Origin of the sequence: Enterobacter hormaechei ATCC 49162 (assembly GCF_001875655.1) — a bacterium.
In the GTDB taxonomy this organism is placed as follows: domain Bacteria; phylum Pseudomonadota; class Gammaproteobacteria; order Enterobacterales; family Enterobacteriaceae; genus Enterobacter; species Enterobacter hormaechei.
Map to the genome: position 1 here is coordinate 3,153,071 of NZ_MKEQ01000001.1, position 230,686 is coordinate 3,383,756.

212 protein-coding genes, 6 tRNA genes, 3 rRNA genes and 2 pseudogenes (2 of these 223 cut by a window edge) are annotated in these 230,686 nt (G+C 54.9%); 146 read left to right on the forward strand and 77 right to left on the reverse strand.

Annotation, left to right across the window (positions count from 1 at the left end):
* Nucleotides 1-30, forward strand: the final stretch of a protein-coding gene (gene xylA, locus BH712_RS15675) for a xylose isomerase (RefSeq protein ID WP_026080557.1). The gene continues 1,293 nt to the left of window position 1, outside the view; 30 of the gene's 1,323 nt are visible here — the last part of the coding sequence; the start codon falls outside the window, past its left edge; its stop codon occupies nt 28-30.
* Between the two features lie 60 nt (nt 31-90).
* Nucleotides 91-1,545 (forward strand): xylulokinase, encoded by a 1,455-nt coding sequence (xylB, locus tag BH712_RS15680; RefSeq protein ID WP_006808599.1) that lies wholly within the window; start codon nt 91-93, stop codon nt 1,543-1,545.
* A gap of 52 nt (nt 1,546-1,597) precedes the next feature.
* Here xylB and BH712_RS15685 read toward each other — a convergent pair whose 3' ends face one another.
* Nucleotides 1,598-2,593 (reverse strand): acyltransferase, encoded by a 996-nt coding sequence (locus BH712_RS15685; protein ID WP_006808598.1) that lies wholly within the window; start codon nt 2,591-2,593, stop codon nt 1,598-1,600.
* Between the two features lie 184 nt (nt 2,594-2,777).
* Between BH712_RS15685 and BH712_RS15690 the strand changes: the two genes are divergently transcribed.
* From BH712_RS15690 to glyS, 3 genes are all read left to right on the forward strand, one after another.
* A complete protein-coding gene (locus BH712_RS15690; protein WP_006808597.1) occupies nt 2,778-3,083 on the forward strand; it encodes a YsaB family lipoprotein in 306 nt (101 codons plus the stop codon).
* Between the two features lie 160 nt (nt 3,084-3,243).
* Nucleotides 3,244-4,155, forward strand: a complete 912-nt coding sequence (gene glyQ, locus BH712_RS15695) for a glycine--tRNA ligase subunit alpha (protein WP_003860141.1) — start codon at nt 3,244-3,246, stop codon at nt 4,153-4,155.
* 9 nt (nt 4,156-4,164) lie between these two features.
* The gene (glyS, locus tag BH712_RS15700) at nt 4,165-6,234 is read left to right on the forward strand and encodes a glycine--tRNA ligase subunit beta (RefSeq protein WP_006808596.1); all 2,070 of its coding nucleotides are present in this window, start codon (nt 4,165-4,167) and stop codon (nt 6,232-6,234) included.
* Between the two features lie 202 nt (nt 6,235-6,436).
* Here the strand turns inward: glyS and fadA are convergent, their stop codons facing one another.
* Together fadA and fadB are read right to left on the reverse strand one after the other, a co-directional pair.
* Entirely contained in the window at nt 6,437-7,600 is a 1,164-nt protein-coding gene (gene fadA / locus BH712_RS15705; RefSeq protein WP_006808595.1) for an acetyl-CoA C-acyltransferase FadA, read from the reverse strand.
* Nucleotides 7,601-7,609: 9 nt separating this feature from the next.
* A complete protein-coding gene (gene fadB, locus BH712_RS15710) occupies nt 7,610-9,799 on the reverse strand; it encodes a fatty acid oxidation complex subunit alpha FadB (RefSeq protein ID WP_032673452.1) in 2,190 nt (729 codons plus the stop codon).
* Between the two features lie 190 nt (nt 9,800-9,989).
* Between fadB and pepQ the strand changes: the two genes are divergently transcribed.
* From pepQ to BH712_RS15770, 11 genes are all read left to right on the forward strand, one after another.
* Nucleotides 9,990-11,321 carry a Xaa-Pro dipeptidase gene (pepQ, locus tag BH712_RS15720; RefSeq protein ID WP_032673451.1) on the forward strand — a complete coding sequence of 444 codons (1,332 nt, stop codon included), beginning with the start codon at nt 9,990-9,992 and terminating at the stop codon, nt 11,319-11,321.
* Nucleotides 11,321-11,935, forward strand: a complete 615-nt coding sequence (locus BH712_RS15725; RefSeq protein ID WP_006808592.1) for an IMPACT family protein — start codon at nt 11,321-11,323, stop codon at nt 11,933-11,935. The genes pepQ and BH712_RS15725 overlap by 1 nt, the downstream gene beginning before the upstream one ends.
* 42 nt (nt 11,936-11,977) lie before the next feature.
* On the forward strand, nt 11,978-13,429 hold the full coding sequence (gene trkH / locus BH712_RS15730) for a Trk system potassium transporter TrkH (RefSeq protein ID WP_006808591.1): 1,452 nt from the start codon (nt 11,978-11,980) through the stop codon (nt 13,427-13,429).
* A gap of 10 nt (nt 13,430-13,439) precedes the next feature.
* Nucleotides 13,440-13,985, forward strand: a complete 546-nt coding sequence (gene hemG / locus BH712_RS15735) for a menaquinone-dependent protoporphyrinogen IX dehydrogenase (RefSeq protein WP_032673450.1) — start codon at nt 13,440-13,442, stop codon at nt 13,983-13,985.
* 356 nt (nt 13,986-14,341) lie between these two features.
* Nucleotides 14,342-15,883, forward strand: a 16S ribosomal RNA gene (locus tag BH712_RS15740).
* Nucleotides 15,884-15,953: 70 nt separating this feature from the next.
* Nucleotides 15,954-16,030, forward strand: a tRNA-Ile gene (locus tag BH712_RS15745).
* A gap of 106 nt (nt 16,031-16,136) precedes the next feature.
* Nucleotides 16,137-16,212, forward strand: a tRNA-Ala gene (locus BH712_RS15750).
* Nucleotides 16,213-16,382: 170 nt separating this feature from the next.
* Nucleotides 16,383-19,288: ribosomal RNA gene (locus BH712_RS15755) — 23S ribosomal RNA — on the forward strand.
* A gap of 187 nt (nt 19,289-19,475) precedes the next feature.
* Nucleotides 19,476-19,591 (forward strand): 5S ribosomal RNA (rrf, locus tag BH712_RS15760).
* The 16S, 23S and 5S rRNA genes sit together here with 2 tRNA genes alongside, the layout of an rRNA operon.
* A gap of 127 nt (nt 19,592-19,718) precedes the next feature.
* Entirely contained in the window at nt 19,719-20,171 is a 453-nt protein-coding gene (locus tag BH712_RS15765) for a DUF4385 domain-containing protein (RefSeq protein ID WP_006811623.1), read from the forward strand.
* Between the two features lie 151 nt (nt 20,172-20,322).
* Nucleotides 20,323-21,630, forward strand: a complete 1,308-nt coding sequence (locus tag BH712_RS15770) for an MFS transporter (protein WP_006811622.1) — start codon at nt 20,323-20,325, stop codon at nt 21,628-21,630.
* Here the strand turns inward: BH712_RS15770 and BH712_RS15775 are convergent.
* The 5 genes from BH712_RS15775 to trxC form a co-directional block, all read right to left on the reverse strand.
* Nucleotides 21,627-21,950, reverse strand: coding sequence for a YfiM family lipoprotein (locus tag BH712_RS15775; RefSeq protein ID WP_006811621.1), 324 nt, complete (start codon nt 21,948-21,950; stop codon nt 21,627-21,629). The genes BH712_RS15770 and BH712_RS15775 overlap by 4 nt on opposite strands.
* A gap of 44 nt (nt 21,951-21,994) precedes the next feature.
* A complete protein-coding gene (gene pssA / locus BH712_RS15780) occupies nt 21,995-23,350 on the reverse strand; it encodes a CDP-diacylglycerol--serine O-phosphatidyltransferase (RefSeq protein ID WP_006811620.1) in 1,356 nt (451 codons plus the stop codon).
* Nucleotides 23,351-23,459: 109 nt separating this feature from the next.
* The gene (locus BH712_RS15785; RefSeq protein WP_006811619.1) at nt 23,460-26,123 is read right to left on the reverse strand and encodes a bifunctional acetate--CoA ligase family protein/GNAT family N-acetyltransferase; all 2,664 of its coding nucleotides are present in this window, start codon (nt 26,121-26,123) and stop codon (nt 23,460-23,462) included.
* Nucleotides 26,124-26,158: 35 nt separating this feature from the next.
* A complete protein-coding gene (gene tapT, locus BH712_RS15790; RefSeq protein ID WP_006811618.1) occupies nt 26,159-26,857 on the reverse strand; it encodes a tRNA-uridine aminocarboxypropyltransferase in 699 nt (232 codons plus the stop codon).
* A gap of 69 nt (nt 26,858-26,926) precedes the next feature.
* Nucleotides 26,927-27,346: a thioredoxin TrxC gene (trxC, locus tag BH712_RS15795; RefSeq protein ID WP_006811617.1), complete on the reverse strand. Its 420-nt coding sequence runs from the start codon at nt 27,344-27,346 to the stop codon at nt 26,927-26,929.
* A gap of 204 nt (nt 27,347-27,550) precedes the next feature.
* On the opposite strand from trxC, the gene BH712_RS15805 reads away from it, so the two are divergent.
* Nucleotides 27,551-28,636 carry a tRNA/rRNA methyltransferase gene (locus tag BH712_RS15805; RefSeq protein WP_006811616.1) on the forward strand — a complete coding sequence of 362 codons (1,086 nt, stop codon included), beginning with the start codon at nt 27,551-27,553 and terminating at the stop codon, nt 28,634-28,636.
* A gap of 38 nt (nt 28,637-28,674) precedes the next feature.
* Here the strand turns inward: BH712_RS15805 and ung are convergent, their stop codons facing one another.
* Complete coding sequence (gene ung, locus BH712_RS15810) at nt 28,675-29,364, reverse strand: uracil-DNA glycosylase (RefSeq protein WP_006811615.1); 690 nt, start codon at nt 29,362-29,364, stop codon at nt 28,675-28,677.
* A gap of 315 nt (nt 29,365-29,679) precedes the next feature.
* Between ung and grcA the strand changes: the two genes are divergently transcribed.
* Nucleotides 29,680-30,063: an autonomous glycyl radical cofactor GrcA gene (grcA, locus tag BH712_RS15815; protein WP_006176733.1), complete on the forward strand. Its 384-nt coding sequence runs from the start codon at nt 29,680-29,682 to the stop codon at nt 30,061-30,063.
* A gap of 51 nt (nt 30,064-30,114) precedes the next feature.
* On the opposite strand, the gene srmB is transcribed toward grcA, so the two are convergent.
* A complete protein-coding gene (gene srmB / locus BH712_RS15820) occupies nt 30,115-31,443 on the reverse strand; it encodes an ATP-dependent RNA helicase SrmB (RefSeq protein WP_006811614.1) in 1,329 nt (442 codons plus the stop codon).
* Between the two features lie 132 nt (nt 31,444-31,575).
* Between srmB and trmN the strand changes: the two genes are divergently transcribed.
* Complete coding sequence (gene trmN, locus BH712_RS15825) at nt 31,576-32,313, forward strand: tRNA(1)(Val) (adenine(37)-N(6))-methyltransferase TrmN (protein WP_032674008.1); 738 nt, start codon at nt 31,576-31,578, stop codon at nt 32,311-32,313.
* Here trmN and nadB read toward each other — a convergent pair.
* Entirely contained in the window at nt 32,298-33,917 is a 1,620-nt protein-coding gene (gene nadB, locus BH712_RS15830; protein ID WP_006811612.1) for an L-aspartate oxidase, read from the reverse strand. The two genes, trmN and nadB, sit on opposite strands and share 16 nt — an antisense overlap.
* Before the next feature lie 425 nt (nt 33,918-34,342).
* On the opposite strand from nadB, the gene rpoE reads away from it, so the two are divergent.
* From rpoE to BH712_RS15855, 5 genes are all read left to right on the forward strand, one after another.
* Complete coding sequence (gene rpoE, locus BH712_RS15835) at nt 34,343-34,918, forward strand: RNA polymerase sigma factor RpoE (RefSeq protein ID WP_006176728.1); 576 nt, start codon at nt 34,343-34,345, stop codon at nt 34,916-34,918.
* A 31-nt stretch (nt 34,919-34,949) separates the two neighbouring features.
* Nucleotides 34,950-35,600 (forward strand): anti-sigma-E factor RseA, encoded by a 651-nt coding sequence (rseA, locus tag BH712_RS15840; protein WP_006811610.1) that lies wholly within the window; start codon nt 34,950-34,952, stop codon nt 35,598-35,600.
* Nucleotides 35,600-36,553, forward strand: coding sequence for a sigma-E factor regulatory protein RseB (gene rseB, locus BH712_RS15845; protein ID WP_003860717.1), 954 nt, complete (start codon nt 35,600-35,602; stop codon nt 36,551-36,553). Before rseA ends, rseB begins: the two co-directional genes overlap by 1 nt.
* Nucleotides 36,550-37,026, forward strand: coding sequence for a SoxR-reducing system protein RseC (gene rseC / locus BH712_RS15850; RefSeq protein ID WP_006811609.1), 477 nt, complete (start codon nt 36,550-36,552; stop codon nt 37,024-37,026). The genes rseB and rseC overlap by 4 nt, the downstream gene beginning before the upstream one ends.
* A gap of 430 nt (nt 37,027-37,456) precedes the next feature.
* Complete coding sequence (locus tag BH712_RS15855) at nt 37,457-38,686, forward strand: tyrosine-type recombinase/integrase (protein ID WP_006811608.1); 1,230 nt, start codon at nt 37,457-37,459, stop codon at nt 38,684-38,686.
* Here the strand turns inward: BH712_RS15855 and xis are convergent.
* The 8 genes and pseudogenes from xis to BH712_RS15895 all read right to left on the reverse strand — a co-directional run bounded on the left by xis (nt 38,664) and on the right by BH712_RS15895 (nt 45,542).
* On the reverse strand, nt 38,664-38,948 hold the full coding sequence (xis, locus tag BH712_RS15860; RefSeq protein ID WP_023314677.1) for an excisionase Xis: 285 nt from the start codon (nt 38,946-38,948) through the stop codon (nt 38,664-38,666). The two genes, BH712_RS15855 and xis, sit on opposite strands and share 23 nt — an antisense overlap.
* A 46-nt stretch (nt 38,949-38,994) precedes the next feature.
* Nucleotides 38,995-39,237, reverse strand: coding sequence for a DUF4060 family protein (locus tag BH712_RS15865; protein WP_032674007.1), 243 nt, complete (start codon nt 39,235-39,237; stop codon nt 38,995-38,997).
* A complete protein-coding gene (locus BH712_RS15870; RefSeq protein WP_006811606.1) occupies nt 39,224-39,847 on the reverse strand; it encodes an ASCH domain-containing protein in 624 nt (207 codons plus the stop codon). The genes BH712_RS15865 and BH712_RS15870 overlap by 14 nt, the downstream gene beginning before the upstream one ends.
* A 34-nt stretch (nt 39,848-39,881) precedes the next feature.
* Nucleotides 39,882-41,031, reverse strand: a pseudogene (locus tag BH712_RS15875) (RecT family recombinase).
* Nucleotides 41,006-44,425: a RecE family exodeoxyribonuclease gene (locus tag BH712_RS15880; RefSeq protein ID WP_006811604.1), complete on the reverse strand. Its 3,420-nt coding sequence runs from the start codon at nt 44,423-44,425 to the stop codon at nt 41,006-41,008. The pseudogene BH712_RS15875 and the gene BH712_RS15880 overlap by 26 nt, the downstream one beginning before the upstream one ends.
* Nucleotides 44,426-44,564: 139 nt before the next feature.
* Nucleotides 44,565-44,726 (reverse strand): YdaE family protein, encoded by a 162-nt coding sequence (locus BH712_RS24915; protein ID WP_006811603.1) that lies wholly within the window; start codon nt 44,724-44,726, stop codon nt 44,565-44,567.
* Nucleotides 44,727-44,737: 11 nt separating this feature from the next.
* Entirely contained in the window at nt 44,738-44,944 is a 207-nt protein-coding gene (locus BH712_RS15890; RefSeq protein ID WP_032674134.1) for a phage encoded cell division inhibitor protein, read from the reverse strand.
* A gap of 196 nt (nt 44,945-45,140) precedes the next feature.
* Nucleotides 45,141-45,542, reverse strand: a complete 402-nt coding sequence (locus tag BH712_RS15895; RefSeq protein WP_006811601.1) for a helix-turn-helix domain-containing protein — start codon at nt 45,540-45,542, stop codon at nt 45,141-45,143.
* Between the two features lie 111 nt (nt 45,543-45,653).
* Between BH712_RS15895 and BH712_RS15900 the strand changes: the two genes are divergently transcribed.
* The 10 genes from BH712_RS15900 (at nt 45,654) to BH712_RS25260 (ending at nt 50,456) form a co-directional block, all read left to right on the forward strand.
* Nucleotides 45,654-45,884, forward strand: coding sequence for a helix-turn-helix domain-containing protein (locus tag BH712_RS15900; protein ID WP_006811600.1), 231 nt, complete (start codon nt 45,654-45,656; stop codon nt 45,882-45,884).
* 2 nt (nt 45,885-45,886) lie between these two features.
* Nucleotides 45,887-46,429 carry a toxin YdaT domain-containing protein gene (locus BH712_RS15905; protein ID WP_006811599.1) on the forward strand — a complete coding sequence of 181 codons (543 nt, stop codon included), beginning with the start codon at nt 45,887-45,889 and terminating at the stop codon, nt 46,427-46,429.
* A gap of 15 nt (nt 46,430-46,444) precedes the next feature.
* On the forward strand, nt 46,445-46,693 hold the full coding sequence (locus BH712_RS24920) for a hypothetical protein (protein ID WP_006811598.1): 249 nt from the start codon (nt 46,445-46,447) through the stop codon (nt 46,691-46,693).
* Between the two features lie 117 nt (nt 46,694-46,810).
* Complete coding sequence (locus BH712_RS15910; protein WP_223832652.1) at nt 46,811-46,960, forward strand: ClpX C4-type zinc finger protein; 150 nt, start codon at nt 46,811-46,813, stop codon at nt 46,958-46,960.
* A 16-nt stretch (nt 46,961-46,976) separates the two neighbouring features.
* Nucleotides 46,977-47,873, forward strand: a complete 897-nt coding sequence (locus BH712_RS15915; protein WP_006811597.1) for a hypothetical protein — start codon at nt 46,977-46,979, stop codon at nt 47,871-47,873.
* A gap of 2 nt (nt 47,874-47,875) precedes the next feature.
* Entirely contained in the window at nt 47,876-48,628 is a 753-nt protein-coding gene (locus tag BH712_RS15920; protein ID WP_006811596.1) for an ATP-binding protein, read from the forward strand.
* Between the two features lie 16 nt (nt 48,629-48,644).
* Nucleotides 48,645-49,331, forward strand: a complete 687-nt coding sequence (locus BH712_RS15925; protein WP_006811595.1) for a DUF1627 domain-containing protein — start codon at nt 48,645-48,647, stop codon at nt 49,329-49,331.
* Between the two features lie 3 nt (nt 49,332-49,334).
* Complete coding sequence (locus BH712_RS15930) at nt 49,335-49,595, forward strand: DUF977 family protein (protein WP_006811594.1); 261 nt, start codon at nt 49,335-49,337, stop codon at nt 49,593-49,595.
* Nucleotides 49,592-50,011 (forward strand): hypothetical protein, encoded by a 420-nt coding sequence (locus BH712_RS15935; RefSeq protein WP_006811593.1) that lies wholly within the window; start codon nt 49,592-49,594, stop codon nt 50,009-50,011. The genes BH712_RS15930 and BH712_RS15935 overlap by 4 nt, the downstream gene beginning before the upstream one ends.
* Nucleotides 50,012-50,330: 319 nt before the next feature.
* Nucleotides 50,331-50,456 carry a hypothetical protein gene (locus BH712_RS25260; RefSeq protein ID WP_006811591.1) on the forward strand — a complete coding sequence of 42 codons (126 nt, stop codon included), beginning with the start codon at nt 50,331-50,333 and terminating at the stop codon, nt 50,454-50,456.
* Between the two features lie 132 nt (nt 50,457-50,588).
* On the opposite strand, the gene BH712_RS15940 is transcribed toward BH712_RS25260, so the two are convergent.
* Complete coding sequence (locus tag BH712_RS15940) at nt 50,589-50,969, reverse strand: hypothetical protein (protein WP_006811590.1); 381 nt, start codon at nt 50,967-50,969, stop codon at nt 50,589-50,591.
* A 449-nt stretch (nt 50,970-51,418) separates the two neighbouring features.
* Here BH712_RS15940 and BH712_RS15945 point away from each other — a divergent pair, with 449 nt between their 5' ends.
* The 8 genes from BH712_RS15945 to BH712_RS15980 all read left to right on the forward strand — a co-directional run bounded on the left by BH712_RS15945 (nt 51,419) and on the right by BH712_RS15980 (nt 54,998).
* Nucleotides 51,419-51,823, forward strand: coding sequence for a hypothetical protein (locus BH712_RS15945; protein WP_006811589.1), 405 nt, complete (start codon nt 51,419-51,421; stop codon nt 51,821-51,823).
* Nucleotides 51,824-51,979: 156 nt separating this feature from the next.
* Nucleotides 51,980-52,213, forward strand: a complete 234-nt coding sequence (locus BH712_RS15950; protein ID WP_006811588.1) for a DinI family protein — start codon at nt 51,980-51,982, stop codon at nt 52,211-52,213.
* Between the two features lie 399 nt (nt 52,214-52,612).
* Nucleotides 52,613-53,212: a DUF1367 family protein gene (locus BH712_RS15960; protein ID WP_023314675.1), complete on the forward strand. Its 600-nt coding sequence runs from the start codon at nt 52,613-52,615 to the stop codon at nt 53,210-53,212.
* Complete coding sequence (locus BH712_RS25180) at nt 53,212-53,418, forward strand: hypothetical protein (protein ID WP_023314674.1); 207 nt, start codon at nt 53,212-53,214, stop codon at nt 53,416-53,418. Before BH712_RS15960 ends, BH712_RS25180 begins: the two co-directional genes overlap by 1 nt.
* A 2-nt stretch (nt 53,419-53,420) precedes the next feature.
* Nucleotides 53,421-53,702 (forward strand): DUF1364 family protein, encoded by a 282-nt coding sequence (locus tag BH712_RS15970; RefSeq protein WP_022651648.1) that lies wholly within the window; start codon nt 53,421-53,423, stop codon nt 53,700-53,702.
* Complete coding sequence (locus tag BH712_RS15975) at nt 53,699-54,055, forward strand: RusA family crossover junction endodeoxyribonuclease (protein ID WP_006811583.1); 357 nt, start codon at nt 53,699-53,701, stop codon at nt 54,053-54,055. The genes BH712_RS15970 and BH712_RS15975 overlap by 4 nt, the downstream gene beginning before the upstream one ends.
* Entirely contained in the window at nt 54,052-54,189 is a 138-nt protein-coding gene (locus tag BH712_RS24675; RefSeq protein WP_006811582.1) for a YlcG family protein, read from the forward strand. The genes BH712_RS15975 and BH712_RS24675 overlap by 4 nt, the downstream gene beginning before the upstream one ends.
* Nucleotides 54,186-54,998, forward strand: a complete 813-nt coding sequence (locus BH712_RS15980) for an antitermination protein (RefSeq protein ID WP_006811581.1) — start codon at nt 54,186-54,188, stop codon at nt 54,996-54,998. Before BH712_RS24675 ends, BH712_RS15980 begins: the two co-directional genes overlap by 4 nt.
* A gap of 143 nt (nt 54,999-55,141) precedes the next feature.
* Here the strand turns inward: BH712_RS15980 and BH712_RS15985 are convergent, their stop codons facing one another.
* Nucleotides 55,142-55,513 carry a hypothetical protein gene (locus BH712_RS15985; RefSeq protein ID WP_006811580.1) on the reverse strand — a complete coding sequence of 124 codons (372 nt, stop codon included), beginning with the start codon at nt 55,511-55,513 and terminating at the stop codon, nt 55,142-55,144.
* 506 nt (nt 55,514-56,019) lie between these two features.
* Here BH712_RS15985 and BH712_RS15990 point away from each other — a divergent pair.
* From BH712_RS15990 to BH712_RS16040, 7 genes and pseudogenes are all read left to right on the forward strand, one after another.
* Nucleotides 56,020-56,991, forward strand: coding sequence for a P63C domain-containing protein (locus BH712_RS15990; protein WP_006811579.1), 972 nt, complete (start codon nt 56,020-56,022; stop codon nt 56,989-56,991).
* Between the two features lie 178 nt (nt 56,992-57,169).
* Entirely contained in the window at nt 57,170-57,556 is a 387-nt protein-coding gene (locus BH712_RS15995) for a phage holin family protein (protein WP_006811578.1), read from the forward strand.
* Entirely contained in the window at nt 57,543-57,824 is a 282-nt protein-coding gene (locus BH712_RS16000; RefSeq protein ID WP_022651286.1) for a phage holin family protein, read from the forward strand. The genes BH712_RS15995 and BH712_RS16000 overlap by 14 nt, the downstream gene beginning before the upstream one ends.
* Nucleotides 57,824-58,453, forward strand: a complete 630-nt coding sequence (locus BH712_RS16005) for a glycoside hydrolase family 19 protein (protein WP_023304238.1) — start codon at nt 57,824-57,826, stop codon at nt 58,451-58,453. Before BH712_RS16000 ends, BH712_RS16005 begins: the two co-directional genes overlap by 1 nt.
* A gap of 7 nt (nt 58,454-58,460) precedes the next feature.
* Nucleotides 58,461-58,730: a hypothetical protein gene (locus BH712_RS16010; protein WP_023314673.1), complete on the forward strand. Its 270-nt coding sequence runs from the start codon at nt 58,461-58,463 to the stop codon at nt 58,728-58,730.
* Nucleotides 58,731-60,460: 1,730 nt separating this feature from the next.
* Nucleotides 60,461-60,826, forward strand: a pseudogene (locus tag BH712_RS25380) (terminase small subunit); the annotation flags it as partial.
* 73 nt (nt 60,827-60,899) lie between these two features.
* Nucleotides 60,900-62,071, forward strand: a protein-coding gene (locus BH712_RS16040; RefSeq protein WP_139237273.1) for an IS3-like element ISEc52 family transposase whose coding sequence is annotated in 2 segments (ribosomal slippage) — nt 60,900-61,154 and nt 61,157-62,071 — 1,170 coding nt in all. Because the reading frame shifts where the segments join, the coding sequence is not laid out codon by codon here.
* A 5-nt stretch (nt 62,072-62,076) separates the two neighbouring features.
* On the opposite strand, the gene BH712_RS16045 is transcribed toward BH712_RS16040, so the two are convergent.
* A complete protein-coding gene (locus tag BH712_RS16045; protein WP_032674004.1) occupies nt 62,077-62,598 on the reverse strand; it encodes a phage tail fiber protein in 522 nt (173 codons plus the stop codon).
* Between the two features lie 363 nt (nt 62,599-62,961).
* Between BH712_RS16045 and BH712_RS16050 the strand changes: the two genes are divergently transcribed.
* The 12 genes from BH712_RS16050 to acpS all read left to right on the forward strand — a co-directional run bounded on the left by BH712_RS16050 (nt 62,962) and on the right by acpS (nt 75,396).
* Nucleotides 62,962-63,510: a recombinase family protein gene (locus BH712_RS16050; protein WP_006811570.1), complete on the forward strand. Its 549-nt coding sequence runs from the start codon at nt 62,962-62,964 to the stop codon at nt 63,508-63,510.
* Nucleotides 63,511-63,626: 116 nt separating this feature from the next.
* Nucleotides 63,627-64,049: a hypothetical protein gene (locus BH712_RS24685; protein ID WP_006811569.1), complete on the forward strand. Its 423-nt coding sequence runs from the start codon at nt 63,627-63,629 to the stop codon at nt 64,047-64,049.
* A 769-nt stretch (nt 64,050-64,818) separates the two neighbouring features.
* Nucleotides 64,819-66,834 carry a flagellin N-terminal helical domain-containing protein gene (locus tag BH712_RS24360; protein ID WP_006811568.1) on the forward strand — a complete coding sequence of 672 codons (2,016 nt, stop codon included), beginning with the start codon at nt 64,819-64,821 and terminating at the stop codon, nt 66,832-66,834.
* Nucleotides 66,835-66,978: 144 nt separating this feature from the next.
* Entirely contained in the window at nt 66,979-67,911 is a 933-nt protein-coding gene (locus BH712_RS16070) for an RNA-guided endonuclease InsQ/TnpB family protein (protein WP_006811567.1), read from the forward strand.
* Nucleotides 67,912-68,503: 592 nt separating this feature from the next.
* Nucleotides 68,504-68,650: a hypothetical protein gene (locus tag BH712_RS25185; RefSeq protein WP_006811566.1), complete on the forward strand. Its 147-nt coding sequence runs from the start codon at nt 68,504-68,506 to the stop codon at nt 68,648-68,650.
* Nucleotides 68,651-68,882: 232 nt separating this feature from the next.
* Entirely contained in the window at nt 68,883-70,688 is a 1,806-nt protein-coding gene (gene lepA, locus BH712_RS16075; RefSeq protein WP_003860714.1) for a translation elongation factor 4, read from the forward strand.
* 15 nt (nt 70,689-70,703) lie between these two features.
* Nucleotides 70,704-71,678 (forward strand): signal peptidase I, encoded by a 975-nt coding sequence (gene lepB / locus BH712_RS16080; protein ID WP_006811565.1) that lies wholly within the window; start codon nt 70,704-70,706, stop codon nt 71,676-71,678.
* Between the two features lie 223 nt (nt 71,679-71,901).
* Nucleotides 71,902-72,582: a ribonuclease III gene (rnc, locus tag BH712_RS16085; protein ID WP_003860711.1), complete on the forward strand. Its 681-nt coding sequence runs from the start codon at nt 71,902-71,904 to the stop codon at nt 72,580-72,582.
* Nucleotides 72,579-73,484, forward strand: a complete 906-nt coding sequence (era, locus tag BH712_RS16090; RefSeq protein ID WP_006811564.1) for a GTPase Era — start codon at nt 72,579-72,581, stop codon at nt 73,482-73,484. The genes rnc and era overlap by 4 nt, the downstream gene beginning before the upstream one ends.
* Nucleotides 73,485-73,501: 17 nt before the next feature.
* Nucleotides 73,502-74,209: a DNA repair protein RecO gene (gene recO, locus BH712_RS16095; RefSeq protein ID WP_006811563.1), complete on the forward strand. Its 708-nt coding sequence runs from the start codon at nt 73,502-73,504 to the stop codon at nt 74,207-74,209.
* Nucleotides 74,210-74,284: 75 nt separating this feature from the next.
* A complete protein-coding gene (gene pdxJ, locus BH712_RS16100) occupies nt 74,285-75,016 on the forward strand; it encodes a pyridoxine 5'-phosphate synthase (protein ID WP_006811562.1) in 732 nt (243 codons plus the stop codon).
* A complete protein-coding gene (gene acpS / locus BH712_RS16105; protein ID WP_000986021.1) occupies nt 75,016-75,396 on the forward strand; it encodes a holo-ACP synthase in 381 nt (126 codons plus the stop codon). The genes pdxJ and acpS overlap by 1 nt, the downstream gene beginning before the upstream one ends.
* Here the strand turns inward: acpS and BH712_RS16110 are convergent.
* Both BH712_RS16110 and BH712_RS16115 read right to left on the reverse strand, forming a co-directional pair.
* On the reverse strand, nt 75,393-75,653 hold the full coding sequence (locus BH712_RS16110) for a YfhL family 4Fe-4S dicluster ferredoxin (RefSeq protein ID WP_006811561.1): 261 nt from the start codon (nt 75,651-75,653) through the stop codon (nt 75,393-75,395). The genes acpS and BH712_RS16110 overlap by 4 nt on opposite strands.
* Before the next feature lie 56 nt (nt 75,654-75,709).
* Complete coding sequence (locus BH712_RS16115) at nt 75,710-76,558, reverse strand: MurR/RpiR family transcriptional regulator (protein ID WP_006811560.1); 849 nt, start codon at nt 76,556-76,558, stop codon at nt 75,710-75,712.
* 118 nt (nt 76,559-76,676) lie between these two features.
* Between BH712_RS16115 and murQ the strand changes: the two genes are divergently transcribed.
* The 4 genes from murQ to tadA are packed head-to-tail and all read left to right on the forward strand — an operon-like array spanning nt 76,677 to nt 80,150.
* A complete protein-coding gene (gene murQ, locus BH712_RS16120; protein WP_006811559.1) occupies nt 76,677-77,573 on the forward strand; it encodes an N-acetylmuramic acid 6-phosphate etherase in 897 nt (298 codons plus the stop codon).
* 9 nt (nt 77,574-77,582) lie between these two features.
* A complete protein-coding gene (locus BH712_RS16125) occupies nt 77,583-78,947 on the forward strand; it encodes a PTS transporter subunit EIIC (RefSeq protein WP_006811558.1) in 1,365 nt (454 codons plus the stop codon).
* A gap of 3 nt (nt 78,948-78,950) precedes the next feature.
* Entirely contained in the window at nt 78,951-79,586 is a 636-nt protein-coding gene (gene yfhb / locus BH712_RS16130) for a phosphatidylglycerophosphatase C (RefSeq protein ID WP_006811557.1), read from the forward strand.
* Nucleotides 79,587-79,610: 24 nt separating this feature from the next.
* The gene (gene tadA / locus BH712_RS16135) at nt 79,611-80,150 is read left to right on the forward strand and encodes a tRNA adenosine(34) deaminase TadA (RefSeq protein WP_032674002.1); all 540 of its coding nucleotides are present in this window, start codon (nt 79,611-79,613) and stop codon (nt 80,148-80,150) included.
* On the opposite strand, the gene mltF is transcribed toward tadA, so the two are convergent.
* The gene (gene mltF, locus BH712_RS16140) at nt 80,038-81,588 is read right to left on the reverse strand and encodes a membrane-bound lytic murein transglycosylase MltF (RefSeq protein WP_006811555.1); all 1,551 of its coding nucleotides are present in this window, start codon (nt 81,586-81,588) and stop codon (nt 80,038-80,040) included. The two genes, tadA and mltF, sit on opposite strands and share 113 nt — an antisense overlap.
* Before the next feature lie 267 nt (nt 81,589-81,855).
* Here mltF and purL point away from each other — a divergent pair, with 267 nt between their 5' ends.
* From purL to glnB, 5 genes are all read left to right on the forward strand, one after another.
* The gene (purL, locus tag BH712_RS16145; protein ID WP_006811554.1) at nt 81,856-85,743 is read left to right on the forward strand and encodes a phosphoribosylformylglycinamidine synthase; all 3,888 of its coding nucleotides are present in this window, start codon (nt 81,856-81,858) and stop codon (nt 85,741-85,743) included.
* Nucleotides 85,744-86,274: 531 nt separating this feature from the next.
* Nucleotides 86,275-87,708, forward strand: a complete 1,434-nt coding sequence (qseE, locus tag BH712_RS16150; RefSeq protein WP_032674131.1) for a two component system sensor histidine kinase QseE/GlrK — start codon at nt 86,275-86,277, stop codon at nt 87,706-87,708.
* Nucleotides 87,705-88,457: a two-component system QseEF-associated lipoprotein QseG gene (gene qseG, locus BH712_RS16155; RefSeq protein ID WP_001063628.1), complete on the forward strand. Its 753-nt coding sequence runs from the start codon at nt 87,705-87,707 to the stop codon at nt 88,455-88,457. Before qseE ends, qseG begins: the two co-directional genes overlap by 4 nt.
* Nucleotides 88,454-89,791 carry a two-component system response regulator GlrR gene (gene glrR, locus BH712_RS16160; protein ID WP_006811552.1) on the forward strand — a complete coding sequence of 446 codons (1,338 nt, stop codon included), beginning with the start codon at nt 88,454-88,456 and terminating at the stop codon, nt 89,789-89,791. The genes qseG and glrR overlap by 4 nt, the downstream gene beginning before the upstream one ends.
* A gap of 80 nt (nt 89,792-89,871) precedes the next feature.
* Nucleotides 89,872-90,210, forward strand: a complete 339-nt coding sequence (gene glnB, locus BH712_RS16165; RefSeq protein ID WP_003860685.1) for a nitrogen regulatory protein P-II — start codon at nt 89,872-89,874, stop codon at nt 90,208-90,210.
* Between the two features lie 80 nt (nt 90,211-90,290).
* On the opposite strand, the gene hmpA is transcribed toward glnB, so the two are convergent.
* Nucleotides 90,291-91,481 carry an NO-inducible flavohemoprotein gene (gene hmpA / locus BH712_RS16170; protein ID WP_006811551.1) on the reverse strand — a complete coding sequence of 397 codons (1,191 nt, stop codon included), beginning with the start codon at nt 91,479-91,481 and terminating at the stop codon, nt 90,291-90,293.
* Nucleotides 91,482-91,785: 304 nt separating this feature from the next.
* Between hmpA and glyA the strand changes: the two genes are divergently transcribed.
* Complete coding sequence (gene glyA, locus BH712_RS16180; RefSeq protein WP_006811549.1) at nt 91,786-93,039, forward strand: serine hydroxymethyltransferase; 1,254 nt, start codon at nt 91,786-91,788, stop codon at nt 93,037-93,039.
* A 54-nt stretch (nt 93,040-93,093) separates the two neighbouring features.
* Here the strand turns inward: glyA and BH712_RS16185 are convergent, their stop codons facing one another.
* Entirely contained in the window at nt 93,094-93,516 is a 423-nt protein-coding gene (locus BH712_RS16185) for a DoxX family protein (RefSeq protein ID WP_006811548.1), read from the reverse strand.
* A gap of 172 nt (nt 93,517-93,688) precedes the next feature.
* Between BH712_RS16185 and BH712_RS16190 the strand changes: the two genes are divergently transcribed.
* A complete protein-coding gene (locus BH712_RS16190; RefSeq protein WP_003860673.1) occupies nt 93,689-94,828 on the forward strand; it encodes a 3-phenylpropionate MFS transporter in 1,140 nt (379 codons plus the stop codon).
* Here BH712_RS16190 and csiE read toward each other — a convergent pair whose 3' ends face one another.
* Entirely contained in the window at nt 94,829-96,106 is a 1,278-nt protein-coding gene (gene csiE / locus BH712_RS16195) for a stationary phase inducible protein CsiE (protein WP_006811547.1), read from the reverse strand.
* Between the two features lie 125 nt (nt 96,107-96,231).
* Here csiE and BH712_RS16200 point away from each other — a divergent pair, with 125 nt between their 5' ends.
* Nucleotides 96,232-96,870 carry a DUF1007 family protein gene (locus BH712_RS16200; protein WP_006811546.1) on the forward strand — a complete coding sequence of 213 codons (639 nt, stop codon included), beginning with the start codon at nt 96,232-96,234 and terminating at the stop codon, nt 96,868-96,870.
* On the forward strand, nt 96,861-97,841 hold the full coding sequence (locus tag BH712_RS16205; RefSeq protein WP_006811545.1) for a nickel/cobalt transporter: 981 nt from the start codon (nt 96,861-96,863) through the stop codon (nt 97,839-97,841). Before BH712_RS16200 ends, BH712_RS16205 begins: the two co-directional genes overlap by 10 nt.
* A gap of 59 nt (nt 97,842-97,900) precedes the next feature.
* On the opposite strand, the gene suhB is transcribed toward BH712_RS16205, so the two are convergent.
* Complete coding sequence (gene suhB, locus BH712_RS16210; protein ID WP_003860668.1) at nt 97,901-98,704, reverse strand: inositol-1-monophosphatase; 804 nt, start codon at nt 98,702-98,704, stop codon at nt 97,901-97,903.
* Nucleotides 98,705-98,836: 132 nt separating this feature from the next.
* On the opposite strand from suhB, the gene trmJ reads away from it, so the two are divergent.
* The 11 genes from trmJ (at nt 98,837) to sseB (ending at nt 107,597) form a co-directional block, all read left to right on the forward strand.
* Nucleotides 98,837-99,562: a tRNA (cytosine(32)/uridine(32)-2'-O)-methyltransferase TrmJ gene (gene trmJ / locus BH712_RS16215; protein WP_032674130.1), complete on the forward strand. Its 726-nt coding sequence runs from the start codon at nt 98,837-98,839 to the stop codon at nt 99,560-99,562.
* 236 nt (nt 99,563-99,798) lie between these two features.
* A complete protein-coding gene (gene iscR / locus BH712_RS16220; protein WP_003860665.1) occupies nt 99,799-100,290 on the forward strand; it encodes a Fe-S cluster assembly transcriptional regulator IscR in 492 nt (163 codons plus the stop codon).
* A 117-nt stretch (nt 100,291-100,407) separates the two neighbouring features.
* Nucleotides 100,408-101,622 (forward strand): cysteine desulfurase, encoded by a 1,215-nt coding sequence (iscS, locus tag BH712_RS16225; RefSeq protein ID WP_006176692.1) that lies wholly within the window; start codon nt 100,408-100,410, stop codon nt 101,620-101,622.
* A gap of 24 nt (nt 101,623-101,646) precedes the next feature.
* Nucleotides 101,647-102,033 (forward strand): Fe-S cluster assembly scaffold IscU, encoded by a 387-nt coding sequence (gene iscU / locus BH712_RS16230; protein WP_003860661.1) that lies wholly within the window; start codon nt 101,647-101,649, stop codon nt 102,031-102,033.
* A gap of 13 nt (nt 102,034-102,046) precedes the next feature.
* Nucleotides 102,047-102,370 (forward strand): iron-sulfur cluster assembly protein IscA, encoded by a 324-nt coding sequence (gene iscA, locus BH712_RS16235; protein ID WP_003860659.1) that lies wholly within the window; start codon nt 102,047-102,049, stop codon nt 102,368-102,370.
* Nucleotides 102,371-102,449: 79 nt separating this feature from the next.
* Nucleotides 102,450-102,965 (forward strand): co-chaperone HscB, encoded by a 516-nt coding sequence (hscB, locus tag BH712_RS16240; protein WP_006811542.1) that lies wholly within the window; start codon nt 102,450-102,452, stop codon nt 102,963-102,965.
* A 14-nt stretch (nt 102,966-102,979) separates the two neighbouring features.
* Nucleotides 102,980-104,830, forward strand: a complete 1,851-nt coding sequence (gene hscA / locus BH712_RS16245; protein ID WP_006811541.1) for a Fe-S protein assembly chaperone HscA — start codon at nt 102,980-102,982, stop codon at nt 104,828-104,830.
* A 1-nt stretch (nt 104,831) separates the two neighbouring features.
* Nucleotides 104,832-105,167, forward strand: a complete 336-nt coding sequence (fdx, locus tag BH712_RS16250) for an ISC system 2Fe-2S type ferredoxin (RefSeq protein ID WP_003860652.1) — start codon at nt 104,832-104,834, stop codon at nt 105,165-105,167.
* A 1-nt stretch (nt 105,168) separates the two neighbouring features.
* Nucleotides 105,169-105,369: a Fe-S cluster assembly protein IscX gene (iscX, locus tag BH712_RS16255; protein WP_003860650.1), complete on the forward strand. Its 201-nt coding sequence runs from the start codon at nt 105,169-105,171 to the stop codon at nt 105,367-105,369.
* A 53-nt stretch (nt 105,370-105,422) separates the two neighbouring features.
* Nucleotides 105,423-106,709, forward strand: a complete 1,287-nt coding sequence (gene pepB / locus BH712_RS16260) for an aminopeptidase PepB (protein ID WP_006811540.1) — start codon at nt 105,423-105,425, stop codon at nt 106,707-106,709.
* A 111-nt stretch (nt 106,710-106,820) separates the two neighbouring features.
* Nucleotides 106,821-107,597 (forward strand): enhanced serine sensitivity protein SseB, encoded by a 777-nt coding sequence (gene sseB, locus BH712_RS16265; protein WP_006811539.1) that lies wholly within the window; start codon nt 106,821-106,823, stop codon nt 107,595-107,597.
* A gap of 17 nt (nt 107,598-107,614) precedes the next feature.
* On the opposite strand, the gene BH712_RS16270 is transcribed toward sseB, so the two are convergent.
* From BH712_RS16270 to BH712_RS16285, 4 genes are all read right to left on the reverse strand, one after another.
* A complete protein-coding gene (locus BH712_RS16270; RefSeq protein ID WP_006811538.1) occupies nt 107,615-108,385 on the reverse strand; it encodes a MurR/RpiR family transcriptional regulator in 771 nt (256 codons plus the stop codon).
* Nucleotides 108,385-109,230 carry a 3-mercaptopyruvate sulfurtransferase gene (gene sseA / locus BH712_RS16275; RefSeq protein WP_006811537.1) on the reverse strand — a complete coding sequence of 282 codons (846 nt, stop codon included), beginning with the start codon at nt 109,228-109,230 and terminating at the stop codon, nt 108,385-108,387. The genes BH712_RS16270 and sseA overlap by 1 nt, the downstream gene beginning before the upstream one ends.
* A gap of 90 nt (nt 109,231-109,320) precedes the next feature.
* Complete coding sequence (locus tag BH712_RS16280) at nt 109,321-110,688, reverse strand: 6-phospho-alpha-glucosidase (protein ID WP_006811536.1); 1,368 nt, start codon at nt 110,686-110,688, stop codon at nt 109,321-109,323.
* Nucleotides 110,689-110,700: 12 nt separating this feature from the next.
* Entirely contained in the window at nt 110,701-112,245 is a 1,545-nt protein-coding gene (locus BH712_RS16285; RefSeq protein WP_006811535.1) for a PTS transporter subunit EIIC, read from the reverse strand.
* Between the two features lie 288 nt (nt 112,246-112,533).
* On the opposite strand from BH712_RS16285, the gene BH712_RS16290 reads away from it, so the two are divergent.
* The 20 genes from BH712_RS16290 to BH712_RS16390 all read left to right on the forward strand — a co-directional run bounded on the left by BH712_RS16290 (nt 112,534) and on the right by BH712_RS16390 (nt 142,291).
* Nucleotides 112,534-117,486: an alpha-2-macroglobulin family protein gene (locus tag BH712_RS16290; RefSeq protein WP_006811534.1), complete on the forward strand. Its 4,953-nt coding sequence runs from the start codon at nt 112,534-112,536 to the stop codon at nt 117,484-117,486.
* Nucleotide 117,487: 1 nt separating this feature from the next.
* Nucleotides 117,488-119,815 (forward strand): peptidoglycan glycosyltransferase PbpC, encoded by a 2,328-nt coding sequence (gene pbpC / locus BH712_RS16295; protein WP_006811533.1) that lies wholly within the window; start codon nt 117,488-117,490, stop codon nt 119,813-119,815.
* Nucleotides 119,816-119,903: 88 nt separating this feature from the next.
* The gene (locus BH712_RS16300) at nt 119,904-122,282 is read left to right on the forward strand and encodes a DMSO/selenate family reductase complex A subunit (protein WP_032674001.1); all 2,379 of its coding nucleotides are present in this window, start codon (nt 119,904-119,906) and stop codon (nt 122,280-122,282) included.
* Complete coding sequence (locus tag BH712_RS16305; RefSeq protein WP_003860631.1) at nt 122,279-122,908, forward strand: DMSO/selenate family reductase complex B subunit; 630 nt, start codon at nt 122,279-122,281, stop codon at nt 122,906-122,908. Before BH712_RS16300 ends, BH712_RS16305 begins: the two co-directional genes overlap by 4 nt.
* Nucleotides 122,901-123,680 (forward strand): dimethyl sulfoxide reductase anchor subunit family protein, encoded by a 780-nt coding sequence (locus tag BH712_RS16310; protein ID WP_006811531.1) that lies wholly within the window; start codon nt 122,901-122,903, stop codon nt 123,678-123,680. The genes BH712_RS16305 and BH712_RS16310 overlap by 8 nt, the downstream gene beginning before the upstream one ends.
* On the forward strand, nt 123,680-124,555 hold the full coding sequence (locus tag BH712_RS16315) for a 4Fe-4S binding protein (protein ID WP_006811530.1): 876 nt from the start codon (nt 123,680-123,682) through the stop codon (nt 124,553-124,555). Before BH712_RS16310 ends, BH712_RS16315 begins: the two co-directional genes overlap by 1 nt.
* Before the next feature lie 124 nt (nt 124,556-124,679).
* Nucleotides 124,680-125,111 (forward strand): nucleoside-diphosphate kinase, encoded by a 432-nt coding sequence (gene ndk, locus BH712_RS16320; RefSeq protein ID WP_003860625.1) that lies wholly within the window; start codon nt 124,680-124,682, stop codon nt 125,109-125,111.
* Between the two features lie 147 nt (nt 125,112-125,258).
* Complete coding sequence (gene rlmN, locus BH712_RS16325) at nt 125,259-126,425, forward strand: dual-specificity RNA methyltransferase RlmN (protein WP_003860623.1); 1,167 nt, start codon at nt 125,259-125,261, stop codon at nt 126,423-126,425.
* A 291-nt stretch (nt 126,426-126,716) separates the two neighbouring features.
* Entirely contained in the window at nt 126,717-127,718 is a 1,002-nt protein-coding gene (gene rodZ, locus BH712_RS16330; protein WP_006811529.1) for a cytoskeleton protein RodZ, read from the forward strand.
* Between the two features lie 26 nt (nt 127,719-127,744).
* Nucleotides 127,745-128,863 carry a flavodoxin-dependent (E)-4-hydroxy-3-methylbut-2-enyl-diphosphate synthase gene (gene ispG / locus BH712_RS16335; RefSeq protein WP_032673999.1) on the forward strand — a complete coding sequence of 373 codons (1,119 nt, stop codon included), beginning with the start codon at nt 127,745-127,747 and terminating at the stop codon, nt 128,861-128,863.
* Nucleotides 128,864-128,944: 81 nt separating this feature from the next.
* Nucleotides 128,945-130,219, forward strand: coding sequence for a histidine--tRNA ligase (gene hisS / locus BH712_RS16340; protein WP_032673998.1), 1,275 nt, complete (start codon nt 128,945-128,947; stop codon nt 130,217-130,219).
* A 13-nt stretch (nt 130,220-130,232) separates the two neighbouring features.
* Nucleotides 130,233-130,853 carry a YfgM family protein gene (locus tag BH712_RS16345; RefSeq protein ID WP_032673997.1) on the forward strand — a complete coding sequence of 207 codons (621 nt, stop codon included), beginning with the start codon at nt 130,233-130,235 and terminating at the stop codon, nt 130,851-130,853.
* 10 nt (nt 130,854-130,863) lie between these two features.
* Nucleotides 130,864-132,042 (forward strand): outer membrane protein assembly factor BamB, encoded by a 1,179-nt coding sequence (bamB, locus tag BH712_RS16350; RefSeq protein ID WP_006811526.1) that lies wholly within the window; start codon nt 130,864-130,866, stop codon nt 132,040-132,042.
* Between the two features lie 112 nt (nt 132,043-132,154).
* Complete coding sequence (gene der, locus BH712_RS16355; protein ID WP_006811525.1) at nt 132,155-133,627, forward strand: ribosome biogenesis GTPase Der; 1,473 nt, start codon at nt 132,155-132,157, stop codon at nt 133,625-133,627.
* A 1,032-nt stretch (nt 133,628-134,659) separates the two neighbouring features.
* Nucleotides 134,660-137,299, forward strand: coding sequence for a YadA-like family protein (locus tag BH712_RS16365; RefSeq protein ID WP_050806422.1), 2,640 nt, complete (start codon nt 134,660-134,662; stop codon nt 137,297-137,299).
* A 227-nt stretch (nt 137,300-137,526) separates the two neighbouring features.
* Nucleotides 137,527-138,525: a porin gene (locus BH712_RS16370; RefSeq protein WP_006811522.1), complete on the forward strand. Its 999-nt coding sequence runs from the start codon at nt 137,527-137,529 to the stop codon at nt 138,523-138,525.
* Nucleotides 138,526-138,581: 56 nt separating this feature from the next.
* Nucleotides 138,582-139,043: a hypothetical protein gene (locus BH712_RS16375; protein ID WP_006811521.1), complete on the forward strand. Its 462-nt coding sequence runs from the start codon at nt 138,582-138,584 to the stop codon at nt 139,041-139,043.
* Nucleotides 139,044-139,381: 338 nt separating this feature from the next.
* On the forward strand, nt 139,382-140,926 hold the full coding sequence (locus tag BH712_RS16380) for a peptide MFS transporter (protein ID WP_006811520.1): 1,545 nt from the start codon (nt 139,382-139,384) through the stop codon (nt 140,924-140,926).
* Between the two features lie 58 nt (nt 140,927-140,984).
* A complete protein-coding gene (locus tag BH712_RS16385) occupies nt 140,985-142,019 on the forward strand; it encodes a Gfo/Idh/MocA family oxidoreductase (RefSeq protein WP_006811519.1) in 1,035 nt (344 codons plus the stop codon).
* Nucleotides 142,020-142,069: 50 nt separating this feature from the next.
* Nucleotides 142,070-142,291 carry a zinc ribbon domain-containing protein gene (locus BH712_RS16390; RefSeq protein ID WP_006811518.1) on the forward strand — a complete coding sequence of 74 codons (222 nt, stop codon included), beginning with the start codon at nt 142,070-142,072 and terminating at the stop codon, nt 142,289-142,291.
* Here the strand turns inward: BH712_RS16390 and BH712_RS16395 are convergent.
* From BH712_RS16395 to xseA, 3 genes are read right to left on the reverse strand one after another with little or no spacing between them, the layout of a single operon-like run.
* A complete protein-coding gene (locus BH712_RS16395; protein WP_006811517.1) occupies nt 142,288-142,638 on the reverse strand; it encodes a protealysin inhibitor emfourin in 351 nt (116 codons plus the stop codon). The two genes, BH712_RS16390 and BH712_RS16395, sit on opposite strands and share 4 nt — an antisense overlap.
* Nucleotides 142,638-143,657: a M4 family metallopeptidase gene (locus tag BH712_RS16400; protein WP_006811516.1), complete on the reverse strand. Its 1,020-nt coding sequence runs from the start codon at nt 143,655-143,657 to the stop codon at nt 142,638-142,640. The genes BH712_RS16395 and BH712_RS16400 overlap by 1 nt, the downstream gene beginning before the upstream one ends.
* Before the next feature lie 58 nt (nt 143,658-143,715).
* Entirely contained in the window at nt 143,716-145,089 is a 1,374-nt protein-coding gene (xseA, locus tag BH712_RS16405; protein WP_006811515.1) for an exodeoxyribonuclease VII large subunit, read from the reverse strand.
* A 158-nt stretch (nt 145,090-145,247) separates the two neighbouring features.
* Between xseA and guaB the strand changes: the two genes are divergently transcribed.
* Nucleotides 145,248-146,714 (forward strand): IMP dehydrogenase, encoded by a 1,467-nt coding sequence (gene guaB / locus BH712_RS16410; protein ID WP_003860601.1) that lies wholly within the window; start codon nt 145,248-145,250, stop codon nt 146,712-146,714.
* Nucleotides 146,715-146,780: 66 nt separating this feature from the next.
* Complete coding sequence (gene guaA, locus BH712_RS16415) at nt 146,781-148,358, forward strand: glutamine-hydrolyzing GMP synthase (protein ID WP_006811514.1); 1,578 nt, start codon at nt 146,781-146,783, stop codon at nt 148,356-148,358.
* Nucleotides 148,359-148,508: 150 nt separating this feature from the next.
* On the opposite strand, the gene BH712_RS16420 is transcribed toward guaA, so the two are convergent.
* Both BH712_RS16420 and BH712_RS16425 read right to left on the reverse strand, forming a co-directional pair.
* A complete protein-coding gene (locus BH712_RS16420) occupies nt 148,509-149,000 on the reverse strand; it encodes an Hcp family type VI secretion system effector (RefSeq protein ID WP_006811513.1) in 492 nt (163 codons plus the stop codon).
* Nucleotides 149,001-149,251: 251 nt separating this feature from the next.
* Nucleotides 149,252-149,767 carry a DUF2778 domain-containing protein gene (locus BH712_RS16425; RefSeq protein WP_006811512.1) on the reverse strand — a complete coding sequence of 172 codons (516 nt, stop codon included), beginning with the start codon at nt 149,765-149,767 and terminating at the stop codon, nt 149,252-149,254.
* Between the two features lie 391 nt (nt 149,768-150,158).
* Here BH712_RS16425 and BH712_RS25190 point away from each other — a divergent pair, with 391 nt between their 5' ends.
* Both BH712_RS25190 and BH712_RS25195 read left to right on the forward strand, forming a co-directional pair.
* Nucleotides 150,159-150,566 (forward strand): hypothetical protein, encoded by a 408-nt coding sequence (locus BH712_RS25190; protein WP_052687187.1) that lies wholly within the window; start codon nt 150,159-150,161, stop codon nt 150,564-150,566.
* Between the two features lie 285 nt (nt 150,567-150,851).
* Nucleotides 150,852-151,175, forward strand: coding sequence for a hypothetical protein (locus tag BH712_RS25195; RefSeq protein WP_226865038.1), 324 nt, complete (start codon nt 150,852-150,854; stop codon nt 151,173-151,175).
* A gap of 124 nt (nt 151,176-151,299) precedes the next feature.
* Here BH712_RS25195 and BH712_RS16440 read toward each other — a convergent pair whose 3' ends face one another.
* Nucleotides 151,300-151,653, reverse strand: coding sequence for a helix-turn-helix domain-containing protein (locus BH712_RS16440; protein WP_006811509.1), 354 nt, complete (start codon nt 151,651-151,653; stop codon nt 151,300-151,302).
* A gap of 337 nt (nt 151,654-151,990) precedes the next feature.
* Between BH712_RS16440 and oqxA the strand changes: the two genes are divergently transcribed.
* On the forward strand, nt 151,991-153,166 hold the full coding sequence (gene oqxA, locus BH712_RS16445) for a multidrug efflux RND transporter periplasmic adaptor subunit OqxA (RefSeq protein WP_032673995.1): 1,176 nt from the start codon (nt 151,991-151,993) through the stop codon (nt 153,164-153,166).
* 23 nt (nt 153,167-153,189) lie between these two features.
* On the forward strand, nt 153,190-156,342 hold the full coding sequence (gene oqxB, locus BH712_RS16450) for a multidrug efflux RND transporter permease subunit OqxB (protein WP_006811507.1): 3,153 nt from the start codon (nt 153,190-153,192) through the stop codon (nt 156,340-156,342).
* Between the two features lie 67 nt (nt 156,343-156,409).
* On the opposite strand, the gene oqxR is transcribed toward oqxB, so the two are convergent.
* The 3 genes from oqxR to BH712_RS16465 all read right to left on the reverse strand — a co-directional run bounded on the left by oqxR (nt 156,410) and on the right by BH712_RS16465 (nt 159,122).
* A complete protein-coding gene (oqxR, locus tag BH712_RS16455; protein ID WP_006811506.1) occupies nt 156,410-156,889 on the reverse strand; it encodes an efflux pump transcriptional repressor OqxR in 480 nt (159 codons plus the stop codon).
* 167 nt (nt 156,890-157,056) lie between these two features.
* A complete protein-coding gene (locus BH712_RS16460) occupies nt 157,057-158,445 on the reverse strand; it encodes a sensor histidine kinase (RefSeq protein WP_006811505.1) in 1,389 nt (462 codons plus the stop codon).
* Nucleotides 158,445-159,122 carry a response regulator gene (locus tag BH712_RS16465; RefSeq protein WP_006811504.1) on the reverse strand — a complete coding sequence of 226 codons (678 nt, stop codon included), beginning with the start codon at nt 159,120-159,122 and terminating at the stop codon, nt 158,445-158,447. The genes BH712_RS16460 and BH712_RS16465 overlap by 1 nt, the downstream gene beginning before the upstream one ends.
* Nucleotides 159,123-159,325: 203 nt before the next feature.
* Here BH712_RS16465 and BH712_RS16470 point away from each other — a divergent pair, with 203 nt between their 5' ends.
* The gene (locus tag BH712_RS16470) at nt 159,326-160,162 is read left to right on the forward strand and encodes a MipA/OmpV family protein (RefSeq protein WP_032673994.1); all 837 of its coding nucleotides are present in this window, start codon (nt 159,326-159,328) and stop codon (nt 160,160-160,162) included.
* A gap of 129 nt (nt 160,163-160,291) precedes the next feature.
* Here BH712_RS16470 and BH712_RS16475 read toward each other — a convergent pair whose 3' ends face one another.
* Both BH712_RS16475 and BH712_RS16480 read right to left on the reverse strand, forming a co-directional pair.
* Entirely contained in the window at nt 160,292-161,038 is a 747-nt protein-coding gene (locus tag BH712_RS16475; RefSeq protein ID WP_006811501.1) for an alpha/beta fold hydrolase, read from the reverse strand.
* A 9-nt stretch (nt 161,039-161,047) separates the two neighbouring features.
* Nucleotides 161,048-161,509 (reverse strand): DUF6130 family protein, encoded by a 462-nt coding sequence (locus BH712_RS16480; RefSeq protein WP_006811500.1) that lies wholly within the window; start codon nt 161,507-161,509, stop codon nt 161,048-161,050.
* A 212-nt stretch (nt 161,510-161,721) separates the two neighbouring features.
* On the opposite strand from BH712_RS16480, the gene BH712_RS16485 reads away from it, so the two are divergent.
* The gene (locus BH712_RS16485) at nt 161,722-162,447 is read left to right on the forward strand and encodes a 3-oxoacyl-ACP reductase family protein (RefSeq protein ID WP_080010485.1); all 726 of its coding nucleotides are present in this window, start codon (nt 161,722-161,724) and stop codon (nt 162,445-162,447) included.
* Between the two features lie 31 nt (nt 162,448-162,478).
* Here BH712_RS16485 and BH712_RS16490 read toward each other — a convergent pair whose 3' ends face one another.
* Nucleotides 162,479-162,649: a YfgG family protein gene (locus BH712_RS16490; RefSeq protein ID WP_032673992.1), complete on the reverse strand. Its 171-nt coding sequence runs from the start codon at nt 162,647-162,649 to the stop codon at nt 162,479-162,481.
* Nucleotides 162,650-163,017: 368 nt separating this feature from the next.
* On the opposite strand from BH712_RS16490, the gene BH712_RS16495 reads away from it, so the two are divergent.
* Nucleotides 163,018-165,258 (forward strand): EAL domain-containing protein, encoded by a 2,241-nt coding sequence (locus BH712_RS16495; RefSeq protein ID WP_032673991.1) that lies wholly within the window; start codon nt 163,018-163,020, stop codon nt 165,256-165,258.
* 4 nt (nt 165,259-165,262) lie between these two features.
* Here BH712_RS16495 and ppx read toward each other — a convergent pair whose 3' ends face one another.
* From ppx to purM, 4 genes are all read right to left on the reverse strand, one after another.
* On the reverse strand, nt 165,263-166,801 hold the full coding sequence (gene ppx, locus BH712_RS16500; protein ID WP_006811495.1) for an exopolyphosphatase: 1,539 nt from the start codon (nt 166,799-166,801) through the stop codon (nt 165,263-165,265).
* A gap of 3 nt (nt 166,802-166,804) precedes the next feature.
* Complete coding sequence (gene ppk1, locus BH712_RS16505) at nt 166,805-168,865, reverse strand: polyphosphate kinase 1 (RefSeq protein WP_006811494.1); 2,061 nt, start codon at nt 168,863-168,865, stop codon at nt 166,805-166,807.
* Between the two features lie 222 nt (nt 168,866-169,087).
* A complete protein-coding gene (gene purN / locus BH712_RS16510; protein WP_006811493.1) occupies nt 169,088-169,729 on the reverse strand; it encodes a phosphoribosylglycinamide formyltransferase in 642 nt (213 codons plus the stop codon).
* Nucleotides 169,726-170,763, reverse strand: coding sequence for a phosphoribosylformylglycinamidine cyclo-ligase (gene purM / locus BH712_RS16515; protein ID WP_006811492.1), 1,038 nt, complete (start codon nt 170,761-170,763; stop codon nt 169,726-169,728). The genes purN and purM overlap by 4 nt, the downstream gene beginning before the upstream one ends.
* A 266-nt stretch (nt 170,764-171,029) precedes the next feature.
* On the opposite strand from purM, the gene BH712_RS16520 reads away from it, so the two are divergent.
* The 4 genes from BH712_RS16520 (at nt 171,030) to BH712_RS16535 (ending at nt 175,473) form a co-directional block, all read left to right on the forward strand.
* The gene (locus BH712_RS16520; RefSeq protein ID WP_006811490.1) at nt 171,030-172,460 is read left to right on the forward strand and encodes a 6-phospho-beta-glucosidase; all 1,431 of its coding nucleotides are present in this window, start codon (nt 171,030-171,032) and stop codon (nt 172,458-172,460) included.
* 216 nt (nt 172,461-172,676) lie between these two features.
* Nucleotides 172,677-173,303 carry a uracil phosphoribosyltransferase gene (gene upp, locus BH712_RS16525; protein ID WP_003860560.1) on the forward strand — a complete coding sequence of 209 codons (627 nt, stop codon included), beginning with the start codon at nt 172,677-172,679 and terminating at the stop codon, nt 173,301-173,303.
* An 82-nt stretch (nt 173,304-173,385) separates the two neighbouring features.
* Nucleotides 173,386-174,675, forward strand: a complete 1,290-nt coding sequence (uraA, locus tag BH712_RS16530) for a uracil permease (protein ID WP_003860558.1) — start codon at nt 173,386-173,388, stop codon at nt 174,673-174,675.
* A 96-nt stretch (nt 174,676-174,771) separates the two neighbouring features.
* Nucleotides 174,772-175,473: a DnaA inactivator Hda gene (locus tag BH712_RS16535; RefSeq protein WP_211482948.1), complete on the forward strand. Its 702-nt coding sequence runs from the start codon at nt 174,772-174,774 to the stop codon at nt 175,471-175,473.
* A gap of 86 nt (nt 175,474-175,559) precedes the next feature.
* On the opposite strand, the gene BH712_RS16540 is transcribed toward BH712_RS16535, so the two are convergent.
* Genes BH712_RS16540 through celB form a run of 3 tightly spaced genes read right to left on the reverse strand, consistent with a single transcriptional unit; the run spans nt 175,560 to nt 179,257 of the window.
* Entirely contained in the window at nt 175,560-176,978 is a 1,419-nt protein-coding gene (locus BH712_RS16540) for a leucyl aminopeptidase family protein (RefSeq protein ID WP_032673989.1), read from the reverse strand.
* Nucleotides 176,978-177,934 carry a glycosylasparaginase gene (locus tag BH712_RS16545; protein WP_006811487.1) on the reverse strand — a complete coding sequence of 319 codons (957 nt, stop codon included), beginning with the start codon at nt 177,932-177,934 and terminating at the stop codon, nt 176,978-176,980. Before BH712_RS16545 ends, BH712_RS16540 begins: the two co-directional genes overlap by 1 nt.
* A 3-nt stretch (nt 177,935-177,937) precedes the next feature.
* On the reverse strand, nt 177,938-179,257 hold the full coding sequence (gene celB / locus BH712_RS16550; protein ID WP_006811486.1) for a PTS cellobiose transporter subunit IIC: 1,320 nt from the start codon (nt 179,255-179,257) through the stop codon (nt 177,938-177,940).
* A 147-nt stretch (nt 179,258-179,404) separates the two neighbouring features.
* On the opposite strand from celB, the gene BH712_RS16555 reads away from it, so the two are divergent.
* Nucleotides 179,405-180,229 carry a hypothetical protein gene (locus tag BH712_RS16555; RefSeq protein ID WP_006811485.1) on the forward strand — a complete coding sequence of 275 codons (825 nt, stop codon included), beginning with the start codon at nt 179,405-179,407 and terminating at the stop codon, nt 180,227-180,229.
* On the opposite strand, the gene arsC is transcribed toward BH712_RS16555, so the two are convergent.
* Together arsC and bepA are read right to left on the reverse strand one after the other, a co-directional pair.
* Complete coding sequence (arsC, locus tag BH712_RS16560) at nt 180,226-180,582, reverse strand: arsenate reductase (glutaredoxin) (protein ID WP_006811484.1); 357 nt, start codon at nt 180,580-180,582, stop codon at nt 180,226-180,228. The two genes, BH712_RS16555 and arsC, sit on opposite strands and share 4 nt — an antisense overlap.
* Nucleotides 180,583-180,595: 13 nt before the next feature.
* On the reverse strand, nt 180,596-182,059 hold the full coding sequence (gene bepA, locus BH712_RS16565) for a beta-barrel assembly-enhancing protease (protein WP_003860547.1): 1,464 nt from the start codon (nt 182,057-182,059) through the stop codon (nt 180,596-180,598).
* A gap of 220 nt (nt 182,060-182,279) precedes the next feature.
* Between bepA and BH712_RS16570 the strand changes: the two genes are divergently transcribed.
* Nucleotides 182,280-183,350 (forward strand): AI-2E family transporter, encoded by a 1,071-nt coding sequence (locus BH712_RS16570; RefSeq protein ID WP_006811483.1) that lies wholly within the window; start codon nt 182,280-182,282, stop codon nt 183,348-183,350.
* A gap of 80 nt (nt 183,351-183,430) precedes the next feature.
* Here BH712_RS16570 and bcp read toward each other — a convergent pair whose 3' ends face one another.
* A complete protein-coding gene (gene bcp / locus BH712_RS16575; protein ID WP_006811482.1) occupies nt 183,431-183,901 on the reverse strand; it encodes a thioredoxin-dependent thiol peroxidase in 471 nt (156 codons plus the stop codon).
* A complete protein-coding gene (locus BH712_RS16580; protein WP_000213743.1) occupies nt 183,901-184,470 on the reverse strand; it encodes a glycine cleavage system transcriptional repressor in 570 nt (189 codons plus the stop codon). The genes bcp and BH712_RS16580 overlap by 1 nt, the downstream gene beginning before the upstream one ends.
* Nucleotides 184,471-184,615: 145 nt before the next feature.
* Here BH712_RS16580 and dapA point away from each other — a divergent pair, with 145 nt between their 5' ends.
* The 6 genes from dapA (at nt 184,616) to ypfH (ending at nt 191,073) form a co-directional block, all read left to right on the forward strand.
* On the forward strand, nt 184,616-185,494 hold the full coding sequence (dapA, locus tag BH712_RS16585; protein ID WP_003860542.1) for a 4-hydroxy-tetrahydrodipicolinate synthase: 879 nt from the start codon (nt 184,616-184,618) through the stop codon (nt 185,492-185,494).
* Between the two features lie 16 nt (nt 185,495-185,510).
* The gene (gene bamC / locus BH712_RS16590; RefSeq protein WP_006811481.1) at nt 185,511-186,545 is read left to right on the forward strand and encodes an outer membrane protein assembly factor BamC; all 1,035 of its coding nucleotides are present in this window, start codon (nt 185,511-185,513) and stop codon (nt 186,543-186,545) included.
* Nucleotides 186,546-186,654: 109 nt separating this feature from the next.
* The gene (gene purC, locus BH712_RS16595; RefSeq protein WP_001171626.1) at nt 186,655-187,368 is read left to right on the forward strand and encodes a phosphoribosylaminoimidazolesuccinocarboxamide synthase; all 714 of its coding nucleotides are present in this window, start codon (nt 186,655-186,657) and stop codon (nt 187,366-187,368) included.
* 120 nt (nt 187,369-187,488) lie between these two features.
* Nucleotides 187,489-188,358 (forward strand): KPN_02809 family neutral zinc metallopeptidase, encoded by an 870-nt coding sequence (ypfJ, locus tag BH712_RS16600; RefSeq protein ID WP_032674126.1) that lies wholly within the window; start codon nt 187,489-187,491, stop codon nt 188,356-188,358.
* Nucleotides 188,358-190,304, forward strand: a complete 1,947-nt coding sequence (locus BH712_RS16605; RefSeq protein WP_006811478.1) for a tRNA(Met) cytidine acetyltransferase TmcA — start codon at nt 188,358-188,360, stop codon at nt 190,302-190,304. Before ypfJ ends, BH712_RS16605 begins: the two co-directional genes overlap by 1 nt.
* A 73-nt stretch (nt 190,305-190,377) precedes the next feature.
* Complete coding sequence (gene ypfH, locus BH712_RS16610) at nt 190,378-191,073, forward strand: esterase (RefSeq protein WP_006811477.1); 696 nt, start codon at nt 190,378-190,380, stop codon at nt 191,071-191,073.
* 97 nt (nt 191,074-191,170) lie between these two features.
* Here ypfH and BH712_RS16615 read toward each other — a convergent pair whose 3' ends face one another.
* From BH712_RS16615 to BH712_RS16625, 3 genes are read right to left on the reverse strand one after another with little or no spacing between them, the layout of a single operon-like run.
* Entirely contained in the window at nt 191,171-191,368 is a 198-nt protein-coding gene (locus BH712_RS16615) for a YpfN family protein (protein ID WP_000383991.1), read from the reverse strand.
* Nucleotides 191,369-191,392: 24 nt separating this feature from the next.
* On the reverse strand, nt 191,393-192,520 hold the full coding sequence (gene dapE, locus BH712_RS16620) for a succinyl-diaminopimelate desuccinylase (protein WP_006811476.1): 1,128 nt from the start codon (nt 192,518-192,520) through the stop codon (nt 191,393-191,395).
* Nucleotides 192,521-192,523: 3 nt separating this feature from the next.
* Nucleotides 192,524-192,880 carry an ArsC family reductase gene (locus BH712_RS16625; protein WP_006811475.1) on the reverse strand — a complete coding sequence of 119 codons (357 nt, stop codon included), beginning with the start codon at nt 192,878-192,880 and terminating at the stop codon, nt 192,524-192,526.
* A 387-nt stretch (nt 192,881-193,267) separates the two neighbouring features.
* Here BH712_RS16625 and ypfM point away from each other — a divergent pair, with 387 nt between their 5' ends.
* Nucleotides 193,268-193,327 (forward strand): protein YpfM, encoded by a 60-nt coding sequence (gene ypfM / locus BH712_RS24695; RefSeq protein WP_015572204.1) that lies wholly within the window; start codon nt 193,268-193,270, stop codon nt 193,325-193,327.
* A gap of 110 nt (nt 193,328-193,437) precedes the next feature.
* Here ypfM and acrD read toward each other — a convergent pair whose 3' ends face one another.
* The 3 genes from acrD to BH712_RS24930 form a co-directional block, all read right to left on the reverse strand.
* A complete protein-coding gene (acrD, locus tag BH712_RS16630) occupies nt 193,438-196,551 on the reverse strand; it encodes a multidrug efflux RND transporter permease AcrD (RefSeq protein WP_006811474.1) in 3,114 nt (1,037 codons plus the stop codon).
* A gap of 141 nt (nt 196,552-196,692) precedes the next feature.
* The gene (narQ, locus tag BH712_RS16635; protein ID WP_006811473.1) at nt 196,693-198,387 is read right to left on the reverse strand and encodes a nitrate/nitrite two-component system sensor histidine kinase NarQ; all 1,695 of its coding nucleotides are present in this window, start codon (nt 198,385-198,387) and stop codon (nt 196,693-196,695) included.
* Nucleotides 198,384-198,656: a hypothetical protein gene (locus BH712_RS24930; protein ID WP_032673988.1), complete on the reverse strand. Its 273-nt coding sequence runs from the start codon at nt 198,654-198,656 to the stop codon at nt 198,384-198,386. Before BH712_RS24930 ends, narQ begins: the two co-directional genes overlap by 4 nt.
* Between BH712_RS24930 and aegA the strand changes: the two genes are divergently transcribed.
* From aegA to BH712_RS16655, 3 genes are all read left to right on the forward strand, one after another.
* Nucleotides 198,540-200,516 carry a formate-dependent uric acid utilization protein AegA gene (gene aegA / locus BH712_RS16645; RefSeq protein ID WP_006811472.1) on the forward strand — a complete coding sequence of 659 codons (1,977 nt, stop codon included), beginning with the start codon at nt 198,540-198,542 and terminating at the stop codon, nt 200,514-200,516. The genes BH712_RS24930 and aegA overlap by 117 nt on opposite strands.
* Nucleotides 200,517-200,583: 67 nt before the next feature.
* Nucleotides 200,584-201,174: a GDP-mannose pyrophosphatase NudK gene (nudK, locus tag BH712_RS16650; protein WP_006811471.1), complete on the forward strand. Its 591-nt coding sequence runs from the start codon at nt 200,584-200,586 to the stop codon at nt 201,172-201,174.
* Between the two features lie 109 nt (nt 201,175-201,283).
* A complete protein-coding gene (locus tag BH712_RS16655) occupies nt 201,284-202,327 on the forward strand; it encodes a DUF1176 domain-containing protein (protein WP_006811470.1) in 1,044 nt (347 codons plus the stop codon).
* Nucleotides 202,328-202,407: 80 nt separating this feature from the next.
* Here BH712_RS16655 and tkt read toward each other — a convergent pair whose 3' ends face one another.
* Nucleotides 202,408-204,396 carry a transketolase gene (gene tkt, locus BH712_RS16660; RefSeq protein ID WP_006811469.1) on the reverse strand — a complete coding sequence of 663 codons (1,989 nt, stop codon included), beginning with the start codon at nt 204,394-204,396 and terminating at the stop codon, nt 202,408-202,410.
* A 19-nt stretch (nt 204,397-204,415) separates the two neighbouring features.
* Complete coding sequence (gene tal, locus BH712_RS16665) at nt 204,416-205,366, reverse strand: transaldolase (protein WP_006811468.1); 951 nt, start codon at nt 205,364-205,366, stop codon at nt 204,416-204,418.
* 286 nt (nt 205,367-205,652) lie between these two features.
* On the opposite strand from tal, the gene maeB reads away from it, so the two are divergent.
* Nucleotides 205,653-207,932: an NADP-dependent oxaloacetate-decarboxylating malate dehydrogenase gene (maeB, locus tag BH712_RS16670; protein WP_006811467.1), complete on the forward strand. Its 2,280-nt coding sequence runs from the start codon at nt 205,653-205,655 to the stop codon at nt 207,930-207,932.
* Nucleotides 207,933-208,011: 79 nt separating this feature from the next.
* On the opposite strand, the gene hemF is transcribed toward maeB, so the two are convergent.
* Both hemF and amiA read right to left on the reverse strand, forming a co-directional pair.
* On the reverse strand, nt 208,012-208,911 hold the full coding sequence (gene hemF, locus BH712_RS16675; protein WP_006811466.1) for an oxygen-dependent coproporphyrinogen oxidase: 900 nt from the start codon (nt 208,909-208,911) through the stop codon (nt 208,012-208,014).
* Nucleotides 208,911-209,786: an N-acetylmuramoyl-L-alanine amidase AmiA gene (gene amiA / locus BH712_RS16680; RefSeq protein ID WP_006811465.1), complete on the reverse strand. Its 876-nt coding sequence runs from the start codon at nt 209,784-209,786 to the stop codon at nt 208,911-208,913. Before amiA ends, hemF begins: the two co-directional genes overlap by 1 nt.
* A gap of 212 nt (nt 209,787-209,998) precedes the next feature.
* On the opposite strand from amiA, the gene BH712_RS16685 reads away from it, so the two are divergent.
* The 10 genes from BH712_RS16685 (at nt 209,999) to pdxK (ending at nt 218,331) form a co-directional block, all read left to right on the forward strand.
* On the forward strand, nt 209,999-210,424 hold the full coding sequence (locus tag BH712_RS16685) for a GNAT family acetyltransferase (RefSeq protein ID WP_003861292.1): 426 nt from the start codon (nt 209,999-210,001) through the stop codon (nt 210,422-210,424).
* The gene (locus BH712_RS16690) at nt 210,411-210,860 is read left to right on the forward strand and encodes a DUF2919 domain-containing protein (protein WP_006811464.1); all 450 of its coding nucleotides are present in this window, start codon (nt 210,411-210,413) and stop codon (nt 210,858-210,860) included. The genes BH712_RS16685 and BH712_RS16690 overlap by 14 nt, the downstream gene beginning before the upstream one ends.
* 63 nt (nt 210,861-210,923) lie before the next feature.
* On the forward strand, nt 210,924-211,499 hold the full coding sequence (locus BH712_RS16695; RefSeq protein ID WP_006811463.1) for an RpoE-regulated lipoprotein: 576 nt from the start codon (nt 210,924-210,926) through the stop codon (nt 211,497-211,499).
* A gap of 92 nt (nt 211,500-211,591) precedes the next feature.
* On the forward strand, nt 211,592-212,491 hold the full coding sequence (locus BH712_RS16700; protein ID WP_006811462.1) for a Dyp-type peroxidase: 900 nt from the start codon (nt 211,592-211,594) through the stop codon (nt 212,489-212,491).
* Nucleotides 212,492-212,653: 162 nt separating this feature from the next.
* Nucleotides 212,654-213,667, forward strand: a complete 1,014-nt coding sequence (locus BH712_RS16705; RefSeq protein ID WP_006811461.1) for a sulfate ABC transporter substrate-binding protein — start codon at nt 212,654-212,656, stop codon at nt 213,665-213,667.
* Nucleotides 213,667-214,500 carry a sulfate/thiosulfate ABC transporter permease CysT gene (cysT, locus tag BH712_RS16710; protein ID WP_006811460.1) on the forward strand — a complete coding sequence of 278 codons (834 nt, stop codon included), beginning with the start codon at nt 213,667-213,669 and terminating at the stop codon, nt 214,498-214,500. Before BH712_RS16705 ends, cysT begins: the two co-directional genes overlap by 1 nt.
* Complete coding sequence (gene cysW / locus BH712_RS16715) at nt 214,500-215,375, forward strand: sulfate/thiosulfate ABC transporter permease CysW (protein ID WP_006811459.1); 876 nt, start codon at nt 214,500-214,502, stop codon at nt 215,373-215,375. The genes cysT and cysW overlap by 1 nt, the downstream gene beginning before the upstream one ends.
* Nucleotides 215,365-216,459, forward strand: coding sequence for a sulfate/thiosulfate ABC transporter ATP-binding protein CysA (gene cysA, locus BH712_RS16720; RefSeq protein ID WP_006811458.1), 1,095 nt, complete (start codon nt 215,365-215,367; stop codon nt 216,457-216,459). The genes cysW and cysA overlap by 11 nt, the downstream gene beginning before the upstream one ends.
* A gap of 118 nt (nt 216,460-216,577) precedes the next feature.
* Nucleotides 216,578-217,489 carry a cysteine synthase CysM gene (gene cysM, locus BH712_RS16725; RefSeq protein WP_006811457.1) on the forward strand — a complete coding sequence of 304 codons (912 nt, stop codon included), beginning with the start codon at nt 216,578-216,580 and terminating at the stop codon, nt 217,487-217,489.
* Nucleotides 217,490-217,494: 5 nt separating this feature from the next.
* Entirely contained in the window at nt 217,495-218,331 is an 837-nt protein-coding gene (gene pdxK, locus BH712_RS16730) for a pyridoxine/pyridoxal/pyridoxamine kinase (RefSeq protein WP_006811456.1), read from the forward strand.
* Nucleotides 218,332-218,375: 44 nt separating this feature from the next.
* Here the strand turns inward: pdxK and crr are convergent, their stop codons facing one another.
* The 5 genes from crr to cysZ all read right to left on the reverse strand — a co-directional run bounded on the left by crr (nt 218,376) and on the right by cysZ (nt 223,170).
* Nucleotides 218,376-218,885, reverse strand: coding sequence for a PTS glucose transporter subunit IIA (gene crr, locus BH712_RS16735; RefSeq protein WP_003861316.1), 510 nt, complete (start codon nt 218,883-218,885; stop codon nt 218,376-218,378).
* Between the two features lie 40 nt (nt 218,886-218,925).
* On the reverse strand, nt 218,926-220,653 hold the full coding sequence (gene ptsI / locus BH712_RS16740) for a phosphoenolpyruvate-protein phosphotransferase PtsI (protein WP_006811455.1): 1,728 nt from the start codon (nt 220,651-220,653) through the stop codon (nt 218,926-218,928).
* A 45-nt stretch (nt 220,654-220,698) separates the two neighbouring features.
* Nucleotides 220,699-220,956, reverse strand: a complete 258-nt coding sequence (ptsH, locus tag BH712_RS16745) for a phosphocarrier protein Hpr (RefSeq protein WP_000487600.1) — start codon at nt 220,954-220,956, stop codon at nt 220,699-220,701.
* Between the two features lie 317 nt (nt 220,957-221,273).
* Nucleotides 221,274-222,245 (reverse strand): cysteine synthase A, encoded by a 972-nt coding sequence (gene cysK, locus BH712_RS16760; protein ID WP_006811453.1) that lies wholly within the window; start codon nt 222,243-222,245, stop codon nt 221,274-221,276.
* A gap of 163 nt (nt 222,246-222,408) precedes the next feature.
* Nucleotides 222,409-223,170, reverse strand: a complete 762-nt coding sequence (gene cysZ, locus BH712_RS16765) for a sulfate transporter CysZ (protein ID WP_006811452.1) — start codon at nt 223,168-223,170, stop codon at nt 222,409-222,411.
* A 229-nt stretch (nt 223,171-223,399) separates the two neighbouring features.
* Here cysZ and zipA point away from each other — a divergent pair, with 229 nt between their 5' ends.
* From zipA to BH712_RS16785, 3 genes are all read left to right on the forward strand, one after another.
* The gene (zipA, locus tag BH712_RS16775; RefSeq protein ID WP_006811450.1) at nt 223,400-224,395 is read left to right on the forward strand and encodes a cell division protein ZipA; all 996 of its coding nucleotides are present in this window, start codon (nt 223,400-223,402) and stop codon (nt 224,393-224,395) included.
* 68 nt (nt 224,396-224,463) lie between these two features.
* Nucleotides 224,464-226,479, forward strand: a complete 2,016-nt coding sequence (gene ligA, locus BH712_RS16780; RefSeq protein WP_006811449.1) for an NAD-dependent DNA ligase LigA — start codon at nt 224,464-224,466, stop codon at nt 226,477-226,479.
* 1 nt (nt 226,480) lies between these two features.
* Entirely contained in the window at nt 226,481-226,696 is a 216-nt protein-coding gene (locus BH712_RS16785; protein WP_003861328.1) for a DUF3820 family protein, read from the forward strand.
* On the opposite strand, the gene BH712_RS16790 is transcribed toward BH712_RS16785, so the two are convergent.
* Nucleotides 226,693-227,688 (reverse strand): bile acid:sodium symporter family protein, encoded by a 996-nt coding sequence (locus tag BH712_RS16790; RefSeq protein ID WP_006811448.1) that lies wholly within the window; start codon nt 227,686-227,688, stop codon nt 226,693-226,695. The genes BH712_RS16785 and BH712_RS16790 overlap by 4 nt on opposite strands.
* A gap of 89 nt (nt 227,689-227,777) precedes the next feature.
* Here BH712_RS16790 and BH712_RS16795 point away from each other — a divergent pair, with 89 nt between their 5' ends.
* Nucleotides 227,778-228,719, forward strand: a complete 942-nt coding sequence (locus BH712_RS16795) for a LysR family transcriptional regulator (RefSeq protein ID WP_006811447.1) — start codon at nt 227,778-227,780, stop codon at nt 228,717-228,719.
* Here BH712_RS16795 and BH712_RS16800 read toward each other — a convergent pair.
* The 5 genes from BH712_RS16800 to BH712_RS16820 all read right to left on the reverse strand — a co-directional run bounded on the left by BH712_RS16800 (nt 228,710) and on the right by BH712_RS16820 (nt 229,567).
* Nucleotides 228,710-229,051 carry a FlxA-like family protein gene (locus tag BH712_RS16800; protein WP_032673985.1) on the reverse strand — a complete coding sequence of 114 codons (342 nt, stop codon included), beginning with the start codon at nt 229,049-229,051 and terminating at the stop codon, nt 228,710-228,712. The genes BH712_RS16795 and BH712_RS16800 overlap by 10 nt on opposite strands.
* Before the next feature lie 137 nt (nt 229,052-229,188).
* Nucleotides 229,189-229,264: transfer RNA gene (locus BH712_RS16805), tRNA-Lys, on the reverse strand.
* A gap of 4 nt (nt 229,265-229,268) precedes the next feature.
* Nucleotides 229,269-229,344 (reverse strand) — tRNA-Val (locus BH712_RS16810).
* Nucleotides 229,345-229,374: 30 nt separating this feature from the next.
* Nucleotides 229,375-229,450, reverse strand: a tRNA-Val gene (locus tag BH712_RS16815).
* A gap of 41 nt (nt 229,451-229,491) precedes the next feature.
* Nucleotides 229,492-229,567, reverse strand: a tRNA-Val gene (locus tag BH712_RS16820).
* Between the two features lie 258 nt (nt 229,568-229,825).
* Between BH712_RS16820 and gltX the strand changes: the two genes are divergently transcribed.
* On the forward strand, nt 229,826-230,686 hold the 5' portion of the coding sequence (gltX, locus tag BH712_RS16825) for a glutamate--tRNA ligase (protein WP_006811444.1). It continues 555 nt past the right edge of the window; only the first 861 of its 1,416 coding nucleotides appear in the window; it begins with the start codon at nt 229,826-229,828; its stop codon lies off the right edge, out of view.

The window sequence follows — 230,686 nt, forward strand, 5'->3', positions numbered from 1 at the left end:
CTGGTCAATCACTACCTGTTCGATAAATAACAGCATCCAGGCCCGGTAAGCGCAGCGCCACCGGGCATTTCTGTTAAAGGAGTCACCACAATGTACATCGGGATCGATCTTGGCACGTCGGGGGTGAAAGCCATCCTGTTAAGCGAGCAGGGCGATGTGTTAGCCACGCAGACTGAAAAGTTGCAGGTTTCACGTCCGCATCCGCTTTGGTCGGAACAAGATCCGGAGCAGTGGTGGCAGGCGACGGACCGCGCGATGAAAGCCTTAGGCGAGCAGCACAGCCTGCGCGACGTGAAAGCGCTGGGCATTGCCGGGCAAATGCATGGCGCAACGTTGCTGGATAGCCAGCATCGTGTTCTGCGCCCGGCTATTCTCTGGAATGATGGCCGCTGTGCAGAAGAGTGTGCGATCCTTGAAGAGCGTGTGCCCACGTCCCGCGAGATTACGGGCAACCTGATGATGCCCGGTTTTACCGCGCCAAAACTGCTGTGGGTGCAGCGCCATGAGTCCGAAATTTTCCGTCAGGTAGCGAAGGTTCTTTTGCCTAAAGACTACCTGCGTTTTCGCATGACGGGGGATTTTGCCAGCGACATGTCTGACGCCGCGGGCACGATGTGGCTCGACGTGGCGAAACGGGACTGGAGCGAGGCGATGCTGGATGCCTGCCAACTGACGCGCGACCATATGCCTGCGCTGTTTGAAGGCAGTGAAATCACGGGCGCTTTGCAGCCTTCCATTGCTGAACGCTGGAATATGCCAGCCGTACCTGTTGTCGCTGGCGGCGGCGATAATGCGGCGGGGGCGGTCGGCGTAGGCATGGTCGAGGCTGGGCAGGCCATGCTCTCGCTCGGCACCTCCGGCGTCTATTTTGCCGTCAGTGACGGGTATCGTAGTAACCCTGAAAGCGCCGTACACAGCTTCTGCCACGCGTTGCCGGGTAAATGGCATTTGATGTCGGTGATGCTGAGTGCGGCTTCCTGCCTCGACTGGGCGGCAAAGCTTACCGGAATGGCGGACGTCCCGGCGCTTATCACCGCGGCACAGCAGGCGGATGATAATGCCGGTGCGGTCTGGTTTTTACCGTACCTTTCCGGCGAGCGAACGCCGCATAACAACCCGGAAGCGAAAGGCGTGTTCTTCGGTCTTACCCATCAGCACGGCCCGGCAGAGCTGGCGCGCGCGGTGCTTGAAGGCGTTGGCTATGCTCTGGCGGACGGAATGGATGTCGTGCATGACTGTGGACTGACGCCATCCAGCATTACGTTAATTGGCGGCGGTGCGCGAAGCAGCTACTGGCGGCAAATGCTTTCCGATATTAGCGGGTTGCAGCTGGACTATCGTACCGGGGGGGATGTCGGCCCGGCGCTCGGTGCGGCACGGCTGGCGCAAATTGCGCTGAACCCGGATAAACCACTGCACCTGCTTTTGCCCCAGTTGCCGCTTGAACAGGAGCATCGTCCTGATGCGAGAAATCATGCTCGCTACGCCGAAAGACGAGACGTGTTCCGCAAAATCTATCAGCAGCTTTTGCCGCTAATGTCATAAACAGGAGCCGGGTGGCGCTAACGCTTACCCGGCCTACCAGCCTTCAACCGGGTTAGCTCACAAACCTGCGCGTATCGATTCTTTGCAGCAACATTGACAGCAGCAGGCTGACAACCAGCGTAGCGGTGAATATCCAGACGATATCCAGCACCGGCCAGCTTTTCAGCTCAACGCCGCGGGTGCGCAGGGCGTGGATCACCAGCGCGTGAAAACCGTAAATGCCCAACGAGTGGCGAGAGATAAACCCCAGCACCGGAAGCGGGCGGGCATTAAGGGTGTTTTTAACCAGCGTCAGCAGAGAAATCGCGCAGATAAAGACCATTGGGCCGCAGTACAGATACCAGGTATCGGCAAAGTTGCCGCGCCATTGCAGTTCGTGCAGCGTCCCGCGAGAGATAATAAACACACCGGCGATAAATGCTGCCGCACAAAGCCAGTTTACTCCTCGCTTTTGCGTCTCCATCATGCCGATGGCGCGCCCCAGCATGCCGTACAGCACGTAATAAAACGTATCGCCGTTGATATAGAGGTTAACGGGCAGCCATTCAAAGCCGTCAATTTTTTGCGAGATGGTATTCGGATTGGCCACGATCCCGATGACCACCATCAGCGCCAGCAGCATTTTACCGCTGACGTTTTTAACCTGAATTAACGGTGACACCAGATAAATAACGATTATCGCGAAGAAAAACCACAGATGATAGAACACCGGTTTTTGCAACAAATTGAGCAGGGAACGTTCAGCGTTAATTGAAGTGAACAGGACGATATAGAGCAGCGAAATGGCGCTGTAAAACAGCAGACAGGAGACAATACGGATGAAATGTCTCGGCTGTGCGCTACGCTCGCCAAAAAAGAGAAAACCGGAAATCATAAAGAACAGTGGGACGCTCACGCGGGAGGCCGAGTTCAGAATATTGGCGACATCCCAGTTAACAGGGCTGATACTGTGCGCGTTCGTGACATACCAGGTCGTTGTGTGGATCATCACCACCATCAGACAGGCTATTCCCCGCAGGTTATCAATCCAGTTAATTTTTGACTGCATCAGTTCCTCTGTATTCCTGATAAAGAAAGTGTGACTGCGATTGTGTAAAACTTTTCCCTTGGAAAATTCTGAGTTTAGCCAGGCTAACTTGTAGGGAGCAGGCGAGATTCGCAGAATGACGGACTTTAATCTATAAACGTGTTGCTACTAAAAATAACAGCCACTGACCAGGGCGGTAATAAAAATGATGATGAAGCGTGGGGCGTCACTCTTTCTGCTGCTCTTATTAACAGGATGCACTGCTTCTGAGGAGATGCCTGCCCAAAAAGCGCAGCAGGGGAAAATGAGCCCGGAGCGTTCCCTGAATATGGAACAGCTGTGCAGGGATCAGGCCGCTCACCGCTATAATTCCGAAGCACAGAAAATTCATATAAACGGCTTCGAGCGCTTTCAGGGCAGCTATGAGCTGAAAGGCTATACGGCACGTAAAGAGGGCTTTGTCTGTTCATTTGATGCAGACGGCCAGTTTTTACATCTCTCAATGCGTTAAATTGCTCGTATAAGCAGCAACCAGAGCCTTCGCAGGTTCTGGCTGTAGGGCTTATTCCCCAATTTTCCCTAAACAACCCCGTTTCGTACTGTATATCTTGCAGCCAGCGGGTATACTGATCCCTTCCATTTAAAACCACACGTATCCAGCACGAAATACTATGCAAAAGTTTGATACCAAGACCTTCCAGGGCCTGATCCTGACCTTACAGGATTACTGGGCTCGTCAGGGCTGCACCATTGTTCAACCTTTGGACATGGAAGTTGGCGCAGGCACCTCACACCCGATGACCAGCTTGCGCGCGTTAGGGCCAGAGCCAATGGCGACCGCCTATGTGCAGCCATCCCGTCGTCCGACCGATGGCCGTTACGGCGAAAACCCGAACCGTTTGCAGCACTACTATCAGTTCCAGGTGGTGATTAAGCCATCACCCGACAACATTCAGGAACTGTACCTCGGGTCACTGAAAGAGCTGGGTATGGATCCGACCATTCACGACATTCGTTTCGTGGAAGATAACTGGGAAAACCCAACGCTGGGTGCCTGGGGTCTGGGTTGGGAAGTGTGGCTGAACGGCATGGAAGTGACCCAGTTCACTTACTTCCAGCAGGTTGGCGGTCTGGAGTGTAAGCCGATCACCGGTGAAATCACCTACGGTCTGGAACGTCTGGCCATGTACATTCAGGGCGTAGACAGCGTTTACGACCTGGTCTGGAGCGACGGCCCGCTGGGTAAAACCACCTACGGCGACGTGTTCCATCAGAACGAAGTGGAGCAATCCACCTATAACTTCGAATACGCGGACGTGGACTTCCTGTTCACCTGCTTCGAGCAGTACGAGAAAGAGGCCCAGCAGCTGCTGGCGCTGGAGACTCCGCTGCCGCTGCCTGCCTACGAGCGTATTCTGAAGGCTGCCCACAGCTTCAACCTGCTGGATGCCCGCAAAGCCATCTCCGTGACTGAACGTCAGCGCTACATTCTGCGTATTCGTACCCTGACCAAAGCCGTTGCAGAAGCTTACTACGCGTCCCGTGAAGCCCTTGGCTTCCCGATGTGCAACCGAAACAAATAAGAGGCGGCCATGTCTGAGAAAACTTTCCTGGTGGAAATTGGCACCGAAGAGCTGCCACCAAAAGCCCTGCGCAGCCTGGCTGAATCTTTCGCTGCGAACGTCACTGCCGAGCTGGATAACGCTGGCCTGGCACACGGTAAAATTGAGTGGTTTGCGGCCCCGCGTCGTCTGGCGCTGAAAGTGGCAAACCTGGCGGCGTCCCAGCCGGATCGTGAAGTTGAAAAACGTGGCCCGGCGATTGCCCAGGCGTTCGACGCGGAAGGCAAGCCGAGCAAAGCGGCAGAAGGCTGGGCGCGCGGCTGCGGTATCACCGTTGACCAGGCCGAGCGTCTGACCACCGACAAAGGTGAATGGCTGCTGTATCGTGCCCATGTGAAAGGCGAAAGCGCAGAAGCGCTGCTGCCAGATATGATCGCGACCTCGCTGGCTAAGCTGCCCATTCCTAAGCTGATGCGCTGGGGCGCGTCCGACGTACACTTTGTGCGTCCGGTTCACACCGTGACCCTGCTGCTGGGCGATACCGTTATCCCGGCGACCATTCTGGGCGTGGCGTCCGATCGCGTGATCCGCGGCCATCGCTTTATGGGCGAGCCGGAGTTCACCATCGACAATGCTGACCAGTACCCGCAGATCCTGCTGGAGCGCGGCAAGGTCATTGCTGACTACGAACAGCGTAAAGCCAAAATCAAAGCGGACGCAGAAGACGCGGCGCGCAAAATTGGCGGCAACGCTGACCTGAGCGACAGCCTGCTGGAAGAGGTGACTTCTCTGGTGGAATGGCCGGTTGTGTTGACCGCGAAATTCGAAGAGAAATTCCTGGCCGTTCCGGCAGAAGCGCTGGTGTACACCATGAAGGGTGACCAGAAGTACTTCCCGGTTTACGCCAACGACGGCAAGCTGCTGCCAAACTTCATCTTCGTGGCGAACATCGAATCGAAAGATCCGAGCCAGATTATCTCTGGTAACGAGAAAGTGGTGCGTCCGCGTCTGGCGGATGCCGAGTTCTTCTTCAATACCGACCGTAAAAAACGTCTGGAAGATAACCTGCCGCGTCTGCAAACCGTGCTGTTCCAGCAGCAACTGGGTACGCTGCGCGACAAGACCGACCGTATCGCGGAGCTGTCCGGCTGGATTGCCCGTGAAATTGGCGCCGACGTTAACCATGCCACCCGCGCGGGTCTGCTCTCCAAGTGCGACCTGATGACCAACATGGTGTTCGAATTTACCGACACCCAGGGCGTAATGGGTATGCACTACGCGCGTCACGACGGCGAAGCGGAAGATGTGGCGGTAGCCCTGAACGAGCAGTATCAGCCGCGCTTTGCCGGTGACGATCTGCCGTCCAACCCGGTGGCCTGCGCCGTGGCGATTGCCGATAAGATGGACACCCTGGCGGGTATCTTCGGTATCGGTCAGCATCCGAAAGGCGACAAAGACCCGTTCGCGCTGCGTCGTGCTGCGCTGGGCGTGCTGCGAATCATCGTAGAGAAGAACCTGAATCTCGATCTGCAAACGCTGACCGAAGAAGCGGTGCGTCTATACGGCGACAAGCTGACTAACGCGAAGGTCGTGGACGATGTGATCGACTTTATGCTCGGTCGTTTCCGCGCGTGGTATCAGGACGAAGGTTACTCCGTTGATACCATTCAGGCGGTGCTGGCGCGTCGTCCGACTCGTCCGGCAGATTTCGATGCGCGTATGAAAGCGGTATCCCACTTCCGTACGCTGGAAGCGGCGTCTGCGCTGGCCGCGGCCAACAAGCGTGTATCCAACATCCTCGCAAAATCCGACGAGACGCTGAACGAGCGCGTAAACGCTGCGACGCTGAAAGAGCCGGAAGAGATTTCCCTGGCGATGCAGGTTGTGGTGCTGCGCGACAAGCTCGAGCCGTACTTTGCGGAAGGGCGCTACCAGGAAGCGCTGGTGGAGCTGGCGGAGCTGCGTGACGTCATCGACGCCTTCTTCGAGAAGGTGATGGTGAACGTGGAAGATAAAGAGCTGCGTATTAACCGTCTCTCGATGCTTGAGAAACTGCGTGAGCTGTTCCTGCGTGTGGCGGATATTTCGCTGCTGCAATAACGTAAAAAACCCGCCCCTGACAGGCGGGAAGAACGGCAACTAAACTGTCTCTCTTCGCCAATGGCGCCATAACTGCGTTGGCTGCGCTCGTTCACCCGAATCACTTACTCATGTAAGCTCATCGGGATTCGCTCGCTTGCCGCCTTGTTCTGACGTCATTGGCTTTGAGATACTTTTCCTTATTTACACTCTCTCAATTAATTTAAACCCTCTCAAACACCGTCGCGATCCCCTGACCCAACCCGATACACATCGTTGCCAGCCCGAACTGGGCATCTTTGCGTTCCATCAGGTTAATCAGCGTGGTACTGATACGCGCCCCGGAGCAGCCCAGCGGGTGACCGAGGGCGATCGCGCCGCCGTTGAGGTTAATCTTCTCGTCGATCTGATCCATCAGTCCCAGATCTTTAATGCACGGCAGGATCTGCGCGGCGAAGGCTTCGTTCATCTCGAACAGGTCGATATCACTGGCGCTCAGCCCCGCTTTTTTCAGCGCCAGTTTTGACGCCGGAACCGGGCCGTAACCCATGATGGAAGGATCGCAGCCCACGACCGCCATCGAACGCACGCGGGCGCGTGGCGTCAGGCCTAATTCGCGGGCGCGGCTTTCGCTCATCACCAGCATCGCGGCGGCACCGTCGGACAGAGCAGACGAGGTGCCCGCCGTTACCGTGCCGGTGACCGGATCGAATGCCGGACGCAGGGTAGAAAGCGCTTCGACCGTGGTTTCCGGGCGGATAACTTCGTCGTAGCTGAACTGCTTCAGTACGCCGTCTGCATCGTGACCACCGGTTGGGATGATCTCATTCTTAAAGGCACCGGACTGCGTGGCGGCCCAGGCGCGGGCATGCGAACGCGCGGCAAAGGTATCCTGCATCTCACGGCTGATGCCGTGCAGACGGGAGAGCATCTCGGCGGTCAGGCCCATCATACCGGCGGCTTTCGCCACGTTGCGGCTCATGCCCGGGTGGAAATCGACCCCGTGGCTCATCGGCACGTGGCCCATGTGCTCAACGCCGCCCACCAGGCAGGCCTGCGCATCGCCGGTCATGATCATGCGGGCTGCGTCGTGCAGCGCCTGCATTGACGAACCGCACAGGCGGTTGACGGTGACCGCCGGAACCGAATGCGGGATCTCCGCCAGCAGGGACGCGTTACGGGCGATGTTGAAGCCCTGCTCCAGCGTCTGCTGGACGCAGCCCCAGTAAATATCATCCAGCGCAGCGGGATCCAGCGCCGGGTTACGTGCCAGCAGGCTACGCATCAGGTGCGCAGAGAGATCTTCCGCTCGCACGTTACGGAACGCGCCGCCTTTTGAACGGCCCATTGGGGTGCGAATCGCATCAACAATGACAACCTTTTCCATTGTGACTCCTTAAGCCGTTTTCAGCGCGCCAACCGGACGGGCTGGCTCAACTGCGGGATAGTAGGGTTCGTTATGGCGCGCTTTGTTGCGCAGACCTTCCGGCACCTCATAAAGCGGGCCGAGGTGCTGGTACTGCTGAGCCATATCGAGATAGCGGGCGCTGCCAAGCGTATCCAGCCAGCGGAACGCGCCGCCGTGGAACGGAGGGAAGCCCAGGCCGTACACCAGCGCCATATCCGCTTCTGCCGGGCTGGCGATAATGCCCTCTTCGAGGCAGCGCACCACTTCGTTTATCATTGGAATCATCATGCGGGCGATGATCTCATCGTCGGTGAAGTCGCGTTTCGGCTGACTGACGTCGGCCAGTAGGCCATCCACCGCGGCATCTTCTTCTTTCTTCGGTTTACCTTTGCTGTCTTCTTTATAGCGCCAGAAGCCCAGACCGTTTTTCTGCCCGAAGCGGTTGGCGTCGAACAGCGCATCAATGGCGTCGCGATAATCTTTCTGCATCCGCTGCGGGAAGCCCGCCGCCATCACCGCCTGGGCGTGATGGGCCGTATCGATGCCGACAACGTCCAGCAGATACGCCGGGCCCATCGGCCAGCCGAACTGTTTTTCCATCACTTTGTCGATTTTGCGGAAGTCTGCACCGTCGCGCAGCAGCTGGCTGAAACCAGCGAAGTACGGGAACAGCACGCGGTTAACGAAGAAGCCCGGGCAGTCGTTAACAACGATCGGTGTTTTGCCCATCTTGCTCGCCCACGCCACCACTTTGGCGATGGTTTCGTCGGAGGTTTTTTCCCCGCGAATGACTTCAACCAGCGGCATGCGGTGCACCGGGTTAAAGAAGTGCATCCCGCAGAAGTTTTCCGGGCGCTTCAGTACGCTCGCCAGTTCGCTGATAGGAATGGTGGAGGTGTTAGAGGCCAGCACGGTTTCCGGACGCACCTTGTCTTCGGTTTCGGCCAGCACCGCTTTTTTCACTTTCGGGTTCTCAACGACTGCTTCAACCACCACGTCCACACGGTCGAAACCGCTGTACTCCAGCACTGGCTGAATGGTTGAGATCACGCCGGAGAGTTTCAGACCGTCAATTTTGCCGCGCTCAAGCTGTTTATTCAGCAGCTTGGCCGCTTCGGTCATGCCCAGCGTCAGGGATTTCTCATTGATGTCTTTCATCACCACCGGCACGCCTTTCCAGGCCGACTGGTAAGCGATGCCGCCACCCATGATACCGGCGCCGAGTACCGCCGCGTGTTTTGGCGTCTCAACGCTTTTGGTCAGCTGTTTGGCTTTGCCCTTCACGAACTGATCGTTGAGGAAGATACCAACCAGCGCGCGGGCTTCGTTGGTGTGCGCCAGCGGAACAAAGCTCTGGTTTTCCAGCTTCAGGGCTTCATCACGGCCCAGACGGGCAGCCGCTTCAATGGTTTTCACCGCCGTGATCGGCGCCGGGTAGTGTTTACCCGCCGTCTGCATCACCATGCCTTTGGCGATGGTGAAGCTCATGGTGGCTTCAATTTTGCTGAGCTTTAACGGCTCCAGCTTCGGCTGACGTTTGGCTTTCCAGTCGAGATCGCCGTTAATCGCCTGACGCAGAATGGCGACGGCGCCTTCAACAAGCTTCTCAGGTTTGACGACGCCGTCCACCAGGCCAATTTTCTGCGCCTGGTCAGCTCCCACATCTTTACCTGCGGCAATGATTTCCAGCGCGCTATCGGCACCCAGCATACGTGGCATACGCACCGAGCCGCCAAAGCCCGGCATAATGCCCAGTTTGGTTTCCGGCAGGCCGATGCGCAGATCCGGCGTCGCCAGACGATAATCGGTTGCGAGTACGCACTCACAGCCGCCGCCCAGCGCATAGCCATTTACGGCAGAGATCGTTGGAACAGGCAGATCTTCCAGACGATTAAAGACGCTGTTGGCGAAGTGCAGCCACTGGCTTAGCTGTTCTTCGGGTACCAGGAACAGCGACAGGAATTCGGTGATATCCGCGCCAACGATAAAGGCCGCTTTGTTGGAGCGCAGCAGCAGCCCTTTCAAATCTGATTGCTTTTCAAGTACATCCAGCGCCTGGCCAAGACTGGCCACCGTCGCGGTATCAAGCTTGTTCACTGAGCCGGGGGCATCGAACACCAGTTCGGCAATGCCATCTTCCAGCCAGTCTACGTACAGGGTGTCGCCTTTGTAGAGCATGTCGGTCTCCTGAATCCAGCAATTGGATCTGGTCATACCAGATGAAACGGAGTGTGGAATTTATGTTAATAAAATGCAAATTAGTCATTAAGAAATTGCTGCGCTGATCACGGTCGGTGGAAATCACGCAGCCGGAGTGAGGTGTGCTAAGATGCGATGACTTGAGGTCAAAAAAACGAAAGGAAGAATGATGGACTCACTGGCTTCGCTTTATAAAAATCATATCGTTACCCTACAGGAACGTACCCGCGATGTACTGGCCCGCTTCAAGCTGGATGCCCTGCTGATCCACTCCGGCGAGCTGATGAATACTTTTCTTGATGACCATGCTTATCCCTTCAAGGTTAACCCGCAGTTTAAAGCCTGGGTGCCTGTCACGCAGGTTCCAAATTGCTGGCTGCTGGTGGATGGCGTGAACAAGCCGAAACTGTGGTTCTACCTGCCGGTCGATTACTGGCACAACGTGGAACCGCTGCCGACCTCATTCTGGACCGAAGAAATTGACGTGATTGCGCTGCCAAAAGCGGACGGCATTGGCAGCCAGCTGCCAGCGGCGCGCGGCAACATCGGCTACATTGGTCCGGCTCCTGAGCGCGCGCTGGGTCTGGATATTCCGGCAGATAAACTCAACCCGAAAGGCGTACTGGATTATCTGCACTACTATCGCGCCTACAAGACGGACTATGAACTTTACTGCATGCGTGAAGCGCAAAAAACGGCGGTGAATGGTCACCGTGCGGCGCATGAAGCGTTCCAGTCCGGCATGAGCGAGTTCGATATTAATCAGGCCTACCTGACGGCGACCGGCCACCGCGATACCGATGTGCCGTACAGCAACATCGTAGCGCTGAATGAACATGCCTCGGTTCTGCACTACACCAAACTGGATCATCAGGTTCCGGCTGAGATGCGCAGCTTCCTGCTGGATGCAGGCGCAGAGTACAACGGCTACGCGGCAGACCTGACCCGTACCTGGGCGGCGAATGCAGATACCGATTTTGCGCAATTAATTAAAGATGTGAACGATGAACAGCTGGCGCTGATTGGCACCATGAAGGCCGGAACCAGCTACGTGGATTATCACATTCAGTTCCATCAGCGTATCGCTAAACTGCTGCGTAAGCACCAGATTGTCAAAGACATGAGCGAAGAAGCGATGGTTGAGAACGATCTGACCGGGCCATTTATGCCGCACGGTATCGGCCACCCGCTGGGTCTACAGGTTCATGACGTTGCGGGCTTTATGCAGGATGATACCGGTACGCACCTGGCGGCACCGTCTAAATATCCTTATCTGCGCTGCACCCGCGTTCTGGCGCCGCGTATGGTATTAACCATTGAGCCGGGCATCTACTTTATTGAATCCCTGCTGGCGCCGTGGCGTGAAGGGCAATTCAGCAAGCACTTCAACTGGGAGAAAATTGAAGCGCTGAAGCCGTTTGGCGGCATTCGTATCGAGGATAACGTGGTTATCCATGAAAACAGCATCGAGAACATGACGCGAGATCTGAAGCTGGCCTGATGGAAAGCTGGCTGATACCGGCTGAGCCGGTCACCTTTGTTGAGGAAATCAAGAAAAGCCGCTTTATCACGCTGTTGGCGCATACCGACGGCGTGGAGGCGGCGAAGGCGTTCGTCGAGTCCGTCCGCGCGCAGCATCCTGACGCACGTCACCACTGCGTGGCGTGGGTCGCAGGGCCGCCAGACGACTCACAGCAGCTCGGGTTTTCTGATGACGGTGAACCGGCGGGCACGGCCGGTAAACCCATGCTCTCCCAGTTGATGGGCAGCGGCGTGGGTGAAATCACCGCCGTCGTTGTTCGCTACTACGGGGGCATTTTGTTAGGCACCGGAGGTCTGGTTAAAGCCTACGGTGGTGGTGTCCAGCAGGCGCTTAATCAGCTGATAACGACCCGCAAAACGCCACTTACCGAATATACTTTGTTATGCGATTACGCCCAGCTTTCGGGTATCGAAGCACTGCTTAAACAGTTTAACGGTGTCATCGCACACAGTGATTATCAGGCAATGGTGCAATTACGCGTGGCGCTTCCTCAGGCGGAACTGGCTGCTTTTTCAGCAAAACTCGCTGATTTTAGTCGCGGTTCATTGCAATTACTGCCGATTGAAGAATAATCCCCAACCTCACAATATTGAATACCTAAGGAAGCGGCAGAGATGCATTTTCGTGCCATTACCCGAATCGTTGGATTGCTGGTCATACTTTTCTCCGGGACGATGATCATTCCCGGACTGGTGGCGCTCATCTACCGGGACGGTGCGGGGCGTGCATTTACGCAAACCTTTTTTGTCGCGCTGACGATTGGCTCTCTGCTGTGGTGGCCAAACCGTCGTGAGAAAGGTGAACTGAAATCCCGGGAGGGTTTTCTGATTGTGGTCCTGTTCTGGACGGTACTGGGAAGCGTGGGTGCGCTGCCGTTTATCTTCTCTGAACAACCGAATCTCACCGTCACGGATGCGTTTTTTGAATCGTTCTCCGGATTAACGACCACCGGGGCCACCACGCTTGTAGGGCTGGATTCGCTCCCACATGCGATTCTCTTTTACCGGCAAATGCTCCAGTGGTTCGGCGGGATGGGGATCATCGTCCTGGCGGTGGCTATTCTGCCGATTCTGGGCGTCGGGGGGATGCAGCTTTACCGGGCAGAGATGCCCGGCCCGTTGAAAGATAACAAGATGCGCCCGCGTATTGCGGAAACGGCGAAAACCCTGTGGCTTATTTATGTCCTGCTGACGGTGGCCTGCGCGCTGGCGCTGTGGTTTGCCGGGATGCCTGCGTTTGATGCTATCGGACACAGCTTTGCGACTATCGCTATCGGCGGGTTCTCCACCCACGATGCCAGCGTTGGTTACTTCGACAGCCCGACAATCAATACCATCATTGCCATCTTCCTGCTGATCTCAGGTTGTAACTACGGTCTACACTTCTCGTTGCTTAGCGGACGTAGCCTGAAGGTGTACTGGCGCGACCCGGAATTCCGGATGTTTATTGGTGTCCAGCTGACCCTGGTGGTTATCTGCACCCTGGTCCTGTGGTTCCATGACGTCTATAACTCGGCGGTCACGACCCTGAACCAGGCCTTCTTCCAGGTGGTATCGATGGCGACAACCGCCGGTTTTACCACGGACAGTATTGCGCGTTGGCCGCTGTTCCTGCCGGTGCTGCTGTTGTGCTCTGCGTTTATCGGCGGGTGCGCCGGGTCGACGGGCGGGGGGCTGAAGGTTATTCGTATTCTGCTGCTGTTCAAGCAAGGGAACCGTGAGTTGAAACGTCTGGTCCACCCGAATGCGGTTTACAGTATCAAGCTGGGGAACCGTGCGCTGCCGGAACGTATCCTCGAAGCGGTATGGGGATTCTTCTCCGCTTATGCGCTGGTTTTTATTGTCAGTATGCTGGCGATTATCGCCACGGGCGTGGATGATTTCTCTGCCTTCGCCTCTGTGGTGGCAACGTTAAACAACCTGGGACCGGGGCTGGGCGTCGTGGCGGATAACTTTGCCAGTATGAACCCGGTGGCGAAGTGGATCTTAATCGCCAATATGTTGTTTGGGCGTCTTGAGGTCTTTACGTTGCTGGTGCTGTTTACCCCAACATTCTGGCGTGAGTAAGGAGACATTGGTGAAAACGTTAATTCTTTTCTCAACGCGTGACGGGCAAACGCGTGAGATTGCTTCATATCTGGCTTCTGAACTCACAGAGCTGGGCATTTATTCTGATGTGGTGAACCTGAATCGCACAGAGCAGATTGCCTGGCAGGATTACGACCGCGTGGTGATTGGCGCGTCGATTCGTTATGGCCATTTCCATCCTGCGCTTGATCGCTTTGTGAAAAAGCATACGGCGGAGCTCGCTAAGCTGCCTGGCGCGTTTTACTCGGTCAACCTGGTTGCCCGTAAAGCGGAGAAGCGTACCCCGCAGACCAACAGCTATACGCGCAAGTTTTTGCTAAGTTCGCCATGGCAGCCCGATATCTGTTCTGTCTTTGCTGGCGCGCTGCGTTACCCGCGTTACCGCTGGTATGACCGCTTTATGATCCGCCTGATCATGAAGATGACGGGCGGCGAAACGGATACGCGTAAAGAGGTGGTTTATACCGACTGGGCTCAGGTCGCCAGTTTTGCCCGTGAAATTGCGCGTTTAACGGACGATTCGCGGGTTAAATAAGCGTTGAGTTTGAAAAGTGAGCGAACAAAAAGTTTTTTGTATTTAGTGCTTGTCACTTCAGAAGAACTCCCTATAATGCGCCTCCACTGACACGGAACAACGGCACGCAAGCCGCCGGGTCAGCAGAGAAAAGCAAAATAAACGCTTGACTCTGAAGCGGGAAAGCGTAATATGCACACCCCGCGCCGCAGCGAAAACGAAGCGGCACTGCTCTTTAACAATTTATCAGACAATCTGTGTGGGCACTCAAAGTGACATGGATTCTTAAATGTCCTCGGACACTAAATGAATACCAAGTCTCAACGAGTGAACACGTAATTCATTACGAAGTTTAATTCATTGAGCATCAAACTTTTAAATTGAAGAGTTTGATCATGGCTCAGATTGAACGCTGGCGGCAGGCCTAACACATGCAAGTCGAACGGTAACAGGAAGCAGCTTGCTGCTTTGCTGACGAGTGGCGGACGGGTGAGTAATGTCTGGGAAACTGCCTGATGGAGGGGGATAACTACTGGAAACGGTAGCTAATACCGCATAACGTCGCAAGACCAAAGAGGGGGACCTTCGGGCCTCTTGCCATCGGATGTGCCCAGATGGGATTAGCTAGTAGGTGGGGTAACGGCTCACCTAGGCGACGATCCCTAGCTGGTCTGAGAGGATGACCAGCCACACTGGAACTGAGACACGGTCCAGACTCCTACGGGAGGCAGCAGTGGGGAATATTGCACAATGGGCGCAAGCCTGATGCAGCCATGCCGCGTGTATGAAGAAGGCCTTCGGGTTGTAAAGTACTTTCAGCGGGGAGGAAGGCGATAAGGTTAATAACCTTGTCGATTGACGTTACCCGCAGAAGAAGCACCGGCTAACTCCGTGCCAGCAGCCGCGGTAATACGGAGGGTGCAAGCGTTAATCGGAATTACTGGGCGTAAAGCGCACGCAGGCGGTCTGTCAAGTCGGATGTGAAATCCCCGGGCTCAACCTGGGAACTGCATTCGAAACTGGCAGGCTAGAGTCTTGTAGAGGGGGGTAGAATTCCAGGTGTAGCGGTGAAATGCGTAGAGATCTGGAGGAATACCGGTGGCGAAGGCGGCCCCCTGGACAAAGACTGACGCTCAGGTGCGAAAGCGTGGGGAGCAAACAGGATTAGATACCCTGGTAGTCCACGCCGTAAACGATGTCGACTTGGAGGTTGTGCCCTTGAGGCGTGGCTTCCGGAGCTAACGCGTTAAGTCGACCGCCTGGGGAGTACGGCCGCAAGGTTAAAACTCAAATGAATTGACGGGGGCCCGCACAAGCGGTGGAGCATGTGGTTTAATTCGATGCAACGCGAAGAACCTTACCTACTCTTGACATCCAGAGAACTTAGCAGAGATGCTTTGGTGCCTTCGGGAACTCTGAGACAGGTGCTGCATGGCTGTCGTCAGCTCGTGTTGTGAAATGTTGGGTTAAGTCCCGCAACGAGCGCAACCCTTATCCTTTGTTGCCAGCGATTCGGTCGGGAACTCAAAGGAGACTGCCAGTGATAAACTGGAGGAAGGTGGGGATGACGTCAAGTCATCATGGCCCTTACGAGTAGGGCTACACACGTGCTACAATGGCGCATACAAAGAGAAGCGACCTCGCGAGAGCAAGCGGACCTCATAAAGTGCGTCGTAGTCCGGATTGGAGTCTGCAACTCGACTCCATGAAGTCGGAATCGCTAGTAATCGTGGATCAGAATGCCACGGTGAATACGTTCCCGGGCCTTGTACACACCGCCCGTCACACCATGGGAGTGGGTTGCAAAAGAAGTAGGTAGCTTAACCTTCGGGAGGGCGCTTACCACTTTGTGATTCATGACTGGGGTGAAGTCGTAACAAGGTAACCGTAGGGGAACCTGCGGTTGGATCACCTCCTTACCTTAAAGAACCTGCCTTTGCAGTGCTCACACAGATTGTCTGATGAAAAACAGCAGTAAAAAACCTCTACAGGCTTGTAGCTCAGGTGGTTAGAGCGCACCCCTGATAAGGGTGAGGTCGGTGGTTCAAGTCCACTCAGGCCTACCAAATTCTCCCTGAATACTGCGTTGCGAAATAACTCACATACTGAAGTATGCTTCGTTATTCCACGCCTTGTCTCAGGAAGAATTACCGGTACAGAGGTGACTACGATGGGGCTATAGCTCAGCTGGGAGAGCGCCTGCCTTGCACGCAGGAGGTCTGCGGTTCGATCCCGCATAGCTCCACCATCTTTTACTGCGAACACAAGAAAACTTCAGAGTGAACCTGAAAAGGTGCACTGCGAAGTTTTGCTCTTTAAAAATCTGGATCAAGCTGAAAATTGAAACGACACACAGCTCATGTGTGTTCGAGTCTCTCAAATTTTCGCAATCAGAAGTGAAACATCTTCGGGTTGTGAGGTTAAGCGACTAAGCGTACACGGTGGATGCCCTGGCAGTCAGAGGCGATGAAGGACGTGCTAATCTGCGAAAAGCGCCGGCGAGGTGATATGAACCTTTGACCCGGCGATGTCCGAATGGGGAAACCCAGTGTGATTCGTCACACTATCGTTAACTGAATACATAGGTTAACGAGGCGAACCGGGGGAACTGAAACATCTAAGTACCCCGAGGAAAAGAAATCAACCGAGATTCCCCCAGTAGCGGCGAGCGAACGGGGAGCAGCCCGGAGTCTGAATCAGCGTGTGTGTTAGTGGAACGGTCTGGAAAGTCCGACGGTACAGGGTGATAGTCCCGTACACGAAAATGCACATGCTGTGAACTCGAAGAGTAGGGCGGGACACGTGGTATCCTGTCTGAATATGGGGGGACCATCCTCCAAGGCTAAATACTCCTGACTGACCGATAGTGAACCAGTACCGTGAGGGAAAGGCGAAAAGAACCCCGGCGAGGGGAGTGAAAAAGAACCTGAAACCGTGTACGTACAAGCAGTGGGAGCCTCTTTATGGGGTGACTGCGTACCTTTTGTATAATGGGTCAGCGACTTATATTCTGTAGCAAGGTTAACCGTATAGGGGAGCCGAAGGGAAACCGAGTCTTAACTGGGCGTTAAGTTGCAGGGTATAGACCCGAAACCCGGTGATCTAGCCATGGGCAGGTTGAAGGTTGGGTAACACTAACTGGAGGACCGAACCGACTAATGTTGAAAAATTAGCGGATGACCTGTGGCTGGGGGTGAAAGGCCAATCAAACCGGGAGATAGCTGGTTCTCCCCGAAAGCTATTTAGGTAGCGCCTCGTGAACTCATCTTCGGGGGTAGAGCACTGTTTCGGCTAGGGGGCCATCCCGGCTTACCAACCCGATGCAAACTACGAATACCGAAGAATGTTATCACGGGAGACACACGGCGGGTGCTAACGTCCGTCGTGAAGAGGGAAACAACCCAGACCGCCAGCTAAGGTCCCAAAGTCATGGTTAAGTGGGAAACGATGTGGGAAGGCACAGACAGCCAGGATGTTGGCTTAGAAGCAGCCATCATTTAAAGAAAGCGTAATAGCTCACTGGTCGAGTCGGCCTGCGCGGAAGATGTAACGGGGCTAAACCATGCACCGAAGCTGCGGCAGCGACGCTTATGCGTTGTTGGGTAGGGGAGCGTTCTGTAAGCCGTTGAAGGTGGCCTGTGAGGGTTGCTGGAGGTATCAGAAGTGCGAATGCTGACATAAGTAACGATAAAGCGGGTGAAAAGCCCGCTCGCCGGAAGACCAAGGGTTCCTGTCCAACGTTAATCGGGGCAGGGTGAGTCGACCCCTAAGGCGAGGCCGAAAGGCGTAGTCGATGGGAAACAGGTTAATATTCCTGTACTTGGTGTTACTGCGAAGGGGGGACGGAGAAGGCTATGTCAGCCGGGCGACGGTTGTCCCGGTTTAAGCATGTAGGCGGAGGTTCCAGGTAAATCCGGTACCTTGTTAACGCTGAGGTGTGATGACGAGGCACTACGGTGCTGAAGTGATAAATGCCCTGCTTCCAGGAAAAGCCTCTAAGCATCAGGTAACACGAAATCGTACCCCAAACCGACACAGGTGGTCAGGTAGAGAATACCAAGGCGCTTGAGAGAACTCGGGTGAAGGAACTAGGCAAAATGGTGCCGTAACTTCGGGAGAAGGCACGCTGATATGTAGGTGAAGCCCCTGCGGGCGGAGCTGAAATCAGTCGAAGATACCAGCTGGCTGCAACTGTTTATTAAAAACACAGCACTGTGCAAACACGAAAGTGGACGTATACGGTGTGACGCCTGCCCGGTGCCGGAAGGTTAATTGATGGGGTTAGCGGCAACGCGAAGCTCTTGATCGAAGCCCCGGTAAACGGCGGCCGTAACTATAACGGTCCTAAGGTAGCGAAATTCCTTGTCGGGTAAGTTCCGACCTGCACGAATGGCGTAATGATGGCCAGGCTGTCTCCACCCGAGACTCAGTGAAATTGAACTCGCTGTGAAGATGCAGTGTACCCGCGGCAAGACGGAAAGACCCCGTGAACCTTTACTATAGCTTGACACTGAACACTGGTCCTTGATGTGTAGGATAGGTGGGAGGCTTTGAAGCGTGGACGCCAGTCTGCGTGGAGCCGCCCTTGAAATACCACCCTTTAATGGCTGGTGTTCTAACGTAGACCCGTGATCCGGGTTGCGGACAGTGTCTGGTGGGTAGTTTGACTGGGGCGGTCTCCTCCCAAAGAGTAACGGAGGAGCACGAAGGTTGGCTAATCCTGGTCGGACATCAGGAGGTTAGTGCAATGGCATAAGCCAGCTTGACTGCGAGCGTGACGGCGCGAGCAGGTGCGAAAGCAGGTCATAGTGATCCGGTGGTTCTGAATGGAAGGGCCATCGCTCAACGGATAAAAGGTACTCCGGGGATAACAGGCTGATACCGCCCAAGAGTTCATATCGACGGCGGTGTTTGGCACCTCGATGTCGGCTCATCACATCCTGGGGCTGAAGTAGGTCCCAAGGGTATGGCTGTTCGCCATTTAAAGTGGTACGCGAGCTGGGTTTAGAACGTCGTGAGACAGTTCGGTCCCTATCTGCCGTGGGCGCTGGAGAATTGAGGGGGGCTGCTCCTAGTACGAGAGGACCGGAGTGGACGCATCACTGGTGTTCGGGTTGTCATGCCAATGGCACTGCCCGGTAGCTAAATGCGGAAGAGATAAGTGCTGAAAGCATCTAAGCACGAAACTTGCCCCGAGATGAGTTCTCCCTGAGACTTTAAGTCTCCTGAAGGAACGTTAAAGACGATGACGTTGATAGGTCGGGTGTGTAAGCGCAGCGATGCGTTGAGCTAACCGATACTAATGAACCGTGAGGCTTAACCTTACAACGCCGAAGATGTTTTGGCGAAGAGACAGATTTTCAGCTTAGATTCAGAGTCCGAAGGATTTTGCGCTGAGACAAGGCGGCAGACGAAGGAAAGGAAGGAGCATACTGAGGTATGTGACTGACTTTACGAGAGCAGCCAACGCAGTATCAGTGCGAAAGACACAGGACAGAGCACAGGAATTTGCCTGGCGGCTTTAGCGCGGTGGTCCCACCTGACCCCATGCCGAACTCAGAAGTGAAACGCCGTAGCGCCGATGGTAGTGTGGGGTCTCCCCATGTGAGAGTAGGGAACTGCCAGGCATCAATTAGAAGAACCCCGTACCGAAAGGTGCGGGGTTTTTTGCTTTGTGCGCGCAAAACATGCCGGATAGCGGCTTCCCCTTATCCGGCCTACAATTGTTAAAACAATTTTAACAATGGTGCCGCTTTGACTCGTCCTTTTGATTATCAACAAGATTTTGCCAATATAAATTTTCGCGAACATCCCGAACGGTACCAGGTTGGCCGGGGTGAGCAGGGCGTATTGATGGTCGAGCCTTATAAAAGCGAAATCCTGCCGCACTGGCGTTATAAAAATGCTGAAGTCGCAGCGCGTTCGGCAGAAGAGATCTACGCCCTCTTTGAAGAGTACCGCAGGAATAACGATTTTGTAGGTATGGATATGGCGCGTAAATTCATACAGATGGGATACACTCGTGCCCGGCGATACGCCAATCATAAAGGCGGAAAAAAGTATGATGAGAAGCGCCAGGTCAAACCCCTCGATCACGATCCAGTGAAAGCAGAAGCCGCTGCGGTATTCAAAACGTGGTGGGATAAAATTCGTGCTGATGAAGATTATTTGCAGCGAAAAAAGGCGCACCAGCAAGCGTGGGGATAGTTACTACGTCCGCTAATAATTTGATACCTGATCGAGTTCACAAAATTTAATGAAACATCTTGGAAACATTTTATTTACCTAACGATTCGTTTTAAATCCGGTTTTACTGGTTGTGGGCAATGGCCCGCAATGTGAGACAGGGGATTTTAAAATGACAGAAACCGTAGCCAGTGCAGATACGGATAATACCAGTTTAGCAGGCAAGGATACTCGCCGTCGGGTTTGGGCAATCGTTGGGGCTTCATCGGGGAACCTTGTAGAGTGGTTTGATTTTTACGTCTATTCATTCTGTTCACTCTACTTTGCGCATATCTTTTTCCCGTCAGGGAACACCACAACTCAGCTTCTGCAAACCGCAGGCGTTTTTGCCGCCGGGTTCCTGATGCGTCCCATTGGCGGATGGCTGTTCGGCAGGATTGCGGACAGGAAAGGACGTAAGACATCCATGCTCATCTCCGTTTGCATGATGTGCGTCGGCTCGCTGGTGATTGCCTGCCTGCCCGGATATGACACTATCGGAACATGGGCACCCGCGTTGTTGCTGCTGGCACGTCTTTTCCAGGGGCTGTCAGTAGGCGGCGAATACGGCACCAGTGCGACATACATGAGCGAAGTGGCTGTTGAAGGGCGCAAAGGTTTCTATGCATCATTCCAGTATGTGACGCTCATTGGTGGGCAACTGCTGGCGTTACTGGTTGTGGTGATACTTCAACAGATCCTTAGCGATGAAGATTTACGCGCCTGGGGCTGGCGCATCCCGTTTGCCATGGGGGCAGCCCTGGCGGTTGTGGCGCTGTGGTTACGCCGTCAGCTTGATGAAACCTCCCAACAGGAGGTCAGGGCGTTGAAAGAAGCCGGTTCGATGAAAGGACTGTGGCGAAACCGCAAAGCATTTTTGATGGTATTAGGCTTTACCGCCGCAGGCTCACTAAGCTTCTATACCTTCACCACCTATATGCAAAAATATCTGGTCAATACCACGGGCATGCATGCTAACGTTGCGAGTGTCGTCATGACGGTAGCGTTACTGGTCTTTATGCTCATCCAGCCGATCGTCGGCGCACTGTCGGACAAAATAGGTCGCCGCACTTCCATGCTGATCTTTGGCGGCATGCTCACCCTGGGTACCGTTCCGCTTTTGACCGCGCTACAGCATACAACCTCTCCGTATGCCGCTTTTGCTTTGATCATGGTGGCGCTCATTATTATCAGCTTTTACACGGCAATCAGTGGCATTTTGAAAGCGGAAATGTTTCCCGCACAGGTGAGGGCGCTGGGCGTAGGTCTCTCTTATGCGGTCGCTAACGCCCTGTTCGGTGGTTCGGCAGAGTATGTCGCGCTATCGCTTAAGTCATGGGGGAGTGAAACGACCTTCTTCTGGTATGTCACCGTTATGGGCGCGCTGGCGTTCATTGTCTCGCTGATGCTGCATCGCAAAGGAAAAGGTATTCGTCTTTAATAATGCGCCATCTGCCAGACAGCGTAGCCGGTTGTTGCTCCGGCTACGTCCCAGGCAAAATCTTTCCAGCTCCAGCCGCTTCCTGAGGGGCGGCTATCCCAAAGTTCTTTTGATGCTCCCAGGCTGAGGGAGAACATCAGGCCGATTGTGGCACTTCGATCCCGGCTATACCCCTGATGCAGCGCATATTCATTACCCGCAGCGGACAACATTGCAGATGCGAGAAAGTGTTGAGCTTTATCCTGACCGGACCAGTTATCATTTGCCATATGACTGCAACCGGTCAGGAAAAGAGGGATTACCAGGAAAGGCGTACGCATTTACAGGCTCCATAAAAAAGCCCCGTCAATGACAGGGCCGTGTATTACAGAATGCGGCTGATGAGGCGATCGATACGGATCCGGCGTAGACGGCGAATCAGCTTGCGGACTTTCACCGGATAGTCAGCGATGCTTTGCAGATCGCGATAATGACGAACCACGGTAGTATGGGTGCGTATCAGCTCCAGTTCACGATCGCGTTTCGCAGCTAATGCATGCTGAGGATCGTGAATAAGAATGGCGTTTTCTAAATCCAGGCGCCAGGCGCGTGGGTTCAGGTTATTACCGGTCAGCAGCATCCACTCATCATCCACCCACATCCCTTTGAGGTGATAGCTGTTGTCTTCATCTTTCCAGAGACGCACCACCAGCTGGTCAGTGTTCACATAGTACTGTAAACGGCTCAGGAAGCGACGCAGGTTAATCTCATAGAGATAAGGCAGTGCGCCGATGATCTTGAAAGGCTGATCTTCCGGAATGAAAAAGTCGTTTGCCGTTTTATCTCCGACAATGATTTCCACCTTTTTACCATCACGCAGCAGCTGAATGATATTACGCACCAGGACGGCGGGAAGGTTAAAATATGGGGTGCAGATGGTGAGCTTATGCTCTGCGCACGGCATCAAATGGAAGATTGTCTTGTTCAGGAGGCTCGATTTACCCAGACCTACCAGAGGCGTAACGGACAACTCTTCATTGTTGGCATCACCCTGAAAACGATAAACCGCATCGCGCAGTTCCTGGCGGAAGGAGCGAACGTCGTTTTTGATTTCCGGGCTTTTCGGGCGATGAGGATCGTCAAGACGGTGCACACCCCGGCCATGTACCAGGTTTTTATCAACCCAGTTGAACATGATGTCGGCCATCTGCGGATTACGGATCAGATGGTAGCGATCGTAACGGTATTTATCGAGCTGATGGAGATAAACATCATTCAGGCTGGCGCCGCTATAAAGGACGCTGTCATCAATGATAAATCCTTTAAAATGAAGAACGCCAAGCGCTTCACGGGTATTCACAGGTACGCCATAAACCGGAATATCAATACCCGGATTTTCCTGGGCCGTGCGGCAATACCAGTCAGCATTGGTATTCGAGGCAGCCGCACCAATACGGCCACGCTGAGCACGGTGCCAGTCAACCAGCACGCGAACATCCAGTTCCGGACGCTGACGTTTCGCTTCATAGAGCGCGTTCAGGATCGCACGCCCACCTTCATCTTGTTCAAGATAAAGCGCCACGATGCAAATACGTCGCGTCGCGCTGGCAATCTTTTCCAGAAGCGTCTCCCGGAAATGAGCGGGAGCATAAAAGAACTCTACATCATCAACTGACTGAGAAATCTTCGGTAGTTGAGCAAGGTGTTGTTGATGTTTGTTACGCTTAAATTTTGACAACATCACAGTGCGTTTCTTCTCTGTTCATTGAAGGGTTGTCTGTACCAGGCAAACAACATAAGCGGACAATGATACCCCAGTGCCGGGAAAAGTGGGTAACATTTCCAGCAGCTTACTCTTGTTTCTCCGTTGATGTCAGGCTGAGGGACAGGGAGACAATGCCTTCATCCAGCTGGATATCTACGTCAAAACCGAGCTTCCGCGCCAGGGTCACCATACCCCGATTGTTTGGCATAGTAATGCCATTCAGGCGTGACAATCCGTGATCCCGCGTATAACCAATGAGTTTTTCGAGCAGCCGTCTGCCCAACCCCAAACCCTTAAGATCGGAACGCACCAGTACGGCAAACTCCGCATCCACGTTATCCGGGTCGGAAATGGCACGCGTCACGCCGAGGATCTCCTCGCCCTCTCCGGCACGGCGGACCGCCACAATCGCCATTTCTCGATCGTAGTCGATCTGGGTCATATTGGCTAAATCGTCGTGGGTAAATTCATTGATTTCGCTGAAATAGCGATAGTACAAATCTTCCTTCGTCACCTGCGAGATGAACGCCCGCAGCAGCGGCTCGTCTTCCGGCAGGATAGGGCGAAACAGCGCCCGCTCCCCATTTTTCATCTCCACCCACTCTTCCAGATGAAGAGGATAAGGACGAATGGCGAGACGGCTTTCCCGGTCACCGACAAAGGGCGCAATATCCAGCGTCACGTCCAGCGCGGTAAATTCATTTCCGGAGGCAAGGAGGGGGTGGATATCCAGGCGCTGGATCTCCGCGCAGTCAACGATGAGGTTGGAGACCTTCACCAGGAACTGGCTTAACCCGGCGATATCAAGCGGCCTCAGAGCGCTTCTCCCGCGAATTTTTTTACTTTTGATGGCCTGAATAATCAAATAACGCGCCAGGTTCATGTTTAAAGGGGGAAGCGCGACAACCGCCTGTTCTTCTGGCCGCCATTCAACGCCGCCTTCACCCAGCATAATGAGCGGACCAAAAACCGGATCATGTTCGACAACTACGCGCAGCTCCTGCGCGCCCGCACGGTTAGCCATGCTCTGCACCAGCAGACCGTGGATCCGGGCCTGTGGCCACGTCATTTTAACGCGATCGATAATGGCATCTGCGGCCTGTTGCACTTCTGTCGCGGTGCGCAGATACAGCATGACGCCCTGAACATCCGATTTGTGCGGAATATCGGGAGAGCGCAGTTTCAGCGCGACCGGGTAGCCAATCTGCTCAGCGATATGTACCGCTTCCGCGCTGTCGCCGGCAATCCAGGTGGGCAGGGTTTGCATCCCATAGCTGCCAAGAATGGGTTGTACCTCATGTGTATCAAGAGAAGTGGCGCCCTCTTCGATGGCCTGCTGCAAAAGCCTGTGCACGTCCACTGAATTTGCGGTGAGATTGCCCGGCAGGGCAGGCGTTTCACGCAGCTGCTTCTGGTTACGGCGGTATTCCACCATATGCATAAAGGCGGTAATCGTGCCCTCCGGGGTACGGTAGGTTGGCAACCCGGCTTCACTAAACAGACGCCGTGCCTCCTGCGAGGAGAACTCGCCGCACCAGTTGGTCAACAAGGTGACGTATTTGCCGCGCGGATGGTTTCGGACAGCCTCAATCAGCGCCCGCGCACTTTCGCTGCCTGGCGCAACCGCGCTGGGCGAATGGATAACCATCAGCGCATCAAAGTCCTGGCTATCCAGTAAAATCGTGATCGCTTTAATGTAACGATCGCTGCTGGCATCATCGCGCAAATCGAGGGGATTATCGGGAACAACGCTTCCCGGTAACGCGTCCCGCAGGCGCTTGAGCGTCTCTTCACCCAGCGTTGCCAGCTTGCCGTTGCGTAGCCAGAGTTCGTCCAGCGCCAGGGCGGCGGGAGCGGCACCGTTGCTGACAATCATCAGCTTTTCACCGCGCAGGGGGCGCATGTGGCTTAATGTTTCGACGGCAGAAAAAAGCTCGTGTGTGTCCTGTACCCGCAGTAAACCGGCGCGCTGGATCGCTGCATCCCATGCGGGATCCATCCCGGAACGGGAATGCAGCAGGCGCTGAGCCGCGGGGCTGCGCCCGCTTTTGATGACCAGAATCGGTTTATTACGCGATGCGCTACGCGACGCCGACACAAAACGACGGGCGTCGCTCAGGTGTTCAAGGTAGAGCAGGATAGCGCTGGTTTTGCTGTCACGCGCCAGGAAATCCAGCAGCTCATCGACCTCAATGTCCAGGCTGTCGCCCAGGGCGATGAAATAGGAAAAACCCATCTCACGCTGTTGCGCCCAGTCGAGGATGGTATTGGATACCGCAGCCGACTGTGAAATAAAGGCCAGTTTGCCTTTGCGGATCGGAACCGGGGAAAAACTGGCATTCAGCCCTTGCCAGGGCGCAAGCAGGCCGAGGCTGTTCGGACCAAGAATGCGCATCTGGTAGCGGCTGGCGCAGGCCAGCAGTTCAGGCTGCTGTTCAGGAGGCGAGGAAAGAATAATACAGGTTTTACAGCCTTTCTGGCCGAGGGACTCAAGCAGCTCGAGGTTTCGTTTCGCATGCGTACAGAGCACGGCGAGGTCGGGAACAAACGGCAAATGCTGCACATCCGGCCACGCCAGCACCCCCTGTACCGCTTTATAAGCGGGCGTAACAGGCATTACCGGGCCGTTAAACCCGCCAGCCAGCAGGTTACGCATCATCAGATACCCTGCGCGGTCCGGTTTCATCGAGGCGCCAATAACGGCAATGGATTTCGGACGGAGTAGCGCTTCTAACCCTCTCTGGCTCATGCAGGCCTCCTGTGAATGCAAGCGACCTGATGATTTTAAACGCTTTCTGCCTCTGTTGCTGTGACACTCCCCTTATGAACGGTTTTTCCCGCCAGATAACGTTCGCGGAAGCAGGAGAAGTGGGAGCCCAGCGCGCCAGCCGCCTGGGTATCGCCAGCCAGATCCAGTAGCGCAATGGCAACTTCAGCGGTGCAATATTGACCGTCAGCATGCGCTTCACGTAAGCGATAGGCCGAAACGCGCGACAGATCGACGGAAATCACCGGCAGCGCATCGAGATACGGACTTTTGCGAAACATCTTTCTCGCTTCGGTCCAGGTGCCGTCGAGCATAATAAACAGCGGCGGCTTACCGGATGGCGGCACCGTAAGCACCTGACGCTGTTCGCCTGCATAGGATGCCGGGAATACGACCATGGGCTGATAGTCCGGGTTTGCCACCAGGTCGAGCAGAGCCTGAGGAGGTTCAGTGCGCGACCACTGAAACGCTGCGGTGTCTGGCAGAATATCGGCGATCAGACGCCCCGTGTTGCTGGGCTTCATCGGTTCGGTATCGAACATGACCAGACAAAAGCGGCTTTTCGCCTCGCTCGGCGCAAGCGTTTCACACAGGCACACTTTCAGCGGTAAAAGGCAGCGCTGGCAGCGTCGAATACGATTACCTCGGGCCAGAAACGGGCGAGTGGCGCGCGCAAGACGCTCGGCGCGTAATTGAAGTACAGCGTTATCAGTCATGGGCGAAAGGCAGGAAAAACCCCATTTTCGCAGAGGAGAGAACGGGGCACAAGATGTGCCCCGTGAATGTTACAGGGATTCGTTTAACCAGCTGTCGAAAGGCGCTTTCGGAACTGCGCCGTTGAGCATGTCGATCACTTCACCATTTTTGAAAATCATAATGGTTGGAATGCTGCGAATACGAAAACGGGCGCTGAGCTCACGTTCCGCTTCGGTATTCACTTTAACAAAACGCATTTTCCCGCTGCGCTCTTCAGCCACGTCCTCGAAGACGGGCGCAAAGTTACGGCAAGGGCCACACCACGGTGCCCAGAAATCGACCACAACAGGCAGATCGTCCTTGAGGAGTTTGTCCAGCGTAGCACCCGTCGCGTTAATGACATCGCCATCAAATAATTCATGGCCACAACGCCCGCATTTCGCACCATCATCCATCCGATCGTCCGGAATGCGGTTTAAAGCCTGACAGTTGGCACATACGGTATTCATAACTAACCTCTGATAGAGCCGGGGAACAACGGCAGAGCGCCGATAATGTTTCTGATATGTTACACATTATCAGTGAGCCTGTATCAAAGGACAACGCGTTTTATTCAATGGGAACAATAGTCACAGGCTTTTGTACGAAATTATGGCTATGAGCTTGCACATCGGGTAATCTGCGCGCTTCGCGCAGCGCTGGTGGAGAAAAGCATGAACGACGAAATGAAAAACAAAAGCGGCAAGGTCAAAGTGATGTATGTCCGCAGTGATGATGACTCTGATAAACGCACCCAAAATCCGCGTACCGGAAAAGGTGGCGGGCGTCCGGCGTCTTCTCGTGCAGACGGTGGCCGTCGCCCCGCCCGCGATGACAGAAATAACCGCGGCGATGACCGCAAACGTGATGACCGTAAGCGTGACGATCGCAAACGCGATGATGTTGTCCGCGACGGTGGATCGCCATGGCGTACCGTATCTCGTGCGCCGGGTGAAGAGGCGGCTGAAAAAGCCGATCACGGCGGTATCAGCGGGAAAAGCTTTATCGATCCGGAAGTGCTGCGTCGTCAGCGTGCCGAAGAGACCCGTGTATACGGCGAGAATGCCTGTCAGGCCCTGTTCCAGAGCCGCCCGGAGTGTATCGTTCGCGCATGGTTTATCCAGAGCGTGACCCCGCGCTTTAAAGAAGCGCTGCGCTGGATGGCAGCGAATCGCAAAGCCTACCATGTGGTGGATGATGCCGAGCTGACAAAAGCGTCCGGGACTGAACACCACGGTGGCGTCTGCTTCCTGATCAAAAAACGTAACGGCACCACCGTGCAGCAGTGGGTCAGCCAGGCGGATGCCGATGACTGCGTGCTGGCGCTGGAAGATGTGGGTAACCCGCATAATCTGGGTGCTATGATGCGTAGCTGTGCGCACTTTGGCGTGAAAGGCGTGCTGTTGCAGGATGCCGCGCTGCTGGAGTCCGGTGCGGCAATTCGTACTGCGGAAGGCGGTGCTGAGCATGTTCAGCCGATCACCGGCGACAGCGTGCTGGATGCCCTCGAGCAGTTCCGTAAAGCGGGCTACACCATTGTCACCACTTCAAGCCGTGCCGCGACGCCGCTGTTTAAAGCGACGCTGCCACGCAAAATGGTGCTGGTGTTAGGTCAGGAGCGTGATGGTCTGTCTGATGCGGCGCTCTCCAGCGCGGATCTGAGCGTCTCTATCGACGGCACTGGCAACGTTGAAAGCCTGAACGTATCCGTTGCGACCGGCGTGCTGCTGGCCGAGTGGTGGCGTCAGAACAAAGCATAAGACTTTTATGTGCCGGGTCTGACCCGGCACATTCAAACCTACTCGCTCTCTGCCGGTAACACAGGCATCCAGTCAATCGGTTTTTCGCCGCGTTTTTCCAGCCACTCATTCGTCAGAACAAAATGGTTACAGCCAAAGAAACCGCGATGCGCAGACAGCGGCGACGGGTGTGGCGCTTTCAACACATGATGGCGTTGACGGTCAATAATCGCCCCTTTTTTTTGTGCATGCGAACCCCAGAGTAAAAACACGACCCCTTCACGATGCTCATTGATCAGGCTGATGACCTTATCGGTAAAGGTTTCCCATCCCAGGCTGGCGTGAGAGTGCGCCTGTCCCGCCCGGACAGTTAATACGGTATTCAGCAACAGCACACCCTGACGCGCCCAGCTTTCGAGATAGCCGTGATGAGGGCGGGTAAAACCGGGTATCGTTCCTTCAAGCTCTTTATACATATTCAGCAGAGAAGGGGGGATGGCAACGCCCGGACGCACGGAGAAAGCCAGTCCGTGAGCCTGCCCGGGGCCGTGGTACGGATCCTGCCCCAGAATAACCACCTTAACATCGCTCAGTTCGGTGTAGCGAAAGGCGTTAAACACATCTTTCTGCGGCGGATAAATTGTCTGCCCGGCCTGCCGTTCAGCTGCAACGGTGCTGAGGGTATTAATAAAATAGGGCTGCTGCTTCTCTTCTGCCAGCACATCATGCCAGGTTAAAGGTGTTGTCATCTCGCTCTCCTGCGAATTTCAATCTGTGTCTAGCTTACCTGCTAAACCCCAATGAGCAAAATTACCCGCGGAAAAGCAGGCTAAGTATCTCAATTTGCGTTGGAAACTACACCCGTTAAGCCGAATTGGTAAGTCTCTGGAATTGATCTGAAACAAAAAATGCAGACCACACTCTTTGTGTGGTTAGTGATTTTGTTGATTTAAATCAATAAATGACCCGGGTCTGAATGTTATATATACACACAACAAACAATGGTTTTACCAATTGGCCGCACAAGGCCAGCATCAGTTAATGTAGCCTAAGGGAGGCAACACATGATTACAGGTATCCAGATTACTAAAGCGGCAAATGACGATCTGCTGAACTCTTTCTGGCTGCTGGACAGCGAGAAAAACGAAGCGCGCTGTGTAGTAGCGAAAGCAGGTTTTGCGGAAGACGAAATCGTTCCGGTTAACAAACTGGGCGAAATTGAATACCGTGAAATTCCAATGGAAGTGCAGCCAGAAGTGCGCGTGGAAGGTGGTCAGCACCTGAACGTTAACGTCCTGCGTCGTGAAACGCTGATGGATGCCGTTGAGCACCCGGAAAAATACCCACAGCTGACCATCCGTGTGTCTGGCTATGCGGTGCGTTTCAACTCTCTGACCCCGGAACAGCAGCGCGACGTTATTGCGCGTACCTTTACTGAAAGCCTGTAAGGTTTCAGCCACGGGGGTGGAATAAAAAAGCCGGGAGATTCCCGGCTTTTTTTACTCTTCCGTTTTCGTCTCTGGCGCAGCAGAGCTTGGCTTACGGCGCTTACCAATATTCTTGGTATCGCGGTGGCGCTGCTTAACGCGCGGCTTCTCTTTTTCTTTCTCTTTTCTCTCAGCACGTTTCGCGAGCGCTTTCTTGGACGGTTTACCCGTCATTTTTTCACTCGGCGCACGTGTGGTCGGACGAAGCCCGTCAATCACGCGAGCTTTAAGCGGCTCATCAACGTAGCGGCCAATTTTCTGAAGCAGCAAATGATCGTGTGCTTCTACCAGAGAGATAGCAATACCCTTCCGGCCCGCACGACCAGTACGACCAATACGGTGCAGGTAAGTATCTCCGCTGCGCGGCATATCAAAGTTGATCACGTGGCTCACGTCCGGGATATCGATTCCGCGCGCGGCAACGTCGGTGGCAACCAGCACATTCACGCGACCATCGGTCAGGCGCTTAATCCCTTCGGTACGCTTAACCTGCGCCATTTCACCTTCGAGATAGCAGTTGTTGATGCCAGCGTTGCGCAGCATTTCCGCCAGCTCATGCACGCGCTCACGTTTGCGAACGAAGACGATGGTGCGGGTTGCCTCTTCCTGCTTCAGCAGATGTTTCAGCAACTCAACCTTATGCTCAAGGTTATCTGCGCGGTAGTACCACTGGTGGATCTTCTTCCGCTCACGCGTCGATGGCGTAGCGGACACTTCCACCGGATCTTCCAGCAGACGTTCGGCGAAATCTTTGATGGCATCCCCTTCAAGGGTTGCCGAGAACAGCATAGTCTGGTTACGCCAGCGCGTTTCGCCCGCGATGTGCTCGATATCCTGGGCAAAGCCCATGTCAAGCATGCGGTCAGCTTCATCGAGAATCAGCGTTTCCACCGCGCGGCAGTCGAAATTCTCTTCTTTTATGTATTGCAGCAGACGGCCTGTCGTCGCGACAACGATATCCTGGTTTTCGCTGAACACTTCGGCGTGGTTCATATACGCTACGCCGCCGGTGATGGTCGCGATATCCAGATGGGTGTTCGCTGCCAGCTCACGCGCGTGTTCGGCAACCTGCATCGCCAGTTCACGGGTCGGGGTCAGGATCAAAATGCGCGGCGGGCCTGATTTTTTACGCGGAAAATCGAGCAAATGCTGCAACACAGGCAGCAAGTAGGCTGCTGTCTTCCCCGTGCCGGTTGGCGCAGAACCGAGCACATCGCGGCCCTCAAGCGCAGGCGGAATGGCCGCGGCCTGAATGGCGGTCGGGCGTGTAAAGCCTTTGCTCTCAAGGGCATTGAGCAGGCTTTCATCGAGTTCAAGTTCGGAAAAAGTCGTTACAGTCATGTTCTACCTCTGTGTGGGGCGCTGATTATAGACGTTACGGCTGTAATCTTCATCTGTTTGTATGGATATCGCTTTTCGACCACTTCGCTTTCCCCTATGCTACTCCAGTTTCACTCAGAAGGTTGCCCCGACATGTCTCAACTCAAAGCGCAGTTGCGCCGCGATGGTTTTACGTTTAAACAGTTTTTTGTGGCGCACGATCGTTGTGCGATGAAAGTCGGTACAGACGGTATTTTACTGGGTGCATGGGCGCCTGTCGCAGGTGTCAAACGCATTCTGGATATTGGTACGGGCAGCGGGCTTCAGGCGCTGATGCTGGCGCAGCGTACAGAAGAACACGTCACGATCGACGCCGTTGAGCTTGATCCTCAGGCGGCCCGGCAGGCAAGTGAAAACGCTGCCGACTCTCCGTGGGCAGAACGCATCAGGGTTGAATGTGCCGATGTGCTGACCTGGGCGCCGGAGCAGACCGCGCGTTACGATTTGATTGTCAGCAATCCGCCGTATTATGCGCCAGGCGTGGAATGTGGAACGCCGGAACGCGAGCAGGCACGCTACACCGGCTCGCTCGATCACAAGGCGCTACTAACCAGTGCGGCGGAGCTCATCTCGGAAGAGGGATTTTTCTGCGTAGTCTTGCCTGAAAGCACAGGCAATACCTTCATTGCGATTGCACGGGAGATCGGCTGGAATTTGCGTCTTCGTACTGATATTTCGGATACGGAAGGGCGCTTACCGCACCGCGTGTTGCTGGCGCTCTCGCCGAAAGAGGGGGAGTGCTTTATCGACAGGATGGTCATTCGTGGGCCAGACCAGCGTTATTCCGAAGATTACACTGCTCTGACCCAGGCCTTTTATCTGTTTATGTGAGCCTGCGGGGACAACACCGACGGGCCGGAAACCTCCAGCGTGTCGGGATAGTCCAGCGTATAATGCAGCCCTCGACTCTCCTTGCGCATCATCGCACAGCGCACAATCAGCTCGGCTACCTGCACAAGGTTACGCAGCTCCAGCAGATTATTGGAAACACGGAAGTTGGCGTAATATTCATCAATTTCCTGCTGCAACATCATGATGCGGCGTAACGCGCGCTCCAGACGCTTCGTTGTGCGTACAATGCCGACATAATCCCACATGAAAAGCCGCAGCTCGTGCCAGTTATGCTGGATAACCACCAGTTCGTCCGGGTTCTCTACCCGGCTTTCATCCCAGGCTGGCAGGTGCGTTGTCGGACGTGCATAGGGCATGCGTTTGGTAATATCTTCCGCAGCCGACCACCCGTACACCAGACACTCCAGCAGCGAGTTTGATGCCATGCGATTCGCCCCATGCAGGCCGGTGTAACTGATCTCGCCGATCGCATACAAGCCATCTACGTCCGTACGACCATGATCGTCAACCATTACCCCGCCACAGGTATAGTGGGCGGCAGGCACAATTGGCACCGGATCGCGGGTTAAATCGATACCCAGGCCCAGCAGCTTTTCGTAAATCATCGGGAAGTGCTGGCGAATAAAATCTGCCGGTTTGTGGCTGATGTCCAGATACATACAGTCCACGCCAAGCCGCTTCATCTCATGGTCAATGGCGCGGGCCACGATATCCCGCGGTGCCAGCTCACCTCTCGGGTCGAAGTCCGGCATAAACCTGGAACCGTCCGGGCGCTTCAGATACGCGCCTTCGCCGCGCAATGCTTCCGTCAGCAGGAAGTTACGCGCCTGCGGGTGGAACAGGGCGGTAGGATGGAACTGATTAAACTCCAGATTCGCCACGCGGCAGCCAGCGCGCCAGGCCATGGCGATACCGTCTCCGGAGGCGATATCCGGGTTAGTCGTATACTGGTAAACCTTGGAAGCGCCACCGGTCGCCAGCACTACGGCTTTTGCCTGGCAGGTTTCCACTTTTTCTTTATTACGATTCCATACCCATGCACCGACAACGCGGCGCGTACCAGGCAGGCCAATCTTATCGGAAATAATCAGGTCGACGGCGTTGCTGCGCTCCAGCACCCGGATATTGGGATGGCTGAGGGCTTTGCTGACCAGCGTGGTTTCAACCGCTTTTCCGGTTGCATCAGCAGCGTGCAGAATACGGCGGTGGCTGTGGCCGCCTTCACGGGTCAGATGATAGCTCTCTTCACCATTAGGCTGAACCTGCGTATCAAACAGCACGCCCTGGTCGATAAGCCATTGCACGCAGTGACGGGCATTGCTGGCGACAAACTCTGCGGCATGCTCATCCACGATCCCGGCACCGGCAATCAGGGTGTCTTCGACGTGCGAGGCAATGCTGTCCGTTTCATCAAACACGGCGGCAATCCCGCCTTGTGCATAGAAAGTGGAACCTTCGCTCATCGGCCCTTTACTCAGCACGATTACGTTCTGATGTTCCGCCAGGCGCAGCGCGAGGGAAAGTCCGGCAGCACCGCTACCGATGATCAGTACATCACAATGAAGTTCAGGCGTCGTGTTCATGATGTTTGTTTAATTTACTAAACATGGTGCAGGGAGAATAGCATTGTGATGCGAGATATCGCACGTTTTTTTTGATGCGTGTTGCAATGACTAAACGAAAGGTCGGAAGTGAAATCTGCGCTAAACGGCTGGAAATATTTTGCGAAGCAGATCGTTAGCTTCAGATTTTGTGGTGAAATAAAGCCTGTGTTGCGTTACTCTTCTGACGATAAAGTTGATGATTCTTGTCAGAAAGCGGGTGCGTATCGTGAACAGACTTATAATGAGAGAAAATGAACAGTCTGCGGCGCGATGAACAAAAACAAAGGCGTTACGGAACTTATTGAAGAACAGACACTCTAATTCGGTGCTTGCTCAAAGTGCAATGTTGTTAGAGTGGCGTTTCGATAACGCGTGGAATTTGGTTTGGGGAGACATTACCTCGGATGAGCGAGCAGTTAACGGACCAGGTCCTGGTTGAACGGGTCCAGAAGGGAGATCAGAAAGCTTTTAACCTACTGGTGGTGCGCTACCAGCATAAGGTAGCGAGTCTGGTTTCCCGCTATGTACCGTCAGGCGATGTGCCTGATGTGGTACAAGAGTCTTTTATTAAGGCCTATCGCGCGCTGGATTCATTCCGGGGGGATAGTGCTTTTTATACCTGGCTGTATCGCATTGCAGTCAATACGGCTAAGAATTATTTGGTTGCTCAGGGTCGTCGTCCGCCTTCAAGTGATGTTGACGCTATCGACGCAGAAAACTTCGAAAGTGGCGGTGCGCTGAAAGAAATTTCGAACCCTGAGAACTTAATGTTGTCAGAAGAACTGAGACAAATCGTTTTTCGCACGATCGAGTCGCTCCCGGAAGATTTACGCATGGCAATTACGTTACGGGAGCTGGATGGCCTAAGCTATGAAGAGATAGCTGCCATCATGGATTGTCCGGTCGGCACGGTTCGTTCACGAATTTTCCGTGCGCGAGAAGCCATTGATAATAAAGTTCAACCGCTTATCAGGCGTTGACGATAGCGGGATACTGGAAAAGGTATTAGGCATGCAGAAAGAAAAACTTTCCGCTTTAATGGATGGTGAAACGCTGGATAATGAGCTGCTCAATGAGTTGTCTCATTCTCCCGAAATGCAACAGACCTGGGAGAGCTATCATCTTATCCGCGACACTCTGCGCGGTGATACCAGTGAGGTTCTCCATTTCGATATCTCAGCACGCGTTATGGCGGCCATTGAGAACGAACCTGTTCATCAGACCACGCCGCTGATTCCTGAAGCGCAGCCTGCACCTCACCAGTGGCAGAAAATGCCGTTCTGGCACAAGGTGCGTCCATGGGCCAGCCAGCTCACCCAGATGGGGGTCGCTGCGTGCGTATCGCTTGCAGTTATCGTTGGGGTCCAGCACTATAATACTCAGTCTGAAGCCAATCAGCAGCCTGAAGCGCCAGTGTTCAATACGCTGCCGATGATGGGTAAAGCCAGCCCGGTTAGCCTGGGCGTACCGGCAGATGCCTCCGCAAGCGGCGGACAGCAACAGCAGGTACAGGAGCAGCGTCGTCGCATTAATGCGATGTTGCAGGATTACGAGTTGCAGCGTCGTCTGCACTCCGAGCAGCTTCAGTTTGAGCAGGCCCAAACCCAGCAGGCTGCTGTGCAGGTGCCAGGAAACCAAACTTTAGGAACGCAATCGCAGTAATGAAGCAACTTTGGTTCGCCATGTCTTTGATGGCGGGTAGCCTGTTCTTCTCTGCTAACGCCTCGGCTGATGTTTCATCCGGGGCGTTGTTGCAGCAAATGAATCTGGCCAGCCAGTCACTCAACTACGAGTTGGCATTTATCAGCATCAATAAGCAGGGTGTCGAATCGTTGCGCTATCGCCACGCCCGCCTTGATAATCAGCCGCTCGCCCAGCTTTTGCAGATGGATGGCCCGCGTCGGGAAGTGGTCCAGCGTGGGAATGAAATCAGCTATTTCGAGCCAGGCCTTGAGCCATTTACGCTCAATGGCGACTACATCGTTGATTCCCTGCCGTCGCTCATTTATACCGATTTTAAACGTCTCGCCCCCTACTATGATTTTATCTCGGTGGGGCGAACGCGTATTGCCGACAGGCTGTGCGAGGTGATCCGCGTTGTCGCGCGGGATGGCACACGTTACAGCTATATCGTCTGGATCGACGCCGAGACGAAGCTGCCAATGCGGGTTGATCTGCTCGATCGCGACGGTGAAACGCTGGAACAGTTCCGCGTGATCTCCTTTGACGTGAACAGTCAGGTTGGCAACAGCATGCAGAATCTGGCCAAAGCCAGCCTGCCGCCTTTACTTTCCGTACCTGCTGGCGATTCTGTCAATTTCAACTGGGTACCTTCCTGGATCCCACAAGGGTTTAGCGAAGTTTCCAGCAGCCGTCGTCAGCTGCCGACCATTGAAACACCGGTTGAGTCGCGACTCTATTCCGATGGTCTGTTTAGCTTCTCGGTGAATATCAACCGTGCTACGGCGAACAGTTCCGAACAGATGCTCCGTACCGGTCGCCGGACGGTCAGCACGACGGTGCGCGATAATGCGGAAATTACCATAGTGGGTGAATTACCGCCGCCAACGGCAAAACGTATTTCAGACAGCATTAAATTTAGGGCCGCACAATGATTAAAGAGTGGGCCACGGTCGTATCCTGGCAGGATGGCGTAGCGCTTGTCAGCTGTGATGTGAAAGCCTCATGCAGCAGTTGCGCTTCGCGAGCCGGTTGCGGCAGCCGCGTGTTGAATAAGCTGGGGCCGCAGACGTCGCACACTATTGCTGTGCCGAGCGACCAACCGCTGGTGGCTGGGCAAAAAGTGGAGCTGGGCATCGCTGAAGGCAGCCTGCTCACTTCCGCCATGCTGGTTTACCTTTCTCCGCTGGCAGGCCTGTTCGTAATGGGCGGGGTTTTCCAGATGCTGTTCGGCACCGATTTGGCCGCCATGTGCGGGGCCGCTTTGGGCGGCGTGGGCGGATTTTGGCTTGCTAAAGGCGTTTCCCCAAGGCTTGCCGCCCGGGAAGCCTGGCAGCCTGTCATCCTCAGCGTTGCACTGGCACCCGACCAGCTTCGTGTTGAGACGCTCTCGTCTGAGGCCCGGTGATCGCCGGGCTTTATTATTATTTACACCCCGATAAAGAAAACCTCATCTCTGCGCGCTATACCTGGCTCTAAGTGCATTTCCAGCGGACGAGGATGTAGTGTAGAATGCTGCGTTTTCGCACTGAAAAACGTCAGGCTAAGAACAGCGGCCTCCAGGAATTCGTAAGGCATAATTATTTAACTATATGAAGAACATACGTAACTTTTCGATCATTGCTCACATCGATAATTGATACCCCGCCAGCCTCCGCAAACCTCCGACAAAAACGCCTCAAGATCCCCATCAAATCAGCCTTTCCAAAAATTATACTGTTTGCATGTACAGTCAACCTACGACATCATAAGTCATGGTTTTTGTGTCCACCAGTGCGTCCATATCCTATGATGGACACATAACCCCCCGTTCTGATGGACACACGCAGGGACAAATCATGGCTATTTCAGATAGTTATCTAAAGTCGTGCCTTGGGCGCGAACGAGACAAAGTTGAAGAAAAGGCAGACCGTGATGGTCTGTGGGTACGTATCTCCAAAAAGGGGGCCGTTACTTTTTTCTACCGATTCCGCTTCCTGGGTAAACAGGACAAGATGACGATCGGCAGCTATCCGGAGTTCGGTTTAAAGGCTGCGCGCGATGAAGTGGCTAAGTGGGCCGCTATTCTTGCCCGTGGCGAAAACCCAAGGATCAGGCAAAGCCTCGACAAAGCCAAGATTAATAGCCAGTACACCTTCGAAGAGCTGTTCCGTGAATGGCACTCAATGGTCTGCATTCAGAAAGAATCAGCCGGGCAGGTCCTCCGCTCGTTTGAACTGCACGTTTTCCCCAAGCTCGGGAAATACCCTGCGCATCAGCTCACGTTACACAACTGGCTCACTGTCCTGGACAGATTGGCCCAGGGTTACAGCGAGATCACCCGGCGCGTGATCAGCAACGGCCGACAGTGTTATTCCTGGGCAGTGAAACGGCAGCTGCTGGAAGTTAACCCGCTGTCAGAAATGTCTGGGCGTGATTTCGGCATCCAGAAACAAATGGGTGAGCGAACCCTGGACCGTAAAGAACTGGCGATTGTCTGGCGAGCCATTGAGGATTCCCGACTCATTGAGCGAAACAAGATCCTCTATAAATTGTCACTGATATGGGCGTGCAGGGTCGGCGAACTCCGGCAGGCTGAAGTCGCACACTTTGATTTTGAAGAAGGGATCTGGACTGTTCCATGGGAAAACCACAAGACAGGGCGGAAGACAAAGAAACCGATAATTCGACCTATCATCCCGGAAATGCTCCCGCTGATAAAACGGGCCATTGAGCTGGCGCCTGGACGCTTTGTTTTTTCAAAATATGAAGACAAGCCGATGAGTGAAGGCTTCCATATGAGCATCAGCAGCAACCTGGTTAAGTTCATGCTCAAGGCTTATAACGAGCAGGTCCCACACTTTACTATTCATGACCTACGCCGAACTGCGCGAACGAATTTCTCAGAGCTAACCGAGCCGCATATCGCCGAGATAATGCTCGGGCACAAACTGCCTGGGGTGTGGTCGGTATACGACAAGCACACCTATGTTGAGGAAATGAGAGTGGCATATGGTAAGTGGTGGGCCCGACTTATGAGCATCGTCGAGCCCGACATTCTGGAGTTCACGCCGCGTCAGGTCGGGTGAGGCGGCCTTTATCATCACGCGTGAGGTTTAAGTGGGACATAGGCTTGCGGGTGGTCCTGGACATCTCTCTGATTTGCCAGGCTGTAACTTTGGTTTTTAACCATTTATTGGGGCCGCCCATGTAAGCGCAATCGGGCTCAGGGAAAGGGTTCTCGTTTGGGGCTCTTTTCCTGTAGCGTTCGAGCGTACGTGAGGAAATACACAGCTGCCCGCAGATGTCTTTAGTGCTCATCAGCTCAAATTTATTCGTTGCTTTGCTCATCTTTATTCTCCAAGGGCCCCTACCGGGGCCGTTTGATAATTCTTTATCAGGACACCTGGCCGGGAAGGGCACGCAGGCGGCGCATACCTGTCATTGCCGTGGCCACATAGCTCGTCTTGCGGTTCACCACCTCAACCCAGACCTTCACGCCTTCAACTCTCACCGTGTAGGTCTCTTTCATCTTGCTGCGCCCATAGTCGCCGTATCTTTGCTGGTGGGCAGCCAGCGCGATTTCGCATGCCTGACGCGCTAACGGGGATTGCTGGTTACCTCGGTTAATCAGTCGCATGGCCATCTCCTTCGATACGCTTAAACTCGATCACCCAGACCCATGGGTTAGCGCGCCAGCTGTCAGAACCGTAGATGGATTCCCACAGGTACTTAAATGCGCCTGTTGCCGTTGGTCTTCCGGTCATGTTGTGGCCTGCAATGCAGTCGTAACAGTCCTGTGAGTCAGCAAGTGCATCCATGTCGATGCCTTCCGCTTCTGCATCCGCTTCACTGATGCCATTCAAGCGCTCAATCCGCACCCCGGTAATCTCCAACGTGATGCGGCTCGCCCAGCGCGGCATGTGGATGCTTGGACGCCAGCGGCCTTCTTCTGGCCAGTCTGCTGGAGTTGTGGCGCGGTACGCTATGTCGTGGCTGTTCTGGTCGATGTTGTAGCGCGCCCACGTCTCGCGCACCCAGATGCGGTCGCCTGGCTTGCCAAATGCGCTGTTCAGATAGTTCCCTGCCGACAGCTCCCCTGCCAGTTCATTGCCAGCCAGCTCGCACCCAAGATTTCTATCCAATATCGGAAACTTTACCGGGCGCCGTGTCTGCGTCTTCCTGCCGTCGAGGATGGCGCGCACCATCTCGCTGTTAAAAATCATCCCGCGTTCGATAATTTTCGTCATGTTGTTACTGGGAGGGCGGACCCTCCCGCCTCCCTTAGTCCACGTATTCCGGTTTCATATCCGCCAGGGTGATGCTGAACTGATCGTGCAACTCGTCGCCCAAGTGACGCTTTGAAGATGCGAGCACACGCTCGGCTTCCGCGAACCGCTCTGTCGCGTCCGGTTCTTCCGGAGAAGGTAGGGAGTTGATAGCCGCCTCAACCTTGTTACGTGCATCGACCAGGTAGTACCGCTTAACGGCTTTGTTTTTCAGCTCGGTGAACAGTGCGGATCCAAGCGTCGCTTTAGCCGTTTCGATGTCGGCACGGACTGCTTTGGCGCTATCCACATCCTGAGCGGCCTCAATGCGGTCGCGGAAATCCTGGGCCAGGGTGTCGATATTTACAGATGGCTCCTGAGGATCCTGCGTGTTTACTACATTTTCACCTTTGATATCAGCCAGGCTCATTTTCTGAACCGGTGCCGGGTTAATTTCCCTTTCGGTGGGCTGCTCAATCTCATCAGGCGTGTAAACGCCTAGGATCACGTGCGGGCAGTACAAGCGCGCCCAATATTTCACGCCGAGATAGGCTATTTGCTGGTCGGGCTTTGAAACCCACAGCGGCGAATTTCGAGTAACTACCTGCGACAGGTAAAGAGGTTTATCCCAGGTGATTTCACTTTCACCACGAAGAATTGCTCCGACTTGAACATAGAGACCTTCTTCGTCTTCATCAGTCCAGTCGCGAACGCGTTCGGCAACAGTGTACTTACCGTTCTTACCCATTTTTTCACGGGTCACTTCTTTGGTTTTGGTGCAACGTTCCCAGTCGCCGCCGTAACGATAATGAAAACGGCCATGAATGGCACTGGAACTGGTAATTACGGCGTTAACAAGCTGCGCTTCGTAACCCAACTGGCCGTTGACCAGGTGAGTTTTTTGCGCCACCGCGTAAGGGTTCATGCCCCACTGCATGGCTTGCATAACAATCGCCATGCAATCCGCAGGCTTTCCTGCCAAGTGTGCCGGTACTGTAACGACAGACTGGGCCATCAGCCCGGCGAAAGCCTGCAACTGACCCAGTGCCTGAACGTTGAAAATTGAGTTGCTGGCAGAGATAGTGTTTGGAGCCTGCTGCTCAGCAGTTACGATATTCATGTTTTCCATCATCATTCCCCTTATGCCTGAGTACGCAGCGCTTCAAGGCGGCGCAGGTCGAAGTCGTTCAGTTCGTCGATGTAATCGTCGATGATTGGCGCTGGCCATTCCCCTGTGTCGAAGCCGGTTGCTATAGCGCGCATTGCTTTTCGGTACTCGAGCATGCCCAGTTCCAGAAGGTCTGCGGATGCCTCGATGATGGCGATCCAGTGGTAGTTCTCGTCTTTGTTGACGAAAATCCAGAAGAACTGGTCCAGCGCCGCGGTTTCGCAGTACATAGCCGCGCTCAGGTGATAATCACGTTCAATGATTTCCCGGTGTAGCCTGGCGCGCAGGCTTTCCTGCTTAACGTTCCACATGCTGATGGTTTTCAGGTCAGCACCAATACGCACGCCGTCCAGGTCGATCTCAAGGTCAGGGCGCACACGAACTTCCAGGCCCGTCTCCTCATCAAAGCCGAAGTAACTCACCTCGACGGCGCGGCTCGGGTGGGTCAGCAGCATGCCAGCGGTCGGGTGTGCCAGAAGCGCTTTTTGAATATTCAGTGCGGTGCCCAGCTGCTGGCGAGTGACCAGCACTTTCCCCTCCGGGTTATCGCGCCAGGCATCCAGCAGCTCGTCGGCAAACACGGCATCTGGTTTGACTGTCTTCACGGCCTGAATCAGATCTGCCTTCGTGCCAGAGACTTTCAGCGGTTGTGGCTTCTGTGCTTCCTGCGCCACCATGTCAGGGTTGATGATCGCTAACTGCTCGAGCAGCGCGTCACGGCTGCCGCTAGTTTTAACCGGCGTCGGCAGGGTGGCGTTGTACTCTTTGATGCAGGCTTTCATTGCCGTTGCCGTCTGCTTCTGGTCTGCATCGATACGCTGGAAGTTAGCTGGCAGCGTCATATAGTTCTGCGCTGTTTCTTCCAGGCTAGCGCCCAGCGGCACCTGAGCGGGCAGGGTAGCGTTGTACTCTTCCAGTAACACCTTGATGTCGTCGGCAGACAGCAGCGCCGGCAGGCTGGCGTTGTACTCATCGATAAAGGCGCGCAGTGTCGGCGTGGTGGTGAATGCGCCTTCCGGGATAACCGGTTCAATGCTGAACTCCGCATCCAGTTGTTCAGGCTGCAACGCCAGCGCATGCACTAAGTTGCCCATGTCCAGAACAGCGGAGCGCTCTTTGACGATGGTTTTTTCAACGTGGCGCGCATTGAAGTACATCAGGCTGACGCGGGCGTCTTTTACCTGGGTTGAGCTGATGCCGTTGGCGGCGTGGTAAACCTCGTTCGGAAGACCTTCATAGCGGCCTGGCTCGAAATAAGCAGGATATTCAACAGATGGTTCTTCCTGATGCACTTCTGGTTCGTGTTGTGCCGATTCTGGTTCGCTTTGAGCAGGTTCTGGCTCTTCCTTGATGGCAGAATCTGTTTTTTGGTGATCACCGGCCTGTTCCTGATTCGCCAGGCTTGGCGCGGCAGCGGCCAGTATCTCTACCGGAGCTACGGTAACTGCTTGCGTATCAACTGCATCAGCGCCTTCGCCTGGTTGTACCGGATCAGTATTTTCGACTTTCTCTGGCTGAGTCGTTTCCATCTGCACATCGCTGGTGGTCTCCGCTGCGTTTTCCGTTTTTTCGGCTTCATTTGAGGCGTTTTGGTTGAGCAGGGCATCAATGGAAAATATGCCGTTGCCCATACTTGTGATTTTCGGTTGTCCTTTCGCTTCCTCGGCGCGGCGGCGCGCACCTTCTTCACGAATCCGTTGTAAATTCTCTTCGTGAGTAGTGGTGGCCACACGCTGGGTCATTTCCCATTTCGGATCTGTTGGGTCGCTAATACCCTCGACAAACTCACCACGTTCGGCTGCCAGCTGCTTGCCCACGTTTTCACGTGAAATACCTGGAGCGGCAGAAGGCAGCGGCATTAACTCTGTTGTCGAATTGAAATTTGTTGTCATCGTTCGATTAACAAATTCCAAGTGAGCAGCAGGCGTCTTGTGGATGTTCTCAGGAGCGATACGCACCAGGTTAAAAATTGCCGTCCGGTTAACCGCCAGAACGCCGGGCTGGTTGCGCAGAATGCTGCTCCATGATTTCCACGGCTCCTCTTTTTTAGCGACAATTTCCTTCGCGCGGCGCAGAACGCTGCCTGGTATTTCGTGTGGGTTGAAGTCCATCGGCAGCAGGGCGCAGGCGATCTCGAGATCGAGAGAGTCCAGCGTATGGTGTGCGCCTTCGCCGCGGTCAGTAACATGGCCGCCATCAGCGTTAGTGCCGGAATCAGTACGCTGCACGCTGCTGATGCGGTTTCCGGCAGCCCATTCGCGCGCCAGGATGCCACGGTCAATGTAATCAGTTTCAGTCCATATTTTGGTGAAACGAAGAACCAAAGCGAGTTCGTGACGCTTCTCCTGGCTGAACACCTTGCGAATGGCGTCGGTATAGCGCCAAAGGTCTTTGGTATCGTAACCCTTAACCTCTTCGCAGTTTTCTGCCGCCAGCAGCAGGTTCTGAACGTAGCTGTTGTCAGTGTCCATCTCGAGCGTGCTGATAGCTTCGTACTCCTCGCGGGTTACGTGGTGGCGCATTTCGTCGGTGGTGAACTGTGAAAGAAGTTGTTTGCGGAAGGGCATTCTGCACACTGGATAACGGGTGTTTTCATCGTCGTGCTCGCCGATCTGGATACCGTCATCAATAGCGATATGCTGATCAGTTTCAACCCCGGCGTCGCTGGTTCTTTCTGATTTGAGCAGAGTAAGCTTTCCGTTCTTCCACTCTCTCACTACCTCATTACGGTCACCGGCATCAACTCTCAACCAGTCGGCCATGAAAGCAGCAAGTAGCTTTACTTCGTGCTCTTCATCTGGCGCGAATACCTGCTTAATCGCCTGGACCAGTTTCCATTCAGCGCTCAGGCTGAGTTCGGCAACTTCAGGGGTGTCATTCTTCGCCAGGAGCAGATTCTGGAGATAGGTGTTGCCTTCATCCAGCGACATTTCGCTGGCAGCCAGCTGCTGCTCTTTACTGATATGCGTCTGATATTTGTCGCAGGTCAGGTGGAAGGCAAAACGGACTGCTGGAGTACGGTTTTCAAGCGTAACACTCTCGTCGATAGTTTCGACTTTAACGGTCGTTTCCGGAGCGGAAGTGTTGTCCACAGGGCTAGTCGACTCAGCAACAGCCTTTGGCAGCCAGGTGCGTCCATCGTCCTGGAGTGCGTAGCGCTCGCACCAGGTGTAATCCACAGTGCCTTCTTCCGGAAGGTCGTTATATACGGGGAAATCGGTGCGGATCGGTTTGGCGTAGTCTTTACCGCGGCCAGTTTCTTCAATGCCTGCTTCTTCCAGTGCAACATCGAGTTGGAGATTGGCGCGGGCTGCACTTTTCGCAGTGAACCAAATAACCGCATCTTTCTTGCCAGATTTCTGACTGGCTTTGAGCAGATGGAAAAATTCCATGTCAGATCCTCATTTTTGGATGTAAGATCCCCGGGCCAGAAATAGCGCCCATTGGGGGTGTTTTTGGTTTGGTATAAATTCCGGTGTAACTTTGGTCGGTGTCACCGGACGTATAGGCCCGCTTCGGCGGGTTTTTACGTTATGCTTCGTGAGCCATCTGGTCGAACGAAGCGCAACGCACAGAACAGTAATCACGTTGTTCGCGTTTCAACTGCGAGCCGTGGATGAAGAGCAGTTTGTTTTTAACTTCCTTCCCTTGCTCGATCGGCTTGCGGCAGTACGCGCATTTCTTTTCCTGCATAACGCCCTCCGTTAATGGCTAAGGCCATTTCCAACGCCGTTTAAATAGACCTCAACCAGCAAATCTTTGGTGTAGGTGCGTTCGACGCCACGGTGAAGATACAGACGGCCTCGTGCATTAGCAGACGCGGTCCAGGTTGAATCTTTGTGTTTGACGAGCATGCCTGGCATAACTGCGCCGCGGTTGACCGTCTGGGTGCCATAGTGCTGATGAACCATGATGATTCCCTCTTGTTTGCCCTTGTCGCCAGGCTGGCGGAACATTTCTTAACCTGACAACGGTGCGCTTGTTGTCGATGAATTCAATGATGCAACATTAAGTTTCGCTTGTAAAGTGATGTGAAAGTATAAATTTCGTATCGAGGCAAAAAAAAGGCACCGTTCAGGTGCCATTCGATTTATCGTGATGAAAGATTTATTTGTGGTTGTTGTTTATCAGGTCGTAGACGTCGTTCTTGAGCAGCTCTAAATCATTCAAGACGCCTTTCGTATGAAGGATAAGACGTAGCTTCTCAGCTTCGGGAAGCTGATTGAAGAGAGAAAGCATCACTAATTCAGTTTCGTCCAGCTCCCTCTGAGAGCGTTCGGAGGAGTCAATTTCTTCTATGGGGAGAAAGAACCAGTGCTCGGGTTTACCCGTGGCAGCGGCTAACCGTTTTAGTCTTTCACCACTCGCAACGTTTTTCCCTTTGGCCCAATTTTGCACAGCCGTGTGAGAGAGCATGACTTTCTTGGCAAGATCGGATTTGTTCCAGCCGTTTTCTGTCATGACCTGTTGAATTCGCTTGGCAAACACTGGGTAGTTAATCTCATTCATACGCACATTTTACAACCTAAGGTTTCGCTCAGCACTAAAACAATATCTTTCGTTTGTTGAAACATAAACTTTCGTCATGTATGCTTCGATCCATCTACAAAAGGAGAGCACATGAACAAAGAAACTCAGCAAAAAATTAGTAACGCAGCTTCCCGGGCCTCTATTGGTAAGCATTTTGGTATCAGCGGTCAGGCTGTCGGGAAGTGGATTTATAAAAATGGAATTCCACAGAAACGCATCATCCCGTTATGCCAGCTCCTGGGCTGGGTGGTTACCCCTCATGAAATTGATCCCGAAGCATATCCAAATCCCACAGACGGGCTGCCAAAACAGGAGTCCTGAACATGCACGCCATTTCATATCAACAAAATACCGGATTAACTCCGGTTGCGATGATAAATCGCAATCAGCCAGGCGCGGCAGATAAGCACGAACAGATCCGCGATGCCGTTCGTGCCTGGGCCGCGTCACTGGATAACCAGGATGTCGTTGCCGGGATCATCGTTGAGGAGTGGGAACGACAGGGCGGCGCCGGGCTGGAATTTCCCGAAGACCTGAGCCGTAAGCGTCAGAAACTCTTCCGCTGGCTCGATGGTGATACGGAGTATGCGCGCAAAAACATCAGCCAGCTGTCGCCCGCGATCATCGCCGTTCTACCGCTTGAGTTCCGTGGCCGCCTGGTACCTCAGGACTGCTTTATGACGCGTTATGCAGCGATGGAGAAGGAGATCGGGGAAGCGAAACGCGCGGTGATTCTGAGGGCGCCGCAGCACCAGCTGGTGAAAGAGGTGAGGGAGGGCATTGAACACCTGCTGGCGCTTCTGCCTGGCGAGGCTGTTGTTCAGGTTCTGAGTGGTCTCGCAGTCATGGGCCCGGGCGTCATGTGAGGTGTGCAGTGAATCATGTCGAATTTATTGAAAAGCACGTTCGCGAAGAACTTATCCGGCAGGGCTTCACCGCAGCTGTCGCGCAGGGGGGGGGCATTCCAGGCCGTCGATATGTACAAGCGAATGTCTCAGGCAAGTCGTAAGGGGAGGATTTTCGATGATGTTTTGCGTCACGCGAAGTTATGGGCTGAAAAACAGACTGTGCCGGCAGACCGGTTTGAGTCGAAGCGCATCAAGCGCGGTAAGCAGCAGGGGCTGTTCTGAAAGAGGTGAAGGCCGGGCCGCGCCAACGGAACCGACCTTCGATGTAATTCAAGGCGAAATTACGAGGGGATTATGACAGAAAAAACAGCTAGTAAAAAAGAAATACGAGATTTTTACATGTGCTCATTCTGCGGAGTTAAAAGCACCGAGTTCAATGGCTCACTTATTGCTGGGCCTGGTGGATGCATCTGTCAGGACTGCGTTTTTTTGTGCGTCGAGGTGATCTTTAAGCACTCAGCAAAAACTGACGAACCGACAGCACTTTAAGCATTCAGAGGTTTTTATGCGTGATTACGGCAAGGTGCATACATCTTTTTGGATAAGCGATGGAATGCGGCGAGTTTCTGATGATGCTCGTCTGCTTGCGCTGTACCTGCTCACGGGACAACACACGAACATGATTGGGTGTTTCCGTCTGCCTGATGGATACGTTTCAGAAGACCTTAACTGGAGTTCCGAAAGGGTTTCGAAAGGGTTTGATGAACTATCCAAGAACGGTTTCGCAACGCGTGATATTACCACGAAATGGGTTCTGATCAGGAACTTCATGAGCTGGAACCCTGTTGAGAATCCCAATCAGGGTATAGCGGCCATGCGCTTATTTTCACAGGTGCCGGATAAGTCGTCCGTCAAGCCAGAGCTGGCGCGGATTATGAATGATGCGATAGCTCATTTCGGAGGCGCAAAACTAAAGGGTTCTGAAAGGGTTTTGGAACCGTTCCTTAACCAGGAACAGGAACAGGAACAGGAACAGGAACAGGAACAGGAAGAAGAAAACATTTTGGGGCATGGCTCCGCCACACCCCCAGGTAGTGATGACTCCTCCGATGGTGTGACCTCTCAGAAAAAAAATCCCTACCCTGACGACTTCGAACAGGCATGGGCGATTTATCCAAAGCGTTCAGGCGGCAACAGCAAGGCTGACGCCTGCAAAGCCTGGAAGGCCAGGGTTAAAACAGGTGCCACAGTTCAGGAGTTGCTTGACGGCACCCGGCGTTACGCTGAGTTCGTGAGGGCTACAGGGAAGCTGAATACGGAGTACGTGAAGCAGGCGGCAACGTTTTATGGCCCTTCGAAACACTATGAGGAAGCCTGGGAAGTGACGGCGCCATCAGGTATGCGCGATCTGAATGCCATTTCTCGTCCAGATAAATCCATCCCACCAGGGGTCAGGGGGTAGCGATGAAAAATATGATTGGTACTGGAAGCGCACTTGAGCGCCTGAAGAAAATTATCCCGGCCAGCGTTCAGCCAAAATTCACCAGCGTTGAAGAGTGGCAGGCGTGGCAGGAAACCGAAGGTCGTAAGCGGTCCGGAGAAATCGACAAGATGAACCAGCGCGCCCGCTCAGAAAAGATTTTTGGTCGTGCCGGCATCCAGGCACTGCATCGCAGTTGCTCGTTCGCCAATTACGAGGTGAAAGGGCCGGAGCAGCGCCAGGCATACAGCATGGCAAAAAGCTACGCGCAGAACTTCGGCGGCGGCAGCTTCGCAAGCTTTGTATTCAGTGGAGCGCCAGGAACCGGTAAGAACCACCTTGCCGCGGCAATTGGCAATCACCTGCTGGGTGCAGGCCACTCGGTTCTGGTAGTGACCATCCCCGACCTGATGCTCCGTGTTCGCGAGTGCTACGACGACGGGCAGTCCGAATCGTCCCTGCTAAACGACCTGTGTAACGTTGATCTCCTGGTGCTGGATGAGGTCGGTATTCAGCGCGGCTCCAGTGGCGAGAAGGTCATCATCAATCAAGTTATTGACCGTCGACTTTCCTCGATGCGTCCGGTCGGCATCCTGACCAATCTGAACCACGGCGAACTGGTGAACACCCTGGGCGCTCGCGTTATGGATCGTCTTCAGATGGATGGCGGTATCTGGGTGAATTTCGACTGGGAAAGTTATCGAAAAAACGTGTCGCATCTGCGTCCTGTTAAATAATTTCAGAGGAAAAACCATGGAAACCGTAATTCAAGCACTGGAAAAAATGGGCCGGGCGACATACCGCGAAGTTGCTGCACGTCTTGATATCGACCCGGTCGATGCGCTCACCATGTTACGTGAGCAGCGTGATCAGGGGTTATGCGATTTTGGAGACGGCGGCTGGTTCCTCGGTACCGTGAAAGGTCAGTCTCAGCAGTCAACGCCAAAGGCACCTGTTCATCCGGCGCCGCGTCTGAAAGGTGAGGAGCCGGAACCCGTTGATCCTGATGTCGTCCGACAGCAGCTGCGTGAGCAAGGGGCAATGACGACAGTTTCGCTGGCTGCGGCCGTCAATCGCAATGCCCGCGGAATGGTCTCTGTTCTTCGCGCGCTGGAGCGCCAGGGCGTTGTGGTGAAGAACGGGAAGGGCAAAGGCGTTACCTGGTCCCTTGCGGTTGTTACAGAACCCCTTAAGCAAGAACCGGTACCGGAGGCACCTGCCGCGCCGGAAGAAGCAAAACCAGTCGAACAGATCGTGAGTGAAATCCCCTCGTTCACCGAAGGGTGCGACGCAGTCGAAGCGGTACCAGCGGTGCGGGACATTTCTCGCGAAATCCGCCGCACCAGAAACAAGCTGGAGCAACTGACCAAACTGCGTGACGCGGTTCGTGTTATTGGTCGCCACAGAAATCTCGTGCAGCAGCTGACAGGGAGGGAATAACCGATGGCCAGAAAGAAAACCGACAGAGAACGCGCCCTGATCATCAACCGAATTATCGAACTGGTGAAGGAGCAGGGGCGCATCACCACGAATGACGTCGTTGCGATGTTCGGCCTTCACCGGACCACAGCGGATAAATATCTCCGCGTAGCGGTGGAGCAGGGTGGTCTAGTTCGCCACGGGCGCTGCGGTATCTTCCGTGACCTGCGGGCAACAATCGACTTTGACCTGAAACGTTTTTCACACAACAAGGCGGCGGCATGATTACCGAGAAAGACAACGTTTTTTATTGTGACTGCGGATTTTCTTTTGAGAGGGGGCGCAGCGGTGCGCATAGCTGTGAACTTGGTTTGCGTAAGAAACTTGCCGAGTCAGAAGCCAAGCTCGCTGCGCTGGCTGCGGAGAATGCGGGGCTGAAAAAAGTCCCGGCAACTGACAGCGAAACAATGCTGTTGGCTTTGGACGCATTCAACACGCGCGGCTCCATGAGGCCTGATGTGGGCTTACAGCAGGCGATAAATGTCGTAATGCAACGTAGAGAAACCCCGGCCACCGATACTTTCCTAGCTGAAGTTCGGGCGCAAGCAGTGGAGATGTTCGCCAAAGAGATGCATGCAGATATCAGCGGTGATGATGCCCGCGAGTTCGCCGCCCAACTTCGCAAAGGAGCAGCATCATGAGCAATACCCTAAAAGAATAGCTCCTGAAGACCATTTCGGAGCTTGAAGAAGAGCGCGATGCAACGCCTGGCATCGTAAACGAAGATGCGGGCGCTTGCTGTGATGAAGTTAGCGCTGGAATCGCTCGAAGCGGGGACTGCCATTCTTTGCTGGCGTCGTGTGACCGTTGAGCCATACGGCCCTTAACCTTGGCATAACGGTAATTTTATCGGCTTCTCAAAACCCGTTGAGGGCATTGAGGACGAGTATTTACTCCGCCCCGCCAGCGCAGGTATCTGTTCCTGGTGAGCTGACACGCGAAGAGTACAAGTGTAGGTTCATGGAAGAGGACAACTTTGATGTCACTTTTCGTTGCGGCTGGAATGCCTGCCGCGCCGCCAATCTTCAGGGTAGCCAACCTGTAAGTAATAGTGATGAGTTGCCGCCGCAACAGCAGGTTGAATGATGGCTAAATCCCCAGCAGAGCACAGAAGTAATTCTCTATGGCCGGAGCGTAAAGGGTTTTATCCAGAAATGGCGGAATCAGTATTTTTCTGATATGGATTATGAGCTATTGTTTTAACAATAGCCCCCTCCTTTAACGTTTTTGTGAGTTAGCAGCACCTCTAACGGCACACATAAAATCACCAATACCAGCGCCGACGCTGTTCCCTTCGGCAACATAATCACCTTTGAAAGCTAACTTCCCATCCATATAGAAGAGTTTTATCTCTCCATATCCACTATCGCAGTCGGCATCTTTAATACTAACTTTGTAATACTCTACTTTTTTATTTTTTGTTTGATACATGAACAAGGCAGATGAATCACCTTTAACATTCCTGTATGTCCCTGCTTTTGCTGAAAAAACGCCATCATCAGCTGTGGTAACCTCAACCCAGTTACTTGTAGTTTCAGCAAAAGCGACACTCGCAACAAACAGAGCAGAAAAGCCCAGCGATGCGGTTTTCTTATCCATAATTAATATTCCATTTTTAATGTTTTGTTTGATTCTATCTTCGTCTCAAAAACCGTTCAACAAAACACCGCTTACCAACTTAAATGGGCACGGAGAGCCATTCAACCCCGTAGCCTTAGCAACGCAACGTGCGCGAGAATGCTTCGCTCGTGATTCGCTGTAAGAGAAGTTTCATTAGTGACGCAAAGCAAACCCGCTTCGGCGGGTTTTTTCTTTCTCATTAATCCGTTGCGGCAATGCTGTGCCTCCGCCATTCGCTGAGGCGCTGGTGAGGGCGAATCTTCCTGATCTTTGTGTGCCAAGAGAGTTGGCGGCCTGATGACAAGCGATATCGTATTGTGGTTAATATTGCTATCCTATCTGAGGAAAATCCTAATTATTAGGCTTCAGCTTTTTCTCGACACTCTGCTGAGGAATAATCTTGTCAGAAATATATCAAAGGACTAATCGTGAAAAAATTCCTTCTTCTGGGCATGGTGCTTCCAGTGTTATCAGGTTGCGTGATTAAAGAACAAACAAGATATGTAGAATCTCCAGTTGCTACCAATCTCAACAATCCGGCTGGTGCTGCCACAAAAAAATGCAGCATCACGAATTATAAAGAAGCAAAACTTGATAGCCAGTCTCCATCAGGGACTGTGATTATTGATTACGGTAATCGTTTCGATATTATGTTTGAAAATTTTGGAAACGGTGAGGTTTTCCATAGTCCTATACTGAATATTGCGAAAGAAAATATGATTATTGGCTATTCAGGGAGCATGATGTATAGCAAGGGAATAGGAAAGATGGCTGGGTTTTACGGAACCTATAATACAGAGTCAAAGTTCAACACCATATTCCAGTGCTATTAAGCAACGTATGTAAAAGCAACAAATAACCTGCCTTATTCGGCAGGTTTTTTTATGTCTAAAAGTTTATGTTTTTAACATTTTGTGCTCTTAACAGGTTGATCATTCTGAGTTTGCGGGTTACTGTATAAAAACACAGTATGCGCAAAGGAGGCCACCATGAAAGTTGAGTTAACCATTGATCGCACAAAGAAACTTCCTGATGGAGCAATGCCAGCGCTGGAAAAAGAACTGCTAAAACGGCTCCGGAATCAGTTCGAGGATTGCAGTCTGGTTGTTCGTCGTGCTGGTTCGGATGGGTTAAGCGTTTATGGTGGGGCAAAGGAAGCGAAGAAGACGGTTGAAGGTATCCTTCAGGAAACCTGGGAAAGTGCAGACGACTGGTTCTATTAAGGGTGTACTCAGGGGTAGCGCGCATTTTCAGAATACCGCAATTTGCGAATCCCTTTGATGCTGCTGCCGACAATTTCTAATCGCGTCTGTATGTCGCTCAGGGGGATTCCGTGGAGGGTGTAGTTCAGTCAGATCTGCGAGTGACCATAACCGATGGGAAGGGAGTTGCTGTCCTTCAAGTTGGGGGCGGAAGAGCGCTATATAATTTCCACCAAAGATAGCTCCATAACTCACAGAAAACTAAGTAGGGATGATCGTTACTGGTCCAAAGAAACCATTATGGAAATTGTAAGGGAAATGGCTTCTAAAAATTGACTTGTCACTACGTACGCAATCATAATTCTTGAGCTGGCCTGAACAACCAGCAACCTGACCGCGATGCGCCACGGAGTGAACACCATGGCGCAGTTACAACTCATTAAGCAGTCCTCAGGGATCCTGATCCCGGCTACGCCGGAGACCAGCGATTTGCTGCAATCAAAAATCAAGCTCGGCGCCGTGCTGGTGGCCGACTTCAAACAGGTACGCAATCCTGCGTTTCATCGCCGCTTCTTCGCTCTGCTGAATCTGGGCTTCGAATACTGGGAGCCTACCGGCGGCGCAATCTCCTCCAACGAGCGCAAGCTGGTTACCGGCTACGCTAAATTCCTGGCTTCCTATGGCGGAAACGAAAGCGCACTGCTCGATGCCGCTGAGCACTATCTTGTGCAGGTTGCGAGCCGCCGCGTAACAAACGGGATCAGCCTCTGTAAATCTTTCGATGCATACCGCGCCTGGGTGACTATTCAGGCCGGGCATTACGACGCTATCAAACTTCCGGATGGCACACTTCAGAAGCACCCACGCAGTATTTCATTCGCCAACATGGACGAAATTGAGTTCCAGCAGCTGTACAAGGCCGCGCTCGATGTCCTCTGGCGTTGGATATTGTCAAAAGCGTTCAGAGACCAGGGCGAGGCGGAGAACGCCGCTGCGCAGCTCATGAGCTTCGCGGGGTGATGGGGATGAAGCATACCTGGTTTCATCATACCGATTGCACAACCCAGCAAGCCGAAGAACTCATGGCGGAATACCGGCGCCGCGGCGTAAAGGTAGAGCGCAGCCTGAACTCCGATTACATCACCTGGACCGTCAGCGCCCGGCTGCCTGAAGGCAATAAACCACCGCGTATAAATCGCCGGTGGCAAAACCGGATATGGGGGTGAGCATGGCTATTTATCGCAGCAAAAAATGGCTTGCCGCCGTTGGGCAGATCGAGCGTTGTGTTCTTTGTGGAGCATGGGGAACGCAGGTGGCACACCGGAACGAAGGGAAAGGCATGGGATTAAAAACCGATGACTGTGCGACAGCTGCGCTCTGCGTTTGCTGTCATGACAGCATTGATAACGGAAATAAGCTGAACAGGGAAGAGCGCCGGCAGCTTATGGACCGCGCGATTGTTCTGACAGTGATTGAAGTTGCCCGCCGCGGGCTGGTGGTGCCCGCATGAAAATTTACGAAATTACGCCGATTGGCAAACCACGAATGACCCAGCGAGACCGATGGCATAAACGCCCGGCAACGGCTGCTTACTGGGCATACAAAGAGCAGGTCCGGCTGCTGGGCATTAAATTGCCTGAAGCCGGATATCACGTCACTTTCGTTATCCCCATGCCAAAGAGCTGGAGCAAGGCAAAGCGGGAGCAATATGTCGGCCAGCCTCATCAACAAAAGCCGGACAAAGACAACTTGGAAAAAGCTTTGCTGGATGCAGTGTTTGACGAGGATAGCCATGTCTGGGACGGGCGGGTTACCAAAATCTGGGGAGAAACCGGGCAAATTATCATCGGGGAGGCCACATGAAGCCAGAAACGCTTGAGGTACTACGCGCGCGCTGGCAGCGCCTTCGCATTTACCGCTACCGGGGATCGGTGCTGGTGGATTACCGCATCTTCCGTAATTACATCAGAATTGAATCAAAGCAGAGGGGCACATGAAACTGGAAGCAGCACTTAAACATTTTAGTCCTCAGGGAATGCATATCAGCGAAGATGTAAAGGGAACCTCTCCGGATCGTCTCACCGGCACTGATGTTATGGCGGCCATTGGCACCACCAGCAGCCGTGCGCGCTTCGGCCTGGCTGCTTTCTTCGGCAAAGCCGGCATTAGCAAAACAGATGAACAACTCGCAGTTCAGGCGCTGGCGCAGTTTGCCATTAAAAACGCCCCTAAAAATGTCCGCAAAGCCGCTGGCGATAAGCTCGGAGCCTGCATGTTGACGCTGGCGCAGTTTGCTTTCGCGGAGTATTCCTGTTCGGCGGCTACCAGCGTGATGTGTCACAGCTGTTGTGGTACCGGCCGGACCACTAAAGAGCAGGTCACCCGCAAGGTTTCGTACCCTTGGGGTAAAGCGCCATACTGGGCCAGCCGCTCCCGTGCCGTTCGTCCGTCTGACTGGGAGCTGTGGACAGAGGTAACAGAGGTTGTACCGGCGGTCTGTGATGTTTGCGAAGGCAAGGGAACGATAAGCGCCCGTTGTCGTTGCGGCGGCATAGGTGAAGTGGTGGACCGTAAAGCAACGAAGGAACGTGGCGTACCAGTTTTCAAAACGTGTGAACGTTGCTCTGGTATTGGCTTCTCTGCTATCTCCTCGGCGACGGTATATCGCGTCATTCTGAAGCGACTCCCTGACCTTCATCAGTCATCATGGTCGCGTAACTGGAAACCACTCTTTGAAATGCTTGTGGACACGCTGCGCAAGTGGGAATGTCAAGCGGCTGTCGAATTCGAGAAGGCAACAACTTAATAATATGATCGAAGCAAATGACGACGCATTTTTGCATGTTAGGGTTGACTTTGCATAAAAATGTCCTGTATGATTTCCACAGTTGATTATTGCGACCAAATGAAATTAAACCCGCTTTAGTGCGGGTTTTTGTAGCTAATTCATTAATTTCCACAGACAAGATCAGCTATGTAAGCGGCTGCACTTGAGCCACCTTTAACATAATCATATTTTCCAGCAACTTTTCCGCTCATTTCATACATTGTTATTTCACCAAACTCATTTTTGCATGCTTTAGAAGGAATGGTGAAATGAGAGTAGAGAATTTTCGCACTGGAGTTCTTGGAAATTGGAACTTCTTGTATGATTATTGACCGAATACCTTTGTTTTCAGTCAATGAACGTTCCTTACCATAGAAGTTGAAATTGTTTGTATTTGTCAGAAAGATCCAGCCGTCAATTTTGTCAGCTGTGTATGCAGGAAGAGAAGAAATAGCTAATAAAAATGCTCCTGCTAACTTCAATTTTTTATGCATTAATGGTTTTCCTCGTTATCCATTTTTGACTGGTACGCTTAAAGATGACACATCATCATTTGGTGATCAGGTTATCGGCACCATTCGCAAGCTATTTAATTAAAATTTCTGGTCGTGATCCGGCGTGCCTTTGCCATATCCGCGTCATGAGTTACACGATGGGTCACAGAACCTTCCGAGTGTGAGCCATAGGAATATGGCAAAGCGATTTTTTACCGCGATGCTATAGTTAAAGTGGCATTCGATAATGCTCTCGATACTGAAAATACTGGGTGGGGAGACACCCGCTTCGCAGAGACAACTGCATGACCCATGACCAGCAACCCAATGCTGGTCTTTTTTTTCCACTGGTCAGTGCACGGAGCTTCTACCTCTGTGGTTCAAGGTTCGAATCCTCGATGGTGGACCATTAAGCACTACAACATTCGTTTACTGAAGGCTACCATCCGTCGGCCTTTTATATGCTCTTGACTATGCAAGCATGTTTTACAGAAAGGTGCTTGCATATGTCAGGCGACAAGAAAGATCCAAAGGGTAAAGCTAAGGGCGGGGTTGCCAGGGCGAAGTCTCTTACTAAAGAGCAGCGTTCTGACATTGCCAAAAAGGCTGCTGCTGCAAGGTGGAGGGATAAAATTCACAAAGCCACCCATATGGGTAATTTCAAAGATGAATTTGGAATAGATGCTGAGTGTTATGTCTTAAGTGATGAATCGAAAACCGCAGTAGTTACTAAGGCTGGACTTGCTCGACTTTTAGGTATCGGCAACTTCGCAAGGGATGTCGATAAACTACTAAGCGCTGGTTACATGAAGGAGTTTGGTGGTCCAAGTTTAAAAGCGAAAATTGAAAATCCTATTAATTTTCAATATAGTGGGCAGTCCAAAAACATCAATAACGCTCATGGGTTTGATATTGATGTGATCGTTGATATCGGAAAGGCGCTGATAGATGCAAAAAGTGCCGATGCTCTGCCACCGTCTAGAATCCCTGCTGCCGATACAGCTCAAAAACTAATAAATGCTTCCGCTAAATCAGGTATAAAAGGCGTAGCCTATGCATTGGCCGGTTATCGACCTGAAGTTCAAGAGGTAATCGATGCTTTTAAGGCATTTGTACGAGAGGAAGCCCGCCAATATGAGAAAGAGTTTCCCGACGAGTTGTATGAGGAATGGTATCGGTTATATGGACTTAATCGTCCGGAAAAAGGCAGGCCGATCCGCTTTGGACAGTTGACTAATATGCAAATTTACGTCCCACTGGCTAAGAGTAAGGGGAAGATATTAGAGCAAATTCGCGCCAGTAGGGATGAGAATGGAAAGCAATCAGATAAGTTACACCTCTTCCTTTCTGAAATTGGCGTCAAGGCCTTACGACAACACATCGGCAAACTTCTTGGCGTTGCAGCAATGAGCGACAACAAAGAGGAGTATGAGGCCGGCATTGAAAAAGTTTTTGGCCGTATCAAGCCAGAATTATAAACTTTCTGCCCGGCCACCGCGCCGGGTTTTTATTGTCTAAAGTCTTTCCCAATACTGCCGATAATCTTCGTTCTGAAATTGAAAAAAATAAATATCTGCATTCGTTGCCCGCTCCCGTGCGGGCTTTTTTTATTCCCCTCATTACTGAGAGGATACACAGCTATATGAGGGGAGACCTATGTCCGATCCATTTTCCGGCACAGGGCTGGCCGGTTTAGCTTTGACTGGAGCCAGTGTTTACGGTCTATTGACCGGAACTGATTACGGTGTTGTTTTTGGAGCATTTGCAGGCGCAGTATTCTACATAGCGACAGCGGCTGACCTGAGTGTGTTACGTCGCCTGGCATACTTCTTCGTGTCGTATATCGTCGGCATTCTTTGTTCGGGGTTGTTGGGGGCAAAACTCACATCCTGGACGGGGTACACCGAGAAGCCTCTGGATGCTATTGGTGCCGTAATAGCTTCTGCGTTAGCCGTTCAAATCCTTACGTTCCTGAACAAGCAGGACATCGGCTCGCTGGTGGCGCTGATAACGCGCCGGGGAGGTTCAGGTGGTACTAAATGACCCAACAGCAACTATCAACGCGCTGCTCTGCGCCGGAGTTGTAATTACTCTGATGTTTTACCGCCGTGGTGATTCGCGGCATCGGCCATGGATTTCGCGTTTAGCCTGGCTGATTACCGTCACTTACAGCGCTGTACCGCTGGCGTACCTGTGTGGGATCTACCCGCATTCATCATGGGCCACCATTGCGGCCAATATCATATTCCTTTCCGTGCTGGTGGCCGTCAAAGGCAACGTTGCACGTCTGGTTGATCATCTGAGGCACTAATGAACCAATCACAATTTCAGAAGGCGGCTGGTATCAGCGCCGGATTAGCTGCGCGCTGGTTTCCGCATATCGACGCCGCCATGAAGGAATACGGCATCACCGCACCGCTTGATCAGGCCATGTTTATTGCCCAGATGGGGCATGAAAGCACCAGATTTACCCGACTGGTGGAGAACCTGAATTACGCGGTTGAAAACCTGGTACCGACGTTCGGCAGCCACCGCATCACTCAACAGCAATCCGCCGCACTTGGCAGAACGGCAACGCAACCGGCAAACCAGAAAGCGATCGCCAATCTGGTATACGGTGGTGAGTGGGGAAAAGAACACCTTGGCAATCAGGTCGCTGGTGATGGCTGGAAATATCGCGGTCGTGGGCTGAAACAGATTACCGGCCTGAGCAACTATCGCAGTTGTGGCCAGGCGTTGAAACTGGACCTTGTTACTCATCCGGAGCTGCTTGAAAAGGATGAATACGCCGCGCGCTCTGCCGCATGGTTCTATGCCTCCCGCGGTTGCCTTCTTCATTCCGGCGACATTGAGCGCGTGACACTGTTAATCAATGGCGGCCGCAACGGGCTGGATAAACGCCGTGCGCTGTTTAATCTGGCGAAATCAGTTTTGGTGTGAGGTGAGAGTGGGTATCGAAACGATAATCGGGCTGGCCGCACTGGTGATTTCCGCCATTGCAGGCGCTTTTGGCCTGGGCCATATTCGCGGCACCAGCAAAGCTGAAGCGAAAGCCGACCAGCAGCGCACCAAAGATAACGCAGCGGCAACGGTCGCAGCAGCCGAACGCCGGGTAGAAGCAACGAAAGAGGCCAGCAATGTACAGCAGACTGTTAACCATATGTCTGACGACGATGTTGATCGCGAGCTGCGGGACAACTGGACCCGTAAGGGTTGAGGTAGCCGATACGTCTTGCGACTGGGTTAAACCCATCTACTGCACAGCAGCGCACGACTGGGATGTACTGGACAGGCAGACGAAGCGCGACATCCTGGCGCATAACAAAGCGTGGCAGGCGAACTGCAAGTAGGCCTTAATTGAAAGATAACTAAATAAATTTTCCAAATGGTCGTTATATAGAGAGTGTGTTTAATTAAGGGGGCAAACAATGCCTTTTCTCATGGTGTTCTTTGTTGTCATTATGGTGTTACTCCTCTGGAAGGCAGGAATACCCCAGGCTATCATTATGTTAATCATACCCATCATGTTTAGTACTTTGGGAGGTATGGTTGCCGCCGTGGGAGTAAGCGCGTTCGCTACACCTATTGTTGGAGTGCCTGTTGGAATCGTTGTATTTTTAATGTTGATGGGTAAGTTTTTATCCAGAAGGTAACCTAAATCCAATACTGAGGACAGGCATGTCACATGAATAGCTATGGCTTTCTTATGCGCATTCTTCATCTATTACAAAGCTCATCTGCTGGTTGCTAATGATGATAAAATGCAGAGTCCCATGGATTTGGGTAGGAAAAGCCTGGATATAATAAAAGACCGTGAGATGCAGTATGAAAATCTTAGGATTGGATGAGTACAGAACCCTTCGTGAGGGAGGGACAATGAAGTATTTTGAACTGGAACGCATGCCTAACAGCACTTGGGTTGCCATTTTCGAAAGTTTGTTTGCCGAAAAGGATGAAAAGGCGTGGGTAGAGGGTTACTGCATTGTGACGAACTGCTCAAACAGTGAAGTATCCACCCGGTTCATATACTTGAAAGAAAAGTGCGAAGAAGCGAACTCTATATACAGGGTTAAGCATTCTGCACTATAACTAATTAAATAAACTTAAACTCCTGGTGATTTGTTTGCTGCCATTTTCACTTCTTTCAGAATTGAATTCAGGTGTATGAGTTAAAAAAAGACTTTGGATATTAAAGGTAACGTAAATCACAGGCAAAAGATTCGTCAATGTGATTGAGTGTTCATGGACTAAACTTCTCTTGTAAGGATTATGTGTAGAAGGAGATTTTATGCACAGCTATTGAATTCTTAGGCTGATGATGAGCCTGCTAAGACTTTGCTGAAAATTCGAAAGTTATCGGAGCAAGATTCTTTATCTGTATGCTAATGATGAGGTGAGGTGTTTGATGTGGATAATTTTTTTTCAACTTTTCTGAAAGGCGAAATGGAGCCATATTGGTGGCAGCCGACAGATACGTGAGCAGGAAAACGAAATTATCGAGGCTTAATGATGCTCTGATTGTTGAAAGCAGCGAGACTGGCGCGTAGCAGTAGGATGGGTCATGCTTGGTTCTATACGTCAGTGAAGAGGCTGATACAGGAGTTCATATCGGTGCAGACAGAAGCGTGATGCTACTTTAATCCAGCGGTGAGCGCTTAATATTGTCTGTCCAACGGTTCGAAAGCCATTTCTGATTACCACATTCAGGCACTGGGTCACTCGCTGGTGCTTTTTTATTGAGTGAATAATGGCAAACGCGACTGGAGAGCTTCAGCACGTTCCTAGTCCGAACATGGCGCAACGCGTATACATATTGTTTGTCCCAACGGTTCGAACCCATTTCTGATTACCACATTCAAGCCACTGCGCACTGCGCTGAAGTGCGCTTTTTATTGCGCAGATGAATAATGCGCAAAACCGGACTGGGGAGAGCTTCAGCAACGGTTCCTGTCCGAACATGCCGCAACCTGTGCGTATCACCTAAAGGAATGGTGTGAAGCGCAGGGACTGAAGCTACGCTACCGCCCGTCGATATATCAGCAAAAAACTTCTGCTGCAAAATATCACTGCGCAGAAAAATCAGTGCGCATTGCGCAGAAAGAACAAAGCGCAAATGAGCTGATGGATGATGATGGACTTACTGCTCAGCAACGCTTATTTGTTGCGGAATACCTGAAAGGATGGTGATACGCTCACACAAGCAGCTATCAGGGCGGGTATACAGCAAAAAATCCGCTGAACAAATTGGTTATCAACTCCTTCAGAAAACTGTCAGTTGCCCAGGCTATTGCACAACAACAGAAAGGCTCCATTGAAGTGCGTTTACTGAATGTTGGCCACCTGAACAGAGGTGATATGCTCACCTCAGAACAACACAGGTGTCATAATGAAAAAAAGAAATTTCAGCGCAGAGTTTAAACGCGAATCCGCTCAACTGGTCGTTGACCAGAACTACACCGTGGCAGATGCAGCCAGCGCTATGGATGTCGGCCTTTCCACAATGACGCGATGGGTGAAACAATTACGTGATGAACGGCAGGGCAAAACACCAAAAGCCTCCCCCATTACCCCGGAACAAATTGAAATCCGTGAGCTCAGGAAAAAGCTACAACGTATTGAAATGGAAAATGAAATATTAAAAGCAACGGCTACCGCGCTCTTGATGTCAGACTCCCTGAACAGTTCTCGATAATCGGGAAACTCAGGGCGCGTTATCCTGTGGCCACTCTCTGCCATGTGTTCGGGGTTCATCGCAGCAGCTACAAATACTGGAAAAACCGTCCTGAAAAGCCAGACGGCAGACGGGCTGTATTACGCAGTCAGGTACTTGAACTGCATGGCATCAGCCACGGCTCTGCCGGAGCAAGAAGCATCGCCACAATGGCAACCCAGAGAGGTTACCAAATGGGGCGCTGGCTTGCTGGCAGACTCATGAAAGAGCTGGGGCTGGTCAGTTGCCAGCAGCCGACTCACCGGTATAAGCGTGGCGGTCATGAGCACGTTGCTATCCCGAATCATCTTGAGCGACAGTTCGCCGTAACGGAACCAAATCAGGTGTGGTGCGGTGATGTGACCTATATCTGGACGGGTAAGCGCTGGGCGTACCTCGCCGTTGTTCTCGACCTGTTCGCAAGAAAGCCAGTGGGCTGGGCCATGTCGTTCTCGCCGGACAGCAGGCTCACCATGAAAGCACTGGAAATGGCATGGGAAACCCGTGGTAAGCCCGTCGGGGTGATGTTCCACAGCGATCAAGGCAGCCATTATACGAGCAGGCAGTTCCGGCAGTTACTGTGGCGATACCGGATCAGGCAGAGTATGAGTCGGCGTGGAAACTGCTGGGATAACAGCCCAATGGAGCGCTTCTTCAGGAGTCTGAAGAACGAATGGGTGCCGGCGACGGGCTATGTAAGCTTCAGCGATGCAGCTCACGCAATAACGGACTATATCGTTGGATATTACAGCGCACTAAGACCGCACGAATATAATGGTGGGTTAACGCCAAACGAATCAGAAAACCGATACTGGAAAAACTCTAACGCGGTGGCCAGTTTTTGTTGACCACTTCACTGATTCATCCGCTGATTAAAGGCAGAATCATCAGGCATATCCAGGCGAACATCGATCCAGCTGTTCACCGGCACGTCCATCGGTTCCCCTTTTGTTTTGACGATCTCCCCTTCATCGCTCAGCATGTATTTTCGCTTAAACAGGCGGATAGTCAGCCCACCGCTTTCTGCCTGCTCTGCTTCAACAATCCCAAGCTCTCCCATGCCGCCTGGGTCCATTGGCGGCAGTAACTGCCAGCCTTCTGATGCCAGGCCATCCGAACCGGTAAGAATATATACCCCAACATCCAGCCGAGAGATTTTGATCCCTTCAGCCTCGGCGTTCGCCGTACCGCAGCCGCACCAGGTGAAGCCTACTTCGTCAACATCGGTACGCTGGTTCTCGTTCTGAGATTTCACGATTCTGGCCACCGGCGAAGCTGCCTTAAGCGTGCCATCTGATGCCGTAGTGGTGTTCGCCGAGGAATAATAGACGGCCCACGGTGACCAGTTATTAAGATATCTTCGACGTGATGCCATTCGATTATCAACTGTTAGCTGTATTTGCGATACATAACCTGTGCCATCACCTCCCCCCGCACGTACGCCAGTTATCATGGTGGAATAGGGGTCATAATAATTAGAACCGCTGGCACCAGGGCCAGAACTAAAACACGAGAAAGTTACGTCATTTGCATTTAAAGTGGCGTCAGACGCATTCAGATTTGTTCTGCCTAATCCAAAGTCACCAACTTTCAGAACCCGACCTAGAGTCATATCAGTTGATGATGTGGTTAGTGCGGCTGTTGCGGCACTTCCCAAACCGACGTTTTATAGATTGCCCTGCGGCATCCATGCCGATAACTTCACCTGATTTTTTGCAGAAAATATTGGGTGAAAAACATGCTAATTGGCTACGTAAGGGTGTCAACAAATGACCAAAACACAGATCTTCAGCGACAAGCTCTCGAACGCGCAGGATGTGAACAGGTTTTTGAGGAAAAAATGAGCGGGACGGTAGCGAACCGGCCAGCGCTTAAAAAGCTTCTTCGAACGCTGAGTGAGGGCGATACGCTGGTAGTGTGGAAGCTGGATCGCCTCGGGCGAAGCATGCGAAATCTGGTACTGCTGGTCGACGAACTCCGGCAGCGCGGCATCCACTTCAAAAGCCTTACGGACAGCATCGACACTTCCAGCCCAATGGGGCGTTTCATATTCCACATCATGTCAGCCCTGGCCGAGATGGAGAGGGAGTTAATCGTGGAACGCACCCGGGCAGGACTGGCGGCAGCCCGGGAGAAAGGGCGCATAGGCGGCAGAAGGCCGAAGTTAACCCCTGAGCAATGGGCGCAGGCTGGCAGGCTGATCGCAAACGGAATGGACAGAAAGCAGGTGGCGATTATTTACGACGTTGCGGTGTGCACCTTGTATAAAAAATTTCCGGCGCGGTAGGGGTAGAGGAAAAAAATATTGAACATTTAATCCAATTTTCGTAATAAAGTATTGAAATGATGTAATAAAGTTGTTGAAATTTTGGTAAGCGGTTGGGTTGAGCATTGGGGGTATTCATGGCAAAAACAGATTCTATTACACCTGAAGAGTTTAGGGCTATTCACTTTGAATTGTCTAAAATCTCATCAACTTGGGCAGACTTATGGCTAACATTGTTTTCTCTCCGTGCTGAAGGCAGCAGGGTGATTACTATTAGATATTCCGATATCGAAGATGACATGCTGCACTTGGCTGGAACTCCAAAATTTGAGCCACGAACAATTAGATTAAATTTATTGCTTTCTAAGTTAATTGCGTACAGAAAGGATTGCAATCCTTCTGATATTTATGTTTTCCAGAGTAGATCAAATCGAGTTAAAGGGTTAGCTAGGCCTGTGACTGTAATAGCAATGAATAATGCCTTAAAACAAGCATCCAAATATGTAACAAGGAAAAACATCACCATGAAAAGTGCTTTAAGGGTAATCGGAAGGAACTAGTTGGACGAGGGTTCATACACTAAATACCCACCTGTTTATGGAAAGTTAGGACGATGGTCAATGATCACGTCCTTTATCAAGTCATTATTCTCCCTGATGATTTTCGATTTACTACTCGATTGGATGTAAGATATGTACATGCATGAATCTTAGGAGGGATTTCGAGTAAGTAAAATGAGATCCTGATCAGAATAAATCAAACCTGGCATTGAGTAGAGTAAATAATAAAGCTGCGCATGCAAGATTTAATAGTATAACAAAACGGGCAGAAACATTCACTGAACAAATCTCCTGATCATGTATTAGACAGAGAATGACTGTAATGTAAAACCATCTTACATACACCTACTAAAAAAGACAGATAAAACAAGGTGCCATCCGATGAGATAGCTAAGCATTTGCGCCTTGGATAGGTCTTACCATCGGAACATCGGGTTATGCTCGCTTGTTGAGTGCTGAGAAATGAAGAGATTAGAGGTTTATAAGAGGTAGCCAGTTTGTCAAACGAGATAGTTTATTTATGATGCTCAACATATTGAATTGTTTAGCTTTATCATGGTGGTTTAGGGGGCGTTAAAACGAACTTATCACATTGTATTAAAAGTAAACAACTATCTTTCGTTTGATGCCTGAAAGCAGATGGGGATGGTTTTTCACTTTTTCTTCTAAAGGTCCAGAGTACGTTGCCGATAGTGAACATAGCGGCGCAGGAGCCAAATGGTGGAAGCCGTAAACTTAATTTAAGTTCAGTCAAATAGGAATTACTATCATGGCACAAGTCATCAATACCAACAGCCTCTCGTTGCTCACTCAGAACAACATCAACAAAAACCAGTCTTCAATGTCTACTGCCATTGAGCGTCTGTCTTCCGGTCTGCGTATCAACAGCGCAAAAGATGATGCTGCTGGCCAGGCGATTGCCAACCGCTTCACCTCTAACATCAAAGGTCTGACTCAGGCTGCGCGTAACGCCAACGACGGTATCTCCGTTGCACAGACCACTGAAGGCGCATTGTCTGAAATCAACAACAACTTACAGCGTATCCGTGAGCTGACTGTTCAGTCTTCTACTGGTACTAACTCTGAATCCGATCTGAACTCAATCCAGGACGAAATCAAATCCCGTCTGGACGAAATTGACCGCGTATCCGGCCAGACCCAGTTCAACGGCGTGAACGTGCTGGCAAAAGACGGTTCCATGAAAATTCAGGTTGGTGCGAACGATGGTGAAACCATCACAATTGACCTGAAAAAAATTGATTCCTCTACTTTAAACCTGACTGGATTTAACGTTAACGGTAAAGGTGAAGTAGCGAATACCAAAGCAACAGCTGACGATCTGAAATTAGCTGGTTTTACTAAAGGCACTACAGATGCGAATGGTGTGACTGATTATAAGAACACCATTGCTAACAGTAAGGCATCAGCTTCTGATTTATTAGCAAATATCTCAGATAAATCCGTTATCACTGGCGGCGGCGCAAATGCGTTCGGTGTGGCTGCAACCGCAGGTTACAAATATGACGCGGCAAGCAAATCATACAGCTTCGATGCGACAGGCGCAGATTCAGCAAAGACACTAAGCATTATTAACCCAAATACAGGGGATTCTTCTCAGGCAACGGTTACGATCGGTGAAAAAGATCAGAAAGTTAACATCTCCCAGGATGGTAAAATCACTGCGGCAGATGATAACGCGACGCTGTATTTAGATAAGCAAGGTAACCTGACGAAAACCAATGCGGGTGGCGTTGCTGTTGCAACTTGGGACGGATTAATTTCAAACAGCGACTCGACTGGCGCAGTTCCTGTTGGTGTTAAGACTAAAATCACTCTTACGTCCGGTGCTGCTTCCGGGATGTCTGTGAGTTCAGAAGGTGCCGGCATTCAGACTTCAACAAATGCCCAGATTCTGGCGGATGGCGCATTTGCTGCCAAAGTGAGCATCGACGGTGGCGCGGCAACCGATATTATGGTTGCTAATAATGGTAATATCACTGCGGCTGACGGTAGTGCGCTTTATCTTGATTCATCAACTGGTGGCTTCACTGCTACTGCAGCGGGGAATACAGCTGCAACATTAGACGCATTAATTGCTAATGGTAAAACAGCGACTATGACCGTCGCATCAGGTACCAGTCAGAACACTGTTTATAGCACTACTGGCAGCGCTGACTTCACCAGCCTGGCTAAAGTTGACACTGTTAATATCACCAATGCACATGTAAGTGCTGAAGGCATGGCCAACCTGACTAAAGGTGCAAACTTCACCCTTGATCTGGGTGGTACAGGTACAGCCACTCACACCGTTACCGCAGCAGGTGTTGTTAAAGATGCTGCCAATGACGATGTTTATGTTGACGACGGTGCGCTTTCCAGCGAGCCGACAAAAGATGTGACCTACTTTGAACAGAAGAACGGTGCTATCACCAACAGCACTGGCGGTACCATTTATGAAACTGCTGATGGTAAGTTGACCACCGAAGCTACCACCGCTTCCACCTCTACTGCCGATCCACTGAAAGCGCTGGACGATGCAATCAGCCAGATCGACAAATTCCGTTCTTCCCTGGGTGCTGTACAAAACCGTCTGGTTTCTGCAGTAACCAACCTGAACAACACCACTACCAACCTGTCTGAAGCGCAGTCCCGTATTCAGGATGCGGACTATGCGACCGAAGTGTCCAACATGTCCAAAGCGCAGATCATCCAGCAGGCTGGTAACTCCGTGCTGTCCAAAGCTAACCAGGTTCCTCAGCAGGTTCTGTCTCTGCTGCAAGGCTAATTTCAAATTAAGTGTCAAAGCCCCATATATGTGGGGCTTTTTATTGGTTGAATAAGGTCGTTAAAAGTAGTCAAATCCTTTAATCAACGCTCGCACGATGATTTAGCATTTAACCAGTTTCGCTCCGTTTACACAGGTCCAGTTGTGATTAAAAAACAGGCATTCAAATTTTTGCTTGAACCTAACAAAGGTCAGTTATCAGACTTTTTGGCCTTTGCTGGCTCCTGTCGTTTTGTTTACAACAAAGGCCTTGCTCTTCTTAACGAGAATTACCGTTCTGGTAAAAAATTCATAGGCTACATTCAGCTGGCTTCTGAATTGGTTGAATGGAAGAATGAAGAGAGCCTTTCTTGGTTGAAAGAAGCCCCTTCTCAGTGTTTACAGCAATCGTTAAGAGATTTAGACAGAGCATTCAGAAACTTTTTTACCGGCAAATCACAATATCCAAAGTTTAAAAAGAAAGGTCGGCATGATTCTTTCCGTATACCATGCCAAAGGGTTAGAGTAGATCAAGAAAAAAAATTGGTATCTCTTCCTAAAGTCGGCTGGGTAAAGTATCGCAAGAGTCGTGAAATCATTGGTGATTTAAAAAACGCAACTATTTCCCTGAATCAGGGGAAGTGGTATATCAGTTTTAATACAGAGCAAACAGTCCCTGATCCAATACACCCCTCTGATATCAAATCTACAATTGTACTTAATAATGTGGATAGCGTTCATCTGTCATCTGGGGGCGGCGGTGATAACACTTACCAAGCGGAAGAAAAGAAAAAATTAATCCGTCTTAATAAAACACTGACCAGAAGAAAGAAACACAGCCAAAATTGGCTAAAAACCAAAGGTAAAATTGACAGAGTAAAATCAAAGGCAGCAAGGATAAGACTCGATAATATCCATAAAGCAACCACGGCAATTTGTAAAAATCACGCAGTTGTTGAGGTTGTGAACTTGATGGATTCTGTATCTGACAAGAACGATAACACTCTGAGTATGAGATACGAATTTGTCAGGCAGTTGATATACAAACAAGAATGGCTGGGTGGTGAAGTTATTCGCCGGGAGAGTAAACCCTTGTAAGGGGGTTCAGTGATAATGTAGTATATGATGAATTTTAAGCGGCAGGGCATGTCGTTTCTGCTTGTGGAGGAAGGTTAATTCAACTTCCGTTGAAGCAAGAATCTCTTGATTGTTATTGAGAATGTCAACGTCTGGTCCAATACTTTACAAGTAGAAGTATATAAGTATGTTGAAATGGATTTGCGAGTTTTCAGTTGTGAAAGTTAAAAGCTAACTCAAAACGTAATTTATAAACCACTCGGTATCTCAACTAGTACCGCCCCTCAATGATTCTTGAAAATAGGCTTAAAACTTACTGGGTCTGCGACAGACTCAGGTTACCAAGCTTGTTTACAAAATAGGATTACTTGACTGCTCTATTGGCTGTCTACGGAACAATGAGTGGAAATTGAAGTATAAGAGCAATTTACGAGGCAGAAAAAGAAGATAAAAAAAGCTGAGTAATACACGCATTATTCTCAATAGAACGAGTAAAGTAAACTGCCGCCTGTCGTATGCAAAACGGGCGGCGACTGGCCGGTGATGGGGCGATAGTAAGAGTTGCAGAGCGAGCTTCGAAACTGATACAGGCTTTGCGGTAATCGAACCTGTAATGAAGAAGACGCCAGGTGATGTGTTGTTGATTCTGTGCGACTGCCACACACAGTTTGCCAATCTGATGGGGCTGTCACTCATGACAGATGATGGCGAAGCGATCGAAGGTGCTGCTCTGGAAGGGGGGAGGTGCTTGGTAGAGTGACGTTCTTCATCAACCGCGCGCTGGGTGATGATGACTGCCCAACAATTTAATTTACATTGCTTAACTGTAGGCACTCGTTATCACTCAATGAACAGGAGATCGTATGCTGACGATTTGGGCGCTACAGTGTAATATGCATGCCAGTCGTTGATGGGGTAGTTACTGTGGAGTGTCCACCGCTGTGTCCATCAAGAAGATTTAATCCGCATAGCGAGTAAATAAATCCATACATATGAAAAACATAAGAAATTTCTCCATCATTGCTCACATTGACCACGGTAAGTCGACGCTGTCTGACCGTATTATCCAGATTTGCGGTGGCCTGTCTGATCGTGAAATGGCAGCCCAGGTTCTGGACTCCATGGACCTGGAACGCGAACGCGGTATTACCATCAAAGCGCAGAGCGTGACGCTCGACTATAAAGCTTCCGATGGTGAAACCTATCAACTGAACTTTATCGACACCCCAGGGCACGTTGACTTCTCTTATGAAGTGTCACGCTCACTGGCGGCCTGTGAAGGCGCGCTGCTGGTGGTGGATGCCGGGCAGGGCGTAGAGGCCCAGACGCTGGCAAACTGCTACACCGCCATGGAAATGGATCTCGAAGTGGTGCCGGTTCTGAATAAAATCGACCTGCCAGCCGCAGATCCTGAACGCGTAGCGGAAGAGATTGAAGACATCGTCGGTATTGATGCGACTGATGCCGTGCGCTGTTCGGCGAAAACCGGCGTAGGCGTTCCGGATGTACTGGAACGTCTGGTGCGTGACATTCCGCCGCCGGAAGGCGACCCGGATGCGCCGCTACAGGCGCTGATCATCGACTCCTGGTTTGATAACTACCTGGGCGTTGTCTCGCTGGTGCGTATTAAAAACGGCACCATGCGTAAAGGCGACAAAATCAAGGTCATGAGCACCGGACAGGTCTACAACGCCGATCGTCTGGGCATCTTCACGCCAAAACAGGTTGACCGTACCGAACTGAAATGCGGCGAAGTGGGCTGGCTGGTGTGTGCAATTAAAGACATCCTCGGCGCGCCAGTGGGCGATACCCTGACCGGTGCGCGTAACCCGGCAGATAAAGCGCTGCCAGGCTTTAAAAAGGTGAAACCGCAGGTTTACGCGGGCCTGTTCCCGGTTAGCTCTGATGACTACGAGAACTTCCGCGACGCGCTCGGCAAGCTGAGCCTGAACGATGCCTCCCTGTTCTACGAGCCAGAAAGCTCAACGGCGCTGGGCTTCGGCTTCCGCTGTGGCTTCCTCGGTCTGCTGCACATGGAGATCATTCAGGAACGTCTGGAGCGTGAATACGATCTTGATCTGATCACCACCGCCCCGACGGTTGTCTACGAAGTCGAAACCACGTCGAAAGAGGTGATCTACGTCGATAGCCCGTCCAAGCTTCCGCCGCTGAATAATATTCAGGAACTGCGTGAGCCTATCGCAGAGTGTCACATGCTGCTGCCGCAGGAGTTCCTCGGCAACGTGATCACTCTGTGTATTGAGAAGCGTGGCGTGCAGACCAACATGGTTTACCACGGTAACCAGGTGGCGCTGACCTATGAAATTCCGATGGCGGAAGTGGTGCTCGACTTCTTCGACCGTCTGAAGTCCACCTCCCGTGGCTATGCGTCGCTGGACTACAACTTCAAACGCTTCCAGGCTTCGAACATGGTGCGTGTGGATGTGCTGATCAACGGCGAACGCGTGGATGCGCTGGCGCTGATCACCCACAACGATAACGCGCCGTACCGTGGTCGTGAGCTGGTTGAGAAGATGAAAGATCTGATCCCGCGTCAGCAGTTTGACATTGCGATTCAGGCGGCCATTGGTAACCACATCATTGCCCGTTCAACCGTGAAGCAGCTGCGTAAAAACGTTCTGGCGAAGTGCTATGGCGGTGACGTCAGCCGTAAGAAAAAGCTGTTGCAGAAGCAGAAAGAAGGTAAGAAGCGTATGAAGCAGGTCGGTAACGTTGAGCTGCCGCAGGAAGCATTCCTTGCCATCCTTCACGTTGGTAAAGACGGTAACGGTAAATAACCTTAAGGAGTTGGCATGGCGAACATGTTTGCCCTGATCCTGGTCATCGCTACCCTGGTGACAGGTCTGTTGTGGTGCCTGGATAAGTTTATCTTCGCCCCAAAACGCCGTGAACGTCAGGCTGCCGCGCAGGCAGCCACGGGCGATGCGCTGGACGCGAAAACCCTGAAAAAAGTCGGCCCGAAACCGGGCTGGCTGGAAACAGGGGCATCGGTATTCCCGGTGCTGGCGATTGTGCTGGTGGTGCGTTCATTTATCTATGAACCGTTCCAGATCCCGTCAGGATCGATGATGCCAACGCTGCTGATCGGCGATTTTATTCTGGTTGAGAAGTTTGCCTATGGCATCAAAGATCCGATCTACCAGAAAACGCTGATCGAAACGGGTCATCCGAAACGTGGCGACATCGTGGTGTTTAAATATCCGGAAGATCCGCGGCTGGACTATATTAAACGCGCGGTCGGTCTGCCGGGCGATAAAGTGACCTACGATCCGGTGGCGAAAGAGGTGACTATTCAGCCAGGCTGTAGCTCTGGTACCGCATGTGAAAATGCGCTTCCAGTTACCTACTCCAACGTTGAGCCAGCTGATTTTGTGCAGACCTTTGCCCGTCGTAACGGCGGTGAAGCGACCAGCGGCTTCTTCCAGGTGCCTAAAGGCGAAACCAAAGAGAACGGTATTCGTCTGGTTGAGCGCAAAGAGACGCTGGGTGATGTCACGCATCGCATTCTGACCGTGCCCATCGCACAGGATCAGCTGGCAATGTACTACCAGCAGCCAGGCCAACAGCTGGCAACCTGGATTGTGCCGCCGGGACACTACTTCATGATGGGTGACAACCGCGATAACTCTGCGGACAGCCGTTACTGGGGCTTTGTGCCGGAGGCGAATCTGGTCGGTAAAGCAACCGCTATCTGGATGAGTTTTGAGAAGCAGGAAGGCGAGTGGCCAACCGGCGTTCGCCTGAATCGTATTGGCGGAATTCATTAATTTTCGTCAAAAATAACACGTAGCGGCTTTTATTCGCCGCTACGTGAATTATTTCCGCGATAAATCTCTTTGAACTAACGACATCCCCTGTCGTTGTGTATAGAATATTCCCCCGAAGTTTAAGGTTGGCCCTGCAAGGGTGCCACGGCACACGAAACCGCGTTGGTTTTCTCAGGTCGGTTTCGTGTGCTGCATTTTTGACGCATTCATTTATTGGTATCGCATGAACCCCATCGTAATTAATCGGCTTCAACGTAAGCTGGGCTACACTTTTCATCATCAGGAGTTGTTGCAACAGGCATTAACCCATCGCAGTGCCAGCAGCAAACATAATGAGCGTCTCGAGTTTTTGGGCGACTCCATTTTAAGTTTCGTGATTGCGAATGCGCTTTATCATCGTTTCCCGCGTGTGGACGAAGGTGATATGAGCCGCATGCGCGCGACGCTGGTGCGCGGCAACACCCTCGCTGAAATCGCGCGCGAGTTTGAGCTGGGTGAATGTCTGCGTCTCGGGCCGGGTGAGCTGAAAAGCGGTGGTTTCCGTCGTGAATCCATCCTTGCCGATACGGTCGAGGCATTAATCGGTGGTGTGTTCCTGGACAGCGATATCCAGACCGTAGAAAAGCTGATCCTGAACTGGTATCAGACCCGCCTGGACGAAATCAGCCCGGGCGATAAACAAAAAGATCCGAAAACGCGTCTGCAAGAATATTTGCAGGGTCGTCATCTGCCGCTGCCATCCTATCTGGTGGTGCAGGTGCGTGGCGAAGCGCACGATCAGGAATTTACCATCCATTGCCAGGTCAGTGGCCTGAGTGAACCGGTGGTCGGCACGGGTTCAAGCCGTCGTAAGGCTGAACAGGCTGCCGCCGAACAGGCGTTAAAAATGCTGGAGCTGGAATGAGCGAAGAAAAAACGTATTGCGGATTTATTGCCATCGTCGGACGTCCGAACGTGGGCAAATCCACCCTGTTGAACAATCTGCTTGGGCAGAAGATTTCTATCACCTCGCGTAAGGCGCAGACCACGCGTCACCGCATCGTCGGCATCCATACTGAAGGCGCGTATCAGGCGATCTACGTCGATACCCCGGGCCTGCATATGGAAGAGAAGCGCGCCATCAACCGCCTGATGAACAAGGCGGCGAGCAGCTCCATTGGCGACGTAGAGCTGGTGATCTTCGTTGTGGAAGGCACCCGCTGGACGCCGGACGACGAAATGGTTCTGAACAAGCTGCGTGACGGCAAAACGCCGGTGATCCTCGCGGTCAATAAAGTGGACAACGTACAGGAAAAGGCCGATCTGCTGCCGCATCTGCAATGGCTGGGCAGTCAGATGAACTTCCTGGACATCGTCCCACTGTCTGCGGAAACGGGCCTGAACGTTGATACCATCGCGGGCATCGTGCGCAAGCATCTGCCGGAAGCGATTCACCACTTCCCGGAAGACTACATCACCGATCGCTCTCAGCGTTTTATGGCCTCAGAAATCATCCGTGAGAAGCTGATGCGTTTCCTGGGCGCTGAACTGCCGTACTCTGTGACGGTGGAGATCGAGCGTTTCCAGACCAACGAGCGCGGCGGTTACGATATTAACGGTCTGATCCTCGTTGAGCGTGAAGGGCAGAAGAAGATGGTGATTGGCAACAAAGGGGCCAAGATCAAAACCATCGGTATTGAAGCCCGTAAAGACATGCAGGATATGTTCGAAGCGCCGGTTCACCTCGAACTGTGGGTGAAAGTGAAATCTGGCTGGGCCGATGATGAGCGTGCGCTGCGCAGCCTCGGTTACGGCGAAGATCAGTAACCCAAGACGACGAGCATATGGATGGATGGCAGCGCGCCTTTGTCCTGCATAGTCGTCCCTGGAGCGAAACCAGCCTGATGCTGGACGTCTTCACGGAAGAGTCCGGTCGCGTGCGCCTTGTCGCCAAAGGCGCACGTTCCAAACGTTCTAATCTCAAAGGTGCTTTACAGCCTTTCACCCCGCTGCTGGTCCGCTTTGGCGGGCGAGGGGAAGTCAAAACTCTGCGCAGTGCTGAAGCTGTCTCCCTGGCGCTTCCTCTTTCTGGTATCACGCTCTACAGCGGCTTGTATGTGAACGAACTCATCTCACGGGTTCTTGAACATGAGACCCGCTTCTCTGAACTTTTCTTTGATTACCTGCACTGTATTCAGTCACTTGCTGGCGCTACCGGCACCCCTGAGCCTGCGCTGCGTCGTTTTGAACTGGCGCTGCTCGGGCACCTTGGTTACGGCGTCGATTTTCTGCACTGTGCGGGGAGCGGAGACGAGGTAGAAGATACCATGACCTATCGCTATCGTGAGGAAAAGGGCTTTATTGCCAGCGTTGTCGTTGATAACAGCACCTTTACCGGACGCCAGCTCAGAGCACTGTATGAACGCGAGTTCCCGGACGCCGACACCCTGCGTGCGGCAAAACGCTTTACCCGAATCGCGCTCAAGCCGTATCTTGGGGGCAAGCCCTTAAAGAGCCGCGAATTATTCAGGCAGTTTATGCCGAAACGCTAATGTTTTACCCCTCACCCCAGCCCTCTCCCGGAGGGAGCGGGAGAAGGTAAATGAACAAAAATACCGAGGATTGTCATGGCTGAATTACTGTTAGGCGTCAACATCGACCACATCGCCACGCTGCGTAATGCCCGCGGCACTGCTTACCCTGATCCGGTTCAGGCGGCGTTTATTGCTGAACAGGCTGGCGCCGACGGCATTACCGTTCACCTGCGTGAAGATCGTCGCCACATCACCGATCGTGACGTGCGCATCCTGCGCCAGACGCTGGATACCCGCATGAACCTGGAGATGGCGGTAACCGAAGAGATGCTGACGATTGCCTGCGACACCAAACCGCATTTCTGCTGCCTGGTGCCGGAAAAACGTCAGGAAGTGACGACCGAAGGCGGTCTGGATGTGGCGGGGCAACTCGACAAAATGCGCGATGCCTGCAAACGCCTGGCGGATGCCGGTATCCTGGTTTCCCTGTTTATCGACGCCGATTTCACCCAGATTAAAGCGGCTGCTGACGTGGGCGCGCCGTATATTGAAATCCACACCGGCTGCTACGCCGATGCCAAAAACGATGCCGAGCAGGCCAAAGAGCTGGAGCGTATCGCTAAAGCGGCAACCTACGCCGCAAGTCTGGGGCTGAAGGTGAACGCCGGTCACGGGCTGACCTATCACAACGTAAAAGCCATCGCAGCCCTGCCGGAAATGCACGAGCTGAACATCGGCCACGCTATTATTGGTCGTGCGGTGATGAGCGGCCTGAAAGAGGCGGTTTCCGAGATGAAGCGTCTGATGCTGGAAGCGCGTCAGTAATGGCTATTCTGGGCTTAGGCACCGATATCGTTGAAATAGCCCGCATTGAAGCGGTGATCGCCCGCAGCGGCGATCGCCTCGCAAAACGCGTGCTGAGCGACAACGAATGGGCTATCTGGGAAGCGCATCAACAGCCGGTGCGCTTTCTGGCAAAGCGTTTCGCGGTAAAAGAGGCGGCGGCGAAAGCATTCGGCACAGGCATTCGTAACGGCCTGGCGTTTAACCAGTTTGAAGTGTTTAACGATGAGCTGGGTAAGCCACGTCTGCGTTTATGGGGTGAAGCGCTTAAGCTGGCGGAAAAGCTGGGCGTGGCGCACATGCACGTTACGCTTGCAGATGAACGCCACTACGCCTGTGCGACGGTAATTATCGAGAGTTAAATTTTGTCCGCGTGGTGCAGCAGGACAAACTTATCCCAGAGCTGTTCGTCGTTCTCGACGTGTGCCGGATCTTTTAAGATCGTATTGGGGATGGGGCACACTTTCTGGCAGGTCGGCGTTTCATAGTGGCCGATGCATTCGGTGCAGCGGTCGCTGTTAATCTCATAAATGCTGTCGCCCATCGAAATCGCCTGGTTCGGGCATTCGGGTTCGCACATATCGCAATTGATGCATTTTTTGGTTATTAACAGCGCCATCAGGAAATTCTCAGAAACATCACAAACAGGGCGGGCATTATACGCTCATTCCCTGCTCAAACCAGTCTTTTTACCAGCTCTTCGCTGTGACGAATGCGCTCTGGCGCATGCTCCAGATCCTGCTGAACCAGCGCCATAAACAGCAGGTCCGTCAGCATCATCTGCGCACTCGTCGACGAAATAGCCGCGCTGCGCGTGGCCTGCTCCTCGGCAATGGTGTACAGACAGCGGGTTGCCCGCTGCTGAAGCGCATTCGGGCTAAAACCGGTAATCGCCAGTATTTTTCCCCCTACGCGCAGGGCTTCGTCGGTAGCCATGTTAATTTCGCGACGCTCGCCAGAATAAGAGATAGCCAGCAGTAAATCGTCAGGATCCATGGCCTGCACGGTCGCCAGCAGCGCGTGCATGTCCTGTTCAACGATGGCGTTATAGCCAATTTTTGTCAGCTTCCAGCCAAAGTTACGCGCAACCAGCCCGGAGGCGCCGATCCCGGTCAGCACAATACGTCGCGCGTTGCGAAGCATGGCTACACTTTCCAGAAGCTTCTCTTCCGTGTTCACATCCAGCGTGGCATGCATTGCCGCCACGTTCTCCTTGATCAGCTTTTCGCCGACCAGACGCATCGGATCGTCGCCACGGATCTGGTTATGCACCGGCATGGACTGCGGATTCGGGTTGCTCACCAGTGCTTCGCTGATCGCCAGTTTTAGCGCCGGAAAGCCCTTATAACCTATCTTCTGGGCAAATTTCACCACGCTCGACTGACTCACCCCGGCTTCGCCTGCCAGCTGCTGAGAGCTGAGGTGTCGCGCCCGATCGGGTTGAGAAAGTAAAAAATCCGCCAGCTTTTTATCACTCTGGGCAAACCCTGCGTAGCGCTGGCGAATGCGAATTAAACAGTTCATACGGTCTCCTGGCGAAAATGTGATTACCCGCGCAAATACGAATTTTGCTCGCCTGAATGAATTTTATATTCCATTATAGTGCGTTTATTATGAATTAAAAATTCCAGAGGTAAATAACATGAATCTTGGCTCTCTTGTTTCTGAAACGCGTAACCCGCAAACCATGGATCTTGATGCACTATCCACGCTGGAGCTGGTAAACCGCTTTAATCAACAGGATACCCTCGTCGCGCTGGCAGTCAAAGAGACATTGCCCGAGGTGGCGAAAGCCGTAGACGCCGCTGCCGACGCCCTGAAAGCAGGAGGACGCATTATTTATATGGGGGCGGGTACCAGTGGACGCCTCGGAGTGCTGGATGCTTCAGAGTGTCCGCCGACGTTTGGCGTTCCGCATGGTCTGGTCGTTGGCCTGATCGCCGGTGGCCCCGGCGCGCTGCTGAAAGCGGTAGAAGGGGCAGAGGACAATAAACAGCTGGGCGAGGATGATCTGAAGGAGCTGAACCTGACCGCGCAGGATCTGGTGGTCGGACTCGCGGCATCTGGTCGTACGCCGTACGTCATTGGTGGACTGGAATACGCCAGACAGACGGGATGTACCACGGTCGCCATCTCCTGTAACCCTGGCTCGCCGATTGCGCAGGTGGCCGCCATTGCCATCTCCCCGGTTGTCGGGCCTGAAGCGCTCACCGGCTCCACGCGCCTGAAATCCGGGACCGCGCAAAAGCTGGTGCTCAATATGATCTCCACCGGGGCGATGGTGAAATTTGGCAAGGTCTACCAGAACCTGATGGTGGATATGCAGGCCACCAACGTCAAGCTGGTGGACAGGGCATGTCGCATGGTGATGGAAGCGACGGGGGCCGGTCGTGAAGAGGCTGAAAAAGTGCTTCAGCAGACCGATCACGATGTTAAACCGGCCATTCTGATGATATTAACCGGGCTGGATGCAGCCGCGGCCAGAGCCAGGCTCGAAGCCCATCATGGGTTTTTACGGGCGGCATTAGAACACCAATAAGAGGCGTGTATGGACAAAACAGCAGCGCTCGCCAGCGACATCCTGCTCGGGATCGGTGGGGAAAAAAATATTCAGCGTCTGGAAAACTGCATGACGCGTGTACGCGTCGAGGTGCACAACGACGAAAAGCTTGATTTAACACGCCTGAAGCAGCTTCCCGGCGTGAGCGGGTATGTTAAACAGGGGCAGCAGCACCAGCTGATTGTCGGCCCGGGCAAAGCGGCGCAAGTGGTTGATGCCATGCGCGCCCTGATGACGGGCGCTGAAACGGCTCCCGCCTTTGACGACGTCGCACGCACCAAAGCGCAGGCGAAAGCAAAATACAAAGCCCCCATGAGCGATGCGCTGCGACAGCTTGCCAACGTCTTTATTCCGCTTATCCCGGCGTTTATCGCGTCGGGGTTGATCACCGGTATTATCAATATCCTCAAGCGGCCGGATATCGTCGGGGACTTTGCCACCCAGTATCCGAACCTGCTGGGTATTCTCGCAATCTTTGGCAGCGCGGTGTTTGCCATCATGAACATCCTGGTGGGGGTGAACACGGCCAAAGTTTTCGGCGGCTCGCTGGCGATGGGCGGCGTAATGGCAGGGATCTTGTCCAGCCCGCAGCTGGCGCAAATTACGCTGTTTGGCGAGGCGCTTCAGCCCGGCCGCGGCGGGGTGATTGCCGTGCTGCTGGTGGTCATTCTGATGTGCTGGATCGAGAAAAAGCTACGCGCGTTGCTGCCAGGCTCGATTGAGCTGATCCTTAACCCACTGCTGACCACATTGATTACCGGGAGCGTGGCGATTGTGGCGCTGCAACCGTTAGGCGGGGCGATCTCTGAAGCCATCGCCCACGGCGCGTCGCTGGCGATCGATCGCGGCGGGCTGCTGGTGGGAGCCGTGCTGTCCGGGACCTTCCTGCCGTTAGTGCTGACCGGTCTGCATCAGGGGCTGGTGCCAATCCACGTCGAACTGGTGCAGGCGCACGGCTATAACGCTCTGCTGCCGATCCTGTCGATGGCCGGCGTTGGGCAGGTTGGCGCGGCCATCGCGGTACTGATGAAAACCCGCAACGCGCGTCTGAAAAAGGTCATTAAAGGGGCGCTGCCGGTCGGGTTACTTGGTATCGGCGAACCGCTGATTTTCGGCGTGACGTTGCCGCTGGGTAAACCGTTCCTGGCCGCCTGTCTCGGTGGTGCGGTGGGCGGGGCGTTAATCAGCTACTGGAAAGTGGCGACCGTCATCACCTTTGGGATCTCTGGTTTACCGCTGGCATTAACCATCGTGACCGGAAAAGTGATGCTCTATCTGTTAGGCTATCTGGTAGCGGTGATCGCCGGGTTCCTGTTTACCTGGCTGTTAGGATTCAACGACCCAGAGGAGTAAGGTTTGGCCAGTAACGAGCGTCGCGTTGTCTTTTTTGATCTGGATGGAACGCTGCATCAGCAGGATATGTTCGGCACATTTATGCGCTACCTGCTGCGGCGCCAGCCTCTGAACGCGCTGCTCGTTCTGCCGCTCTTACCCGTGATTGGCATCGCGCTGCTGGTGAAAGGCCGTGCAGCGCGCTGGCCGATGAGCCTGCTGCTCTGGGGATGCACGTTTGGTCATAGCGAAGCGCGTCTTAAGCAGCTTGAACAGGATTTTGCGCACTGGTTTCGTGGGCATGTCGCCGCGTTTCCCGTGGTCCAGGCGCGCCTGACCAGCTATCTCGACGCCAACGATGCCGATATCTGGCTGATTACCGGCTCCCCACAGACGCTGGTGGAGCAGGTCTATTTTGATACCCCCTGGCTGCCGCGCGTAAATCTTATCGCCACGCAAATCGCGCGCGGCTACGGCGGCTGGGTGCTCACTCTGCGCTGCCTCGGACATGAAAAAGTGGTGCAACTGGAGAAACGCATCGGTACGCCGCTGCGCCTGTACAGCGGCTACAGCGACAGCAAGCAGGACAACCCGCTGCTCTATTTTTGCCAGCACCGCTGGCGCGTCACGCCTCTGGGTGAACTTCAGCAACTCGAATAGTCTTATCTGTACCGGCTGTGTATAATGCCGCCCGCTTTTCGACTGGAGTATCAGCCCTTGTCCAACCCTGAACACACTCATGAATACTGGATGCGCCATGCGCTGGCGCTGGCTCAGCGCGCCTGGGAAGAGGGCGAAGTGCCCGTGGGGGCAGTGCTGGTCCATAACAATCAGGTGATTGGGGAAGGGTGGAACCGTCCGATTGGCCGTCACGATCCTACCGCGCACGCGGAAATCATGGCGCTTCGCCAGGGCGGGCTGGTGCTGCAAAATTATCGTCTGCTTGATACCACCCTGTATGTCACCCTTGAACCGTGCGTGATGTGCTCCGGGGCGATGGTGCACAGCCGAATCGGAACGCTGGTGTTTGGCGCGCGGGATGAAAAGACGGGCGCTGCTGGTTCACTGATGGACGTGCTTGGACATCCGGGGATGAACCACCAGGTGAAAACTATCGGCGGGGTACTTGCACCAGAATGTTCGGGTCTGTTAAGTGACTTTTTTCGAATGCGTCGGCAGCAGAAAAAGCAACAAAAGGCAGAATTGAAACCGCAGGGTGATTAAGCTCGTCCGGTGCGACCACCGGATAGCTTTCAGCCAGCTGTTGCGCCTCGGTCGCCTCTTTTTCTTTCTCCAGCAGATATCCCACCAGGCTTATCTGGTACTTACGAATATTTTCCACGTAGGCATACGCTTCATGCCCGCGCGCATAGCCGTACGTCAGCTTCTGGTACCACTGTTTCTGGCTAAGCAGCGGCAGACGCTGTTTTACATCAGACCAGCTGTCCGGGTTACCTTTGGTTTTCGCCGTCAGCGCCCGCGCGTCGAGCATATGCGCATAGCCCATGTTATAGGCGGCCAGCGCAAACCAGATCCGCTCCCCTTCCGGGACCGTCTCCGGCACTTTCGCCATCATATCCTGTAAATACTGCGCGCCGCCGCTGATGCTCTGTTCCGCATCGGTCCGGTCGCTGATGCCGAGGCTCTGGGCGGTATTTTTGGTCAGCATCATCAACCCGCGTACGCCTGTGGGGGAGGTAGCCTGAGCATCCCAGTGCGATTCCTGGTAGGAGATCGCCGCCAGCAGCTTCCAGTCAATCTCCTGGGCGTACTTCTCAAACAGCGGTTGCAGATCTGGCAGCACGCTGTCCACCGCGCGCAGGAAGGTGCGGGTGTCAACGTAATCAAAATCGTCACCGTGACCGAGATATTTCTCTTCCAGACGCGCCAGGGTGCCGTCTTCATTGATGGCATTAAAGAAATCGAGCATCGCCGCAGAGACGGTTTGATCGTCGTCTAACTGGGTAAACCAGGTCACCGGTTGTTCGTCGGTCACATCCAGCGCCACGGCGATTTCAGGATGAACGCGCTGGAATAGGCTGATCGCTACCGAATCAGCAATGGTATAGGCCAGCTTTTTATCTTTTACCTGCTCCAGCAATTCGGTCGTACCGAGTTTAGGATCAACTGTCCAGCTGAGGTTCGGGTATTTTTTCTCTTTCAACGCCCGCAGATCGTCAATCACCACATGGCCTGGTGCAATGGTCAACTGCTGGTCGGTGATGTCGGCCAGTGAGCGCGGGCGCAGGCTACCCACACGATAAACCACCTGCTGCGACACAGAGTAATAGGTCGGGCCTGGCTGATAGTTTTTACTGCGTTCGCTGTTGTACACCAGACCCGCGGCGAGAATATCGGCACGGTTATGGTCCAAATCATCAAACAGCTGGTTGATGTTCTGCCGCACGGTAACGTTCAGCTTCACGCCCAGATAGTCCGCAAACAGCTGTGCCAGTTCGTAATCGAGACCAATGGTTTTGCCGTTGATATCGTCGTAAATAAGCGGGGAGGAGAGGGTACTGACGCGCAACTCCCCCCGCTCCTGAATGGCGGCGATACGGTTTTCGGCCTTGCCGAACCAGGGGATAGACGGCCAGAGGGCCACTGCCAGCAGCAACGTAACAATGCCGATGAGCAGATAATTAATCTTTAATTTTTTCAATTAGTTAATTCTCTGCGACGCCGGTTGCCTCAGTGTGCTGTAGTCATGTTAAGAATAGAGTTTGCCATTGATTGAGCGGCATTTTGCGCAAAGTAGCGCCAGTTGGCAACCAATTAGAGAGACAGGTCACATCTATTGTTAAATCGAAAGGTTGATTTTATTTCGACGCAAACGGTTTCGTCGGCGCTCAGGATTCTCTATAATGACGCCCGTTTTCCCCCCTTGCGCACACTGTAAGCGCCCCGGCGCTTCGAAGACGAGAGACTTATGATGGAAATTCTGCGTGGTTCGCCTGCACTGTCTGCCTTCCGTATTAACAAACTGCTGGCACGTTTTCAGGCGGCCGACCTTCCGGTAAGCAATATTTACGCTGAGTATGTCCATTTTGCTGACCTGAATGCCCCCCTGAATGCAGAGGAGCGCGTACAGCTGGAACGCCTGCTTAAATATGGTCCAAGCCTGAGCAGCCATACGCCGACCGGCAAACTGATCCTCGCCACGCCACGTCCTGGCACCATCTCCCCCTGGTCTTCCAAAGCAACTGATATCGCTCACAACTGCGGCCTGAGCCAGATAAACCGTCTGGAGCGCGGCGTGGCGTACTATGTGGAAGCGTCAACCCTGAGCGACGCGCAGTGGCAGGCCGTCGCGGCGGAGCTGCACGACCGCATGATGGAGAGCGTGTTCGACTCTCTGGAAGATGCGCAGAAACTGTTCTCTCACCATCAGCCTGCGCCGGTACAGAGCGTGGATCTGCTGGGGCAGGGGCGTCAGGCACTGATCGACGCTAACCTGCGTCTTGGTCTGGCACTCGCAGAAGATGAAATCGACTACCTTCAGGATGCATTCGTTAAGCTGAATCGCAACCCGAACGACATCGAACTGTATATGTTCGCGCAGGCCAACTCCGAGCACTGCCGCCACAAAATTTTCAACGCCGACTGGATTATCGACGGCGAACAGCAGCCGAAGTCGCTGTTCAAAATGATCAAAAACACCATGGAGCAAACCCCTGACCACGTGCTGTCTGCCTATAAAGACAACGCCGCGGTAATGGAGGGTTCCGAGGTGGGCCGCTTCTTCGCCGATCGCGAAGCAGGGCGCTATGACTTCCACCAGGAGCCCGCGCATATCCTGATGAAAGTGGAAACCCACAACCACCCGACGGCGATTTCTCCGTGGCCGGGGGCGGCGACCGGTTCCGGCGGTGAAATCCGTGACGAAGGTGCGACCGGTCGCGGCGCGAAACCAAAAGCGGGTCTGGTCGGTTTCTCCGTTTCAAACCTGCGTATTCCGGGCTTTGAACAGCCATGGGAAGAAGATTTTGGCAAGCCAGAGCGCATCGTGACCGCGCTGGATATCATGACCGAAGGTCCCCTGGGCGGCGCGGCGTTCAACAACGAATTTGGTCGTCCGGCGCTGAACGGTTACTTCCGTACTTACGAAGAGAAAGTGGACAGCCACAACGGCGAAGAGCTGCGCGGCTACCACAAACCGATCATGCTGGCAGGCGGGATCGGCAACATTCGCGCCGATCACGTGCAGAAAGGCGAGATCGTCGTCGGCGCGAAGCTGATCGTGCTCGGCGGTCCGGCAATGAACATCGGTCTGGGCGGCGGGGCTGCCTCCTCTATGGCCTCCGGTCAGTCTGATGCGGACCTCGACTTCGCCTCCGTGCAGCGCGACAACCCGGAAATGGAGCGTCGCTGTCAGGAAGTGATCGACCGCTGCTGGCAGCTCGGCGATGCCAACCCGATTCTGTTCATCCACGACGTGGGCGCGGGTGGTCTCTCCAACGCGATGCCTGAACTGGTGAGCGACGGCGGTCGCGGCGGGCGCTTCAACCTGCGCGATATCCTGAGCGATGAGCCGGGCATGAGTCCGCTGGAAATCTGGTGTAACGAATCCCAGGAGCGCTACGTGCTGGCGGTTGCCGCCGATCAGCTGCCGCTGTTTGACGAGCTGTGCCGCCGCGAGCGCGCGCCGTATGCCGTCATCGGTGAAGCGACCGAAGAGCAGCACCTCACCTTAAGCGACACCCATTTTGACAACCAGCCGATCGATCTGCCGCTGGACGTGCTGCTCGGTAAAACGCCGAAGATGACCCGCGACGTGACAACCCGTAAAGCGGCGGGCAAAGCGCTGGATCGCCAGGGCATCACCGTGTCTGAAGCGGTAAACCGCGTCCTGCACCTGCCTGCCGTGGCGGAGAAAACGTTCCTGGTGACCATCGGCGACCGTACCGTAACCGGTATGGTGTCACGCGACCAGATGGTTGGCCCTTGGCAGATCCCGGTGGCGAACTGCGCGGTGACTACCGCGAGCCTCGACAGCTACTACGGCGAAGCGATGGCCCTGGGCGAACGTACGCCGGTGGCCCTGCTGGACTTCGCCGCGTCTGCCCGTCTGGCGGTCGGTGAAGCGCTGACCAACATCGCCGCGACGCAGATTGGCGATATCAAACGTATCAAACTTTCCGCGAACTGGATGGCTGCTGCCGGTCACCCGGGCGAAGATGCTGGCCTGTATGAAGCCGTGAAAGCGGTAGGTGAAGAGCTGTGTCCAGCCCTCGGCCTGACCATTCCGGTGGGTAAAGACTCCATGTCGATGAAAACCCGCTGGCAGGAAGGCAGCGAGCAGCGCGAGATGACCTCTCCGCTGTCGCTGGTGATCACCGCGTTTGCCCGCGTGGAAGACGTGCGTCATACCGTTACGCCACAGCTTGTGACCGAAGACAACGCCCTGCTGCTGATTGACCTGGGTAAAGGTCATAACGCGCTGGGTGCCACCGCGCTGGCGCAGGTTTACCGTCAGCTCGGCGACAAGCCCGCCGACGTGCGCGACGTTGCCCAGCTGAAAGGCTTCTACGACGCGATTCAGGCGCTGGTGGCGCAGCGCAAGCTGCTGGCCTACCATGACCGTTCCGACGGCGGTCTGCTGGTGACCCTGGCAGAGATGGCCTTCACCGGTCACTGCGGCGTTGAAGCGAACATTGCAACGCTTGGCGAAGACCGCCTGGCAGCGCTGTTTAACGAAGAGCTGGGCGCGGTCATTCAGGTACGCGCCGCAGATCGCGACGCGGTGGAAGCCATTCTGGCGCAGCACGGTCTGGCAGACTGCGTGCACTATCTGGGTAAAGCCGTTCAGGGCGACCGCTTCGTCATTGAAGCCGACGGTCACGCCGTGTTCAGCGAAAGCCGCACTACGCTGCGTATGTGGTGGGCAGAAACCACCTGGCAGATGCAGCGCCTGCGTGACAACCCGGAATGTGCCGATCAGGAACACAACGCGAAAGCGAATGACCAGGATCCTGGCCTGAACGTGAAGCTCAGCTTCGACATCAACGAAGACATTGCCGCGCCGTACATCGCGACCGGCGCGCGTCCGAAAGTGGCCGTGCTGCGTGAGCAGGGCGTTAACTCCCACGTGGAAATGGCGGCGGCCTTCCACCGTGCGGGCTTTGACGCCATCGACGTCCACATGAGCGACCTGCTGGCCGGGCGTACCGGTCTGGACGATTTCCAGGCGCTGGTGGCGTGCGGTGGTTTCTCCTACGGTGACGTGCTGGGCGCGGGCGAAGGCTGGGCGAAGTCTATTCTGTTCAACAGCCGCGTGCGTGACGAGTTCGAGACCTTCTTCCACCGTCCGCAGACGCTGGCGCTGGGCGTGTGTAACGGCTGCCAGATGATGTCTAACCTGCGCGAGCTGATCCCGGGCAGCGAAGCCTGGCCGCGCTTTGTGCGCAACCAGTCTGACCGCTTCGAAGCGCGCTTCAGCCTGGTGGAAGTGACCCAAAGCCCGTCTCTGCTGTTGCAGGGTATGGTGGGTTCGCAGATGCCAATCGCGGTTTCGCACGGTGAAGGTCAGGTTGAAGTGCGCGATGCGGCGCATCTGGCTCAGCTTGAAAGTAAAGGACTGGTGGCGCTGCGCTTTGTTGATAACTTCGGCAAGGTCACCGAAACCTATCCGGCTAACCCGAATGGTTCGGCAAATGGTATCACTGCTGTCACCAGCGAAAGCGGCCGTGTCACTATTATGATGCCGCACCCGGAGCGTGTCTTCCGTACCGTGAGCAACTCCTGGCACCCGGAAAACTGGGGCGAGGACAGCCCATGGATGCGCATTTTCCGCAACGCGCGTAAACAGCTGGGTTAAGTTTCAGCGCACGACCTCAAGGCCCGGTAAGCGTGAGCGCTACCGGGCTTTTTTGTCTCTGTCGCAAAATCGCGACAACTCTCGGGTTTGAGTGTCGCCAAAAAGAGACATTTAAGTTATTGATTTATAAAAGTCATGGCGGGTTCACGTTAAGGTGTTGCTTAATAGCGACACTTAGCCTGGAAATCATTCACCGCACAACGAACACCTTAAAAGAATAAAATTGTTATTAATCATAAAGATAATTTATTTTTTGCAATCTGGCGCGCTGGTTGCATAATAGTAACCAGTGGCTCATTCACCTTCTTATGTCAGCCCCTTCGGGACGTGCTACATAAACTTCGAATGACGCACAAAAAGGTGCCTGCCGTCCAACTACTGATTATTGCAATGCTTTATCAGGCCAGGGCGAAACGTCGAGTTAGGCACCGCCTTATTCCATGACAAAGCCGGGTTTTTACCCGGCTTTGTTGTATCTGAAGGGCCGACTCAGTTACGCTCTCCTCAAACCCGGATGAAGAGAGTAATGTGTTGAAACGCTGGCCCGCTTTCCCTCGCTCCCTGCGACAGCTCGTTATGATGGCCTTCCTGCTGATCCTGCTACCGTTGCTGGTTCTGGCGTGGCAGGCATGGCAAAGCCTGAACGCGTTAAGTGCCCAGGCGGCCCTGACTAACCGCACCACGCTTATCGATGCCCGTCGTAGCGAGGCAATGACCAACGCCGCGCTGGAGATGGAGCGTAGCTATCGTCAGTACTGCGTGCTGGACGATCGCACGCTGGCGAGGGTCTATCAGAACCAGCGTAAACGCTACAGCGAAATGCTGGACGCCCATGCCGGTGTCTTGCCGGATGACAAACTTTATCAGGCGCTGCGTCAGGATCTGAACGATCTGGCGCAGCTCCAGTGCAAAAACAGCGGTCCTGATGCCGCCGCCGCCGCCCGACTTGAAGCCTTTGCCAACGCCAATACGGAGATGGTTCAGTCCACCCGGACGGTTATCTTTTCCCGTGGGCAGCAACTTCAGCAGGAGATTGCCGAGCGCGGCCAGTTCTTCGGCTGGCAGGCGCTGGTGCTGTTCCTCGTCAGTCTCGGGCTGGTACTGCTCTTTACCCGCATGATCATCGGCCCCGTAAAGGGGATCCAGCGGATGATTAATCGCCTGGGGGAGGGTAAATCTCTCGGGGATACGGTGGTTTTTAAAGGCCCGCGCGAGCTGCGCTCGGTCGGTCAGCGCATCATCTGGCTTTCTGAACGCCTGGCGTGGCTGGAATCGCAGCGACACCAGTTCCTGCGCCATATCTCACACGAACTCAAAACACCGCTGGCCAGTATGCGTGAAGGCACGGAGCTGCTGGCCGACGAAGTGGCGGGGCCGTTGACCCCTGAGCAAAAAGAGATCGTGGCGATTCTGGATGCCAGTAGCCGCAATTTACAAAAACTTATTGAACAACTGCTGGACTATAACCGCAAGCTGGCGGATGGTGCAGTGGTGCTTGAGAGCGTAGAGATTGAACCGCTGGTAGACATGGTGATCTCCGCCCATAGCCTGCCAGCAAGAGCTAAAATGATGCATACCCAGGTGGATCTCAATGCGCCAGCCTGTCTTGCAGAACCGATGCTGTTAATGAGCGTGCTGGATAATCTTTATTCCAATGCGGTGCACTATGGTACTGAATCCGGTACCATTTATATCAGAAGCTATAACAACGGTTCGCGGGTATTTATTGACGTAGCGAATACGGGAAGCCCGATTCCGGATGATGAAAAAACGATGATATTTGAACCCTTCTTCCAGGGGAGTCATCAGCGAAAAGGTGCGGTAAAAGGAAGTGGTCTGGGGCTGAGTATTGCCCGCGACTGCATACGACGCATGCAGGGTGAGCTTAACATCGTGAGTGATGAACGCGCCGATGTCTGTTTTCGTATCGAACTGCCTCTTGAGCCGGAAAAATCAATGAAATGAATAACAACCTGGTGAGTATGTCACACGTCTTTTTCCGCGCACTGCGCGCGGTGTTTTCCAGCAAAAATGTGCGCCTGAGCCTGCCCTGCATACTGCTGGCTGGCTGTGTCACCCATGCGCCGAAAAGCGCAATTAGCCAAAAACAGGAAGATAAATGGCCGCAAAAACAGCTGGCCGATTTCCTTTCAACACCTTGCGATGATATCTGGAGCCTGTCGGGGCGTGATGTGGAATCCAATCCGCTCTTCTGGCTGCGCGGAATAGACTGCGCCCAGCGGCTGGCACCCGCCGAGGCCCGTGCCCAGGCGGCGATGCTGGTGGACGATACCTGGCAGGACGCGTTTAAACGCGGGATCGTGATGGCTGATGCCAGAATCACGCCAGTCGAACGCCGCGCTAACGTGACGCGGCTCGATACTTACGTGATCAATATTCCCCCGCAGGTGCGCCCGGTCTATCAGCTCTGGCGGGACGGACAAACCCTGCAACTACAGCTGTCTGAAGAGCGTTTCCGCTACAGCAAATTGCAGCAGTCGAGCGACAGCGAGCTTGATGCGCTTCGCCAGCAGCAGGAGTCGCTGCGCGAGCAGCTGGAAACCACCACCCGCAAGCTTGAAAACCTGACCGATATCGAAAGACAGCTCTCGACGCGTAAGCCAGCAGGCAGCTATCTGCCCGATGGGTCGAAAGGCAACGCTGCCACGACGCCAGACAGTGATACGCCGAAACAAGAGGATGTGAAGCCATGACAAGCCGTAAACCTGCCCATCTGTTACTGGTGGATGACGATCCCGGGCTGTTAAAGCTCCTGGGGATGCGTCTGGTGAGCGAAGGCTACAGCGTGGTCACCGCTGAAAGCGGGCAGGAGGGGCTGAAAGTGCTCAGCCGTGAGAAAATCGATCTGGTGATCAGCGATTTGCGCATGGATGAAATGGATGGTCTGCAACTGTTCACGGAGATCCAGAAGCAGCAGCCCGGGATGCCGGTGATTATCCTCACCGCTCACGGTTCCATTCCGGATGCGGTGGCCGCGACGCAGCAGGGGGTATTCAGCTTCCTCACCAAACCGGTGGATAAAGACGCCCTTTATAAAGCGATCGACAGTGCCCTTGAGCACGCGGCGCCATCCGGTGACGACGCCTGGCGTGAGTCCATCGTGACGCGTAGCCCTGCCATGCTGCGCCTGCTCGAACAGGCGCTGATGGTGGCGCAATCAGACGTTAGCGTGCTGATCAACGGCCAGAGCGGGACCGGGAAAGAGATCCTGGCCCAGGCGATCCACAACGCCAGCCCGCGCAGTAAAAATGCTTTTATCGCCATTAACTGTGGTGCGCTGCCGGAACAACTGCTTGAATCTGAACTCTTCGGCCATGCCCGCGGCGCCTTTACCGGTGCGGTGAGCAGCCGTGAAGGGCTGTTTCAGGCGGCTGAGGGGGGCACGCTGTTTCTTGATGAAATTGGCGATATGCCCGCGCCGTTGCAGGTCAAACTGCTGCGCGTGTTGCAGGAGCGAAAAGTGCGTCCGCTCGGCAGCAACCGCGATATCGATATCAACGTGCGGATTATTTCCGCCACCCACCGTGATTTACCCAAGGTGATGGCGCGCAACGAGTTCCGTGAAGATCTCTACTATCGACTGAATGTCGTCAACCTGAAAATCCCGGCGCTGGCCGAGCGAGCGGAAGATATCCCGCTGCTGGCAAATCACCTTTTGCGTCAGGCCGCCGACCGCCACAAACCGTTTGTGCGCGCGTTCTCCACCGATGCGATGAAACGCCTGATGACGGCAAGCTGGCCGGGTAACGTGCGCCAGCTGGTGAACGTGATTGAGCAGTGCGTGGCGCTGACCTCATCACCGGTGATCAGCGATGCGCTGGTCGAGCAGGCGCTGGAGGGGGAAAACACGGCGTTACCGACGTTTGCGGAAGCGCGAAACCAGTTCGAGCTGAACTATCTGCGCAAGCTGCTGCAAATCACCAAAGGCAACGTGACCCACGCGGCGCGCATGGCCGGGCGTAACCGTACCGAGTTTTATAAATTGCTCTCACGCCATGAGCTGGAAGCGAACGATTTTAAAGAGTAATACCGCAAAATTCGCCTGAATATGATACTGTGAGCAACCGATTACGAGGCTGCTTACTGGCAAGAGTTTAAGGACCCACCATGAAAAAGATTGATGCGATTATTAAACCTTTCAAACTGGATGATGTACGTGAGGCGCTGGCAGAAGTGGGCATCACCGGGATGACCGTCACTGAAGTGAAAGGTTTTGGTCGTCAGAAGGGCCACACCGAGCTGTACCGTGGCGCAGAGTACATGGTGGACTTTCTGCCGAAAGTGAAAATCGAGATCGTGGTGAGCGATGACATCGTTGATACCTGTGTGGATACCATTATCCGCACGGCACAGACCGGCAAAATTGGCGACGGGAAAATCTTCGTCTTTGACGTGGCGCGCGTGATCCGTATCCGTACCGGCGAAGAAGACGACGCGGCGATCTAACATTCTTGCCGGATGGCGCTGCGCTTACCCGGCCTACAAAACCCTTCGTAGGCCCGTGCAAGCGAAGCGCCGTCGGGCGATTACAGCACTTTATGCGGGCCGAAACATTCGTAATGAATGTTGTCTTTGTTAACACCCAGGTCTACCAGCTGCTTCGCGGCATACTGCATAAACGCCACCGGCCCACAAACGTAGAACTGCATCCCCGGTGCGCTGAACGCCCCTTCATGCTGCCCTAAATCCATCAGTCCTTCGCTGTCAAAACGTGCCGCTGCGCGGTCGTCTTCCGTGGGTAAACGATACCAGGTATGCGCGGTAAAGTGTGGCAGACCCGCCGCCAGCGTTTTCACTTCATCCGCGAAGGCGTGGACATCCCCGTTTTCGGCCGCGTGGAACCAATTAACCTGCGCGCTGTGGTTTGCTTTCGCCAGCGTATCCAGCATCGCCAGCATTGGCGTTTGACCAACACCTGCGGAGATCAGCGTCACTGGGGTATTCGTTTCAACGGCCATAAAGAAATCACCCGCTGGCGCCGCCAGATGAACGATATCACCCACGCTGGCGACGTTATGCAGCCAGGTCGAAACCTGACCACCTTCCTCACGTTTAACCGCAATGCGATAGCCTTTGCCGTTTGGCTTGCGGGTCAGGGAGTACTGGCGGATCTCCTGGTGCGGGAAACCTTCCGGTTTCAGCCAGACGCCCAGATACTGGCCCGGCTGGTAATCAGCAACCGGCTGGCCGTCAACCGGCTCAAATTCAAAGCTGGTGATAAGCGCGCTGCGCGGGGTTTTCTCAACGATACGGAAGGCGCGCGTGCCTTCCCAGCCGCCGTTCTTGCTGGCGTTTTCGCTGTAGATCTGCGCTTCGCGGTTGATGAACACATTGGCCAGCACGCCATATGCCTTACCCCAGGCGTCCAGAACTTCCTGGCCCGGGCTGAACATTTCGTCCAGGGTTGCCAGCAGGTGGCTGCCCACGATGTTGTACTGCTCGGGTTTGATCTGGAAGCTGGTGTGCTTCTGCGCGATTTTTTCTACCGCAGGCAGCAGGGCCGGCAGGTTTTCAATGTTGCTGGCATAGGCGGCAATAGCGTTGAACAGCGCTTCGCGCTGATCGCCGTTACGCTGGTTGCTCATATTGAAAATCTCTTTGAGCTCCGGATTATGCGCAAACATGCGATCGTAGAAATGGGCGGTCAGTTTAGGCCCCGTTTCAACCAGCAAGGGGATTGTGGCCTTCACGGTAGCGATGGTTTGAGCGTCGAGCATAGCAGCTTCCTTCTGATGTTACTTTAATGATGCATTTTAGATGCATCTTATAAAAATACCCCTGCAATGTAAATGGTTCTTTGCAACGTGAAAAATTTGCATCACAAAGCTGAAAAGAAATCCGTAGAAAATGGCGAGAGCTTTATTGCTCAAACCCTTGCGTGGCGTGGAGGTAAACGTTTGCGTAAAATCGTTTGTCAAGACCTGTTATCGCAGAACTATTCAGTTATACTGTTGCCCGTCGTCCAACAGGACTGCCTTTTCAGGCCAAAAATTTACTTGTTAGCTGAGTCAGGAGATGCGGATGTTAAAGCGTGAAATGAACATTGCCGATTATGATGCCGAACTGTGGCAGGCTATGGAGCAGGAAAAAGTACGTCAGGAAGAGCACATCGAACTGATCGCCTCCGAAAACTACACCAGCCCGCGCGTAATGCAGGCGCAGGGTTCTCAGCTGACCAACAAATATGCTGAAGGTTATCCGGGCAAGCGCTACTACGGCGGTTGCGAGTACGTTGATATCGTTGAGCAGCTGGCGATTGACCGTGCGAAAGAACTCTTTGGCGCTGACTACGCGAACGTCCAGCCGCACTCTGGCTCTCAGGCTAACTTCGCTGTTTACACCGCGCTGTTGCAGCCGGGCGATACCGTTCTGGGTATGAACCTGGCGCAGGGCGGCCACCTGACTCACGGCTCCCCGGTAAACTTCTCCGGCAAACTGTACAACATCATCCCTTACGGTATTGATGAGTCCGGTAAAATTGACTACGACGACATGGCTAAGCAGGCCAAAGAACACAAGCCGAAGATGATCATCGGTGGCTTCTCGGCTTACTCCGGCATCGTTGACTGGGCAAAAATGCGCGAAATCGCTGACAGCATCGGCGCGTACCTGTTCGTTGATATGGCGCACGTGGCGGGTCTGATCGCCGCAGGCGTTTATCCTAACCCGGTTCCACACGCTCACGTTGTGACCACCACCACCCACAAAACCCTGGCGGGTCCACGCGGTGGCCTGATCCTGGCGAAAGGCGGTGACGAAGAGCTGTACAAAAAGCTGAACTCCGCCGTGTTCCCAAGCGCCCAGGGCGGCCCGCTGATGCACGTGATCGCGGCAAAAGCGGTGGCGCTGAAAGAAGCGATGGAGCCAGAGTTCAAGGTTTACCAGCAGCAGGTTGCTAAGAACGCCAAAGCGATGGTGGAAGTGTTCCTGAACCGTGGCTACAAAGTGGTCTCTGGCGGGACTGAAAACCACCTGTTCCTGCTGGATCTGGTTGATAAGAACCTGACCGGTAAAGAAGCTGACGCTGCTCTGGGCCGCGCCAACATCACCGTGAACAAAAACAGCGTGCCAAACGATCCGAAGAGCCCGTTCGTGACCTCCGGTATCCGTATCGGTTCTCCGGCTGTGACTCGTCGCGGCTTCAAAGAGGCGGAAGTGAAAGAGCTGGCGGGCTGGATGTGTGACGTTCTGGACAACATCAATGACGAGGCGGTTATTGAGCGCGTCAAAGGTAAAGTACTGGACATCTGCGCCCGCTTCCCGGTGTACGCATAATTCCTCTGCTTTGCAGAAACAAAAAAGGCCGCGCTTGCGGCCTTTTTTTATGGGCTAACGCCGGTCGAGGGAGATGGCTCCCGGCCCGGTGATCGCCAGCAAAATAAAGGCGCCAGCGATACTCACATTTTTGTAGAAGTTAATCATGTTAGGGACGACGGCATCACCCGTCATATCCCAGTAATGGTGACCAATCACCGCTGTACCCAGCGTATAGAAGACAAAGATCACCGCGAGGGGGCGGGTGAAAAAGCCCAGCACGATAAGGATCGCGGCGGGGACTTCCATCACCACCGCAATAATCGCGGCCAGCATGGGCATGGGGGCGCCGAGCGAGGTCATATACTGAACGGTGCCGCTAAACCCCGTCAGCTTGGGATAACCGAAAATAATAAACAGGACCACAATGGCGATACGGGCAATTAAAAGCAGGAGAGAACGAGAGGAGCCGAAATCGAAATAACGTAAGCTGTTCATGGCAAACGACCTCTTCAGGCGATGTCTTATTAACGTAATACAGTTTTATCGCTCTCGCCATACGCTGTCCGGCTGATGATGATGTTAATTTTTAGTTAATTTATAGCGCGCTAACGACTTGCTAAAGTCAGGGATTAACGCCAGACTATCGCCTCCATTTCGGGAGGGATTCATGGTCTTGCATTCCACGCGCTGGCTGGCGCTCAGCTATTTCACCTATTTCTTTAGTTACGGTATTTTTCTGCCTTTCTGGAGCGTCTGGCTCAAGGGAATTGGTCTGACGCCTGAAACCATCGGCATCCTGCTAGGCGCAGGGCTGGTGGCTCGTTTCCTGGGTAGCCTGCTGATTGCGCCCCGCGTCAGCGATCCCTCCTTACTGATTAAAGCGGTGCGAATTCTGGCCCTGCTGACGCTGGTCTTTGCGGCCTGTTTCTGGGTCAGCCACCAGTTTGCCTGGCTGATGGTGGTGATGGTTGGCTTTAACCTCTTCTTCTCCCCGCTGGTGCCGCTGACGGATGCGCTGGCGAACACCTGGCAAAAGCAGATCACCATGGACTATGGCCGCGTACGCCTGTGGGGATCGATTGCCTTCGTGATCGGCTCAGCGCTGGTGGGAAAACTGGTCAGCCTCTATGACTACCGTGCCATTCTGGCACTGTTAACGCTCGGCATCGCCTCGATGCTGCTCGGTATGTTGCTGCGTCCATCGGTGATGCCGCAGGGCGAAAGCCGTCATCAGGAGAGTGCCGGCTGGCCCGCCTGGCGCTCGCTGGTGGCGCAAAGCTGGCGTTTCCTGGCCTGTGTCTGTCTGCTCCAGGGGGCACATGCGGCCTATTACGGTTTCAGCGCCATCTACTGGCAGGGGGCGGGTTACTCGGCTTCTGCGGTAGGCTACCTGTGGTCGCTCGGCGTGGTTGCGGAGGTCATTATCTTCGCGCTGAGCCAAAAACTGTTCCGTCGTTTCGGGGCGCGTGACCTGCTCCTGCTTTCCGCCGTGTGCGGCGTGGCGCGCTGGGGCATCATGGGCTGGACGACGGAGCTGCCGTGGCTGATTGTGGCGCAAATCCTGCACTGCGGAACCTTCACCGTCTGCCATCTTGCGGCGATGCGCTACATTGCGGCGCGAGAGGGTGGGGACGTTATTCGTCTTCAGGCGGTCTATTCAGCGGTGGCGATGGGCGGCAGCATTGCGGTGATGACCGTATTTGCCGGTTTCCTCTATCAGCACCTGGGGCACGGTGTGTTCTGGGTCATGGCACTGGTCGCTTTACCGGCCATCGTCATCCGCCCAAAGGTGGCTGCTCGCACGTAACTACGATTCGAGCATAACGCGAATATGTTCCTGCTGCTGCGTGTTCAGGGTCTCAACGGCATGAATGAGCGGCGGCGAGAACAGCGGCAGGGCGGTTGGATAGGGCGTAATGACCAGCGCTGCTTCGCGGGGGGCGCCCTCTTTTTTAAACGCTTCCAGGCTAAGATAACGAATATTGAGCGGCAGCAGCGTCAGCTCGCGAAGCTGCTGCTCAATCAGCTCCTCACAGGCTTTATCTTCCCCCGTTAACAGGACCACCTGTTTTTCATGCAGATCGGTTTCCTGCATCAGCCAGGCACCAAAAATCACCGCCACCAGAGCCATCTCTTCACCGGAGAATCGCAGACCAAATTCGGCTTCCAGTTCAAACAGCGCCTCTTTGGTGGTGCGGAGCAGCCGGGGGTACAGACGGTGGATCTCTTCCGGCAGACTGTTGTCGATACCAATATCAAATAAGGAGCGGTCCAGCGCCTGAGCGAGATGAATGTAAAGCTGATCGGTCAGCCCTTGCTCATCGCTGAAGTTCATCCCGGTTTGCGCCCGGAAACGGGCAATCATACGCACGATGGCGCGACGCAGGCGCTGATCCTGCTGGTGTTTATCCAGCACCGGGTCGGGCGTGCGGAGCATCATAAACAGCAGCGCCAGGAACAGTTGTTCATCGCTGTGCGTTCCCTGCGGAACGCGCCGCTTCCAGTGGCGGACAATTTCCTGCGCCGTAAAGTACTCCCCTCGGGACTGCGTCCAGCTGCGCTGAACGGGGGAAAACTGCGGCGTGTTGCCCAGATGATGCTGAATCAGACAGTATTGCAGATAAAGCTGTAAAAACTGCACGTCGCGGGTCTCAAACTGACGCTGAAGCTTGCGCGCGCAAAAGTTGATAAGCGCCCGAAGATTCGCATCGTCATAAAGCGGGCGGGCAATGCCGTGCTGTTTGAGCGCGGTTTTTAAGGCCGGGGTGAACTGTTGCGCGACAAAATGCGGACACAGCCGGAGCGCCCTGCGCAGCCAGTGCAGCAGGCACAAACGCTGGTTCAGGGCGGAACCCTCAATTCGGTAGCAGCCATCGTGGTGCGTGACGATATCAAGCCGATGATAGCGCTGGATTTCATCGCGCGTCTCGGCTATATCTTGCCGTGCCATGACGTCGTCCACGCCGTTGGCAGCGATTATGCTCTGTGCGGTGATGGCAGCATCGGGCAGGTAAAGCATCAAAAGCACCTGGCAGCGGCGCTGCGAACTGGAAAGCACAGATGGAATTTCAAGCGTCGTCATCATCTGTCGGGTATCCAGTGTGAATGTTTGATAAGAATAGCTAAAGGATGGGCGCTGAAAAGCGCACCGGCAGGCCTTTCATTCAGGATTGCTGGCGAACATCACAGAATTTTTGACGTGAGGAACAGATGCAAATAGTTAAACAAAGCGCGGTAGCGTTATTTTTGGCGGTTTTCACTTTCACTGCCTGCGCACACCCTCACAGTTTTATCAGCCTGAAAACCGAGCTGGTGACGGACGGCACACAGCTTAGCGGCCTGAAAATGCGCTGGACGATGGATGAAATCACCTCCGCCGATCTGCTGTACGATGCCGGTAATGCCAGGCCTGGCGATGAGATCTGGAAAAAGCTGGCGGCGGAAGTCATGGCCAATGTGCTGGGTCAGCACTACTTCACCGAGTTCTGGCACAACGGACAAAAGGTGAAGTTTCTTAACCGTCCCACCGAGTACGGCATGACCCGCGACGGCCATCAGGCGGTGCTTACGTTTATCCTTCCGCTGGCGCATCCGCAGCCGCTGGCCGGGCAGAAATACACGTTTTCCACGTTTGATCCAAGTTACTATGTCGACATGCATTACGCGGAGGACAGTGACGTGCAGTTGCCAGAAATATTGCAAAAAAGCTGTAAAATTGCCGTTCACACCCCGACACCCAGCGAAGAGACGCTGAACTTTGCCGTTTCCCTTGATAAAGAAGATGCGCCTCCAGAAGACATGGAATTAGGTAAACAGTTTGCGCAGGAGGTGACGTTGCAATGTCAGTGATCTCCTCCCCGGCTCGAAAACCGCGCCGCTGGCTCCCTCTGTGGCCGCTGGCGCTCTTTGTGTTGTTAGCGGTTGGCGGTGCGCTCTGGCTGTGGCAGGCATGGCCGCAGGTGATGATGAAAAGCATCCTCTGGCAGCGGGAAGTCAATCAGCAGATGAGCGGTCTGCTGAAAGCCGTGGCGGAAAATCCGACGAAAGCGGGCGGATCGCTTCTGGCGTTCAGCTTCATCTATGGCGTGCTGCATGCGCTGGGGCCGGGACACGGCAAAATCGTGATCACGACCTGGCTTGCCACGCATCCTTCAAAGCTGAAATCGAGTATCGGCCTGACGCTGGCTTCCTCTCTGCTTCAGGGCGGTGTGGCGATTGCGCTGGTCGTGGTCGTCCTTTCGTTGCTACAGCTGCCTGCCCGTCAGCTGCATATGAGCAGCTTCTGGCTGGAGAAGGGGAGCTACGCGCTGGTGGGCTTGCTGGGGCTACTCCTCTGCTGGCGAGCGCTGAAAAAACTGCGCGCGTTACTGCAAAAGCCTAAATTCAAAGCCTTTACGCCGCATCACGTTCACCATGAAAACTGCGGGTGCGGGCATCAGCATCTGCCGACGCAGGAGCAGTTACAGCGCGGTGACGACTGGCGCGCGCGCCTGATGATTATTCTGTCTATGGGAATGCGTCCGTGCTCGGGCGCAATTATGGTGCTGCTGTTCAGTAAAGTGATTGGCGTATTTGGCTGGGGCATGCTCTCGGCGCTGGCGATGGCGGCGGGCACGTCTCTCACCATTTCGTCTTTAGCGCTGCTGGTTCATAGCTTCCGTCAGCTGGCGATAAAACTCAGCGGCAATAAAACGCCGGTATTGTGGCGACAGGTTGGCTGGACGACGCTAGCGCTGGCGGGTGGGGTGATCCTGCTGGTGGCTGCGGTGACGATGTGGATGAGCGCGGTGCCGGTGGGGAGGGGATTACGGCCTTTCTAGCGTACTGAGGGATTGTGTAGGCCCGGTACGCGAAGCGCCACCGGGCTTAACAAACGGGATTAACGCTTCAGCGCATCGCTCAGTTCGTCACGCATGTTAGCCAGCATGGCTTTAACAACGCGTGGGTTACCTGCAACGATGTTGCCGGTAGACATATAGTTATGACCGCCGGTGAAGTCGCAAACAATGGCGCCAGCTTCACGTGCGATCAGCTCGCCCGCCGCAAAGTCCCATGGCTTCAGGGACAGTTCGAAGTAACCGTCAACGCGACCGGTCGCCACGTAGGCCAGATCCAGCGCCGCAGAGCCGGTGCGACGGAAGTCCGCGCATTCGGTGAACAGTTTGCCCAGGATATTCATATAAGTGGTTGCGTGCTGCTTCGCCTTGAACGGGAAGCCGGTCGCCAGGATGGTGCCGTCGAGATCGCGTGCATTGCTGCAACGCAGACGGTAGCCGTTCAGCTGTGCGCCCTGACCGCGGGTAGCGGTGAATAGTTCGTTACGCATTGGATCGTAAACAACGGCGACTTCAGTACGGCCTTTAATGCGTACTGCGATAGACACAGAGAAGTGTGGCAGGCGTTTGACGAAGTTGGTGGTGCCATCCAGTGGATCGATAACCCATTGAACATCCTGATCGGTACCTTCATGTTCACCGCTTTCTTCGGTGATGATGGTGTGCTGCGGGTAAGATTTGCGGATCGTTTCGATAATAATCGCTTCTGCGGCTTTATCGACGTTAGTCACGAAATCATTGCTGCCTTTCTGGCTGGTTTCTACGGAGTCTGGGGTTTCGTAGTGTTTGGCAATTACATTACCCGCCTTGCGCGCTGCGCGCACGGCGATGGTCAGCATCGGATGCATCGGTCTCTCTCACTGGATGTTAAAGAACAGGAAAATCGGCGCAGAGTATAGCAGCGGGATCGGATTATGTCTCTCGTTTATGATAATATGCCCGAATATTCTTCAGACACTGAATCCAGACATCTAAAAATTATGCTGCAAAACATTCGAATCGTGCTGGTCGAAACATCGCACACCGGCAACATGGGCTCTGTGGCCCGCGCTATGAAAACCATGGGCTTAACGAACCTGTGGCTGGTTAACCCGCTGGTGAAACCAGACTCTCAGGCTATTGCTCTGGCGGCCGGCGCCAGCGACGTGATCGGGAATGCGCAGATCGTGGACACCCTGGATGAAGCCTTGGCCGGTTGCAGCCTGGTGGTGGGGACCAGCGCGCGCTCCCGTACGCTGCCCTGGCCGATGCTGGACCCGCGCGAATGCGGCCTGAAAAGCGTCGCAGAAGCGGAACAGGCGCCGGTTGCGCTGGTGTTTGGCCGTGAACGCGTTGGCCTGACCAACGAGGAACTACAGAAGTGCCACTACCACGTGGCGATTGCCGCCAACCCGGAATACAGTTCGCTGAACCTGGCGATGGCGGTACAGGTGATCGCCTACGAAGTGCGCATGGCATGGCTGGCGACGCAGGAGAAACCGGTCGAACCTAAAGAAGAGGCGGCCTACCCGCTGGTGGACGATCTGGAGCGTTTCTACGGTCATCTGGAGCAGACGCTGCTCTCTACCGGCTTCATCCGTGAAGGCCACCCCGGCCAGGTGATGAACAAGCTGCGCCGTATGTTCACCCGCGCGCGCCCGGAAAGCCAGGAGCTGAACATCCTGCGCGGAATTCTGGCGTCGATTGAGCAGAAGAATAAAGCGTAATTTTGCGCGTTGTTGCCCGGCGGCGCTTTGCTTGCACGGGCCTACGGTTTTGTAGGTCGGGTAAGCGCAGCGCCACCCGACAAAAAAACGGCACGGAACGTTAAATACCTGACTAAAACAGTCAAGTAAATAGTTGACCAATTTAGTCAGGAATGTCAGACTTGGCCCTGCTATGCAATACCCCCATTTTACAATAAAAAACCCCGGGCAGGGGCGAGTTTGAGGTTAAGTAAGACATGAGACTGACATCTAAAGGGCGTTATGCCGTGACCGCGATGCTGGACGTTGCGCTCAACTCCGAAGCGGGCCCGGTTCCGTTGGCTGATATTTCTGAACGACAAGGGATCTCCCTCTCTTACCTGGAACAGCTGTTCTCCAGACTGCGTAAAAATGGACTGGTGTCCAGCGTTCGTGGCCCGGGTGGCGGTTATCTGCTGGGTAAAGACGCGGGTAGTATTGCGGTTGGCGAAGTGATTAGCGCGGTTGACGAATCCGTTGACGCGACCCGTTGCCAGGGTAAAGGCGGCTGTCAGGGCGGCGATAAATGCCTGACCCACGCGCTGTGGCGCGATCTGAGCGACCGTCTGACCGGCTTCCTGAATAACATCACCCTGGGTGAACTGGTTAATAACCAGGAAGTTCTGGATGTCTCTGGTCGTCAGCATAGTCAGGATTCACAGCGCAGCACCCGCACGCAGGACGCCATCGACGTTAAACTGCGCGCGTAATTAAAAAGATAAGTATTCAGAATCAGGCCGGGGTGGTCACACCCCGCGTACTCGGTCGTACATCCAGCCGGTTGCCTGATTCCTTGCATTGAAGCGATGTACGGAGTTTATAGAGCAATGAAATTACCGATTTATCTCGACTACTCCGCAACCACGCCGGTGGACCCGCGTGTTGCCGAGAAAATGATGCAGTGTCTGACCCTGGACGGAAACTTTGGTAACCCAGCTTCCCGTTCACACCGTTTTGGCTGGCATGCTGAAGAGGCGGTTGATATCGCCCGTAATCAGATTGCTGACCTGGTCGGTGCCGACCCGCGTGAAATTGTTTTCACCTCCGGTGCGACCGAATCCGACAACCTGGCGATCAAAGGTGCAGCCAACTTTTATCAGAAAAAAGGCAAGCACATCATCACCAGCAAAACCGAACACAAAGCCGTGCTGGATACCTGCCGTCAGCTGGAGCGTGAAGGGTTCGAAGTGACTTACCTGGCGCCACAGAGCAACGGGATCATCGACCTGAAAGAGCTCGAAGCGGCGATGCGTGATGACACCATTCTGGTCTCCATCATGCACGTTAACAACGAAATCGGCGTTGTTCAGGACATCGCTACCATCGGCGAAATGTGCCGTGCGCGCGGCATCATCTACCACGTGGATGCGACCCAGAGCGTGGGCAAACTGCCTATCGACCTGAGCCAGCTGAAAGTGGACCTGATGTCCTTCTCCGGTCACAAAATCTATGGCCCGAAAGGGATCGGCGCGCTGTACGTTCGTCGTAAGCCACGTATCCGCATCGAAGCACAGATGCACGGCGGCGGTCACGAGCGCGGCATGCGTTCCGGTACGCTGCCTGTTCACCAGATCGTGGGCATGGGCGAAGCATACCGCATTGCGAAAGAAGAGATGGAATCCGAGATGGCGCGCCTGCGTACGCTGCGTAACCGTCTGTGGGACGGCGTGAAAGATATGGAAGAAGTGTATCTGAACGGCGATCTCGAGCAGGGCGCACCGAACATCCTCAACGTCAGCTTCAACTATGTTGAAGGCGAGTCGCTGATCATGGCGCTGAAAGACCTGGCCGTTTCGTCCGGCTCTGCCTGTACGTCTGCAAGCCTGGAGCCATCCTACGTGCTGCGCGCGCTGGGCATGACCGACGAGCTGGCACACAGCTCTATCCGTTTCTCTTTAGGTCGTTTCACTACCGAAGAAGAGATTGACTACACCATCAAGCTGGTTCGTAACTCCATTGGCCGTCTGCGCGACCTTTCTCCACTGTGGGAAATGTTCAAGCAGGGCGTGGATCTGAACAGCATTGAATGGTCACATCACTAATCGGTACATAAGGAGAATTCAATCATGGCATACAGCGAAAAAGTTATTGATCATTACGAGAACCCGCGCAACGTTGGCTCTTTTGACAACAGCGACGAGAGCGTAGGTAGCGGTATGGTTGGCGCGCCAGCGTGTGGCGACGTGATGAAGTTGCAGATTAAAGTCAACAATGAAGGTATCATTGAAGACGCGCGCTTCAAGACCTACGGCTGCGGTTCTGCTATCGCCTCCAGCTCCCTGGTCACCGAATGGGTGAAAGGGAAGTCTCTGGACGAAGCACAGGCAATCAAAAACACGGATATTGCTGAAGAACTCGAACTGCCACCGGTGAAAATTCACTGTTCAATTCTGGCAGAAGACGCGATCAAAGCCGCCATTGCGGATTACAAAAGCAAACGTGAAGCAAAATAATTGAGGTTTGAGTATGTCGATTACCCTTAGCGACAGCGCTGCCGCGCGAGTAAGCTCTTTTCTGGCGAACCGTGGTAAAGGCTTTGGCCTGCGACTGGGCGTACGTACCTCCGGCTGTTCTGGTATGGCTTACGTACTGGAGTTTGTTGACGAACCGGCGTCTGATGACACCGTGTTTGAAGACAAGGGCGTGAAGGTGGTGGTCGATGGCAAAAGCCTGCAATTCCTCAACGGCACTCAGCTGGACTTCGTAAAAGAAGGCCTGAACGAAGGGTTCAAATTCACGAACCCGAACGTCAAAGACGAGTGTGGTTGCGGCGAAAGCTTCCACGTTTAACCGCGCGTCATCCGAAACCCCACCGTGGCTTACCCGCTACGCGTGGGGTTTGTTCTAACAGGCTACCCCTGAGATTGTTATGGATTACTTCACTCTCTTCGGACTACCCGCTCAATACCCGATCGATCTCCAGGCGCTGACGATCCGTTTTCAGGATCTCCAGCGTCAGTACCATCCGGATAAATTCGCCAGCGGGACGCAGGCAGAGCAGCTGGCTGCGGTATCACACTCCGCAACCATCAACCAGGCCTGGCAAACGCTGCGTCATCCCCTGGCGCGCGCAGAATATCTGCTCTCGCTCCACGGTTTCGATCTGGCGAGCGAACAGCATACCGTGCGTGACACCGCCTTTCTGATGGAACAGCTGGAGCTTCGCGAAGAGCTGGATGAGATTGAACAGGCGAAAGACGAAGCGCGTCTGGAACGTTTTATTCAACGCGTGAAGGGCATGTTCGATACCCGCCATCAGCAGATGGTGGAGCAACTGAACAACGAGACCTGGGACGTGGCGGCAGACACTGTGCGTAAACTCCGTTTTCTCGATAAACTGCGAAGCAGTGCTGAACAACTCGAAGAAAAGCTGCTCGATTTTTAATTTCGGAAGCAATTATGGCCTTATTACAAATTAGTGAGCCTGGCTTAAGTGCCGCACCGCATCAGCGTCGTCTGGCGGTGGGTATTGATCTGGGCACCACCAATTCCCTCGTGGCGACCGTGCGCAGCGGCCAGGCGGAAACGCTGGCTGACGAGCAGGGCCGCCATCTGCTGCCTTCCGTGGTCCACTACCAGCAGCAGGGTCATGCGGTCGGGTTTGATGCCCGCGCTAACGCCTCGCGCGATCCGGCCAATACCATCAGCTCGGTTAAGCGCATGATGGGCCGCTCGCTGGCGGATATCCAGGCCCGCTACCCGCACCTGCCGTATCAGCTTCAGGCCAGCGAAAACGGCCTGCCGATGATTGCGACCGCTGCCGGTCTGTTGAACCCGATTCGCGTTTCCGCTGACATTCTCAAAGCGCTGGCGGAGCGCGCCACGGCGACGCTTGGCGGCGATCTGGACGGCGTGGTGATCACCGTTCCGGCCTACTTCGACGACGCACAGCGTCAGGGCACCAAAGACGCCGCGCGTCTGGCGGGCCTGCACGTGCTGCGCCTGCTGAACGAACCGACGGCAGCGGCGATTGCCTACGGCCTCGACTCCGGTCAGGAAGGGGTGATTGCGGTCTACGATCTTGGCGGCGGCACCTTTGATATCTCTATCCTGCGCTTAAGCCGCGGCGTGTTTGAAGTGCTGGCGACAGGCGGGGATTCCGCGCTGGGCGGCGACGACTTTGACCATCTGCTGGCGGACTACATCCGCGAACAGGCGGGCATCAGCGATCGCAGCGATGTGCGCGTACAGCGTGAACTGCTGGATGCGGCCATCGACGCCAAAATCGCCCTGAGCGATGCACAGTCCGTCAGCGTGAACGTCGCAGGCTGGCAGGGTGAGATCACCCGCGACCAGTTCAGCGAACTGATTGCGCCTCTGGTTAAACGCACGCTGCTGGCCTGCCGTCGCGCATTGAAAGATGCGGGCGTCGACGCCAGCGAGGTGCTGGAAGTGGTCATGGTTGGCGGCTCAACCCGCGTGCCGCTGGTGCGCGAGCGCGTGGGCGAATTCTTTGGCCGCACGCCGCTGACCTCCATCGACCCGGACAAAGTGGTTGCCGTGGGCGCCGCTATCCAGGCCGATATTCTGGTGGGCAACAAGCCGGACAGCGAAATGCTGCTGCTGGACGTCATCCCGCTGTCGCTGGGTTTAGAAACCATGGGCGGCCTGGTGGAGAAAGTCATTCCGCGCAACACCACTATTCCGGTGGCACGCGCGCAGGAGTTCACGACCTTCAAAGACGGCCAGACCGCGATGTCGATCCACGTGATGCAGGGCGAACGCGAGCTGGTGCAGGACTGCCGCTCTCTGGCGCGCTTTGCGCTGCGCGGCATCCCGGCGCTGCCAGCGGGCGGGGCGCACATTCGCGTCACCTTCCAGGTGGATGCGGACGGTCTGCTGAGCGTGACGGCGATGGAAAAATCGACCGGCGTGGAATCGTCCATCCAGGTGAAGCCGTCTTACGGCCTGACCGATGGCGAGATCGCCTCCATGATTCAGGACTCAATGAGCTACGCCGAGCAGGATGTGAAGGCACGTATGCTGGCTGAACAGAAAGTTGAAGCCGCACGCGTACTGGAAAGCCTGACCGGTGCGCTCGCTGCCGATGCCGCGCTGTTAAGCGCCGCAGAGCGTCAGGTAATTGACCAGGCTGCCGCGCATTTAAGCCTGGTGGCTATGGGCCATGACGCTGACGCCATAGAAGAAGCCATTAAAAACGTTGATAAACAAACCCAGGACTTCGCTGCTCGCCGCATGGACAAATCTGTCCGCGTTGCGCTGAAAGGCCAGTCCGTGGACGAGGTTTAATATGCCAAAGATTGTAATTTTGCCTCATGCGGACCTCTGTCCGGATGGCGCTGTTCTGGAAGCGAAGACCGGTGAAACCATTCTCGATGTTGCCCTGCGTGCAGGTATCGAAGTGGAACACGCCTGTGAAAAATCCTGTGCCTGCACCACCTGCCACTGCATCGTGCGTGAAGGTTTCGACTCTCTTGCTGAGAGCACCGAAGATGAAGACGATATGCTGGATAAAGCATGGGGTCTGGAGCCAGACAGCCGCCTGAGCTGTCAGGCCGCGGTGACCGATGAAGATCTGGTCGTGGAATTCCCACGCTACACCATCAACCACGCACGCGAGCATTGATATGGGACTGAAGTGGACAGACAGCCGTGAAATCGGCGAAGCGCTCTACGACGCGAACCCGGATCTCGATCCGAAGACCGTACGATTCACCGACATGCATCAGTGGATTTGCGATCTGGAGGATTTCGACGATGATCCAAACGCATCCAATGAAAAAATTCTGGAGGCGATTCTGTTAGTCTGGTTAGATGAAGCAGAGTAAATCACTTAACGGGCTGCCTTCAGGCGGCCCGTTTGCTAATAAGGATAAATAAAATGACCGAAGCGATGAAGATTACGCTCTCCACGCAGCCTGCGGACGCACGCTGGGGCGAGAAAGCCACGTACAGCATCAACAACGACGGTATTACCCTGCACCTGACGGGCAAAGATGATTTGGGCCTGATCCAGCGCGCCGCGCGTAAAATTGACGGCCTGGGCATTAAGCATGTGTCGCTGGAAGGCGAAGGCTGGGACACCGACCGCAGCTGGGCGTTCTGGGCGGGCTACAAAGGGCCGAAAGGCACCCGCAAAATTGAGTGGGCGAACCTCGACGAAGCCGGTCAGAAAGAGCTGGAAAGCCGCCTGCAAATTATCGACTGGGTACGCGACACCATCAACGCCCCGGCAGAAGAGTTAGGTCCTGAGCAACTGGCGCAGCGCGCGGTTGACCTGCTGTGTGGCGTGGCGGGTGAAAAAATGTCCTACCGCATCACCAAAGGTGAAGATCTGCGCGAGCAGAACTACCTGGGCATCCACACCGTGGGCCGTGGCTCCGAGCGTCCTCCGGTCCTGCTGGCGCTGGATTACAACCCAACCGGCGATAAAGAAGCGCCGGTCTTTGCCTGTCTGGTCGGGAAAGGTATCACCTTCGACACCGGCGGCTACAGCCTGAAGCAAAGCGCGTTTATGGACTCCATGAAGTCTGACATGGGCGGCGCGGCAACCATCACCGGCGCGCTGGCGTTTGCCATTACTCGCGGTCTGAACAAGCGCGTGAAGCTGTACCTGTGCTGTGCGGACAACATGGTGAGCGGCAATGCCTTCAAGCTGGGCGATATCATTCGCTACCGCAACGGCAAAAACGTCGAAGTGATGAACACCGACGCCGAAGGCCGTCTGGTGCTGGCCGATGGCCTGATTGACGCCTGTGCGCAGAAGCCGGAGCTGATTATCGACATGGCGACCCTGACCGGCGCGGCGAAAACCGCCCTGGGCAACGACTACCACGCGCTGTTCAGCTTCGACGACAAGCTGGCCGCTCGCCTGCTGGCAAGCGCGGCTGCGGAAAACGAACCGTTCTGGCGTCTGCCACTGGCCGAGTTCCACCGCAGCCAGCTGCCGTCTAACTTTGCCGAGCTGAACAACACCGCGAGCGCGGCGTACCCGGCGGGGGCAAGCACCGCAGCAGGCTTCCTGTCTCACTTCGTTGAGAACTACCATGAAGGCTGGCTGCACATTGACTGCTCCGCAACCTACCGTAAAGCGGCGGTTGAGCAGTGGTCCGCGGGGGCGACCGGTCTGGGCGTGCGTACCGTGGCGAACCTGCTGACGGCTGAGTAATCGTTACCCCTCACCCCAGCCCTCTCCCCAAAGGGGAGAGGGTGTTCAAATTCCCTCTCTCCTTTGGGGAGAGGGTTAGGGTGAGGGGGAAATGCACCATCTGGAATAACTATGTCCGAAACCAAAAACGAATTAGAAACCCTGCTGGCGCAGGCGGCGACCGAGCCCGCCCACCGCCCAGCTTTTTTCCGTACGCTGCTGGAATCCACCGTCTGGGTGCCAGGCACCGCGGCGGAAGGTGAGCAGGTTGTCGAAGACAGCTCGCTGGATCTGCTGCACTGGGAGAAAGATGACGGCACGTCGGTGATCCCGTTCTTCACCTCACTGGAAGCGTTGCAGGAGGCGGTAGAAGACGAACAGGCATTCGTGGTGATGCCGGTGCGCACGCTGTTCGAGATGACGCTGGGGCAGACATTGTTTCTTAACGCCAAACTGCCGACCGGGAAAGAGTTCACTCCGCGTGAAATCAGCCACCTGATGGGTGAAGAGGGCAACCCGCTCAGCACCCAGGAGGTGCTGGAAGGGGGCGAAACGCTGCTGCTGTCTGAAGTGGCCGAGCCGCCCGCGCAGATGATTGACTCCCTGACCACGCTGTTTAAAACCATCAAGCCGGTAAAACGTGCGTTTCTCTGCTCCATCAAAGAGAGCGCTGACGAACAGCCCGTGCTGCTGATTGGTATTGAGGCGGACGGCGATATTGAGGAGATCATCCAGGCGGCGGGCAGCGTGGCGACCGACACGCTGCCGGGCGATGAGCCGATTGATATCTGTCAGGTGAAGAAAGGTGAGAAGGGCATCAGCCACTTTATTACCGAGCACATCACCCCGTTCTACGAGCGTCGCTGGGGCGGCTTCCTGCGCGATCTCAAGACCAACCGCATTATCTGATTACGGCGGGGTGAGCTTCACCCCGTTGCTTCCAGCAGCAGTAAATCCATCAGCAGCACCAGATTCGACTCAAACGACGTCACCCCTGCGGCTTCGGCGGCGAAGTGTACCGCCTCGTCATAGAGGGCAAAGTGCACGTCCGCCATTCCCGCCAGCGTATTGGCCGACGCGCGGGTAAAGGCGACAATCGTCATGCCGACGTTTTTGGCAATCCGCGCTTTATCCAGCACCTGCTCCGTTTCGCCGCTGCGCGAAACGGCAATAAACACCTGATAACGCGCGGCGTTGCTGAGGAAAATATTCCGGCTGTCCCCCGGTCCGGAGATAAACGCCGTTTTTCCCAGCACCTGCAACTTTTTGGTCAGGTACTCGGCAAAAAGATAGGAAAACCCGGCGCCGTAGAGAAAGAAGCTCTCTTTCTGGCGCAACAGGCTGGCAAACTGCTGGCGTTTGTCCTGGGTGACCCACTGGAAGGTGTGCTGATAGTTGGCAATGAACTGAGCAAAAAGCGCGGGCAATTCTGTCTGTTGCTCAGGCTGCACGGTGATATGCGGTGTATCAGAAAGCAGTTGCTTGCAGTGCCAGATAAACTCGCTAAAGCCACTGAAGCCTAACTTCTGGCACAGCCGCATAATCGTCGCGGTGGAGACAAATGTCGCCTGCGCCAGCTCGCGCACCGTGATGTTGCCCACCAGTAACGGATGCTCCGTAAGATGGGCGAGGACGCGATACTCTGCACGGGTCAGCGACGACCCGCGCGTTAACAGCGTAGCCAGGCGGTTATCCATTATTTTGCCGGTTCAACCGGCAGATCGTCTCGTGCACCCCATTCACTCCAGGCGCCGTCGTAGAGAGTCACGTCATTCGCGCCAAGGGTTGCCAGCGCCAGAATTACCACGCAGGCCGTCACGCCGGAGCCGCAGCTGGCAATAACCGGACGATGTAAATCAACGCCCGCACGTTCAAAAATGGCGCGCAATTCATCGGTAGTTTTCAGCTCACCTTCAAACACCAGATCGCCCCACGGCACGTTCAGCGCCCCTGGAATATGACCACGCCTCAGCCCCGGACGCGGTTCATCCGCTTCAGCGTTAAAGCGCGGCGCGGGACGGGCATCGACGATTTGTGCCGTCTTTTCATGGCTCACGACCAGCACATCGGTCAGGCGTTTCACCACGTGCGCGTCGAACGTCGCGTCGAACTCCCCTTCTGGCAGCGTGACGTCGCCCTGCTGAAGCGGCAGCTCATCACGCTTCCAGCCTGCAAGCCCGCCCGCCAGAATCGACACTTTTTCCACGCCGAAGTTTTTCAGCATCCACCACGCCCGCGGCGCAGAGAAGAGATTACCTTCATCGTAAACAACAAGATGTTTATCTTTGCTGATGCCCAGCTCGCGCATCGCCACGGAAAACGCTTCCGGGCGCGGCAGCATGTGCGGCAGGGGAGAGGTGTGATCGGAGAGGGCTTCGATATCAAAAAATACCGCGCCGGGCAGATGCCCTGCGCGATATTCATCGGGAACGTCACGATGCTCCTGGCCCGGCGGGGCCATACGCGCGTCAATAATCTGGACTTCCGGGTCATCGCCGTGCTCAATCAGCCAGTCGGCGGCGACAAAATATGAGGTGGACATGGGTTGCCTCCATTCTTTTCCGTAAAAAAGGATTGTCGGTGTTTTTTCTGACACCGACAAGCTAACCACGTTCAACTCGCGAGCAAGCCCCTATTTTTTCACCGCTTCGCCGTCCTGCCAGGCTTTTTGCAGCGCAGGCCAGTAGTCGCGGTTGGCTTCAATCATCTCATCCAGAATCGCCTTCGCGTGCTCCATGGTCGGCACGGTGCGGTTGAGGGTGAACGCCTGAAGCGCTTTCTCGTAGCTGCCTTCGATGGTCGCCTCTACCAGCAGCTGTTCAGACGCCAGCTGCTGTTGCAGCAGAGTCTGATGGAACAGCGGCACTTGCCCCATGCGCACAGGCTCCGGCCCTTCGGAAGTAATATAGGCAGGCACCTCGACCACCGCATCGTACGGCAGATTGGTAATCGCCCCGCGGTTCTCCACCATTACCAGATGACGCTGGCGCAGGTTGAACGCCAGCGAGCAGGCGACGTCCACGATAAACTCGCCGTGAACGCCAACGTGGAAGGCATCCGGTAAGATCCCGGTGCGCTTATATTCTTCGGCTGCGGCAAACAGTTTTTTCTCACGCCCGTTCATCACTTCGTTGGCGCGGGTATAGTCCGGGTTCTGATGCTCCACAATCTGGTTTGGCATCAGGTAGTACTGTAAATAAGGGTTCGGCAGGTACTCCGGGAAGAGATCCATGATCGGCTTGATGTTGCGCCAGGTTTTCACCCACGACGGATCCGAGTGCTGCGGGTCGGTTTTCGCGGCATCTTCCGTCAGCAGGCCAAACTTCGCGATATGTTTACGCAGCTCCGGTAATTTGTCCTCACCGTCCACCCGCACGTGGGTAAACCAGCCGAAGTGGTTGAGGCCAAAATAGTCCACCTCCAGTTTATGACGATCCACGCCCAGAATGGCGCCCATATTGCGCATGGCGGCAACCGGCATATCGCAGATGTTCAGCACGCGCGCGTTGGGGCGCAGGCGGCGCACGCCTTCAGCGACGATCGCCGCCGGGTTGGAGTAGTTCACGATCCAGGCTTTCTCATGCGCGTAGCGTTCCACCCGATCGATCAGCTCCACCATCGGCAGGATGGTGCGCAGGCCATACGCCAGCCCACCCGGTCCGCAGGTTTCCTGGCCGACCACGCCATGACGCAGCGGAATTTTTTCATCCTGCTCGCGCATTTTGTACTGTCCGACGCGCATCTGAGCAAAAACAAAATGTGCGCCGCTGAAGGCCACTTCCGGGTCGCTGGTGACGGTAAATTTGATGCTCTGGCTGTGGTCGCGAATGACCTTCTCTACCACGGGCGCAATGGTGTTCTGACGCGCCTCGTCGATGTCATACAGGCGAATCTCTGCCAGGGGGAAATCGTGCAGGCGTACCATCAGGCTTTTCACAATACCTGGCGTGTAGGTACTACCGCCACCGGCAATCGACAGAATAAATGGGGGTGTAAACATCTTTAGCTCCTTTCAGAGAAACGTCTCAACGGCTTCTCGCATTTTTTTGACATGCAGCCCGTAGACCACCTGAACGTTGTTACCTTGTTTGATAATCCCTTTTGCGCCGGTTGCTTTCAGGCGCGGTTCGTCGATGATGGCGACGTCCTTCACCGTGACGCGTAAGCGGGTGTAGCAGTTATCCACCACCTCTATGTTTTCCCGACCGCCCAGACCCACCACGATCGATTCGCCCAGCCCGTCGTTATTGCCCTTCGCCTGGTACTCCTGCTTGCTGTAGAGGCGCGTCTCCTGGTCCTCATCCTCACGCCCCGGCGTTTTCATGTTGAAGCGCAGGATCAGGAAGCGGAACACCAGGAAGTAGAGCGCGAACATGATCAGCCCGACCACGATGTACATTGGCCAGTTGGACTTTTCCGTGCCGAGCGGCAGGTTGTAGAGGATGAAATCGATAATCCCGTTAGCGCCGATAGCGTGAACGCCAAACAGCGAGAACAGCATCATGCCGATGCCGGTCAGCACCGCATGCACCACGAACAGCAGCGGGGCAACAAACAGGAAGGAGAACTCAATCGGCTCGGTTACGCCGACCAGCAGCGAGGTCAGCGCCGCCGGGATCAGAATGGCTTTCGCAATCGCTTTACGCTCGGGCTTCGCGGTCATGTACATCGCCAGCGCGGCGGCGGGCAGGCCGAACATCTTGCTGATGCCGCGCGCATCCCACACCACGGTGCTGCTGAGCTGCTTCACGTCCGGGCAGGCCATCTCGGCGAAGTAGATATTGCGCGCGCCCTGGTAAGCCGTACCGCAGACCTCCTGCGTACCGCCCAGTTCGGTGTAAAGGAATGGCGTATAGACCAGATGATGCAGGCCCGTCGGCACCAGAATGCGTTCAAGGAAACCGTAAATGGCTACGCCGAACGGGCCGGAGCCTTTAATGGCCAGCGCCAGCGCGCTAATACCGTGCTGTGCGTACGGCCACAGTTCGCTCATGACCACGCCGAGCAGCATAGAGACGGGCAGTATCACAATCGCGACGAAGCAGTGGCCGGAGTAAATCGCCATCGCGCCGTTAAACTGGACGCTGGAATATTTGTTGTACAGATAACCGGAGAGCGCCCCGGTCAGGATCCCGGCGAAAACGCCCATCTCCAGCACCTGGACGCCCAGGACCATGCTTTGTCCGGCAGCTTTCATCTGCTCAGCAGGCGCCAGTTCCCCCTGAAGCTGTAACGTCACGTTCATGGCATTGATAAAAACAATAAAAGTCACCAGCCCAATCAGCGCCGCGTAGCCTTTGTCTCGCGTTGCCAGGCCAATCGGGATCCCGACGGCAAACACCAGCGCCAGGTTTACCAGCACCGACACGGCAGATTTGGCGATCAGCTGGCCGACACTCTGGATCAGCGGATGGCCGAGAAACGGCAGGTATTCGGCCAGATTGCCGTTACCCAGCACATTCCCGAAGGCGATAAACAGACCGACGATGGGTAAAATAAGTACAGGTCCGTAAAGTGATTTTCCGAAATTTTGTAGGGCGTTCACGGCTCGTTTCATGGCTTTCTCTCTTATTGAACCGCGCACTCGGGGTGCGTCATGGTCATAAAACTAGCAGGCTCACTGCTTGCCTTTCCAGCTATCTTCTTGTTTTAAAAACAAATGACGCGAAAGGTAACATGTTACGTTACGCTGTGTGATCGCGGTTCCATCTCGTTATAGCGGCGAGATGCTATTCTGCGAGGCGCTTTCCAGATCCTAAAAATGGACTTTTTGTATTAACGAAACTTGCGGATAATACTTATCCGGACGACGACCAACAGGCCCCCCTCAGGCCAGGGACAAAGGATGAAACCGTTTCGCTTAGCCGCGATCTCTCTCGCGCTGCTCACTACGTTTACGCTTGTCGGCTGTGATAACAGCGACGACAAACCTCAGGCCGCTGCGCCCGCAGCGTCTACTGCATCAGAACAGAAAACCCCGGCAACACCGGATCCTGAAAAGCTGGCGAAGCTGGCCGCCCAGAGTCAGGGTAAGGCGTTGACGCTGCTGGATGCCTCTGAAGTGCAACTCGACGGCGCCGCGACGCTGGTTCTGACCTTCTCTGTACCGCTGGATCCCAGCCAGGATTTTGCGAAAACAGTGCATGTGGTGGATAAAAAAAGTGGCAAAGTGGACGGCGCCTGGGAACTGGCCCCCAATCTGAAAGAGCTGCGCCTGCGCCATCTGGAGCCGAATCGTAATCTGGTCGTCACCGTTGAACGTAATTTACTGGCGCTGAACAAAGCGACGTTCGGCATTGACTATGAAAAAGCGATCACTACCCGGGATGTTGAACCGACCGTCGGATTCGCCAGCCGCGGATCGCTGCTGCCGGGTAAAGTAGTGGAAGGGCTGCCGGTGATGGCGCTCAACGTCAACAATGTGGACGTGAACTTCTACCGCGTGAAGCCGGAGTCGCTGGCCTCGTTTGTCAGCCAGTGGGAGTACCGTAACTCGCTGACCAACTGGGAATCTGACAACCTGCTGAAGATGGCGGAACTGGTCTACACCGGCCGTTTCGACCTCAACCCGGCGCGCAACACGCGCGAAAAACTGCTCCTGCCGCTCAAAGATATTAAGCCGCTCCAGCAGTCTGGCGTCTATATCGCCGTGATGAATCAGGCTGGTCACTATAACTACAGTAACGCTGCGACGCTCTTTACCTTAAGTGATATTGGGCTGTCCGCTCACCGTTATCATAACCGCCTGGACATCTTCACCCAGAGTCTTGAAAACGGTGCGGCGCAGTCAGGCGTGACCATTACCCTTCTGAACAATAAAGGGCAGACCCTGGCCGAGGCGAACAGCGACGCCGATGGTCATGCAAAACTGGAAACCGATAAAGAAGCCGCGCTGATCCTGGCCAGTAAAGATGGCCAGACCACGCTGCTTGATCTCAAACTTCCGGCGCTGGATCTGGCGGAGTTTGATATCGCCGGTAACCCCGGTTACAGCAAGCAGTTCTTTATGTTTGGCCCACGCGATCTCTATCGTCCGGGTGAAACGGTGATCCTTAACGGCCTGCTGCGCGACAGCGACGGAAAACCGCTTCCCGATCAGCCGGTAAAACTTGACGTGCTGCGTCCGGACGGACAGGTGGCACGGACGATCGTTGTGCAACCTGAGAACGGTCTCTATCGCTTTAACTATCAGCTTGATAGCGGTGCTCAAACCGGCATGTGGCATATTCGCGCCAACACGGGCGATAACCAGCAGCGCATGTGGGATTTCCACGTCGAAGATTTTATGCCTGAACGTATGGCGCTGAATCTGACCGGGCAAAAAACGCCGGTTTCCCCGCAGGAGGATGTGGATTTTAACGTGGTGGGCTATTACCTGTATGGCGCGCCAGCTAACGGCAATTCTCTGCAAGGCCAGCTTTTCCTGCGTCCGTTACGCGACGCGGTGCCTGCACTGCCTGGCTTCCAGTTCGGTGATATTGCAGAAGAGAACCTGAGCCGCAGCCTGGATGAAGTGCAGCTTACGCTGGACGAACAGGGTCGCGGGCAGGTTACCACCGAAAGCCAGTGGAAAGAGGCGCACTCGCCGCTGCAACTGATTTTGCAGGCCAGCCTGCTGGAATCGGGGGGGCGTCCGGTAACGCGACGCGCCGAGCAGGCTATCTGGCCTGCGGCTGAACTTCCGGGGATCCGCCCACAGTTCGCCAGCAAGGCCGTTTACGACTACCGTACCGATACCACCGTCAATCAGCCGATTGTCGATGAAAACGGCAACGCCAGCTTTGATATTGTCTATGCCGATGTCAGCGGGGCGAAAAAAGCGGTATCCGGTTTGCAGGTGCGCCTGGTCCGTGAGCGTCGCGACTACTTCTGGAACTGGTCTGAGAGTGAGGGCTGGCAGTCGCAGTTCGATCAAAAAGATCTGATTGAAGGCGAGCAGGAGCTTAACCTAAAAGCCGATGAAACCGGTAAAGTCACCTTCCCGGTGGAGTGGGGCTCTTACCGTCTGGAAGTAAAAGCCCCTGATGACATGGTCAGCAGCGTGCGCTTCTGGGCGGGCTACAGCTGGCAGGATAACAGCGATGGCACGGGCGCTGCTCGCCCGGATCGTGTGACGCTGAAATTAGATAAGCCAGCCTATCAGCCAGGCGATACCATCAATCTGCATATTGCAGCGCCAGCCGCAGGCAAGGGCTATGCAATGATCGAATCCAGCGAAGGGCCGCTGTGGTGGAAAGAGATCGATGTGCCGGCTAACGGTCTTGATCTCTCCATTCCGGTGGATAAGGCCTGGAAACGTCACGATCTCTACCTCAGCACGCTGGTGGTTCGTCCCGGCGATAAATCCAAATCCGCCACGCCAAAACGCGCGGTTGGCCTGCTGCATCTGCCAATGGGGGACGAAAATCGTCGCCTGAACATCGCACTTGATACCCCGCAAAAAATGCGTCCGAACCAGACGCTTTCTGTGAAAGTCAAAGCCAGCGTAAAAGAGGGGGCTGTGCCACAGAAGGTGAACGTGCTGGTCTCGGCTGTAGATAGCGGCGTGCTGAACATTACCGACTATGTCACGCCGGATCCGTGGGAAGCTTTCTTCGGTCAGAAGCGCTATGGCGCGGACATCTATGATGTTTACGGCCAGGTGATAGAAGGTCAGGGACGCCTGGCCGCACTGCGCTTTGGTGGCGACGGCGATGAACTGAAACGCGGCGGTAAGCCACCGGTGAACCATGTCACCATTATTGCCCAGCAGGCGCAGCCGGTTATGCTTGATGCCAACGGCGAAGGCACAATCACACTGCCGATTGGTGATTTCAACGGCGAGCTGCGTCTGATGGCGCAGGCCTGGACGGAAGATGATTTCGGCAGCAGCGAAAGCAAAATCATTGTGGCGGCTCCGATTATCACCGAACTTAACACGCCGCGATTCCTCGCAAGTGGCGATACCTCTCGCCTGACGCTGGACCTGACTAACCTGACGGACCAGCCGCAAACGCTGAATGTGGCCTTGACCGCAACCGGTAAACTGTCGCTGGAAGGCGCTCAGCCGCAACCGGTTGAGTTACCGCCGGGAGCACGTACCACTCTGTTTATTCCGGTGCGTGCCCTGGAGGGCTATGGTGATGGTGAAGTCACCGCGCAGGTGACGGGCCTTCAGCTTCCTGGCGAGACGTTTACACCGCAGCAGAAGAGCTGGAAAATTGGCGTACGTCCCGCATTCCCTGCGCAAACGGTCAACACCGGTACGATGCTGAACCCTGGCGAATCCTGGAGTGCGCCTGCACAGCATATCGACGGTTTCTCCCCAGCCACGCTACAGGGGCAGCTGTTGCTCAGCGGTAAACCACCTTTGAACCTGGCGCGCTACATTCGTGAACTTCAGGCCTATCCATACGGATGTCTTGAGCAGACCACCAGCGGCCTGTTCCCGTCCCTTTACACCAACGCGGCACAGCTGAAGGCATTGGGTATTAAAGGTGATACCGACGATAAACGCCGTGCAGCCATTGATATCGGGATCTCCCGTCTGCTGCAAATGCAGCGTGACGATGGCGGTTTTGCCTTGTGGGATAAAAACGGCCCGGAAGAGTACTGGCTGACCGCCTATGTCACGGACTTCCTGGTGCGGGCAGGGGAGCAGGGCTACAGCGTGCCTGCCGATGCAGTGAACAGCGCCAACAGCCGACTGCTGCGCTATTTGCAGGATCCGGGCATGATGTCCATCCGCTACAGCGACAACACTCAGGCCAGCAAATTTGCTGTTCAGGCGTACGCTTCGCTGGTGCTGGCTCGTCAGCAAAAAGCACCGCTCGGTGCGCTGCGTGAAATCTGGGATCGCCACGCTCAGGCCGCTTCCGGGCTTCCGTTGATGCAGCTGGGCATGGCACTCAAACTGATGGGGGATGCACCGCGCAGTCAGCAGGCGTTGGATCTGGCTCTCAAAACCCCCCGTAACGACAGCCGAAACTGGATGGCGGACTACGGCAGCCAGCTGCGTGATAATGCCCTGATGCTCTCCCTTCTGGAAGAGTACAAGCTGTTGCCGGATGTGCAAAACAGGCTGCTGAACGCCTTATCTGAAGACGCGTTCAGTCAGCGCTGGCTGTCAACTCAGGAGAGCAATGCGCTGTTCCTGGCCGGACGTTCACTGCAAACCTTGTCTGGCGCGTGGCAGGCAACGACCAGCCTCTCTGAACAGGCCCAGAGCAGTGATAAAGCGCAGGTTGAAAACCTGAACGGCGACCAGCTTGGCGCGGTGCAGGTGACGAATACCGGCACTACGCCGCTGTGGGTACGTCTGGACAGTACGGGTTATCCGGAGTATGCGCCTCAGCCATCCTCTCATGTCTTGCAGATTGAACGACATATTCTGGCGACAGACGGCAGCAGCAAGTCGCTCTCTTCACTGAAGAGCGGTGAACTGGTTCTGGTGTGGCTGGAAGTGAAAGCCAGCCAGAACGTGCCGGATGCGCTGGTGGTGGATCTGCTTCCGGCAGGTCTGGAACTGGAAAACCAGAATCTGGCGAGCAGCAGTGCCAGCTTGCAGGACAGCGGCAGTGAAGTGCAAAACCTGCTGAATCAGATGCAGCAGTCCGATATCCAGCACATGGAATTCCGCGACGATCGTTTTGTGGCCGCGGTGCCGGTCAATGAAGGTCAGCCGGTCACGTTGGTTTACCTGGCCCGTGCCGTTACGCCGGGCACCTACCAGGTGCCTGTTCCGATGGTCGAGTCCATGTACGTTCCGCAGTGGCGGGCAACGGGGGCGGCCAGTGGCCCGCTGATCGTTGTTCCGTAAGATGCAGATCGCACGCCTGATTCGCTCCCGCTGGCTGTGGCTGGCGGGAGCGCTTCTCGTTTTAGGGGGGCTGATTGTCGTTGCTGACCGCGTGTGGCCGTTGCCTCTGAAAGAGGTCAACCCTGCGCGAGTGGTGGTGGACGAGCAGGGCGTTCCGCTGTGGCGTTTTGCCGACAGCGAAGGTATCTGGCGTTATCCGGTTAGCATTGAGGACGTATCCCCACGCTATCTGGAAGCGCTGATCCAGTATGAAGATCGCTGGTTCTGGGATCATCCTGGCGTCAATCCGCTTTCTGTTCTGCGTGCCGCCTGGCAGGATCTTACCGCCGGGAGAGTGGTTTCCGGCGGGAGCACGCTTACCATGCAGGTGGCGCGCCTGCTGGATCCGCATCCACGTACTTTTGGCGGCAAAATTCGTCAGCTGTGGCGGGCGATGCAGCTGGAGTGGCATCTCTCTAAGCGTGAAATCCTTACGCTGTATCTCAACCGTGCCCCGTTTGGCGGCACGTTGCAGGGCGTGGGTGCGGCAAGCTGGACTTACCTGGGAAAGCCGCCGTCACAGCTGAGCTATTCCGACGCGGCGCTGCTGGCGGTGCTGCCGCAGGCACCCAGCCGTCTGCGCCCGGATCGCTGGCCGGAACGTGCCGAAGCGGCGCGGAACAAAGTGCTCGACCGCATGCTGACTCAGGGTGTCTGGTCAGAGAAGCAGGTGAAAGAATCCCGTGAAGAACCGGTGTGGCTGGCTCCCCGGCAGATGCCGCAGCTGGCGCCGCTCTTTTCCCGCATGATGCTGAGTAAAAGCCGCGACACAAAAATCGTCACCACGCTGGATGCAGCCTTGCAACGACAGCTTGAAGAGCTGGCACTTAACTGGAAATCACGCCTGCCTGCCCGCAGTTCGCTGGCGATGATCGTCGTGGATCATACGTCCATGAAGGTGCGTGGCTGGGTGGGTTCGGTAGATATCAACGATGACAGCCGTTTTAGCCACGTGGACATGGTCAATGCGATCCGATCCCCGGGATCGGTCCTTAAGCCATTCATCTATGGCATGGCGCTGGACGATGGCCTGATCCATCCCGCCTCGTTGCTTCAGGATGTTCCAAGAAAAACGGGGGATTATCGTCCCGGCAACTTTGACAGCGGCTTCCATGGGCCGGTCAGTATGAGCGAAGCCCTGGTGCGTTCCCTCAACCTGCCTGCGGTGCAGGTTCTGGAAGCGTACGGCCCAAAACGTTTTGCAGGAATGCTGAGCAACGCGGGATTACCGCTTATTCTCCCCGCGGGGGCTCAGCCCAACCTCTCCCTGATCCTGGGGGGCGCAGGCGCACGCCTGGCTGATATCGCTGCTGCCTATAGCGCCTTCGCGCGTCAGGGTAAGGCGGGACGACTGCGTTTACAGCCGGGCGATCCGCTGATCGAACGTCCGCTGTTGTCGCAGGGGGCGGCGTGGATCATTCGTCGCATTCTCGCCAATGAAGCCCAGCCTCTGCCGGACAGCGCGCTGCCCCAGGTTGCCCCGCTGGCGTGGAAAACGGGCACCAGTTACGGCTACCGGGATGCATGGGCCATCGGCCTGAATGCCCGGTATGTCATTGGAATCTGGACCGGACGCCCGGACGGCACGCCCGTCGCGGGGCAGTTTGGGTTCGCCAGCGCGATACCGCTCCTTAATCAGGTGAATAATATGCTTCAGTCCCGCTCAATGGTGGATGAAGCGCGTCTGCCGCGCGATCCGCGTCCTGCAAGCGTCGGACGGGGCGTGATTTGCTGGCCGGGCGGCCAGTCCCTTCCTGAAGGGAGCGAAAACTGTCGGCGTCGGCTGTCAACCTGGCTGCTGGAAGGCAGTGAACCGCCTACGCTGCTGCTGCCGGAACAGGAGGGGATTCGCGGGATCCGCTTCCCGGTCTGGCTGGATAAAGAAGGCAAACGCGTCGCGGCGGATTGTCCTGATGCGACGGAGAAAGTGCTGGATGTCTGGCCGCTGCCGCTGGAGCCGTGGCTGCCTGTTGCCGAAAAACGGGCTGCTCGTCTCCCCGCCCGTTCTGAGGTTTGCCCTCCGCGGGATAACCATAATGCAGCGCCGCTGATGTTGTCAGGCGTCAGAGAAGGGGCAGTAATTAAACGTCTTCCCGGTGAGAAAAATATTACCCTCTACGTTTCAACCAGCGGCGGGGAGGGGCAACGTTGGTGGTTTTTAAATGGCGAACCGCTGGACGGGCATCAAAGGAATTATTCGCTGCAATTATATTTGCCGGGTAAATATCAATTAATTGTATTAGATGAAACAGGACAAACGGCGACCGTGAATTTTGAATTCGATCGCTAAGTGTTACTCCTCAAGAGTTAGCTTGATAATTATCAATATTCGTTCCTGAAAAAAAACGAGAATGCGTTTTTATTTGAAGGAACGAGCAATGAAAAAAAATAAACATCAGGGAGAGGGGATTATTCCCGCTATATCCCGGCGTCAGTTTATTCAGGCAGGATCGGCGCTGGCTGCCCTTCCGTTTGTCGTCAAAACCGGCAACGTACAGGCACAGGGCACGGCGGTAACAGACGCGACGCCGGAAGAAAAAGTGGTGCAAACCTGTAGTACGTTTGACTGCGGCGGCAAGTGTGATATTCGTGCTCACGTCAGCGAGGGCGTCGTGACCCGAATTTCAACGCGTCCGGATAACGCGCTGGATCCGCAGATGCCAGTAATGCGCGCCTGCGTTCGTGGTCGGGCTTATCGGAAATTTGTTTATCATCCCGATCGACTGAAATATCCAATGAAACGAGTAGGTAAACGTGGCGAAGGAAAATTCGAGCGTATTACCTGGGATGAAGCCACCACCCTTATTGCGAATCAATTAAAAACTATTACGCAGAAATACGGTGCGGCTTCACGTTATGTTCATGTGGGCACTGCTGTGTCCGGCGGCACCTTTTCCGGTGATAAAATGGTTCGTCGTCTGCTCAACTTAACCGGCGGCTATCTCGAAAGCTATCACTCGGTCAGTATGGGCAACACGGCGGCTGCAACGCCGTATACCTATGGCACCGCCGCCAGCGGCAGCTCTATGGACACGCTGCTGGACACTAAACTGGTCATCCTCTGGGGACATAACCCGACGGAAACGATTTTCGGGCACAGTAACCACTTCTACCAGAAGATGAAGCAAAACGGCACTCGCTTTATCGTTGTCGATCCTCGCTATTCCGATACGGTTTCCTCCCTGGCCGACCAGTGGATCCCGCTGCTTCCTACAACGGACAACGCCCTGATGGACGCGATGATGTATGTGATCGTCACGGAGAATCTGCACGATCGCGACTTTATTCAGCGCTACACCCTGGGCTTTGACGAAGACGCTATGCCAGAAGGCGTTCCGGCCAATGAGTCCCTGATGGCTTACCTGACCGGTGCAAAAGATGGCGTGGCGAAAACGCCGGAGTGGGCAGAGAAAATCACCCATGTGCCCGCACAAGCTATTCGTCAGCTGTCGCGCGACTACGCAACCACCAAACCCGCCGCGCTGATCCAGGGCTGGGGACCGCAGCGTCATAACTGCGGCGAGCGCACCGCGCGCGGCTCGACTTTGCTGGCCACGCTAACGGGTAACGTTGGGGTGAAAGGCGGCTGGGCGGCAGGCTATGGCGGCTGCGCAAACCGCAAATTTGCAGCCGGACCAGAGATGCCGGACAACCCGGTAAAAGCCAAAATATCGGTGATGAACTGGGTGCAGGCCGCCGATGATGCTTCAAAGGTAACCGCGGAGGATGGCCTGAAAGATGCTGAGAAGCTGGACAGCAATATCCGCATCCTGTTCTCGCTGGCGGGCAATTATCTGGCTAACCAGAACCCGGATCTTCACCAGGCGACGCGCGTGCTGGAAGACGAGTCAAAAATCGAGTTTATCGTCGCAAGCGATCTGTTTATGACGCCGAGCGCCAGATACGCCGACCTTCTCCTGCCGGAAACCAGCTTTATGGAACGCTGGAATATCGGCGAAACCTGGGGTACGGCAAGCTATCTGATCTTGTCCGAAAAGCTGATTGAACCTGAATTTGAGCGCCGTTCCGATTACGACTGGCTGCGGGAAGTTGCCGCGAAGCTTGGTGTCGAGCCAGCGTTCAGCGAGGGCCGTGACGAAAAAGCGTGGATTGAGCACATCTGGGAGCAGACGCGGCTGTCCATGCCGGATGAAAACCTGCCGGACTTCGCGACGCTACAAAAAACGCGTCAGCATCTTTTCAAAAGCGCGCCGTTCGTTGCCTTTGAAGACAATATTCGCGATCCGCAAAATCATCCGTTCCCGACGCCGTCCGGGAAAATTGAGATCTTCTCGAAGCGTCTGTACGACATGCATCACCCGGAAATTCCGGCGCTGTCGCACTACGTGCCTGCCCATGAAGGGCCGGAAGACGAGCTGGCGAAAACCTTCCCGCTCCAGCTGATCACCTGGAAAGGGAAAAACCGCGCTAACTCCACCCAGTACGCCAACCCGTGGTTAATTGAGGCGCAGCAGCAAAAGCTGTGGATCAACCCGCAGGATGCGCAAAAGCGCGGCATTGCGCAGGGGGATACCGTGCGTATCCATAACGCGCGCGGCATTTGCGAGATCCCGGCGGAGGTCACGCCGCGCATTATTCCTGGCGTTGTGGCCATGCAGGCAGGCGCCTGGTGGCAGCCGGACGAACAGGGTATCGATAAAGGCGGCTGCGCGAACGTGCTCAGTTCTGCCCGTATTACCGCGCTTGCGAAAGGGAATTCCCATCAAACCATGCTGGTGGAGGTAGCTAAAGCATGAGTCAGTTTAAACATTACGCGCCGGTGAGCGACAAACAGCTGGGTTTTTATATCGACTCTTCTCGCTGCTCGGGCTGCAAGGCATGCCAGGTGGCGTGCAAAGATAAAAACAACCTTGAGGTCGGACGTCGTTTCCGTCGCGTGTACGAAGTCAACGGTGGAAACTTCATCCCAACCGGTCAGGGCGGCGTCAGCAATAACGTTTTTGCCTACACGCTCTCTATTTCCTGTAACCACTGTGCAGACCCGATCTGCACCAAAAACTGTCCGACCACCGCGATGCATAAGCGTCCGGGGGATGGCATTGTGCGCGTTGATACAGATAAGTGCGTCGGCTGCGGCTACTGCGCATGGTCTTGCCCTTACGGCGCGCCACAGCTCAACGAGCAGACCGGGCAGATGTCCAAATGTGATTTCTGCGTCGATCTACAGGCGAAGGGGGAGCAGCCCGTCTGCGTGGCAACCTGTCCACTCGAAGCGATTAAATTCGGGCCGATTGACGAACTGCGGGCGAAGTATGGTGCGGTCTGTGATGTGAAGGGTTTGCCTGATTCCTCCATCACCAAACCGAACCTGGTGATCAAAGCGCACCAGGGCGCAGAGAAAGAGGGGAAACGTCATGCATGAGTTACCGCTGCTGATTTTTACGCTGTTCCTGCAAGGGTCGGTTGGCGTTACGCTGTGGCTGGCGTTCGGAAGCACGCAACGCAGCGCGCTGCTGCCTGCTGCCGGGGCGTTTGTACTGGCGAGCCTGGGGCTGCTCGCCTCCGCGCTGCATATGGGCTATCCGCTTAATGCTCTTAACGCGCTGCGCCACGTTTCCAGCTCCTGGCTGAGCCGTGAGATTATCTTTGCCAGTCTTTATCTTGCGGCACTTGGCCTTGCCACGCTGCTGATGTTTGTCAAAAAACCAGGCTGGAAGCCGCTGTTGGTTGTGGCTGGTCTGGTCGGTTTGGTCGATGTGTTCTGCATGGCGCAGATCTACATGCATGCATCCGTGGTGACATGGCAGCACGTTAACACGCTGGTGCTGTTTATCGGCTCGGTAGGGATCATCGGTTCAGCCTGCATGGCCGTTGGCACGCGTTCCCAGACCACCGTGCGTGCGGCGGTTGTCATTATCACGCTGCTGGTGCTTGTGCGGCTGGTGATGCAGCCCGTCTGGCTGGCCGATATTACGGCCATGGACAATACCGTGGTGACGTTCCCTCACGCACCGTTACAGATGCTGGAGCAACTGCGAACCGTGCATCTGCTGAGCTGGTGCGTATCCGTTGCGGGTATGCTGTGCTTTGCTGCGGGCGGTCTGAAAGCGGCGCGAGCCACCATGCTGCTGGGGAGCGCGTTGCTGATTGTGGGTGAGCTGATGCTGCGCTTCGTTTTCTTCAGTATTGGCTGATGGGCGGATTGACCTTTGCCCCGGCGATGGACGTGACGCATGCGTGCGTCCGTCGCCGTTTTCGCCACATTTCCTGCTGCGCCTGTGCGGACGCCTGTCCTGTGCAGGCTTTTTCTTTTACCGACTCAGGCGTCTCGGTTGATGAGAGCCGCTGTATTGAATGCGGTGACTGCCTGTTTGTCTGCCCCACTGAGGCCATCACCGGCATCGCGCCGCGAAAACGCTTTCTGCGAGGCGATACGCTTGTTGGGCCGTTTACTGAGCATGCGCCTGGGGTGAATGAACTGCTACTCTGGCACGCGCAGTATCACGTTCGTTTTATCAGTATCGATGCGGAGCAGTATCCCGACTGGTTGCTGGCGATTGCCCGGCTTAATCTTGCGCTTCGTCGACGCGGTGAAGCGGCGTGGGCGTTTAAGCATATACCGGTCAACGAGGTTAATATCGCCCGCCGTGCGCTGATGCACGTTCCCCGTGAGGATGTCCGGGCCTGTAGCGTCGTGCCCGGTCAGCGTGAATTGCGCGGGGCGTTTTCTGCGTTTAGCGAGGCAGAGATAACCCTGAACGCCGATTCCTGCGTACTGTGCGGCGCATGCTGGCGGAGTTGTACGGAAAACTCGATTCGGTTTGAAAACGCTGAACTGGTCCTGGAAACCGGACGTTGTACCGGCTGCGGTGGCTGCGAAGCGGTATGCCAGCATGCGGCGATAAAAGTGACGCAAACGGAAGGGACAGCGAAACGCGTGGTCATACCGGCATATGAAGCCGTTTGTCTGACGTGCCACCGTCATTTCTGGTCATTTTCGTCTGATGAAAAGCAGTGTCCGCTCTGTTTTCATCATCAATACGGTATGCGAAATCCGGCCTGTTGCTAATCTTCGTCTCATTTTAAAAAAATGTTATGCATAACCATAGGCAATGGCGCTATTGCTCTTTATAATCCGCGCCACACCATACTCAGGTATGCAAAAACAACAGAACATTTGACAGAGGTTATCAATGGCTATTGAACGTACTTTTTCCATCATCAAACCAAACGCGGTGGCAAAAAACGTTATTGGCAGCATCTTCGCTCGCTTTGAATCAGCAGGGTTTAAGATCGTTGGCACCAAAATGCTGCACCTGACCGTTGAACAGGCTCGCGGTTTCTACGCTGAGCACGAAGGTCGCCCATTCTTTGACGGTCTGGTCGAGTTCATGACTTCTGGCCCAATCGTGGTTTCCGTACTGGAAGGCGAAAACGCTGTACAGCGTCACCGCGATCTGCTGGGTGCAACCAACCCGGACAACGCGCTGGCAGGTACTCTGCGCGCCGACTACGCAGACAGCTTCACCGAGAACGGCACCCACGGTTCCGACTCTGTTGAATCTGCTGCGCGCGAAATCGCGTTCTTCTTCGCTGAAGGCGAAGTGTGCCCGCGCACTCGCTAATAATTTCGTAAATGCCGCGTGCAAACGTGGCATCCCTGCGCCAGACTTTGTACAATGCACCGCCCCGGACGAGCAGACTGCTTACCGGGGCGTTTCTTTTCAACCCACCAAGGGCCACAACGTGTAACAACGAGGCCGGAAAAAATTATGTCTGAATTAGTGAATACCTCCGAAGTCGCCATTCCTGCGGTTCCCAATAAAAATGGAAAAATTAACCTGCTGGATCTGAACCGTCAGCAGATGCGCGAGTTCTTTAAAGAGATGGGCGAGAAGCCGTTTCGTGCCGATCAGGTCATGAAATGGATGTACCACTATTGCAGCGACAACTTTGATGACATGACGGACATCAACAAAGTGCTGCGCAATAAGCTAAAAGAAGTGGCGGAAATCCGCGCACCGGAAGTAGTGGAAGAGCAACGCTCTTCAGATGGCACCATTAAGTGGGCCATTGCCGTGGGCGATCAGCGCGTTGAAACCGTGTATATCCCGGAAGACGATCGCGCTACGCTGTGCGTCTCTTCACAGGTGGGCTGTGCGCTGGAGTGCAAATTCTGCTCTACGGCACAGCAGGGCTTTAACCGTAACCTGCGCGTGTCGGAAATCATCGGCCAGGTCTGGCGTGCCGCGAAAATCGTGGGCGCGGCGAAAGTCACCGGTACACGTCCAATCACCAACGTGGTGATGATGGGGATGGGTGAACCGCTGCTCAACCTGACCAACGTCGTCCCGGCGATGGAAATCATGCTCGATGACTTCGGGTTTGGTCTGTCCAAACGCCGCGTTACGCTCTCTACTTCCGGCGTTGTGCCTGCACTGGACAAACTGGGCGACATGATTGACGTCGCGCTGGCCATCTCCCTTCACGCGCCAAACGACGCCATCCGTGACGAAATTGTGCCGATCAACAAAAAGTACAATATCGAAACCTTCCTGGCTGGCGTGCGTCGTTACCTGGAGAAATCCAACGCGAACCAGGGCCGCGTGACCATCGAATACGTGATGCTGGATCATGTTAACGACGGTACTGAACATGCGCATGAACTGGCTGAACTGCTGAAAGATACGCCATGTAAGATCAACCTGATCCCATGGAACCCGTTCCCGGGCGCGCCGTATGGCCGTAGCTCGAACAGCCGTATCGATCGCTTCTCCAAGGTGTTGATGGAGTATGGTTTTACCACCATCGTGCGTAAAACGCGTGGCGATGATATCGACGCAGCCTGCGGTCAGCTGGCGGGTGACGTTATTGACCGTACCAAACGTACGCTGCGTAAGCGTATGCAGGGTGAGTCAATCGCGGTTAAAACCGTTTGATTATTATGCACACACGGCGCATTTTTTGCGCCGTGAAGCATTAATTTACTGAATAACCAGTCACAATCATTATGACTGATTAATAATTACGGTGCGTTTCATACAACTTTCGGGCAGTATGTAACGACGTAACAACAGTTTAGCGTGAAGGCCTGCCAGCGCTGTCATCTGCGGCCCGACAGTCTTATACTGTTTGTTCCAGGTTAACTGACCTAAAGTTTCGCGGTGCGGGTGGCATTGTGACTCACCGGCACCTGAACCCTTATTTTCACGTACCAGTAGTTGTAGCGAATGAATACTGAAGCCACTCACGATCAAAATGCAGCACTCTCCACTGGCGTTCGTCTTCGCAACGCCCGTGAACAACTCGGACTCAGCCAGCAAGCCGTTGCAGAACGCCTGTGCCTGAAGGTTTCCACCGTTCGCGATATTGAAGAAGATAAGGCACCCGCCGATCTGGCTTCAACGTTTTTGCGCGGTTATATCCGTTCTTACGCCAAACTGGTTCATATCCCTGAAGAAGAATTACTGCCGATGATGGAGAAGCAGGCGCCTGTGCGTGCGGCAAAAGTTGCGCCGATGCAGAGCTTCTCCCTGGGTAAACGTCGTAAAAAACGCGATGGCTGGCTGATGAGCTTTACCTGGCTGGTCCTGTTCGTGGTCGTCGGCCTGACGGGCGCATGGTGGTGGCAAAACCACAAAGCGCAGCAGGAAGAGATCACCACGATGGCCGATCAGTCCTCCGCTGAGCTTAATCAGTCCGGCAATAACGGCGCGCAAAGCGTGCCGCTGAGCACCGAAGGGGCAGCGACTTCCAGCGAACCTCAGGCGTCAGCACCTGCAACCGAGCCATCCACGGCGCCAGAGTCCACGGCGAATACCACGCCAGCCACTCAGGCCCAGGATCAGAACGCGGTCGTATCACCTTCACAGGCCAATGTTGATGCCGCTCCTGCGGCAACGGCACCGGCAGATAACACCGCGGCGTCACTGCCAACTGACCCGGCGGGTACGGCGGCACCTGCCGTTGACCCGAATGCGCTGGTGATGAATTTCACCGCCGATTGCTGGCTGGAAGTGACTGATGCGACAGGTAAAAAGCTGTTCAGCGGCCTGCAACGTAAAGATGGCACGTTAAATCTAACGGGCCAGGCACCTTACAAGCTTAAAATCGGCGCACCGGCAGCGGTACAGATCCAGTATCAAGGAAAACCTGTCGATCTGAGCCGCTTTATCAGAACTAACCAGGTTGCGCGTCTTACCGTTAATGCCGAACAATCAGCAGCACAGTAACAGACGGGCAATGCGGGAGATTTTACATGCATAACCAGGCTCCTATTCAACGTAGAAAATCGAAACGGATTTACGTTGGGAACGTGCCAATCGGCGATGGGGCGCCTATCGCCGTCCAGTCGATGACCAATACGCGTACTACGGATGTAGAAGCGACGGTCAATCAAATCAAAGCATTAGAACGCGTAGGCGCGGACATTGTTCGCGTCTCTGTGCCGACCATGGACGCCGCCGAGGCGTTCAGGCTGATCAAGCAGCAGGTGAGCGTTCCGCTGGTTGCCGATATCCACTTCGATTACCGTATCGCGCTGAAAGTTGCTGAATACGGTGTCGATTGCCTGCGTATTAACCCAGGCAACATCGGCAACGAAGAGCGTATCCGCATGGTGGTGGATTGCGCCCGCGACAAAAACATTCCAATCCGTATCGGTGTGAACGCTGGCTCTCTGGAAAAAGATCTCCAGGAAAAGTACGGTGAGCCGACGCCGCAGGCGCTGCTCGAATCCGCCATGCGTCATGTCGATCATCTGGATCGCCTTAACTTCGATCAGTTTAAAGTGAGCGTGAAAGCGTCTGACGTCTTCCTGGCTGTTGAATCGTATCGTCTGCTGGCAAAACAGATCGAGCAGCCGCTGCACCTCGGGATCACCGAAGCGGGCGGTCTGCGCAGCGGTTCTGTAAAATCAGCAATCGGTCTCGGTCTGCTTCTTTCTGAAGGGATCGGTGACACGTTACGCGTCTCCCTGGCCGCCGATCCGGTGGAAGAGATCAAAGTCGGTTTTGATATCCTGAAATCGCTGCGCATCCGCGCACGTGGGATCAACTTTATTGCCTGCCCAACCTGTTCACGTCAGGAGTTTGATGTGATCGGTACAGTGAATGCCCTTGAGCAGCGTCTGGAAGACATCATCACCCCAATGGACGTCTCCATCATCGGTTGCGTGGTGAACGGTCCGGGTGAAGCGCTGGTGTCAACGCTTGGCGTTACCGGCGGTAACAAGAAAAGTGGTCTCTATGAAGATGGCGTTCGTAAAGATCGTCTGGATAATAGTGACATGATCGACCAGCTCGAAGCCCGCATTCGCGCAAAAGCGACGATGATGGACGAAGCGCAGCGCATCAGCGTTCAGCAGGTTGAAAAATAACGTGATGGGAAGCAGGCTGCTTCCCATGTATGATTGAACCCATTCTTTGGGTTCTTTTTTGTATATAGAAAGAGAATAAACGTGGCAAAAAACATTCAAGCCATCCGCGGCATGAACGATTATCTGCCTGGCGAAACCGCCATCTGGCAGCGCATTGAAGGCACACTGAAGCAGGTGCTCGGCAGCTACGGTTACAGCGAAATCCGTTTGCCGATTGTAGAGCAGACCCCGTTATTCAAACGCGCGATCGGCGAAGTGACCGACGTGGTTGAAAAAGAGATGTATACCTTTGAGGATCGCAACGGCGACAGCCTGACCCTGCGTCCAGAGGGGACGGCGGGTTGCGTACGCGCCGGCATCGAACATGGTCTCCTGTACAATCAGGAGCAGCGCCTGTGGTATATCGGCCCGATGTTCCGCCACGAACGTCCGCAGAAAGGTCGTTATCGCCAGTTCAACCAGCTGGGTGTTGAAGTGTTTGGTCTGCAAGGGCCAGATATCGATGCTGAACTGATTATGCTGACCGCTCGCTGGTGGCGCGCGCTCGGAATTTCTGAGCACGTTTCCCTGGAGCTGAACTCTATCGGTTCTCTGGAAGCGCGTGCGAACTATCGCGATGCGCTGGTGGCGTTCCTGGAACAGCACAAAGAGAAACTCGACGAAGACTGTAAGCGTCGTATGTACAGCAACCCGCTGCGCGTACTTGATTCCAAAAATCCTGACGTTCAGGCGCTGCTGAACGATGCGCCAGCGCTGGGTGACTACCTGGACGAGGATTCTCGCGAACACTTTACCGGCCTGTGCAAGCTGCTTGAAGCAGCGGGCATCGCCTACACCGTGAACCAGCGTCTGGTGCGCGGTCTGGACTACTACAACCGCACCGTATTTGAGTGGGTCACCACCAGCCTCGGTTCGCAGGGCACCGTGTGTGCCGGCGGTCGTTATGACGGTCTGGTCGAGCAACTGGGTGGTCGTGCAGCACCGGCTGTTGGCTTTGCAATGGGTCTTGAGCGACTTGTTTTACTGGTTCAGGCAGTTAATCCGGAATTTAAAGCCGATCCTGTTGTCGATATATACCTGGTGGCCTCAGGTGCGGAAACGCAGTCTGCGGCGATGCAGCTTGCCGAACGCGTGCGCGATGCGCTGCCGGACGTTAAGCTGATGACCAACCACGGCGGCGGCAACTTTAAAAAACAGTTTGCTCGTGCCGATAAGTGGGGCGCAAGTATCGCACTGGTGCTGGGTGAGTCCGAAGTGGCCAACGGTGAAGTGGTGGTTAAAGATCTGCGCTCTGGTGAGCAAACTACGGTAACGCAGGATGGCGTTGCGGCGCACTTGCGCACTCTATTGGGCTAAGGAGAAGGACTGCGTGGAAATTTACGAGAACGAACACGACCAGGTTGATGCGGTTAAACGCTTCTTTGTTGAAAACGGCAAGGCTCTGGTTGTAGGGGTTATTTTAGGTGTTGGTGCGCTGGTAGGCTGGCGTTACTGGAACAATCATCAGGCTGACTCTGCTCGCGGTTCGTCCCTGAACTACGAAAATACCGTTAGCGCAATCCGTGCCGATCAGCCGCAAACGCTGACGGCTGCGGAAAAATTTGCCGCTGACAACAAGAACACCTACGGTGCGCTGGCTGCACTGGAAGTAGCTCAGCAGTATGTTGATAAAAACGAACTGGACAAAGCCGCTGCGCAACTGACTCAGGGGCTTGCTGCTGCCAGTGACGAAAATCTGAAAGCGGTAATCAATCTGCGTCTGGCGCGTATTCAGGTTCAGCAGAAAAAAGCCGACGACGCGCTGAAAACGCTTGATACCATCAAAGGCGAAGGCTTTGCTGCCATCGTTGCCGATCTTCGCGGTGAAGCACTGCTGAGTAAGGGTGATAAAGCGGGTGCGCGTAAGGCGTGGCAAGCTGGCGTGGATAGTAAAGCTTCACCTGCGCTGAGCGAAATGATGCAGATGAAAATAAATAATTTGTCCGTCTGAGAGGGACCCAATGCAATTGCGTAAATTACTTCTGCCAGGACTGCTTTCTGTTACGTTATTGAGTGGTTGTTCACTGTTCAGTGGCGAAGAAGACGTTGTCAAAATGTCCCCGCTGCCGACGGTTGAAAACCAGTTCACCCCATCCACCGCCTGGGACACCTCCGTGGGTGATGGAATTGGCGATTTTTATTCCAACCTTCATCCTGCGTATGCTGACGGCGTTGTCTATGCAGCCGATCGCAAAGGCACCGTCAAAGCGCTGAACGCTGATGACGGAAAAGAAGTGTGGTCCATTAATCTGGCGGAAAAAGACGGCTGGTTCTCCCGTAAACCTGCACTGCTTTCTGGCGGCCTGACCGTTGCCGGTGGTCACGTGTATGTAGGCAGTGAAAAAGCACAGGTTTACGCGCTGAATGCCAGCGACGGTTCGGTTGCATGGCAGACCACCGTTGCCGGTGAATCCTTATCGCGTCCGGTTGTCAGCGACGGTATGGTGCTGATCCATACCAGCAACGGCCAGTTGCAGGCGCTGAACGAAGCCGATGGTCTGGTAAAATGGACGGTTAACCTGGATATGCCAGCGCTGTCTCTGCGTGGTGAATCTGCGCCAGCGACCGCTTTTGGCGCCGCCATTGTGGGCGGTGACAACGGCCGTGTCAGCGCGGTGCTGATGCAGCAGGGTCAGATGATCTGGCAGCAGCGTATTTCCCAGGCGACCGGCTCAACCGAAATCGACCGTCTGAGTGACGTGGACACTACGCCAGTCATCGTTGACGGTGTGGTTTACGCGCTGGCGTATAACGGCAACCTGACGGCGCTGGACCTGCGTAGCGGCCAGATCATGTGGAAACGTGAGCTGGGTTCCGTTAACGATTTCATCGTCGACGGCAACCGTATTTATATGGTGGATCAGAACGACCGTCTGCTGGCGCTGAGCACCGAAGGTGGCGTGACGCTGTGGACGCAGAGCGATCTGCTGCACCGTTTGCTGACCGCACCTGCGCTGTATAACGGCAGCCTGGTCGTGGGCGACAGCGAAGGCTATATGCACTGGATCGATCCAGAGAATGGCCGCTTCGTTGCACAGCAGAAAGTGGATAGCTCAGGCTTCCTGACGGAGCCCGTTGTGGCTGACGGCAAACTGCTGATTCAGGCAAAAGACGGCACGCTGTACGCGATCACGCGTTAATTACACGGCGGTTGTAGTATACTAAACGGCTCCTGTTCACTCAGGAGCCGTTTTGACATTTTTAAAAACGCCGCGAAAGCGACGTTATTTTGAATTTTATGAGGCTTCAAACATGGTACCTGTGGTCGCGCTTGTCGGGCGCCCTAACGTTGGAAAATCCACTCTTTTTAACCGTTTAACACGCACCCGTGATGCGCTGGTTGCGGATTTCCCGGGGCTGACGCGTGACCGTAAGTACGGTCGTGCAGAGGTGGAAGGACGCGAGTTCATCTGTATCGATACCGGAGGTATTGACGGTACGGAAGACGGCGTAGAAACCCGCATGGCAGAGCAGTCTCTGCTGGCTATCGAAGAGGCGGATGTGGTTCTGTTTATGGTGGATGCTCGCGCTGGCCTGATGCCCGCGGATTCCGCTATCGCAAAACATCTGCGTTCACGCGAAAAGCCAACCTTCCTGGTGGCGAACAAAACTGACGGCATCGATGCCGATCAGGCGGTTGCGGATTTCTGGTCTTTAGGTCTGGGTGATATTTATCCTATCGCAGCCTCACATGGCCGTGGCGTAACCAGCCTGCTGGAAACCGTTCTGCTGCCGTGGGTGGATGAAGTGAACCCGCCGGAAGAGGTGGATGAAGACGCCGAATACTGGGCGCAGTTTGAAGCCGGAGAAGAGGGCGAGGAAGAGCCGGAAGACGACTTCAACCCGCAGGATCTGCCTATTAAGCTGGCTATCGTTGGTCGCCCAAACGTAGGTAAGTCTACGCTTACTAACCGTATTCTGGGTGAAGAGCGCGTGGTGGTTTACGACATGCCAGGCACAACGCGTGACAGTATCTACATTCCAATGCAGCGCGATGAGCGTGAGTACGTACTTATCGACACCGCAGGCGTACGTAAGCGCGGGAAAATCACCGATGTGGTGGAAAAATTCTCGGTAATCAAAACCCTTCAGGCGATTGAAGACGCCAACGTGGTGCTGCTGGTCATTGACGCACGTGAAGGTATCTCCGATCAGGATCTCTCTCTGCTTGGCTTTATCCTCAATAGTGGGCGCTCACTGGTTATTGTCGTCAACAAGTGGGACGGCCTGAGCAACGACGTGCGCGAGCAGGTGAAAGAGACGCTGGACTTCCGTCTGGGCTTTATCGACTTTGCCCGTGTGCATTTCATCTCTGCCTTGCACGGTAGCGGCGTAGGTAACCTGTTCGAATCCGTTCGTGAAGCCTATGACAGCTCTACCCGCCGTCAGAGCACCGCCATGCTGACCCGCATCATGAACATGGCTGCTGAAGACCACCAGCCGCCGCTGGTGCGTGGCCGTCGCGTGAAGCTGAAGTATGCCCACGCCGGGGGGTATAACCCGCCTATCGTGGTGATCCACGGTAATCAGGTTAAGGATCTGCCGGACTCCTACAAGCGCTATCTGATGAACTACTTCCGTAAGTCGCTGGACGTGATGGGTACGCCTATCCGTATTCAGTTCAAGGAAGGGGAAAACCCGTTTGCGAATAAACGCAACACCCTGACGCCGAACCAGATGCGTAAGCGTAAGCGTTTGATTAAGCACATTAAGAAAAGCAAATAATTCATCAGGCGTTAACAGAACGCCCGAAATCTTCAAAGCCCGCATTCGTCGGGCTTTTTTATTGTCAAAACATCGCAAAGGCAGACGAGCTTTTTTAAGACTATCGCATGACTATTAAATGACAAGGTCTGATAATGTCTTTTTCTGTCGTCAGCATTACTCCTTTTTTACTTTCTAACCTTGCCCTTCATCACTCTTTCAGGAGTGATTCTTGATAATTCCCACGCCTTGAAAAGTTGACTTATATCAAACTATCTTTCGTTTTATTCATCACTCAAAGAATGTTACTGCATGAAATGTTTACATTTCAATCAAAAAAGCAACCAAATTAAAACATCTTCGCGTTCATATCAAAATCCTATATCCACATAAAAAAATGCAAAAACAAGGCGCAGCTATGAGGGTTGTGGCGTGAATAAAACCATCTGAAACCTGCTACAGGTTAATGACTTATGGGTATTTAAAGACATACATAAGACTTGTGTATGATTGTATTGCTGTAAATTAATATTATTAACCCTTCAAACTTTCTCTTAACTTGGTGACTTACGTATCACTTTCACTTGAAAAATGCCTTTCTTCGTAAAATGAAGCTTTGTGACTATTTAAACTGTTTTGTAACACTTTTTTGCGCATGGACATGACTCTGTAAAGTCTGCATATTCCCTCACGAAACGTGTTCAGGTGTGTACAGAAATGCGAGACGTCATGGAGATAGCAATGAAAAAGCACTCCATCTGCGAGCAGGAACGACTCATCGGCAAAGCGGGTGAAGTTCAGCGCGAGGATTGTATAAGCGCTTTACGAATACGTCAGAAAGTTGTGCATCAGACGCAACACAGCATACAGGACATTCTGAGTGAAGCTCTCGAGCTATTCGGAGCGAAATACACCTTACCGTTGGCAACAAGAAAATTACTCAGATGAATGGCTGATCGGTTTCGTTAGTGATTTCTACCGGGTGGGGCGCAACCACCGGCAGCGAGCTAACCGAAGCCGGTCAGTGACAGAAAATACCAGACAGGGTTAATGATGAAAAAGACAATTATCGCCGGTGTAGTCGTTTCTGCACTTACTGCCAGCTCAGCGTTCGCTATCGAAGGTGGCCTGGCTTCTCAGAACGGCTTCCCGGCAGCGTTGGAAGAAATTAAAACGGCACTGAACGATCCGAATGGCGCTCAATTTGCTCGCGCTCAGGATGTAGCTATGCGCCGCCTCGGTTTGAACTTTAACGACGCTGAGGTTTTCGTTTCTGCTGTACGTAGTGGTAAAGATGTTAGCCATTTCGGTGAGCCAGCCGTTCCACCTGCGCCGACATACGTTGCGCCTGTTGCTGTCCCTCACGCAACGCCTACTGCTGTTCCGGTAGCTGTTCCACCAGCACTGGTGAAAGCACCCACTCTGCATCCACAGGCAACCCCGGCGCTGCCAGTTGCCGAGCCTGCTATTCAGAAAGTACCAGTTAAACGTCCACAGGCGACTCCGGCACTGCCACAGGCTGAGCCTTCAATCCTGACTGCGCCGACCAAACAGGCACAGGCAACCCCTGAGCTGCAACTGACTCCGGCTTTCCAGAAGGCACCGACTCTGAAACCTCAGGCAACGCCAAAACTGGATTTGACCCCAGCAGTGCAGAAAGCACCTACTCTGCGCCCGCAGGCTACTCCGACACTGCCGCAGGCTACTCCTGAGTTCCAGAAGGTTCCGACCCTGCACCCACAGGCAGCGCCGAAATTGATTCTGACTCCAGCAGTGCAGAAAACACCTACCCTGCATCCACAGGCAAACCCAGCGCAGCCGCAGCAAACACCTGCTATCCATGTGCCAGCGGCCACCGCACCAGCGAAAACCTTTGACCATGCAAGCGACAAGTGGAAAACCATCAACCACTCGCTGAACCAGCTGATCGCCACGGGTGCTGACCGTAACGATCCAACCTTCAAGGCTATCGTTAAGGATCTGAGTGCGCAGCGCAACCAGGCACGTCAGGAAATGTTAGGTCTGGCTTCCCCTGAGCAGCTGGCAAAAGTTCCACCTGTTACCAGGGCTCCAGAGCTGCACCCGCAGCCGACCAAAGCGACTCCTGTACTGGCTGGCAAAACCCCGTCAATTCAGAAAGCACCTGTTAAACAGGCACAGGCTACGCCTGCGCTGCCGCAGGCGACCCCTGAGATCCAGAAAGTGCCGGAACTGCACCCGCAGGCAACCCCAGCAGCACCTACGTTGCGTCTGGTGAGCACCCACCACCGTGAAAAAGGCGCGATGGAACCAGTCTTTACCTCGTCTGTAACCGTACCTAACGACACAGACGCGCAGGGCATCCAGTTGCACGCATCTGCTCCGGTTATTGCGGCTACTAAAACTGCCGTGGTTTATAAAGCTGCTGATGTAACGTCCTCTGCCAGCACGCCTTCACTGCCAGCAGTAACAGCACCAGGACAAAGCATCTATGACCTCAAGCAGGATCAGCGCCTGAATGATCATGATGCTGCGCTGGCTGACAAAGTAGCCACCAGCACCTACACCGCAGAAATGGCTAACAAAGCCGATAAATCAGCGCTGGGCGATAAGCTGGATGTTACCCGTTACGAAGGTGAGCAGAGACAACAGGACTTTGAAATTGCCGATGCTAACCGTGATTCAACTCTTGCCCTTCAAACCGGCAAGAAAGCACTGGGCGAAACAACCGTCCTTCATAATGAAGTGGATATTCACACGAAGGCGCTGACCAGGCTGGCTATTGATAAGGCTAACCAGACTGATCTGACTAAAGAAATGACTCGCGCTACTGGCGTAGAGGCAGGTCACGAAACCCGCATCACCACGTTGGAAAACGCACCTAAGCCTCAGGACGGCAAAGACGGTACCAACGGTAAAGATGGAATTAACGGTAAAGACGGCGCAACTGGCCCAGCGGGTAAAGATGGTAAAGACGGCCTGAATGGTACCAATGGTAAAGACGGCGCAACTGGCCCAGCGGGTAGAGATGGCAAAGACGGCCTCAATGGAACCAATGGTAAAGACGGTAAGGACGTGGATCCGGCTGTCGCTAAGCAAGTTGCTACCAACACCACAGCTATCGACACCAATGATGCCCACGCTCAGACACTGGCTAAAGGTGAACTGACTATTGGCAAACTGGCTGTTCAGAACCACCAGCAGATTGCCACCAACCAGCACGCCCTGACCAGACAGGCACAGAACTTCACTGCTCTGCAAACTGCTGTGACTCAGGCTCAGGATACCGGCACTTACGCTCACGCACGCATTGATGACGCTAACAAGCACATCGCGGCGAACCGTCAGGCACTGGCTGATACCAACAAACGTGTAGCAGACAACAGCAAAAAGCTGGCTAACCACGAAGCGCGTATCCAGGACCTGGAATCCAACAACCAGACCAACTTCAACAAGCTGCAAAGCCAGCAGAATAAGGATCGCAAAGAGTTCCGCGCGGGTGTAGCCGGTGCTGTTGCCCTGACTCAGATCCCTCAGGTACAGGCTGACCAGTCCGGTAGCTTTGGTATGGCCGTAGGGACGTTCAACGGGGAAAACGCTATCGCCGCTGGGGTTAGCTCCCGTCTTTCCGGCGCTGTAACCGTCAAATCTGGCCTGTCCTGGGACACTCAGGGCAACGTAGGGGCGGGTGCTGGCGTGTCCGTAGGCTGGTAATCATTTCGGCCTCTTCGGAGGTCTGCCAACGTTTCGGCGCTGCTTAAGGACATTGGGCAGCGTCGTTACCGGGGAGTCATTGCTCCACTCTTCATCATTATTTAAGCCTTTTGCCACTTTGGAGGCTCCCCCCACGCGATTTCAGGGGGGCTTTTTTATGAACGCCTTCGGGTAGTCATAACAAAGCTGATAGCACGTAACACACTACAATCATAAGAGAGTGATGTATGAAAAAAACAGTAGTGGCTTTGGCCGTTCTGGCCTTAGGGATCACATCCGCATACGCAGCGGAAATTTACAACAAAGACGGTAATAAACTGGATCTGTACGGCAAAGTGAAAGCCGCGCACAGTTGGTCTGACGGTGAAGATGGCGACGGTACTTATGCGCGTCTGGGCTTTCGTGGCGAAACGCAGATAAACGATAAACTGACTGGCTACGGCCAGTTTGAAGGCCAGTTTGATGCTGCACAGGCTGAAGGTGCGCAAGATGGGGTTTCGACGCGTCTGGCATTTGCTGGTCTGGACTTTGATCACAACCTATCTTTCGATTACGGTCGCAACTATGGTGTGGCTTACGATGTTGGTGCTTACACTGACGTTTTATCAGAATTCGGCGGTGACTCTTATGAAGGCACTAATTCATTCCTTACTGGTCGCGCTAGTGGCGTTGCTACACTCCGCACCGGTAATGCCTTCGGTCTAGCTGACGGCGTTCAGTTTGCTGCCCAGTACCAGGGGCAGGATGACACCAACAGCAATCCTGCCAAACAGCACGGTACCGGCTACGGCTTTTCCCTCGGTTATGATCTTGCTAACACCGGCGTGTCAGCTATAGCGGCTTACTCCACCAGTGCGATCACCGCTGACCAAAAACGCTCTGGCTGGGATGGCAAGAATGCCGAGTTTTGGGGTACAGGTCTGAAATATGACGCTAACCGCGTGTACGTCGCCACCATTTATGGTGAGTCACACAACCTGTTGCAGGATGCTGACGAAGCTAAGCACTTCGAAGCGATAGCCGCATACGTGTTTGACGTTGGTCTGCGCCCGAACGTGGCCTATGTCCACGCGCGTGATAACGCAAACCGCGACATTGTTGAATATGTTGCGCTGGGTTCCGATTACTACTTCAACAAAAATCTGGTTGCCGATGTCGGCTACAAGATCGACCTGGCTGACGGCGGTGACAATACGCTGGTGGCCGGTCTGACTTACCAGTTCTGAGTTTCCTTTACACCCTCAAGGGCGGCTTACGCGGCCCTTTTTTTCAGGCCAAAACTATGAAGCATTACATCATCGCGGCGTTAACGGCGAGCACGCTGATTGCCTTCACCGCGGGTCCGGCTTACGCCATCAGCGCCACATACCGCACGCAGCTGGAACGTTCAGGATGCAACATGACCAATGAGTCCAAAGGGTGCGACATCCACAAAACCAGGGCCGAGAATGAGGCCGCCGGTTTCTCCGATCGCGGCGTTACGCCGACCACCCGTGCTGACATAAAAAAGTACGATGGCGATTACGTCGCACGCCATCCAAACGGCCAGCGCGTTGCAAACATTCATATTGGTGCCGGGACAGTGAGAATTGCCGGGAAAAGCGTAAAAGCTACCGTGTCAGGCGATATGCTCATCATCAACGGCAGCAAAACGCTTACCTACGTGATCTACCCGAACAAAGGCAGTTTCTGGGAAGATACCGACTCGGGTAACCGCGGTCCGATTGAACGAGTCTATTTCTGACAGAGCCAGTCATTCAGAAAGCTTCCTTAGGGGAGCTTTTGCCTTTCAGGTCAACGAAAGCGGGCAAGGGGAAAGCATCCTGTTGCTTCACGCCTTTTTTGTTGGCGCATTAGTGAGATGTCAATCACTATTCGCCTTCATCCATTTTTATATCTAAGAAAGTAGACAATCGTCGAATTTTCATCTTAAAGTCCAGGGTTCGGTACTAGACAAAACTAGCGCCTGGTTATCAAATGGTTAACCAATATTTCGCCGTATGTAAAAAATCGATCGGATACGTAACCGTTCGGCGTACATACTGGTGCTTACAGGCACGACACATACCTTTCGGGAGAATTATGCAATCCTCTGTTAATCAAAAAGAGAGCCGAACCTTCTTCGGCCACCCTTATCCGCTCGGCTCGCTGTTCTTCACCGAGATGTGGGAGCGTTTCTCATTCTACGGCATCCGTCCGTTACTGATCCTGTTTATGGCCGCCACCGTGTACGACGGCGGGATGGGTCTGGCGCGCGAAAACGCCTCGGCGATTGTCGGTATCTTTGCCGGTACCATGTACCTGGCCGCGCTGCCGGGCGGCTGGCTGGCGGATAACTGGCTCGGCCAGCAGCGGGCCGTCTGGTACGGTTCGATTTTGATTGCGCTCGGGCACCTGTCGATCGCGCTGTCGGCCATCATGGGCGACAACCTGTTCTTCATCGGCCTGATGTTCATCGTGCTCGGCTCCGGACTGTTCAAAACCTGTATCTCGGTGATGGTCGGAACCCTGTATAAGAAGGGCGATGCGCGTCGTGACGGCGGTTTCTCGCTGTTCTATATGGGCATCAACATGGGCTCGTTCATTGCCCCCCTGATTTCCGGCTGGCTGATTAAAACCCACGGCTGGCACTGGGGCTTTGGGATCGGCGGTATCGGGATGCTGGTCGCCCTGATCATCTTCCGCGTGTTTGCCGTTCCGGCCATGAAGCGCTACGACAGCGAAGTCGGTCTGGACTCCACCTGGAACAGTCCGGTCGTGAAACGTAACGGCGTGGGGGCCTGGCTGCTGGCACTGGCCGTGGGTGTTGCAATTATCGTTACGTTGATTGCCCAGGGTGTGATTGTGATCAATCCGGTCGCGGTTGCCAGCGTGCTGGTGTATGTGATTGCCGCCTCCGTCGCGCTCTACTTCATCTACCTGTTCATCTTCGCCGGCCTGAATCGCAAAGAGCGCGCCAGACTGCTGGTTTGCTTTATTCTGCTGGTCTCCGCCGCGTTCTTCTGGTCCGCGTTTGAGCAAAAGCCAACCTCCTTCAACCTGTTCGCGAACGACTACACTAACCGCATGATCGGTGATTTCGAGATCCCGGCGGTATGGTTCCAGTCGATTAATGCCCTGTTCATCATTCTGCTGGCACCGGTATTTAGCTGGGCATGGCCGAAGCTGGCGAGCAAAAACATTCGTCCGAGCAGCATCACCAAGTTCGTGATCGGCATTCTGTGCGCGGCGGCGGGCTTTGGCCTGATGATGCTGGCGGCACAGAACGTGCTGAGCAACGGTGGGGCAGGGGTTTCTCCGTTCTGGCTGGTGGGCAGTATCCTGATGCTGACGCTGGGTGAGCTGTGCCTGAGCCCGATCGGTCTGGCGACCATGACCCTGCTGGCACCGGAAAGAATGCGCGGTCAGATGATGGGTCTGTGGTTCTGTGCCAGCGCGCTGGGCAACCTGGCCGCAGGTCTGATTGGCGGCCACGTGAAGGCCGACCAGCTGGATATGCTGCCGGACCTCTTTGCCCGTTGCTCGATTGCGCTGCTGATTTGTGCTGCGGTACTGATCGTCCTCATTGTTCCGGTGCGTCGCATGCTGGAAAATGCGCAGACTAAACCGGCAGCTAACGCCTCATAAACCTCAGTGTGCCGGGGCAGGCGTTACGCCCCGGCACTGTATTTCCTGAGGTGAAAATATGCAGTTAGGATTTGTTGGTCTTGGCGCGGTAGTGGAAACAGCCTATCTGCCCGCATTGCGTAACCTGTTTAAACACCCGGTTCGTTGTTTCGGGTTTGATGTTCTTCCCACGAAGCACCCTGAAGGCATTACACGCTGCGCCTCGCTTGCAGCGCTTTTAGCCACCCCGCTGGATACCCTGTTTATCACCACCGCATCGCTGCAACACCTTGAGGTGCTTGAGCAGGCGATTGCCTCGCCGGTTCCGCGGATTGTGATTGAAAAACCGATTGTCGCCACGCTTCCTCAAATTGAAAAACTCAACGCGCTGCTGGCAACGCCCGGTGTGGCGTCCCGCGTGCTGGCGCTCGACCACTGGATGGCGCGCATCGAAACGGTAAAGCAGTCGCTGGTCGGCCATTATTCAGACATTGCCAGAATCGAGGGTTTTTTGCAGGAGCCAAGCGGATATAACGCCGCAGGGGAACCCATCGCGCTCAATTTCGCGACCGGAGAGCCGGATACCAGAACGCTTCGCCACCCGGACGGCGTGATCCTGGATATCGGTACGCACGTGCTGGCGATGCTGCGTGAAACGGTACGCTATCTGGGCGGTCATGACGATATGGCATTGCAGGTGGTGACGGCAAAAGACCGTCTGGGTCGCGATATCGCCAGGGGCGATCTGACCACGGCGGAAGGTGAGGCGCATTTACAGGGACGCATCAGCGGCGTGCCGGTAGACATCCGGCTTAACAAATACGCGGGACCTGCGGGTGGACAAAAGGGCTTACGCCTCTATTTGCGCGACGGGCGCATCATCAGCCATGACCGACGGGGTGCAGAAGATGTGCTGGAGCTTATTGAGGGCAAAGATATCCAGCGCTGGCATATTCCCGGTACGATCTACGAGCACTGTCTTGCAGATCATATTCTGGGGGCAAAAAGTCTCTTTGAACGGGATCCGCATGAGGTGAGCCGCACGACGCGCCGCAGGATCGAAGAGGTGACGTTGCTGCTGACCTTGCAGCAACAGTTGCGTGGCCCGCACTGAATGCGACGTGGTAAAATTAATGCAGACCTGAACGCTTTAAAGGAGTCACCATGACGATTACCTGCCCGGATTGCCAGGCACCGCTGGAGCCGCTGAACGGGGTCGCGCACTGCGAAAACTGTAATAAAGATATCACGCTCGACGCCCTCTGCCCGGAGTGTCATCAGCCACTCCAGGTGTTAAAAGCCTGTGGTGCGGTGGACTATTTCTGCCAGAACGGCCACGGTCTTATCTCTAAAAAACGCGTGGAGTTTGTTCGGGCCGAAGGTTAATCGCACACGCAGCCTTCGCCTTTCTGCCACAGTTCGACCAGCGACTCGGGCGCTTCCTGCTCAGGCACCAGCACGATGATATCGGCGTAGTGCGCCTGATTTTGGCCGGTCCAGATAATCTGGATGCGAAAATAGCGCTGGTCACCGCTGCCGGGGGAAGAGGCTTGCCCGGGCGGCTGACCGCGCGGGAAAGCCTGCTCCAGGATGCTCACCAGGCGCTGGCGCTGGGCCTCATTTAGCGAGGAAAGCGCGATGGTGCGCTGACCGCTCAGCTTAGGAATAAAGGCGACGCCGCCTTCCCGGGCCAGCTCAACCACGGCGTCATCCGTCAGTTCCGGAACCTGCATTACAATACTCCCACCTGTTCCCAGGCTTGTTTAATGGCCGCTCCAACGTCACCCCCCGAGCGCTTCTCGCCGTGGGCGATGGTGAGTTTTGCGAAGGCATCAAAATCCGCATCCTGCGCCAGGTTTCGATCGCAAACCGTGTCGTACCAGGCATAACCCGCTTTTTCCCAGGCGTAGCCGCCGATCGCCGTCGCAGCCAGATAAAATGCCCGGTTGGGGATGCCGGAGTTCAGATGGACGCCGCCGTTATCCTCGCGCGTTTTAATAAAATCTTTCATGTGCGCGGGCTGGGGGTCTTTTCCGAGCAGAGGATCGTCATAGGCGGTGCCGGGTTCAGACATTGAGCGCAGCCCTTTCCCGTTAATGCCCGCAGCCAGCAGCCCTTCACCAATCAGCCAGTCTGCCCGATCGGCGGTTTGCTTCAGATGGTACTGTTTGACCAACGAGCCAAACACGTCCGACAGAGACTCGTTCAGCGCGCCCGACTGTTCAAAGTAGATAAGCCCGGCTTCGGTCTCCGTCACGCCGTGGCTTAGCTCATGCGCCACCACGTCGATGGCAATGGTGAAGCGGTTGAAGATTTCCCCGTCACCGTCGCCAAAGACCATCTGCTGACCGTTCCAGAAGGCGTTTTGATACTCGCGGCCATAATGCACGGTGCCGGTGAGGATCAGCCCTTTGTTATCCAGCGAATCGCGCTGATACTCCTTCCAGAAGAAATCATGGGTGATACCCAGGTAATCGTACGCTTCATCCACCGCCACATCGCCGTTGGAGGGCTGGCCTTCATAACGCACCTGGGTACCCGGCAGCTCCTGGGTCTGTTTCGCATCGTAGATGTCACGCTCAAGCTGACCGGCTTTATTCACATGCGGCGCGGCGGGTTTGCCCGGCATATGGGCCATCAGCGTCTGGACGTGGGTTAAGGTCTGACGGGCGCAGCGCTGCTGCGGCTCAGAACCGCTTTCGATAATACGACGAAGAATATACGGAGGGATAACGCTATGAAGATGGGGCATGCTGCTCTCCTTATTAAAAAAGGCAATAGCAGCAGTATAGTTTGTAACCGGCGAAGATTTATCCGCTTTTGCGCTGGCGCGTTTTTTTCACCGGTTTAATCTCTTTCACTTCACTCTCGACCCAGCCGTCTGAAAGCCGGGTGGTAAGCACATCTCCGGCTTTAACCTGTTTCGTTTGTTTCAGCACTTTGCCATCCGTCGCCGTCGTCACGCTGTAGCCGCGGGCCAGCGTGGAGAGCGGGCTGACGGCTTCCAGATGGGTCACTGCATTGCCAAAACGTTCGCGGGTGGTGCTCAGGCGTGAACGGATATTCTCCGCGAGGCGATACTCGAGCTGCTGGATCCGCGTTTGCGCACGATAGATTGTCGGCTGCGGGTTTTGCTGATTCAGACGCTGCGTGACGCGCTGCTGGCGAGATACCGCGCGCTTAAGCTGCGTATCCATCGCGAAGTTCATGCGCTGACGCAGACGTTCCAGCACGGTTTGCTGACGCGCCAGACGTAACTGCGGATGCTGCTGTTGCAGACGATGGTGAAGCTGGGTAAAGCGACGGGTACGGTTGGCGAGGAAGTAGTCCATCGCCATCTCCAGGCGCTGCTGCCCGTTCTGGATCTGCCGCAGCAGTTCCTGCTGGTTACGGCTGACCACCTCTGCCGCCGCGGACGGCGTGGGCGCGCGTAAATCCGCGACAAAATCCGCTATCGTCACATCCGTTTCGTGACCGACGGCGCTCACTACAGGGATAACGCTTGCAAAGATTGCCCGCGCCACGCGCTCGTCGTTAAAGCTCCACAGGTCTTCCAGCGAACCGCCGCCGCGCCCGACGATCAATACGTCACACTCCTGTCGCGCGTTCGCCAGTTCAATGGCGCGCACGATCTGCCATGGCGCATCGTCACCCTGAACGGCAGTCGGGTAGATAATGACGGGCAGGGAAGGGTCACGACGCTTCAGGACGTGCAAAATATCGTGCAGGGCCGCACCGGTTTTCGAAGTGATAATCCCAACGCAGTGGGCAGGTGAGGGCAGTGGCTTTTTGAACTGCTGGTCGAACAACCCCTCTGCCGAAAGCATGGCTTTTAGCTGTTCGTACTTCTGTTGCAGCAAGCCTTCGCCCGCGGGTTGCATGCTCTCGACGATAATCTGATAATCGCCGCGCGGCTCATACAACGTAATGTTGGCGCGAACCAGAACCTGCTGGCCGTGCTGAGGGCGGAACGTCACGCGACGGTTGCTGTTGCGGAACATCGCGCAGCGCACCTGAGCGGTGTCGTCTTTCAGCGTAAAGTACCAGTGACCGGAAGCGGGCTGCGTGAAGTTCGAGATTTCACCGCTGATCCAGACCTGCCCCATTTCCTGCTCAAGCAGCAAACGCACCGTCTGATTAAGGCGGCTGACAGTATAAATTGAGGGGGATTGAGAGGATAACATGTGAGCGGGATCAAATTCTAAATCAGCAAGTTATTCAGTCGATAGTAACCTGTTGTGAGGCAATCGCAAGCTTTTTTATAAAAAAGTGTAGATGCAATCGGTTACGCTCTGTATAATGCCACGGCAATATTTAACCACCCAGGTCAGAGATATTGCCCATGCTACGTATCGCTAAAGAAGCACTGACGTTTGACGACGTCCTCCTCGTTCCCGCTCACTCCACCGTTCTGCCGAATACTGCCGACCTCAGCACGCAGTTGACGAAAACCATTCGTCTGAACATTCCTATGCTCTCCGCAGCAATGGACACCGTGACTGAAGCGCGTCTGGCTATCGCCCTGGCACAGGAAGGCGGCATTGGCTTTATCCACAAAAACATGTCTATCGAGCGTCAGGCGGAAGAAGTTCGCCGCGTGAAGAAGCATGAATCCGGTATCGTGTCCGATCCTCAGACCGTTCTGCCAACCACCACGCTGCACGAAGTGAAAGCCCTGACCGAGCGTAACGGCTTCGCTGGTTACCCGGTAGTGACTGAAGACAACGAACTGGTCGGCATCATTACCGGTCGTGACGTGCGTTTCGTGACTGACCTGAACCAGCCTGTCAGCGTGTACATGACGCCTAAAGAGCGTCTGGTGACCGTGCGTGAAGGTGAAACCCGCGACGTGGTACTGGCGAAAATGCACGAAAAACGCGTTGAGAAAGCGCTGGTTGTGGACGCGAACTTCCACCTGCGCGGCATGATCACCGTTAAAGATTTCCAGAAAGCGGAACGTAAACCGAACGCCTGTAAAGACGAGCATGGCCGTCTGCGCGTCGGCGCTGCGGTTGGCGCTGGTGCGGGTAACGAAGAGCGCGTTGACGCGCTGGTTGCTGCGGGCGTTGACGTACTGCTGATTGACTCCTCTCATGGCCACTCCGAAGGCGTTCTGCAACGTATTCGTGAAACCCGTGCTAAATACCCTGATCTCCAGATCATCGGCGGTAACGTGGCAACAGGCGCAGGCGCTCGTGCGCTGGCGGAAGCGGGTTGCAGCGCGGTGAAAGTGGGTATCGGCCCTGGCTCCATCTGTACTACCCGTATCGTCACCGGCGTGGGCGTTCCACAGATCACTGCGGTTTCTGACGCGGTTGAAGCGCTGGAAGGCACCGGTATTCCGGTAATCGCGGACGGCGGTATCCGCTTCTCTGGCGACATCGCCAAAGCGATCGCCGCAGGTGCCGCAGCCGTGATGGTGGGTTCCATGCTGGCCGGTACTGAAGAATCCCCGGGTGAAATCGAACTCTACCAGGGCCGTTCTTACAAATCTTACCGCGGTATGGGTTCCCTGGGTGCAATGTCCAAAGGCTCCTCCGATCGTTACTTCCAGACCGATAACGCCGCTGACAAACTGGTGCCGGAAGGTATCGAAGGCCGCGTGGCCTATAAAGGCCGTCTGAAAGAGATCATTCACCAGCAGATGGGCGGCCTGCGCTCCTGTATGGGTCTGACCGGCTGTGGTACCATTGACCTGCTGCGTACCAAAGCGGAATTCGTACGCATCAGCGGTGCGGGTATCCAGGAGAGCCACGTTCACGACGTGACGATCACCAAAGAGTCCCCGAACTACCGTCTGGGCTCCTGATAAATTTCCGCGCCCGGCTTCTGCCGGGCGCTCTGTTTTGTTTCACTTGCCTCGGAATTAGCGTCAATGACGGAAAACATTCATAAACATCGCATTCTCATCCTGGATTTCGGTTCTCAGTATACTCAGCTGGTGGCGCGCCGCGTGCGTGAGCTGGGCGTTTACTGTGAGCTGTGGGCGTGGGATGTCACGGAAGCACAGATTCGCGAGTTCAATCCAAGCGGCATCATCCTGTCCGGCGGCCCGGAAAGCACCACCGAAGAGAACAGCCCGCGTGCACCGCAGTACGTGTTCGAAGCGGGTGTCCCGGTGTTCGGCGTTTGCTACGGCATGCAGACCATGGCGATGCAGCTGGGTGGTCATGTAGAAGGCTCTAACGAGCGTGAGTTCGGCTACGCACAGGTTGAAGTCGTCACCGACAGCGCACTGGTGCGCGGTATCGAAGACTCCCTGACCGCAGACGGCAAACCGCTGCTGGACGTGTGGATGAGCCACGGCGACAAAGTTACCGCTATCCCGTCCGACTTCGTGACCGTTGCCAGCACCGAAAGCTGCCCGTTCGCGATCATGGCGAACGAAGAAAAACGCTTCTACGGCGTACAGTTCCACCCGGAAGTGACCCACACCCGTCAGGGTATGCGCATGCTGGAGCGCTTCGTGCGTGACATCTGCCAGTGTGAAGCCCTGTGGACCCCGGCAAAAATCATCGACGACGCTGTGGAGCGTATCCGCCAGCAGGTTGGCGATGACAAAGTGATCCTCGGCCTCTCCGGCGGCGTGGACTCCTCCGTGACCGCCATGCTGCTGCACCGCGCCATCGGCAAAAACCTGACCTGCGTATTCGTGGATAACGGACTGCTGCGTCTGAATGAAGCCCAGCAGGTGATGGACATGTTTGGCGACCACTTCGGCCTGAACATCGTTCACGTGGAAGGGGAGCAGCGCTTCCTTGACGCGCTGAAAGGCGAGAACGATCCGGAAGCCAAGCGTAAGATCATCGGTCGCGTGTTCGTTGAAGTGTTCGACGAAGAAGCGCTGAAGCTGGAAGACGTGAAATGGCTGGCGCAGGGCACCATCTACCCTGACGTGATCGAGTCAGCGGCTTCCGCAACCGGTAAAGCGCACGTCATCAAATCTCATCACAACGTGGGCGGCCTGCCGAAAGAGATGAAGATGGGCCTGGTTGAACCGCTGCGTGAGCTGTTCAAAGACGAAGTGCGCAAGATCGGTCTGGAGCTGGGTCTGCCGTACGACATGCTCTACCGTCATCCGTTCCCGGGTCCGGGTCTGGGCGTGCGCGTGCTGGGCGAAGTGAAGAAAGAGTACTGCGACCTGCTGCGTCGCGCGGACGCGATCTTCATCGAAGAGCTGCACAAAGCTGACCTGTACAACAAGGTAAGCCAGGCGTTCACCGTGTTCCTGCCGGTTCGTTCCGTCGGCGTGATGGGTGATGGCCGTAAATACGACTGGGTTGTCTCCCTGCGTGCCGTGGAAACCATCGACTTCATGACCGCGCACTGGGCGCATCTGCCGTATGACTTCTTAGGCCGCGTGTCTAACCGCATCATCAACGAAGTAAACGGTATTTCCCGCGTGGTGTATGACATCAGCGGCAAGCCACCGGCGACAATTGAGTGGGAATGATTTCGCGTCTGGCATCAGCCTGTACGTGAAACCTGCAAAGTAGCTCTAAGCCCGCGTATCTGCGGGCTTTTTTTTGGCACTTTCTGGCAGCTGTTAGCAACGAAAAGGACAATTTCTACAATGCAATGTGGCACAGAATGTGACTTAAATTTATGCTGTTTGCCTCTCGTACCATGAATCAGAGAATTGGATATTGCCATCTACAATACGCCATGTGATTTTTTCATATTGCATAGATACGGATTCCATATGATTTAACTTGTCATTGCCTGACAATTTAACATTTGGTACACCACAATTAACACCCGTTATTTTTACATTTTCCATTAAGATGGTGTAATAACACACTTCCTGGCCAGCATCATTGATATGATAAAATTTTATTTCTGCACTTTTTAATGTTTGTCCTGTGGCTGCTGCTTTGTAGAGATAGGGGCTGGAGCTATCAACTTCTTTTTCAAAATTAAACGAAGAATGCTGACGTGTTCCGGTGATCTTTCCATTGGCCGTATCGACGGGAAGATTAACACCATGACCCATACTGATTACTTCAATAGAGCCTTCACGATCCTGAACATCTACAGAACCTTTGATATCGGCACCACCATCATCTTTAAGCCACAGATAGGGAGGGATAGGCATTTTATTTACTCCTTGTTAATTTAACTAACTTCATTGTTACAATGTATAAAAAGAGAGAGATAAGAACGTTAAATACAATTAATGTATAATCATAACTATAGTAAATATCTTCGGGTGTTGGGTTGTTGCTAAAAAAATAGGAAATTCTAATAGCTGTTTCATTACTTATTAATGGATGTTCAGTTAAGTAACAAACATCTAACCATGACACACTAGCGAATATCCCTATGAATAGAATAATTCTAAGGGAACTAAGGGCAAGTTTTTTGATAGCCACCAATAATGACCTCAATTGTTCCATAGGTTTCTAAATCAATACCTTTAATCTTTTCTTTCTTTGTTCTTAATAGTGCATCTCTTAATCTATTGTAATCCGATTGGCTTGGTAAAGTTATACACCCTTCTGAAACCTGACCGGGATGTAGCCTAAATCCACCTCTGGCTATGCTTTCGTAAAATGTAGTATCATCTACATTCCCATCATCGCGAAATAATGCAAACCATTCAGAATGATCAACATGATAACTAAAAATGCTTTTATAAGTATCGACTCCCCAGGCTCTAAACCTGTTAGCTATACTTCCTTTAGGCCTGTCTACTATATAATATTTACCTTTTGGTAGCGGTCCAACGTTTGGTATGATACCACATGCTCCTTTGTTTCTGTATGCACCGTTACCAGAAAACGCCATAAATACACCAATACCATCAAATGCAAGTGGTGAGTAATCAGCATCATTTATTATAAACTTTCCATGCAAAGTCATGTATCTCCCTTTCCTTTATAGATACTTATGAATATTATCTGCATATAATGCGTTTATTAAGAAAATAAACTATACAAAAAATGCGCATTTAAATATTTTAATCTGAAAAAGGCTGACCGACCTTTGGAAGGTAGATCTATATCAACTTATAACTATACCAGATAGTAGATGCATTTAAGGAAAGTGGTCATAATTGCATGCTCGGAATAATTACAATTAAAATATAAAATGATTTACCACAGCAAATCCTGCCAAAATCATCCACTACAGGTAGTGCTCGAAATCTCGATGTAACCAGACTAAGTACAATATATAAGAAAGTCGATTATTGTGAACAGTGTGAAACCAAGATGCAGGACTGAGTTGATATGATTGATGAGCAAGAATTATAGTGCTTGAAAAATCAGTACTTCAAAACGAGATGGTAAGAATGAATATGGAAGAAGATCGAAAGAAGGCTATAGCTTCTTTATTGAAGGATATGGAATCCATTGCTGACCGAATGCGTGAGTTGATTGTCAAAATGCCTCCGCATGATTTGCTCGGGTACATCTACGCTCAACATATGATGAAAACAATGGGAAACCAAATTGGGGGCGAAAAGCAAGGCCAGGAGGATGGCCCAGATGACATGGTTAATGAAAACCAGTTCTTACTGGCGTATGTTCAAGCGGTTCTGGCATCAGATGCCGCACCTGCGGATATGGAATTCAACGAAGCACTGTGCGCTGAGCTGTTTGAACTTAGCCGAAAACTAAGAGCACAGAGCCATGCTCTTTGCTATGTTCACCTCTGCTGATATCAAAGATGGCATTTTCGGTCCTAACACGGCGACACTGAATTCCGTGCGAAATCCACTTGGGTCATGATACGCGGGGATCGTTATCAAGTTTTGGAGGGCGAGTTTAAGGGGACACCCTTTCGGTCACTGCCAGCACGTAAGAAACCTCTAATTCAGCTTGGGTCGGACTACTACGCGGTCGATCCCTGTTTTGCTCGCGATGCGAGGTATCGTGCACTCCTCTTTAATCTCCTTCAGCGAAAGCCAGATTACAATAAGGCCTTTAAAGATCGGCAGAAAAGGATGAGCGAAGCAGCCTTTGCCGACATTCCCTATGCCCAGCTTCCGGGAGCCACAGTTCTCCAGGAAATTTACTACAAGGATCCTGACAGCAAGCAGTGGTCCGAAAACGATACCTTAATCCTGCTCGATGATGTGTTGTTACTCGTTGAGGCCAGGGCTACTAACGTCATTGGCGTTGTGGCTGAGGTTAGTGTCGATGGTACTTATGTCCAGGCGCGGTCTTTCAAAACTTACACGCCGACGGAGCACACAGTAGAAAATGCACACATTTATGAAGACGCGGCGAAAATGGCCAATCTTCTAAGCGACTGTTATTTAGATTAATTTTAATTTAATTGATAGTCGAGTGGGAAAGCCCATAACCCTTCCTGCGAAGTCATAAGCAAGTAAGACTGATAAAACCCTCTGTTTACAGAGGGTTTTTCTTTTCTGGCCCATATCTGGTGAGTCACTGGCTCATCTGCCGCGATCCACGGCAGCCGATACTGCGCCGCCATGCCCCAGGCGCCTGACCGTACTGACGCTTAAAGCTGCGGTTGAAGGACTGCTGAGAGTCAAAGCCCAGCGCGATTGCCACGTTCAGAATCGGTTCATCGCTTTGGGCTAAGCGCTCGACCGATTTTTGCAGCTTTTGCGCGCGAATATATTCGGCGAGAGGGGAGCCGGTATGTTCTTTGAAGATCCGCTGGAGGTGCCATTTCGAATAGCCGGCTCGCCTGGAGACGGTTTCAATGTCCAGACGGCTATCGAGGTTGTTGTCGATCCAGTCGAGTAAATCGTGAATGAATGCACCCGTGTTCATTTTGCTTCCCCCTACGCCACGCACCCAAAAGCATCTTTGTTAGTTGCATTTAAAGGTGGCTCGTTTTTACATTAATTGCAAGTTTTATTGTTACATTTAAATCCCTTCTCAAAACACGTGATTTACCTTTGCCGCAAATAGCACATAAAGTGCAACAATTATTCTTGCACTTAGTTAAGCGCCTTCCTACAATCGCCGCGATAGTGTATTCGCAACTGTTACAGTTTTGTGGCGATGAACGACACAAATGGCCTTAAGCCAGCTACCGGACAAAGGAAGTGGCGCGGCGTCTCCCGCAGCGTCTTGCCCGGCAGCTACAATTACCGGAATAAAAATAATGAGCCTGCAAAAAACCTGGGGTTACTTTCATCTGAGCACGATGGGGGTGGTTTTACTCTCCGTGCTTCTCGTCGGGTGCGATGACAGCGTCGCGCAAAATGCCGCACCGCAAGCGCCCGTCGTCAGCGCCGCCGATGTGGTGGTGAAGTCCATTAGCCAGTGGGATAGCTTCAACGGTCGCATTGAAGCGGTGGAAAGCGTTCAGCTGCGTCCGCGCGTCTCCGGTTATATTGAGAAAGTGAATTACACCGACGGCCAGGAGGTGAAGAAGGGCGAGGTGCTGTTCACGATAGATGACCGAACCTATCGCGCGGCGCTGGAACAGGCGCAGGCGAACCTGGCGAGAGCCAAAACGCAGGCCAGCCTGGCACGAAGCGAGGCCAGCCGTACCGATAAATTAGTCAATACCAACGTGGTATCCCGTGAGGAGTGGGAGCAGCGCCGTTCCGCCGCTACCCAGGCGCAGGCCGATATTCGCGCGGCGCAGGCGGCGGTTGATGCCGCTCAGCTCAACCTGGACTTCACCAAAGTGACCGCGCCTATCGACGGTCGCGCCAGCCGGGCGTTAATCACCAGCGGTAATCTGGTGACGGCGGGCGACAGCGCCAGCGTGCTCACCACCCTGGTCTCGCAGAAGACGGTTTACGTTTACTTCGACGTGGACGAGTCAACCTACCTTCACTATCAAAATCTGGCCCGCAGCGGGCAGGGGGCATCCAGCAATCACACGGCGCTTCCGGTGGAGATTGGCCTGACGGGCGAAGAAGGTTACCCCCATCAGGGTAAAGTGGATTTTCTGGATAATCAGCTTACGCCGAGTACCGGAACGATCCGTATGCGCGCGCTGTTAGATAACGCACAACGTCAGTTCACGCCAGGGCTCTTTGCCCGCGTGCGCCTGCCAGGCAGTGCGGAATTTAAAGCCACGCTTGTTGACGATAAGGCAGTGCTGACCGATCAGGATCGTAAATACGTTTATGTCGTTGATAAAGATGGGAAAGCGCAGCGCCGTGACATCACGCCCGGGCGTCTGGCGGACGGTTTACGTATCGTACAGCAGGGGCTGAATCCCGGGGATAAAGTCATCGTCGATGGTTTACAAAAAGTGTTTATGCCGGGTATGCCGGTTAACGCGAAATCCGTTGCCATGACCGCCAGCGCCGCCCTCAACTGATCCCTTACCTGAGAATCCAATCCATGGACTTTTCCCGTTTTTTCATCGACAGGCCGATTTTTGCCGCGGTGCTGTCGATTCTGATTTTTATCACAGGATTAATCGCCATCCCGCTGCTGCCGGTGAGCGAATATCCTGACGTCGTGCCGCCAAGCGTGCAGGTACGCGCGGAGTACCCGGGCGCCAACCCGAAAGTGATTGCCGAGACCGTGGCGACGCCGCTGGAAGAGGCGATCAACGGCGTTGAGAACATGATGTACATGAAATCCGTTGCGGGCTCTGACGGCGTGCTGGTCACTACCGTCACCTTCCGTCCGGGGACCGATCCGGATCAGGCGCAGGTTCAGGTGCAAAACCGCGTCGCGCAGGCCGAGGCGCGTCTGCCGGAAGACGTGCGGCGCCTGGGCATCACGACCCAGAAGCAGTCGCCAACGCTGACGCTGGTGGTGCATCTGTTCTCGCCCAACGGTAAGTACGATTCACTGTACATGCGTAACTACGCCACGCTGAAGGTAAAGGACGAGCTGGCGCGTCTGCCCGGCGTGGGGCAAATTCAGATTTTTGGCTCGGGCGAATACGCGATGCGCGTCTGGCTGGACCCGAACAAGGTGGCGGCGCGCGGGCTGACGGCCTCCGACGTGGTGACAGCGATGCAGGAGCAGAACGTGCAGGTGTCCGCCGGGCAGCTTGGCGCCGAGCCGCTGCCGAAAGAGAGCGATTTCCTGATCTCCATAAACGCCCAGGGCCGTCTGCATACCGAAGATGAGTTCGGCAATATTGTCCTGAAAACAACGGAGGATGGTACGGTCGTCCGCCTGCGCGACGTGGCGCGTATTGAGATGGGTTCCGGCAGCTATGCGCTGCGTTCCCAGCTCAACAACAAAGACGCGGTCGGGATTGGTATCTTCCAGTCGCCGGGGGCAAACGCCATCGATCTGTCTAACGCGGTGCGCGCCAAAATGGACGAACTGTCCACACGATTCCCGGACGATATGAAATGGGCGGCGCCTTACGACCCGACGGTGTTTGTACGTGATTCTATCCGCGCGGTGGTGCAAACGCTGCTGGAAGCGGTGGTGCTGGTTGTGCTGGTGGTGATCCTGTTCCTGCAAACCTGGCGCGCGTCGATCATTCCGCTGATCGCGGTGCCGGTATCGGTGGTGGGCACGTTCAGCATTCTCTACCTGCTCGGCTTTTCGCTGAATACGCTGAGCCTGTTCGGGCTGGTGCTGGCGATTGGTATCGTGGTGGACGATGCCATCGTGGTGGTGGAAAACGTCGAGCGAAATATCGAAGAGGGGCTTGCCCCGCTTGCGGCGGCGCATCAGGCGATGCGTGAAGTGTCCGGGCCGATTATCGCCATTGCGCTGGTGCTGTGCGCGGTGTTCGTGCCGATGGCGTTCCTCTCCGGTGTGACCGGTCAGTTCTACAAGCAGTTTGCGGTGACGATAGCGATTTCCACGGTGATCTCCGCCATCAACTCGCTGACGCTCTCTCCGGCGCTGGCTGCGCTGCTGTTGAAGCCACACGGCGCCCCGAAAGATCTCCCGACCCGGCTTATCGATCGTCTGTTCGGCTGGATTTTCCGTCCGTTCAACCGCTTTTTCCATCGCAGCTCGACCGGCTATCAGGGGCTGGTGGGCAAAACGCTTGGCCGACGCGGGGCCGTGTTTGCGGTTTATTTGCTGCTGCTTTGCGCCGCGGGGGTGATGTTTAAAGCCGTTCCCGGCGGGTTTATTCCGACCCAGGATAAGCTGTACCTGATTGGCGGCGTGAAAATGCCGGAAGGCTCGTCGCTGGCGCGCACCGATGCGGTGATCCGCAAAATGAGCGAAATCGGGATGAATACTGAAGGTGTGGATTATGCGGTCGCGTTTCCTGGCCTGAATGCGCTCCAGTTCACCAACACGCCGAACACCGGGACGGTATTTTTTGGCCTGAAACCGTTCGATCAGCGTAAACATACGGCGGCGGAAATAAACGCGGAGATCAACGCGAAAATCGCGCAAATTCAGCAGGGCTTTGGCTTCTCGATTCTGCCGCCGCCGATTTTGGGGCTGGGTCAGGGGTCGGGCTATTCGCTGTACATTCAGGATCGCGCTGGTCTGGGCTATGGCGCGCTGCAAAACGCGGTAAATACTATGTCCGGGGCGATTATGCAGACGCCGGGGATGCATTTCCCTATCTCAACCTACCAGGCAAACGTTCCGCAGCTGGATGTGCAGGTCGACCGTGATAAGGCGAAAGCGCAGGGCGTGTCGCTCACCGATCTCTTCGGCACGCTGCAAACCTATCTGGGTTCGTCATATGTTAACGACTTTAACCAGTTTGGCCGGACCTGGCGCGTCATGGCACAGGCCGACGGGCAGTTCCGCGACAGCGTGGAGGATATCGCGAACTTACGTACGCGCAATAACCAGGGTGAAATGGTGCCGATTGGCAGTATGGTCACCATCAGCACCACCTACGGGCCGGACCCGGTGATCCGCTACAATGGTTATCCGGCGGCGGATCTCATTGGCGATGCCGACCCGCGCGTACTCTCTTCCGCGCAGGCGATGACGCAGCTGGACGCCATGTCTAAACAGATCCTGCCGAACGGGATGAACATCGAATGGACGGACCTGAGCTTCCAGCAGGCCACCCAGGGCAACACGGCGCTGATCGTCTTCCCGGTCGCGGTTCTGCTGGCGTTCCTGGTGCTGGCGGCGTTGTATGAAAGCTGGACTCTGCCGCTGGCGGTGATCCTTATCGTACCGATGACCATGCTGTCCGCGCTGTTTGGCGTCTGGCTGACCGGGGGCGATAACAACGTGTTCGTGCAGGTGGGGCTGGTCGTGCTGATGGGGCTGGCCTGTAAAAACGCGATTCTTATCGTGGAGTTTGCCCGCGAACTGGAAATTCAGGGCAAAGGCATTATGGACGCTGCGCTGGAAGCGTGCCGCCTGCGTCTACGCCCGATTGTGATGACCTCTATCGCCTTTATTGCCGGGACGATCCCCCTCATTCTCGGCCACGGCGCGGGTGCCGAAGTGCGCGGCGTCACCGGGATCACCGTCTTCTCCGGTATGCTGGGCGTGACGCTGTTTGGTCTGTTCCTGACGCCGGTCTTTTACGTGACGCTGCGTAAGTTCGTGACGCGTGGCAAAGCGGCAAAAGAGGTGTTGCCTGCGTAGGACGTAGCAGATGTAAAAAAGCCGCCTTGATAGTGAAGGCGGCTTTTTTTTCGCAATGCGTAAAGGATTAAGAGGTTTTTTTATGCTGTGAACAGATTTCCGGCACCGGATCGCACCCGCTGGTGTCGGCTTTTTTTACCTCTTCCAGCGCGCTGGCGACGGTATGGCGCGCTAAAACCGCTAACGAAGCCTGCTCCGCCTCATCAGCGATCGATTTAAAGTACCAGCAGGCGTTGGCGCTGACAACGCAGCGGGCCGGGACGTCAGGACGGGACGCCCACAGCTTTTTATCTTCTGTGACGGAAAGGTAGATATCGCGCAGGGTAATCTCTTCCGCCGGGCGGCCAAGGTGAATCGAGCCGTTGCGGCCAAGCGTGGAGACGATAATGCCGTCGCGGGCGAGAGGAACCATTAATTTGCGGATAAAGCTCGGATTCGCTTCCAGGCCGTAGGCCAGGATTGCACTCGTCGAACGTTCACCCGATTGCTCCGCCATCGCTACGCTGAGAACCATCTGCAAAGCTGTCGGGAAGCGGTAATCTAACATTTTTCTGTCCTGGGTTGCGGTGAATCTTGTTCTTTTTGGCACCGCAGAGGTGAATAATCAGTAAGTAACAATATAACAAATACGGTAATTTTATTGAAGCAATCTGCGGCATACGTGAAGTAACGCTGCGCTGACACATGTCAGGACGTGTAGCGCCACGTTTACGTTCATGCGAACGCCGGATTCGGGAAATCAACGGTCACCATAAGACCGCCTTCGGCTGACGTACTCAGATTGACCCTGCCGTTGTGTTGCTGCGTAACGGCTTTAACGATGGCAAGTCCCAGTCCACTCCCGCTTTGAGTCTGATTAGGATCGCGGAAAAATCTGTCGAATACGCGCTCCCGCAGTTCAACCGGAATGCCGGGACCCGCGTCTGAGACGCGCAGCTGCGCGGACTTGTCACGCGATTGCAGTTGTACCTCAATGCGTCCACCCTCAGGGCTGTACTTCACGGCATTCTCAATTAAATTGTCGATCAGCGATACCAGACGTTCCCGAATGCCTGCGATATGGATTTCATCGTCGGCGATGAATTCAAACTCAATTCTGCGCCCGGACGCCAGCGGTTCCAGGGCAGCCATTCGCTCCTGAATAAGCGTTGTCAGCGGCACAGGCGACATCACCGTGCTGATGTGCGCTTCGCTGTGCATCATCAGCAGAAGCTGATTGACGAGACGCGCAGCACGGCTATTGCTGCGAACAATGCCCGCAAGCAGTTCCTGCTGGCTTTCGCTGATGACCCAGGACTGCAATGCCTCGACGTTGATCCGCATCGCGGCCAGAGGCGTACGCAGCTCGTGAGCGGCATCGGCAATAAACATTCTTTCCCTTTCGGCGCTTTCCCGCACCCTGGCCAGAAAGTCATTAATCGCGTCCACCGTCTGGCGAAGCTCCCTGTGTCTGGGGATGGCTTTTAAAGGCGAGAGATCGTCCGGAGTGCGCAATGAAATTTCATCTACCACCTTGTTCCAGGGGCGCATCGCGATGCGGATGGACAGCCACGCGGGGAACAGAAGAAAAGGGATGCATATCATCAGCGGCATGACGTAGTAGCCGCGCGAGTTCAGATAGATAAAGAAATTCCAGCTACCGGCAGGGGTAAAAAGGGTGACTTCCACGTCAGAGTGCGCGGATTTGAGGGTACGGCTCGTCCATGTATGGTCTTCACTCTGGACATGCTGCATGACCCCCAGACGGCTATTTTTTACCCCCGTTGGCGCACCATCCGAAGAAAAAATAATCTCGTTATTCTTGCGAACAATGAGGTTGATGGACAGCTCCGGATCTTCCCCCCCACCATAGCCCTCGCGTAACGCCTTGCTGAACGTTGTCAGCACAGCATTACGCGCCTGCGGACGATCGTCCATACTCTCCACCAGGGAAAACAGGGTTTCGTAAGTCTCACTGCCCGTCAGTATGGGAGGGCTACGCAGGTCTTCCATTAAAATGAAGGTTAAAAAGAGACACCAGAGCAACGTAAGCAGCAGCATCTGGGCGACCAGCATTCGCCTGACCAGCGTGGGAAGCCTGAGGTGGTGCCAAAAATTACGCATCAACCTGCCGCCTTCTGAACGGGTACGGTATCAATGACATACCCAACGCCTCTTACCGTTCGTACAAAGCCATCGCCAATTTTTCGCCGCAGGTTACCCATATGTACGTCAAGCGCGTTGCTGAGGTTTTCTTTCGTGCCAAATATCCTTTCTTCCAGATACCGTCGTGTAAGCACGCGATCGGCGCGCAGCATTAACGTTTCAAGCAGCGCATATTCGCTTGCCGTCAGCTCAACGTGGCGTGCGCTCACCGTTACGCGACGCGTCGGAATATGAAGCGACAAACCGCGAATTTCTATTGCCTCATTTTCAAAACCGTAACTGCGTCGCGCAAGGGCTCTCACGCGCGCCAGCAGTTCGGCGAGAACAAAAGGTTTGACCAGATAATCGTCTGCACCTGCATCCAGCCCGCACAGGCGGTCCTGTAGCGTGCCTCGCGCCGTCAGGATGATGACGGGGACACTTTTAAGCTGTTGACGCAGGCGCGTCATCAGGCTCATGCCATCGCCATCGGGCAGCCCCAGGTCGAGCAAAATAAGTTCCGGCACGCAGAGCTCAAGCTGATGCAGCGCATCCTCTTTGCGGCGTACCCATATGACATCAAATCCTTGATCTGCAAGGGCGATACGTACGCCATTGCCGAGATCCAGGTCGTCTTCAATTAGTAGAATTTTCACATTGGTAACTGTATCAACAGTGCATGAAGAACAACTGAAGAAAAAACGGTAACAGGAATTCTTCAGGGTTTACAGAACCTTCACGTGCTTCAGCATTTCTTCATTTACGGCTCATAAGAACCTTAGGGTGAGTATTCAGAATTAGCGCTCTGGCGTTTAACACCGCTTGTATCGCAATTATCTGAATACAAAGGGCTTCTTTAATGAGAAACATCACACCGCGTCATAGTTTCCCCCGTTCACGCATCGGTCGCAGCATGAAAAGCATCTTGCCGGGGGCCGTCCTGGCGTTACTGGCCGCCCCGGCACTGGCGGCAGAGCAGCCTCAGGGCAACGTGTTAACCCTGGGAGGCGGCGTGGATGTTGCGCCACGCTATTCCGGTTCGGACAAGAGTCGGGTCTCTGCGGCTCAGGTGGTTGATTACGCGATGGCAAATGGTTTTTTTGTCAGCACCACGCGGGGGATCGGCTACGGCAACAGCTTTGGTAAGCTGGACTACAACGCAGCGCTGAGCTATCGCGCTGGACGTAAGGATCGCGACGTAAGCAGCGATTCGATCTCCTCCGGCAGCGACAACCTGCGAGGAATGGGTGACATTAAAGGCTCAGCTATCGTTGTGCCAGGGCTGGGGTACAGGGTGACTGACTGGCTGACCGTGCAGTTGCAGGCAGAGGTCCCGGTTTCTGAGAGAGACAATGGTGAAGCTGTGCATTTCGGCATTGCCAGCCCGCTCTATACATCTCCGAAAAATGCGTTAACGCTGGCGCTGACCGGTAGCTGGGGATCCAGTAAGTATGTGCAAACCTACTACGGGGTGAATGCCGCCCAGTCGGCCGCATCGGGTTTTGCCCGACACGATGCCGGATCGGGAATATATGCGTATTCGCTGAACCTGGACTGGACCCATAAGCTTACCTCGCGCTGGAGCCTGCTTGCCGCAGCTGGCGTTACGCAGCTGACGGGGGAGGCCGGCGATAGCCCGATTGTTCAGCGAAAAACGTCTCCTGTGGGAAGTTTGAAGGTGACGTACAGCTTCTGATGGTTCAGTGAGGGGGAAGGCGCGTTTGTGACAAAACCGCACATCACCCCGTTGCAGGAGCCTGAAGGGCATAAAGCCCGCAGGATGGCGTGGCCCGTTATCGGACCGTTCATCATGCGGGCTTTTTTATCACTGTTGACCCGATAATGCCTGTTCAATCGTATGGGTAACGATGTCCGGCTGGCTGACCATCGATACATGGCTTGCCGCTACCTCCGTGGTGTTGGCGTTGATTTTCTTCGCCATTGCGCGCTCCAGCTCAGGATTGATCATCCGATCATTTTTGCTGACCACATACCAGCTCGGTTTGTCATGCCAGGCGGCATGCGTGACTTTCTCTCCAAACGCATCGGCCTTAATGGGACCCTGGGTCGCGGCAATCACATTGCGCTCAGCGTCCTTCACGTCAGGGGCAAAATTCTCGCCGACCGCTTTTGACGGCAGATATAAATACCCCTCAGCCGTTTTAGCGAGGCTGGCGCTCCCTGGCGGAGCAGGGTAGCTGTCTGCCAGAGCTGCCGTCGACTGGCCGGAATCCGGCGCGAAAGCGGCGACATAAACCAGAGACTTCACCCGGGCATTATTGCCCGCCTCGCTGATTACCGTTCCGCCCCAGGAGTGACCGACCAGCACCACATCCCCATGAGCGCGGGCGATTGCGCGCTGCGTGGCGGCCACGTCATCTTTCAGAGACGTGAGCGGAAGTTGGACCGCAATGACCTCGGTATGGTGTTTTTGCAGCCGGGTAATCACCTTATTCCAGCTGCTGCCGTCGGCAAACGCACCGTGTACCAGCACTACGCTGGTTTTCGTCTCTGCCAGCGCGCTGGTGGAAATTGCCAGCAGCGCCGCCGTGAATACAGACAATGCTTTCATATCAGGCTCCTAAAAGTGATGGACCGCGGCATGCGGCGGCACGGTAAATTCCACGGTTTTGTGGTCGATGGGTTTATGGGTAGGGTCGGCAAGGATGATCGTCACCTTGTGCTTTCCGGCGGGCAAGCCGACCAGAATCACCGGCTCGCCGCTGGTCTCCGCCCAGTGCCAGGGGGCGTCATCCACCACAACGTGGATATGGCCGATACGCGGAGTGACTTTCAGCGCGTCTGGCCCAAATACAGGCTCAATGCGCAGGTTTTCAGCCCGGTACTGGATAAAGACCGCGCCTTTACTCAGCGGTCCCGCCAGCGGCGGATCGACAATCAGTTTTGCTGGCGGCTGGGGTTTTTCCAGCGGCGCAACGGCGGCCGGGCCATTGACATCGGCGGCACTCAGGCCACTCAGGGGGGCGGCGCAGACGGTGGACGTCATGGCGAGTAAAGGAAGCAAAAAATGGCGGCGAATCATTTTGGTATCTCCTCTTGAGGTCATGTTACGAGAGACAGAAGACCATTTTTATGTATCGCGGCTGTTTGCTTTGCGGGAATTTTTGTATCGACGCGTGTGCCAGATGGCGAAGATACAGTGTGATACATTTCTCCAGGGCGCGGTGGGCGGTATGCTGGCATGGTGTTACCAGGCGCACCCGCCGGGTGCGCATCATTACCGGAGAAAATACGATGACGCATGAAAAAGTCGCTTTGATTTTCGGCGGTGCACGCGGGATTGGCGCGGCCATTGCGGTGCGGCTGGCAAGGGAAGGGTATCGCGTTGCCGTGACCTGGGTCTCACGACCGGATCGCGCCGATGTGCTGGTTTCGTCGATTACTGATGCGGGCGGGCAGGCGCTGGCGATCAATGCTGATAGCGCAGATGCAGTTGCAATTCAGGCTGCGGTTGATGCCACGATCGCCCATTACGGCAGGCTGGATGTTGCCGTAGTGAACGCAGGCGTACTGCGGCTGGGCACGCTTGAGGATTACCGGCTGGAAGATCTGGATGCCACGCTGTCGGTAAACGTGCGCGGCGTTTTCCTCTCCATTCAGGCGGCAGTGAAAAGCATGGTGGAAGGAGGGAGAGTGATCACCATTGGCAGCAATACCGCTGTTCGGACGGGGCATGCGGGGAGTAGCGTTTATGCGATGAGTAAAGCCGCGGTGGCAGCGATGGTGCAGAACCTGGCACTGGATCTGGCGCCTAAGCGGATCACCATTAACAATATCCAGCCCGGCCCTGTCGCCACCGATATGACGGCCGGAATGGCAGAGCAGATCACGGCGCATATCCCTTTGCAACGCATCGGGCAGCCGGACGAAATCGCGTCGCTCGCCGCATGGCTTGCTGGAGAAGAATCGGGATATATGACAGGGGCGAGCCTGACGATTGACGGCGGCTTCGTGCTTTAACCACTAAGGGCAGGGAAGCCTGATATTCTGATTAGCGCTCGGAAGCGTCAACCACAAGTCCCGTTTGCTGCGACTGAATTTTGTCCTGATGGTGATACCAGGCGCCAATGGAGGAATAAACAAAGCGGCCAAAGAAAAACAGAAAACTGATGAGCAGTATGATGCGGGTCATCCGGGTGTTAAATCGATGTCGTTTTCGCATACGCGTAGCCTGACTCACTTTCTTTTCCTGAGTATACCCTTTTGGGCGATGCGGCTATTAAGGCACAGCCGCAAGTCAGGGTCAATTCGACGAAATGTAAAATAGCGTCAATGCTTACATTAATTTATGTTATTAAAAACAACGCTTTTATTTATCGCATTGATAATTACAGGAAAAATATTCAAAAAAAGCGTAAGAAAGGTTTATTCAGATAAATTAATTTGATTTAGGTCAACGGAATCCCGTCGTTGCTATTTAAAATCCCTCCGCCACTGTGCTTGCCAGGAATTTTCCGGGCAACGTGTACGTCAGGTTGGATGCCTGTCTTCAATTACCCTCTGGAGTGCAAGGGTTATAAACGAGCATCTATGAATATTCATCATTTCCTGAAGCAAAATAAAGACCGCTGGTGGGCACTTCCTCTTATTTTACCCGTCGTGTTACTGCCGGTGTTAAGTGCGGCTAATACCTTAACGCAAATGGGTGACGGTATCGTTGCGCTCTATTATCTCCCGCTCTCCTTTCTGCTGACGCTGATGTTGTTCTTTGGCGTAGAAGCGCTCCCCGGGGTGGTGGTGTCGCTGTTTTTACGTTATTACCCGTCCGTTGGGCTGTTTGAAACCCTGGCTGGCATTCTGCATTTTATCGTCCCCCTGGTGCTCAGCTGGGGCGGTTATCGTGTGTTTGCGCCCCGACGCAATATGACCGCTTACGGCGACGGACGCCTGATGGGACAGCGTATTTTCTGGCAGGTATTTTGCCCGGCAACGCTTTTTCTGGTGCTGTTTCAGTTTGCGGTTTATCTCGGCATTTATGAGAGCCGCCAGAGCCTCGCAGGATTGAATCCCCTTAATATTCGAACCCTGATTAACTATCAGGGTCTGCTGGTGAGCGGGCTGACGGGCGTGCCGCTAAGCTACCTGCTGATCCGCCTGATACGTCATCCGCGCTATATCAAGGGACTGATGTCCCAGCTCCGCGCGCAAATAGACAAAAAGGTGACGGCCGTTGAGTTTGTGGTGTGGTTTTTAGCCCTGGGCGGGTTGCTGGTCATGCTGCTGCTGCCCATGAATGCAAACAGTTCTATTTTTAGTATCAACTACACCTTGTCCCTGCTGATGCCCGTGATGCTCTGGGGGGCGATGCGTTTTGGCTACAAGCTGATGTCACTCATCTGGACGCCGGTTCTGCTGGTGTCGATTCACTTTTTTTATCACTACATCCCGGTGCAGGAGGGTTATGGCATTCAGCTGGCGATCACCTCATCCAGCTATCTGGTCTTTTCCTTCGTCGTGACGTACATGTCGATGCTGGCGACACGCCAGCGGGCCATCAATATTCGCTCCCGCCGCCAGGCTTTTCTCGATCCGGTGGTGCATATGCCCAACCTGCGGGCGCTGTCGCGCGAGCTGGCCAGTAACCCGTGGTCGGCGCTCTGTTTGCTGCGCGTGCCCGAGCTGGAGGTGCTGGGACGCAATTACGGCGTGATGCTGCGGATCCAGTATAAACAGCAGCTGGCGCAATGGATAAACGGCACCCTTCAGCCAAATGAGCGAGTCTATCACCTCACCGGCTATGACATGGCGGTGCGTCTGGAGGCGGAGTCGCATCAACAGCGCATTGAGACGCTGGACGAGCATATCAAGCAGTTCGTATTTTTCTGGGATGGCATGCCGGTACAGCCTCAGGTCGGCATAAGCTATTGCTATGTGCGCTCACCCGTCAATCACCTCTATCTGGTGCTGGGGGAGCTGGGCATCGTGGCCGATCTCTCCCTCTCAACCAACCACCCGGAAAATCTTCAGCAGCGCGGGGCTGTTCACTTGCAGCGCAGCCTGAAAGATAAGGTGGCAATGATGAGTCGGTTGCAGACAGCGCTGGAGCAGAACGCTTTTACCCTGCTGGTTCAGCCCGTTCGCGGGCTGCGGGGCGATTGTTACCACGAGGTGCTGCTGCGGATGCGCGATGATAACGGGGCGCTGATCTTTCCCGAACAGTTCCTGCCCGTGGCACAGGAGTTTGGTTTATCGTCGCGCGTCGATTTATGGGTACTGGAGCGCACCCTGAGTTTCCTGGCACAGCACCGCCAGCGTTTGCCGGGCCAGCGCTTTGCGATAAACCTCGCATCGTCTACCGTCTACCGGGCGCAGTTCCCCCTTGAAGTGAGCCGCCTGTTAGCCAAATATGCCGTTGAAGCGTGGCAGCTGATCTTCGAAGTGACCGAAAGTAGCGCCTTTGGTCATGCGGATCTGGCGGCGTCCACCCTCAGAAAATTACAAAAAATGGGCATCCGGATCGCCATTGATGATTTTGGCACCGGCTACGCCAGCTATGCGCGGTTAAAAAGCGTGGACGCCGACATTCTCAAAATCGATGGCGGCTTTATTCGCAATATTGTCAGCAACAGCCTGGATTACCAGATTGTGGCTTCTATTTGCCATCTGGCCCGGATGAAGAAAATGCTGGTGGTGGCGGAATATGTGGAAACGGAAGAGATACGTAGCGCGGTGCTCGCGCTAGGTATCGATTATGTGCAGGGCTATTTGATTGGGCTGCCGGTGGAGCTTGATACGTTGCTCGACGCGCAGCCTTCTCAGGAGAGCGCCTGAGCCGTCACGCGGCGGCTTCCTCGCTCTCTTCTTCAATCTTCAGCAGCCAGCCGGTGACGGATTCCCAGTACTGCTGCTCTTTTTCCAGGTCCAGCAGAACCAGCGCGTTCTGGCTAAACCAGTCGTGCGGGAAGCTCAGCGTCCAGTGATAGTCATCCGTTTTTAGCTTCAGCGTTGGCGGCGTGGTGGTCGCCTGTCGCTGATTATTGAGCAACACGCCCAGGCGCAACAGCTGAATGAGCGGCAGGAACTGCTTTTTCTTGAACAGCGTAAAGCGCGGCAGATCGTCGAGCTTGATGGCTTTGCGGTGATAGCGCACCAGCGTCGCCATCATGGTTTGCTGCTCCTGGTTGAAGCCAGGCAGATCGCTGTTTTGCAGAATATAGGCTGAATGGCGATGCATCCCGCTGTGGTTAATGTTCAGTCCCACTTCGTGCAGCATCGCGGCCCATTTTAACAGCGCGGCCAGCTGCGGATGCGCCAGCTTCGGATTCTGCTCCTCCCACTGCTCGTACATCTGAACCGTGGTTTCCAGCACCCGTTTCGCCTGTTCGCGGTCGATGTTGTACTGGTTAGCCAGGCTCTGCGCGGTGCGGCTGCGAATATCCTGATGACGGAAGCGGCCTTCCATCTCATACAGCACCCCTTCGCGCAGGGCACCGTCAGAGAGGCGCAGCTCTTTGATTGCCAGCGCGTCAAACACGCCGCAGAGGATCGCCAGCCCCGGGACGAACACCGCTTTACGTTCGTCGGACAGGCCCGGCAGACTCAGGGCGTCGAAGCTTTTATGCTTAAGCACCTCTTCGGTCAGTTTCACCAGACGCTCAGGCGTGATAAACCCGTCTTTTTCACCCATCGCCAGAAGCACTTCATGGGCCGCTTTAATGGAACCCGATGCCCCCAGCGCCACGTTCCAGCCCTGAATACGGTACTGCCAGGCCAGATTTTCCAGCTTCTGGACAGCCGCCATACGCGCGCGCTGGAAGTTTTCGCGGGTGATCACGCCGCCCGGGAAATACATCTGCGCGAAGCTGACGCAGCCCATACGTCGGCTTTCCACCAGACGCGGCTCGAAGTCTTCGCCAATCACCAGTTCCGTGGATCCACCGCCGATATCAATCACCAGCTTGCGGCCTTTTTCCGGCTGCGTATGCTCCACGCCCATAAAAATCAGGCGCGCTTCTTCGTTACCGGAGATGATTTCAATCGGGTAGGGGATAACCTTTTCCGCGCGCTTAAGAAACTCCGGCGCGTTTAGCGCCTGACGTAGCGTATGCGTCCCGACGATGCAGACGCTGGACGGCGAAAAACCTTGCAGACGTTCTGCGAACAGCGACAGGCAGTTCAGCCCGCGCTCCATGGCCTCTTCGCTCAGCATATTACGCGCATCAAGACCATCGGCGAGATGCACGCGCTGCTTCAGACGACCGATGATCTGCATCGCGCCATCCACCTCGCGGGCGATGACCATATGGAAACTGTTTGAGCCAAGATCGACCGCAGCAAACTCCTGCGGGCGTGGGGTATTATCGTTTATTGGCATAGGTTAATCGGGTTGCTCAAGTGATTTGATGTAATCGTAAATCGCCAGCTGGGACCGCACTTTACGGCGATTGCCGCGCGGCACATAGCGATTACTGAGTTCTTTGTCGATATAACGTGCTTTCACCGTATCGCTGAACAGGATCTCAATAATGTCCAGAATACGCTGCTTAAGGCGAGGATCCAGCAGCGGCGCCGCCACTTCAATACGGTAATCAATATTACGCGTCATCCAGTCGGCGGAAGAGAGGTATACGCGCTTATCACCGGCGTTATCGAAAATATAGACGCGATCGTGTTCAAGATAGCGATCCACAATGCTGATCACGCGGATATTGTCGCTGATGCCTTCCAGTTCCGGTATGAGCGAACACATGCCGCGAATGAGCAGATTAACCGGAACGCCGGAGCTGGAGGCCGCATACAGGCGGTCCACCAGACCTTTGTCCACCAGATTGTTAAGCTTCAGCGTGATGCCGGACGACAATCCGTTCTGCGCATTGGCAATCTCTTTGTCGATCATATCGTACAGCAGGCGTCGTGAGTTCTGCGGGGACACCAGCAGATAATCGAAACTCACCGGGCGATATGGGTTCTCAATGAAGTTGAACACCCGACGCACTTCGTTGGTGATGCGCGCATCGGCCGTCAGCAACGAGTAGTCGGTGTAAATGCGCGCGGTTTTCTCGTTGAAGTTACCCGTACCGATATGGGCATAACGCACCACGTCGTCGCCCTCTTTACGGGAGATCAGGAACAGCTTGGCGTGAATTTTCAGCCCCGGCGCGGAGAAAATAACGTGCACGCCCGCTTCCGTCAGTCGGCGCGCCCAGTGGATGTTGGCCTCTTCGTCGAAGCGAGCCTGGAGTTCAACCACCACGGTCACTTTCTTGCCGTTGTGCGCCGCGTGGATCATCGCATCGATAATGCGGGAATCTTTCGCCACGCGATAAATGTTGATTTTAATCGCCAGCACGTTCGGATCGAACGACGCCTGACGCAGCAGTTCCAGCACGTGTTCAAAGGTGTGATACGGATAGTAGAGCAGCACATCCCGTTCGCGGATGGCGTCGAACCCGTTGCGGAACTTGTCGAACCAGATATGGCGCAGGCGCGGCAGCGGTTTGTTCACCAGATTGGCTTTGCCAACGTTCGGGAAACCGATGAAATCTTTGAAGTTGTGGTAACGCCCGCCGGGAATAATGGAGTCGTAGCGGGAGATGGTCAGCTTATCGCGCAGCATCTCCACCATCGCGTCTGGCATATCGCGCTGATAGACAAAACGCACCGGCTCTGCCGTCAGGCGCTGTTTCAGGCTGGAAGACATCAGCTCCATCAGGCTGGCCTCCATCTCATGCACCAGATCGTACTCGGCGTCACGGGTCATCTTCATCGAGTAGGCGTTCAGCGCGTCGTAATCGAAGAAGCCTTTGAAGATATCGTCCAGACAGTAGCGCAGGATGTTGTCCAGCAGGATCATCGGCTTGCGTCGGCGCGGGGTTTCCGGCGGCAGGTTTACAAAGCGCGGGACTTTATCAGACGGTATTTCCAGCAGCGCATAGTTAATGGTCTCACCACGAATGATCTCTACCGCCAGATAGGTGTAATCATCTTTCAGGAACTGCACCAGATCGGTTTCACGGTTGATCAGAATCGGGGTGATATGCTGGCGCAGATAATGTTTGAAATAGTGGCGCAGCCAGTTTTGCTGATTCGCGGAGAGCTGACGTTCGTTGATCAGGAAGATTTGGTTGCGTGCCATTTCCAGCAGCAGCTCGTTATAGAGGCCATCAAATTCCTGATCGGCTTTCATGACGCGAGACTGGATTTTTCCAAGCAGATGCCGCGAGTGGGAGTTTAAGCCCTGTTCTTCGCTGATGATGATTCGGCGTTTCAGTTCGGCGAAGCGAACCTTGTAGAACTCATCCAGATTGTTGGAATAGATGCCTAAAAAACGCATACGCTCAATCAGCGGGTTGCTTTTATCGGCCGCTTCCTGAAGTACACGTTCGTTGAATGCTAACCAGCTTAGCTCTTTCTCGATGTATAACTTTTCCTGACCCATTACAGCTCACACTCCAGTTCAATCACAGGACGTGGTAAATCCGTCTCGTCCTTATTATGGCGAGCATTTCCACGATATGTCCAACAGTGCCAGAAAAGTATGACAGTTATTTTTTTTGTTGGGGATTTTAGAGGGTTGGGGGAGGGGGTGGCGCTGCGCTTACCATGACCTACGGGACCGCAGGCCTGTGCAAGCAAAGCGCCGCCGGGCAATTTAAATAGACTACTCTTCGGCCGCATAACCCTGCGGGGGCAACTTCACGCCGTCCAGCCACGCGGCGCCGTTGCGCATCTCCAGACGTCCGTCGACAAACCAGCTTACCACCAGCGGATAAATGGCGTGCTCTTGCGTCTGCACGCGTTCGGTCACGTCGTCTTCGTTGTCGCCGTCAAAGACCGGTACTTTTGCCTGCAAAATGACCGGGCCGCCGTCCAGCTCGTCGGTGACGAAATGCACGGAGGTGCCGTGCTCCTCATCGCCGTTCTCCAGTACCTGACGATGGGTGTGCAGGCCGGGGTATTTTGGCAGCAGGGAAGGGTGGATATTGAGCAGTCGTCCGGCGTAGTGTGCAACAAACGCCGGGCTGAGGATACGCATATAGCCCGCCAGCACCACCACGTCAGGCGCGTAGGCGTCAATCTCCTGCACCAGCTCACGGTCAAAGGCTTCACGCCCGGCGAACTGGCTGGCTTCCAGCGCGTGCGCAGGAATGTTCGCTTCCCGCGCGCGCTCAAGGCCGAACGCATCGGCCTTATTGCTGAATACTGCCCGAATGGTGCCATTTATTTTCTTCTGTTTGCAGGCGTCTATGATTGCCTGCAAATTGCTTCCGTTGCCGGAAATAAGCACCACGATGTTTTTCATTCAATGACCACACGCTGTTCGGAATCGGAAGCTTTAATCGTACCGATTTTCCACGCGTTTTCACCTTTTTCTGTCAGCAGCTTAACCGCTTTATCCGCTTCGCTTGCTGGCAGGGCGATAACCATGCCAACGCCGCAGTTAAAGGTGCGGTACATTTCGTGATCGCTCACGTTGCCTGCGGTTTGCAGCCAGTTGAAGACGGACGGCCACTGCCATGAGGATGCGTCGATCACCGCCTGGGTATTGTCCGGCAGCACGCGCGGAATGTTTTCCCAGAAGCCGCCGCCGGTGAGGTGAGCGATGGCGTGAACGTCGACGTTCTCAATCAGATCCAGCACGTTTTTCACGTAGATGCGGGTCGGGGCCAGCAGGTGATCGGCCAGCGGTTTGCCGTCCAGCTCGGTGGTCAGCGGATCGCTGCCGCTCACTTCGAGGATTTTACGCACCAGAGAGTAGCCGTTGGAGTGCGGGCCGCTGGAGGCCAGTGCAACCAGCACATCGCCGTCAGCCACTTTGCTGCCGTCGATAATTTCTGATTTTTCTACCACGCCGACGCAGAAGCCTGCGACGTCATAATCTTCACCGTGATACATGCCTGGCATTTCAGCGGTTTCACCGCCGACCAGCGCGCAGCCGGATTGCAGACAGCCTTCCGCGATACCGTTAATGACGCTGGCTGCGGTATCCACGTCCAGCTTGCCGGTCGCGTAGTAATCCAGGAAGAACAGCGGCTCAGCACCCTGTACCACCAGGTCGTTGACGCACATCGCCACCAGATCGATACCGATCGTATCGTGACGCTTAAGATCCATCGCCAGGCGCAGTTTTGTACCGACACCATCCGTACCCGAGACCAGCACAGGTTCACGATATTTTTGCGGCAGTGCGCACAGTGCGCCGAATCCACCCAGGCCACCCATCACTTCCGGGCGGCGGGTTTTTTTCACCACACCTTTGATTCGGTCAACCAGCGCATTACCTGCGTCAATATCAACACCGGCATCTTTGTAGCTGAGAGAAGTTTTGTTGGTCACGGCTTAAATCCCCACGCGATTGCATAGCTAGTAAGAAAAATCGGCGCAATTCTAACAGTCCAGGCAAACGTTTGCGAGCCTATTCTCGGCGCGGGGATCTTTTTTTCTGTGCGTGTTGTCCAGGTCAACAAACTTGACTCTGTTCACGAAAATGAAACCGGTTTCGGCGATCTGCTTGCAACGGCTACCCCCTTTGCACATCATCAAACTGAAACCGGTTTCTGTAACTGTTTTTGCAGAAAATAACGCAGAATGAGGGAAAGCGAATGTCAGGATTTAAAGCAGGTTTTCTGTGGGGTGGGGCCGTGGCGGCGCACCAGCTTGAAGGCGGCTGGAAAGAGGGCGGCAAGGGCGTAAGCGTTGCCGATGTCATGACGGCAGGCGCCCACGGTGTACCGCGTGAAATCACCAATGGCGTTCTTGAGGGGAAAAATTACCCAAACCACGAAGCCATCGATTTCTATCACCGTTATAAAGAAGACATCAAGCTCTTTGCCGAGATGGGGTTCAAATGCTTCCGCACCTCCATCGCCTGGACACGAATCTTCCCGAAAGGCGACGAGCTGGAGCCGAACGAAGCGGGACTCAAATTCTATGACGATCTGTTCGACGAGTGCCTGAAGCACGGCATCGAACCGGTTATTACGCTTTCCCACTTCGAGATGCCTTTCCACCTGGTCACGGAATATGGCGGCTGGCGCAACCGTAAGCTGATCGACTTCTTTGTCCGCTTTGCGAAGGTCGTTTTTGAGCGCTACCAGCATAAAGTGAAGTACTGGATGACCTTTAACGAGATCAACAACCAGGCTAACTTCCACGAAGACTTTGCGCCATTTACCAACTCCGGGCTGAAGTATGCGCCGGGAGAAGACCGCGAGCCAGTGATGTTCCAGGCGGCGCACTATGAACTGGTGGCCAGTGCCCTGGCGGTGAAAGCGGGGCGCGAGATCAACCCGTCGCTACAAATCGGCTGCATGATTGCTATGTGTCCGATCTATCCGCTGACCTGTGCCCCGGACGATATGATGATGGCGATGAACGCCATGCATCGCCGCTACTGGTTCACCGACGTCCACGTGCGCGGCAAGTATCCGCAGCATCTGCTCAACTACTTTGAACGTCGCGGCTTCGCGCTGGATATCACCGAAGAAGATAAAGCGGCGCTGACGCAGGGCTGCGTGGATTACATCGGGTTCAGCTACTACATGTCTTTCGCCACCAAAGCGACGGCGGATAACCCGACGCTGGATTACGACGAGAGCAAGAGCCTGGTCTCTAACCCGTACGTGCAGAAATCCGACTGGGGCTGGCAGATTGACCCGGTCGGGCTGCGCTACTCCCTGAACTGGTTCTGGGATCACTACCAACTGCCGCTGTTCATTGTTGAAAACGGCTTTGGCGCGATCGACGTGCAGGAGAGCGACGGCACGGTGAATGACCAGTACCGCATCGACTACCTTTCAGCGCACATCCGCGAGATGAGAAAAGCGGTAGTGGAAGATGGCGTGGATCTGATGGGTTATACCCCGTGGGGCTGTATCGACTTGGTTTCTGCCGGAACGGGCGAAATGAAAAAACGCTATGGCTTTATCTTTGTCGATAAAGATAACGAAGGGAATGGCACGCTGAACCGCAGTAAGAAGAAATCGTTCGACTGGTATAAGCAGGTGATTGCGAGCAACGGCGAGCAGCTATAATTGCCCGGTGGCGCTGCGCTTACCGGGCCTACGGGATGTGTAGGCCGGGTAAGCGTTAGCGCCACCCGGCAGAATCCCGCACCCAAGCCGGAGCCAAGCCTCCGGCTTTTTTGTCTTTGCTTGATCCCTGTCAAGCAAGATGGGTATGGCGCAATCCGAAAAAAGCGGTATAATCCCGCGATTTTTTTGCGGATGCCGCCTCAGAGGAGAAAGAGAATGAAGATTGTGGAAGTGAAACACCCACTCGTTAAACACAAGTTGGGCCTGATGCGTGAGCATGACATCAGCACGAAGCGTTTTCGCGAACTGGCTTCTGAAGTGGGCAGCCTGCTGACCTACGAAGCGACCTCCGATCTGGAAACGGAAAAAGTGACCATCGAAGGCTGGAACGGCCCGGTACAGGTTGAGCAGATCAAAGGTAAAAAAATTACCGTTGTGCCAATCCTGCGTGCGGGTCTGGGCATGATGGAAGGCGTGCTGGAGCATGTTCCAAGCGCGCGTATCAGCGTGGTGGGTATCTACCGTAACGAAGAGACGCTTGAGCCAGTCCCGTACTTCCAGAAGCTGGTATCCAATATCGACGAGCGCATGGCGCTGGTGGTTGACCCGATGCTGGCGACCGGTGGTTCGATGATTGCCACCATCGACCTGCTGAAAAAAGCAGGATGTAGCAGCATTAAAGTGCTGGTGCTGGTCGCGGCGCCGGAAGGTATCGCGGCGCTGGAAAAAGCGCACCCGGACGTTGAACTCTATACCGCGTCTGTCGACCAAGGGCTGAACGAGCACGGGTACATCATCCCGGGGCTGGGCGATGCCGGCGATAAGATTTTTGGTACTAAATAATCGAATAACGATAAAGAAGCCGACTTTGATAGTCGGCTTTTTTTTGAATAAAAACCAACAATAACACTCAGAGGAAAACACTATGACGCGCCGTGCTATCGGGGTGAGTGAAAGACCGCCGCTTTTACAGACAATCCCGCTTAGTTTGCAGCACCTGTTCGCCATGTTTGGCGCAACCGTGCTGGTGCCAATCCTGTTTCACATTAACCCGGCTACCGTGCTGCTGTTTAACGGCATCGGTACGCTGCTTTACCTCTTCATCTGTAAAGGCAAAATCCCGGCCTATCTGGGATCGAGCTTTGCGTTTATCTCACCGGTGTTATTGCTGCTGCCGCTGGGTTATGAGGTCGCGCTGGGCGGCTTTATCATGTGTGGCGTGCTGTTCTGCCTCGTTTCCTTCATCGTGAAGAAAGCGGGTACCGGCTGGCTGGACGTCATGTTCCCGCCTGCGGCGATGGGCGCCATCGTTGCCGTCATCGGCCTGGAGCTGGCGGGCGTGGCGGCGAACATGGCTGGTCTGCTGCCTGCGGACGGTCAGTCACCGGATTCCAAAACCATCATCATCTCGCTGGTGACGCTGGGCGTGACGGTGTTTGGCTCCGTGCTGTTCCGCGGTTTCATGGCGATTATCCCGATCCTGATCGGCGTGCTGGCGGGCTACGCGCTCTCCTTCGTGATGGGCGTTGTGGACACCACCCCGATTGCCGAGGCGCACTGGTTCGCGCTGCCAACTTTCTACACCCCGCGCTTCGAATGGTTTGCCATTTTCACCATTCTGCCTGCCGCGCTGGTGGTGATTGCGGAACACGTTGGCCACCTGGTGGTCACGGCGAACATCGTGAAGCGCGACCTGATCCGCGACCCGGGCCTGCACCGCTCCATGTTTGCCAACGGTTTCTCGACCATCATCTCCGGTTTCTTCGGTTCCACGCCAAACACGACTTACGGTGAGAACATCGGCGTAATGGCGATCACCCGCGTCTACAGCACCTGGGTTATCGGCGGCGCGGCGATCATCGCCATTCTGCTCTCCTGCGTCGGCAAGCTGGCGGCAGCGATCCAGATTATCCCGGTGCCGGTGATGGGCGGCGTTTCCCTGCTGCTGTACGGAGTAATCGGCGCGTCCGGTATTCGCGTGCTGATTGAATCCAAAGTGGATTACAGCAAGGCGCAGAACCTGATCCTGACCTCCGTTATCCTGATCATCGGCGTGAGCGGCGCGAAGGTGCACATCGGTGCGGCTGAGTTAAAAGGCATGGCGCTGGCGACCATCGTCGGTGTCGGCCTGAGCCTGATTTTCAAGCTGATCTCGGTGATCCGCCCGGAAGAGGTGGTGCTGGACGCGGACGACAGCGAAAAAGCGCCACATTGATCGTCATGCCGGGCGAAGGATCGCCCGGTTCTCTCCTTGCAGGTTCCGTGTTAAACTCCATTCCGATTTTATGTAAGATCTCTGGTTGAGGTATTTCTGAACGGACCGGCACAGCTCTCTCTGCCACTTTATCTCCCTGACGACGAAACTTTCGCGAGTTTCTGGCCGGGTGATAACCCCTCTTTACTGGCTGCACTGCAAAACGTGCTGCGCCAGGAACACAGCGGATACATCTATATCTGGTCACGCGAAGGCGCGGGGCGCAGCCACCTGCTGCATGCCGCCTGTGCGGAGCTTTCGGCCCGCGGTGACGCGGTAGGCTATGTGCCGCTGGATAAACGCACCTGGTTTGTGCCTGAGGTGCTGGAGGGCATGGAACATCTCTCCCTGGTCTGCATCGATAATATTGAATGCGTGGCGGGGGATGAGCCGTGGGAAATGGCAATCTTTAACCTCTACAACCGCATTCTGGAGTCGGGCAAAACCCGGCTGCTGATCACCGGCGATCGTCCGCCGCGTCAGCTCAATCTTGGTCTGCCGGATCTGGCGTCTCGTCTGGACTGGGGACAAATCTACAAGCTGCAACCGCTGTCGGATGAAGACAAACTTCAGGCGCTTCAGCTGCGGGCAAGACTGCGCGGCTTCGAGCTGCCGGAAGACGTGGGCCGTTTCCTGCTGAAACGGCTGGACCGCGAAATGCGCACGCTCTTTGATACCCTAGATCAGCTCGATCGCGCCTCCATCACCGCCCAGCGCAAGCTGACCATTCCGTTTGTGAAAGATATTCTTAAGCTTTGAGTTTTTTGCCCGGTGGCGCTGCGCTTACCGGGCCTACGAAAACCCGTCATACCTTGTAGGCCGGGTAAGGCGCAGCCGCCACCCGGCTAAAGATCCCCCAGCAAGTGCTCTACCAGCAGCGGAATCGGTCTTCCCGACGCCACGCTCCGTCCATTTTCTCGCCACAGCGCCGTGCCGCTGATATCCAGATGCGCCCACGGGATTGTCGGCGGGCAAAAGTGATGCAGCAGCCATGCCGCCGAGGCGCTGATTGCCGCGTTGTTGGTCGGCGTGTTGCACAGATCGGCGATGGCGCTGTCGGTCTGCTTTTTCAGCCGGGCGTCCAGCGGCAGGGACCACACCTCGTCACCGCTCTGTTTTCCCGCCTGCGTCAGCGCCGCGCGCAGCGGTTCATCCTGGGTCATTAATCCGCTTAGCGCATAGCCCAGCGCTTTCACCACTGCACCGGTTAAGGTCGCCATATCAATGATATAGCGAGCCTGCGGATGCCGTTTACTGGCCCAGGCGATGGCGTCCGCCAGCACCAGCCGACCTTCAGCATCGGTATTGTTGATTTCAACGGTGGTGCCGTTGCAGGCTGTCGCCACCGTGCCGGGCTGCATGGCCTCCGGGCCTATGGCGTTTTCCGCCAGCGCCAGCACGCCCATAATGCGCACGGGTAATTTCAGCTCTGCCACGGTCAGCATCAGCCCCAGCACGTTGGCCGCACCGCACATGTCGTATTTCATGGTGTACATGCCCGCGCCCTCTTTCAGCCACAGGCCGCCGGTATCAAAGGTAATGCCTTTTCCCACGTAGCAGCGTACCGGGCCGTCGTGGGCACCCTCATAATGAATAGCCAGCAGCCGCGGCGGGCAGGTCGCCCCTTTGCCGACGGCGTGCAGCAACCCAAGCCCTTGCTCAACGATTTGCGTTTCGTCCAGTACGTCACACCGCAGGGCAGGGAAGGCGGCACACAGTTTTTGCGCCTCTTCGACGACAAACTGCGGCGTGCAGCGGTCAGACGGCGTATCCGCCAGACGTCGCGCCGCGACCATGCCGTGGGCGACAGCCTGCTGCTGGCGGAAGATTGTTTCCAGCTTCGCCTGCTGTTCCGGCAGGCAGAGGGCGGTGATGCAGGTAAGACGCACCGCTTCGTCCGTTTTCTTCAGCTTAAGGTCACTGAGCCTGTGCGCCTGGTTAAAGAGAAAACGCAGTACCTGCACCAGCACCACATCGTCGATATCCGTCACGTCCAGCAAGAGTTCGGCGCTGGTGGGGGTGGCAAGCAGCGGTCGCAGGGCGGTGAGCAACCCTTCGGTCAGGGCGTCATGCCAGAGCGCATCCGGCAGCAGAGTGATGCGGCCAAATGGCGCGCAGCCAAAGCGCGTGTCTGCAATGCCGTCAGACGCGCGCATCTCGGCGACGAGCGCTGTTTCAGGCAAAAGCGTACAGGAGGCGGATGCGATAAAATGGCATTGCGGCTTCGCGTCTGAAAGCGCGTTGATAAACTGATACGTGATCATCATGACTCCTCAATCGGCGCACGGATCCGCGCGGCATAGGCCTGCATCCACTCATCATCTACCGCGTGATAGTGCGTTTTCTCCCGCAGACGTTCGGTACGATAAACCGTGAGAGGCTGACGATCCGTCGCCACCACAAACGAGAAGGTTTTGATGTTGGTCGCGGCGCCGAACTCGCCCTTGTTGTTCATGCACACCACGGAGAGATCGCCCGCGCGACCAAAGCGCGACATCAGCTTGTCTTCCAGCTCGAACACCACCGAATCCGCAGCCTGCTGCGGCGACATACCCTGCGCCATCCGGCGAACGATTTCGTAGCTGGTGCAGCCTTTCATCAAATCTTCGCCGACGCCCGTGGCGGTGGCCGCGCCGGTTTCGCTGTCGCAGTAAAAGCCGGAGCCGATGATGGGGGAGTCACCGAGGCGACCGCGTTTTTTCATAAACAGACCGCTGGTGGAGGTGGCGACACTCATCGAACCCTGCTTATCGAGGCCGATAATACCAACAGTGTCATGTCCGTCGTAGGGGCTTAACCCCTTGTCCAGCGTCTCGCGGCAGCGCTTGCGGTAGTGCTGCATGGCCCGATCCGTGAGCATGGTTTTGTCGGCAAAGCCCTGGCTCAGCGCCCATTCGCGCGCGCCCTGGCCGACCAGCAGGCTGTTATAACGCTGGCGGCTAAGCGCGTGCGCCACGCGCACCGGGTTGGCGATATCCACCAGATTGCCCACGGCGCCGAACGCCAGCGTGTCGCCGTCCATATAGGCCGCGTCCAGCTCCACCTCGCCGTTCTCGGTCGGCAGGCCGCCGTAGCCGACGGATTTATACAGCGGAAAGTCCTCCACGGCAGCGACGGCATCAACAACCGCCGTCGCGACCGGTTTCCCTGCCGCCAGGGCAGATGCGGACTCCGTTACGCCTTCAAGCGCCATTCGCCAGGTAGCGATAATTCCCCACATGCTTTACTCCTGTTTTGCAAGGGTGGTGTCGGGTTGCGTAGCGGGAGTCAGTTCCGCGGCGCGGTACTGTTTATCCACGATACGCATGAAAGGCAGGTACAGCATGGCGCCAATCAGCAGGTTGATAAGCTGCATCACGCTGCCGCTCAGGTGTCCGGTGACGATAAAGCCGCTGATAACCGGCGGCAGCGTCCAGGGAATAAACACCCCGGTGGTGACGGCAACCGCGCCAATTTTCATCGCCAGATACTGCACGGTGACCAGCACCAGCGGCACCAGGTTGAACGGGATGAGCATGATCGGGTTCATGATCACCGGCAGGCCAAACAGAATCGGCTCGTTGATGTTAAATACCGAAGCCCCGGCGCCGAGGCGCGCCACTTCGCGCATATTTTTGCTGCGGGCGAAAATCAGCATCGCTATCACCAGCGACAGCGTGGCGCCCGCGCCGCCCATCCAGATCATGTCAAAAAACTGTTCGGTAATGATGTGCGGCGGTGTCGTTCCCGCCTGAATCGCGGCAATGTTGTCGGTCTGGTTTTCCATCCACAGCGGACGAATAATGCCGTTGATCATCGAACCGGAGTTAATGCCCACTGACCACAGAATGGTGATGCTGAATACGGTCATCAGCGCACCGAAATAAGAGGTGCCGTAGTGGCGCACCGGCGTGGCGACCACCTCATAGATAAACTGATGGATAGTGTTGTAGTGGGTGTTTTCGAAGATGATGCGGATGCCCAGCACCAGAATCATCACCAGCAGGGCCGGGATCAGCGCCGCGAAGGACTCCTGCACCGCAGGAGGCACGCCGTCCGGCATTTTGATGACCAGCTTTTTGCGCTTCAGCCAGCAGAACAGTTCTGTCCACAGCAGCGAGCCGATCATCGCCACGAACAGTCCTTTGCAGCCAATCCACTCCACCGGTATCACGGTAATGCCGCCGTTTTCCGCCACTTTGATAAAGGGCGTGAGGATCAGAAACGCGACCAGCGCCAGGATGCCGCAGGAGATGCGGTCTTCACCATAATGCTCGGCCAGGCGGTAGGCCACCAGGAAGCTGATAAACAGCGACATGGTCGAGAACACCGCGTTGAATGGAATTTCAATAATCGCGCTCCAGCTCTCACCAAAGGCATGAGACATAAACTGCTGATAGGCCTGGTTAGGGAAGGAGGAGATCACCAGCAGTATAGAGCCGACGATGATAAACGGCATGAATGAAACGTAGGCCCCACGAATGGCCCCAAGATGACGCTGCTGGGCCGTTTTCGCCGCCAGCGGCATCAGTTTTGCTTCAAGAAATCCCAGAACATTGTTCATTGTGAACTCCGTACAAGATTGAGAGGTGTTGTTTATGTTATGTCTGTGGATTATCAGTGAAGCGTGACGAGCGAAAGGTGAAATCGGTCACAAAGCGTTCGCTGTTGCACAATAAATCTCATAAGATTGGTTTCGGAGAGTTACGCGATGGAAATCAAACTGCATGCCAACGCCACCACCACGCCGCGTATCCGTCGCTATCTTCAGCAGTCAGATAAAAGCGACAGAGAGCTTGCGCTTGAGCTGGGGATCTCGGTGACTACCGTCAGGCGCTGGCGCAACCGCGACCAGGTTTCGGATAACCACACTACGCCAAAAGTGATACACAAAGCACTGAGACAAGAGCAGGCAGCACTGATAAATGCCCTGCGGGATATCACCGGGGCACCGCTGGATGAACTGCTGCTGTTAGTGAATGACGGACTCGGGATCGCCGTTTCCCGCGCAACCCTGAACCGCTACCTCAAACCGGCTTCGGCAAAACAAAAGGGCGCGTCGTTGCAGGGCAAAAAGGCGCTGAAGGCTGGTATCGTGCCGCAGAAGCTGTTCCTGCATCATCTGCCACTGTCGCTGCATATGGACGACGGTGGGGAGCAACACCTGCTCTGGGCGCGTGAACCCGTCAGCGGCTGGTGCTACGCCCGGCTTTATGCCGGTGTATCGCCGCAGCTATTGACCCACTGGACAAACGAGGTGCTGGAAGCGTGTCCGGCTGATATTCAATCTGTTGAGACTTTTGGGCTGGCGGTGACGTTGCCGGGGCACAGGGTCAGCGTGAAAGTGCATCCGCAGCAAAACCTGGCCGTGCAGGTTGCCCCGCCGTTACGCGACATCATTCCCCGGCTCAATAGTGAACCGGCGGGAGAGCTGTTGATCCAGCTGTGCGAGTTTTATAACAGCGGAAAAGCACAGAAAAAACTGGGGGAGAGTACGCCGCAGGCGTTTCTGGAAGCGCTGCGGCGTAATGATTAGACGATCTTGAGCACGTCTTCCGGCGGACGACCGATACGCGCCTTGCCGTTCGCCACCACAATCGGGCGCTCAATCAGCTTTGGATTGTCGACCATCGCCTGAATCAGCCGATCTTCTGTGAGAGTTGTATCGTTCAGATTGAGCGACTTATACAGATCTTCTTTCTGACGCATCAGATCGCGCGCGCTGCCCATGTTCAGCATCTTCAGCAGCTGGCGGATCGTCTGCGTATCCGGCGGCGTCTCCAGATACAGCACCAATTCCGGCTCGATGCCGTTAGACTTCAGCAGATTCAGCGTCTCGCGGCTCTTGGAGCAGCGAGGGTTATGGTAAATTTTTACCGCGTCTGTCATGACTTCTCCTTGATTACATCTTCTCGTACGGCTTAAAGCGTTGTTGCAGGCCGCGCAACTGGTCAATTCGCGCATCGTAGCGGGCCTGTTGCAGGCTGCCGAGCTTCACCTGCGAACTGGCGCTGCTCAACAGGGAAATGGCCTGATCGAGACGACCCGCCAGCGCCAGACCTTCCGCACGTGCGGCCAGCTCCTGATCGCGGTTACCCAGTTGCCCCTGGGCCTGGGCGAGCAGCTCCCAGCCGTTCTGATCGTCTTTATTGTTAAAGGTGTAGCGGTTAAGAATGGTCACCGCCTCACCGGGCTGGCCACCCTGTAAGTAGGCGTTCGCCAGGTTAAGCTGCAATACCGGATTGTTGCGAATGTCTTTCGCCCCTTTCAGGCGGTTGATCGCATCGGTCGCTTTTTTCTGTCCCAGATCGATATCGGTGGCGAGGTCGAGATACCATGGATTGTCAGGCGCCGACGCCAGCAGCGGTTGCAGCGCTTTACGTGCTTCATCGTACTTGCTGGCCTCCATCGCCTGGAGCGCCTGACCATACTGCGCCGCGTTCTTCTCGCGCACGTTGCCTTTCGCCAGCGCGTCCAGCAGATCGCTGGTGAGCTGATTACGTCCGGAGTTGTACATGCCAAGCGTTCTCACTTTGGCCATGTAGAAATCCTGCGAAGACTGCACGACCACCGGACGCATCTGGTTGGCACGGTTACGCGCATCCGAGAGACGGCTTTCCGGCAGCGGGTGGGTCAACAGAATTTCAGGCGGGCGCGACGAGTAGCGTGCCTGGTCGAGCAGTTTTTCCAGGAAGCTCGGCATGGCCTGCGGGTCAAAGCCGGAGCGCTGTAAAACCTGAATGCCGATGCGGTCTGCTTCCTGCTCGTTCTGCTGGGTGAAGCTGATCATCCCCTGACGCGTTCCTGCCAGCGTCCCGGTAAGCGCCGCCATCCCGGCCTGCGGGCTGGCCATCGCCAAAAGAATAGAGCCGAGCGCGCCCACCCAGGTCAGCGGGGCGTTACGCTTCTGATCTTCCATCGCACGCGCCAGATGGCGCTGGGTGACGTGCGAAATTTCGTGCGCCATGACGGACGCCAGCTGGCTTTCGTTATCGGAATAACGGAACAACGCCGAATGCAGCACCACGTTCCCGCCAAAGAAGGCGAAGGCGTTGATTTCGTCGTTATTGATTAAATAGAAGTGGAAGGGCGTTTTTACCGAGTCTGCGTGCGCCACCAGTCGCATTCCGAGACCGTTGATGTACTGCACCAGCAATGGGTCGTTGATCAGCGGAGCACTGCCGCGGAGCTGGCGTACGTAATAATCCCCCATCTGCATCTCCTGGCCGATGGAGAGCGTGCTTCCTGCCGTGGTGCCCATGTCCGGCAATGAATCGGACGAGTCAGCGAAAGCGGGCAACACCTGACCCACCGTCACGGCGGCAATCAGTGTCGCAACCAGTGTTTTTCTCAACTGCCTGAACATAACCACTGTCCTATATTTTGGATGTGCTAATTTGACCGATGAACCCGCATAACGTTCATCTCCGCTGCTCTGCGAGTGTAGCCGTGTTAAGAGATGAAGAAAATCCCATTCATCAGGGTTTTGCGAAACCTGACAGTGATACAAAAAGGAAAGTCTTTTTTGTGACAGTTAGATACAATTCACCGTCTCACTCCCGCCATTCGATTCAGGGAAGGGTTGTATGCTCGAAATGTTAATGCAGTGGTATCGGCGTCGGTTTAGCGACCCGGAAGCCATTGCTTTGCTGGTCATTCTGGTTGCCGGATTCGGTATTCTGTTTTTCTTTAGTGGCCTTCTGGCACCGCTGCTGGTGGCGATTGTGCTGGCGTATCTGCTGGAGTGGCCCACCGCGCGTCTGGAACATATCGGCTGTTCACGCCGCTGGGCGACCAGCATTGTGCTGGTGCTGTTTGTCGGTATTCTGCTGCTGATGTCCTTCGTGGTGCTGCCTGTTGCCTGGCAACAGGGGATCTACCTGATCCGCGATATGCCCGGCATGCTGAATAAACTGTCCGATTTTGCCGCTACGCTGCCGCGCCGCTATCCTGCGCTGATGGACGCGGGGATCATCGATGCGATGGCCGAAAACATGCGCGCCCGCATCATGACCATGGGCGACTCGGTGGTGAAATACTCTCTGGCTTCACTGGTGGGGTTGCTGACCCTGGCGGTGTATCTGGTGCTTGTTCCGTTAATGGTGTTCTTCCTGGTCAAAGATAAAGAGCAGATGCTGAACGCGGTGCGCCGCGTGCTGCCGCGCAATCGTGGTCTCGCCGGGCAGGTCTGGCAGGAGATGAACCAGCAGATCACCAACTACATTCGCGGCAAAGTGCTGGAGATGATTGTGGTGGGCGTGGCGACCTGGATTGGTTTTGTGATCTTCGGGCTGAATTATTCGCTGCTGCTGGCGGTACTGGTCGGATTCTCGGTTCTGATCCCGTACATCGGCGCGTTTGTGGTGACCATTCCGGTGGTGGGGGTGGCGCTGTTCCAGTTTGGTCTGGGTACGGAATTCTGGAGCTGTTTCGCCGTATACCTGATTATTCAGGGACTGGACGGAAACCTGCTGGTGCCGGTGCTGTTCTCCGAAGCAGTTAACCTGCATCCGCTGGTGATTATCTTATCGGTAGTGATTTTCGGCGGGCTGTGGGGATTCTGGGGCGTGTTCTTCGCCATTCCGCTGGCGACGCTGATTAAAGCGGTGGTGCATGCGTGGCCGGATGTGCCGGCGGTGGAAGAGAAGTCGTTGTAGTCGGGTGGCGGCTTCGCCTTACCCGACCTACACGCGGAATGTAGGCCGGGTAAGCGCAGCGCCACCCGGCACTAAAATTATCACGCGTTCTCTTTCAGCCAGTTCAACACCACGTCGTGGTGGTTGCTGGTTTTGAAATCATCAAACACGTGCTCAACTTTACCGTCAGCGCCAATCAGGAAGCTGATGCGGTGAATACCGTCGTACGTTTTGCCCATAAAGGACTTCTCACCCCAGACGCCAAACTGCTCGCAAACCTGGTGGTCTTCATCGGAAAGCAGCGTGAAGTTCAGCAGCTCTTTTTCCGCAAAACGTGACAGCTTCTCTGGCTTATCGGTGCTGATGCCCAGCACTTCCACGCCGACCTTTTTCAACTCATCCATGTTGTCGCGTAAACCGCAGGCCTGTACGGTACAGCCCGGGGTCATGGCTTTCGGGTAGAAATAGACCAGAACACGCTGTCCCTGGAAGTCGGTCAAATTTACTTGCTCGCCGTCTTGATCCGGTAAGCTAAATTTCGGTGCGATATCACCGGCTTTCAGTGGGTTCATTACTCAACTCCATCCTGTTCGTGCTGCGAATAATCGACGACGCTTATACTGCCTTGCGCGTGTAATTCTGTACAGAGGGCTTTGAACGCTTGCTCGATATTTGACGCATCCTGCGAGGCAGGGCTGTGTGCGGTAATTTGTATAAACAGCGTCGGGATTGCGTTCTCATCGCCCGGCTGCGTGCGGGAAACCAGTTCGGCAATGTTCATCTGATGGCTGTCAAACAGCGCCGTAAAACGTTCAATCAGATGAGGTGAATCAGGCACTTCAACCTGTACCCAGACCGTGGCAGGCAGAGCCGGACGCGGACGCGCGGTGGTGCGCTTCATCACAATCAGTAAATCCAGCTCTGCGCCTTTCAGCGGCAGGGTAGATTCGATGAGGGTAATGGCATTCCATGTTCCGGAAAGCAGCATAATAAACGTGAACTCTTCGCCAAGCATAGCCAGCCGGCTGTCTTCGATGTTGCAGCCGCAGCTGCTCACGTGGCGAGTGATGGTATTCACGATACCCGGCCTGTCAGCACCCAGCGCAGTGATAACCAGGTAATGTTGTGATGAGGTTGTCAAACCTGTTCTTCCTTTGCGTGGTTAAGTCTTCCTAAGGAAAGCATAAAAAAAACATGCATACAACCGCCTGAGAGCCTCAGGTCGCTTGCTTTTATTACAGTTCCAAACGTAACATTGAGGCTCTTGTTCGCACAGAGGATGGCTCATGTTCACGGGAAGTATTGTCGCGCTTGTTACACCGATGGATGAAAAAGGTAATGTCTGCCGGTCAAGCATGAAGAAGCTCATTGATTACCATGTCGCCAACGGAACCTCGGCGATCGTTTCGGTAGGGACTACCGGTGAATCCGCAACGCTGAGCCACGAAGAGCACGGCGACGTTGTGATGCTGACCCTTGAGCTGGCTGACGGGCGTATTCCGGTCATCGCAGGTACGGGCGCAAACGCAACGGCAGAGGCGATTAGCCTGACTCAGCGTTTTAACGACAGCGGCATCGTTGGCTGTCTGACGGTGACCCCTTACTACAACCGTCCTACCCAGGAAGGTTTGTTCCAGCATTTCAAAGCCATCGCTGAACATACTGACTTGCCACAAATTCTGTATAATGTGCCGTCCCGTACCGGTTGCGATATGCTGCCGGAAACCGTTGGCCGTCTCTCGAAAGTAAAAAATATTATCGGGATTAAAGAGGCGACAGGGAACTTAAGCCGCGTTCATCAGATCAAAGAGCTGGTTTCAGACGACTTTATCCTGTTGAGCGGTGATGATGCGACCGCGCTGGACTTTATGCAGCTCGGCGGTAACGGCGTGATTTCCGTGACGGCGAACGTGGCGGCGCGCGATATGGCTGACATGTGCAAACTGGCCGCAGCCGGTCACTTTGATGAAGCTCGCGTGATTAATCAGCGTCTGATGCCGTTGCACAATAAATTATTTGTCGAACCCAATCCGATCCCAGTGAAATGGGCATGTAAGGAGTTGGGGCTTGTAGCAACCGACACGCTGCGTCTGCCAATGACACCGATTACCGACCACGGTCGTGAAATTGTCGCTGGCGCGCTGAAGCATGCCGGTTTGCTGTAAAGTTTAGGGAGATTTGATGGCTTATTCAGTACAGAAGTCGCGCCTGGCGAAGGTTGCGGGTGTTTCGCTTGTTATGCTCCTCGCTGCCTGTAGTTCAGACTCGCGCTACAAGCGCCAGGTGAGCGGTGATGAATCCTATCTGGATGCGCCGCCGCTTGCTGAACTTCACGCGCCTGCCGGCATGATCCTGCCGATCCAGAACGGTGATTATAATATTCCGGTTACGAACGGCAGCGGCCTGGTGGGTAAAGCGCTCGATATTCGTCCGCCAGCTCAGCCTCTGGCGCTGGTGAGCGGTGCGCGTACCCAGTTCACCGGTGATACCGCCTCTCTGCTGGTGGAAAGCGCACGCGGTACCACGCTGTGGCCGCAGGTCGTGAGCGTCATTCAGTCGAAAAACTATACGATTGATAAACGCGACGACGCCAGCCAGACCTTAACCACCGACTGGATTGAGTGGAACCGTCTCGATGAAGACCAGCAGTACCGTGGTCGTTATCAAGTCTCCGTTAAGCCGCAGGGTTATCAGCAGGCGGTTACCGTTAAGCTGTTGAATCTTGAGCAGGCGGGTAAACCTGTTGCCGATCCGGCCGCCATGCAGCGCTACAGCACCGAAATGCTGAACGTGATTGCAGCGGGTCTGGATAAGAACGCCACCGATGCCGCAAACGCCGCGCAGAACCGTAACGGTTCAACGTTTGACGTGCAGAGCGGTGCAGACGATACCGGCCTGCCAATGCTGGTGGTGCGTGCGCCGTTTAACCAGACCTGGCAGCGTCTGCCAGCTACGCTTGAAAAAGTGGGCATGAAGGTGACCGACAGCACCCGTTCAACGGGCAGCATCACAGCGACCTATAAGCCGCTGTCTGATAGCGCCTGGCAGGAGCTGGGGGCAAGCGATCCACAGCTGCCTTCCGGTGACTACAAAATCCAGGTTGGCGACCTCGATAACCGCAGTAGTCTGCAATTTATCGATCCGAAAGGACACACGCTGACCCAGGCGCAGAACGATGCGCTGGTCGCTGCCTTCCAGGCCGCATTCAGCAAATAAATACGAGGGCGGGTTAATCCCGCCCTTTTTATTTTCGTGCCACGCAAACGTGTGCGTGGCATAATATGGCCAGTTTTGAATACAAATCATCACACCAGGAGTAATGAAGATGCAGAAGCAAGCTGAGTTGTATCGTGGCAAAGCGAAAACCGTATACAGCACGGAAAACCCGGACCTGTTGGTGCTCGAATTCCGCAATGATACGTCAGCAGGAGACGGCGCACGCATTGAGCAGTTCGATCGTAAGGGCATGGTGAACAACAAGTTCAACCACTTCATTATGACCAAACTGGCCGAAGCCGGTATCCCGACTCAGATGGAAGCGTTGTTGTCCGATACGGAATGTCTGGTAAAAAAACTGGATATGGTGCCGGTTGAGTGCGTGATCCGTAACCGTGCCGCAGGCTCCCTGGTGAAGCGTCTGGGCATTGAAGAGGGTATCGAACTGAATCCACCGCTGTTCGATCTGTTCCTGAAAAACGACGCCATGCATGACCCAATGGTCAACGAATCCTACTGCGAAACCTTCGGCTGGGTAAGCAAAGAGAACCTGGCGCGCATGCAGGAACTGACCTACAAAGCCAACGACGTACTGAAAAAGCTGTTTGATGACGCGGGCCTGATCCTGGTCGATTTCAAGCTGGAGTTCGGCCTGTACAAAGGCGAAGTGGTGCTGGGCGACGAGTTCTCGCCGGACGGCAGCCGCCTGTGGGACAAAGAGACGCTGGATAAAATGGATAAAGACCGTTTCCGCCAGAGCCTGGGTGGGGTGGTCGAAGCGTACGAAGCGGTTGCTCACCGTTTAGGCGTTAAGCTCGACTAAACTGCGCATTTGCCAAAGGATGTTGGCATCCTTTGGCGTCTTATCCTTGTTTACTATGGTAATCCTTTCATTAACCGCCTACGATCATAGCTATTATAAATGGAATAGTTCGAGGTGTTTATGCGCTGGCAAGGGCGTCGTGAAAGTGACAACGTAGAAGACAGACGCAGCAGTGGTGGCGGTGGTCCGTCTATGGGCGGGCCTGGTTTTCGTCTACCCAGCGGCAAGGGCGGTATTATTCTGCTGGTCGTCGTACTGGTGGCGGGCTACTACGGCGTCGACCTGACAGGTTTGATGACCGGTGAAACCGGGCAACAGCAGCAGTATTCTCAGCGCTCCATCAGCCCGAATGAAGATGAAGCGGCGAAATTTACGTCCGTTATTCTCGCGACGACCGAAGATACCTGGAGTCAGCAGTTCGAGAAAATGGGGCGGACTTATCAGCCGCCAAAACTGGTGATGTACCGTGGCGCAACCCGTACCGGCTGCGGCACCGGGCAGTCTGTTATGGGGCCGTTCTATTGCCCGGCGGACAGCACCGTTTATATCGATCTCTCCTTCTATGACGACATGAAAAGCAAGCTGGGCGCTGACGGCGATTTTGCCCAGGGCTACGTGATCGCGCATGAAGTCGGCCACCACGTGCAGAAGCTGCTCGGCATTGAGCCAAAAGTGCGCCAGATGCAGCAGAATGCTTCTCAGGCGGAGGTGAATCGTCTGTCCGTACGCATGGAGCTTCAGGCCGACTGCTTCGCTGGCGTCTGGGGGCACAGCATGCAGCAGCAGGGCGTACTGGAAACAGGCGATCTGGAAGAGGCCCTGAATGCCGCGCAGGCGATTGGTGACGATCGCCTGCAACAGCAGAGCCAGGGGCGCGTTGTGCCGGACAGTTTCACGCATGGCACCTCAGAGCAGCGCTATAGCTGGTTTAAGCGTGGCTTCGACAGCGGCAATCCGTCACAGTGTAATACCTTCGGCAAAGCTATGTGATGCTGGGGTTTGAACAGCTGGTTAACCAGCTTCAGCGTACCGGGCACCGTCGGCTGGTGGTGCTCAGCGGCGATGAACCGTGGACGTTAAGCCAGGCGATTATCCTGCGAAATACGTTACCCGGAGACTGGCTGTGGCTGGAGGAAAACCCCTCCAAGGCCATCAGCGGCCTGCTGGGACGTGAATACCTGCACGCGGTTTTTGACGCGCGTCGCGGGTTTGACGTCTCGGCCTTCGCCGCCCTCAGCGGGACCCTGCGCGCCGGAAGCCTTCTGGTGCTGCTGGTGCCGCCGTTTTCCGTCTGGGCTAACAGGCCCGACGCGGATTCTCTACGCTGGAGCGACAGCGCGGAGCCGATCGCCACCCCGCACTTCGTTCACCATTTTTGCCGGACGCTTGCCGCCGATGCGGATGCCATCGTCTGGCATCAACATCGTCCTCTTTCCCTTCCCGTTACGCCGAATTTACCTGCCTGGCAGCCCGCCAGCGGTGAGCCGCAGCGCCAGCAGGCTGAGATCCTCGACGCCCTTCTGACCATGCCTGCGGGCGTGGCCGCCGTCACGGCACCGCGCGGACGCGGAAAATCGGCGCTGGCGGGCATGTTGCTCAACGGCATTCAGGGGAGTGCAGTAGTGACGGCACCGGCAAAAGGGGCGACGGATGTCATCGCGCGTTTCGCCGGGGAACAGTTTCACTATATGGCCCCGGATGCGCTGCTGGCCTCCACCACAGAAGCTGACTGGCTGATTGTCGATGAGGCGGCCGCCATCCCCGGCCCGCTGCTCGAGAAGCTGGCGTCGCGCTTTCCCCGCGTGTTGCTGACCACCACGGTTCAGGGTTATGAGGGCACAGGCAGGGGATTTCTGCTGAAGTTTTGCGCCCATTTCAGCGGGCTGCGGCGATATACCTTATCCACTCCCATTCGCTGGGCTGCCGGATGTCCGCTTGAGCGGATAGTGGCGAACGCGCTGCTGTTCGACGATGCGCTCCTCGACCACAAACCGGAAGGAGAGGTGCGGTTAACTTCGCTGGCGCCTGAGATGTGGGAGAGCGATCCGGCGCGCGTGGCAAGCGTGTATGAGCTGCTGTGTGCCGCGCACTACCGCACGTCACCCCTCGATTTACGCCGGATGATGGACGCCCCCGGCCAGCATTTTGCGGTTGCACACGCGGGTGTGGATATCACGGGTGCGCTCTGGCTGGTGGAGGAGGGGGGACTCACCCCTCAACTTAGCCGCGCGGTATGGGCGGGCTTTCGTCGGCCACGTGGAAATCTGGTGGCGCAGTCGCTGGCGGCGCACGGCGGATCGCCTCTCGCCGCGACGCTGAAAGGCCGACGCGTCAGCCGCATTGCGGTTCATCCCCATCGTCAACGGGAAGGCATCGGCCAGCGGCTGATCCGCAGCGCCAGCGGTGAAGATTACCTCTCGGTCAGCTTTGGCTACACCCACGAACTGTGGCGTTTCTGGCAGCAGTGCGGCTTTGTGCTGGTGCGAATGGGCAGCCACCGGGAAGCCAGCAGCGGGTGCTATACGGCGATGGCGTTGCTGCCGCTGAGCGAGGCGGGGCGTCAGCTCTGCGAGCAGGCGCATCAGCGTTTATGTCGTGATATGCGCGTCCTGTCGGCCTGGAATGGTGAAAAGATCCCGGTGACGGATGCGTGGGAAGCTACCCTTAATAGTGACGACTGGCTGGAGCTGGCGGGGTTTGCTTTTGCTCACCGGGCGTTTTCAACTTCGGTTGCGGCGCTGACGCGGTTGTTGTCAGCCGTGGATATGCCTCTCCCGACACTGCGCGGGAAAATGGAAGGGAATACGCACGATTTTGGGCAGAAAGCGTTGCTGGCGAAGCTACGCGAGGAAACCGCTCACGCGCTTGAAAGGCTTGATTATCCCCGTTCCCGGCAGTTGAAAGCCGACATTTTGCAATGGCAATTTTTTCAATGACTTCTTCAGTAAAGTGGCATGGTCATTACCCCGCAGAGGCGTAAAATCCTGCTCATCAATTAAGGAGATCGCCATGAAACATGACCATTTTGTTGTGCAAAGTCCGGATACACCGGCTAAACAGTTACTGCTTCTGTTTCATGGCGTGGGCGACAATGCCGTCAATATGGGACAGATTGGCAGCTGGTTTGCACCCGTTTTCCCGCAAGCACTTATCGTCAGCATCGGTGGCGTGGAGCCGTGCGGTCCGAACGGGCGCCAGTGGTTCTCCGTCGAAGGCGTGACGGAGGAGAACCGTCAGGCGCGTATTGATGCCGTTATGCCTGCGTTTATCGATACCGTGCGTTACTGGCAGCAGCAGAGCGGCGTAGGGGCTGACGCGACGGCGCTGATTGGCTTCTCGCAGGGGTCAATCATGTCGCTGGAAAGCGTAAAAGCGCAGCCCGGGCTGGTGTCCCGCGTGATTGCTTTTAACGGGCGTTTCGCGACGTTACCGCAAAGCGCGACGACGCAGACCACCATCCATCTCATTCATGGGGGTGAGGATCGGGTCATTGAGCTTTCGCATGCGGTTGCTGCCCAGGACGCGCTGATACGTGAAGGCGGGGATGTAACGCTGGATATCGTGGACGATCTGGGGCATGCCATTGACGATCGCAGCATGCAGTTTGCGCTCGATCATCTGCGCTATACCGTACCGAAGCACTACTTTGATGAAGCGCTCAGCGGCGGTAAGCCGAATGATGATGATATTGTAGAGTTTATGTGAGTTGCCCCTCACCCTAACCCTCTCCCCAAAGGGGAGAGGGAACAAAACACCCCTCGCCCCTTTGGGGAGAAGGGCCGGGGGTGAGGGGTGTGTACAATTACTTCTTCTGGTCCTTCTTCGGCCAGTCGTCTTCATCGTCCCACTTGTCGTTAAAATCACGGTGCGGTGGAAGATCCGGTTTGTTGGCAAGGAACTTTTTATGGTCAACGCGCTTGAGATCTTTAATCACGTTAAGCAGCACGCCTACCAGAAACACCAACACCAGAATCCACCAGTACTTTGAAAGCCAGTCCATTCGCTAATCCTCTGTAAGCACCCGTCAGGCGACGAGCTGCTCCATAATACGTTGATACATGCGGGCCAGCAGTTGTAAATCGGCAGCGTTCACACACTCATTGATTTTGTGAATCGTCGCGTTAACCGGACCCAGTTCGACAACCTGTGCGCCCATGCGGGCAATAAAGCGTCCGTCAGACGTGCCGCCCGTTGTCAGCAGCTGTGGCTTAATCTCATTATAGTGCGCAATGGCGTTCACCACCGCATCCACCAGTTTACCGCGCTGCGTCAGGAACGGCTGGCCAGACAGCCACCAGTCGATGGTATACCGCAGCTGATATTTCTCCAGCAGTGCAATCACGCGCGCTTTAATCATCTCGTCGGTCAGTTCGGTGCTGAAGCGGAAGTTAAACTGGACGAAGAGATCGCCGGGAATGACGTTGTTGCTGCCGGTACCGGCCTTGATGTTGGCAATCTGCATGCTGGTTGGTGGGAAGAATTCGTTGCCTTTATCCCATTCAATGCCCACCAGTTCGTTCAGCATTGGCGCGGCGCGGTGTACCGGGTTATCCGCCAGGTGCGGATAGGCTACGTGACCCTGCACGCCATGAATGGTCAAATTGCAGGTCAGGGACCCGCGGCGGCCATTTTTCACCACATCGCCCACCACTTCAGTGCTGGACGGTTCGCCCACCAGACAGTAGTCCAGACGTTCGTTGCGCGCCATCAGCGCCTCCACGACCTTCACGGTGCCGTTGTGGGCGCTGGCTTCTTCATCGGAGGTGATTAAGAACGCAAGACGATTTTTATGGTTCGGATGCTGGGCAACGAAACGCTCTGCCGCCACGACCATTGCAGCCAGGGAACCTTTCATGTCCGCAGCGCCGCGTCCGAAAAGCATGCCGTCGCGAATGGTCGGCTCAAAAGGCGGGTTGATCCAGCGGTCTGCGTCGCCTGCGGGAACCACGTCGGTATGTCCGGCAAACGCCAGCGTCTCCCCCTGACCGCGCCATGCCCAGAAGTTCTGCGTATCGCCAAAATCCATGTGCTCTACGGTAAAACCGATGGCACGCAGGCGCTCAATCATTAATGCCTGACAACCTGCGTCGTCCGGGCTAAGGGAAGGACGGCGAATAAGCTGCTGAGTCAGCTCAATGACCGGGCATGACATAGACTACACCTCAACGAATAAATCTGAATAAAGGGTTTCACTGAAACCCAGCAGCATAGGCTGACCTGGCTTGCAGAGCAATGGGCGTTTGATGATTGCTGGCATTTCAAGCATCAGTCTGGCTGCGCTGTCGGCGTCGTTGATCGTGGCCCGGAGAGATTCATCCAGTTTTCGCCAGGTGGTCCCGCGGGTATTCAACAGCGCTTCCCAGCCCAGTTCGTTGATGGCGGAATGGAGAAACGCAGGGTCAAGCCCGTCGGCTCGGTAATCGTGGAAGCGATAGTCGATATTGTGTGCTTCCAGCCAGCGGCGGGCTTTTTTGATCGTGTCGCAATTCTTAATGCCGTACATCACAACCATAGTGAATCCTTTTGTTCATTTGTGGATTAAATGTTCAATATTTTCGAAGATATATCCTTAAGTGGAATATATCACATTCGGAATTTTTCGTGATTTACAATTCTCCATAATTCAACGAACAGTTGTAAGCTGAATAGTCTTTCATCTTTTAAGCATAGTTGTCCAGCCTGATAAAATAGCCAATAAACTCAGGAGGAAATTAAAAATGATGTCATTTTTCTGACTATTTCAAAATATTGCTGTAGGTCACATAAAATTTACCCGGCAACGCTCATAGTGATCATAAACCTACCAGTACACCGGGGCGCAATCACAGCAATCGGTTAAAGTGGCTTCACAATGATGATACGTTTTCGTAGAATGCGCATAATAATAAGAGAGGTTGTTATGATTGAACGTGAACTGGGGAACTGGAAAGATTTTATCGAAGGCATGCTTCGTAAATGAATTTCCGGTAAGAAATGCAAGAGCACTTAATTAACTAAAATAACCATAGTGTGAAAGAATCACACAATAAAAAGGCGGCCTGTAAAGCCGCCTTTTTTTATTTGAACGGCTTATTCCGGCTTATCCTTCAGCGGAAAACGGCGGCGTACCAGCACAAAGAACAGCGGTACGAAATAGATAGCCAGGATCGTCGCAGAAATCATTCCCCCCATCACGCCTGTCCCTACTGCGTGCTGGCTGCTGGAGCCAGCGCCGGAGCTGGTGGCCATCGGCAGGACGCCAAACACAAACGCCAGCGAGGTCATCAGGATCGGACGCAGGCGCTGACGACAGGCGTGCAGCGTGGCGGTCATCAGTTCGTGACCTTTGGCATTCATCTCATTAGCAAATTCAACAATCAGAATGGCGTTTTTCGCCGACAGCCCGATGACGGTAAGGAGCCCGACCTGGAAATAGACATCGTTTTCCAGGCCGCGCATCCAGGTTGCCAGCAGCGCGCCGATAACCCCGAGCGGCACCACCAGCATCACGGAGAACGGCACTGACCAGCTCTCATACAGCGCCGCCAGGCAGAGGAACACCACCAGCAGCGAAAGGGCATACAGGGCAGGCGCCTGCGCGCCGGAAAGCCGTTCCTGGTAGGACATCGCCGTCCACTCCAGGCCAAAGCCGGTCGGCAATTGCTGAACCAGTTTTTCCATAATGTCCATTGCGGTACCGGTACTGACGCCCGGCGCGGCTTCACCGACAATCTCCAGCGCCGAATAACCGTTATAGCGCTCAAGACGCGGTGAACCGGTCTCCCAGCGTGACGTGGCGAACGCCGAGAATGGCACCATGCCGCCGGTGTTATTGCGCACATACCAGCGGTTGATATCGTCCGGCAGCATGCGGTATTTCGCGGCAGACTGAACGTAGACCTTCTTCACGCGGCCACGATCCATAAAGTCATTCACGTAGCTTGAGCCCCATGCCGTTTGCAGGGTGTCGTTGATGTCGTCGATGGAGACGCCCAGCGCCTGCGCTTTACGCTGGTCAATATCCACCTGTAGCTGAGGGCTGTCATCCAGACCGTTATGCCGAACGCGGGTGAGCTGCGGATCTTTTCCGGCCAGGTCCAGCAGTTTATCGCGTGCCGCCATTAGCGCATCATGCCCGGCGCCCGCGTGATCCTGAAGCTCCATATCAAACCCGGCTGAGCTACCCAGCCCGCTGATGGCAGGTGGACTGCTGGCGAAAACGCGCGCTTCCTTGATTTTGTTGAACGCTTTGGTTGCACGCTCAATGATGGCAAAGGAGGAGCCGGTATCGCTGTCGCGCTGGTCCCAGTCTTTCAGGCGCACAAACATGCGCGCCACGTTTTGCCCGTTACCGCCAGGGCCAGAGCCGACGGTGGAGAAGACGGAAACCACGTTATCTTTCTCCTGGGTATGGAAGTAGTTCTCAACCTTCTGCACCACTTTCAGGGTCTGCTGTTGGGTCGAGCCGCTTGGTAACTGTACGGAGGTGATAAACATGCCGCGATCTTCCAGCGGCAGAAACGAGGTTGGCAGTCGCAGGAATAAGAAGACCATGCCGCCGAGCAGCAGAACATAAACCACCAGCCAGCGCACACTGCGGTGCAGCACCTTGCCCACGCCCGCTTCATAGCGCGCCGCATTGCGGTTGAACATGCGGTTAAACCAGCCAAAGAAGCCTTTTTGACCGTGGTGTTCGCCTTTATGCAGCGGTTTCAGCAGCGTCGCGCACAGGGCAGGGGTGAGGATCATCGCCACCAGTACGGAGAGCACCATCGCAGAGACGATGGTGATCGAGAACTGGCGATAAATCGCGCCCGTGGTGCCGCCAAAAAACGCCATCGGGATAAATACCGCCGACAGCACCATGGCGATACCGACCAGCGCACCCTGAATTTGCCCCATCGATTTGCGCGTGGCCTCGCGGGGCGAAAGCCCTTCCTCGCTCATGATGCGTTCGACGTTTTCCACCACCACGATGGCATCATCCACCAGCAGGCCGATGGCGAGCACCATGGCGAACATGGTCAGGGTGTTGATGCTGTAACCAAAGGCATACAGCACCGCAAAGGTGCCCAGCAGCACCACCGGCACCGCAATGGTGGGGATCAGCGTGGCGCGGAAGTTTTGCAGGAACAGGTACATCACGAGGAATACCAGGGCGATGGCTTCGAGCAGGGTTTTCACCACATCTTCGATGGAGGCCTTAACGAACGAGGTGGTTTCGTAAGCGACTTTGTACTCCAGTCCGTGCGGGAAATAGTGGGACAGCTCATCCAGGCGGTCCAGAACCCGTTGCGCGGTCGCCATTTCGTTAGCACCGGAGGCCAGTTTCACCCCCAGCCCGGAGGCGGCATTGCCGTTAAAGCGGCTCAGGTAGTCATATTTTTCCGCCCCCATTTCCACGGTCGCGACATCACCCAGACGCACTTCCGAACCGTCCTGATTCACGCGCAGCGTGATATTACGGAACTGTTCGGGCGTCTGGAGCAGGGACTGGGAGTTAATGGTGGCGTTGAGCGCCTGGTTATCCACGGACGGCGTACCGCCCAGCTGTCCCACGGCAATCTGGGCGTTCTGCGACTCGATAGCGTCGGTGACGTCTTTGGCAGTCATCTGCACGCTGTTCAGCTTGTTGGGATCCAGCCAGATACGCATGGAATATTGCGAGCCGTAGGCGTCGATATCACCCACGCCGTTAATACGGCTAAGCGGATCCTGAATATTACTGGCGACGTAGTCCGCGATGTCCTGCTTGTCCATCGAGCCATCGGTTGAGACAAACGCGATGGTCAGGATATTGGTGTCACCGGTTTTACGCACGGTCACCCCCTGGTTCTGCACCGCCTGAGGCAGTTTACGCAGGGCCGATTGCAGCTGGTTTTGCACCTGCTGCACCGCTTCATCCGGATCCGTGCCCGCCGTAAAGCTCAGGGTTACCGTCGCCTGGCCCGTGGCGCTGCTCTGCGAGGACATGTACATCAGGTTATCGAGACCGGTCATGTTCTGCTCGATAACCTGTGTGACGGTGTTTTCCAGCGTCTGTGCCGAGGCGCCAGGGTAGTTCGCCGTGATACGCACGTTAGGGGGCGCGAGGTCGGGGTATTGCTCAACAGGAAGTGATGCAATCGCCAGGACACCCGTCAGACACAACAGGATTGCAAGCACCCAGGCAAAAATGGGGCGATCGATGAAAAAATTCGCCATGAAAAAGTGACCTCATTATGCAGCACGTTGTTATTGTCTATTGTCCGCCTAACTTTAGCGGTAAGGCCCAGGTCAAACGTGGAGAAATAAAGGAGATAATGTAAATTATCATGCGCTTTTTTCAGCGCGCCTTCTTTCTCGCTATTTTTCAGCCTGCGCCGCAGGCGTCCGGAACGTCACGCTGACCTGTGTCCCGCCCTGTGGCGGCTGAGAAAAGTGTAATGTCCCGCCGAGCCGTCCCGCGCGTTCGCGCATGATGTTCAGCCCGTAATGCCCCGGCGGTTCACTCGCCTCGCCAATACCAATACCGTTGTCGCGGATCGTAACCGTGTGTGTGCCGTCCGCGGTGGTGACGCAGCTGACCACGATCTCGCTGGCGTCGGCATGTTTAATCGCATTCAGTACCGCCTCACGCACAATCTGTAAGAGGTGCACCTGTTTTTGCGCGTCCAGCGCCAGCGACGAGAGACGGCAGTCGAGCACCAGCTTCGCGCGGGTCTGGCTTTGCAGTCCGTCGAGAGACTCCTGTAGCGCGGCAGGTAGATTGGCGTGATTGAGCGTCAGGCGGAAGGTGGTGAGCAGCTCGCGTAGCTGATGCCAGGCGTTATTCAGCTCGCGGGAGAAGTCCGTGATGATGGTCTGCGCCGGAGCATTGTCGCCCGGCACGGCATGCTTGAGCAGCGTAAGCTGAATGCGCAAATAGGAGAGCACCTGCGCCAGCGAATCATGCAGCTCGCGCGCGATGGTGGCGCGCTCCTCCATCAGCAGCAGTTGCTGATAATGTTTCTGCGCCTGGTTGAAATAGAGCCCCCGGCCCAGCATCGTCGCCACGCTTTCCATGAGCGGCAGCGGAACATCGCCCGTCGTGCTCTGCCAGCGCAATTCACCGTACAGCGTGTCCTGCATTAACACCGGTAAGTTGTGCATTTTCTCGCCTGGCGATTCCTGTCCTTCGCACAGCTGCCAGTCGTCACTGGTGCGCAATTGCAGGTAATTCATCTGCGTATAGTCATGCACAATCTGCAAAATATGCCGGAAGCAGTGGCTGTCTATCTGCCCGGTATTCAGCGCCTGTGAGCATTTGAACAGCATTTCGAGCTGCTGATGCGCTTCATTCAGGTGGCGGGTTTTTTCGGCAACGGAGTGCTCAAGGGAGCGATACAGAGTGTGCAATTCCGCCGACATGTGGTTGAAGGCGCGGGAAAGCTGGCCCAGTTCGTTGGGCAGCGCGGTATCCGGCGCGGGGGTGTCGAATTGCCCTTGTTCGATACGCTCGCTCGCCGCCACCAGATTATTCAGCGGCAGCACAACCTGACGTCGGATGCGCCGCAGGGTGAATACCGCCAGCAGCAAAATGCCCAGCCCGCCCGTCAGCGACATGAAAATCACCAGCTGAATTTTATGTTCAGTGTAGTACTGAAGCGCCAGCACAAAGGCATCTATCCGGCCAACGAAATCCTCAATGTGGTGCTGATACCACCCGGTATCGCCGCTGGCGATGCGTTTGTCCATCTCCTGCCAGCCAAGGTGCAGCTGCTGGTAACGCTGTTTGACGTCCTCGGGCACATACCAGCGGTTTAGCTTCTGCAACGCAGGCGCGCTCAGGGTTTTCTGCCAGACCGCGCGGTGCTGGGCCAGCGACGGGCTGGCGCGCTGCATTTCGTAGCCCAGGCGGTAGCTCTGCATGCGCAGCGAACCGGCGATGTTAATCGCCTCGGCGTCGCGCTGGCTGCTGGCGAGTGTCACCAGCGCAATGGCGCTGATCAGAACGGACAAGACAATCATCGAAAAGAAAGCCCGAGCCAGGCTTCCCGATACGGGGCGTTTAACGGTCACTCATCAGCTTCCTGAATTAAATTGATCTGCCACAGGTTCACTGGAAATAGTTCGTCTTCCTGGGCATTTGAACATTGCGTCGCCATGCCGCTGTGGGTAAATACGATAACAATAGAAAGAATAAGGTTATTGAACCAAAAACAGGTGTTGTTATGAATCGTTTTATTATGGCCAATGCTCAGCAGTGTATCGGTTGTCGCGCCTGCGAAGTCGCCTGTGTGATGGCGCACAATGGGGAACAGCACGTGCTGAGCGAGCGCCATTTTCATCCCCGCATTACGGTCCTTTCCTCTGGCTTGCGAAAAAGCCCAGTGACCTGCCACCACTGTGAAAACGCGCCCTGTGTGCAAAGCTGCCCGAACGGGGCCATCACGCAACACAGCGACAGCGTACAGGTCAATCAACAAAAATGCATTGGCTGTAAAGCCTGCGTGGTGGCCTGTCCGTTTGGCACGATGGACATGCTGGTCACCCCGCGGGAAAACGACAGCGTAAAGGCCTCGGCGCACAAATGCGACCTCTGTCTGGAAAGGCCGCAAGGCCCGGCCTGCGTGGAAAACTGCCCGGCGGAGGTGCTCACGCTCGCCACCCCGGCCGTACTGGATAACCTGGCTAAACAGCGCCGACAGCGCAGCGCAAGGCTGGACGCGCTGCCGTGGCACAGCGAGGCGACTCAGTCCGTACCGTCGCAAACCAAACGGCAGCAGATGCAAAACACCCCGGCGCGCGGTGAGCCGGATAAGCTCAGTCCTGAAGCGCGCGCCTGCCATTTTAACGAAATCTACCTGCCATTTCGCCCGGAACAGGCGCAGCGCGAAGCATCCCGTTGCCTGAAATGTGGCGAGCACAGCATTTGCGAGTGGACCTGTCCGCTGCATAACCACATTCCGCAGTGGATTGAGCGGGTCAGGGCGGGGGATATCACCGGTGCGGCTGAGCTTTCTCACCAGACCAACTGTTTACCGGAAATTACCGGCCGCGTCTGTCCCCAGGATCGATTATGTGAAGGCGCCTGCACCCTGCGTGATGCTTCTGGTGCCGTGACCATCGGTAATATCGAACGGTATATCTCGGATCGGGCGCTGGCGATGGGCTGGACGCCAGACGTCAGCCACGTTACGCCGGTTGGTAAGCGTGTCGCCGTTATTGGTGCCGGTCCGGCAGGGCTGGCCTGCGCCGACGTGCTGGTGCGCAGCGGTGTAGGTGTGACGGTTTACGACCGCCACCCGGAAATCGGCGGATTGCTGACCTTCGGTATTCCGGCTTTCAAGCTGGATAAATCCCTGTTAGCGCGGCGCAGAGAGATATTCAGCGCGATGGGCATCCGCTTCGAGCTGAACTGCGAGGTGGGAAAAGACGTGTCGATGGCCCAACTGCAAAACGACTACGATGCCCTGTTTATCGGTGTCGGGACCTATCGTTCCATGAAAGCGGGTATCCCTCACGAAGACGCCCCAGGCGTGTACGACGCGCTGCCGTTTTTAGTGGCGAACACGCGGAACGTGATGGGCCTTGAACCCGCCGCAGACGAGCCGTTTATCGACACGCAGGGGTTAAGCGTGGTGGTGCTGGGCGGGGGGGATACGGCGATGGACTGCGTGCGCACCGCGCTGCGACATGGCGCGGCGAAAGTAACCTGCGCGTACCGGCGGGACGAGGCCAACATGCCCGGCTCAAAGAAAGAGGTCAAAAACGCCAAAGAAGAGGGGGCGGCGTTCGAATTTAATGTTCAGCCGATTGAGCTTACGCTGGATGCCAACGGCAAGGTCAACGGCATCCGGATGTTGCGCACCCGTCTGGGCGAGCCGGACGCGCAGGGGCGGCGTCGCCCTGTCCCGGTGGCGGGCAGCGAGTTTGTGATGCCAGCGGATGCGGTGATCATGGCGTTTGGGTTTAATCCGCACGCCATGCCGTGGCTTCAGGCGCAGGGCGTCGACACCGACGACTGGGGGCGTATCAGGGCCTCCGTGGAGAGCCGTTATCGCTACCAGACCTCGAATCCGCAGATTTTTGCTGGCGGTGATGCGGTACGCGGTGCGGATCTGGTGGTCACCGCCATGGCAGAAGGGCGCCATGCCGCGCAGGGGATCATGGACTGGCTTGGCGTGCCGCCGCGCAGCATGCATTAACGCAGACGGGCGACAAAGCGGGCATCACGGCGTAGTATAAACAGACTCATTTTGCCGTGGAGCCCGTATGTCCCTGAACATTACCGTTATTAAAGACAAAATCCTTTCTGAAAATTACTTTGTCCTGCGTAACATCACTTACGATCTGACCCGTAAGAACGGGGATGTCATTCGCCACAAACGCGAAGTCTACGACCGGGGCAATGGCGCAACGATTCTGCTCTATAACCGTGAAAAGCAAAGCGTGGTGCTGATCCGCCAGTTTCGGATCGCAACATGGGTCAATGGCAACGCGGACGGGCGTCTGATTGAATCCTGTGCCGGTCTGCTTGATGACGATGAGCCGGAAGTGTGTATCCGCAAAGAGGCCATTGAGGAGACGGGCTTTGAAGTGGGGGCGGTGCAGAAAGTCTTTGAGCTATATATGTCCCCTGGCGGCGTCACCGAGCTGGTCCACTTCTTCGTTGCGGAATACACCGATGCCCAGCGCACGCACCGGGGCGGCGGCGTGGATGATGAAGACATCGAAGTGCTGGAGATGCCTTTCGCCCAGGCTGTCGACATGGTGAAACGCGGCGAGATCCGCGACGGTAAAGCGGTGATCCTGTTGCAATATCTGCAAACCAGCGGCCTGATGAACGCTGCGGCGGTAGCGTGATAAGTTGTATTTCAGATAAATCTATCCGATAAATCCGATTGAGCCAGCCCGCCCAGGGCACGAAGATACGCCCCAGATTGACCTATTCGTTTCCGGGGCTGTGCCATTCATGCGCTACTGCGTTTTTCTTCTCTTCTTCATTTGCGTGCTTCCCGCGCCTTTGGTGTGGGCTGCGCCTGCGCAGCAGTCTTTTTCAGACTGGCAGGTGACCTGCAACAACCAGAATTTCTGCGTAGCGCGGAATACCGGCGAACATCGCGGACTGGTCATGACGCTGAGCCGTAGTGCGGGGGCAAAAACGGACGCCAGCCTGCGTATCGATCTCGGTGGGCTTTCAGCGCCTCCGGTGAAAGAGCCTGATATCGCCCCGCGCCTGCTGCTCGACAATGCGCCGCTTAAACTCACGTCGCAACACTGGCAGTTAACCCCCTGGCATCTTAAGACAGACGATACGGGCACCATCACTACGTTTCTGAAAACCATTCAGGAAGGGCAGGCGCTGACCCTGCGCGGGGGGAAACAGACGATCTCCCTGGCCGGTCTGAAAGCTGCACTGCTGTTTATCGACGCCCAGCAAAAACGCGTCGGAAGTGAAACGGCATGGATCAAAAAAGGGGATAGTCCACCGCTGAGCGTGCCGCCTGCGCCGGCATTAAAAAAGGTGGCGGTGGTGAACCCGACGCCAACGCCGCTGACGCATAACGAACTCAACGATCTGCTGGATTACGGTACCTGGCGCATGAACCACAGCCAGTGCTCGCTCGATCCGAACCGGCGTGAGGTGCGCGTGACCGCGTTGACCGATGACAAAGCGCTGATGATCATCAGCTGTGAGGCGGGGGCGTACAACACCGTCGACCTGGCGTGGCTGGTGTCGCGTAAAAAACCCTTTGCGGCCAGGAGCGTGAGATTGCGCCTGCCGTTTACCCCGTCCAGCCAGAGTAGCGACATGGAGCTGATGAATGCCAGCTTCGATGAAAAAACGCGCGAGCTGACCACGCTGGCGCTGGGACGCGGGATTGGCGACTGCGGGATCCAGACCCGCTGGCGTTTTAACGGTCAGCGTTTCCGCCTGGTGCGCTACGCGGAAGAGCCAAGCTGCGATAACTGGAATGGGCCAGATGCCTGGCCCACGCTGTGGATCACAAGGTAGGGTTTTGCCGGGTGGCGGCTTACAACACCTCAAACCGTAGGCCCGGTAAGGCGAAGCCGCCACCGGGCACGAAGACTGCACTACAGCACGCTCAGCGCCTTCTCCACCACGTTCTCAACGGTAAAGCCGAAATACGGGAACAGCTTGTCGGCCGGGGCGGATTCACCGTAACCCTTCATGCCGACAATCGCCCCTTTCAGCCCGACGTATTTGTACCAGTAGTCAGCGATGCCTGCCTCAACCGCCACGCGCGCCGCGACGTTTGAAGGCAGCACCGATTCGCGGTACGTCTCATCCTGCGCATCAAAGATATCCGTTGAAGGCAGGGAAACCACGCGCACCGCGTGACCTTCGGCGGTCAGTTTCTCCGCCGCTTTCACCGTGATTTCCACCTCGGAACCGGTGGCAATCAGGATCACGTCCGGCTTGCCGCCGCTGTCTTTCAGGATGTACCCGCCGCGGGCGATATTTTTCACCTGCTCCGGCGTGCGCTCGATCTGCGCCAGATTCTGGCGCGACAGGATCAGCGCCGTGGGGCCATTATGACGCTCTACGGCCAGCTTCCAGCCCACCGCCGCTTCAACCTGATCGCACGGACGCCAGGTGCTGAAGTTAGGCGTTAAGCGCAGGCTCGCCAGCTGCTCTACCGCCTGGTGCGTCGGGCCATCTTCACCCAGCCCGATGGAGTCGTGGGTGTACACCATGATCTGCCGCGCTTTCATCAGGGCCGCCATACGCGCCGCGTTACGGGCATACTCGACAAACATCAGGAAGGTGGCGGTGTACGGCACGAAGCCGCCGTGGTGGGCGATGCCGTTAGCAATGGCGGTCATCCCGAACTCGCGCACGCCATAGTGGATGTAGTTCCCGGCAATGTCCTCCTTCAGGGATTTAGAGCCGGACCAGATGGTGAGGTTACTTGGCGCCAGATCCGCCGAGCCGCCCAGCAGTTCGGGCAGGACAGGGCCAATCGCGTTCAGGGTATTTTGTGACGCCTTACGGGTGGCGATTTTCGCCGGGTTGGATTGCAGGTTTTCAATCAGCGCCTGGGTTTTCTCTTCCCAGTCTTCCGGCAGGCCGCCGCTCATGCGGCGGGAAAACTCGGCCGCCAGCTCCGGGTACGCTTTTTTGTAGGCGGCAAACTTCTCGTTCCAGGCCTGCTGCGCTTTTTCACCTGTTTCACGGGCATCCCAGGCCTTGTAGATCTCTTTTGGGATCTCAAAGGCCGGGTGTTTCCAGCCCAGTTTCTGGCGGGTCAGCGCCACTTCCTCTTCACCCAGCGCCGCGCCGTGCGCCTCTTCTTTGCCCGCTTTGTTCGGCGAGCCGAAGCCGATGGTGGTGCGGCAGATGATCAGGGACGGTTTGTCCTTCACGCTCTGCGCTTCCTGAATCGCTTTTTTCACCGCCTCAGGATCGTGACCGTCGATCTCGTGCACCACGTGCCAGTGGTAGGCTTCAAAGCGTTTCGCCGTGTCGTCGGTAAACCAGCCCTCGATTTCCCCGTCAATGGAGATGCCGTTGTGATCGTAGAAGCCAATCAGCTTACCCAGCCCCAGCGTGCCCGCCAGAGAACAAACCTCGTGGGAGATCCCCTCCATCAGACAGCCGTCACCCATAAAGACATAGGTGTAGTGATCGACAATCTCGTGGTCGGGCTGGTTGAACTGCGCGGCCAGCGTACGCTCGGCAATCGCCAGGCCGACGGCATTCGCCAGCCCCTGACCCAGCGGGCCGGTGGTGGTTTCAACGCCCGGCGTGTAGCCGATCTCCGGGTGGCCCGGCGTTTTAGAGTGCAGCTGGCGGAAGTTTTTTAACTCCTCAAGCGGCAGGTCGTAACCGGAAAGGTGCAGCAGGCTGTAGAGCAGCATCGAGGCGTGACCGTTGGAAAGAATAAAACGGTCGCGGTCGTACCAGGTCGGATCGGTTGGGTTGTGCTTCAGGAAGTCGTTCCACAGCACCTCGGCGATATCAGCCATACCCATGGGGGCGCCAGGGTGGCCGGAATTGGCTTTTTGTACGGCATCCATGCTAAGGGCGCGAATGGCGTTGGCGAGCTCTTTACGGGACATAGTTCACTCCGTGGCAAGGTTAAAGTTTAGCGGCGAGAAGATCTTCGAGTTTGCGCTGGTCGACGGCGAACTGACGGATGCCGTCCGCCAGTTTTTCCACGGCCATGGGGTCCTGATTGTGCTCCCAGCGGAATTCCGCTTCGGTCATGGCTTTCGGTTTTGGCAGGACGGTGGAGGTCGGCACCAGCTTGCGGATCACCGTCTCTTCACTCTCCTGAAGCTTTTTCAGCAGGTCAGGGGAGATGGTCAGACGGTCGCAGCCCGCGAGCGCCAGGATCTGCTCGGTGCGGCGGAAGCTGGCCCCCATCACAATGGTCTCGTAGCGGTGCTGCTTGTAATAATCGTAGATATTACGCACTGATTTCACGCCGGGATCTTCGTCCACCACATACGGATCCATCGGCTGTTTCGCCTGATACCAGTCGTAGATACGCCCGACAAACGGTGAAATCAGGAACACGCCCGCTTCGGCGCAGGCACGGGCCTGAGCAAAGGAGAAAAGCAGCGTCAGGTTGCAGTGGATCCCCTCTTTCTCCAGCACTTCCGCCGCGCGGATGCCTTCCCAGGTAGACGCGAGCTTAATCAGAATGCGTGATTTATCGATCCCCTGCTCCTGGTAGAGTTCCACCAGGCGGCGAGCCTTGTTAATGCTCTTTTCCTGGTCGAATGAGAGGCGGGCATCCACTTCGGTGGAGACGCGTCCCGGTATGCTTTTAAGAATTTCCGCACCGATATTGACCGCCAGCTTGTCGCTGGCCTCGGCGACCTGCTGCTCCTGCGTTTTCCCGCGCTTTTTGCCATAGGCAAGGGCGTCATCAATCAGATGACTAAAGTGCGCAAGACCAGCCGCCTTCAGCAGCAGCGAGGGGTTGGTGGTCGCGTCTTCCGGCTGGTAGTGACGAATCGACTCGATGTCGCCGCTGTCTGCAACCACGGTGGTAAATTGTTTGATGCCGTCTAGCTGGTTCATAATTACTCCTTGGAAATAAAAGAGTTAGTCGAGTGCGTTAGGTCACACTTCTGAGAAAATCATGATGGACTTAACAAAAAAGCATAGCAGACGGGGGAGGCATTGCCCCCTGAGACGGGTAACATGGTTGTTATAAATTGATAACAATTTTTATTCTGCAATGGTGAGAGTTTGGCAGCCTTCAAAGTTTAGGAGCCTGCCTGCGGCGATACTATGCGGCACACCAGGGTGTGCATAGGAACGTCAACATCACCCTTTTTGACCGAAACGTGAAAGGAATAACAAGATGGATGATCAGTTAAAACAGAGCGCTCTCGATTTTCACGAGTTTCCTGTTCCGGGTAAAATCCAGGTATCCCCGACCAAACCGCTGGCGACCCAGCGCGATCTGGCGCTGGTCTACTCGCCAGGCGTAGCCGCTCCGTGCCTTGAAATCGAAAAAGATCCGCTGGCAGCGTACAAATATACCGCGCGCGGCAACCTGGTGGCCGTTATCTCTAACGGTACGGCGGTGCTGGGGTTAGGGAACATTGGCGCGCTGGCCGGTAAGCCGGTAATGGAAGGAAAGGGCGTTCTGTTTAAGAAATTTGCCGGTATCGACGTTTTCGATATCGAAGTGGACGAACTGGATCCGGATAAATTTATCAACGTGGTGGCGGCGCTGGAGCCGACCTTTGGCGGCATCAACCTGGAAGACATCAAAGCGCCGGAATGTTTCTATATCGAGCAGAAGCTGCGCGAGCGTATGAACATTCCCGTGTTCCATGACGACCAGCACGGCACGGCGATCATCAGCACCGCCGCCATTCTGAACGGCCTGCGAGTGGTGGAGAAAAATCTCTCCGACGTGCGCATGGTGGTGTCCGGCGCAGGGGCAGCGGCCATCGCCTGTATGAACCTGCTGGTGGCGCTGGGGATGCAGAAACACAACATTGTGGTCTGCGACTCCAAGGGTGTGATCTACAAAGACCGCGAGCCGAACATGGCGGAAACCAAAGCGGCCTATGCGGTGGAAGACGACGGCAAACGCACGCTTGAGGACGTGATTGACGGCGCGGACATTTTCCTCGGCTGTTCCGGCCCGAAAGTGCTGACCCAGGAGATGGTGCAGAAGATGGCGCGCGCGCCAATGATCCTGGCCCTGGCGAACCCGGAGCCGGAAATTCTGCCGCCGCTGGCGAAAGCGGTGCGTGAAGATGCAATCATCTGTACGGGTCGTTCCGACTACCCGAACCAGGTGAACAACGTGCTTTGCTTCCCGTTCATCTTCCGCGGTGCGCTGGACGTTGGCGCCACGGCAATCAACGAAGAGATGAAGCTTGCCGCCGTTCACGCTATTGCCGAGCTGGCGCATGCCGAGCAGAGCGAAGTGGTGGCCTCCGCCTATGGCGATCAGGATCTGAGCTTTGGTCCGGACTACATCATCCCTAAACCGTTCGACCCGCGTCTGATCGTGAAGATCGCGCCCGCGGTGGCAAAAGCGGCGATGGATTCCGGCGTGGCGATGCGCCCGATTGACGATTTCGATGCCTATGTCGATAAACTCACCGAGTTTGTCTACAAAACCAACCTGTTTATGAAGCCGATCTTCTCCCAGGCGCGCGCCGACGCGAAGCGCGTGGTGCTGGCGGAAGGGGAAGAGGCGCGCGTGCTGCATGCCACGCAGGAGCTGATCACCTTAGGGCTGGCGAAACCGATCCTGATTGGTCGTCCGAGCGTGATCGAGATGCGTATCCAGAAGCTGGGCCTGCAAATTAAGCCGGGCGTCGACTTTGAGATCGTCAATAACGAATCCGATCCGCGCTTCAAAGAGTACTGGAACGAATACTATTCGATCATGAAGCGTCGCGGGATCACGCAGGAGCAGGCGCAGCGGGCGGTGATCAGCAACACTACGGTGATCGGCGCGATCATGGTTCACCGCGGTGAGGCGGATGCGCTGATCTGCGGCACCATCGGCGAGTACCATGAGCACTTCAGCGTGGTGCAGGAGATCTTCGGCTATCGCGAGGGCGTCCATACTGCCGGGGCGATGAACGCGCTGCTGCTGCCGAGCGGCAACACCTTTATCGCCGATACCTACGTCAACGACGATCCTTCTCCAGAGGAGCTGGCGGAAATCACCGTGATGGCGGCGGAAACCGTGCGCCGCTTTGGTATCGAGCCGAAAGTGGCGCTGCTGTCGCACTCTAACTTTGGCTCATCTAAATCCGCGGCGGCGTGCAAGATGCGCCAGACGCTGGAGCTGGTGCGTGAGCGCGCGCCGGAGCTGATGATTGACGGCGAGATGCACGGCGACGCCGCGCTGGTGGAGAGCATTCGTAATGAACGTATGCCGGACAGCCCGCTGAAAGGCTCGGCGAACGTGCTGATTATGCCGAACGTGGAAGCGGCGCGTATCAGCTATAACCTGCTGCGCGTATCGAGTTCTGAAGGGGTGACCGTAGGGCCGGTGCTGATGGGGGTGTCGAAACCGGTACATGTGTTAACGCCGATTGCTTCCGTGCGTCGTATCGTCAACATGGTTGCGCTGGCGGTGGTGGAGGCGCAAACGCAGCCGCTGTAAGCGCTGCGTGTCGGGTGGCGCGTTCGCTTACCCGACCTACGGGACTCGTAGGCCGGATAAGCGCAGCGCCATCCGGCAGTTACACCCACTCCCGAACCTGAATAAACTCTTTCAAGGCAGCCTCCGGGCTGCCTTCTTTTGGCTCGTAGCTGTATTCCCAGCGCACCAGCGGCGGCATCGACATCAGGATTGACTCCGTGCGTCCGCCGGTTTGCAGGCCAAACAGCGTCCCGCGATCCCACACCAGGTTAAATTCCACGTAGCGCCCGCGGCGGTACAGCTGGAACTCACGCTCGCGCACCCCGTAATCGGTATTTTTACGGCGTTCGACAATCGGCAGATAGGCGTCGGTAAAGCCTTCACCCACCGCGCGCATAAAGCTGAACGCGGTATCAAAATCTGGTGTGTTGAGATCGTCAAAGAACAGCCCGCCAATGCCGCGCTGTTCGTCGCGGTGCTTCAGATAGAAATAGTCATCGCACCACTTTTTGTATTTCGGGTAAACATCTTCACCAAACGGCAGACAGAGATCGCGCGCGGTGGTGTGCCAGTGTACGGCGTCCTCTTCAAAGCCATAGTAGGGCGTTAAGTCGAAACCGCCGCCAAACCACCAGACCGGATCGGCGCCCGGTTTTTCCGCGATGAAAAAGCGCACGTTGGCGTGGCTGGTTGGCACAAACGGGTTATGCGGATGCACCACCAGCGAGACGCCCATCGCCTCGAAGCAGCGGCCTGCCAGCTCAGGGCGATGCGCCGTGGCGGAGGCTGGCATTGCATCACCGTGGACGTGGGAGAAGTTGACCCCGGCCTGTTCAAAAATGCCGCCGTTACGCAGCACGCGGCTGCGTCCGCCGCCGCCCGCTTCGCGCTGCCAGGCATCTTCCTGGAATTCACCGCCATCTGCGGCGGCCAGTTTCTGGCAAATCGCGTCCTGAAGCTGCATCAGGAACGTTTTGACCAGCTGTGCATTCGGTTTCATCAACGTTTCCTTGAGTGCGCTTTTTGGTTATCGAACCAGTTGAAATAACTGATGACCCCGGAGGCGATGGCGTTGGCGATCTTCTGGCGAAACGCCGTGGTGCCGAGCAAACGCTCTTCTTCCGGGTTGGTAATGAACGAGGTTTCAACCAGCACGGACGGAATGGACGGGGACTTCAGCACCACAAACGCGGCCTGCTCGGTGCTTTTACTGTGCAGACGGTGCACGGGCTTGATCCGTTTGAGGATATGCGAGCCGAGCGTCAGGCTGTTTTTGATGGTATCGGTCTGAACGAGATCGAACAGCACCTGCTGCAACAGATGATCTTTATCCGTAGCCTTCTTCCCCGCCACTTCATCCGCCCGGTTTTCGCGATCGGAGAGGTATTTCGCCATCGCGCTACTGGCGCCGCGGTTGGAGAGGGCGAACACCGACGCGCCTGCGGCGGAAGGGTTTGTGAAGCCATCCGCGTGAATGGACATAAACAGGTCGGCGCCGTGCTTATGGGCAATCTCCACGCGATCGTACAGCGGGATAAACGTGTCGCCTGTGCGCGTCAGGCGGGCGTCAATGCCATTGCTGCGTAAAATCGATCGCACATTTTTTGCAATTGCCAGTACGACGTGTTTTTCTTTCGAACCGTTTCGGCCAATGGCGCCGGTGTCGATCCCGCCGTGGCCCGGATCGAGCATGACCAGACGCTTTGCGCCCGCTTTTTTGGTTTTCGGCTTGCTGTGTCCGTTACTGGTTTTAAGCGTGCTCTCTTCTTTTGCCTGAGCCTGCTGTGCGATGCCCGTTAACGTTAAGGCCGCCAGCCCCGCTTTGAGAACCTGACGACGCGATGTGAGTGCTTTTAATGGTTTGAATGTGCTCATGCGGCCTGAATTGTAAAAATTGGGGTCCTGGTGTTATATCGTATCGCGTTTTGCGTGACGACATTCCTTATTGAGAAATGTTTTACTTTTCATTTCAATACGTGACAAAGTGACATTATGCCAAATTTTGGCGAGTTTTTCCCCGGTTATTGGCTAAATGCCCTGTTCACGCCATAATCACTGTTTTTGAACCCGAAAAGGCGGTTAATACCATGGAGATACGCGTTTTTCGCCAGGAAGATTTCGAAGAGGTGATCACCCTTTGGGAGCGCTGCGATCTGCTGCGTCCGTGGAACGATCCGGAAATGGACATTGAGCGGAAGGTGAATCACGACGTCAGTCTGTTTCTCGTCGCAGAGGTTAACGGCGAGGTGGTCGGGACGGTGATGGGCGGGTACGACGGCCACCGCGGGTCGGCTTACTATCTGGGCGTGCACCCGGAATACCGTGCGCGCGGCATTGCAAATGCGCTGCTTAACCGTCTGGAAAAGAAACTGATCGCCCGTGGCTGCCCGAAAATCCAGATTATGGTCCGGGAAGATAACGACGTGGTGCTGGGTATGTATGAACGTCTGGGCTACGAGCACGCGGATGTACTGACGCTGGGTAAGCGCCTGATCGAAGATGAAGAGTACTGAATTCCACCCTGGCGACTATGATGTTCACGGTCGTCTGCGTCTGCCTTTTTTGTTCTGGTGCGTTCTGCTGTTGCAGGCCAGAACCTGGGTGCTGTTCGTGATGGCTGGCGCGTCGCGCGGGCAGGGCGATACGTTACTGAATCTCTTTTATCCCGATCACGATGCGTTCTGGCTGGGATTGCTGCCCGGTGTACCGGCGGTTCTGGCGTTCCTGTGCAGCGGTCGGCGGCAGGCTCTCCCGCGATTCTGGCGCGCGCTTCGCTGGCTGTTGATCCTGGCGCAGGTTGTGCTCCTGGTCTGGCAGCCCGTGCTCTGGCTGTACGGCGAGCCGCTTTCCGGTATCGGGATTGCGCTGGTGGTGGCGGATATTGTCGCGCTGCTGTGGCTGGTCACGAATCCCCGTTTACGCGCCTGTTTTACGCAAGAGTCAGATTAAAACGGCACTTTTTGCCGATACCGCACTCCAACAAGCGTTGATTTATTACGTAAGGACGTCTCAATGAAATCGCTGCGTTTACTTTTATGCGCTCTTCCGCTGGCGTTAACCGGCTGTTCCACGCTCTCATCCATCAACTGGTCGGCGGCCTATCCGTGGAACTGGTTTGGCTCCTCAACGGAGGTGACCGAGCAGGGCGTGGGCAAAATCACCGCCGCGACGGCGCTGGATCAGGACGCCATTCAGGATGCCATCGGCAGTGATTATCGCCTGCGCAGCGGCATGAAAACCGAGAACGGCAACATTGTGCGCTATTTCGAAGCGTTGAAAGACGACAAGGTAGCGATGGTCATTAACGGCGATAACGGCACGGTCAACCGCATTGCGGTGATGGATGAAGAGATCCCGACCTCGGGTGGCGTGAAAGTGGGGACGCCGTTTGGCGAGCTGTATCAAAAAGCGTTTGGCCACTGCGCCAGTGTGCCGTCGGATGACAGCGTGGCGGTCGAGTGTAAGGCCGACGGTAGCCAGCACATCAGCTACGTTTTCAGCGGCACCTGGAACGGTCCGGAAGGGTTAATGCCGTCTGACGACACCCTGAAAAAGTGGAAAGTGAGCAAAATTATCTGGAAGCAGTAATTTGCGCCTGAGCAAGCCGCCTCGCTGAAATCCAGGTATAATAGCCGCCATCAATGCCACGCTGTCGTGGCATCTTTTTTTCAGGAGGAGCGATGTCTCAGGTTCAGAGTGGCATTTTGCCAGAACATTGCCGCGCGGCGATTTGGATTGAAGCCAATGTCAAAGGGGACGTGGATGCCCTGCGCGCGGCCAGCAAAGTTTTCGTTGATAAACTGGCCACCTTCCAGGCCAAATTCCCGGAAGCCCATCTGGGCGCGGTGGTTGCCTTTGGCAACACCGTCTGGCGTCAGCTGAGCGGCGGCGAAGGCGCAGAAGAGCTGAAAGACTTTATTCCTTACGGCAAAGGTCTTGCGCCAGCCACCCAGTATGACGTCCTGATCCATATCCTCTCCCTGCGTCACGACGTGAACTTTTCCGTTGCTCAGGCCGCGATGGAGGCCTTTGGTGACAGCCTCGACGTGCAGGAAGAAGTTCACGGTTTCCGCTGGGTGGAAGAGCGCGATTTGAGCGGCTTTGTCGACGGCACCGAAAACCCGGCCGGGGAAGAGACGCGCCGCGAGGTGGCTGTTATCAAAGATGGCGTGGACGCGGGCGGCAGCTACGTGTTCGTCCAGCGCTGGGAGCATAACCTCAAACAGCTTAACCGCATGAGCGTGCATGACCAGGAGATGATGATTGGCCGCACCAAAGACGCCAATGAAGAGATTGACGGCGATGCGCGTCCGGTTACTTCCCACCTGACCCGCGTTGACCTTAAAGAAGACGGTAAGGGGCTGAAGATTGTTCGCCAGAGCCTGCCGTACGGCACCGCGAGCGGTACGCACGGCCTGTACTTCTGCGCTTACTGCGCACGCCTCTACAACATCGAACAGCAGCTGTTGAGCATGTTCGGCGATACCGACGGCAAGCGTGACGCCATGTTGCGCTTCACTAAGCCGGTGACTGGCGGCTACTACTTTGCGCCGTCCGTTGAGCGCCTGCTGGCGCTGTAATGCCCCTCACCCTGACCCTCTCCCCACAGGGGAGAGGGGAAAAATGCCTTATTCCCTTTTCTGCTTCTAAATCACCAAACGGTATATAAAACCGTTACTCCTTTAGACTCCGTTATAAATATTATGACTATAAGATAGTCATCACATTTATAAGGGTGCGCAATGACCGTTACTGTACTGAAAAAAGGATCGCTGGCACTGGCAGGTTTACTGCTGGTGGCACAGGCGCAGGCAACCGAGTTGCTGAACAGTTCTTATGATGTTTCGCGCGAGCTGTTTGCTGCCCTTAATCCCGCATTTGAACAGCAGTGGGCGAAAGAGAATAACGGCGACAAGCTGACCATCAAACAATCTCACGCGGGATCATCCAAACAGGCGCTGGCTATTTTGCAGGGGCTGAAAGCGGATGTGGTGACCTACAACCAGGTGACTGACGTGCAGATCCTGCACGACAAAGGCAAGCTGATCCCGGCGGACTGGCAAAGTCGTCTGCCGAACAACAGCTCGCCGTTCTATTCCACCATGGGCTTCCTGGTGCGCAAGGGCAACCCGAAAAACATCCACGACTGGAACGACCTGGTGCGTTCTGACGTCAAGCTGATCTTCCCGAATCCGAAAACCTCCGGTAACGCGCGTTATACCTATCTGGCGGCGTGGGGCGCAGCGGACAAAGCGGACGGTAACGATAAAGCGAAAACCGAACAGTTTATGACCCAGTTCCTGAAAAACGTCGAAGTGTTTGATACCGGCGGTCGGGGTGCTACCACCACCTTCGCCGAACGCGGGCTGGGCGACGTGCTGATCAGCTTTGAATCTGAAGTGAATAACATCCGCAAGCAGTACGAAGCGCAGGGTTTTGAGGTCGTTATCCCGAAAACCAATATTCTGGCCGAGTTCCCGGTGGCGTGGGTGGATAAAAACGTCAAAGCCAACGGCACGGAGAAAGCGGCAAAAGCCTACCTCAACTATCTGTACAGCCCGCAGGCGCAGACGGTGATCACCGACTACTACTATCGCGTCAACAATCCGGACGTGATGAACAAGTTGAAAGACAAATTCCCGCAGACCGAACTGTTCCGCGTGGAAGACCATTTCGGCGCCTGGCCTGAGGTGATGAAAACGCATTTTGCCAGCGGCGGTGAGTTAGATAAATTGCTGGCGGCGGGGCGTAAGTAATGTTTGCAGTCTCGACAAAACGCGTGCTGCCGGGCTTTACCTTAAGCCTCGGGACCAGCCTGCTGTTCGTCTGTCTGATTTTATTGTTACCGCTCAGCGCGCTGGTAATGCAGGTTGCTGAGATGAGCTGGTCCCAGTACTGGGAAGTGGTCACCAACCCACAGGTGGTGGCGGCATACAAAGTGACGCTGCTTTCGGCGTTTGTGGCCTCGATTTTTAACGGCGTGTTTGGCCTGCTGATGGCGTGGATCTTAACCCGCTACCGCTTTCCGGGGCGTACGCTGCTCGACGCGCTGATGGATCTGCCGTTTGCGCTGCCTACTGCGGTGGCCGGTTTGACGCTGGCGTCGCTGTTCTCGGTGAACGGGTTTTACGGCGAATGGCTGGCGAAGTTTGATATTAAAGTGACCTATACCTGGCTCGGTATCGCGGTGGCGATGGCCTTCACCAGCATCCCGTTTGTGGTGCGTACCGTGCAGCCGGTGCTGGAAGAGTTAGGCCCGGAATACGAAGAGGCCGCAGAAACCCTCGGCGCCACGCGCTGGCAGAGTTTCCGTAAGGTTGTGCTGCCGGAACTGTCTCCGGCCTTGCTGGCGGGAGTGGCGCTCTCCTTTACCCGCAGCCTCGGCGAATTTGGCGCGGTTATTTTTATCGCCGGGAACATCGCGTGGAAAACGGAAGTAACCTCGCTGATGATTTTTGTCCGTTTGCAGGAGTTTGATTATCCGGCCGCGAGCGCGATTGCCTCGGTGATCCTTGCCGCGTCGCTGTTGCTGCTGTTCTCGATTAACACTCTGCAAAGTCGCTTTGGTCGACGTGTGGTAGGTCACTGATGGCGGAAGTTACGCAATTGAAGCGCTATGACGCACCCCGCATCAACTGGGGTAAATGGTTTTTAATTGGTACCGGCGTGCTGGTTTCAACGTTAATTCTCGTCGTACCAACGGTTTATATCTTTGTTCATGCGTTCAGTGAGGGGCTGATGCCTGCGCTGAACAACCTGGCCGATCCGGACATGCTCCACGCCATCTGGCTGACGGTGATGATTGCCCTGATCACCGTCCCGGTGAATCTGGTGTTTGGCGTATTGCTGGCCTGGCTGGTAACGCGCTTTAACTTCCCGGGGCGTCAGCTACTGCTGACCCTGCTGGATATCCCGTTTGCGGTGTCGCCGGTGGTGGCGGGCCTGGTTTATCTGCTCTTCTACGGCTCCAACGGTCCGCTGGGCGGCTGGCTGGATGAGCACGACCTGCAAATTATGTTCGCATGGCCGGGAATGGTACTGGTGACGGTCTTTGTCACCTGTCCGTTCGTGGTACGCGAACTGGTGCCGGTGATGCTCAGCCAGGGCAGCCATGAAGATGAAGCCGCGGTGCTGCTCGGCGCTTCCGGCTGGCAGATGTTCCGCCGCGTCACGCTGCCGAATATTCGCTGGGCGCTGCTTTACGGCGTGGTGTTGACCAACGCCCGTGCGATTGGCGAGTTCGGTGCCGTATCCGTCGTCTCCGGTTCCATTCGGGGTGAAACCCTGTCGCTGCCGTTACAGATTGAATTATTACAGCAGGACTACAACACCATCGGCTCGTTTACTGCCGCAGCGTTGCTGACGCTGATGGCCATTTTGACCCTGTTTTTGAAGAGTGTGGTGCAGTGGCGTTTAGAGAATCAGGAAAAACGTCAGCATCAGGAGGGAAATCATGAGCATTGAGATTGCCAATATTAAGAAGTCTTTTGGTCGCACCCAGGTGCTGAATGATATCTCGCTGGATATCCCTTCCGGACAAATGGTGGCGCTGTTGGGGCCGTCTGGCTCCGGTAAAACCACGCTGCTGCGTATTATCGCCGGGCTTGAACACCAGACCAGCGGACACATCCGCTTCCACGGCACCGACGTGAGCCGCCTGCATGCCCGCGACCGTAAAGTGGGCTTTGTATTCCAGCATTACGCGCTGTTCCGCCATATGACGGTATTCGACAACATCGCGTTTGGCCTGACCGTGCTGCCGCGTCGTGAGCGTCCGAATGCTGCCACCATCAAAGCGAAAGTGACCAAACTGCTTGAGATGGTGCAGCTTGCCCATCTGGCGGACCGCTTCCCGGCACAGCTTTCCGGCGGGCAGAAGCAGCGTGTGGCGCTGGCGCGCGCGTTAGCCGTTGAACCGCAAATTCTGCTGCTGGACGAACCGTTCGGCGCGCTGGATGCCCAGGTGCGAAAAGAGCTGCGCCGCTGGCTGCGTCAGCTGCATGAGGAACTCCAGTTCACCAGCGTTTTCGTCACCCACGATCAGGAAGAGGCGATGGAAGTGGCCGACCGCGTGGTGGTGATGAGTCAGGGCAACATTGAGCAGGTTGACGAGCCAGAGCAGCTCTGGCGTGAACCGGCGACCCGCTTTGTGCTGGAGTTTATGGGGGAAGTAAACCGCCTTCAGGGCACCATTCGCGGGGGGCAGTTCCACGTTGGTGCGCACCGCTGGCCGCTGGGGTATACCTCAGCACATCAGGGGCCGGTCGATCTGTTCCTGCGTCCGTGGGAAGTGGATGTCAGCCGCCGTACCAGCCTGGATTCACCGCTTCCGGTGCAGGTGCTGGAAGCTAGCCCTAAAGGTCACTACACCCAATTGGTAGTACAGCCCCTGGGCTGGTACACCGAGCCGCTGACCGTGGTTATGCGTGACGACGTGCCGCCGCACCGGGGCGAACGCCTGTTTGTGGGTCTGCAACACGCGCGCATTTATCACGGCAACGAGCGCATCGAGACGCGCGAGGATATTGCTCTGGCGGAATCAGCCTGATAGGTTATTAGTATGTTTATCGCCCGGTGGCGCTACGCTGACCGGGCCTACAGTTATCACTGCGTCTTGTAGGCCGGGTAAGCTAAGCGCCACCCGGCTTTTTTATTGAGTAAAAATCGTGAATACACTCGAACACACCATCGGCAACACCCCTCTGGTCAAACTTCAGCGCATGGGGTGTGACAACGGCAGCGAAATCTGGGTCAAACTTGAAGGCAATAACCCGGCGGGGTCGGTAAAAGACCGGGCGGCACTGTCGATGATTGTCCAGGCCGAAAAGCGCGGCGAGATAAAGCCCGGCGACGTGCTGATCGAAGCCACCAGCGGTAATACCGGCATTGCGCTGGCGATGATTGCCGCCCTGAAAGGCTATCGCATGAAGCTGCTGATGCCGGATAACATGAGCCAGGAGCGCCGGGCCGCCATGCGCGCGTATGGGGCCGAGCTGATTCTGGTGAGCAAAGAGCAGGGGATGGAAGGGGCACGCGACCTGGCGTTAGCGATGGCCGAGCGCGGGGAAGGCAAGCTGCTCGACCAGTTCAACAACCCGGACAACCCGTACGCGCACTACACCACCACCGGCCCGGAAATCTGGCAGCAAACCGACGGACGCATCACCCACTTTGTCTCCAGCATGGGGACTACGGGCACAATCACCGGTGTGTCCCGTTTTCTGCGCGAGCAGGAAAAAGCGGTCACTATTGTGGGCCTCCAGCCGGAGGAGGGGAGCAGCATACCGGGCATTCGTCGCTGGCCAGCGGAGTATATGCCGGGCATCTTTAATGCGCAGCTTGTGGATCAGGTGCTGGATATTCACCAGCGTGAGGCGGAAAATACCATGCGTGAGCTGGCCGTGCGTGAAGGTATCTTCTGCGGCGTCAGCTCTGGTGGTGCCGTAGCGGGCGCGATCCGGGTGGCCAAGTCCACGCCGGGGGCGGTGGTCGTCGCGATTATTTGCGATCGCGGCGATCGCTACCTGTCTACCGGTGTCTTTGGTGAAGAGAGTTATTCGCAGGGGGCGGGGATCTAAGCGTCATGGAGATGATTTTATTCCGGGATAACACCCGGGCGCAGCAAACCGATATTGTCGCCGTTCAGTCGCAGGTGGTGTACGGCAGCGTGGGTAACAGTATAGCGGTGCCGAATATTCGCACCCACCGGCTGAACGTTACCGCCGTGCCGACGGTGCTGTTCAGCAATACGCCGCATTACGACACTTTCTACGGCGGTGTGATCCCGGATGAGTGGTTCAGCGGCTACCTGAAGGCGCTGGAAGAGCGCGAGATCCTGCGCGAGCTAAAAGCGGTCACTACCGGCTATATGGGCAGCGCCAGCCAGATCGTGCTGCTGGCGCAGTGGCTGAAGGCGATCAAAGTACAACACCCCGATCTCCTGGTGCTGGTTGACCCGGTAATCGGGGACATCGACAGCGGGATGTACGTGAAGCCTGATATTCCTGAAGCCTACCGTGAGCATCTGTTGCCGCTGGCCCAGGGCATAACGCCTAACGTGTTTGAGCTGGAAGTGTTGAGTGGTAAACCGTGCCGTACGCCAGAGAGCGCCATTGCCGCCGCGCAGGGGCTGCTGTCCGACTCGCTGAAATGGGTGGCTATCACCAGCGCGCCAGTGGCCGACGATCCGCAGAATATTCACGTCGTGCTGGTAAGTGAAGAGGGGGTTACCGTAAGCGCGCACCCGCGCGTAGAGACGGATCTGAAAGGAACGGGCGATCTGTTCTGTTCAGAGCTGGTCAGCGGTATTGTCGGCGGGAAAACCGTGGCTGACGCCATTCGCATGGCGGGAGATCGGGTGACTGACGTTATGATCTATACGCAGTCGAAAGGCTATGACGAGCTTATCCTGCCTGCATAAACAAAAATAGCGCCCGAAGGCGCCATTTTTCTGTGCGGCAAGAATTACTTCTTGATGCGGATAACCGGGGTTTCACCCACGGTGACGCTGCCAGACAGTTTGATCAGTTCTTTGATTTCGTCCATGTTGGAGATAACAACCGGAGTCAGGGTAGACTTCGCTTTTTCTTCCAGCAGTGGCAGATCGAATTCAATCACCGGGTCGCCAACTTTAACACGCTGGCCTTCTTCCGCGATACGTTTGAAGCCTTCGCCTTTCAGTTCAACGGTGTCGATACCGAAGTGAACGAACAGTTCGATACCGCTATCGGATTCGATAGAGAACGCATGGTTGGTTTCAAAAATTTTACCGATGGTGCCGTCAACTGGAGCAACCATTTTGTTGCCAGTTGGTTTGATAGCAATGCCATCACCAACGATTTTCTCAGCAAACACTACATCCGGCACGTCTTCGATGTTGACGATCTCGCCGGAGAGCGGAGCAACAATCTCAATAGTTCCGGAGTCTTTCTTGTCATCAGAAACCAGAGATTTCAGTTTATCGAACAAACCCATGATCTTCTCCTAAGCAGTAAATTGGGCCGCATCTCGTGGATTAGCAGATTGTTTTTTCTTCAATGAACTTGTTAACCAGCGTCATTAACTCGTCCGTTGTCGGTTGAGCAAGAGCCTGCTCTGCTAACACCTTCGCATCTTCGAAGTTCGTGTTACGGATAATCTTCTTAATGCGCGGGATGGAAATGGCGCTCATAGAGAATTCGTCCAGACCCATACCCAGCAACAGAAGTGTAGCACGTTCGTCGCCTGCAAGCTCACCACACATGCCAGTCCATTTACCTTCTGCATGAGAAGCATCAATAACTTGCTTGATCAAATTCAGTACGGACGGTGACATTGGCTGGTAGAGATGTGAAATCATATCATTACCACGGTCAACTGCCAGGGTGTACTGCGTTAAATCATTGGTACCGATACTAAAGAAATCAACTTCTTTGGCTAAATGACGCGCAATGGTCGCGGCTGCCGGTGTTTCCACCATCACGCCGATCTCAATGGATTCGTCAAAGGCTTTACCTTCGTCACGCAGTTCCTGTTTGTAGATTTCGATCTCTTTCTTCAGCGCACGCACTTCTTCAACAGAGATGATCATCGGGAACATGATGCGCAGCTTACCGAAAGCAGAGGCACGCAGAATAGCGCGAACCTGGTCACGCAGGATCTCTTTGCGATCCATGGCGATACGCACGGCACGCCAGCCCAGGAACGGGTTCTCTTCTTTCGGGAAGTTCATGTACGGCAGCTCTTTGTCGCCACCGATGTCCATGGTACGGACGATAACGGCCTGCGAGCCGCATGCTTCCGCAACCGCTTTGTACGCTGCAAACTGCTCTTCTTCCGTTGGCAGGGCGTCGCGGTCCATGAACAGGAATTCAGTACGATACAGACCTACACCTTCCGCACCGTTGCGCTCAGCGCCGTCAACGTCGCGTACGGTACCGATGTTAGCGCACACTTCAACCTGATGACCGTCCAGCGTGATGGCTGGCAGATCTTTCAGTTTAGCGAGTTCCGCTTTCTCGGTAGCAACCTGCTCCTGAACGGAACGCAGTTGCTCGATCACATCGTTAGTTGGGTTGACGTAAACCACGTTGTTTACGGCATCCAGAATCAGATAGTCGTCGTTTTTCACCTGAGAGGTGACGCTACCGGTACCCACAATAGCAGGCAGTTCCAGAGAACGCGCCATGATGGAGGTGTGGGAGGTACGGCCACCTGCGTCGGTGATGAAACCCAGCACCTTGTTCAGGTTCAGCTGTGCGGTTTCAGACGGGGTCAGGTCAGCGGCAACCAGGATCACTTCGTCCTGAATCGCGCTCAGATCGATAATGGCCAGACCCAGGATGTTGCGCAGCAGGCGCTTACCGATGTCACGTACGTCAGCCGCACGTTCTTTCAGGTATTCATCGTCCAGCTCTTCCAGGGCAGATGCCTGACCTTCGATAACTTCATGCGCAGCCGCGTCAGCCGTCATGCCTTTATCTTTAATCAGGGCTATGATTTCCTGCTCCAGCTCCTCATCTTCAAGCAGCATAATGTGCCCTTCGAAGATGGCTTCTTTTTCTTCACCGAAAGTTTCGCCAGCTTTAGTTTTAATCGCTTCCAGTTGCGCAGATGCCTTGGCACGACCGCTCAGAAAACGTTCAACTTCCTGATCAACCTTGTCGGCAGAAATTTTTTTCCGGTCAATGACGATTTCGTCTTCTTTCAGCAGCAATGCTTTGCCGAAAGCGATACCCGGGGATGCTAAAATGCCTGAAATCATAACCCTACCTTACTTGTGACTGATATTGAAAAGAACCCGGTAAACTTACTCGAGTTCAGCCATCAGCTTAACCAGATGCTCAACTGCTTTCTGCTCGTCTTCACCTTCCGCGGAGATGGTGACAACGGTACCCTGAGTCAGGCCCAGAGTTTGCAGCTTGAACAGGCTTTTTGCGCTAGCGCTTTTGCCGTTGGAAGTCACAGTGATTTCAGAAGTGAAGCCTTTCGCTTCTTTAACAAACTGAGCAGCAGGGCGGGTGTGCAGACCGTTCGGAGCGGTAATGGTAACTTCTTGCTGGAACATTGTATTTCCCCAACTTATAGGTTTAGTGTTGTGGAACTAAAGTCTAGCCTGGCGACTTAACTTTAGCCTGTATAGTTAGCGCTGACGTTTCAATCGTCATTAAACATTATGCAGTGAAAGCAAGACTTGAACCAAATCATAAAATCGATTCAGCAGCGCTATTTCGTTCACCGATTAATTTCGCGCATCAAAATAATTGCTGGTTTAAATACCAGACCCAACGGGGTGAAGCAATGCCAGGAGGGGTAAAAGTTTGAAGCAGGCCACAAAAAAGCACCTGAAAAGGTGCTTTTTTACGCGTTTTTAACATGCTGGCATCACTGTTGCAGTTCTTTCTCAGTGAAGAGATCGGCAAACAGTGCTGTGCTTAAGTAACGCTCACCCGAAGACGGTAGGATAACCACAATGTTCTTATTGGTAAAGGTTTCATCTTCCAGAAGTTTGAGGGCTGCCGCAACCGCCGCACCGGAAGAGATACCCGCCAGAATGCCTTCTTCGTCCATCAGGCGACGCGCCGTAGAAATGGCTTCTTCATTGGTAATGGCGACCACTTTATCAATTAGCTTCAGATCCAGGTTGCCTGGAATAAAGCCTGCGCCGATACCCTGAATTTTGTGTGGGCCTGGCTTAATTTCTTCGCCCGCCAGCGCCTGCGCGATAACCGGTGAGTCGGTTGGCTCAACGGCAACGGTAATCAGGTCTTTTTTACCTTTCGTGCCTTTAATATAGCGAGACACCCCGGTCAGCGTACCGCCGGTGCCTACGCCGGAGATAAACACATCAACCTGACCGTCGGTATCTTCCCAGATTTCCGGGCCGGTGGTTTTCTCATGAATTTCCGGGTTGGCCGGATTGCTGAACTGCTGAAGCAGCAGATATTTTGCCGGATCGCTGGCGACAATTTCTTCGGCTTTCTGAATCGCGCCCTTCATGCCTTTCGCGCCTTCGGTCAGAACCAGATTCGCACCCAGCGCTTTCAGCAGCTTACGGCGCTCAATGCTCATGGTTTCAGGCATAGTCAGCGTCAGCTTATAGCCGCGCGCCGCCGCAACATAGGCCAGAGCGATACCGGTATTGCCGCTGGTGGGTTCAACCAGCTCAACGCCAGGTTTCAGCACGCCACGCTTTTCAGCATCCCAAATCATATTCGCACCGATACGGCATTTCACGCTGAAGCTTGGGTTACGAGATTCGACCTTCGCCAGAATGCGTCCATTACCGATACGGTTCAGTCGAACCAGGGGCGTATGACCGATAGTCAGCGAGTTGTCTTCATAAATCTTACTCATGGCCTGTCCTTAACTGTATGAAATTGGGATACCGACCCAGCATACCTGTTGAATAAGTATGGGGAAGTAAGGAAATCGCATATCTATATGCTGCAAGGAAATAATGGGGATCAGTATGGAATAAGGGGCGGCATAAGCCACCCCTGTTTTACACATTTTTGCATTACTTCCATAACGCGTGCTTAGCACGGTAGCAGTCCACCCACATTGCCGTCGCGCCGCAAACGGCAACGGGCATGATGAATAAATTCAGGAAAGGGATCATGGTGAACAGGCTGGTGAGGGCACCAAACTGCATGTTGGCAACCTTCTGAGTGCGCAGGGCAGTTCGCATCTCTTTAAACGGCACTTTGTGGTTATCGAACGGATAGTCGCAGTACTGGATAGCAAGCATCCAGGCGCTGAACAGGAACCACAGCACGGGCGCGACCGTCTGGCCGATCCCGGGTACAAAATAAAGGATAAGCAGCACAATCGCGCGCGGCAGGTACCAGGCGAACTTCTGCCATTCACGCTTCATGATACGGGGGAGATCTTTCACGATACCCAGTACGCCCGTGTCAGGTGGCGTCGCACCGGTCAGTCGCGCTTCCAGCTGTTCGGCCAGCAGACCGTTGAACGGCGCGGCTATCCAGTTTGCTATCGTCGAAAAGAAATAGCCGAAAACCAGCAGCACGGAAATGACCGCAATCGGCCAGAGCAGGTAGTCTAGCCACTGTAACCAGTCCGGCACATAGCTCATCAGAGAAGGGATCCAGCTTTCCAGTCTGGTGAACAGCCACCAGAAGGCCCCGCCCATCAGAATAATGTTGATCAGTAACGGCAAAATAACGAAGCGTCGAATGCCCGGCAGGGAGACCAGTTTCCAGCCCTGAGAAAAGTACCAGACCCCGCTACGTGGGGCAGAAGAAGATGTTGAAACCATACCAGGCTGTACTCCTTTTTACACAACCAGTGGAATTGCCCGCCTATATTATCCAGTTATGGACCAATGACCAGTTCGGAAATGTTCGAAAAACCAGCAAAAAGCACGATTTAGTTCATCTTTATGCTGTGAATGCTCTGCATACACTTGCACTTGACGTAAACGGCAAATACTCTTAGTGAGTAAATGTTTGCCGTGGTGGCAAGGTGTTAGAACAACAGAGAATATAATGATGCAGGATTTGCGTCTGATATTAATCATTGTTGGCGCGATCGCCATAATCGCTTTACTGGTACATGGTTTCTGGACCAGCCGTAAAGAGCGTTCCTCTATGTTTCGCGATCGTCCACTGAAGCGCATGAAGTCCAGTCGTGACGACGATGACGTTGAAGACGACATCGACGGTCTGGACGACGACGGCGTGGGTGAAGTTCGTGTTCATCGGGTCAATACTACGCCCGGCGCAGCGCATGGAGAGCATGAAGCCCCCCGCGCTCCGCAGCACCAGTATCAACCACCGTATGCCTCTGCCCAGCCGCGCCAGCCAGCGCCGCCGCCAGTGGAAGAGCCTGTGCGTCATCCGCCGCAGCAGCCCGTGCAACAGCAACCCGTTGCGCCACAGCCTGTGCAGCCGCAACCTGTGCAACAGCCTGCACAGCCAGTGCAACAGCCACAGCCTGTTCAACAGCCGCAGCCGGTACAACAACCGCAGCCGCAACCTGAACCGCCTGCGCCACAGCCCGCTCCGCGCGTTGAGCCAGAGCCAGTAGCCGAGCCAGAACCGGTTGTTGAAAAGCCGCAGCGTAAAGAATCGGTGATCATCATGAACGTGGCTGCCCATCATGGCACCCATCTGAACGGTGACGTGCTGCTTAACAGCATCCAACAGGCAGGCTTTAAGTTCGGCGACATGAATATTTTCCATCGCCACCTCAGCCCTGACGGTAGCGGTCCGGCGTTGTTCAGCCTGGCCAATATGGTCAATCCAGGCACGTTTGACCCGGAAATGACCGGTGATTTCGTCACGCCGGGCGTAACGATCTTTATGCAGGTGCCGTCCTACGGTGACGAACTGCAAAACTTTAAGCTGATGCTCCAGTCCGCTCAGCACATCGCCGACGAAGTGGGCGGTGTGGTGCTCGACGATCAGCGTCGAATGATGACGCCGCAGAAACTGCGCGAGTATCAGGACCGCATCCGCGAAGTTAAGGAAGCGAACGCGTAATCGTCGCGTTAACGTCAACTCCTCCTCAACCCCCGCCTGTCGGGGGTTTTTCTCATTGATGGTGCGATATGGACTCAATCGAACAACAACTTACTGAACTGCGAACCACGCTTCGCCATCATGAATATCTCTATCATGTTATGGATGCACCGGAAGTGCCGGATGCGGAGTATGACCGCCTGATGCGTGAACTGCGTGAGCTGGAAGCGCAGCACCCTGAACTAATTACGCCCGATTCCCCAACGCAGCGCGTCGGCGCGGAACCGCTGGGCGCTTTCAGCCAGGTGCGCCACGAAGTGCCGATGCTGTCGCTGGATAACGTGTTTGATGAAGAGAGTTTTCTGGCTTTCAACAAGCGTGTACAGGATCGCCTGAAGAGCGTCGACAACCTGAGCTGGTGCTGCGAGCTAAAGCTGGATGGTCTGGCCGTCAGTATTCTTTACGAGAACGGTGTGATGGTGCGTGCCGCAACGCGCGGCGACGGCACTACCGGGGAAGATATCACCACCAACGTGCGTACCATTCGTGCGATCCCGCTGAAACTGCGTGGCGATAATATTCCTGCCCGGCTGGAAGTGCGCGGGGAAGTGTTCCTTCCGCAGGCGGGCTTCGAGAAGATCAACGAAGAAGCGCGTCGTACCGGCGGAAAAGTATTTGCTAACCCGCGTAACGCGGCGGCAGGTTCACTGCGCCAGCTCGATCCGCGTATCACCGCGAAGCGACCACTTACTTTCTTCTGCTACGGCGTCGGGATCCTGGAAGGCGGTGACCTGCCTGACACCCACCTGGGTCGTTTATTGCAGTTCAAAGAGTGGGGGTTGCCGGTAAGCAATCGCGTGCAGCTCTGCGACTCTCCGGAGGCGGTGTTGGCCTTCTATCACAAGGTTGAAGAAGATCGTCCTACGCTCGGGTTTGATATTGATGGCGTAGTGATTAAGGTCAACTCCCTGGCATTGCAGGAACAGTTGGGTTTTGTGGCCCGTGCGCCACGCTGGGCGGTCGCCTTTAAGTTCCCGGCGCAGGAGCAGATGACCTTCGTTCGCGACGTGGAGTTTCAGGTAGGACGTACGGGGGCGATTACGCCAGTGGCACGTCTGGAACCAGTGCAGGTGGCTGGCGTGCTGGTAAGTAACGCCACGCTGCATAACGCTGATGAAATTGCGCGTCTGGGTCTGCGCATTGGTGACAAAGTGGTGATTCGCCGTGCGGGGGATGTGATCCCGCAGGTGGTTAACGTTGTGGAATCAGAGCGTCCTGCCGATACCCGCGCCATCGAGTTTCCAGCCCATTGTCCGGTATGTGGTTCGGACGTTGAGCGCGTGGAAGGTGAAGCGGTAACGCGCTGTACGGGCGGCTTAATCTGTGGTGCGCAGCGTAAAGAATCCCTGAAGCACTTTGTCTCCCGCCGGGCGATGGATGTCGACGGAATGGGTGACAAGATAATCGACCAGTTGGTTGAGAAAGAGTACGTTCATACGCCAGCGGACCTCTTTACCCTGACGGCAGGTAAGCTAACCGGGCTTGATCGTATGGGTCCGAAATCTGCCCAGAACATCGTCAACGCGCTCGAGGCGGCCAAAAACACCACCTTTGCCCGTTTCCTTTATGCGCTCGGCATTCGTGAAGTCGGAGAGGCGACGGCGGCCGGGCTGGCGGCCTATTTCGGCACGCTGGACGCGCTGGAGAAAGCCACCATCGACGAGCTACAGAAAGTCCCTGATGTCGGCATTGTGGTCGCCACCCATGTCTATAACTTCTTCGCCGAAGAGAGCAACCGTGAAGTGATCGGTAAATTACTGGAGCAGGGGATTCACTGGCCTGCGCCGGTGGTGGTTAATGCCGAAGAGATCGACAGCCCGTTTGCCGGTAAAACGGTGGTGCTGACCGGCAGCCTGAGCCAGCTCTCGCGCGATGACGCAAAAGCGCGCCTGGTGGCGCTGGGGGCAAAAGTAGCAGGCAGCGTGTCAAAGAAAACCGACCTGGTGATTGCCGGGGAAGCGGCCGGTTCGAAGCTGGCAAAAGCGCAGGAGCTTGGCATCGAGGTGATCGATGAAGCGGAAATGATGCGCCTGTTAGGAGAGTAACGTGGAAAAAGAGCAGCTCGTTGAGATCGCCAATACGGAGATGCCGTTCGGTAAATATAAGGGCCGCAGGCTTATTGATTTACCCGAGGAGTATCTGCTGTGGTTTGCTCGTAAGGACGAGTTCCCCGCCGGGCGTCTGGGCGAGCTGATGGCAATCACGTTACTGATCAAAACTGAGGGGCTGACCCAGCTGGTGCAGCCCCTGAAACGCCCTTAAACTTTCGCGGCGCGGGTCTCTTCCTGCGCCAGCTTTTCAGTCTGCGCCTTGTAACGCCGCGCCAGTACCGCACACACCATCAGCTGGATCTGATGGAAAATCATCAGCGGCAACACCATCATTCCAATTATGGACGTCGGGAACAGAATATTGGCCATTGGGATCCCGTTGGCGAGGCTCTTTTTCGAACCGCAAAATACAATGGTGATTTCATCGGCCTTATTGAACCCGCATTTGCGGGCCACAAAAACGTTAACCGCGATGACAATGGCCAGCAGAACGATGCTCACCACCACAATAAACAGCAGCGATCCTGCGCCCACCCTGTGCCAGATGCCGTTCACCACGGCTTCGCTGAAGGCCGTATAAACCACCAACAGAATTGAGCTTTGATCCGTTTTCCCGATCCATTTTTTATGTTTCGCCACAAACGCCCCAGTCCAGGGACGGGATAAGTGTCCGAGCACAAACGGCAGCAGCAGTTGCAGACAAATTTTACCTACCTGCTCCAGATTACCTTCTGCACCGTGCATGTTCATCAGCAGACCGACCAGCAGCGGTGAAACAAAGATCCCCAGCAGGCTGGAAGCGGAAGCAGAACAGACCGCAGCCGCGACGTTACCGCCTGCCAGCGAGGTAAAGGCAATAGCGGACTGCACGGTAGCTGGCAAAATGCACAGATAGAGGAAACCGGTATACAGCGCCGGATCGACATTCACCGGTGCCCACCAGGCAAACAGCACCCCCAGGACCGGGAAGAGGATGAAGGTGCTGCACATGACCCACAGGTGGAGACGCCAGTGGCTGCCACCTGCAATAATGGCTTCCCGGGAGAGTTTGGCACCGTGCATAAAGAACAGCAGGGCGATGGCGGCCGTTGTCAGCCCTTCAATAACCGGAACGAAACCGCCCCGCGCCGGGAAGAACGAGGCCAGCAAGACGACACCGATCAGGGTCAGCGTAAACGGATCAAGGATACGAAAAAGTTTCATAATCACTCCTGAAAACAGATGCCGCTATTGTGCTGTCTTCCCTTTGAGAAATAAAATTGATTTATTGCATCCATTCATGAATTTAACAGATGAATTATTCCTTACGTCAGCTTCGCGTTTTTGTCACCGTCGCGCAGGCCCGCAGCTTTAGCCGGGCAGGGGAGATGATTGGCCTCAGCCAGTCGGCCGTCAGTCACAGCGTTAAAGAGCTGGAAACCCAAACCGGCGTGAAGCTGCTCGACCGCACGACGCGAGAAGTGGTCCTCACCGAAGCGGGACAGCAGCTGGCAACGCGTCTGGAGAGGCTGCTGGATGAACTGAACAGTACGTTGAGGGATGTGGGACGGCTCGGGCAACAGCTTTCCGGCACCGTGAGAGTGGCGGCGAGCCAGACGATTTCGGCGCATCTTATTCCCCAATGCATCGCAGAAAGTAACCACCGCTATCCGGATATCGATTTTGTTTTACACGACAGGCCGCAGCAGTGGGTACTGGAGAGCATTCGTCAGGGGGACGTGGATTTCGGGATTGTTATTGATCCCGGCGCGGTAAGCGACCTGGAATGTGAAGTGGTGCTCTCGGAGCCCTTTTTATTGCTCTGCCGCGATGATGATCCTCTGGCATCGCTGCCACAGGTGACCTGGCAAGCCTTGCAGGGGGCAAACCTGGTGCTACAGGATTATGCATCTGGCAGCCGCCCGCTGATAGATGCCGCACTGGTCGCTCAGGGCGTTAAGGCAACCATTGTGCAGGAGATTGGGCATCCTGCCACGCTTTTCCCCATGGTCGAGGCAGGGATTGGGATCAGCGTGCTACCGGCGCTGGCGCTGCCACTCCCGCAGGGGAGTCGTTTAACGGTGAAGCGTTTCGTGCCCTGTGTCGAACGCCAGCTGATGCTGGTACGCCGTAAAAACAGGTCTCTTTCTGGAGCAGCCCATGCCTGCTGGGATGTGGTGCGTATGCAGGCCAGATGTTTGATGGAGGCCCGCACACGCGATCCACTCTTCAACGAAACCAATAATCAGATGTAGATATCAATCTGATGCTCCGCGGAGGGCTTATTAACGCCTTCCGCGACTGCCTGACCTTTTTCCTGTTTTGGCATCGCCTCTTCGGCCTGCTGACGCTGCAACTGCGCCAGCTGTGCCTGCAACATAGCCAGCTGGGATTCGAGTAATTCTTGCTGCTTTTGTTTTTCTTCTGCTGAGGCATCACCCATGGCGACTTCTTTGAGTTGCTGAGTGACTTTCGTTATCTGTTTGGTCAGCCGGTTGATTTGTGAGGCAATGTCGTTTCCGCCGGAGCTGTTATCTACGCTGCCGATTTCCATCGCCGACAGAGAAACGGGCTTAAGTGTTGTCATTTTGAGATCCTTTTCGCCATAAAATAGGGGTATCGGCAAAAAAGGCGTGAGCTTGAGTAAAACAAGCGATGTGGCTGCAAGGGGAATTTACTGTATCGCAGATAGCAAAAAAGCGCCTTTAGGGCGCTTTTTTACATTGGTGGGTCGTGCAGGATTCGAACCTGCGACCAATTGATTAAAAGTCAACTGCTCTACCAACTGAGCTAACGACCCGAAATGGTGGGCGATGACGGGCTCGAACCGCCGACCCCCTCCGTGTAAAGGAGATGCTCTACCAACTGAGCTAATCGCCCATTTCGGAACTGCTACGATAAGGTTGAGAATGGTGGGCGATGACGGGCTCGAACCGCCGACCCCCTCCGTGTAAAGGAGATGCTCTACCAACTGAGCTAATCGCCCAATCTCAATTCTTATCTACACTGCGGGTCTACCGAAGTAGATGGTGGGTGATGACGGGCTCGAACCGCCGACCCCCTCCGTGTAAAGGAGATGCTCTACCAACTGAGCTAATCACCCCCGCTGTGTGGAGTCGCATTATAGGGAGAGTTGAAAATGAGTCAACGCATTTTCTAAAGTTTTTATTCGTTCGTCGTAAAATTAGTCAAAACGATCGCAAAACGGACTGTGGCGCATAATTTCTAAACAAAAACAGCAATCTCGAACCGGATAAAGTGATCGACATTGAGGAATCGGCCCACAGTGATAGAATATTGCCCATTGTTTTCTTCCCAGGATTTGCCGATTACCGGCATCTATATAACGTAAGGCCATTTCATGAAAATCAAAACTCGCTTCGCGCCGAGCCCGACAGGCTATCTGCATGTCGGTGGTGCACGTACCGCTCTCTATTCCTGGCTTTTCGCACGCCACAACAAAGGTGAGTTTGTGCTGCGTATAGAAGACACCGATCTGGAGCGCTCAACGCCGGAAGCAATTGAAGCCATTATGGATGGGATGAACTGGCTGAATCTGGCGTGGGACGAAGGCCCCTACTTCCAGACCAAACGTTTTGACCGCTATAACGCCGTCATTGACGAGATGCTGGTCGCAGGCACGGCCTATAAGTGCTACTGCTCCAGGGAGCGTCTGGATGCGCTGCGCGAAGAGCAAATGGCAAAAGGCGAAAAACCGCGTTATGACGGTCGTTGCCGCCATGACCACAGCGAGCATGCTGCTGATGAGCCTTGCGTAGTGCGTTTTGCTAACCCGCAGGATGGCTCTGTTATCTTTGATGATCAGATCCGTGGCCCGATCGAATTCAGCAACCAGGAGCTGGATGACCTCATCATTCGTCGTACTGACGGATCGCCAACCTATAACTTCTGCGTGGTTGTAGACGACTGGGATATGGAAATCACTCACGTGATCCGTGGTGAAGACCATATCAATAACACCCCGCGTCAGATCAACATTCTGAAAGCGCTGAACGCGCCTGTACCGGTGTATGCGCACGTATCGATGATCAACGGTGACGACGGCAAAAAGCTGTCCAAACGTCATGGCGCGGTGAGCGTAATGCAGTACCGTGACGATGGCTATCTGCCGGAAGCGCTGCTGAACTACCTGGTGCGTCTGGGCTGGGCTCACGGTGACCAGGAGATCTTCAGCCGCGAAGAGATGATCGAGCTGTTCTCT

Excerpts from the sequence above, each read along its gene's own strand:
- BH712_RS16305 (WP_003860631.1), top strand. The coding sequence starts at position 122,279 with ATGAGTCAGTTTAAACATTACGCGCCGGTGAGCGACAAACAGCTGGGT.
- BH712_RS16370 (WP_006811522.1), top strand. The coding sequence starts at position 137,527 with ATGAAAAAAACAGTAGTGGCTTTGGCCGTTCTGGCCTTAGGGATCACA.
- BH712_RS15805 (WP_006811616.1), top strand. The coding sequence starts at position 27,551 with ATGAACGACGAAATGAAAAACAAAAGCGGCAAGGTCAAAGTGATGTAT.
- guaA (WP_006811514.1), top strand. The coding sequence starts at position 146,781 with ATGACGGAAAACATTCATAAACATCGCATTCTCATCCTGGATTTCGGT.
- ypfJ (WP_032674126.1), top strand. The coding sequence starts at position 187,489 with ATGCGCTGGCAAGGGCGTCGTGAAAGTGACAACGTAGAAGACAGACGC.
- BH712_RS16790 (WP_006811448.1), bottom strand. The coding sequence starts at position 227,688 with ATGAAACTTTTTCGTATCCTTGATCCGTTTACGCTGACCCTGATCGGT.
- BH712_RS25185 (WP_006811566.1), top strand. The coding sequence starts at position 68,504 with ATGAAGAAGACGCCAGGTGATGTGTTGTTGATTCTGTGCGACTGCCAC.
- grcA (WP_006176733.1), top strand. The coding sequence starts at position 29,680 with ATGATTACAGGTATCCAGATTACTAAAGCGGCAAATGACGATCTGCTG.
- purL (WP_006811554.1), top strand. The coding sequence starts at position 81,856 with ATGATGGAAATTCTGCGTGGTTCGCCTGCACTGTCTGCCTTCCGTATT.
- maeB (WP_006811467.1), top strand. The coding sequence starts at position 205,653 with ATGGATGATCAGTTAAAACAGAGCGCTCTCGATTTTCACGAGTTTCCT.
- celB (WP_006811486.1), bottom strand. The coding sequence starts at position 179,257 with ATGAACAATGTTCTGGGATTTCTTGAAGCAAAACTGATGCCGCTGGCG.
- ung (WP_006811615.1), bottom strand. The coding sequence starts at position 29,364 with ATGACAACACCTTTAACCTGGCATGATGTGCTGGCAGAAGAGAAGCAG.
- BH712_RS24675 (WP_006811582.1), top strand. The coding sequence starts at position 54,052 with ATGAAGCCAGAAACGCTTGAGGTACTACGCGCGCGCTGGCAGCGCCTT.
- suhB (WP_003860668.1), bottom strand. The coding sequence starts at position 98,704 with ATGCATCCGATGCTGACCATCGCCGTGCGCGCAGCGCGCAAGGCGGGT.
- iscU (WP_003860661.1), top strand. The coding sequence starts at position 101,647 with ATGGCATACAGCGAAAAAGTTATTGATCATTACGAGAACCCGCGCAAC.
- BH712_RS16380 (WP_006811520.1), top strand. The coding sequence starts at position 139,382 with ATGCAATCCTCTGTTAATCAAAAAGAGAGCCGAACCTTCTTCGGCCAC.
- cysZ (WP_006811452.1), bottom strand. The coding sequence starts at position 223,170 with ATGGTTTCAACATCTTCTTCTGCCCCACGTAGCGGGGTCTGGTACTTT.
- BH712_RS16290 (WP_006811534.1), top strand. The coding sequence starts at position 112,534 with ATGAAACCGTTTCGCTTAGCCGCGATCTCTCTCGCGCTGCTCACTACG.
- BH712_RS15935 (WP_006811593.1), top strand. The coding sequence starts at position 49,592 with ATGATTACCGAGAAAGACAACGTTTTTTATTGTGACTGCGGATTTTCT.
- BH712_RS15915 (WP_006811597.1), top strand. The coding sequence starts at position 46,977 with ATGCGTGATTACGGCAAGGTGCATACATCTTTTTGGATAAGCGATGGA.
- BH712_RS24915 (WP_006811603.1), bottom strand. The coding sequence starts at position 44,726 with ATGCAGGAAAAGAAATGCGCGTACTGCCGCAAGCCGATCGAGCAAGGG.
- oqxA (WP_032673995.1), top strand. The coding sequence starts at position 151,991 with ATGAGCCTGCAAAAAACCTGGGGTTACTTTCATCTGAGCACGATGGGG.
- pepQ (WP_032673451.1), top strand. The coding sequence starts at position 9,990 with ATGGACTCACTGGCTTCGCTTTATAAAAATCATATCGTTACCCTACAG.
- BH712_RS15975 (WP_006811583.1), top strand. The coding sequence starts at position 53,699 with ATGAAAATTTACGAAATTACGCCGATTGGCAAACCACGAATGACCCAG.
- trxC (WP_006811617.1), bottom strand. The coding sequence starts at position 27,346 with ATGAATACCGTATGTGCCAACTGTCAGGCTTTAAACCGCATTCCGGAC.
- BH712_RS16110 (WP_006811561.1), bottom strand. The coding sequence starts at position 75,653 with ATGGCGCTGTTAATAACCAAAAAATGCATCAATTGCGATATGTGCGAA.
- lepB (WP_006811565.1), top strand. The coding sequence starts at position 70,704 with ATGGCGAACATGTTTGCCCTGATCCTGGTCATCGCTACCCTGGTGACA.
- fadA (WP_006808595.1), bottom strand. The coding sequence starts at position 7,600 with ATGGAAAAGGTTGTCATTGTTGATGCGATTCGCACCCCAATGGGCCGT.
- BH712_RS16540 (WP_032673989.1), bottom strand. The coding sequence starts at position 176,978 with ATGATCACGTATCAGTTTATCAACGCGCTTTCAGACGCGAAGCCGCAA.
- nadB (WP_006811612.1), bottom strand. The coding sequence starts at position 33,917 with ATGAACACGACGCCTGAACTTCATTGTGATGTACTGATCATCGGTAGC.
- rodZ (WP_006811529.1), top strand. The coding sequence starts at position 126,717 with ATGAATACTGAAGCCACTCACGATCAAAATGCAGCACTCTCCACTGGC.
- sseA (WP_006811537.1), bottom strand. The coding sequence starts at position 109,230 with ATGTCCACCTCATATTTTGTCGCCGCCGACTGGCTGATTGAGCACGGC.
- BH712_RS15925 (WP_006811595.1), top strand. The coding sequence starts at position 48,645 with ATGGAAACCGTAATTCAAGCACTGGAAAAAATGGGCCGGGCGACATAC.
- rlmN (WP_003860623.1), top strand. The coding sequence starts at position 125,259 with ATGTCTGAATTAGTGAATACCTCCGAAGTCGCCATTCCTGCGGTTCCC.
- BH712_RS15970 (WP_022651648.1), top strand. The coding sequence starts at position 53,421 with ATGGCTATTTATCGCAGCAAAAAATGGCTTGCCGCCGTTGGGCAGATC.
- glrR (WP_006811552.1), top strand. The coding sequence starts at position 88,454 with ATGACAAGCCGTAAACCTGCCCATCTGTTACTGGTGGATGACGATCCC.
- dapE (WP_006811476.1), bottom strand. The coding sequence starts at position 192,520 with ATGTCATGCCCGGTCATTGAGCTGACTCAGCAGCTTATTCGCCGTCCT.
- der (WP_006811525.1), top strand. The coding sequence starts at position 132,155 with ATGGTACCTGTGGTCGCGCTTGTCGGGCGCCCTAACGTTGGAAAATCC.
- BH712_RS16545 (WP_006811487.1), bottom strand. The coding sequence starts at position 177,934 with ATGTGGGGAATTATCGCTACCTGGCGAATGGCGCTTGAAGGCGTAACG.
- tal (WP_006811468.1), bottom strand. The coding sequence starts at position 205,366 with ATGAACCAGCTAGACGGCATCAAACAATTTACCACCGTGGTTGCAGAC.
- ligA (WP_006811449.1), top strand. The coding sequence starts at position 224,464 with ATGGACTCAATCGAACAACAACTTACTGAACTGCGAACCACGCTTCGC.
- trkH (WP_006808591.1), top strand. The coding sequence starts at position 11,978 with ATGCATTTTCGTGCCATTACCCGAATCGTTGGATTGCTGGTCATACTT.
- BH712_RS15770 (WP_006811622.1), top strand. The coding sequence starts at position 20,323 with ATGACAGAAACCGTAGCCAGTGCAGATACGGATAATACCAGTTTAGCA.
- glyS (WP_006808596.1), top strand. The coding sequence starts at position 4,165 with ATGTCTGAGAAAACTTTCCTGGTGGAAATTGGCACCGAAGAGCTGCCA.
- BH712_RS15900 (WP_006811600.1), top strand. The coding sequence starts at position 45,654 with ATGAACAAAGAAACTCAGCAAAAAATTAGTAACGCAGCTTCCCGGGCC.
- crr (WP_003861316.1), bottom strand. The coding sequence starts at position 218,885 with ATGGGTTTGTTCGATAAACTGAAATCTCTGGTTTCTGATGACAAGAAA.
- iscX (WP_003860650.1), top strand. The coding sequence starts at position 105,169 with ATGGGACTGAAGTGGACAGACAGCCGTGAAATCGGCGAAGCGCTCTAC.
- BH712_RS16285 (WP_006811535.1), bottom strand. The coding sequence starts at position 112,245 with ATGAAACGAGCCGTGAACGCCCTACAAAATTTCGGAAAATCACTTTAC.
- bamB (WP_006811526.1), top strand. The coding sequence starts at position 130,864 with ATGCAATTGCGTAAATTACTTCTGCCAGGACTGCTTTCTGTTACGTTA.
- BH712_RS15960 (WP_023314675.1), top strand. The coding sequence starts at position 52,613 with ATGGCGCAGTTACAACTCATTAAGCAGTCCTCAGGGATCCTGATCCCG.
- rpoE (WP_006176728.1), top strand. The coding sequence starts at position 34,343 with ATGAGCGAGCAGTTAACGGACCAGGTCCTGGTTGAACGGGTCCAGAAG.
- BH712_RS24685 (WP_006811569.1), top strand. The coding sequence starts at position 63,627 with ATGGCAAAAACAGATTCTATTACACCTGAAGAGTTTAGGGCTATTCAC.
- nudK (WP_006811471.1), top strand. The coding sequence starts at position 200,584 with ATGTCCCTGAACATTACCGTTATTAAAGACAAAATCCTTTCTGAAAAT.
- BH712_RS25195 (WP_226865038.1), top strand. The coding sequence starts at position 150,852 with ATGAGCGAAGCAGCCTTTGCCGACATTCCCTATGCCCAGCTTCCGGGA.
- glyA (WP_006811549.1), top strand. The coding sequence starts at position 91,786 with ATGTTAAAGCGTGAAATGAACATTGCCGATTATGATGCCGAACTGTGG.
- purN (WP_006811493.1), bottom strand. The coding sequence starts at position 169,729 with ATGAAAAACATCGTGGTGCTTATTTCCGGCAACGGAAGCAATTTGCAG.
- rnc (WP_003860711.1), top strand. The coding sequence starts at position 71,902 with ATGAACCCCATCGTAATTAATCGGCTTCAACGTAAGCTGGGCTACACT.
- amiA (WP_006811465.1), bottom strand. The coding sequence starts at position 209,786 with ATGAGCACATTCAAACCATTAAAAGCACTCACATCGCGTCGTCAGGTT.
- dapA (WP_003860542.1), top strand. The coding sequence starts at position 184,616 with ATGTTCACGGGAAGTATTGTCGCGCTTGTTACACCGATGGATGAAAAA.
- BH712_RS15890 (WP_032674134.1), bottom strand. The coding sequence starts at position 44,944 with ATGGTTCATCAGCACTATGGCACCCAGACGGTCAACCGCGGCGCAGTT.
- BH712_RS15775 (WP_006811621.1), bottom strand. The coding sequence starts at position 21,950 with ATGCGTACGCCTTTCCTGGTAATCCCTCTTTTCCTGACCGGTTGCAGT.
- BH712_RS15920 (WP_006811596.1), top strand. The coding sequence starts at position 47,876 with ATGAAAAATATGATTGGTACTGGAAGCGCACTTGAGCGCCTGAAGAAA.
- arsC (WP_006811484.1), bottom strand. The coding sequence starts at position 180,582 with ATGACAGACGCGGTAAAAATTTACCATAACCCTCGCTGCTCCAAGAGC.
- acpS (WP_000986021.1), top strand. The coding sequence starts at position 75,016 with ATGGCTATTCTGGGCTTAGGCACCGATATCGTTGAAATAGCCCGCATT.
- BH712_RS15870 (WP_006811606.1), bottom strand. The coding sequence starts at position 39,847 with ATGACGAAAATTATCGAACGCGGGATGATTTTTAACAGCGAGATGGTG.
- oqxB (WP_006811507.1), top strand. The coding sequence starts at position 153,190 with ATGGACTTTTCCCGTTTTTTCATCGACAGGCCGATTTTTGCCGCGGTG.
- pdxK (WP_006811456.1), top strand. The coding sequence starts at position 217,495 with ATGGAGATGATTTTATTCCGGGATAACACCCGGGCGCAGCAAACCGAT.
- BH712_RS15725 (WP_006808592.1), top strand. The coding sequence starts at position 11,321 with ATGGAAAGCTGGCTGATACCGGCTGAGCCGGTCACCTTTGTTGAGGAA.
- bcp (WP_006811482.1), bottom strand. The coding sequence starts at position 183,901 with ATGAACCCACTGAAAGCCGGTGATATCGCACCGAAATTTAGCTTACCG.
- glnB (WP_003860685.1), top strand. The coding sequence starts at position 89,872 with ATGAAAAAGATTGATGCGATTATTAAACCTTTCAAACTGGATGATGTA.
- BH712_RS15865 (WP_032674007.1), bottom strand. The coding sequence starts at position 39,237 with ATGCGACTGATTAACCGAGGTAACCAGCAATCCCCGTTAGCGCGTCAG.
- BH712_RS16470 (WP_032673994.1), top strand. The coding sequence starts at position 159,326 with ATGAGAAACATCACACCGCGTCATAGTTTCCCCCGTTCACGCATCGGT.
- BH712_RS15995 (WP_006811578.1), top strand. The coding sequence starts at position 57,170 with ATGTCCGATCCATTTTCCGGCACAGGGCTGGCCGGTTTAGCTTTGACT.
- BH712_RS15980 (WP_006811581.1), top strand. The coding sequence starts at position 54,186 with ATGAAACTGGAAGCAGCACTTAAACATTTTAGTCCTCAGGGAATGCAT.
- murQ (WP_006811559.1), top strand. The coding sequence starts at position 76,677 with ATGAATCTTGGCTCTCTTGTTTCTGAAACGCGTAACCCGCAAACCATG.
- BH712_RS15930 (WP_006811594.1), top strand. The coding sequence starts at position 49,335 with ATGGCCAGAAAGAAAACCGACAGAGAACGCGCCCTGATCATCAACCGA.
- trmJ (WP_032674130.1), top strand. The coding sequence starts at position 98,837 with ATGCTGCAAAACATTCGAATCGTGCTGGTCGAAACATCGCACACCGGC.
- BH712_RS15685 (WP_006808598.1), bottom strand. The coding sequence starts at position 2,593 with ATGCAGTCAAAAATTAACTGGATTGATAACCTGCGGGGAATAGCCTGT.
- ppk1 (WP_006811494.1), bottom strand. The coding sequence starts at position 168,865 with ATGGGTCAGGAAAAGTTATACATCGAGAAAGAGCTAAGCTGGTTAGCA.
- rseB (WP_003860717.1), top strand. The coding sequence starts at position 35,600 with ATGAAGCAACTTTGGTTCGCCATGTCTTTGATGGCGGGTAGCCTGTTC.
- rseA (WP_006811610.1), top strand. The coding sequence starts at position 34,950 with ATGCAGAAAGAAAAACTTTCCGCTTTAATGGATGGTGAAACGCTGGAT.
- ptsI (WP_006811455.1), bottom strand. The coding sequence starts at position 220,653 with ATGATTTCAGGCATTTTAGCATCCCCGGGTATCGCTTTCGGCAAAGCA.
- csiE (WP_006811547.1), bottom strand. The coding sequence starts at position 96,106 with ATGATGACGACGCTTGAAATTCCATCTGTGCTTTCCAGTTCGCAGCGC.
- era (WP_006811564.1), top strand. The coding sequence starts at position 72,579 with ATGAGCGAAGAAAAAACGTATTGCGGATTTATTGCCATCGTCGGACGT.
- tkt (WP_006811469.1), bottom strand. The coding sequence starts at position 204,396 with ATGTCCCGTAAAGAGCTCGCCAACGCCATTCGCGCCCTTAGCATGGAT.
- cysW (WP_006811459.1), top strand. The coding sequence starts at position 214,500 with ATGGCGGAAGTTACGCAATTGAAGCGCTATGACGCACCCCGCATCAAC.
- BH712_RS16310 (WP_006811531.1), top strand. The coding sequence starts at position 122,901 with ATGCATGAGTTACCGCTGCTGATTTTTACGCTGTTCCTGCAAGGGTCG.
- srmB (WP_006811614.1), bottom strand. The coding sequence starts at position 31,443 with ATGACTGTAACGACTTTTTCCGAACTTGAACTCGATGAAAGCCTGCTC.
- BH712_RS16365 (WP_050806422.1), top strand. The coding sequence starts at position 134,660 with ATGAAAAAGACAATTATCGCCGGTGTAGTCGTTTCTGCACTTACTGCC.
- BH712_RS16615 (WP_000383991.1), bottom strand. The coding sequence starts at position 191,368 with ATGGACTGGCTTTCAAAGTACTGGTGGATTCTGGTGTTGGTGTTTCTG.
- BH712_RS16480 (WP_006811500.1), bottom strand. The coding sequence starts at position 161,509 with ATGATTCGCCGCCATTTTTTGCTTCCTTTACTCGCCATGACGTCCACC.
- BH712_RS15855 (WP_006811608.1), top strand. The coding sequence starts at position 37,457 with ATGGCTATTTCAGATAGTTATCTAAAGTCGTGCCTTGGGCGCGAACGA.
- ispG (WP_032673999.1), top strand. The coding sequence starts at position 127,745 with ATGCATAACCAGGCTCCTATTCAACGTAGAAAATCGAAACGGATTTAC.
- pdxJ (WP_006811562.1), top strand. The coding sequence starts at position 74,285 with ATGGCTGAATTACTGTTAGGCGTCAACATCGACCACATCGCCACGCTG.
- purC (WP_001171626.1), top strand. The coding sequence starts at position 186,655 with ATGCAGAAGCAAGCTGAGTTGTATCGTGGCAAAGCGAAAACCGTATAC.
- oqxR (WP_006811506.1), bottom strand. The coding sequence starts at position 156,889 with ATGTTAGATTACCGCTTCCCGACAGCTTTGCAGATGGTTCTCAGCGTA.
- fdx (WP_003860652.1), top strand. The coding sequence starts at position 104,832 with ATGCCAAAGATTGTAATTTTGCCTCATGCGGACCTCTGTCCGGATGGC.
- BH712_RS16125 (WP_006811558.1), top strand. The coding sequence starts at position 77,583 with ATGGACAAAACAGCAGCGCTCGCCAGCGACATCCTGCTCGGGATCGGT.
- ptsH (WP_000487600.1), bottom strand. The coding sequence starts at position 220,956 with ATGTTCCAGCAAGAAGTTACCATTACCGCTCCGAACGGTCTGCACACC.
- BH712_RS16190 (WP_003860673.1), top strand. The coding sequence starts at position 93,689 with ATGGTCTTGCATTCCACGCGCTGGCTGGCGCTCAGCTATTTCACCTAT.
- bamC (WP_006811481.1), top strand. The coding sequence starts at position 185,511 with ATGGCTTATTCAGTACAGAAGTCGCGCCTGGCGAAGGTTGCGGGTGTT.
- BH712_RS16485 (WP_080010485.1), top strand. The coding sequence starts at position 161,722 with ATGACGCATGAAAAAGTCGCTTTGATTTTCGGCGGTGCACGCGGGATT.
- pssA (WP_006811620.1), bottom strand. The coding sequence starts at position 23,350 with ATGTTGTCAAAATTTAAGCGTAACAAACATCAACAACACCTTGCTCAA.
- BH712_RS15950 (WP_006811588.1), top strand. The coding sequence starts at position 51,980 with ATGAAAGTTGAGTTAACCATTGATCGCACAAAGAAACTTCCTGATGGA.
- BH712_RS15990 (WP_006811579.1), top strand. The coding sequence starts at position 56,020 with ATGTCAGGCGACAAGAAAGATCCAAAGGGTAAAGCTAAGGGCGGGGTT.
- BH712_RS15910 (WP_223832652.1), top strand. The coding sequence starts at position 46,811 with ATGTGCTCATTCTGCGGAGTTAAAAGCACCGAGTTCAATGGCTCACTT.
- BH712_RS15985 (WP_006811580.1), bottom strand. The coding sequence starts at position 55,513 with ATGCATAAAAAATTGAAGTTAGCAGGAGCATTTTTATTAGCTATTTCT.
- upp (WP_003860560.1), top strand. The coding sequence starts at position 172,677 with ATGAAGATTGTGGAAGTGAAACACCCACTCGTTAAACACAAGTTGGGC.
- xylB (WP_006808599.1), top strand. The coding sequence starts at position 91 with ATGTACATCGGGATCGATCTTGGCACGTCGGGGGTGAAAGCCATCCTG.
- cysK (WP_006811453.1), bottom strand. The coding sequence starts at position 222,245 with ATGAGTAAGATTTATGAAGACAACTCGCTGACTATCGGTCATACGCCC.
- BH712_RS16475 (WP_006811501.1), bottom strand. The coding sequence starts at position 161,038 with ATGAAAGCATTGTCTGTATTCACGGCGGCGCTGCTGGCAATTTCCACC.
- pepB (WP_006811540.1), top strand. The coding sequence starts at position 105,423 with ATGACCGAAGCGATGAAGATTACGCTCTCCACGCAGCCTGCGGACGCA.
- BH712_RS16495 (WP_032673991.1), top strand. The coding sequence starts at position 163,018 with ATGAATATTCATCATTTCCTGAAGCAAAATAAAGACCGCTGGTGGGCA.
- fadB (WP_032673452.1), bottom strand. The coding sequence starts at position 9,799 with ATGCTCTACAAAGGCGACACCCTGTACGTAGACTGGCTGGAAGATGGC.
- trmN (WP_032674008.1), top strand. The coding sequence starts at position 31,576 with ATGTCTCAACTCAAAGCGCAGTTGCGCCGCGATGGTTTTACGTTTAAA.
- BH712_RS16050 (WP_006811570.1), top strand. The coding sequence starts at position 62,962 with ATGCTAATTGGCTACGTAAGGGTGTCAACAAATGACCAAAACACAGAT.
- BH712_RS16375 (WP_006811521.1), top strand. The coding sequence starts at position 138,582 with ATGAAGCATTACATCATCGCGGCGTTAACGGCGAGCACGCTGATTGCC.
- iscS (WP_006176692.1), top strand. The coding sequence starts at position 100,408 with ATGAAATTACCGATTTATCTCGACTACTCCGCAACCACGCCGGTGGAC.
- BH712_RS16425 (WP_006811512.1), bottom strand. The coding sequence starts at position 149,767 with ATGACTTTGCATGGAAAGTTTATAATAAATGATGCTGATTACTCACCA.
- BH712_RS15940 (WP_006811590.1), bottom strand. The coding sequence starts at position 50,969 with ATGGATAAGAAAACCGCATCGCTGGGCTTTTCTGCTCTGTTTGTTGCG.
- BH712_RS25180 (WP_023314674.1), top strand. The coding sequence starts at position 53,212 with ATGGGGATGAAGCATACCTGGTTTCATCATACCGATTGCACAACCCAG.
- BH712_RS16390 (WP_006811518.1), top strand. The coding sequence starts at position 142,070 with ATGACGATTACCTGCCCGGATTGCCAGGCACCGCTGGAGCCGCTGAAC.
- tadA (WP_032674002.1), top strand. The coding sequence starts at position 79,611 with ATGCCGCCCGCTTTTCGACTGGAGTATCAGCCCTTGTCCAACCCTGAA.
- BH712_RS16605 (WP_006811478.1), top strand. The coding sequence starts at position 188,358 with ATGCTGGGGTTTGAACAGCTGGTTAACCAGCTTCAGCGTACCGGGCAC.
- BH712_RS16795 (WP_006811447.1), top strand. The coding sequence starts at position 227,778 with ATGAATTATTCCTTACGTCAGCTTCGCGTTTTTGTCACCGTCGCGCAG.
- pbpC (WP_006811533.1), top strand. The coding sequence starts at position 117,488 with ATGCAGATCGCACGCCTGATTCGCTCCCGCTGGCTGTGGCTGGCGGGA.
- BH712_RS16400 (WP_006811516.1), bottom strand. The coding sequence starts at position 143,657 with ATGCCCCATCTTCATAGCGTTATCCCTCCGTATATTCTTCGTCGTATT.
- BH712_RS16460 (WP_006811505.1), bottom strand. The coding sequence starts at position 158,445 with ATGCGTAATTTTTGGCACCACCTCAGGCTTCCCACGCTGGTCAGGCGA.
- BH712_RS16800 (WP_032673985.1), bottom strand. The coding sequence starts at position 229,051 with ATGACAACACTTAAGCCCGTTTCTCTGTCGGCGATGGAAATCGGCAGC.
- xseA (WP_006811515.1), bottom strand. The coding sequence starts at position 145,089 with ATGTTATCCTCTCAATCCCCCTCAATTTATACTGTCAGCCGCCTTAAT.
- xis (WP_023314677.1), bottom strand. The coding sequence starts at position 38,948 with ATGAGCAAAGCAACGAATAAATTTGAGCTGATGAGCACTAAAGACATC.
- iscA (WP_003860659.1), top strand. The coding sequence starts at position 102,047 with ATGTCGATTACCCTTAGCGACAGCGCTGCCGCGCGAGTAAGCTCTTTT.
- recO (WP_006811563.1), top strand. The coding sequence starts at position 73,502 with ATGGATGGATGGCAGCGCGCCTTTGTCCTGCATAGTCGTCCCTGGAGC.
- BH712_RS16315 (WP_006811530.1), top strand. The coding sequence starts at position 123,680 with ATGGGCGGATTGACCTTTGCCCCGGCGATGGACGTGACGCATGCGTGC.
- BH712_RS16625 (WP_006811475.1), bottom strand. The coding sequence starts at position 192,880 with ATGGTTGTGATGTACGGCATTAAGAATTGCGACACGATCAAAAAAGCC.
- BH712_RS24360 (WP_006811568.1), top strand. The coding sequence starts at position 64,819 with ATGGCACAAGTCATCAATACCAACAGCCTCTCGTTGCTCACTCAGAAC.
- tapT (WP_006811618.1), bottom strand. The coding sequence starts at position 26,857 with ATGACTGATAACGCTGTACTTCAATTACGCGCCGAGCGTCTTGCGCGC.
- ppx (WP_006811495.1), bottom strand. The coding sequence starts at position 166,801 with ATGCCAATAAACGATAATACCCCACGCCCGCAGGAGTTTGCTGCGGTC.
- BH712_RS16570 (WP_006811483.1), top strand. The coding sequence starts at position 182,280 with ATGCTCGAAATGTTAATGCAGTGGTATCGGCGTCGGTTTAGCGACCCG.
- lepA (WP_003860714.1), top strand. The coding sequence starts at position 68,883 with ATGAAAAACATAAGAAATTTCTCCATCATTGCTCACATTGACCACGGT.
- cysA (WP_006811458.1), top strand. The coding sequence starts at position 215,365 with ATGAGCATTGAGATTGCCAATATTAAGAAGTCTTTTGGTCGCACCCAG.
- BH712_RS24920 (WP_006811598.1), top strand. The coding sequence starts at position 46,445 with ATGTCGAATTTATTGAAAAGCACGTTCGCGAAGAACTTATCCGGCAGG.
- BH712_RS16385 (WP_006811519.1), top strand. The coding sequence starts at position 140,985 with ATGCAGTTAGGATTTGTTGGTCTTGGCGCGGTAGTGGAAACAGCCTAT.
- BH712_RS16520 (WP_006811490.1), top strand. The coding sequence starts at position 171,030 with ATGTCAGGATTTAAAGCAGGTTTTCTGTGGGGTGGGGCCGTGGCGGCG.
- BH712_RS16685 (WP_003861292.1), top strand. The coding sequence starts at position 209,999 with ATGGAGATACGCGTTTTTCGCCAGGAAGATTTCGAAGAGGTGATCACC.
- BH712_RS16655 (WP_006811470.1), top strand. The coding sequence starts at position 201,284 with ATGCGCTACTGCGTTTTTCTTCTCTTCTTCATTTGCGTGCTTCCCGCG.
- BH712_RS15785 (WP_006811619.1), bottom strand. The coding sequence starts at position 26,123 with ATGAGCCAGAGAGGGTTAGAAGCGCTACTCCGTCCGAAATCCATTGCC.
- BH712_RS16705 (WP_006811461.1), top strand. The coding sequence starts at position 212,654 with ATGACCGTTACTGTACTGAAAAAAGGATCGCTGGCACTGGCAGGTTTA.
- hscA (WP_006811541.1), top strand. The coding sequence starts at position 102,980 with ATGGCCTTATTACAAATTAGTGAGCCTGGCTTAAGTGCCGCACCGCAT.
- BH712_RS16440 (WP_006811509.1), bottom strand. The coding sequence starts at position 151,653 with ATGAACACGGGTGCATTCATTCACGATTTACTCGACTGGATCGACAAC.
- BH712_RS16280 (WP_006811536.1), bottom strand. The coding sequence starts at position 110,688 with ATGTTTACACCCCCATTTATTCTGTCGATTGCCGGTGGCGGTAGTACC.
- hscB (WP_006811542.1), top strand. The coding sequence starts at position 102,450 with ATGGATTACTTCACTCTCTTCGGACTACCCGCTCAATACCCGATCGAT.
- glyQ (WP_003860141.1), top strand. The coding sequence starts at position 3,244 with ATGCAAAAGTTTGATACCAAGACCTTCCAGGGCCTGATCCTGACCTTA.
- guaB (WP_003860601.1), top strand. The coding sequence starts at position 145,248 with ATGCTACGTATCGCTAAAGAAGCACTGACGTTTGACGACGTCCTCCTC.
- rseC (WP_006811609.1), top strand. The coding sequence starts at position 36,550 with ATGATTAAAGAGTGGGCCACGGTCGTATCCTGGCAGGATGGCGTAGCG.
- BH712_RS16005 (WP_023304238.1), top strand. The coding sequence starts at position 57,824 with ATGAACCAATCACAATTTCAGAAGGCGGCTGGTATCAGCGCCGGATTA.
- sseB (WP_006811539.1), top strand. The coding sequence starts at position 106,821 with ATGTCCGAAACCAAAAACGAATTAGAAACCCTGCTGGCGCAGGCGGCG.
- cysT (WP_006811460.1), top strand. The coding sequence starts at position 213,667 with ATGTTTGCAGTCTCGACAAAACGCGTGCTGCCGGGCTTTACCTTAAGC.
- BH712_RS15880 (WP_006811604.1), bottom strand. The coding sequence starts at position 44,425 with ATGGAATTTTTCCATCTGCTCAAAGCCAGTCAGAAATCTGGCAAGAAA.
- BH712_RS16555 (WP_006811485.1), top strand. The coding sequence starts at position 179,405 with ATGGAAATCAAACTGCATGCCAACGCCACCACCACGCCGCGTATCCGT.
- ndk (WP_003860625.1), top strand. The coding sequence starts at position 124,680 with ATGGCTATTGAACGTACTTTTTCCATCATCAAACCAAACGCGGTGGCA.
- BH712_RS16045 (WP_032674004.1), bottom strand. The coding sequence starts at position 62,598 with ATGGCATCACGTCGAAGATATCTTAATAACTGGTCACCGTGGGCCGTC.
- BH712_RS16300 (WP_032674001.1), top strand. The coding sequence starts at position 119,904 with ATGAAAAAAAATAAACATCAGGGAGAGGGGATTATTCCCGCTATATCC.
- BH712_RS16115 (WP_006811560.1), bottom strand. The coding sequence starts at position 76,558 with ATGAACTGTTTAATTCGCATTCGCCAGCGCTACGCAGGGTTTGCCCAG.
- BH712_RS16205 (WP_006811545.1), top strand. The coding sequence starts at position 96,861 with ATGTCAGTGATCTCCTCCCCGGCTCGAAAACCGCGCCGCTGGCTCCCT.
- BH712_RS16185 (WP_006811548.1), bottom strand. The coding sequence starts at position 93,516 with ATGAACAGCTTACGTTATTTCGATTTCGGCTCCTCTCGTTCTCTCCTG.
- BH712_RS16420 (WP_006811513.1), bottom strand. The coding sequence starts at position 149,000 with ATGCCTATCCCTCCCTATCTGTGGCTTAAAGATGATGGTGGTGCCGAT.
- qseG (WP_001063628.1), top strand. The coding sequence starts at position 87,705 with ATGAATAACAACCTGGTGAGTATGTCACACGTCTTTTTCCGCGCACTG.
- BH712_RS16395 (WP_006811517.1), bottom strand. The coding sequence starts at position 142,638 with ATGCAGGTTCCGGAACTGACGGATGACGCCGTGGTTGAGCTGGCCCGG.
- BH712_RS16690 (WP_006811464.1), top strand. The coding sequence starts at position 210,411 with ATGAAGAGTACTGAATTCCACCCTGGCGACTATGATGTTCACGGTCGT.
- aegA (WP_006811472.1), top strand. The coding sequence starts at position 198,540 with ATGAATCGTTTTATTATGGCCAATGCTCAGCAGTGTATCGGTTGTCGC.
- hmpA (WP_006811551.1), bottom strand. The coding sequence starts at position 91,481 with ATGCTCGACGCTCAAACCATCGCTACCGTGAAGGCCACAATCCCCTTG.
- uraA (WP_003860558.1), top strand. The coding sequence starts at position 173,386 with ATGACGCGCCGTGCTATCGGGGTGAGTGAAAGACCGCCGCTTTTACAG.
- BH712_RS16695 (WP_006811463.1), top strand. The coding sequence starts at position 210,924 with ATGAAATCGCTGCGTTTACTTTTATGCGCTCTTCCGCTGGCGTTAACC.
- zipA (WP_006811450.1), top strand. The coding sequence starts at position 223,400 with ATGATGCAGGATTTGCGTCTGATATTAATCATTGTTGGCGCGATCGCC.
- BH712_RS15895 (WP_006811601.1), bottom strand. The coding sequence starts at position 45,542 with ATGAATGAGATTAACTACCCAGTGTTTGCCAAGCGAATTCAACAGGTC.
- ypfH (WP_006811477.1), top strand. The coding sequence starts at position 190,378 with ATGAAACATGACCATTTTGTTGTGCAAAGTCCGGATACACCGGCTAAA.
- BH712_RS24930 (WP_032673988.1), bottom strand. The coding sequence starts at position 198,656 with ATGAAAATGGCGCTCGCTCAGCACGTGCTGTTCCCCATTGTGCGCCAT.
- BH712_RS16490 (WP_032673992.1), bottom strand. The coding sequence starts at position 162,649 with ATGCGAAAACGACATCGATTTAACACCCGGATGACCCGCATCATACTG.
- acrD (WP_006811474.1), bottom strand. The coding sequence starts at position 196,551 with ATGGCGAATTTTTTCATCGATCGCCCCATTTTTGCCTGGGTGCTTGCA.
- BH712_RS16700 (WP_006811462.1), top strand. The coding sequence starts at position 211,592 with ATGTCTCAGGTTCAGAGTGGCATTTTGCCAGAACATTGCCGCGCGGCG.
- BH712_RS15905 (WP_006811599.1), top strand. The coding sequence starts at position 45,887 with ATGCACGCCATTTCATATCAACAAAATACCGGATTAACTCCGGTTGCG.
- iscR (WP_003860665.1), top strand. The coding sequence starts at position 99,799 with ATGAGACTGACATCTAAAGGGCGTTATGCCGTGACCGCGATGCTGGAC.
- BH712_RS15690 (WP_006808597.1), top strand. The coding sequence starts at position 2,778 with ATGATGATGAAGCGTGGGGCGTCACTCTTTCTGCTGCTCTTATTAACA.
- bepA (WP_003860547.1), bottom strand. The coding sequence starts at position 182,059 with ATGTTCAGGCAGTTGAGAAAAACACTGGTTGCGACACTGATTGCCGCC.
- hemF (WP_006811466.1), bottom strand. The coding sequence starts at position 208,911 with ATGAAACCGAATGCACAGCTGGTCAAAACGTTCCTGATGCAGCTTCAG.
- BH712_RS16270 (WP_006811538.1), bottom strand. The coding sequence starts at position 108,385 with ATGGATAACCGCCTGGCTACGCTGTTAACGCGCGGGTCGTCGCTGACC.
- BH712_RS25260 (WP_006811591.1), top strand. The coding sequence starts at position 50,331 with ATGGAAGAGGACAACTTTGATGTCACTTTTCGTTGCGGCTGGAATGCC.
- BH712_RS16200 (WP_006811546.1), top strand. The coding sequence starts at position 96,232 with ATGCAAATAGTTAAACAAAGCGCGGTAGCGTTATTTTTGGCGGTTTTC.